We start from the raw sequence: 230,686 nt of genomic DNA, 5'->3' as shown, positions 1-230,686 counted from the left end.
CCACGGGCGCCATCAGGGCACGAACCTGGTCCTCAAGATCCGCGATCCGCAGCTTCATGCCGGCTTGCGCGCTGATATCGCTGACGACGCCATACCAGCGATCGATCGCGCCATTCGCACCGATATGCGGCTGGGCACGGCTCAGCATGTGGCGCCAGCTGCCGTCCGGCCACTGGATGCGGAACCGGGTCGCGAATGGCTGGCCGCTCGGGATCCAGGCAAGCCACTCTGCCCGGATGCGCAACTGGTCATCAGGATGGACCGTGGCACGCCAGGCGTCGATGCGGTCCTGCATGGCGCACCCTGCGCTGTCGCGGAAGTTCGGGCTGATATAGCACAGCGTGCCATCAGGGTCCGCCGCCCACGCAATATGGGGGCTCAGCTCGACCGAGCAGCGGAAATGCTCCTCGCTTTCCCGCAAGGCCAGCTCGGCCCGTTTGCGCGCCGAGATGCCAATGGCAACGAGGGAGACGCCAATCACGTCCCCGATGTCATCGTTGACGCGCTGGCCGACCACCAGGTAGACCTCGCCGTTCGCGGCAATCTCGCGCTCCATCGGAGAGTGCGTCTCCATGGCAAGCACGGCATGCGCCAGCGAGCAGACCGATCTGCCGGCTTCGGACATGCAGGCCGCGCAGAGCTGGGCGCCGACAAGGGCGTCCGCCTGGGTGCCGAACATTTCCGCATAGCGCCCGTTGACATGCACATGCCGCAAGCGCGTGTCCAGGAAGCACAGGCCGACTGGCGCGCCGACATAAAGCGCCTCCAGCTGATGCAGGCGCTGATACGGCGAACGGTCCAACGGCCGCGGCTCCGGCGCGCGCAAGCCAAGCCGCTGGATCAGCGCGGGAATCCACTCCGGTTGCAGCGCCCGTGCCCACAGCCATCCCTGGCCGATGTCGCATCCCAGCTTGCGCAGTATCGTGGCATGCTCTTCGCGCTCCACGCCTTCCGCGACGACACGCATGCCGATGCTGTGGCCCAGCCCCACGATCGCCGTCACGATCCGGCGACACTCCTGGTCGTCGAGCATGCCGCGCACAAAGCTGGCATCGATCTTGATCTCGTCGAATGGCAGGGCATGCAGGCGTGTCAGGCTGGCATAGCCGGTGCCAAAGTCGTCCAGCGCGATACCGATGCCGAGCGCCTTCAGATCGTCGATGATGGCACGCGCGAGCTCCACATCCGTCTCCATGGCGCCCTCGGTGATTTCGATCTGTATGCGCTCCAGCGGGAATCCCGTCTGCGTGACGGCGTCCGCGATCAGCGCGACGACCGCCTTGTCGCGCAATTGCACCGGAGACACGTTAAACGCCAGCACAAAGCCCTGGCCCCAGCCCACGGCCTGCGCGCACGCCGTGCGCACGATATGGGAAGTCAGGCGATCGATAAGCCCGCACGACTCCGCGATCGATATAAAGGTAACGGGGGAAACCGGGCCCGTTGCAGGGTCCGTCCAGCGGGCGAGCACCTCGAAGCCGACGATGGCGCCGGTTTCGAAGCAGATCAATGGCTGGAATGCCGGCCGGAGCAAGCCGCCATCGAGCGCGGCTGCCAGTCTTGCGCAGGTGTCGTCCGTGTCTCCCACTTTCATCCTCTCAGATACCGCCGGAAATCCGGATCTTGTCCTATCGAACGGCGCGCCCATGGATCATGGCCCGGCCAACACCTGTGCCGGGCAGTGTTCCGTCAGGTTTGTTCCCTGAGCGGGCGCTTGTCAGGCGTAGCGACCTTTTCGCCACTCCCCCCATTGGATATCGACCAGCCTGACGGCAAGTTGAGGTTTTGGCTGCTGCGGCAAGCCTGAAGCGTGTCTCCGCGTGGTCCCGTCAATTCCCGCGATCGCCCCAACCATTGCAATGGGGTTAGGGCTACACTGAAAACGAGACAACCCTCCGGAGCGCCATGATGGACGCCAATGGCCCTCAAAGCACCTTTCGTGGTCTTCCCCTGACCCCGGAACAGGATGCGGAAGTCAGGCACTACATCAAGCGGAAAAAGCAGCGCAGTGCGCCATGGGATACACCTGAGCTAGCCGCCATGCTCGAGGATATGCTGAGGCCGCCAAGCATCGAGGACGAAGACTTCGAATCCCCTGCCGAAGAAGCCAACGCGGACGCCGAGCGCGCGGCGGCTTCGGTGGACGAGGCCATGGATCCGATCGAGGCCGGCGAGGAGCGGATGGCGGCCAGGGAAGCCGAGGCGATGAAGGGCCCCAAGCATTGACAGGCAGGTGCAGCGTGCGCGTTGCGGCTCCATGATCCGGGGCGCGCACAAAAGAAAAGAAGAAGAGAAAAAAGACGAGAAGACAGCCCCCAGTGCAACGACTGGAACACAAGAATAAAGGGCATAGCATGGCGACCGTCGCGACATTCGACATCGAGTACACGCAGTTTCTCGATCCACAAGGTGAGCCGACCCAAGCGCTGCCTGCATTTGCGCTCGATCCAGAGGCCCTTTTCCCGCTCTACCGGGCCATGGTGCTCACCCGCCAGTTCGACCTCAAGGCCATTGCGCTGCAGCGCACCGGACAGATCGGCACGTTCGCCTCGGCGCTTGGCCAGGAGGCTGTCGGCGTTGGCGTTGCCAGCGCCATGCGCGCGCAGGACGTGCTCGTGCCGTCCTACCGCGATCACGCCGCGCAGTTCCAGCGCGGCGTCTCCATGACCGAGAGCCTGCTGTATTGGGGTGGCGACGAGCGCGGCAATGCGTTCGCGGCGGCGCCGCATGATTTTGCGAACTGCGTGCCTATCGGCAACCAGGTCTGCCACGCTGCCGGCATCGCCTACGCGATGAAGCTGCGCCGCGAGCCGCGCGCCGCGGTTTGCCTGCTCGGGGACGGCGGCACGTCAAAGGGCGATTTCTACGAAGGCATGAATATGGCGGGCGCCTGGCATGCGCCGCTCGTGCTGGTCGTCAACAACAACCAGTGGGCGATCTCCATGCCGCGCAGCCAGCAGACCGCCGCGCAGACGCTCGCGCAAAAGGCCATCGCGGCCGGTATCCCTGGGCTGCAGGTGGATGGCAACGATGTCGTGGCGGTGCGCCAGCTCACGCTCGACGCGCTGGAGCGGGCGCGCAGCGGTGGCGGCGCCACGCTGATCGAGGCGATCACCTACCGGCTTGGCGACCACACCACGGCGGACGATGCCTCGCGCTACCGCGACAGCGAACAGGTCAGGCAGCACTGGCTGCTGGAGCCGGTGGCCAGGCTGCGCAACTATCTGCTGCGGCTTGGCGCATGGGATGCGGCACGCGAAGACGCGCTTGCCAAGGATTGCGCGGCGCAAGTGGCGGCCGCGGTGCAGGCCTACCTGGCAACGCCCCTGCCGGAAACGGCAGCGATGTTCGATTACCTGTATGCCAGCCTGCCCAAGGCGCTGGCGGGGCAAGTGGCGACCGCGCATCGCTTTGCTCCGGGTGCCCGGGGCAAGGACAACGAAGACAAGAGCGAGCAGGATCATGGCTGAAATCAATCTGGTCGAAGCCGTCAACCAGGCGCTGGCTCATGCGCTGGAACACGACCCGCGCGTGGTGCTGCTCGGTGAGGACATTGGCGTGAATGGCGGTGTGTTTCGCGCCACGGCGGGGCTGCAAGCCCGTTTTGGCGCGGAGCGCGTGATCGATACGCCGCTGGCCGAGTCCGGTATCGCCGGGGCCGCGATCGGCATGGCGGCCATGGGGCTGGCGCCAGTTGCGGAAATCCAGTTCACCGGTTTTATCTACCCGGCCATCGACCACATCATCAATCATGCCGGCCGCCTGCGCCACCGCACGCGCGGCAGGCTGAGCTGCCCGATGGTGTTGCGCTCGCCTTATGGCGCCGGCATCCATGCGCCGGAGCATCACTCCGAAAGCCCCGAGGCGATGTTTGCCCATATCCCCGGCATCCGGGTGGTGATACCGTCCACCCCGGCGCGTGCCTATGGCCTGCTGCTGGCGGCCGTGCGCGACCCCGACCCGGTGGTGTTCCTCGAACCCACCCGGCTCTACCGCCTGTTCCGCGAGGAAGTACCGGACAGTGGCGAGGCGCTGCCGCTCGATACCTGCTTCACACTGCGCGACGGCGACGACATCACGCTGGTGAGCTGGGGGGCGATGCTGCAAGAAACGCTCGCCGCGGCTGACCTGCTGCTGGACGAAGGCATCGCCGCCGCCGTCATCGACGTCGCCACGCTCAAGCCGCTCGACATGGACACCATACTGGAATCGGTCACCAGGACGGGCCGCTGCGTCATCGTCCACGAGGCGCCCCGCTGCGCCGGCTTCGGTGCCGAGATCGCGGCGAACCTCGCCGATGCGGGGCTGTACTCGCTGGCGGCGCCGGTGCAGCGCGTCACCGGCTACGACACCGTGGTGCCGATGGCCAGGCTCGAGTACACGTACCTGCCCAGCGTGGCGCGGATTGCCGACGCGGCCCGCAAGGCCATGGCCGCCTGACGTTTTTCCCCGGGAGCATTGATGAAGATCTTCAAGTTGCCCGACCTGGGCGAAGGCCTGCAGGAAGCCGAGATCACCGAATGGCACGTCAAACCCGGTGACACGGTGGCGGCCGACCAGCCGCTGGTTTCGGTCGAGACCGCCAAGGCGATCGTCGAGATACCGTCGCCCTACGCCGGGCAGGTTGCCAAGCTGTTTGCCCAGCCGGGCGAGATCGTGCACCTTGGCGCGCCGCTGGCGGGCTTCGAAGGCGCAGGCGGGCAAGAGGACGCGGGCGCGGTGGTGGGCGATGTCAAAGTCGGCACGCAGGTGGTCGCGGAAGCGCCCGCCGCCCTGTCCCGTGGCGGCGGCGCGGTGCGGGCCGTGCCGGCCGTGCGCGCCCTGGCGCGCCAGCTCGACGTGGACCTGGCGATGGTCACCCCAACGAGCGCGGACGGCATCATCAGCGCCGCCGATGTGCGCCGCGTTGCCGCGACGCTGGCGGACCTGGGGCCGCCGGAAGTCCTGCGCGGCGTGCGGCGCGCCATGGCGCAGAACATGGCGCGCGCCCAAAGCGAGGTCGCCGCGGCAACCGTGATCGACGACGCCGATATCCATGCCTGGGCGCCCGGCACCGACACCACCATCCGGCTGGTGCGCGCACTGGTTGCCGGCTGCCGCGCCGAGCCCGGCCTCAACGCCTGGTATGAAAGCCAGACCGGGCGCCGCCATGTGCCGGCGCGGATCGACGTGGGGATTGCGGTCGACCTGCCCGAAGGCCTGTTCGTGCCGGTGCTGCGCGATACCGGCAAGCGCGACGCGGCAGACCTGCGGCGCGGCCTGGACCGCATGCGCGCGGATGTGCGTGCGCGCACGATCGCCCCCGAGGAGATGCGCGGCAACACCATCACGTTGTCCAACTTCGGCATGATCGCCGGCAAGTACGCGGCGCCGATCGTGGTGCCGCCAACCGTCGCCATCCTCGGCGCCGGCCGTATCCACGATGCGGTGGTTGCGGCCGGCGGCATGCCCGTCGTGCACCGGATCCTGCCGCTCAGCCTGACCTTCGATCATCGGGTGGTCACAGGCGGCGAGGCCGCGCGCTTCCTGGCGGCCGTGATCGCGGACCTGGCGCTGGCGGCCTAGGCCCGGGCAGCGCGGCAGCGCGACAGCGCCAGGCAAGCGCGTGGGGCTTTACTCCGCGCGGATCCTGGCTTCGGCCACGATCTTGGCGGAGCGCTCCATGTCCTCCTTCTCGAAGCGGGCGAAGTCCTCCGGCGTGCCTGGCGAGAGCAGGTAGCCCTGCTCGGCCAGTCTGCCGCGCAGGTCCGACCCCAGCGCCTTGTTGACCTCGGCGTTGAGCCGCCTGGTCACATCGGCCGGCAGCTTGGCCGGGCCCCACAGGCCATACCACGAGTAGAACTCATAGCCCGGCACCGTCTCGCCAACGGTCGGTACGTCGGGCATGGAAGGCAGCCGGTCCCTGGAGGTCACCGCGACCACGCGAACCATGCCGCTCTTGTGATAGGACAAGGCGCCGAGCACGGGATCGATAAAGCCATCGATGGCGCCGCCGATCAGGTCCTGGTAAGCGGGCGCGGAGCCCTTGTACGGCACCACCAGGTAATCGATCTTGCCGGCCCGCTTGAGCAACTCCGTGGACAAATGCCCCGCGGACGCCTGCGAGCCAATCGCGAACGACATCTTGCCGGGATGCGCCTGCGCGTAGGCGATCAGCTCCTTGATGTTCTTCACCGGCAGGTTCTTGTTGACGGAGACCGCCAGCGGCCCCTTGCCGACCAGCGCGATCGGCACGAAATCCTTGGCCACGTCGTAAGGCGACGATCTCAGGGTCATGGGCGTGGTGGTGAAGGTGGAGGCGCTGAACAACAGCGTGTAGCCGTCCGCCGCGCCCTTGGCCACCGCGTCGGCGCCGATGATGCCCTGGCCGCCGGGCCGGTTGTCGACGATAAAGCTCTGGCCGGTCTGCTCGGAGAGCTTTTGCGCCAGCATGCGGCCGACGGTGTCGGTGGGGCCGCCGGGCGGGAACGGAATGATGACGCGCACGGCTTTGTTGGGGTAACCCTGCGCGAAGGCGCTGGCGGCGGCGCAGGCCAGCAACGCGCCGGCGGCGCTGCGGAAAATCCGGTGGAACAGCATGGTTTGTCTCCTGTCTCGACTGCAGGTGCGCCCCTATGGGGTGCTCTTATCTCGGTGCTCTGATTTCGGCGCGCTTATGTCGGCGCTCTTATGTCGGCGCTCTTATTTCGGCGCTCTGATTTCTTGTCCGCTCTCAAGGCTGCGCCAGCGCCGCCATCTCCGCATACAGATCGGCCTTGCCTTCGAAACCGATGCCCGGCAGCGCCGGCATGGTGATATGCCCATCGATCACCTTCACGCCATCGGGGAAACCGCCATAGGGCTGGAACAAATCGGGGTAGCTCTCGTTGCCGCCCAGGCCCAGGCCGGCGGCGATATTGAGCGACATCTGATGGCCGCCGTGCGGGATGCAGCGGCTTGGTGACCAGCCAAAGGTCTTCAGCACTTCCAGCGTGCGCTCGTACTCCACCAGCCCGTAGGACAGCGCGCAGTCGAACTGCAGGTAGTCGCGGTCCGGGCGCATGGCGCCGTAGCGGATCAGGTTGCGCGCGTCCTGGTGGCTGAACAGGTTTTCGCCGGTGGCCATGGCGCCGGGGTAGTACTCGGCGAGTGTGGCCTGCAGGTGGTAGTCCAGCGGATCGCCGGCTTCCTCGTACCAGAACAGCGGATAGTCACGCAGCATCTTGGCGTAGGCGATGGCGGTGTCCAGGTCGAAGCGGCCGTTGGCATCCACCGCGAGCTGCGCGTCCGGGCCGATTTCCTGCAGCACGGCCTCGATGCGCGCGCTGTCTTCTTCCAGGCTGGCGCCGCCGATCTTCATCTTGACCACGTTGTAGCCACGCTTCAGGTAGGAGCGCATCTCGGCGCGCAGCGCGCCGAGGTCCTTGCCCGGATAGTAATAACCGCCGGCGGCGTAGACGAACACGCGCGGGTTGGCGTTGACGCCGTGGCGCTCGGCCAGCAACTGGAACAGCGGCACGCCGGCGATCTTGGCCACGGCGTCCCACACGGCCATGTCGATGGTGCCGACCGCGACCGAGCGCTCGCCATGGCCGCCCGGCTTCTCATTGGACATGGTGGCGGCCCACACGCGATTGGGATCGAGGTTGGTGCCGGCGTCGTCCAGCAGCGATGCTGGATCGGCCGCCAGGATACGCGGTGCAAAACGCTCGCGGATCAAGCCACCCTGGCCGTAGCGGCCATTGGAGTTGAAGCCGTAGCCGATCACGCGCTTGCCGTCGCGAAACGCGTCGGTCACCACGGCGACGAGGCTGCTCGTCATCTTCGAGAAATCGATATAGGCATTGCGAATGGGCGACGAAATCGGCTTCGTCACTTCGCGGACGTCAATGATGCGCACGGACATGGCTTGTCTCCAGTGTTCTAGTGTCTTTCGGTAATCAGCTAATCGGGTTGTTCGGTACGCCGGCTAGGTGCGCTACAGCGACCCGCCGCCGCCTTGGTCGCGGCGTACTGGCTGCGCCCCGGGGCGCCCGCCGCCGTGCGGCTGCCGATCAGCACGATGCGCGCGCCATCCGGCAGCGTCGGCATCAGCGCGTTGGCCAGCACCGCGGCGGCTTCCACATGGATGCGCCACATGCCCTCGCCGTCTTCAGGTTTCAGCTCACCAAGCACCGCAGTTCGCATGTAGCCTGCGCGGCGGGATGCCGGACCGGTGCGGGTTCAGGCCGCGGCTTTCTGGGTAATGCCGGCCAGTTCCAGCGCGGCCTGGATGGCGGCTAGTTCCTCGGCCGACGGCGCGTGGGTCGGCGGGCGCACGGTGCCATCGCGCAGGATGCCGGCCAGCGCCATGGCGGCCTTCATGCGGCCGTGCGCTTCGCCGGTGGGCTCGCCCGCGCCGTACACCGCATCCTTGAGCGGGTTGATCAGGGCCTGCACGCGCATGGCTTCATGCAGGTCGCCTGCCTTGACCGCCTTGAGCAGGTCGTTGATCAGGCCGGGAATCAGCGAGGCAAAGCCGACCAGCGCGCCGTCGATGCCCTGCACCATCGACGCGAGCAGGTATTCGTCATGGCAGGTCATCAGCACCTTGGTGGGATCGGCCGCGCGGATCTCCTTGATGTCGCGCGCGTATTTGTTCATCTCGCGCTCGCCCATCTTGAAGGCCTTCACATACGGCAGCTTGGCCAGTTCCGCGAGCAGCTCCGACGAGTAGGAGCCACGGGTCCAGGCCGGGTAGATATGCACCACCAGCGGCAGCCCGCTGGCCTTGCCGATGGCGTTGAAGTAGTCGAGACAATGCTCCGGCTTGAAGCCAAAGCGCAGCCAGTGATGCGGCGGCATGATATCGAGCCCGGCGGCGCCCGCTTCCTTGGCCCAGCCAGCTTGTTCCACGGCGTCGTTGATGCCTTCGCAGACCACTGACGAGATCACCGGGCAGATGCCCCGGGTGGCGTCGGCGGTGATGCGGGTCACTTCGGCGCGCTCGCACGGCGTCAGCGAGAAGACTTCACCGGTATGGCCATTGGTCATCAACGCGGTCACGCCTGCCTGGCCGCCCAGCCACCTGGCAAAGCGGCGCAGCTCCGGCTCGTTGATGCTGTAGTCCGCGTTGAAGGGAACCGCGATGGCGGGAATGATGCCGTGGAAATTGATATCAGGCACGTTCGTCTCCTGGTATGGCTTGCGCTATTTGCGCGTTCGGGTGGGTGTCAAGGTGGGCGGAATGAATCCGCCGGAGGGTTGCAGCGCACGGGCCAGCTCGGTAGCGGCATGCACTACCGCCGGGGCCGTGGTGGATTCGAAATCGTCAAGCGAGGTATTCATGGCCGGCGCCGCCACGCTCAGGCCGGCAACCGGCACGCCGTCCACATCCAGCACCGGCGCGGCCACCACATAGAGGCCGGACACCGTTTCCTGGTCCGACAACGCATAGCCCTTGGCGCGCACGGTCTTGAGCCGCTCGAGGATGGTGTCGAGCTCGGTGAGCGTGTGGTCGGTCAGCTTCTGCCGGGGCTGGGCGTCCAGCACGCGGGCCTGCATGTCCTGCGGCAGCCACGCCAGGATGGCGTAGCCGACGGCGGTGGAATACGCCGGCACCCGGCTGCCGATGCGGATATCCACGCCAAGCCGCGTCAGCCCGGCCTGGATCCGTTCCGCGTAAAGCACGTCCGGGCCATCCAGCACGCCGATGGAGGCGGCTTCATTGATCTCCCCCACCAGCGCGCGCAGGATCGGCCTGGCCCGCGTGCGTAGATCGGAATGAGCGATGGCATCGAAGCCCAGATCCAGTACTTTCAGCGACAGGCGGAACAAGCGCGTGTCCGGCACACGCTGCACGTAGCCGATATCCACCAGCGTATTGAGGAAACGAAAGGCCGTGGCATTGTCCAGCCCGGAGCGGCGCGCGACTTCCGCCATGGTGAGCTCGGGTTCCTGCGCCGTGAACGCTTCGAGAATGCGGAAGCCCTTCGCCAGCGACTGCACCGTATTCTTGGATGCGTCGCCCGCGCTGCTCGCCTTCGATGCGGTCGGGACGGAGTTCTCGGTAGCCATGTCAATCTCCACTGTCAGTTCTTTGTTCTGGATGCAAACCCGGAATCGAGTTCGGATTCCGAATTTTAATTCGATAAACTGACAGAGGAAAGCCCTCGCTCAAGTTGGGTGGATACACACCGGCATGGCTGCCGGGTCGCTAAAAATTCGGATAGCGAATTTTTATTCGAATCATGGGGCTAAGAAAAAGTGCCAACCAACGGCACCTCTTTGATCCTGCCCTGCGCCCTGAGATGCCGTACTTTTATTCGGATTGCGAACTTGTATTCGCAATATGAAATATTCTAGACCTCGTTTACAGGACAGGGCAAGGGCGAATTTCCTAGGGTTTTCACTGGATGGGCCGCGCCGCCTTGCGCGGCATTCAGCACAATTCCTCTTAAACATGCATTTACAAGTAGAGACGGAATCGCTACACTGCCGCTCAATTGCGAATCACTCGCATTCTCGTTCTCAACCCAAGCATTGGTTTTTATTCCTGGCCTCGCCTTTCGTTCCTTGCACGCCAGGTATCTTCCGCGCCCCGTGCGCGCATCGACTCCCCTAGCAACACTGAAATCATGACTGCTCCCCTGAAGACGCGCGCGCGTTTGCTCGCGTCCGCTGGTGCTCTTTACTGCACAGGTTTCCTCGCCGCCACGCCGGCCTTCGCGCAATCCGCCGCCGACGCCGGCAACGCGAAGGAAGCCACCTTGCCCACCGCCGTTGTCACCGCCGATTCGCCGCTCCAGGCCAAGCGCCTGCCCTCGTACAAGTTCGTCGCGCCGTTGCTGGATACGCCGCGCTCGGTCACGGTGATCCCGGAGGAACTGCTCAAGCAGACCAATGCGACGACCTTCGCCGATGCGTTGAAGACCGTGCCGGGCATTACCTTCCTGGGCGGCGACGCCGCGGCGAACCCCTCCGCCGATCGTCCGGTGATTCGCGGCTTCGAGTCGCGCAACTCGATCTTTGTCGACGGCATGCGCGACTCCGGCGTGCAGAACCGCGAGACCTTCGCGGTGGAGCAGATCAGCGTCATCAAGGGCCCGGATTCGGTTTATGCGGGACGTGGCGCGGTGGGCGGCAGCATCGACATCGTCACCAAGATGCCCAAGGCGGATGACTTCACCAATGCCAGCCTGGGGCTGGGCACCGAGGCCTACAAGCGCGCCACGCTCGACGTCAACCGCCGCATCAACGACGAGACCGCGGTGCGCCTGAACGTGATGGGCCACGACGCCAACCAGGCCGGGCGCAACGATGTCTACAGCAAGCGCTGGGGCGTGGCGCCATCGGTCGCGTTCGGGCTGAACACGCCGACCACGGTGTCGCTGAGCTACTACCACGTCAACACCTACGACATGCCGGACTTCAGCGTGCCGTTCCGCGCGAGCGGCGGCACGCCCGGGGCGGGAACCAGCATCCAGCGCTCGCAGTTCTACGGCCTGAACAACCGCGACTACCGGCGCGGGCAGACGGACACCGGCGAGATCCGCATCGAGCACCGCGTGGACGACAACTGGAAGGTGCGCAACACCACCATGTTTGGCCGCTCCACGCTGGACTACATCGCCACCAACCCGCAGTTCCTGAACGCCAGCGCGAACCTCCTCCAGTTGCAAGCCAAGAGCGGGAAATACGCCACCAACAGCGTCTCCAACCAGACCGAGCTGTCCGGCAAGGCCACGTTGCTTGGCATGCAGCACACGCTCACGGCCGGTGTGGAATTGAGCTGGGAGCGCAGCCTGTACGAGGGCTACCTGGTGAGCGACAGCGCGGGCAACAATATCCGCACGGGCGGTCCCTGCACGATCGCCTACAACTGCACCGCGATCGGCGCGTGGAATGCCAACGCCCCGTGGACCGGCAGCACCGTGCTCAACGGCGACAAGAGCTTCCCCGGCGCGCCCACCAGCACCCGCACCAATGTCTCGTCCGCCTACCTGTTCGACAGCGTGAAGCTGAGCGATCGCTGGCTGTTCAACGCCGGCACGCGCTTCGACCGCTTCGACGTCACCGCTGTGCAGGCCGGCACGCCGGACCTGAAGAACACCGCCAACCTGTTCAGCTACCAGCTTGGCCTGGTGTTCAAGCCGGTCGACACGGTCAGTCTGTATGCCTCCTACGGTACGTCGGCCAATCCGCCGGGCGCCAACAGCGGCCTGGGTGGCGGCACAGACCAGATCACCAAAACCAACCAGGACCTGTCGCCCGAGCGCAGCCGCAACATCGAAGTGGGCGCCAAGTGGGACACGCTGGACCGCCGCCTGTCACTGACCTCGGCGCTGTTCCAGACCGACAAGACCAATGCGCGCGTCAGCGATGGCCTGGGCGGCATCGTCAACGCGGGCAAGCAACGCGTGCGCGGCGCGGAACTGGGCGTGGCCGGCAATATCACCAGCAAGTGGCGCGTGTTCGGCGGCTACTCCTACCTGGATGCCATCACGATCGATGCCGGCGCCGCCAATGCCTCGGCATCCGGCCTGCCGATGGTGATGGTGCCCAAGCACAACGTCACGCTGTGGACCTACTACGACGTGCTGCCCAAGCTATCGATCGGCGGCGGCGCCACGATCTCCAGCCTGACCTACGCCTCGGTCTCGGCAACGTCGCGCAAATGGACGCCGGGCTACGCGCGTTTCGATGCGGTGGCAACGTATCGCGTCTCCAAGACCGTCGATGTGCAACTGAACGTGCAGAACCTCTTCGACAAGAAGTACTACTCCGCCGCATACCCGATCTACGCAACGTGGGCGCCGGGCCGTTCAGCGGTGATGACGCTGAACTTCCATCTGTAAGTTCTACCGGCCGACCTGCCGTTTGCCTGCTGCGATTGGCGATCCAGCGCCGGCGCGGCACGCGCCGGCGCTTGGCGCCTCAATGGTGGCCGCTCAATCCTTGTTCGGATGCGTCATCTCGATGGGCACGATCCAGCGTGCGTATTCGTCCTCGGTGAGATAGCCCAGCGCCAGCGCGGCGGCCTTCAGCGTCAGCCCTTCCTTGTGCGCCTTCTTGGCAATGGCGGCCGCCTTGTCGTAGCCGATATGGCGGTTCAGCGCCGTCACCAGCATCAGGTTCTTGTCGAGGTTCTCGGCAATCTTCGGCAGGTTCGGCTCGATGCCGAGCGCGCAATGGTCGTTGAAGGCCAGGCAGGCATCGGCGATCAGCTCGATGCTTTCCAGCACGTTGTGGACCATCACCGGCTTGTACACGTTGAGCTGGAAATTGCCCTGGCTGCCGGCGAAGGCCACCGTGGCATCGTTGCCGAACACCTGCGCGCACACCATGGTCATGGCCTCGCACTGGGTCGGGTTGACCTTGCCGGGCATGATCGACGAGCCCGGCTCGTTCTCGGGGATGTTGAGCTCGCCAATGCCGCAGCGCGGGCCCGAGGCCAGCCAGCGCACGTCGTTGGCCATCTTCATCAGGCCGCCGGACAGCGTGCGCAGCGCGGCGGAGGTTTGCACCAGTGCGTCGTGCGCGGAGAGCGCGAAGAACTTGTTGGGCGCATCGACAAACGGATGGCCGGTCAGCGCGGCGATATAGGCCGCCGCGCGCGCGCCAAACTGCGGATGCGCGTTCAGCCCGGTGCCCACCGCCGTGCCGCCGATGGCCAGTTCCAGCAAGCCCGGCTCCGCCAGCTTGACGCCATGCAGCCCGAAATCGATCTGCGCCACCCAGGCGCTGATTTCCTGGCCAAGGGTGATGGGCGTGGCGTCCTGCAGGTGGGTGCGGCCCGTCTTGACGATGTCCTGGTATGCCTGCGCCTTGGCCGCCAGGGTATCGCGCAAGGCGCCTACCGCCGGCAGCAGCTTGGTGTGGATCTGCTCGACCACGGCGATATGCATGGCGGTGGGGAACGTGTCGTTGGAGCTTTGGCCGCGGTTCACGTGATCGTTCGAATGCACCGGCTTCTTGCTGCCGAGCTCCCCGCCGGCAATCTCGATGGCCCGGTTGGAGATCACCTCGTTGGCGTTCATGTTCGATTGCGTGCCGGACCCGGTCTGGAACACCACCAGCGGGAAGTGCTCATCGAGCTTGCCGGAGATGACCTCGTCGGCCGCCTGCACGATCAGCCGGCCGATGTCGGGTGGCAATTCGCCAAGCTCCGCATTGGCCTCGGCCGCCGCGCGCTTGAGGATGCCCAGCGCGCGGATCACCGGCCGCTGCCAGCGGAAGCGGCTCACCCCGATCGGGAAATTGATGGTGGAACGCTGCGTCTGCGCGCCCCAGTAGCGATCTGCGGGCACATCGATGGCGCCCATCGAATCGGTTTCGGAACGGAATGCGGGCATGGAAGACACTCTCCAAACAAACTACGTCAAGGATCGCCCTGTGCGGGGCAACCTGGACCTGGAGGCACCCATCACCGAGCCGGAATAAACGCCAGCGCCAGTGGCTGCCAGGGCGTGACATGCGTTGATCTTTTCAGTTGTGCGCTGTACTGCGCTGTTGTTTGCAGTAGCTCGCAGTACAGCGGGAGGACGATATGGTCTCTCCGTTTTCCTTTTGCGGGGGGGTAGCCCAGCCGCATGCGTTCCCGCAGCCGCTTCGAGCCAAGACGAACGATAGCCCAGGCGCTGGCCATGGGCAATGAATCCCGACGAAATGAAAGGGGTTCGCGGGCAAGGCGAGCCGGCTGGCAAAGCAGCGACAACGGCCCCGACCCGAGCGCGGCCCAAGCGCGGCGCGAGCGCTAGCCGGCACTTTCCAGCTGGGCATCGGGCAGGCTCGCCTTGCCCGCATGCCGCAGCAACGCGCCCGCGATCCCCATGACGATGGCCGCCATGGTGGCGCCCGGCCCGAAGATCGCGCTCACGCCCTGGGCGCGCAGGCGCCGGGCGTGGCTGGCGGGAATCACGCCGCCCGCGAACACCAGCACGCCTGGCCGGCCATCGCGCAGGCCATCGCGCAGTCCATCGATCAGGCAAGGCAGCAACGCCAGGTGCGCGCCCGCCAGGGACGATGCGCCCACCGCGTCGACCTGCCCGTGCAGGGCCATCGCCACGGCGTCCTGCGGCGACTGGAACAGCGGCCCCAGCGTGACCGCGAACCCGGCATCGGAGAACGCCGCGGCCACGGCCTTGGCCCCGCGGTCATGCCCGTCCTGCCCCAGCTTGGCAATGAGGATGCGCGGCGCTCTGCCCAGGCGCGCGGCCAGCGCACGGACCTGCGCGCGGGCCGCGTCCCAGGCGGGGCTGTCGTGCACGGCCTCGCCGTAGGCTTGGCGCGCGTAGCGAGGCGCCATCGCATGGCGCGGCCACACCAGCTCCAGCGCCTGCGTGCACTCGCCAAGGGTCGCGCGGCAGCGGATGGCGTTCATGGTCAGCGGCAGCAGGTTTTGCTCGCCGCCGCGCGCGGCGGCCGTTAGCGCGCGCAGCGCCTGTGCCACGGCCGCGCCATCGCGGCTTGCCTTCAGGCGGGACAGCCGCTCGGCCTGCTGCGCCCGGACCTGCCGCCCATCGATCTCCAGGCAGGCGGGCGCCTCATCGGCCCCCGCCTGGTAGCGGTTGACGCCGACAATCACGCGCCGCCCTTCGTCGATATCGGCCTGCGTGGCCACGGCCGCGCGATGAATCCGCTCATGGACCCAGCCTGAGTCGATCGCGGCCAGCACGCCACCGGCAGCGGCAATCTCCGCCATCAGCGCGCGCACCTTGTCCGCCATTTGCGCCGTGAGCGCTTCCATCATGTAGGAGCCCGCCCATGGATCGGCCACGTCGCACAGGCCCATCTCGTGCTGCAAGATCAGTTGGGTGTCCCGCGCGAGCCGGGCGGATGCGGCGCTGGGCAATGCCAGCGCTTCATCATAAGCATTGGTGTGCAGCGACTGCGTGCCGCCGAACACCGCAGCCATGGCTTCCACCGTGGTCCGCACGATGTTGTTGTCCGGCTGCGAGGCCGCCAGCGACCATCCCGAGGTCTGGCAGTGCGTGCGCAGCATGGTGGCCCGATCCGTGGTGGCACCCAGCTCGCGGACGATCTCACACCACAGCAGGCGCGCGGCGCGCAGCTTAGCGATCTCGGTGAAGAAATCCTTGCCCACGCCAAAGAAGAAGCTCAGGCGGGCGCAAAAATCATCCACATCCAGCCCGCGCGCGGCCATCTGCCTGACGTATTCCTGCCCGTTGGCCAGCGTCAGCGCCAGTTCCAGCACCGGGTCCGCCCCGGCTTCCTGGAAGTGGTAGCCGGAGATCGACATGCCGTTGAACCGCGGCACATGCCGCGACAGGTAAGCCACCACATCCGCGCAGATCCGCATCGACGGCCCGGGTGCGAAGATCCACGTGTTGCGGACCATGTACTCCTTGAGGATGTCGTTCTGGATCGTGCCGCTGAGCCGATCGAGCGGGATGCCAGCTTCTTCGGCGCTCACCAGGAACGCGGCCAGTACCGGCAATACGGCGCCGCTCATGGTCATGGAGACGGAGACGCGGTCCAGCGCGATGCCATCGAACAGGCGCTTCATGTCCTCGACGGAATCGATCGCCACGCCAGCCATGCCAACATCCGCCTGCGCCAGCGGGTGATCGGAGTCATAGCCACGATGGGTCGGCAGATCGAACGCGACCGACAAACCCTGCGCCCCCTGCGCCAGCGCCTGCCGGAATGCCAGGTTGGAGGCGGTGGCGTCGGCAAAGCCCGCGTACTGCCGGATGGTCCACGGCTTGCCCGCGTACATGGAGCGATGCGGCCCGCGCACGAACGGCGCCTCGCCAGGCAGGCTGCCCAGATGCCGCAGCCCGTCCAGGTCGGCGGCCGTGTAGACGGGCTTGCGCGCCAGTCCGCCATGCGTATCTGCGCTCATCGCACTCTCCAACGCTTGCGCGTCACCACATCGGCAATCTTCTCGCCGTCGCTGCCGCGCCGCACCTCGCACCAATGGGCCAGCCCGTCCTGGCCGAACTCCACCGCGGAGAACGACAGCTCCAGCGCTTCGCCAAGGTTGACGTTGCCGTGGAAAAACAGGTCGCGCCCGGCAATTACCGGCGGCTCGTCAAAACGCTGCCATTGCCATTCGGCACGATCGACGATGGCCTGGAAGTTGGCGAAGTAGAGCAGGTCCGCGCCGTTGAAGTCGGCATAGGGGCAAGGCAGGTACTCGGCCATGTGGCTGCCGACGTGCCGCGCCCGCTCCAGGCCAAGATGGCAGGACCAGTCGCCCGCCCGGAAGCGCTTGGCCAGCGCGCCCATCTCCGCCGCCGCCGCGGGTGGCGGCCCGTCCGCCGGCAGGTTGAAAGCGGCCCTGACCACCGAACGATTGTCGCGCTCGCGCTCACGGCGGATAAAGGTGGACACCATCGATACCTCGGCCCGTCTGGCGCCTGGCCCGTCACTATCACCTTCGCCATCACCATCGCCATCGCGCCTCAGTGCATGCGTGCTGAAGTGGCGCGCGCCGGCCACCCGCATCAGCTGCGTGTTTACCGAGAAGCCATCGTTTTCGCCAAGCCCTTCCAGCGATGCCTCCCGCAGCCGGATCGCGGTGAACGCGGCATAGGCCTTGTTGCCCTGCGCGTCCCGGAACTCCGGCAACGCCTGCCCGGACAGCGCTGCCAGCCCTTGCCAGTGCAGGTCGCCGCAAGCCTTGAGCAGCCAGTTCTCCGACAGGCCGGTATAGGACAGGTTCGGCATGCCGGCGACATAGCTTGTGCTCGCGCGGAACATGTCAGGCTGCCAGGGCTTGCGCGCCAATCTTTTCGCTGACGATGGCCGCCAGATATTCGGCATCGCGCGCAATGCCGGAGAAACGCCCGGAGCCCCAGGTGTGCAGCCACGGCAGGCCCAGGAAATACAGGCCGTCCTGCGCCGTCACGCCGCGCACGTGGCCGGGATAGCCGCGCCCGTTGAAGACCGGCGCCTCCAGCCAACTGAAATCCGGGCGAAAGCCGATGCACCAGACGATGGCGCCAATGCCCGCCTGCGCCAGGTCCAGTGCCCAACGCTCCTCGCCCGGCGACCATACCGGCATATAGGTGCTGGCGGGCGGCGCGGCGATGCCGTGCTTGTCGATGAATTTGTCGATGCTGGCGTTGATGCGGTTGTAGGTATCGTCCGCATCGTCAAGGTTGGCCTTCAGGTTCGGCGTGAAGCGCAGCTTGCCGTCATGGAAATCCTCCAGCGCGCCGAACAGCTCCATGCCTTCGGTGGCGAACTTGCGCAGGTCGATGTCGCGCCCGCCATCGCGGCCGGTCACATAGTGATTGGTGTTGTCGCGCACGCCCTCGCGCAGCGGATGCTCCTGCACCGGCATGTCGTAGTACTGCATGTCGGCCAGCCAGTCCACCACGTCGCGGCCACGGTAGAAACGCGCGCAGCGCGGCGCCTGTCCCACGGCCAGGAACACCTTGCGGCCCGCCAGGTGCAGGTCTTCGGCAATCTGCGCGCCGGACTGGCCGGAACCCACCACCAGCACGCCGCCCTCCGGCAAAGCTTGCGGGCTGCGGTACTCGGAGGACTGGATCTGCCGGATGCCCGCCGGCAGGCGCTCGGCCATGCGCGGCACGATCGGCGTGTGATAGCCGCCGGAGGCCACCACCACCTGACCGGCGGTGAAGTCGCCCTGCGAGGTGCAGACCAGATAGCCGCCCTGCTCCAGCGGCTTCACGCGCACCACCTCGGTGTGCTCCAGCACCGGCGCATTCACCATGCCGATAAAGCCATCGAGGTAGGCGGTGATCTCGTCCTTCTTCATGAAACCGTGCGGGTCGTTGCCCTGGTAGGGATAGCCGGGCAAGGCACACTGCCAGTTTGGCGTGACCAGGCAGAAGGCATCCCAGCGCTGGCTGCGCCAGGTATGGGTGACGGTGTGCTTCTCGATGACGAGATGATCGATGCCGGCCTGCTTGAGGTAGTAGCTCATGGACAGGCCGGCCTGGCCGCCACCGACGATGATGACGCTGTAGTGCTTGGGGGAGGTGGTGGCCTGGGTTTCGTTGAGAGGGGTAGACATGTTGGGTCCTTCCTTGAATGCTGATAAATACGCTAAGGCCTGCGGGAACCGGGCTACCGGCCAAAGCCGATCACGCGCACCGTGGCGCCAGGCTGCGCGCAAAAACGCGCGGCGGTGGTCTCGATCTGTTCAAGCTGGTCCATGGCAGAGGAGCAGGCATAGCCATACTTCGCCCTGACGCGCTCCGAGGCGCTGCCAAGCGCCTGCCTGGCGATCGCCAGGAACTCGGCCAGCGCGTAGTCCTGTCCCGGGACAAAGAACTCGGTGACCACCGAGGACGGGGAGTAACAGGTGACCTCGGTCTGATCGGGCCAACGTACCCGGAAATGTGTCACTGGCATGGCCTCTCCTCAGGCATCGATGGGGGTGGCATCCCGCGCCGGGCAACCAGCCTGCGGGACGATGAATGCATCGCGCGCGAAATCCCACAGCAGCGCGGTTTCGCCGGCGCCGCTGACCAAGACCTGCCGCGAATCGTCGATGACGCCGATGTCCGCGCAGGCAATGTCCCGCGCCCTGAAACGCTCGCTCACACGCTCCGCGTCCTGCTCGCGCACGGCCAGCAGAAAGCCGTAGCTCGGGAATGCCGTAAGCCAGCGCGCCATCGGCACCCCCACGGGGGCCGGGATGCGGCCCAGGTCGATCCGCGCGCCCACGCCGGAGCACTCCAGCAGCATCAGCGCCGTGCCCAGCGTGCCGGCCATGCTGATGTCCTTGGCCGCGGCGCACAAGCCGTCCTCGGCCAGCGCGGGCAGCAGTTCGAGATCGGCCCGCAGCCGCGCGGGCGGCGCTTCGGTGGAGGCGTTCCAGTACGGGTACGGCTCGGCAAAGGCGCCACGCAAATCGACGGCCATCAGCAACCGGTCGCCCGGGCGCGCCGCGAAGCTCGATAGCAGGCGCCGCGCCCGCCCGACAATGGCCACCGCAAGCTGGGCCTGATCGCTGCGGGCATTGCTATGCCCGCCGACGATGGGCACGCCATAGGCCGCGGAGGCCGCCGCCATGCCCTTGAGCACTTCGGCGGCCTGCGCCACGCCGTCGCTCCAGATAGCGTCCACCACCGCCAGCGGACGGCCGCCCATGGCATAGATATCGCTGACGTTGACCATCACCGCGCTATAGCCCGCGAACCACGGCCTGGCAGCGATGAAATCCCGGACCATGCCTTCGATCGCAAACAGCAGGTAGCCGTCATGGTCGGCAATCGCGGCGCAATCGTCGCCCACCGCCACCGCCTGGCCGAGATCGCGCATGCCGCCCGGCAGCGCATTGCCCAGCGACGACAGCACGCCGGCGATATCGGTCTTGTGGCCAAAGCCGCGGCTGGCGCGCAGGCTTTCCACGATGTGCGCGACATTCATGTCCCGCTCCTGCCCAGCGTCGACAGGCCAATGCGCGGCGTCAGGCACGCTGGGTAGTAGTCCAGGTCCGCCTGCATCAGGTGGTGCGGGCGGCCAAGCAGCGTTTCCTCGGCCAGCACATCCCAATGCAAGCGGCGGAACAGCGGCACATTCTGGCTCTGCACATGCGCGAGGAATCGGGTGCAGCCCAGCCCGTTCGCGCTGCTCACCGCCAGCTTGATCAGCGTCGCGCCGATCTTGCCGTGGCTGCGGTACGCGGCGTGCACCGCCAGCCGGGAGCCAAACCAAACACCGGGCTCGGTTTCGTGGATGCGCACGGTGCCGACCACCTTCTGCGGCGCATCCGCCTCGCACTTCACCGCCACCAGCAACTGCGCGGTGTCGTCGATCGCGTCGCGGTCGTCGCCAACAAAGATGCCCTGCTCATGGCAGAACACCGCCCGGCGCAGCGCCATGGCCTCGTCCGCCTCCCACTGCGCCCCGGCCCAGCGGATGCGAAACGTCGTGGCCGCGGGCACTTCCACACAGAGATCGTCATTCATGCCGCCACCTCTTCATACGAAGACAGCGAGGAGCAGGCGCCGCACTTGCCGCAGCCCGCCTTGATATCCGCCGAGCGCATGCCCGCCGCGCTGATCATCGCGCCCAGCGGCTTGAGGATGGCCTTCATGAATTCAGGCGGCGGCGCGGGATGGTCTTCCAGCGGCGTGCCGGTGATAGGCACAAAGGGCACCACGAAGGGATAGACGCCAAGCGCGACCAGTTCCTTCGAGATCGACAGGATGGTCTCAACGCTATCGCCGAGCCCGGCGAGGATATAGGTGCTCACCTGCCCCCGGCCGAACACGGCAACCGCAGCCTTGAAGGCTTCCATATAGCGGCTGATCGGCACCGCCGCCTTGCCCGGCATGATCCGCTCGCGCAGGGCGGGCGTGACCACTTCCAGGTGCATGCCCAGCGTATCGATGCCGGAGGCTTTCATGCGCTCGAACCAGCGGTCGTCGTCCGGCGGCTCGCATTGCGCCTGGATGGGCAGATCCACCGCAGCCTTGATGGCAAAGGCGCTTTCGCAAAGAATGGCGGCGCCGCGGTCCGGCGTGGGCGGCGTGCCGGTGGTCAGCACCATATGCTTGACGCCGTCCAGCAGCACGGCGGCGCGCGCCACTTCGGCCAGTTGCTCCGGCGTCTTGCGCGCGATGGTGCGACCGGCCGCGAGCGATTGCCCGATCGCGCAGAACTTGCAGGTCTTGCGCCGGCTCTCGTAGCGGATGCAGGTTTGCAGCACCGTGGTGGCCAGCACGTCCGCGCTGTGCAGCGTGGCGATGTGCGAGTACGGCACGCCCTCCATCGTCTGCAGCGCATAGAAGCGCGGCGCCTTCGGAAAGCTGATGTTCGCAATCGGGATGGTGCCGCGCAGCAGCGCACTGGTGCCCTTGCCATCCGGCGCCGACGCCACGTACGGCGAATGCCAGGCGGTATTGGTATGCACCGGCACCATGATGGTCACGCCATCCACGGTCACCGCCTTGTGGTCGGACGGGCCCGCGCCGCCGCGCCGGCTGGCGGCGCCCGCTGCCGGGTCCAGCAGGCGCAGCCCGACCGATTGCAGCTCGGTCCGAAGCTCAGTTACCGACAACCGGCTCGAGGCCGGCGTCATCTCGCTGGAGTTCATGGTGGGTGCTCCCGTGGTAGTTGGAGAATGCGCTGGCCATGGGCGATGCGGTCGCCGCCGGCCGGTCGTTGATGGCAAGGCTGAGCAATTCAGGCCGGGCGTAATGCCCCACCGAATCCATCATGCGCTTGCGCTTGGTGATGAGCGACATATCCAGGTCCGCGATCACCATGCCCTCGCCCTCGCGCAGCGGCGGCGCCAGGTGCTGGCCCTCCGGCGACACGATGGCGGTGTTGCAGCCGCCGCGCAGCGCCTTTTGCAAGGCGGGGTCGGTGGTCACCGAGGCGATCTGCTCGTCGGTCAGCCAGCCCGTGGCGTTCACCACGAAGCAGCCGGACTCCAGCGCGTGATGGCGGATGGTGACTTCGATCTGATCGGCAAAGATGGGGCCCACCAGCGAGCCGGGAAACTGGCTGCAGTGGATTTCCTCGTGCTGGGTCATCAGCGCGTAGCGGGCCAGCGGGTTGTAGTGCTCCCAGCAAGCCAGCGCGCCCACGCGGCCGATGGCGGTTTCGGCCACCTTCAGGCCGGCCGCGTCGCCCTGGCCCCAGATCATCCGCTCATGGAACGTCGGCGTGATCTTGCGGCGCTTGAGCACCAGGCGGCCGTCGGTATCGAAGATGAGCTGCGTGTTGTAAAGACTGCCGTGGTCGCGCTCGTTGACACCGAGCACCACCACCATGGCGTGCCGGCGCGCGCGCTCGGACACGGCATGGGTGACGGGGCCGGGCACCACCACCGCCTGCTCGTACAGCCGCATATGGTCGCTGCCGGATTGCACGGGTGGCCGTACAAAGGAGAAGTACGGGTAGTACGGCAGGAAGGTTTCCGGAAAGACGATCAGTTGCACGCCTTCCCGTGCGGCGCGGTCGATGGCCTCGCAGACTTTGCCAAGCGTGCCTTCGCCGTGCTCCAGGTCCGGTGAGATCTGGACCGCAGCCGCGCGCACAATGCGTTTCTGTGACATGGTGATGCCCGCCCTTTCTGTTCAGCGTGAATGCATGAATGCGTGAATGCGTGAATGCGTTGGAGCCTTAAACCGTCCAGGTATCCAGGATCAGCGCGTTCTCCTTGCGGTGGATCAGCTTCAGGTCCAGCACATCGAGCGGGCTGATCGGGCGGATGCCTTCGATCAGCGACGCTTCGCCATGGCCATACAGCGCTTGCAGCGCAAAGCGGCAGGCGTAGACCTTGCCGCCCTCTTCCATGAACTTGGTGATCTGCTTGTTGAAGTTGAGATGGCCGGCGAAGGCCTCGTCGCCCAGCGTGGGAAAACCGCGCTGCAGGCCAAGCGTCACGCCCGGGCCGTACAGCAGGATGGAGGTCTCGAAGCCCTTGCGTTGCAGGCGCGTGGCCTGCAACAGGTTGACGAAGCCGATCGAGCCTTCGAAGGCCACGGTGTGAAAGGTGACCAGCGCCTTCTCGCCCGGTTCTGCCTTGACGTCCTCGAATACCTTCTCTTCATAGTCGACCAGGAAGTCGCCTTTCTTGTGGGCCGGTTTGTTCACTGCGGGCATGTTGCACTCCATAGGGTTGGTGGATCTGTCGATCGATCGGCGCTGGGCCGACACCAAACCTTGAGCATGGGACATGCCATCTGCCACGCCCAATCATGCGATCAATGGCCGATCAAGCAGCGAATCTCTCATTGATCGCACCGCCGATTTCCCGGATGGCGAAATGTGCGGAAAACGCTTGTGCGTTAGCCGCTACCGGCCCGCTACTGGCCTTTTGCCGCCATGCACCGTGGTGGACCGCGCCAGCTCGGAAACACGCCCGGAAGCGGTGCAATCTCGCCATATCGCACCATCATTGCGCAAACAAAAATGCGATCAATTTAAGCGCAAAAAACGATCATTGTGGTAGCCTGAGGCCTCAGCTGACCCAGCTAAAGCCGCATCCGACAACCGCGAACACGCGAACACCAGGAGCCCACCTTGCCCGGACTTGCCAGCCACTGGCTCAAACGCCTCGGCGAGAGCACCAAACCCGCTTACCTGATGATCCCCGACCTGATCGAGGAAGACCTGGCAAGCGGGCGCCTGCAAGCGCGCGACCGCCTGCCGGCGCTGCGCGACCTGGCCGACGCGCTGCAGCTCAACTACACCACCGTGGCCCGTGCCTACGCCGAAGCCCGCAAGCGCGGCCTGATCGACGCCAAGGCCGGCAGCGGCACCTTTGTGCGCGGGCGCGCTCCGGCCCTGCCGCTGCGCGCGGGCACGGGCGCCGAAATGACCATGAACAACCCGCCCGAGCCGGCGGCGCTGACGGTCAGGCTGCGCGAGTCGGCGGCGCGCCTGATGAGCACGACCGATCCCTACGACCTGCTGCGCTACCAGGATTTCGGCGGCACGCCGGCGGATCGCGCGGTAGCGGTGGACTGGCTCAAACGCTATGTGCCCGCCTGCCGCGCGGATACCGTGCTGATCTGCCCGGGGATTCACAGCGCCCTGGTGGCGCTGGTGTCGCTGCTGGCCCGGCCCGGGCAAACGATCTGCCTGGATACGCTGGCCTATCCCGGTATCAAAGCCATTGCCACGCAGCTCGGCGTGCAGCTGCAGGCCCTGCCCAGCGATGAGGAAGGCCCCCTCGGCCCGGCCTTCGAAACACTCTGCAAGACGCAAAAGCCAAGCGCGCTGTACTGCAATCCCACGCTGCAGAACCCCAGCACCAGGACCATGCCCCAGGGACGGCGCGAAATCCTGGCGGATATCGCCCTGCGCTACAGCGTGCCGATCATCGAGGACGATGCCTACGGCATGCTGCCGCAGCGCACGCCGGATGCCATGGCCACGCTCGCGCCGGAACTCACCTACTACGTCACCGGCCTGTCGAAATGCTTTGGCGCCGGATTGCGCATCGCCTTTATCCACGGCCCCACCGCGCGCCAGACCCAGCGGCTGGCCGGCACCCTGCGCGCCACCACCGTCATGGCAAGCCCGTTCAATACGCTGCTGGCCACGTCGTGGATCAAGGACGGCACGGCCGACGACATGCTCAAGGCCATCCGCGCCGAGTGCGTGGCCCGCCAGCTCCTGGCCCGCGACGTGCTGGCGGGGCGGCCATATGACGCCGACCCGGAAGGCTTCCATCTCTGGCTGCCGATTCCCCCGGACAGCGGCTGGCGCCCCTCCGAGCTGGCGCTGCACCTGCGCTCGCGCGGCATCGGCGTGGTGTCGAGCGCGGCGTTCGCCACCGATGGCAACCCCCCGGATGCCATCCGCATCTGCCTGGGCGGGCCGGGCGAGCGCGACGAGATGGAAGAATCGCTGCAGATCGTGGCGGATACGCTGGACGATCCGCACCATCTGCATTCGGCCATGCTGTAGACATGCTGTAGCGGGCCATTGCGCCTCGGCCCTGCCGATGCCTGGCCGGCTTCGTTGGGTTTTGGCAACGACATCAAAATCTGCCGGCGAAACCGCAAATGACTTTGCCGTCTCGCGGACAACCGTCGATAAAATACGCCCCGCTGCGCCCGGCGGGCGCTGCCACTCCATTTCATTTCAATACGTATAAAAAGTGCACCTCGGCATCGATCGAGACGTGTGCAAGCGGATCACTGTTTTTTGGGAAATCACGGGAAATCATGATGCAAACAAAATTGCGGGCTCTCTATCTGTCCATGGCCGCGGCCTCGCTGCTGAACGCATGCGGTGGCGGCGGCAGCGATACCGCGCAATCATCTGGCAGCGCGCCGGTCACGGTGGCGCCGGCAGCCTCGATCTCCGGCGTTGCCGCCACCGGCGCGCCCATTGCCAATGCCACCGTGGAACTGAAATGCGTGTCCGGCACGGCCTCCGTCACCACCTCGGCTACCGGCGCCTGGTCGGTCACCACCGCCGGCCTGGTGCTGCCGTGCGCGGCGCGCGTGACCGGCCCGAGCGGCGTGCTGCACACGCTGATCCTCGGCCCCGGCGTGACCAACATCACGCCGATCACCGAGCTGGTGGTGGCCAGCGCCACCGGAAACCCGGACACCGAAGCCTTCTTCAACACGTTCTCCGCCACCTCGGCCGGCGCGGCAAGCAACCGCCTGCCCACTGCCCTGACCTTGACCAAGCAGCGCCTGGCCAATCTGGGCGTGACGGTGGACACGCTGAACCTGCTCAACCAGGTGTTCCAGCCGCAAGCCGGCGACGCGTATGACGACAAGCTCGAAGCGCTGATCGTGCGCCTGAAGGCCAACAACGCCACGCTGGTCACTGTGTCGCAGGAGCTGGCCCGGGGCGATGTGGGCCCGGCAGGGGCAACGGGCGCGACCGGCGCCACGGGTGCGGCCGGTCCCACCGGGGCTACCGGCGCAATAGGGGCCACCGGGGCGACAGGGGCCACGGGGGCAACCGGCGCGCAGGGCCCGCAAGGTGCCGACGGGAGCAATGGCGCCACGGGCGCTACCGGCGCGACTGGCGCTACTGGCGCCACCGGTGCGCAAGGCGTGACGGGGCCGACGGGCGCGACCGGGGCCACGGGCGCCACCGGCATGCAAGGCCCGACGGGAGTCACCGGCGCCCAAGGCACCACGGGTGCCACTGGCCCGACGGGTGCGACCGGCGCCACCGGTGCGCAAGGCGTAACGGGTGCCACAGGGGCCACGGGGGCGACGGGCGCGACCGGCGCCACAGGCCCCATCAACCCAGGTCTGGGGCAAAACACCGGAAACGCGGCAGGCGGCGGCAGCGGCGGCGCCGAATGCACGATGGGCAGCGTGTGGCTAACCGCCACGACGTTCGGGGCAGGCCTGCCGGCCGATGGCCGGCTGCTCCCCATCGCACAATACGCGGCGCTGTTCTCGCTGCTGGGGACTAACTTCGGCGGCAACGGCACAAGCAACTTTGCGCTGCCGAATCTTGCGTCCGTCACGCCCAACGGCCTGACGTACATGATCTGCACTGAGGGCCTCTACCCCACGCGAAGCTAAGCAGCCGGAGGCCGGGGACACAAGAAGCCGGCTTCCTTCCTGCTCAAACCTCGGACGCGTTCATTGCCCGGGCGGCGCCGAGCGCGGCTGCGCGGGCACCGGCGCAAGGCTGCGCGCGATCACCAGTTGCTGGCTATCCCCGCTCGCCAGTGCCAGGTCCCGCAGCTTTCTGCGGATACGCGCCTGGAAATCCGGATCGAGCCCCGCCTTGCCGGCTTCATAAAGGCCGAGCATCTGCCGGAACACCAGCGCCGGCGCAGCGTCGGCCGGCAGCGCGCCGATCACCTCCGCCTCCCGCTTGCACCAGGCAAAATCCGCTGCGCCCAGGTCCGTGCCGCCCACCGTCACACTTAGCGTGCGCACCTGGCGGCTCTGCGCAAAGTGCGTGCTTCCGCGGCTATTCGTCATGCCGCAGAACAGATAGCTGCCCTCAACGTCCAGCACATACGTCATCTTCGGCACCGGCGCGCCATCGGCGCCACCCGTTGTGGAGAATGACCGGCCAAAATCGCCCTCCCCCACGATGGCGTCAAGAATCCATTGCGACTGCGCATGGCGCCCGGGCAGGCGCACCGACACGGTACGGCCTTGCCGGTCGGTCATACCGAAGACCACGCTGGCCGTGTCCCCCGGCCCAACCGGTATGCCGGCGATCTGGTGCTCAGGCAGGGCCAGCCGATAGCGCGCTTGCGCCATTGGTGCGCCGGTCACGGCATCGCGCAGCACGAACTGATGCCGGTATGGGCCTTGGCCGACCGTTCCAGGGCCGCGGTATTCGCGGGCCTGCGAGATGCCGGGCAGCGCCAATGCTGCCAGCAGGATGACGCTATTCAGGAAAGGGGAGGTTCTGGCCATTGCCACCATTGCCACCATTGCCACCATTGCCACCATTGCTACGATGCCCCTCATGTCGGATTGAATCCGCCCACACGCAGCGATTTTGCTGTTTATGGCGATTTTCAAGCGACGGATTCTACGTCAGCCAGGCCGCTGGCGTGGCAGCCTAGCGCCAGCCGATCACCGACTCGGTGCCGTGGCAGCTAGCGTAGTTGTCGCATCCGGCGCAGGCCGGTTCGGGACACGGGTGCAGGTCCAGCCGCTGGCATAGCGCGTGGTAGAAGAACTTCTTCCACTTCATGTCCGTAGTGTTGGCCGCGTAGAGCGAGGGGAAATACGCCTGCAGCAAGCGCGAAACGTCGTGCCGGCCCGACAGGCCCATGTCGTGCCAGAGATGAGAGCCGCCAAAGCAGCCGCTGGCCAGCGCGTGGGCGGCCCAGCGCGTTTCGGGGCGAGCGGGGCGAGCGGGATCGCCCGATGCGATCAGCATCTGCACCAGGTCGGCAAACTCGCAAGGCAATGCGGCGGCATCGACCGGCGCTGACTCCGGCGCCCACCCCGCCGCCCTGGCACCCGGAAAACAGTGATCCAGCATCTGCCAGAACTCGGGCTCGGCAAGCCCGAGCCATTGCGCGAACCGGGGCAGCCTGGCAGCGTTGGCGCTTTCCAGCACGCCCGCCAGGGCGCGGCAAGCCGGCTCGCCGGGAGAGAGCGAGAACGCATCGAGGATCAGCAACGACTGGTTCACGGGCAATGCCTTGTGGAGCCGGGCCGGCAACAAAGAAGGGGAATGCCCTAAGACCGAAATATAGCGATGTATATAACGGTAGTCAAACGCAGGCCGGAGCGGGCCGCGGCAGGCATGGCCTAAAGCTGGAGCAGCTCAAAGGGCATCGGGGGGCAAATGGCGTACCCCTGCAGCAAATCCGCGCCGAGCGACCTTGCCAGCACCACGTCGTCCGGGCTCTCCACGCCTTCGGCCACCGTCTGCATTTCCAGCGAGCGCGCCAGCGCCATCGAGGAAAAGAACAGCCGCCGGGCGCGCTCGGCGTGGCGTGCGCGGTGCAGCAAGATCTTGTCCACCTTGACCTGCTTGAACGGCAGTAGCCCAAGGGCCTGCAGCGAGGCATAGCCCGAGCCGAAATCGTCCTGGGAGATCACCATGCCACGGGCGGAAAGCGCGTTGAGGTTTTCCAGCAGACGCGCCTCGCTGTCGCGGGCAATGCGGGTCTGCTCGGTCAGCTCCAGCACCACGCGGGCGATATCCAGCCCATGGGAAATGCTTGCGCGCACGAAGCCCTGGACGAAGCCGGCCGCCGCCGCCGTCCTCGGGCTGACGTTCAGGGAGAACCGGCCCGTATATTGCGGAAACCGCGTCTGCACCCGCCCGCATGCGCCAAGGAAATGGTCCAGCAACAGCGTCTCCACGCCATGGCTGGTGATGCTGCCGACAAACTTGTCCGGGGCATGGTGCCGCCCCTTGTCGGACCAGCGCGCCAGCACCTCCAGCCCGACGATGCCACCGTGCTGCGCGCTGATCTGCGGTTGGAACACCGGGTAGATATGCCCGAACTCGATCGCACCAATGAGGTCCCCCCGCGTGAGCGAGAGCAGTTCCTCGTGATCCAGGCCGCGCTCCGTGGCATCCACGCCCTCCGATCCGCCTGAAGGCCACCCCATCCTCTGGCGCAGCCGGGCCAAGCGCGCGGCCACCGGATCGGGTGCGCCACTCTCGATGCCGGCGCCGCCCCCGTCCGGATGCGGCCCCCTTGTGCAGGGAGACACCGTGCCACTGAAAAACGCGTAACGCAATCTAAGCTCCTGGAAGGCATTTGGACGGTCCGGTGCAACATGCACACGCATCACATCAAGCTCGCGCGCTAGCACTCCATACCGCCATTCCGCCCGGCAATGCTACAAGGCTGGCCCGCACATAAGCAGACACATGCGCAGACACATGCGCAGACACACATATGCAGGCACAACCCTATTCTTTCAGTGCCCGCATGGCCACGCATCACGCAGGTTCCCCTCTGAAGGAGGACCACCTACCAAGGCAGGGTACTGACGTAATACAAGCCGTAAGACAATCCACACTAGCAAGACTGACCCCTTGCTGAACTGTTCAAGGGGTGTAGGAGCACCCTGCGCCTACACCTCCTTTTTTTTGCCAGGGTGTCCCGCCCAAGCCCGCATTGTCCCGATCCCCGCCTTGAAATCCCCGCCCTAAATACCCGCTTTAAAATCCCGAGAAGCGAATGCCGATCGAGCCATAGCCGTAATAGCGATCGAGCTTGCCCGCGGTAGCCGCGTTATAGAGAAACGGGATCGTGCCAACGAAGTTGTACAGCGATGCCTGCCCACGCAGGAACACCTCGACATTCTTCACCACCGCGTACGACAGCTCCATCCCCAGCGTATGGTTTGACTTGATCGGCGAATAGCCGTACGCACTGGCGCGGCTATCGACGTTGCTGCGCAACAGGTACTGGAACTGATAGCCCAGCCGCGCGCTGAAGTTCTCGTACTTCCAGCGCCAGGAGCCACCCAGGTTCAGGAAGCCGGCCGTGTAATTGAAATCGTCATTGATGTTCAGGCCGTACTGGCTGGCGTCCGTTGAAAACGACGCCGACTGCAAGTTGGTGTTGCCCACGCGGCAAGGCGCGGCCAGGTTGCCGCTGGCAATATTGTCCGAGCCAATGCTCACATTGAAATTGCACGCGCCCTGCTGCAGCCGCGTATTGATGCTGCCAATGGTCACGCGGCTGACGCCAAGGCCAATAAACCCGGTGAGCTTGTTGCGCTCGGTAAGGTCGCCAGAAAAAATCACATCGGCCTGGCCCTGGATATCGTTGGCGTCGTTGACCGTGACGCTGTTGAACGTGGCATTCCTGACCTTGAGCGCGGACGAGCGGGTCAGGCTGCCGGCACGGTCGCCCCAAAGGGAGAAGCGCAGCATGATGCGGTCCCGCGCGCCAGGCTCGGCCAGCGGGTCATAGTGCAAGGCCAGCATCCAGCTATCGATCTGGTTGTTGTCCTGCCCGTAGTCGATGCCGCGGCGCCAGTACGTGGCCGATCCCGACCACTTCGGCGAAAACTTGTAGCCCAGCATCAGCTTGCCGCCACGATAGTCGCCGGCATTGTCCGGCACGGCACCCTGGCCCTCTCGCAGGTTAAAGACATCCACGGTCTTGTTGACCATGTCATAGCTGGCCTCCACGCGAAATGACGTGAACTCGCCCGTAGCGGGCTCGGCCTGCAAAAACACATCATCGGGGGCCGCATGGGCAACGCCGACGCACGACAAACCCAGCATCAAGGCACCGGCATGGCGGAGCCGGCGCGTGCGATACAACAGCATAGGGAGACTCCGAGGCCGGGGGCGGACCTCATCCATGGCGTCAGCCAGTTCCTGGTCCGGCCGACTGCACACAAAAAGAAGCCGGCCACCCGTCACAAGCGCCAGATGGCGCGCATGACGAATGACCGGGCAGACCCTCCCCTGACCACGGGGAGGGCTTCACTGCGCACCGATCAGGGGTTCAGCGTGACCGAGGTCGTGATGCCGTTGCCGCTAACCGTAGACGTGGCGGTCTGCACCGTCTGCGCCAGCGTGTTCTGCGGGCTGCTGCTCACCAGGGTGGCAACGCTAACGGCCTTGCCGCCCTGGCCCGCCACCGCAAACGTCACGGGGAAGGTGCTGGTCGCCTTGGGCGTGAGCGAGGCGATCTGCGTGGCGTTCAGCGCGCCGGCGCTCTGCAGCTTGGACAAGAAGACCGTGAACGGCAGGTTCAGCGAGCCGCCGTTGGCGCTGTCGAACAGGTTGTCGGCCGTTGCGTTGGTCAGGCCCACGCTAGCCGTGATGCTGCCGCCACCGATGCGGAACGAGTAGGCCGTGTTGGCCGGCACCTGCGCGCCGGTCAATGCACCGTTGCTGAAGGTGAGCGCAACATTCTCGATGATCACGTCGACCTTGTTGCCGTTGTACGTGTAGCTCAGGCCGGCACGCACTTGCGCTGCGCCGCCGGCAAAGGCATCGCCGCTTTGCGAAGTCGCCACCTTGATGGAGCTCAGCGTACCGCCGGTCACCGTCACGGCGCTGCTCACCGGGAACTGCTGGCCGTTGATGGTCATGCTGGCCAGCTGGATGAAGTTGGTCGGCTTGACGCTGTTGGCCACATCGTTGATGGCGCCGCTGTTGACGCTGCCGCCCAGGTTGCCAGCCGCGGTCTGGATTGCCGTGGCGTTGCCGGTAGACACTGCAGCGCCGAGCGCAGCCAGGTTGGTCGTCAGCGTCGGGTCAGCCAGCGCGGCCGGCGTGACCGCCGCCACCAGCGCAGTGCTCGTCGTGGACTTGGCGCTGTTGGTCACCGCATTGACCGAGCCGCTTTGCTGCAAGGCGGCCAGCGTGGCGGCCGGGCTTGCGCCCAGCACGATCGTGCCCAGCGCGGTGTTCACGTTCGACACCTGGGTGGCCACAACCGGGCCAGCCAGCGCGGCGACGTTGGCCGCCACTGCGGCAATATTGGCCTGGACACTGGCCGGGAAACCTGCCTTGGCGTTCTGCACGGCCGAGTTGATCACCGACGTGACCAGCGTGCTGTTGGCCAGGTTAGCGGTACCCGAGGCGTTGTTCACAGCGTTAGCCACGGCACTGGCCGCCGCCGCCGCGGCAGCTTCCGCCGTCAACGTGCCGCCCGTGGCCTTCGACAAGCCTGCCAGCGTCTTCGCAACCTGGTCCACCAGCTGCTGCACCAGCACGGCTGCCTTGAGCACCGCAGCGTCCTGCATCGGGTCCAGCGTGGTGAGGTCCTTGCCTTGCAGGCCAAGCTTGGTCGCCAGCGCCGCGGCCTGGGTTGCGCCCAGTTGCGCAACCAGCGTCGTCAGCGGCGTGATCACCGGGGTCACGCCGGCCTTGTAGGTCACCGCCGGTGCCTGCAGCACGCCGGTGAAGGGCTGGTTGGTACCAATGTCGGTACCGCCGGTCACCTTGAGCGCGCTGGTGGCGCAGCCAGCCGGGAACGTGAAGTCCCCGGTCGCGTTAGTCGTGGTGGTCTGGTTGCTGCAATCGAGGAACGTCACCGTAGCCTGTGACAGGTAGAAGTCGACGGCCTTGCCTTGCACGGTGACCGATGGCGTCGTCGGGGTCGGCGTCGAGTCCGAGCCACCCCCGCAAGCCACAAGTGCCGCCGCCGCGGAAGCCATGATGCCGAGGGTAAAGATATTCCTGATATTGGTTTGCACTCTTCTCACTCCTGAATCGATACGTCGATATGTCGATATGTCAATGCGTCAATGCGTCGATACGTCGATAGGTCAATGGGTCACTAGGTTGTCTATGGATCCTGACCACGCCTTGGCAGCGCACCACATGTGGCGCCCTTCACCGCCCTGGCTCGTCGCATCTCATGGATACCTTGGCTGGCTCTTGCAATCGGAATCGGCAGCACTACAGCGAAACTGCGCTACTGCGTTACTGCGCTGCTGCCTTTACCAGCCTCACTAGATAAACAATCTCCACAACCGTGTCACCCCTACTAGGCGGGGGAAAGCGCAGACTTGCATATCGGCCCGTAACCCCCACCCCCGCGAGAGCTGCAACGGCATCGCTGCCGCGTGCCATTCCTACGGTTGTCAGGATGCGTAAAACGATGCCGGCTAACGCGCATTAACGCGTATCCAAGCCTTGCCTCGCCTCGCATCCCATGACTTCACGCTTAGTGCATAACCGGAAAATCCTCCCGCACCAGCCAGCGCGCCACATATCGGCCCATGGCTTCAAGCAATACATCGGAAGTCAGCCCCGAGGCGCCCGCCAGCGCAGGGCACATGATCCAGGTCGTGCCATCGTGCTCCAGCACGCGCAGCGTCTTGGCCAGATCGGCCGGCTGCAAAATGAAATCCCCCATGCGGGCTTGCTCAAGCCCGAATGCCAATACGAAATCCGAGAAATGCCGCTCGCCCAGGCACACCACCACCTTGGGCTTCCATTCCCGGCGAATGCCCTCGATAAAGCGAAAGCGGTTGCCGGCGCGGCACAGATCCAGGTAGCGCTGCTTGGGCACCAGCGCCGGCTGCCCGCGAAATGCCCTGGACCAGGGCGTCTGGCCAATCAGGTGCGCCGGCAACGGAAACAGGCTGAGCTTGAACTCCGCGCCCCCCGGCGCATAGAGATGCTGATCGAAGTAATGCTTCCAGTCGCAATCGCTCTGCGGGGACGCAAAGGTCTGCGCACGCGCCGCCGCCATGATCCTTGCGATCTTCTGATGCGACTGCCAGCGCTCCATGCTCTCGCGATGGCGCTCGCGGTATGCGCGGTCCCAGGCCCCCGGTTGCATGCGCGGCTCCAGCGGCGCTACCAGTGACTCGACCCAAGGATGCGGCGTGCTGTCGCAAAACCAGACTGCCGCCGCCGGATTTCCCCCTTCCATACCAACGTAAGACGCGAAGTACGCGTCCAGCTGCTCACGTGAAAATACTGTCTTCTGTTCTATTTCCATGCCCCTACCGCTTGGTGGAATTAAAGATGCCCACGCGCTGAGGCAATACTTACCTATACGACGTGACGGGCCGTGAGACGCCTCGAATGCATCGGCAAATCTCTAATAGAACGATGGAGACAACCCGCTGGCGGGGAATGCAGAACTTCCCGCGCTTTCGCGCTTCCCACCCGCTTCGTCTCGGATGCCGGCCGGCATAAAACCAAAGCCTGGCTCCGACGGATTTGACCTGCCTACAACCAATCTGGATCGGTGCTTTTCCCTTTGGGAAAACGATTGCCGGAACGTTTATCGTCAATCCCGCGACGCTCCGGCTACCGCCCCAAAAAAGCCCGATCTCGTTTGCGCGAAACAATCACTTGGCGGTGCAAGATTCTTCGTGAGATTTGATCATGACGCGCCCCCCTTTGGAGGGATTCGCGGCAGTCTTCTTTCCCTTCTTACGCGGGGTAACGACACTTTGCGCGGCATCGCACAATCGGGCGGCGGTAAATGGCACGTGCACGCCAAGTACGTGACACAGACATGGCCGGTACATGGCAAATACATGGCAAGTACAGGCATGCAAGTGGGACAGGCACAACGCGTTGCCTGCAAGAGCCCCGGTTTTTCGATAGAGTGGTGCCGATGCGCCGGCGTGTTGCCGGTCCTATGCAGCACCGGGTGCGCCCAACGCCCATGACCGAGCCTCCCATCGCACTTGCACCGCCCCGATCGGAACCACAGCCCACGGCCCCAGACGCGCGCGTGCCGCATACCCATTTCCAGGCAGGCGGCGACGGGCCCCGTGACGCCAGCGTGGGACAAATCCTCGCCTGGCGCCAACGAGTCGGGCATGTGATGGACGTCAGCCTCACCCGGGACGCCCTGGCCGCGCCGTTCCAGGCCTCCATCGACCGCTACCTGGTCGAGGACATGCTCTTCACGGACTGCCGCTGCGATGGCCTCTCCCTTGCGCGCAACGTCGCGCGCATCTCCACGGACACCATGCGGCACTATGCGCTCCAGGTCTTCGTCGAGGGCAACGCCGGCGTGGTCGAGGGCATGCGGCACAACCCGATGCCGCAACGGGGCGGCATCCTGCTCACGGACCATGGGCAGCCCATCCACATGCACCGGGGTGCCGTGCGCGCGCTCTCGGTCTTCGTGCCACGCGCGATGATGGATGCCATCTTTCTCGGCGCCGAGGCCGCACACGGGCGCATCGTGCAAACCAACACCCCGCTGACCCGGCTGGCCGTGGCGCACCTGACGGCGCTAAGCCGCGAGATCCCCTGCATGGCGCCGCAAGCGGCTGCCCGGGCCATGCACGCCAGCGTGCAACTGCTCACTGCCGCCTTTCGCAAAGGCGCGCGCCTTGAGGAAGGCGCCCGCGCCGCCGCGCGCAGCGCCATGCTGGCCCGGGCGCGCCGGCTGATCGACGCCGACCCCGGCGCGGCAGAGTTGTCCCCTGACAAGCTCCTCGCCAGGATGGAAATCTCCCGCCCGACCTTATATCGATTGTTCGAGCAAGAAGGCGGCGTGCAGGCCTATATCCGCAAGAGCCGCCTGCGGGCCGCCGCCGCCGACCTGGTGAAGTTCCCCAGCTTGCCGATCAGCAACATCGCCTACGGACTGGGCTTCAATAGTGCATCGGACTTCACCCGGGCGTTCCGCCGATCCCTGGGCATGTCGCCCAGCGACCTGCGCGCCTATGCCACCAGCCCCCTGAACACCGAATTCCGGCAAGCCGCGTTCGCCGTGCAAGGTGATGACTTCCGGCAGTGGCTACATCGGCAACAGTGCTGAGAACCCTGCTGAGAACCGGGCGGAGCCGCGCGCCAACGGCCACCGCATCGCCATCTCAGGCCGGGTAGTACTCCGCCTCGTAAAGCGCCGTCTCGTGCGGTCTTACCTGAAAATCGGCCAAGGTCAACCATTGGCTGATAAAACGCCCCATGGCGTTCAGCAGCACATCAGAGGCTAATCCGGCAGCCCCGGCCACCGCGGGACAAATAATCAGGTTTGTGCCCTCGCTTTCATAAACGCGCAACTCCCTCGCCTGATCGGCCGGCTGCAATGTGTGTGTGGTAAATGGCACGCCCCGCATGCCAAATGCCTGCAGATAATCCGCCTCGAAGCGCTCGCCAAGGCAAACCACCACCTTGGGCCGCTCGCGCCGGCGCAACTGGGCGATAAAGCGGAACCGGGCGCCATTGCGACACAGCGCGAGGTATTTGGATTTAGGGTTCAGCTCCGGCTGGCTGCCGTGCAGTTGCGTCCACGGCAACCCGTTCTCAGAACGGATGGCCAAGGGGAACAAGCTCAGCTTGAAATCCCATCCGCGCGGCCGGTAAAGATATTGCGCAAGATAGCGCTGCCAATCGCCGCTATCGTCCCGGCCGAACAGCACCATCTCCCGGGCCGCCGCCATGATGCGCGCAATGCGCTGGTGCGTTTGCCATTTGCCCATCTCGTGCAGATGGCGCAGCCTGAACTGCGCATCCCACGCCGGCACCTCGCGCGCCGGCTCAAGCTGCGCGGGCAGCCGCGTGCTGTCCGAAGTTGGCATGGCGTCGCAAAACCAGACCGCGCCGGCCGGACTTCCCCCCTCCATGCCCACGTAGGAAGCAAAGTAAGCATCGAGCTGCTCACGGCTCAGGGCGCCCCCACCCTGCTCCGTCATTCCAGACATATCAGACAAACTAGACAAACCAGCAAAACCAGATACATCAGCCATCACCAACACCCCCATCATGCCCGTCGTACGCCTAATGACCCATCAAGACACCGGATCGCTGCCGGCGTTGCCCCGGTTGCGTCGGTTCCCCCGCTCTCTTCGAGTTCTGGGGCAGGGGTCGCCAAGCCACCCCCTTTCGCGCACGCCTTATAGACAACGGTCTCTAGCCGCCAAGATTAAAGCCACGCCCGCCCGCCTCTTGACCGTGCGTCTCACTTTTTGGCAATTGGTGCGGAGATTGGCATTCCAGTTGGCAGGTAAGCAACGCCAGCCGCCCGGCATGGTGATGCGTGCGCCTCGCCGGCAAGCCATCCGGCACCGCGCCAGCCCGGTCCACGTCAACTGCAAACGCACCTGACAGAGCACTTTCCGTTTCCGCCACGGAGCCATTTCGCCAAGTGCCGAAAGCGCCATCCGATCCGCCAGTGCCGCGCGCCTCGATTTCAATCGAGCCGAGGACCCTGAAAAAAACGGGCGGATACAGGCAGATCCCCAACCGATGAGAGCGTGCGGGCCATGTCATCGACGCGCTGTCGATCCCCGAACGGGCCGATATCCCGTTCACAGGAAAAATCGCCGTCTACCCTGCGGACAACCTGGTCTTCAGCAAGTGCCGCACCGATGCCCACACTGGAACGCAGACTCGCCCGGAGCTGGTTTCGCAATTAGCAGGTCGACGAAGCGGCGATAGAGATCGAAAGCCCCTAATTCAATATCCGAGTCCATACCGAAATCCCCACTTACGTAGGGATAGAAAAATCGAAAAAGAAAGCGAAAACCTATTAGACAAATTAAATAGCGCTAGCCATGCACTAGCGATGCGCTAGTGGATTAGCGACACGCGCCGCCTCCACTCTCGCCCCTTCGACTTCCCTCCCCAGCACGAGCTCACAGCGCATTGCAGGGCCTCCCCCAGCAATGCCGCACCATGGCGCTAACAATCCCCTCGCGTTCCCTTCTCACGCAGGGTACCGGTAGCTATCACCGCGCCGCACTATTCGCACCATTCGCAAGACGAAGGACGCCTCCCGCGACGCCAGCCGCAACCGGCTCGCCCTTATCCGGCATTCCCTCGCCTCATCCTGCAGTACGCAATGCAGTCATGATTTACCGCACCAATCTCTCTGGTGTCGGATTCGCAATGTGGTCTATGCATATGACATCCGCGCTTACTCAATGGCTACTCGCACTTCCGCGTCGTGGCAAAGTCGCCTTGATGGTGGCAGCCGACTTGATGATGCTGCCCCTATGCTTCTCGCTCGCCCTGCTGTTAAGAAAAGGCGATGGCGATCTGCTTAATCAGTACGGCGCATTGCCGCCATTGGCGATTGCACTCCTCACCATCCCGGTGTTCTACCTGAGCGGGCTCTACCGCACGGTGCTACGGTATATCGATCTCAAGGTGCTGTGGATGTCTGGCGTCAGCCTGGCCGCACTGATCGGCCTCACCTATCTTGCATCGGTGCTGCTGCAAGATGGCTACCTGCCGCGCACGGGCGTGCTGATCTATTGGTTTATCGCCTTTGCGTACGTCGTTATCTCGCGCTTCCTGGCACGCGCGCTGCTGCGCACCTCGCAATACCGCAAGAATCGCGGCAAGGTGGCCCGGCTTGCCATCTTTGGCGCTGGCGAGGCCGGCTACCAACTGGCCCTTGCGATGCGTGCCAGCCCCGATCACCAGCCGCTTTGCTTCTTCGATCACGACATTACGCTGAACAACAAGATCGTGGCCGGCCTGCCTGTCTATGACGTGAGCCGCCTGGCCGACCAACTGAGTAAGCTGAGCATCGACGAAGTTGTGCTGGCCATTCCGTCAGCCTCACCGCAGCGGCGCCGCGAGGTGGTCGATAGCTTGCGCGCCCATGCGGTGGAAGTGCGCACCCTGCCCACTCTGCTGGAAATGGTGGACGGCAAGATCACCACGCAATCCATCCGCGAAATCCGTATCGAGGATCTGCTTGGCCGAGAACCGGTACCGCCCAACAAAAACCTGTTTGCAAAAAATACGCGCAACAAGGTCGTAATGGTGACCGGTGCCGGTGGCTCGATCGGCAGCGAGCTCTGCCGGCAGATCGCCACACAAGAGCCACGCAAACTGGTCCTGCTGGAACACTCCGAATACGCGCTCTATACGATCGAGCAGGAACTGCGGCAGCTCTTTCCCGACCTGGACGTGTCGCCGCGCATCGGCTCCGTGTGCGACCCCGAGGTCGTTACGGCCGCGGTGCGCCAGAACCGGGTCGACACGATTTACCATGCCGCGGCGTACAAGCACGTGCCCCTGGTCGAGTCGAACATGCCCGAAGGCATTCGAAACAACGTGCTGGGCTCGCTCACCGTAGCCGATGTCGCCCACATGTATGGCGTCGAGACCTGCGTGCTAGTCTCAACTGACAAGGCCGTGCGCCCGACCAACATCATGGGTGCGAGCAAGCGCATGGCGGAACTGGTCTTCCAGGCTGCAGCCGCGCGACCTAGAACCCGAACCAACTTCTCGATGGTGCGCTTCGGCAATGTCCTCGGCTCCTCCGGCTCGGTGGTGCCGCTGTTCCGCCGGCAAATTGAAGGTGGCGGGCCCATCACGATCACCCACGCCGACGTCGTACGCTACTTCATGCTAATCCCCGAAGCCGCCCAGCTTGTGATCCAGGCAGGCGCGATGGCCAAGGGCGGCGAGGTCTTCGTGCTAGACATGGGCGACCCGGTACGCATCGTGGATCTGGCTCGTACCATGATTGACATGTCCGGCCTTGAGGAAAAAACCAGAGACAACCCCGCCGGCGATATCGAGATCAAAGTGGTAGGCCTGCGCCCTGGCGAGAAACTCTATGAAGAACTGCTGATTGGCGACGGCGTCATCCCTAGCTCACACACCCGCATCATGTGTGCAAAAGAGCACTCTATGGAGGAGGCCACGCTGCACGACTTCCTGGCCGCACTGTTTGCCGCATGCGACACGCGCGACACGCTCAAGATCCAGAGCCTGGTACAAGCCATCGTGCCGGAGTACGCGCCTTACAGCTCACTGGACGGCAGCAAGCCCCGCAAACCCGCGCGTTCGCGCGTGCTGGTGCCCTTCCCCTTGGGCGCGCGTGCGCGCGGAGCGGAAGAAGTCCTGGCCGATTTTGCCGAACTCAACGCCAAGCAAGCCCACGCCAGCTGAGCCCAGGTTCGTGAGCTAGCCGCACTATCTGTTCAAGCAACCCATTGCATTCGGCAGGACATTGACACTCAGGCCGGCGGTACCGGCTACGGCGGCGATAGCGCCAGGGTTGTGTCCAGCCGGGTGCAGATCAAGGGGGGCCATGCGTCTGCCAGCGCTACATATCCTCCCCATGCCGCTGGCCGTGAACCTCCCCGGCATTCAGGCATAGTCCAGGCAAGCCCCCGCCAGTTCTCCAAAATCGCTCGGATCGAGCATGGCGCCGAGCAACTGCCCGAACGCATTGAGCTGCACGTCCGAAGTCAGCCCCGCACAGCCAGCCAGCACAGGGCAGATGATCCAGGTGGTGCCATCCCGCCTGAAGACACGCAATACCCTCGTCAGGTCAGCCGGCTGCAACAGCCGCTCCTCTCCCGCCGACTCATCGAGCCCGAACGCCTGCATATAGTCATTGGCATGCCGATAACCCAGGCAGACCACCACCTTGGGCCGCCAGCGCGCGCACAGCTTGTTCAGCATGCGAAAACGCGCGCCACGCCGGCACAGTTCCAGGTAACGATCCTTGGGCACCAGTTCCGGCTGGCCCCGGAACACCTTGGACCACGGCGTCAACCCATCGAGTTGCGCAGGCAACGGAAACAGGTTCAGCTTGAACTCGGCGCCATCTGGCGCGTACAGCCGCTCCCAGAAATAAGGCTTCCAGGCCTCGTCGCCCACCCGCTCGCCCAGCGCCTCGGCACGGGCCGCCGCCATGATGCGGGCAATACGCTGATGCTGGAGCCACCGCCCCATATCCCCCCGGTGCTTCGCCCGGAACGCCGCATCCCATGCGAGCGGCTCCATGCGCGGCGCCAACGGCCGCGATATCGGCTCCAGCCACGGATGCGGGCTGCGGTCGCAGAACCAGACGGAAGCCTGAGGGTTACCCCCTTCCATCCCGACAAACGATGCGAAGTAACTATCCAATTCTTCGCTTGTAAATACCCCTAGCTGCTGCATGCTACCCCCTAACGCTTGGTGGGACCCCGCCTTACCCATGCCACAGCGTGCCGCCCGGGCGCCTTCTACGAGGGCTGGCGTGCCGCTGTGATCGTTCGCCGAACATCTGCACACCGGCGGCGCAAGGTGACGGGCTGAAGCCCGCTCGATGGACAACGTCCTCAAGCGCAGCGTGCTGTTGGCTTGATATGTCTCGGCTCGACGCCATCGCATGGATGAGTGTCGGGGGGCGCCGGGAGCTTTTGCGTGTTACGTCATGGCCTGAGTGGCATCCCTTGCTTGGGCGCCATCCCCGCTCTGCGGCGGATATAGCCGGAAGGCCAGCTGCGGCGTTGCCGTGGCTGGCCTTTTTTATCTACTCACTTATGGTTTTTTGATGCACTCTCTCGAGATACCCACGATATTCCCCCGGCAAGCGCATATCGATATTTCACTGGAGAATGGGGCAGGAAGAGACAAGTGACAAAACCGTTCTGACCGGTGATATCCAAGCTCATCGCTCATCGGTTCCGCGATGAAAGCATGTATATAGAAAAGTGCCAGAATCGACGAAGCGAACGCTAACGCATAACCGCCACATTACAAATTTTATTATTTTGAATTCAGAGATAAGAGTTTTCAATCAACTACATTTTCGTGAATATTGATTTATCAGATCCATCCTGATGGGGGATTCAAATTTTGTTGCAGCAACGGATATGCGGCAAAAAAAGGAGGGCACAAATGCGGCCACGGGCAATGGCACGCAGCAGCCAGCGGAAACTGGACCCAACTGCACATAGCACCGCATTCCCGGGAGGCGCAGGACAACGGCAGTGGACTACACATAGCCGAGCGCCGGAGCTACCGCCTGGGGCGCCTCTCTCAGCCGTTCTATGTGCAGCATTGCCTGCATGCGGGTACGCACATTGAGCCGCCGCAGGATTTCGGAGACGTGTTCCTTTACGGTGTTCTCCGTCAACCCCAGGCGACGCGCGATGAGCTTGTTGGGCAGGCCCTCCCCAATCAGCATCCAAACCGTGAACTGACGTGGCGTGAGGCCCGGGAGCATTGCCGCATGCAACCCACCCGCCCCAGCCCGCCGCCACCCGCCGGGTTGCCGGGCGCCGAGCCGCCGGCGCCATGCGCCCAGGCATCCGCAGCGCGCGCCGCACTCCCGCTCAAGCGCAGCGCCGCCTGCATGCGGGTGCTCACCCCAAGCCGCTGCAGGATGGCAGAGACATGCTCTTTCACCGTGTTCTCCGTCAGCCCCAGACGGCGAGCAATCAGCTTGTTGGACAGGCCTTCGCCAATCAGCGTGAGGACCGCATCCTGCCGCGCCGTCAGGCCCAGTTGAGCGACAGCTTCTGGTGGCATCGCATGCTTCGCGTCAGCCCGGTTCGTCGAAGGCGGCCTCTCGGCATTCTCTTCCGGGGTCATCCAGGATTCGAGCTGAAGCGCCGGCGCGGGCCTGAGCCGATGCGAATCGGATTTCCCCCGCAGCGCATGAAACCAATCAAAACGCGGAGACATGAACACCCCATCCCTCTCCGCAACGTTCTTAATACAGCCCTCGAGCGGGGAACGGATAGCGGTTCCGGACTGTTCCATGTAACCCAGGCGAGAGAGCTTCTTGCCCCTGATACCGCAAAACGGATTCTCGATTTCCCGATAAAGGGTCCAGCTTAGCTGACCAGGAACGCGCGAACGCGCCCGCTGCATATTACTGCCGGGAGGCTGATTGACCGCTTGCACGGCATACGCATTGCCACGCGTGGCCCGCTCGATCTCGACGGCCGCGCGCAAGGCCTCCAGCCGGGCTGCGGGAAGCCGGGCCACCGCTGTCAGCAGTTGTTCGAACTCTATCGCCGCATCGGGAGCACATGACTGCAAAAGAAACGACGTCAACATAAACGGAAGAACTCGCCAATAGGATTTCGGGGATCTCGCCTACCCGAAGATAGCGAGGGCCACCGTTTGATCGAAGCAGCCGAACTTCTCTTTTTAGGCTGGCGGGATATACGGAGACAAATGAGATTAGTCCGACCACCATTGCGGACCGGGGTAATCTTAGATTAATCCTGCGCTAATTGCCAGACTCCCGGCCGAGTCCTTTTCACCACGCAGCACTTAGGGGAACGGGCCTGCCATGAGGAAAATAGGCAACGGTAACAACAGGACTTACGCGAAGGAGAATGCGGAAAATGCACGAACGTGCATCACAGGCGAGATACGCCATGCCTGCACAAAGGGAGCCACACGGGCAGCAACGACGCGCCTAATGGCTCAAGAAAGACTACGCACCCGCACAGATACCCGCCGCGTGCCGCTGACTGGATCCGTAGATATCTGCCGCGTATATTGCTCGGTAGCGCCGAACCAAATCGCCGCGCGTTGCCAAAGCGCCGCCTTGGTCGGATTGACCGTGCTGTGCATATCGACCAGCAGCACCACGGCAACTGGCAACGCGACGAGCAGAGACAGATGCGCCGGCCGCAAGTTCAGCTGCCAGCGCAGATACGTGCAGACCACCGCAGCACCCACCACCATGCCAGCGAGCGTTTCAGACAGCGTGTGATAGTTGCCGGCCAACAACGTTACCGCCATGAACATCGACGCCGCCAGCCCTAGCAGGAACCCGCATCGCGCGGCTCGCGGCCCCAGCGCGGAAAAGAGCAGCATGAACAGAAGCGGATAGATTGCCATGGTCTGCATGGCATGGCCGCTGATGCTGTAAAAGCCCAGCGCCGGCAGGCACCACCCACCCAAGTCAAATGCCAGCTTTCCCGCAACAATCACAGCAAGGCCGGCGCCGAAGCAAGCTATCCAACGCACAGCGCGTGCCCGATGCCCGCCCAGCAGCAGGGCGATGGCGATGGAAGCAGAAAGAGGCAACGTCCAGGAGCTATCACCAAAAGGGATGACGAGAGGCCACAGCGTCATGGTCCACCGCCCACGCGATCAATCCCCCGAGCCTTCCTGCAAGCAACAAGCACCATCCCCACCTTCACACGCTCTCCCTCATCAAGCTCGCATAGCCCGCTCCAACACCGCGCGAGCCGCGTGCGCGGTCCGCCCGACCTCCGCCTCAGTCAAGGTCGGATGCACAAGGAACAACAAGCTGGTTTCGCCAAGTTCCTTGGCCACCGGCAATCGCTCGGCCGGTCGCCATCCCGTATCGTCAAACGCCTTCTCCAGATACACCTCAGAGCAGGACCCCGAATAGCATGGCACCCCAGCGGCATTGATCTCTGCCATGATTCTGTCCCGATCCCAGCCCGCAGCCAACGCGTCGGGCCGCACGAACGCATAGAACTTGTACCAGGCATGCTCCACGCCAACCGGCGGCAAAGGCACCCGCAGCGCCTTGCACGGCTTAAGCGCCTCAACCAGCGTCATGGCATTCATCGTGCGCCGTGCGGTCCAGTCCGCCATGCGCTTCAGTTGAATACGACCAATAGCCGCCTGGATCTCCAGCATGCGCCAGTTGGTGCCAAACGACTCATGCAACCAGCGGAAACCGGGCGGATGCTCCCGCTCGTAGACAGCTTCATAACTCTTGCCATGGTCTTTGTAGGCCCACATCCGCGCCCACAGATCACGGTCGTTGGTGGTAACCATTCCCCCTTCGCCGCCCGTGGTCATGATCTTGTCCTGGCAGAAAGACCAGGCCCCGATGTCACCGATGGAACCGACGGCCCGCCCTTTATAGACAGCCCCGTGCGCTTGGGCACAATCCTCGATCACCGCAAGGCCACGCTCTTTGGCCAGTGCCATGATGGGATCCATGTCGCAGGGCCAGCCCGAGAGGTGCACGCAGATGATGGCTTTTGTCCGCGGCGTCAACACTGCACGCACCGTCTCGGCAGTGATGTTCTGATCATCGCGATCGACATCGGCAAAGACCGGTGTGGCGCCGGCCAGGACAATACTGGATACGGATGCCAGGAAGGTACGGGAGGTGACGATCACCTCGTCCCCGGCGCCGATGTCCAGAGCCTTCAGGGCAACGTCGAGGGCAAGCGTGCCGTTGGCTAGTGCCACAGCGTGGTTGGTGCCCACCCAGGCTGCGAATTCGCGTTCGAACTCGCGGCCTTCAGTGCCGGTCCAGTAGTTGACTTTGTTGGAGGCCAGCACGCTCTGCACGCTTGCCATCTCTTCGGGCGTAAAGCTCGGCCAGGGAGAAAATCCAGTGTTTAGCATCTTGACTCCTCTTACTTGACAAACGGGCGCGCTGGATTGCCCACCACCGTCACGCCAGCAGGCACATCCCGCGTCACTACCGCCCCCATCCCAACAACGGCGCCACGGCCAATGACGAGCGGCGCGCCGGGTTTACCCTGCTTGAGTACCGCGCCCGTGCCGATATAGGCATGGTCCTCAATATGCACATTGCCATTGCACTTGACGCCGGGAGCAAACGTCACGTAATCCCCGACCACACAATCGTGCGCAACGTACGAATAGATATTGGCGTGGAACTGTCTGCCGATCCGGATATTGCTTGTCAACGTGACGAACGGACAAAGGACCGCCCCGGGCCCGATGGTGACGTCATCCAAGACCACCGCGTTGAATGCACGGACGTCTACGCAATCAACACCATCCCGTTCCGCACGCAGCGCTAGTCTCTCGCGCACTTGGCTGGCCGCGATAGCGAAGCTCATTTGCTTATCGCCAGCTGGCTCCTCCAGGAACTGCGAATACGACAGGACCCGATGGCCATTGCTTATCGGTGCGTTGTCTCCATCGTCCACAAACACCAACTCAAACGGACCGCCTCCAGCGGCCGTCAGCTGGGCCCGCGCCAGCGGCATAACTTCACGCCCAAATCCACTGGCGCCATAGATTCCAACTAGCTTCATCGCTTACTCCTTCTGTTCGTTGGCCGGGACACCAGTGAATCGTGTCATCGTGGCCTCACCTGCTGCGTTGATTCCATCGCGCACCAGCACCTTCTTGACGGTCAAAGCCAGGATCTTCAGATCCAGCCAAAACGTACGATGCTCTACATACCAAACATCCAATGCAAACTTCTCATCCCAAGACAGTGCATTGCGACCGTTGATTTGCGCCCAACCCGTGATACCCGGGCGAACTTCATGGCGGCGGGCCTGCTCCGTGGTGTACAGGGGCAAGTAGTCCATCAATAGAGGGCGCGGGCCCACCAGACTCATATCGCCCTTGAGTACGTTCCATAGCTCGGGGAGCTCGTCCAGGCTGGTGGAACGAAGGAAGCGGCCGAAGGGGGTCAGCCGCTCCGCGTCCGAGAGCAACTCGCCATCCGGGCCACGTGCGTCGGTCATAGTGCGGAATTTGATCATCTGGAATGGCTTACCGTGCAGGCCTGGCCGCACCTGTTGAAAAAAAACAGGGCTGCCGAGCTTCTTCCGCACCTGCCTTATCAGGAGCAGAAGCGGAATGCCCAGAACAAGCAAGGCTATGCCAGCGAATAGGATGTCGATAACACGTTTCATCTTGATTGCTTATTTGACGCCAACCGCCGGAAAATAGCTCCGAAGCTGGCGACACCTACGGCCAGTGCGAGGTCATTCTGGTAAAAACGCCTCGCCCCCTCCCCCATCCGTTGCAAGTCCTCAGGCGAAAGGGAGGCCAGCAATTCAGCAGCTGTCGAAAGGGCTTCAGGGTTCTCGGATTCCGTAGCCATCCCTCCCCCCGATCGCATGACCAGATCGCCAGCATCCCCATCCACCGCCATTAAAAGCGGCTTCCCCACTGTCATGTATGCCTGCGTCTTCGACGGGATCGTTATCCGGAATAGTGGGTCCTTCCGAAGGTGTACGAGCAAGGCGTCCGCAGCGTTGAGCACAGTTCCCACCTCGGCCATTGGCACCGGCGGTAGGAACATGACATTCCGCAATTGCCGCTCAGTAGCCAGAGCCTTCAGCCTGTCTACCTCGACTCCACCACCCAGCAGGACAAAATACACGCGCGATTCCCGTGCCTGCAGCAAAGCGGCGGCATCCAGCACTGAATCCAGCGCTTGCGCTTTACCCATGTTGCCAGCGAAGAGGATGCGGAACCGTTCTTGGCCCGGGAATCCGTTCGGCAACCTGCCAGCTGGCGCGGCCAACGCAGCCTCATCGGCCCAGTTATAGATCACATCAACCTTCGCGGCAGGCACGCCACGCTGCACGAGAAGTTGCTTGAAGCCGGGCGACAACACAACAATATGATCCACTCGCCGATACACCCACCCGCAAACGCGAGCCACGATGTTCAATGCCCTCTCGTTCCTGACCATGCCGGTAGCTCGCAGCGTATCCGGCCACATATCCTGAATGTCATATACAACCGGAATGCGGCGAAACAGCCGAATCAGGCTTGCGGCGATCCCTACAGTCAAAGGCGGGTGATAGGCATAGATGACGTCAGCTCTTTTGGCCATAAATAGCCCATAGAGGAGAGACGACGCCGCAAAACTGACATAGTTCAACACGCGCTTGACAGCAGATTGATCGTGATTGGGATACAGAGGGACCCGCGTCACCTGAACGCCGTCGATCATCTCACGCTGCAGCGGCTTAATTCGATAGCCGGGGTACACCTTTCCGCTTGGATAGTTTGGAAATCCCGTGAGCACTTCCACATCAAAACCCTGACGGACCAATTCCCGGGCGAATACCATGCCTTTGAAAGTCGGCTCAGGGTCAAACCACTGCGTCAGCAATAAGATCCGAGTGGCCATGCGTCAGTACTTCTTCCACACCACGCGGTTTACGTAGTCGGTGTAGCTGTGAATGATGCGAAGCACCTTGTCGGAAACGTTTGGCATACTGTAGTCCGCGACCTGGCGCAGAAGCCGACTCTCACCGCGAGGCTGGTCCGCCAGAATCTCAATGCCCTGCAGAACCCGCTCTGCCTCTAGACCGACCATCATCACGGCAGCTTCCTCCATACCCTCCGGGCGCTCATGTGCCTCGCGCAGGTTCAATGCCGGGAAATTCAAGATGGAGGACTCTTCGTTGATGGTGCCGCTATCAGATAGCACCACCTTCGCGGCAACCTGCAGCTTGTTGTAGTCCGTGAAACCAAGCGGCTTTAGCAGTTGAACGTTCGAATGAAACTTCGCACCGATGACATCCACTCGCTTTTGCGTCCGAGGATGCGTCGAAACAATCACCGGAAGGTCGTAGCGCTCCGCTACAGCGTTGAGCACATTCACCAATTTGCCGAAGTTCGCATCGGAATCGATGTTCTCCTCTCGATGCGCGCTCACCACAAAGAACCGCCCCTCCATCACCTCCAGGCGGGCCAGTACGTCTGACGAATCAATCCGCGACCGATAGTGCTCCAGCACTTCCGCCATGGGGCTACCGGTCTTAATCACCATCTCGGGCGGCAAGCCCTCGCGAAGCAAATACTCACGTGCGATTGAACTGTAGGTCAGGTTGATGTCAGCGGTATGGTCAACAATGCGCCGATTGATCTCCTCTGGCACCCGTTGATCAAAGCAGCGATTTCCTGCTTCCATATGGAACACTGGGATCTTGCGTCGCTTTGCCGGTAGCACGGCCATACAGCTATTCGTATCGCCAAGAACCAACATGGCATCCGGCTTTTCGGCTGCCAGCACACTATCCACAGCTATGATGATCTTGCCGATCGTCTCTGCTGCGCTGCCGCCCGCTGCATTCAGAAAATGGTCAGGCTTTCGAATACCCAAATCATCAAAAAATATCTGATTGAGTTCGTAGTCGTAGTTTTGCCCGGTATGCACCAGCACATGATCGCAATACTCATCGAGTCGAGCAAGAACGCGCGAGAGGCGGATGATCTCCGGCCGTGTACCGACCACAGTCATGACTTTGAGTCTATTCATAGCGTTCCTGCTTATAGCGGACAAGAAAAAGTGTCTGGACGGGCACGATCAAACACCTCGTTAGCCCATAACATGACGATCATCTCGTCGGTGCCGATGTTCGTGATGTCATGCGTCCAACCCGGCACGGTCTCCACAATCTCCGGCTTTTCGCCCGAGGTGAGCAGTTCATGAGATTGACCGGTCTGCATATGGCGGAACTTGAACCGCGCCTGGCCTTTGATCACGAGGAACTTCTCCGTCTTCGTGTGATGATAGTGGCCACCCCGCGTGATACCGGGATGGGCTGTAAAAAAAGAGAATTGGCCGGAGTCCGATGTCTTGAGCATTTCGACGAACACACCGCGGGGGTCACCGTGCTGCGGCACCGAGTATGCAAACGATTCCACCGGCAGGTAGCTTACGTAAGTAGCATATAGCGCCCGCAGCAGCCCCGTACCCACGCGCTCGGTCATCAGCGTTGTTCGGCTATCCTTGAAAGCCTGAATCTGATCTGCAAGCTCGCCCACCGTCGTGGTGTACTGCGGCGAAATGATAGCGAAACCGTCGCTCCCAGCGGCAGCATCCGCGCCGTCCATTAGCTGTACAAAACGCTCTATCACATCGTCTACATAGGCCAGCCTTACGACCGCAGCAGGATCATTAATATGGATGGGCAAATCGCGCGCGATATTGTGACAGAAGGTTGCCACCGCGGAGTTGTAGTTTGGCTTGCACCACTTACCGAACACGTTCGGCAACCGAAAGATATGCACCGGCACTTGGTGACTGTGCGCAGCCGCACGCAGCGCCTGCTCCGCCTCGTGCTTGCTTTGGCCGTATACATTTCCACGCGCCGCCTGGATAGACGACGTATACACGATGGGCACCCTCTTGCCGGAGGTCTCAGCCACCGCGCATACAGCTCGACACAGCGCCTGCGTCAGCTCCACGTTACCGGCGGCGAAATCCCGAGGATCCTGCGAGCGATTCACTCCGGCCAGATGAAAAACAAAGTCAAGTCCTTGTAGCAGATCCGGTAGTTTTGCCACGTCATCAGCGCGGGTGAAAGACACTACCTGTACGTCCTTGCGCTCGGCCAGGTGAAGCTGCAAGTTCTTGCCGACAAAGCCGTTTGCTCCAGTGATAAGCACCTTCATAGCATCACTCCTCCGCTAAGGCGTGTTCTCCACGGGCAATGCGTTGCATAAAGTCCAGCTTTAGCAGCAGCTGCTTCATCCCTTCCACGTCCAGCCGGGTGGTGTTGTGCGAGTTATAGTCTTCACCGTGCGTGGTTTGCGTCAGTCGCTGCTCGCCTTGCTCCACAAACTTGGCATAGTTCAGGTCCCTCCCGTCAGGCGGCACACGGAAATAGTTACCCATGTCCTCGGCGCACGCCATCTCCTCCCGGCTGAGAAGCGCTTCATAGAGCTTTTCGCCGTGGCGAGTGCCCATCACGTGCACCCGATGGTCTGGCTTGCGAATCAACTCCAGAATGGCATGAGTCAACACCTCCACCGTAGCTGCCGGCGCCTTTTGCACAAAAATGTCGCCATTGTTTCCGTGCTCAAAAGCGTACAACACAAGATCCACCGCGTCAGCGAGCGTCATCATGAAACGCGTCATCGTCGGGTCCGTTATGGTGATCGGCTTGCCGGAGAGCACCTGCTCCACAAACAGCGGAATCACCGAGCCTCGGGAGGCCATCACATTGCCATAACGGGTGCCGCAAATTACAGTTCCCGTCCCTTCTAGATTCCGACTTGCGGCCACCATCACCTTTTCCATTAAGGCCTTACTGATACCCATGGCGTTTATGGGGTACACGGCCTTGTCAGTGCTCAGACACACCACTCGCCGTACGCCTGCCGCAATGGAGGATTCCAAGATGTTCTCCGTACCAAGCACATTGGTCCGCACGGCCTCCATGGGGTGAAACTCGCAGGATGGAACTTGTTTAAGCGCCGCAGCGTGAAAAACGTAGTCCACACCCCGCATCGCGGGCCCCAGGGTACGCAAGTCGCGGACATCGCCGATATAGAACTTAAGCTTTGAATTATTGTAACGCTTACGCATATCGTCTTGCTTCTTCTCGTCCCGGCTGAAGATGCGAATCTCCCCAATCCCGCTGGAAAGAAACCGTCGAAGGATCGCATTTCCAAATGAACCGGTTCCACCGGTTATGAGCAAAGTCTTTTCTTCAAACATAGATATCCTCTAATAAATTTGAAATTACGAATTCATTTTTGCATTAATAATATCAATATAAGAACATGCCCGATCTCTACTCCCTGGCCGAGACATCACATGTCGATATGCACGCTCCAAATGACTCTCTCGCACATCATCGTCTGCCTTACAAAACCAATCAGCAATCTTCTTTGCGGCCGCCGACGGATCCAACGGGTCAAAATAGAGCGCGTTCACCCCGCAACAATCTCGCACAAAATCTCTATCCGAGGCAAAGAGAGGTCGACGCATCAGCATTGCCTCCAAGGGAGTCGCAGAAAAAGATTCGAGAAGGCTCGGAAAAAAAACGGCATCCATTGATTTATAAAACGAAGGGCATTGGGCAACATTTAACGGACCCACATTAAATATATTTCTACGAAACTCATCGCTTCGCGCCTCCCACTCATCCGAGTTCAATGTCACAAAAAACTGATATTCGACACCGCCAACCAACCTCAATTCACGAGCCACATCCACCAAGAAATCTATATTCTTGTGGATATATGCACGCGAAACGTAACCAATCTTTACGACACCTGGTGGCCCACCATTCAAACCAAGTACCGGCTCCCATCGCGCAGGTTCATAATAGATAGCTGAAACACAATTACTAACCACATCGATTCGATCACCTGGAAAGTACTTTTCTTTAATTAGTCCGTCCCTTACATGCTTGGCTTCCACAATCAATTGCGAAGATGTTCGAAAGAACCACCACTGCACGATAAACTTCAATCGCAAGCGCAATCTCTCTTTCAGCGGCAATCTCAGACTAACATCGTTCTTTGGATAAATAATCCAAGACTGCGCGAACCCAACAACATGATTTCTAATTGACCGCGGCAAATACATCGGCCCGAAAATCGTAAACACTAAATCGAATCCGTAAAAATTATCGCTCACCCCTCGTCTCAACGCCTCAAGACCACGGACATCTATAACTCGGTAATTTCTGATCAATGTCAGATCGAATCCCGAGGAAATCAGGTTGGCATCTACGGCAGATGACACATAAACAACCAACTCACACGCACACAGGCGATCGAGCATCCTCGATAGCTCTAAAATAAACGAAGTCGCGACCTGAACCCCTCCGCCGACGTGAAGATTGGAAGCGTTAATTAGTATCTTCTTCATCGCTTCAAAGTTATTTCCATGGAAAATGTTCTTTTATCTAAAATCACTCCCACAGACCCAAGAGTTAATTTTTATCCCTCATAAAATCTAACACCCGCCCCACTTGTTTTCTCGCATTTTTTCTATTTTTAATAAAATCCGATCCTGACAAAGCCCTCTCCTTCGACTCAGTCTCTGGAATATCTAGAACCCTTAAAATCGCGCCCGCCAACGTTTCGCCTTTCAATTCCTCAACAGTGTAAAGAAACTCGTAATACTCCTTAGGTATTCCATCCAACTTATAGATCAACGTTGGCGTACCAGACGCCAAATACTCCATCAACTTGGATGGAAACGAAAATCTATTGTATTCCCCTTCATTATTACGAGGATTTATCAACAAGTCGGCGTGGCGCTGTAGAAGTGCTATCTCATCGCGATCCTTTTTACCAAGAAACTTGATTCTTGGAAAATCCTTGGCCGCCTGTCTGACCAGATCCTCCGAATTCCCTGCACCACAGATCCACAGCTCTACGGCTCGATCGCTTATTGATTTAAATGCATCGACAAGCCGTGGAATTCCATATCGGTGATCCAGAGTACCCGTATATAGAACAACCTTTTCGCCATATCGCACCTTCGGATCCGCAATACCCCCCATCAAGCGTGACTCGTCATACAACCCCTCCATAATCACGCACCTCCGCTTGTCGACTTTGAGCTCAGTGGACATCTGCTCTGTTAACAAGACAAAGAAGTCAATATCATTCAAAAATCTTGATAGCAGCCGCTTCTCAATATGTTTTAGGTAAAGTCTATACATAAGGCCACAATCACCTGGGTGCTGCGGGAGATCCGTAACAATTACCCCAGTCTTTACCGGCACCCCAATTTTCTTCATCGAGGCAACAGCCGCCAGATATGCCAGATTTAAAGAATAGACAATAACCTCGCAGCCTCCACCGACATCCATCAGCCGCAACGATAATGCCTTTCTTATATTTATATACTTATGTATATTCTTTATAATTGGAAAATTTACATAACCGACCCCAGTAATTTTAATACCCCTCTCATCCACTGATTTCGCATTTCTTATATACGGAGATCTGTGGAATGATGGCCAACTACTAAAGAACGGCGCGGTTATTACCTCTATATCTTCCTCGTTATTTTCGACTAAACCAGAAATGAAACCATTTTGGAAATTTTCTGCAGCATTCTGTAGGGCGGACTTCGAAGCCTCCCTTTCCTTCGAGTACATCTCAAGAGGAGCAATGCCTCCAACAAAGATGCAAGCCATTTTTAGTGGACCTCCAAAATCTGAATACAAACCTTCATCAAGTCGAGAGAACTCGTCTATTAAACTGAGTTTTCGTATGATGGCTCGCTGGCAGATGGAATCTTCGATTAATTCTGCACCATAGGAAGGCGTCAACCTCTTCCAACACGTCGCACAAAACTAAATACTGTAATTCCCAGTCCCATATTGCCTCGCATCTTTATCTATTTTCAACGGCTTGTACGTTCCGTAGAACCTCGGCTTCCTTGCCACGCTAGTTATAATTCCAAGCAATGCGCAATAGGCTGAAAAAGGATACAAGAAGCCATCAAGAATAGGCTCCACAAAGAAAAGTAGATAAAATCCGCTTGTTGTACAGATTACCGATGTAACAAAGTATCTATCTCTTCTGTGGAGTCTCAATGCCCTCCAGGTAACCCGTAGCGAGAGCCAGGTAAAGATAAGCAACAGGATTAGAGCCAACCATCCGCCATTTCTTGCCGAATCTAGCCAAAAATTATGGGAGTATCCAATTTCATCAACACCCCACCCAAATGGGTTTTGATAGAGCAAGGAGATTGATCTATCCCACCGATCCGTCCGCCCTCCCGCGCTTGCGGCAGACGATTCCGCATCGTCAACTCTATCTTTAAAATAATAAGATAGAAAATTATCACCACCATTATCACTAAATACTGCAACCACGCTCACCATCAAAACTACGAACGTAACCGATAAGAGTCCTGCCCGCCTTCTGTTCAACATATAGCCCAGGCATAATGAGGAAAAAATGACCACCAGTTGCGTTCGTGAACCAAGACGAAAGACCACCACCACCGCTGCCGCAAAGATAGCCAACAGGAATATAAACACGGCATTCTTTCCACCTCTCCCCCGAAGCATGAAAAAAGCACCCGAAAGAGAGTTTATTAGAATTAAATATCCACTCATCACCGTGGCACTAGTATCTATTCCTTGCGCGGTAATTAGCTCAATATTTCTACCAATTCCGAAGAAGCCAAAATTATATACATCTAGATATACCGAAACGATGGCAACAACACCAAGGGAAAATGCGATAAAAATCACAGACTTAAAAAATTCCAGACCATCTTCGCAGTTTTTCCCCAGCCATCGCCCAATCAGATAAAGTCCACACGGGAATGACAACAATGAGATATCAACGGACCCGCCTTGATGCCCGGCAAGCGTAAAATTCACCGCATAAACGAACAAAAAAATCAATAAAATAAAAAATTTTATATCCAAGAATTCAAAAGATCTATTCCCGTTAAATATGAAAAGGAGTGGCATCATCAAAGCCAGCTTCAAAAGCGTCCCCACATTTCCAACCAACGAAATGGAAAGCAGAAAAATCGGAAGAAGTGCGCTTGATTTATTAATGCCGTTTTTCATCATCTTTTACCCTGCCTTAACAGCAGCACACTCTCGATAAATCGAAAGCATTTTGTTCAGATTTTTCTGCCTATCATGGCGCTGGGATGCATACGCCATCCCCTCTCCCGCCATCTGGGCGGTCGCACCGGTATGTTTGAATATTTCTCTAATTTTTACAGCTAGAACTTCATACTCGCCAAATCGATATAGAGAGTTCTTTGCAAATTCCTGAAGCATCGTTGGTACGCCTCCTACGAAAGAAGCAAGCACGGGGACACCTAGAATCTGTGCCTCACCAATCGAATTTGGACTATTCTCAATACTCGAAGGTGATATGAAAACATGCGACTTCATATACTCAGCCCTCATCGCCGCGGCTGACTTCGACCCTAAAAACTCGACATGAGGCGTAAGACCTAGCTGTACGATCAGATTTCGCACATATTTTCCATAGCCAGATCGTTTTAGCCGATCTGCTAACGATGAGGATTTTGTGATATCGTTCCCAGCGATTTTCACCTTAATATCTGGAAAATCCCTTTTCAGAAGCGCCACAGCTTTTAGGACCTCGTGCAATCCCTTAATCGGATAGCTTGCTTGGCTCAAGAAAATTGAGTGAGGAACGCATCTATCCACGCTCCATTTTTCAGCCGAATAGAATTCGTCCCGCAGCGATTCATTGCAGAAGTGATATGTAGCATCTGGGCGAATCGCCTTTATATGGGAATAGTCCCACTCCGTACGTCCGATAACTGCGATCGCTCGATTTATGTATTCTCTCTCAACAATTCCACGTCGTTGGAAGGAACGCCGCGCATGAAAAAGCGTGTCCCAGCGCAGGATGTCCCGCAGTGTAATGTTCCGAAAAACTTCCCAGTTACTCATTCCAGCCATGTAGTAACGGTGATAAACCGAGACAAGACCCTGTATGGAGACTAGATATTTCAGCGTCGGGCACGCCTCCATCATTTCCATGCCATGGCTGCACTCGGTTCCGTGAACGTGTGCGAGGTCCGGCTGGAAATCAAGCGCAACCTGACGCCAGTTTAGTACGGAGGAACTTGCACGCCGGAACCTCTTGCATCTCGGAATTAAATAGTAGCGGATGCCATTAATATCAAAATATTGGCTCCGCTCTCCCTCATATACCGTGGCCACCGCCAGTTCAATGCCAGAGATGGCGGCCAAATCGCCCGCCAGAGCATACATCCATCCGCCATACACAGGCGCGGGCAGACCTAGGCGGCTCGAAGCGTCGGGAAATATCGTATTGACCACCCAAAGAATCCTCATAGCGCTCCCATCCTCTTAAAAAACGCGTGCGCTTTGCTTGCGATTCTCCTGGCAAGTTTTGGTCTAATGGATTGGTAATACTCAAATATTCTTTCTATTCCCAATTCGCTTTCGGCAATATCAACGGGGAGATTTGGGGCAGGATTGGTGCTCAGTGATGTCGAATATGTGCGCCCCGCCCTACTTCCGTGAGTACCGCTCCCATCGTGCCCAATATTATCTAGATAGCTCACCGATGGATTCAAGCACAATCCACCGTTTTTAAATATGGTTGCGTACCAATATATTGCCCACGTGTCAATCTTATTTTCTAAATTTAGAATAACTTGACTCCAAAATACACCGGATCCGTTTAAATCAAAATCGCGGATCATTTTCTCATCAAACTCAGAAATCAATTTCTCTGTATTCTTTTCAAAATGCTGCCATCTATCTTTCCATGTACCCCAACCCCAGCAGTTCATCACGCGAAGAAAAAAAGCGTCGCCCAACGCACCGGGATCAATTGGATAGTTCCATCCGCTGACATGCCACACGCGCTCGTCGGCTTGATAGCGATCAAGCGCAAGATTCATAAATGTCAAGAAGCGGCTACTTGTTACGTGGTCATCTTCCAAGACGATCACTCGTTCGTAGCGGGCGCACGCTTCAGTTACGCCCTCGATAATATTCTTCGCGAGGCCATAGTTGCTTTGCCGCTCAATCAAAGTAACGCTTCGGAAACCAGTAGTCGCTTTGGCTAGAAGACGGACTTCGTTGACAGCATCAAATTGCAGCTGGTTGCGAGCAGCATCTGAATAGATAATAAGATCGCTATCTTCTGCAAGGTCATTAGCTGCCAGTGCCTCCAGCGTTCTTTTTGTGTGATCCGGTCTCGCGAAAACGAACAGAACAATTGGTGCCAGGGACTTTTGAGATTTATTCATGATTTATGAAAAAAACTAATCCCGATAATCGCCTTGATCTGCATGCTAAAAATTATTCTCGTTTCTTTATTTGCCGCATTGAAAAATACACTAGCTACCGCCTGCGAAATTACTGTCGCCCATGCAGATCCGGTAACTCCGTATTTTGGAATTAGTATAAAGTTAAGGATGACATTCGCAATTCCACCGGCTAGCGTACGATAGAACGAGTATCTTTGAAGATTCTCTGCGATGAACCAGCGACTGCTGGCTACGCCGAGAAAAACAAATATGCCTGTCCAAATGTGGATGACTAGAACAGGTGCCGCTGCCTGATAACCTGGTCCGTACAACAAATTAACTACCCAGTCTGAAATGAAACTCATAATTATGGCAACGGCCACGGCCATCAACACCATCAACTCGAAGAGCTTTTTTAGCCTCAAATAGTACAGCTCTACACTATTGCGCCTAGCCTCAATAATGGCTGGAAATACCGACGCGCAGATCGCTACTGGAATGAAATACCAAATTTCACTTAAGCGTACTGCCGCCGAAAAGATACCTACCGCCTCGTCGCCTAGCATTTGGCCAAGCATAATCTGGTCAACACGCATATAGACCATTACGGCCAGCCCTGAGAGAATTAGAGGCCAGCTATCGCTCAACAGTCCTTTAGCTCGTTTATATCTATATCGCCAAATACTCAGTTTTTGGCCGTTCAATACATAAACAGCGAGAAGCCCAGCTGCAACCAGGACTCCCTCGGCAAACGCTGCCCATACAAATGCCATAAGCTGGGCACCTCTGACGAGAAGGGAAACTTTGACCAGGGCAAATACGAGAAATGCACCGTTTTCTACCCAAACACCATACTTGGCCTGCACTTTTGCCTCAAACCAATACTTCACAACCTCAGTTGCTTTGAACATCATGCCCGCACCCAGCACCACTATCATGATCTTTGCCAAATGCTCATGAGGACGCAGGAAACCGACGCAGGCCACAGCGAGGCCAAATGCTAAGAGGCCTCCGATAATTTGCAGTGCAAACGCAGTGCCTAGAGTGGAAGGGGCCTTTCCCGGCTCCACAATGAGGTCCCGTACCACAATGCCGTTTAAGCCTAAGGTAGCAATTGCTGTGAAGAGGGCGATGAAAGCTGTTGCATAGTTAAGCAAACCAAACTGGGCCGGCCCAAGATAGCGAGCAATCCAAACGCCGACGAATACACCTACACCCATGCGAAAAATTTTGTCGAAAAATAGCCAACCTATATTGCTTATTATTTCAAGAAGGTTTGTCCGTTTTTCTATTTTTCTACGAATGAATGACGGTAAAATTCGAACCCAGTAAGCTGATGTGGTCATTTTCAATTTTTGCCGTCATTGGGTTTCTGACTTTCTGTGGCCTGATATGACAGAATTCAATCGCTTCCGAACAAATCGCGGCTAAACACCTTATTTTCTACATCACTTATTTCTTCAGTCATGCGGTTAGCTACGATTACGTCAGCTACCTGCTTGAAGGCATCCAGGTCACTGATGACTTTGGAGTGGAAGAACTCACACTCAAGCAGCGCAGGCTCGTAGACTATTATTTCTACGCCCTTTGCTTTAATTCGTTTCATTATTCCCTGAACAGACGAATCTCTGAAATTGTCTGATCCGCTTTTCATTATTAATCGGTAAATTCCCACGACTTTCGGCTTCTTTCTAAGGATACAATCCGCGATAAAATCCTTGCGCGTCGCATTGGCTTTCACGATTGCTCCAATAAGTGTTTGTGGTACGTCTTGATAGTTAGCGAGGAGTTGCTTTGTGTCTTTCGGCAAGCAATAACCTCCATACCCAAACGATGGATTATTGTAATAATTGCCTATGCGCGGATCTAAGCAAGCCCCTTCGATTATTTGACGAGTATCAAGCCCGTGCATGCCGGCATAAGTGTCCAGTTCGTTAAAATATGCCACTCTCATAGCCAGGAAAGTGTTCGCGAAGAGTTTGATCGCCTCGGCTTCGGTAGCGTCAGTAAACAGAACCGGGACGTCTTTCCTGATCGCACCTTGCTGGAGCAATGATGCGAATAATTTTGCCCGTTCTGATTTTTCTCCAACCACGATTCGAGAGGGATACAGATTATCGCGAAGAGCTTTGCCTTCCCGTAGAAATTCAGGGGAAAAAATGAGATTCTCGCAAGAATATTTTTTCCTCGTCTTTTCGGTGAAGCCGACGGGAACTGTTGACTTTATAACAATAACCGCATTGCAATTAATCCTCATCACATCCTTGATCACCGATTCAACTGACTGAGTGTTGAATGTGTTGGTGTCTGGATCATAATCGGTGGGCGTAGCAACTATAACGAAGTCAGCTCCATCGTAAGCTTCCTCTGGCCTGACTGTCGCCCGAAGATTTAAATCGCCTTTTTCTAGGTACGATTCAATATCACTATCTTCGATCGTCGATTTCCAGCTATTAATGGCGTCCACTTTTTCGGCAATAACATCCAACGCAACTACCTCGTGATGCTGGGCTAGTAGGACTGCGTTAGATAATCCGACATAGCCGGTTCCCGCGATGGCGATCTTCATGATTAATTCGTCTTGACGGATATTCTGAAGGGTTAGTTCCTGCATCAACTTAATCCCTTAAATAGAGATTCCGAGATGCGCACTCTTCAACCTAGATTGCTTTCTAGGCGTTTATTTATTTACAACGACTTGGATAACCTCGCGGAGCCATTCGACTCCGACTCGCGAGCGTCGACGCGCCGGAATAGCACACCGCGAACATGTATAGTCGCGTTCAAGAGGAGCAAGAAGGGCTTTGAGATTGCACTCGCCGCATCCTTCACCCCTCACTAATCAGAATTCTTTCTCAATGAGAACTACTTTGATCCGTTTGGCTGGCATACCCGTAGTATGCGTACCGATATCGCCCGTACTTTGAACCGTAGCCGTAGCGATAAGCGTTTGGATCCAGCCCGTTAAACACCACGCCATTTACATCTGCATTCGCCTGTCGCAGTTGTTTCGCCGATTCCACTACTTCCCCGATGGTGGTTTTCTCAAAGCGGGTCACTAAAAAGACCGTACCGCAGCGTGCTGCTAGGATCGCTGTATCGGATACCGCAAGTACCGGCGGGGTATCGATTAGCACGAGGTCGTATTGTTCGCTTACCTCTCGGAGGAGATTCACCATGCGCTCGTTGAGCAGCAGCTCCGCCGGATTAGGTGGCAATCTACCGGTGCTGATGAAATCTAGGTTTTCGAAGACGTTGCGATGCACAACGTCACCGAAGGCAGCCTGCCCTGCCAGGACCTCTGACAAGCCATGCTGTCGATCCTTACCGAAATACTGATTCAAATGGCCCTTTCGCATATCGGCATCGATCAACAGTATCCGCTTTCCACCGCTGGCCAACACTACCGATAAGTTCGCAGAAATAAAGGACTTGCCTACACCGGGTGTGGGCCCAGTCAGCAGGACTCGATTGTTGTCTGCGTCAAGCATGGCGAACTGCAATGCGGTCCGCAAGCTACGGAGGCTTTCGATTGACGGCTCGTTGGGATAACGGTCTGCCAGCAGGAACTTGCCGCGCCTGCGTTGGCGGATATCTTCGGTTAGCGCAACCTGTGCGGATGATAGGGGCACCGTTGCATACACGTTCAATCCAGTATGCTGCTCGATGTCTTGCGAATCAGTTATCCCGCCATAGAGTGCGTTCCGTATGAACGCTGCCACCACGCCTAGCAGTAGACCAAGGATAGCGGAGAGGGCGATGATCAATTGCTTCTTGGGCTTGATGGCCGCCTCCGGAACAGGCGCGTTATCCAGCAAGCGGACATTGCCGACTTTGCCAGCCTTGACCAGTTTGAGTTGCTGCATATTGTTGAGCAGTCCCACGTAGAGGTCGTTGTTGACCTGCACGTCACGCATGAGGCGTAGGGTGTCCTGCTCCAAGTTGGGGAATGCTTTCATGCGACTAGCCATGCCCGCCACCTTCGCACTTAGCGTGGCAATCTGCTGATCGATTGCTTGAATGCTCGGATGCGTCGCGGCAAAACGTGTCAGCAATTCGGTGCGCTTTTGCTTCAGTTCCAGCAGGCTTGTTTCAGCTGTTACGCTCTCTTGCAGAAATGCCTTGCCTTCCTCGCTCAAATTGAAGGTATTGCGCTTGTTGCGCATCTCGTTGTATCTGACTTCGGCGCGCTCGAGCTCGGTCTTTAGCTGCGGCAGAAGGTCACCGAGGAAAACGAGAGACTTTTCTGCTTCAGCGGCTTTACGCTTAATGTTCTGCGCGACATATTCGTCACCGATATCGTTCAGGATACTAGCGGTGAGCTTCGGGTCGGTACCGTCCAGGGAGGCGCCAATAATTCCGCTCTGCTTACCTTTTTCCGCAATCTTGAGTTGGTCTTGTAACGTCTCCAGTGTCTGCAGCCGCGAAAGACGTACTAGATTGAAAGCGATGCCGGGCTTGGCCTTGAGATCCGTCACAAGGAGTGTGAGACTTCCCACGTTCTGATCGGCCTTTAGCAATTCACCTACGCGCCCCTCCAACGGCTTGTCAAGGCTAGCTTGTTCGAGCCGATAGCGCCCCTCGCCAAGCGCCAACAACTTGAATTTCTCTCCCTCTAGGGATTCCGGCACATCGAACTGCTCGACGTTGATCGATTCCCTCGCCCAGGCATAGCCGCCGAAGCCCATCAGACCAGGGTCGGAGAGGCCCTTCGAGCGTCTAGCGATCCATGAGCCGACAAAGGGAAAATAGTTTGGCCTTGCGCTGATATAGAGGTGGAGGTTATCTACCGCCTTACCCACCACCATTCGCGAGCGAAGAATTTCAATCTCTGCGGTCGCCTCCGCCTTCACGTCAAACAGGCTAGACACATCCCCCAACAGGCTCTTCGCACTATTAGGGCTATCCTCCACCTGCACCAGAATATCCGCCTGGTACACGGGCCTTGCCAAGAATGCATAAGCAACACCAAGCGCTAACACCACGGCGGCAATCGTCAAGATCAGCCAGCGGCTGGCAATCAACACGTCCAGATAGCGAACGAGATCGATTTCATCGTCCGGGGGGCCGGTTACTGCAACTGGAGGAGGATTCTGGTTCATTGGCTTTACTGCTAATACTGTTAACGGAGGGCCTGGATACGCGGCACCCAAGCTTCCACGCCGCGCTGGATCAACTCCAGCGCGTTATCAAAGGCAGGACGTCCCTCGCGATAAGGGTCCGGTACGTCGAACTTGGCGAGTTCGCCAAGCCGGAAGACCCGGCCAGTCGTCGCCGGGTGCAGTCGCTGTATCTCCTGCCTTTGCGAGTTGTCCATAACGAGGATCAGGTCGGCCTGCGTGGCGATCGCGCGGTTGAGTTGGCGGGCGCGGTGGCCGGTGATGTCCAGATCCAGGTCTTTCATCAGATCGACTGCATGGGCATCCGCCGGCTGGCCGACCAGTGCGCCGAGCCCTGCCGAGACGACGTTGGCCTCAGGCAGGGCTTGCTTTAGCAACGCTTCCGCCATCGGGCTGCGGCAGATATTGCCGATGCACACCACGAGTACGGTCTTGATCATTTCAGGGTGTTGGCCGTGGAGTTGAGAAGAGTGCCGCTCGGGAGCAACTGATTGATCACGCGGCTCCAGCGAACTACACCGGCTGCGTCGACATACACGACGTCTTTCGGCTTCAACTCGAACGATTCCGCCAGCGCCAAAGACACCGGCGACTTTCCGTCCAGGTGGAATATCTGGGCGTCGCCGTCATCGCTTTTGCGAATGACGTAAAGCTCCTTGGCGTCGGCTGAGGTCGGATTTACACCGCCGGCTTCGCCGATGGCTTCATTTAGTGTCAGGCGACCATTGCGCGGGAGAACGACGGCGGGGCGCACAACTTCGCCAGTGACAAACACCTTGCTGTCTTCACGTTGTTCTACGCGCACGATGTCGCCATTTCGCAGCATCACGCGGGTTGGATCAATGCCTTGTTGCAACAACGCTGGCAGATTGACCGAGTAGTTCTTCCCGGCACGTGAAATGCGAATGCGACTGTTGTCGCCGGTCAGCACATTGACCCCGCCGGCACGGTTAAGCGCCTCAACCAGCGTCATCGGCACATCATCAATGTTCTGCGGGCCGGGAGTCTTCACCTCGCCATCCAGGTAGACGCGCTTGCTGCGGAAGGCGAGCACACGCACGGTGACCTGGGGCATGTTGACTACGCTCTTGAGCTTGGTGCTCAGTTCGCCGCGGATCTGGTCCGGTGTTTTGCCGAGAACGTTGAGCACGCCTGCATACGGAAACTGGATGGTGCCGGCGGGACTGACTACATAGCCAGGTACATTAGCCGCGCCGCTGTAATTGGGGATTTCGTATGCGGAGCCAATCGAGTATGTCTGCGTAGGAAACACCAGCTCAGGGTGATCCCACACCACGATAGAGAGGATGTCGCCGACGCCAACCGTGTAGGCCTCAGGCTCACCAAACAATTCGCTCACCGATGCATTAGTCGGCGTAGCAGCGGCCTTCATCGCCCGCACCAACGCCGGCGTAATCTTCGTCACCTTGGGCACAGACTCCGGATCATCCGGATCAAGCGGGCGCTGCGGATCAAAGCGCATCCCCGGCGCTAGCGCGCAGGATGCGAGTAGTGGAATCGTCCCCAGCAACAGCAACGCTCTACGGAAAGACAGAAGGCTTGAAAGCTTGAACACGTCTTGATAATTCCCTTGATACCCGAAAGTCCGCGCTCCTGGCCGTCTCCTGGCTTGGGATTGCTGCGACGAATCCGCTTGTCCAACATGGCACACGTCGGTGCCTTTCCGCTGCGATGCGCTGCAGGGCGGAGATGAACGTTGCGGCGGTGGCTTCTTGATGCCTGCACGCTTAGCTCTTGCAGTGCATCACTGCGCGAAGACCGGCGAAGTGTATGGCTCTTGGGGGTAGATCTTCAAGGCGATGCGGCCGTTTTTGCCGTGTTTTCTATCCCTACTGAAGAGTGGACCCGACAAAAGGAGGGATGCCCCTAAAAGGGGTAATGCAGAAGAATTTGGTTTGTGTTCATGATGGAGTTTGCTGGCTCTGTTTGTCTGTTTTCACCCGATTGGGCTACGCGGTTTTGCGCGGTTTTTCCGGGGTTTTTTGCGGTTTTCCTTGTTCGCGCACCGAGGTGGCTTGCGGATGGAACGCGCGCTTTCATCGCCCGATTTCGCCGGTCATGCGTTGGCCATGCGCGGATCGTTCTGGTTTTTATTTCCCCACCAAGGTGGGGATCGAATAACTTCGGGGGGACTTCCACGGCAATGCGAATTTGTGCTTGCGTGGAGATGGATAGAGGGCTTTTCAGCGAGATCTAAAACATCATGTTGTGATGCATTCTTGCTGCGCCATGTTGCACATGGCCGATTGCCATGCCCTTAAAAAATGGACCTCTGACTTTTGTGTGGGTGCTGCATGCGGCTGCGCGTTGCTGGAAGCAAGGCGCTGGTTTTCTCCCCTCTCACATGAAGGGGCCGGGGGAGAAGGCGGGCGCTCGCTCAACGTGATGCGCCTCGCTCTTGCGTAGGCCCGCCCTCTCCCCCAACCCCTTGTATGTCGGAAAATATGTCCTGGAAGCCTCAGATCGATGGCCCCATGCCCTGGGCGAAAGCCCAAGTTCGAGGGAGAGCGAGGATCGAGGCTTCCATTTTTGATAGCGTTTAGCCTAAGCCCGAACGGTTGGATGGCAGCACGCCGAATGGTCACAAGGATGGGATAAGCCAAATGGATATCAAGGTTGTAGGAATCGACGTTAGCAAGAACACGCTGGATCTGGACTCTTTGCCTGACAGCGCGAGCTTGCAGTTCATCAATGACGAAGCGGGTATCGCTTCGCTGTTGGCATACCTGGCCGAGCACAACGACGAAGGTCAAATCGATCGCATCGTGCTTGAGGCGACAGGCGGTTATGAAACCAGCGTCAGTATCGCGCTGGCTGGTGCCGGATTGCCGGTCGCAGTTGTCAACCCCAAGCAGGTGCGCGACTTCGCCAAAGCTTGCGGGATTCTGGCCAAGACCGACCGGCTCGACGCGCGCGTGCTGGCGCGTTTTGCCCAGCAGATCCGGCCGCCAGTGCGTCCGTTGCCCGACGAGGCGCAGCGCGAATTTGCTGACCTGTTGGACCGGCGCAGCCAGCTCGTGGTCATGCGGGCGCAAGAGAAGGCTCGAGTCGCCACTGCGCCGCCGCTTGCCATCAAGAGCCTGAAAGAGCATATCGAATGGTTGGACGCCCGTATCAAGTCGCTCGATATCGATATGACCCACAAGCTGCGCACCAGTGACGTATGGAAGCACAAAGTGGAATTGCTTAGCAGTGTGCCGGGCATTGGCAAAGTCAGCGTGTTCACCCTGCTGGGGCGACTGCCCGAGTTGGGTAAGCTCAACCGCCAGCAGATCGCAGCGCTGGTCGGCGTGGCGCCGTTTAACGACGACAGTGGCAAGCGCCGGGGACAACGCTACATCCGCGGCGGTCGAGCCGAGGTGCGCAATGTGCTGTACATGGCGACGGTAACTGCGATTCGTCATAACCCTGCCATCCGTAGTTTCTATGAGCGCTTGAGTCTTACCGGTAAGCCATTCAAGCTCGCCGTGACTGCCTGCATGCGCAAGCTGCTGACAGTCCTCAATACCATGGCGAAGACCGGTCAGCCGTGGGAAAACAAACTGCCCGCTTGACACGGTTGCTCTCCCGCCGTGCGGGAGAGGGGAGCTACGGCAGCGCCGGAATTGGCCCAGCGTTGGCTGGAAATAGCCCTGCGATGCATCGACCCACACAAAAATCGGATGAACCTGAGAATCAGATGAACCCAAAAAAAAGGGTGTAGGCGCGGGGAGTGCCTACACCCTATCGGGAATTAGCAAGGGGTCACGCTTGCTGGTGCTGATTATTGGTGCACGCGGCGATCGCGGTTACCCCGCTAAGGTAGGTGCCACGCTTAGGTGGGGATAAGAATGTGCTGCCGCCGTCGATATGGCATTGGCGGCCGGACGGGGCATGCCTTTGTCCAGACATTCTTACCCTGCGCCGGGGTGGGTCCTACCAAGGCGGGGTACCGACACTGCATTTGCCTAACGAGAATGATTTGCTGTTGCAGTGGTTGTCACCTTGAAGGGCAGAAGCAGATGCTGGATTCAATCGAAAAAGACCTGGCGGCCGATGCGGCGATGTTTGCATCGGGCGAGGCGTGGATCGAGGCGCATCTGACGCCGGCGGGCTGGGTATATGGCAGCTACAAGGAGGAGGATGCGGCCCCCGTCTTGATGCCGTCGCCTGACGAGTCGGTGCTGACGGTGCGGCGGCACTATATAGTGAGTGGCGCGGCGGCGCCCCGGCGGCTTAGTGAGATCCGCACGACGCGCGCGGATTCGGCCCGGGAGATCATTCGCTTGCTGGAGGCCTACGGCGAGCCGCATTTCAATATCAGGACGCGCCAGGTACCGAGAGTGCCGGGCGTAACGTTCTGACTGGCTTTGTCTTGTTGCCTTGCCTTCCCGCCTGATCACGGGGCCGGGCATGCCGGCCCGATTTCTTATTCCCGATCTTATGCGCCAGAACCTAGCCCGAAAGGATGACGGGTTAGGGCAAACGGTGCATTGACGGCCTATGCTCGGGCGCTACCATCGAGTTAATCTGGCTCGATCTCCTTGGCTACGGCCTGTCCAGCCGGACACAGCAGGAAAAGCGCCTCTGGCTGCATGCGTATACACTGCCGGTTCTCCGCGGGTGACAAGGTTCCGTGAGTGCCGCGCCGGGAGCGCGATTTTGCGGCGTGGTCTGGCCTGCGCGGCCGTAACAACGAGACAAGACAATAAAACCATGAAAGTGTCGACCACCAACGTCCTCAACGTCCTGGAGCAGGGCGAAATCACTGCAGTCCGGGATCTGGCGCGCAAAATCTCCCATCCTCGCGCATTTGTGCTGCTTCGCACCGCCTTTATCGCGATGGCCGTGGTGGCGGTGCTGTGTTTCGCGGTGGGCAGCTTCCAATTGGACGGTTTTGAGAACGTGGGGATTGGCGCAGCGGTGGTGGCAGCGTTGCTGTTCCTTGCGGAACGCCGCTGGTTTGGTAACCGCGACGAGGTGGTGGTGCCGGCCGAGCAGGTTGCGGTGCTGCGCAGGCAGCTTCGCCAGGAGATGTTTGGCAAGCTGGAGGAGGTGGCGAGCCGCCTGACCCATGATGGCCCGGGGGATGGGGTGATCCGGGTTCGCACCTTGTGGCAGTTCCTGTCGGAATCCGTGGCCAGCGATACGCTCAAGCGCCGGAATGCGCGCGGGCCGGCCAAGGAATCTCAAGCGGGCTGAGCCACGCGGTACCGATCCGGGCGGTGAGACCGCCCTACCCCGACGTCGTCGCCCTTGTCTCGCAACACTCCTAACACCCATTCTGCATGGCCGCAGTTAGCCCTTCAGCAGCAGCACTTGACTTCTCGCCTTTTTTCTGTGGTTGCAATTTAGACGGTAATTGCAGAGAAGATAGGTAACACCATGGAGATCTTGGTGACCGGGGCGAGCAGGCTGGTGGGATCGGCTCTGGTGGCCTGTTTGCTTGCTGAGGGGCATCAGCGGTGGCTCTTGGGTCCGTCACTACGGCGGATGCACTGGCGCTGTATGCCACCGCCAGCATGGCAGCGACGGTCGCGGCGAGCTGGAGCGCGGGCGATTTCACACCGTCGCCCCGGTGGCGTCTTTCCAGACAGCCCCGTTCCATTAGATTGACTTGCCGAGCGTGGTATCGAAATGCACTGACAGCCCGGCCTCCAGTCCGGTGGTAGGACGGTTCACCGTGATATCGACCGTCCACTTTCCAATCACGGATGCGGCGGTAGTCGTACCCTTCACCTTGGCCTGGTCGCAGCTCTGCACAATCACATCGGCGGACCGGTCGTTATAGACCGCGACGTTGGTGGCGCCGATGGTCTGCGCAGGATGCCGTACGCATTCAGCCGGCCATTGGACACGACCTGCACATTTTTCAGTACCAGATTGCGCGCCGTGATGGTCGTGCCGTGGAAATAGGTTTCCAGATCAATCGGGATTCCGGTGGCAGTCGATTGGTAATCGATATAGAGTCCGTCGATTTCCAATCCATCATAGCCGGTGATAGTGGAGACAGCGCCGATTCCATAGTTCTGATTATCCCTCATCGTCATCCGCATATTCTTGATACGGGTATTCATTATAATCTGTGTTGCGCTACCGAAAGCAAAGGCCCGCGAGGCGTTGCTTTCGTAGTTTTCGATAACCGCGTTGTTGCCAGCAATAAGGATGCCGAAGGCAGCGTTGCTCATGCCCGCCAGCAAGCCCGGCTGGTTAGCCGCGATGACGTTTTTAAACTTGGTGCCTTGCGCGGATGTGGTGAAGGCGTATTCCATGTTGCCGTACGCCCACACGTCCGTGGCTGCATTGCCGAACTTGTCTCCCAACACAGCATCCGACATAAAGGCGATCACGGACGACGAATCACCGGCCGGCGCATATCCAATGACGTTGCGCGCCGTCACGTTGGAGGCCTGCACCTTGATGAGTCTCTTACCGAAGTTGTAGCCGTAGACATCTGAAATACCGACCGAGTTATCTTGGTCGCTCGCCGGGGTGGCAATGTAAATGCCGGTTGTGTCTTCGTACAGCAGATTTCCGGACCTATCGATATTGTGGATCTCGACAAACGAAACCCGTTTTATCGTTCCCACCGCCGCGATGCCGACCATGGAATTACCGCCCACATAAATGCAATTCAAACTGCCGTTGCTATCGGTGATGACACCATTGCCGGTTTTTAGCAGATTACTGAACGCCAGCCCATCCAGATCAAACCGATTTCCTTGCGGGTCGATATAGACGACGAACGACCCGTAGGTATTTTTGGTGTCCCGTATATTCTGAAAATTCACCTTTTTCAGCGAAATCGAACCGCAATTCGCCCGATAATACAGCGCGATCTTGACGAACCCATTACCAAAATCGAATGTAACATTTTCGAAAGAAATGGCCGCGTAGGAACTGATCAGGTTGGTATTCGCTGCCAGGCCGACCTTGAACGTGACGGTGCCATTTCCGCGCACCGTGCGCGGGTTGCCTGCCGCGATGTTGATCGCAGCATCCAGCAGGTACGTGCCGGTACCGATTTCCACCTCGCGGCCATCGGAGAAGGCTGCCTGGAACGCCGCCACATCGCTGGTAATGCCATCTCCCTTGGCGCCAAACCATTTCACATTGATTGGCCCATCAAACACGCGTTTCCGCCGCATTCCGTTGCCGTCCACGATGATGGTGGCCCCGTTGTCTGCGCTGGTTATGTCGCCGGTGTCCGCCACGAAGGTGCCGGAGATGCCGGCGGCAGAAAGGGTCACCGCTGCCTCTTTGCCGGTATAGGCGCGCAGCGCGGCGTAATCGGTCAGCGCCTTGGCACGGTCCAGCAACGTTTTGCTCAATGCACTCACTTGAGCACCTCCAATGCGGCAGTAGCCTTCGAGTCCGAAACCACATAGCGCCGCAATTGCGATACGTCGCCTTCTGTCCATACATCCCCCTGTGATGGCGCGATGACGGCATTATTCACCGTCTCTGTGCTGTCGCCAATGGCGAGTTGGCCCGGCCCCGCATTTCGCACACGCCAGACCATGCGCGTAGCATCGGCCGCGACATTGGTCACAGCTGCCGGCGCCTGAATGGTGCCGGCAGCTGGCCTTGTCCAAGGAAACGAACCGCCAACTGATAGCGAGCGCCGGGCTTTGGATGCCGCGCAAGCAGCACCCGCCCAAGACCTACCAGCCGCGCAATCGCCGCGCGTGCCTGGTCGACCTGATCCAGATCGACGGCAGTGATCACCGCTAGTTCGAGGGGCGGGCACCGGCCTGCACACTGCTGGTCTATGTCGACGACGCCGCCAGCGGGATTCAAGTGGGCTGAGCTACAGCGCACACACGGGGGCGGCCATGCCGCCCTACCCTGACATTCTCGGCATATCCGCAGTGACCACGCTGCATGGTCGCGGCCAGCCTTTGCGCGGCGGTTTGCTTCCCGCCCCTCGTTCTGTAATTTCTGAGCAGGTTCCCGCCATGCTGCCAGGGGGAAGTGGGGGTGCGGGACGGCAGCGGGCGGGAACTTATTCAGCTCAGCGCACTGGATTCCCGCCCTCGTGGAAATGCCCTGCCTTAATGAACGGCACCTGCTCCCTCATCGATGGAAGCAGCGGACGACCGACCCGCCGCTATGCGTCGCCGCGCCCGTCCTCCCCATGCTCCGCCGCGAGTTCGCTCAGCACCAGTATTTCTTGCGCCAGTCCGGTCGCCAGTGAGAGCAGAGGGCCCTGGATGTCTGCGACCAGATCGCCGAATGTTCCGGCGGCGGCGCTGTCGCGGGTCATGAAGAGTAGCGCGTAGAGTTGTGCCGCTTTTTCGCCAGCGAGGCTCTGCGGGCTTTCGCATGGGGTATGGGCGGTCACGAACATGTCCGCGCCGGAGTGTTCGGCAGTGACGCCGTAGCGGCTGTGCCTAAACATGGGCAGCCTCCGTCGCGGTGGCGTTCCTGTGTGGCTGGACGAGTGGACTGGGGCGGGTCAAGCGTTGCCCGGAACGGGCGAGTGAAGACAGGGGCATGGGAGCGCCTCCTACGTTAGCGAATCGAAAAATCCCGCCTTGCGGCGGTCGTTCGTCTACGTTTTTCGGGCTGCTATTCCCGGCCGCTGTTTTGCAGCGACGAACAGAGTATATCTCGACCAGAACCCGGAGAGAAACGTCACGCTAAGCCACCCCACCCCCTGCGCGACAGCGCTTGACTTCCCGTCTCTCGTTCTGTAATTTCTGTCTACACAGAAATTACAGAACAGACAGGTGGCGTGATGAAGATCTTGGTGACCGGGGCGAGCGGGCTGGTGGGATCGGCGCTGGTGGCCCGTTTGCTGGCCGAGGGGCATCACGTGGTGGCGCTGGCCCGCCGGCTCGATCAACTGCCCCGTCACCCACGGCTTCACCGCGTTGCGGCGGATTTGTCCACCTGGACCACGCCGGCGCATTGGCTGGCGGCCTTGCGCGGTGCCGATGCTGTCGTCAGCACGGTGGGCATCTTTCGGGAAACCGGGCGGCAGCGTTTCCAGGCATTGCATGTGGATATGCCGCTGGCCCTGATGCTGGCCTGCGAGCGGGCTGGCGTGCGGCGCGTGGTCCAGCTATCCGCACTGGGCGCGGCGGCGGATGGGGCTACCGCCTACTGGCGCAGCAAGGGCATGGCGGACGATGCCTTGCGCGCTAGCGCGCTGGATTGGGTGATCGTGCAGCCGTCGCTGGTGTATGCGCCGTGCGGCCGCAGTGCCACCTTGTTCCGGCGCTGGGCGGCGTTGCCCTTGCTGCCGGTGCCGGCGGATGCGGGGCATGTGCAGCCGATCCATATCGACGACCTGATTGCGCTGCTGCTGCGGGTAGTGCGCACTGACTGCGCGGGCCGGCGCACGGTGGCGGCGGTTGGGCCGGTCCGGCTGCGGTTTGGCGACTGGCTTGGCGCCCTGAGGGGCGGCATGGGGCTGCGCACAGCGCGGGTGCTGCGCGTGCCGGGCTGGATGGCTGGCCTTGGGGCGCAATGCCTGGCTAGGCTGCCGGGCAGCCTGGCCGATGGCGACAGCCTGGCCATGCTGCGCACCGACAACAGCGCCAGCCCGCACGCCGCGGCCACCTTGGCCGCGCGGCGCTTGCGCGCGCCGGCCGCCTTTGCCACCGCTGCCGAGCGGCTGCCTGCCTTGCTGTTCTGGACCCTGCTGGCTGGCCGGCTGGCCATTGCCGCGGTCTGGCTGGCCACCGCCTTGGTGTGTTTCGCGGACCTGGCCGCGGGCACGGCCTTGCTGCGCGAGGCGGGGCTGCCGCCGGCCTGGCGCGCGCCGCTGGTGTGGCTGGGCGCGGGGCTGGATCTGGCGCTTGGGGGGCTGGTGCTGTGGCGCCCTACCCGCGCGGTGTGGGCCATGCAGCTGGCGCTGGTGCTTGGCTATACCGCGCTGATCACCTGGCTGGCGCCGGCGTGGTGGGCGCATCCCTTCGGGCCGGTGCTGAAGAACCTGCCGATGCTGGCGTGGTTCGCCCTCTTCCTGCAGCTCGATGCCGATACCAATCCCGGGATCGACGCCAACGTCGGCCGGCAAGCCACCGCATATGGATCAACCGAGGAGCAAGCATGACCTACCTGACCGTCAAGTGGCTGCATATCCTGTCCGCCACCTTTATGTTTGGCACGGGCTTTGGCACGGCCTTCTACATGTTCTTCGTGAACCGCAGCAAGAACGTGCAGGCCATGGCGGTGGTGACCCGCTGGGTGGTGCGCGCCGACACCTGGATCACCGCGCCGGCCGTGGTCTTCCAGCCGCTGAGCGGGCTCTACATGATGCATGCGGCGGGGTATCCGCCTTCGGCGTCCTGGCTGTGGATCTCGCTGTCGCTCTATGCGCTGGCGGGGGCTTGCTGGCTGCCGGTGCTGTGGCTGCAATGGCGGATGCGCGATATGGCCGGGCAGGCTGCGCAGGCATTGCCGGCATCGGGCGGCGCGACCGATGCCACCGACGCCACCGGCATTGCGCCGCGCTACTGGCTGTATGAGCGCATCTGGGTGGCGCTGGGGTTTCCGGCGTTCGGCGGCTTGCTGGTGGTGTACTGGCTGATGGTGAGCAAGCCGGCCTGACTGCGCCACGCAGGCTGGCGGGCAACCGTAGGCGATCAGTCTTTGGTAGGATGGCCAATCGCCACGGATTGGGATGCGCACTGACAATGCCCCAGATCGACCTGAGAACGACAGTCTTGCTGTCAGCGGTGATGTCGGCACTGATGTCGGTCGTGCTGTTGTCGGCGTATTACAGTTTCCCGCGGTCGATCAAGGGGATTGGGCGCTGGGTCGGCGGCTCGCTGCTGCTGATCGTTGCGCCGGTGCTGTTCTGGTTGCGCGATATCGCCCCGGACTGGCTCTCCATCGTGGTGGCCAACTGCCTGGTGATGGCTGCCATGGCCCTGTGGATGCTCGCCGTGCAGGCGTTCTACGGGCGGGCGCAAACCTGGCGGTCTGCCGCCGCACTGACCGTGCTGGGCACGCTGCTGCTGGCCTGGTATGCGCTCTGGCAGCCGAACTATGTGGCCCGGGTGACCATCGTGACCTTTGTCATCGGGATCTTCTACATCGCGCAATGCGTGCTGATCCTGCGCTACGGCGAACGCCATTTCAGCACCTACTTCTTTGGCGCCCTGATGAGCGTCCAGGCGCTGGTGGTGGTGGTGCGTTTCGGCACCAGCCTGTCCGCCGGGATGACCAGGCACTCCTTTTTTGCGGCCGACGACGTCTTCCAGATCATCTACCTGAGTTCCAACACCCTGATGGTCCTGGCCTTGTCGGTCGCCTTCATGCTGGTGATCACGCGGCGCCTGCACGTGGAGCTCGACGTGCTCTCCAGGACGGACCCGCTGACGCTGCTGCTCAATCGGCGCGCCTTGTATGCGGCCGGCCAGGAGGCGCTGGAACGCATGCGCGAGGACGGCGGCGAGATGGCGTTGCTGTTGATCGACCTTGACCACTTCAAGCGCGTGAACGACAGCATGGGGCACGCCGAGGGCGACCGGGTGCTGATGGAGTTCTCGGCCATGCTCAAGCGCGAGCTGCCGCCGGGCGCCTACCCGGGGCGCTTCGGGGGCGAGGAGTTCCTGGTGTTGCTGCCGCGTACCGGCATGGCCGGCGCGCTGGCGCTGGCGGAGCGCCTGCGGGCTACGTCTTCCCGGTTTTTTGGTGAGCGCATCGCGGATCTGACCATCAGCATCGGCGTGGCCTGCGTGGAAAGATCGGAAACGCGCCTGGACGACGCCGTTGGCCGCGCCGATCTTGCCCTGTACCGCGCCAAGAGCGCGGGCAGGAACCGGGTCGAGGCGGTGATGCAAGCGGCCTGAGGGGACTAAGGGGTCTCAGGGAACGAAGGGGCAGTCATCAGGCGAGCAGCCGGCCCAGCGTGGCTACCGCGATGGTGAGCGCGCCAAGCGCCAGGTTCAGGCCGACGGCCTGCCGGATGCGGCCCAGCGCGGCGCCGGCGGCCTTCCAGTCCTGCGCATCGACGCTGCGGCGCAGCGCACCATAGGGGCCGAAGAACACATAGGCAAAGATGCCGATCATGATCAGGCCAAGGCCGAACATGATGTGCCAGTGCACAGGCGCGGCGGCAAACCCGAGCGCGCCGAGCATGGACGCGCCGCTGATGGCGATCAGCGCGACGGCGCCCCAGACCCAGGCCAGGAACCGCGCGAATACGGCGCGCCACAAGCGCAGCCGCTGCGGCGGCTCCAGCAAGGTGGCCGCGGCCGGGCGCAGGCAGACATAGGCGAAAAACATGCCGCCCACCCAAAGCGTGACGCCGGCGATGTGCAGGAAGCGGAGAACGGGATCGAGGGTCATGGGTTTTTTGATTTTCGGGTGACGGGGATGGGGCAGGCTCCAGCCGGCGAATCGTGGCGGGGACCGGGGGCTGTTGGGGGAATGCCGCATTCTAGTCCCCGAAAGCCACCAGTGCCGGCCAAAGCCACGAATAAGACACACATGCCAGAGCAATGCCGTCGGCATAAGCGGAGCGCTCCTGCGCTTCTGCTAACCTAACAGCCGGGTCAGTCGCCCGCGATGGGGGATGGGCGGCCGGGACGGAAGGGCCGGTGGTCAGGCTGGTCGGCAAAACCAAGAATAAGATACTCATGCAGCACTCTTTAAAGTATCGGGTCGCCTTAGCCACGGCGCTCGTGGTGACATTCATCATCCTGGCGCGCGCACTGTTTACCCAGTACTACGCGTTCCAGACCCTGGCTGCGCTGCGCCAGGCCCAGCAGGAAACGCTGGTCAAGCTGGTTGCCGAACAACTCGACGAGAAATTCGAGACGCGGGCGATCGCCTTGCGCCGCCTGGGGCAGCAGCTGGCGCCCATGCTTGGGCAGCCGCCCGCCGATTTGCGGCGCTTTGCCACCCAGGCGATGGCCATGCCGCAGATCTTCAATGCCGTGTTCCTGGCCTGGCCTGACGGCGACATGGTGTTCAGTACCGCCGTGCCCATCGGGCAACGCATCCACCTGTCGGACCGCGATTACTTCCGCGCGATCCTCGACGGTTCTGAGTTTGCCGTGTCGGACCTGCTGCGGGGCCGCATGAGCGATTCGCCCGGCGTGGTGCTTGCCGTGCCCCTGCGCGGCCCGGACGGCAAGCTGCTGGCGGTGGTTGGCGGCGCATTGAATTTCACGGAGAGCAACTTCCTTGGCCAGCTGGCGCACAGCCGGGTTGGCCTGACCGGCGGCTATTGCCTGGTCTCCTCCGGCACGAACCCGCGCTACGCCATGCACCCCGATCCTTCGAAGGTGATGACGCCGGCCAAGGCGCATGACGAGACCTGCGGCCTTGGCGCGCCGCCCTCCGGGTGGGAGATGATCTACCCAACGCAGCCCGTGGTGGCGCGCTACCTGCTCGAGTCCAATGGCTGGGAGGTGGTTTCGGTCCTGCCCGCCGACGAGGCGTACGCCCCGCTGCTCGCGGCCCGCCACAAGACGCTCATGGTCGCCGGCGTGTCGCTGTTGCTGGCCGCGTTGCTGATGTGGCTGGTGATACGCCGCCTGCTGGCGCCGCTGGAGCTGCTGCATCGGGTGGTCAGCGAGGTGCCCAAGAATCTTGCCGCCCTGGCTGCGCTGCCAACCGGGCGCAATGACGAGATTGGTGAGCTGGCCACCACCTTTGGCGCGGTCATGCACCAGCTCTCCGAGCGGGAAGCCGCGCTGAGCGCCGCCAAGGATCGCGCCGCCGAGAGCGAGAAGCGCATCGAGGCCATTGCCAACCATGTGCCGGACTTTGTCTCGTTCATCGATATGAACGAGCGCTATGTCTTTGTCAACGAGGCCTACGCGCGGCGGTTCAACCTGCCGGTGGAGCAGATTGTCGGGCTGACGATGCGCGAGCTTTGGGGCACCTGCATCTACGTGGCATCGAAGCCTTACCTGGAACAGGCCTACCTGGGCGCGTCGGTCACCTTCAGCCTGGAAGGCAATGATGATGCCGAGTGCATGGAGGTTACCTACCGGCCCGCCTGGAATGACGGCAAGGACACGGTCCAGGGCCTGTACATGTTCGCGCGCAACGTGACCAACGAGCGCCAGAAGATGCGCAGCCTGGAAGCGCAGACGCTCACGGACCACCTCACGGGCCTGCTTAACCGCAAGGGGTTCGACCGGCGCATGGCCGATGCCATGGCCCGGGCTGGCGCGAACCACGCCAGCGTCGCCCTGTTGCTCGTGGACGTGGACGATTTCAAGACCATCAACGACACGTTTGGGCACGCTGTTGGCGACCAGTTGCTGGCGTCCTTCGCCGAGCGCCTCTCCGCCTGCGTGCGCACCGGCGACGCCGTGGCCCGGATCGGCGGCGACGAGTTCGCCGTCGTGCTGGACGACGCACTCAACATCGCAACGCTGGAGCGCATCGCCCAGGCCATCGTGCACGCAGCCCGGCGAGCGCATTTCATCGAAGGCCATACCATCGTGGCGACAGCCAGCGTGGGCATGGCCATCCATTACCCGGACGACGGCCAGACCGTGAACGAACTCTTCATGCGTGCGGACATGGCGCTGTACGAAGCCAAGCGCAGCGGCAAGGCGCGCTACACGCCGCCGCCTGCCTCGAGCAACCGCGCCTAGCATCGACGCGCGACAATACAACAACACAACAAGACACTCACCCTGAGGATGACTCCGTGACCGACCCGATCCTGATCCGCCCCGCCGAGCCAGGCGATTTTGAAGCGTGGAAAGTGCTATGGGATGGCTACAACGCCTTCTATGGACGCAAGGCGGAGACTGCGCTGCCGATCGAAATCACCCGCATGACGTGGTCGCGCTTCGTCGACGCTTACGAGCCCATGCACGCGCTGGTGGCGGAGCGCTCCGGCGAATTGCTGGGCCTGGTGCATTACCTGTTTCATCGCAGCACCATCCAGATCGGCCCGAGCTGCTACTTGCAGGATCTCTTTACGTCGGAGGCGGCACGCGGCACGGGTGTTGGCCGCGCATTGATCGAGGCGGTCTACCAACGCGCCGAAACCGCAGGTGCCAAGCGGGTCTACTGGCAAACGCACGAGACCAACACGACAGCGATGAAGCTCTACGACAAGGTCGCGGAGAACTCGGGGTTCGTGGTGTATCGCAAGCCGGTTTAGTTCTTGGGCGGGCCTGCGCAAGAGCGAGGTGCATCACCTTGCGCAAGCGCCCGCCCTTCACTCCGGCTCGATCCCCGCTGCCTTGATCACCTTCGCCCACTTCTGCGTTTCGCTGCGCACGAAGGCGGCGAGCTCGTCCGGGGTGGACGGCGCGGGCTCGCCGCCGGTGCGGCTGAAGTACTCGGCGGCCCTGGCGTCGGTCAGGCCCTTGCGCACCATCTGGTTCATGCGCTCCACCACGGGCCTGGGGGTCGCGGCGGGGAAGAATGCCGCGGACCAGGCCACCATCTCGTAGCCGGGCAATCCGCTTTCCGCCATGGTTGGCACATCCTTCAGCACGGGATGGCGCTGCGCCGTGGTGACGGCGATGGCGCGCAGCTTGCCGCCCTGGATCAGGGTCATGGCGGGTGATATATCCGAGATCATGAAGTCGACCTGATGGCCCATCAGGTCGGTGAGCGCGACTGGCACGCCTTTATAGGGCACGTGGAGCGCTTGCACGCCGGCCATCATCTTGTAGAGCTCGCTGGCAATGCGGGTGGAGGAGCTGCCGCTGGCGAAGGTGAGCTTGCCGGACGTGGTCTTGGCCAGCGCGGTCAGCTCGGCCACGGTGTGCACGGGGCTGTCGGGCGGCACCACCAGTACCAGCCCGCTCTTGGCGATCAGCGAGACCGGCGCGAAATCCTTGACCGGGTCATAGGGCAGCTTCTTGAACAGCGATGCATTGGCGGCGTGCGTGGTGTTGGTGGTCACCAGCATGGTGTAGCCATCGGCGGGCGCGGTGGCAACCGCCTGCGCTGCGATAAAGCCATTGGCGCCGGGCCGGTTGTCCACCACGACGGACTTGCTGGTCTGGCCGGTGACGGCTTCGGCGATGAAGCGCGCGCTGCTGTCTGTGCCGCTGCCGGCCGGGAACGGCACAACCACGCGCACCGGCTTGGCGGGGTAGTCGCCCGTATCGGCGGCGCGCGCCAGGCTGGCAGGAATGGCTGCCAGCGCCAGGACGGGCAGCAGCAAGCCGGCGATCGCGCGCCGGGTGAAGGGGTGCGTCATGTTGTCTCCTCGTTTGCCACTTTTATGTTTTTTTATTACGTTCTTTTACCGCTTGTGCCTTTGCGGCATCTGCTGGGTTTTTTCGGGGTAACGCTCAACTGCGGCTATCGGGTACCGCAAGCGCCGGGTAGCGATCAGCCAGGTGGGCTGGCAATTCCACGTCGAGGATGAAGCGGTCCCCGCGATACCAGAAACACCCTGCCGTGAGCACCTTGCCGTCGATATCCAGCGTGGTGCGCACGATCTTGGCGATGGGCGCGGCAAAGCCATAGGCCAGCGCGCGCGCCATCGCATAGTCGGTGGGTTCCACCGTCATGGTCTGGTGCATGATGCCAAGGCGCTCGCCCACGGCCTCGCGCAGCAGGCGGGCGATCTTGCGGTGCTTTTCACTGCCGCGCGGGAACTGGCTGAAGACGGACTCGGCCACATACAGCTCGATCAGGCAGAACGGCTCGCCATCATGCATGTGCAGCTTGCGCAGCAGCACGTAGCGGCCCAGCGGCTCGCCGCGCGTGGGCAAGCCCGGCGGCAGGCTGACATCCCTGCGTTTGTCCAGGATGCGGATTTCCAGCTCGCTGCCGCCGACCAGCTCGTTGTTGATCGCGGATCGCATGCCCTCGCTCGGCCCGGGCGGCTGGCCGGTGACGTGCGTGCCGCGCCCGCGCTGGCTGCTGACCAGGCCCTCCTCGGCCAGCACGGCAAAAGCCTGCCTGACGGTGACGCGGGCGATGCCGTAGGTCTGCGCAAGGCGCTCCACCGTGGGCAGCTGGTGCCCCAGCGGCCATTCGCCGGAAACGATCCGGTGGCGCAGCACGCTGGCCAGTTGCCGGTAGCGCGCCACGCCGCCCGTGCCATCGTCTGGCAGCGCATGCGCCTCGCCGTCGGGGGCTGCCGCCGTGTCGGCCGCGCGGGTTGCGTTGCGCATCACGACAGGCTCCTTGGCGCCTGCATGGGCATGGGCATGGCCTGCAGTTTTTGCGTCATGCTTTGGCCGATTCGCGCGTGGTGCCCGCGGCCATCATGCGGTCGATGGCGGTGTCGTCGTAGCCCGCCTCGCGCAGCACCTCGCGGCTGTGCTCCCCCAGCGCGGGGGCGTGGCGCTGGCTGGTGGGCGGCGTGCCCGACCATTCGCTGGGGACCGCCATCTCGCGGATGCGGCCCACGCCCGGGTGATCGGTCTCGCGGAAGAAGCCGATGTCACGCAGATGCGGATCATCGAGCAGCGTCTCGAACGTGTGCATGGGGAACACCGGGATATCGGCCTCCTTGAGCAGCGCGCGCCATTCGTCCGTGGTGCGCTTGGCCATTTCGTCGCTGACCATCGCGTAAAGCTCCGTGATGTGGGCGGTGCGCGTGGTGATGCTGGCGAAGCGGGGATCGGTGTCGAACAAGCCGGCCTTGCCGATGGCCTTGAGGAAGGTGCGCCAGTGATGGTCGTGGTAGATCAGGCAGCACACATGGCCGTCGCGCGTCTGGTAGGGCCGGCGCTCCGGCGACAGCAGGCGCGGATAGCCAAAGCCGCCGCGCGGCGGCACGAAGGTCTCGCCGTAGAGGTGGTCGCCCAGCACATAGGGCACCATGGTCTCGAACATCGGCACGTCCACGCGCTGGCCCTTGCCGGTGCGCGCTTGCGCGTACAGCGCGGCGCAGATCACGCCAAAGGCGTAGAGCCCCACAGAGCGGTCGGCAATGGTGATGGGGAGATAGCGCGGGATATCGCCGCTGCCCCTGGCCACCGCCTGGGGCAGGCCGCAGGCCGCCTGGATCAGGTCGTCGAACGCGGCCTGCGGCGCGTAGCGCCCGCGCTGCGAGAAGCCGAACATGCCGACATAGACCAGGCGCGGGTTCAGCGCGGACAGCGTTTCGTAGTCCAGCCCCAGGCGCTGCATGGCTTGCGGCCTGACGTTGTAGGCCAGCACGTCGGCGTCTTGCACCAGCCGCAGCAGCGCCTCGCGCCCGTCTTCCGATTTGAGGTCCAGCACAACGCTGCGCTTGTTGCGGTTCAGGCCCAGGTAGAGCGGCCCCATCTTCTCGTCGCCGCACGGCCCGATGCCGCGCGTGACATCGCCCTCGGGCGACTCCACCTTGATCACGTCGGCGCCAAGGTCGCCCAGCATCTGCGTGGCCGAGGGGCCCATGAATACCGCCGTGATGTCCACCACCTTGACCCCGGACAGGGCGCCAGCCGTCATCTCCATCGTCTCCCCCAACGTTCGTTCGAATAGTTCTATGAATAGGACTATAGGAAAATAAGACCGATGGGACAAGGAAGGATCCGAACGCCGCCGGGCGCGGGGAACCTGGCCGAACAGCCCCTGCCGCCAGCCATTCGAGCAAACCTTCTAACCGCTTGACAATTTGCTGCCGACCGCAACCAAAGCCCGTTTTTATGGGTCGTGTTATCCACAAATACTGTGGATAACAGGCACCTCGCTTCCCGCCAACCGGCTTGCAGCCGCCAATCCGGTCGGACTGCCTATTGTTTCAGCAACTTGAAGGTTTTGTGGCACATTCATGGCAGGGATGCCGCGATCGAAGCCACGGGCGTCGATCGCCGCCCTTTGCCGGGTATCGCGCAAGGCCGCGACAATGTGCCGATTGCGGCGCACCGACTGCTGCTTGCTGCTACTGCAGGAAGTCTCCGTAGCGAGCGCGGATCTCTTCGAGATTGGCGAGCGTGCCGGAAAGATGCCGGCGCAGGCTGGCCTGGGCGGCGTCGGGGTCGCCGCTGGCGATCGCATCGACGATGGCAGTGTGATCCGCCACGACCGCGTTGGCCTTGCCGGCGATCGGCAGGTGCAGGCGGCGCAGGCGGTCCAGGTGGCCGCTCTGGCGGCGCACCAGCATCCACAGGTCCGGCACGCGGGCGGCTTCGTACATCTGGCGGTGGAAGGCCTGGTCGAACAGGGAGAACTCCGCGAAGTCCTGGGCGGCCAGCATGGCCTGCTGCCGCGCCACGCTAAGGCGCAGCCGCTCCACCAGCGCGGGGTCGGGTGCCTCGGCCAGCGTGCGCACGATTTCCACTTCCACGGAGCGCCGCAGGAAATGCGCCTGCTGGGCCAGCGCGATGCTGATGGGGCTGACCACCGTGGCGTGCTGCGGGAAGATATCGACCAGCCCTTCCTCGGCGAGCCGCATCAGGGCGTCGCGCACCGGCGTCTGGCTGATGCCGTATTGCGCGGCGAGATCCGTGCGCGACAGCACCGTGCCGGGGGGCAGCGTCATGGAGATGATCATGTCCCGCATATGCTCGAACACCTGCGGCGCGGCATGCCGGGTGCGGTCGAACTGGAATTGAATCTGCGGAATCTGCGGGGCGGACAAGGTGGCTTCAGTGGCTTCCATCGGGCGGTCTGATTTCACTGCACGGGCGTGGATCATCACGCACAAAGACGCTGCATTGCGTCTCATGGCAGCAGTTTAATGGAAAGTTTTGCGGTTTGACACACTAATATATTAGTGCTTTAATCCTCCCGACGATATCAGATGTCGTATCTCTACCGCCTGGTTCTGGCACCAGAGGTCCGGCCCAATGACAACATCCGTGGAAGAGACAGCATGACGTCACGAAAGAAGACGCCCGAGACCTTGCGCAGCGCGCGCTGGTTTGCCCCCGACGACCTGCGCTCCTCCGGGCACCGCTCGCGCATCATGCAGATGGGCTACTCGCCCGAAGAATGGCTGGACCGCCCGATCATCGCGATCATCAACACGTGGTCTGACATCAATCCCTGCCATTCCCACTTCAAGCAGCGTGTCGACGACGTCAAGCGCGGCATCTTGCAGGCCGGCGGCTTCCCGATCGAGCTGCCCGCCATCTCGCTGTCGGAAAGCGCGGTCAAGCCCACCACCATGCTGTACCGGAACATGCTGGCGATGGAGGCGGAGGAACTGATCCGCTCCCACCCCATCGACGGCGCGGTGCTGATGGGCGGCTGCGACAAGACCACGCCGGGCTTGCTGATGGGCGCGTCGAGCGCGGGCGTGCCGGCCATCTACGTGCCGGCCGGCCCGATGCTGCGCGGCAACTGGAAGGGCAATGTGCTGGGTTCCGGCTCCGACGCCTGGAAGTTCTGGGACGAGCGCCGCGCCGGCAATATCAGCAAGACCGAGTGGATCGGCATCGAGGGCGGCATCGCCCGCAGCCATGGCACCTGCATGACGATGGGCACGGCCAGCACCATGACGGCAATTGCCGAGGCCATCGGCATGACGCTGCCGGGCGCCTCATCCATCCCGGCTGCCGATGCCAACCATATCCGCATGTGCTCCGAGGCCGGACGGCGCATCGTGGACATGGTGTGGGAAGACCTGACCCCGCAACGGATCCAGACGCGCGCCTCGTTCGAGAACGCCATCGCCGTGGCCATGGCGATGGGCTGCTCCACCAACGCCATCATCCACGTGATCGCCATGGCGCGCCGCGCCGGGCATGACATCGGGCTGGAGGATTTCGACAAGACCAGCCGCCACGTGCCGGTGATCGCCAATATCCGGCCCAGCGGCGACAAATACCTGATGGAGGACTTCTTCTACGCCGGCGGCCTGCCCGCGCTGATGAACCGCATCAGCGACAAGCTGCACCTGGATGCGCTGACCGTCACCGGCCGCACGCTGGGCGAGAACATCGCGGGTGCCGAGGTCTATAACGACGACGTGATCCGCACCAAGGACAACGCGCTGTACCAGGAGGGTGCGCTGGCCGTGCTCAAGGGCAATATCGCGCCGGACGGCTGCGTGATCAAGCCCAGCGCCTGCGAGAAACGGTTCTTCAAGCACACCGGCCCGGCGCTGGTGTTCGACGACTACCCGTCGATGAAGGAAGCGGTGGAGCGAGACGATCTGGACGTCACCGCCGACCACGTCCTGATCCTGCGCAACGCCGGCCCGCAAGGCGGCCCGGGCATGCCGGAATGGGGCATGCTGCCCATTCCCAAGAAGCTGGTCCAGCAAGGCGTGCGGGACATGCTGCGCATGTCGGACGCGCGCATGAGCGGCACCAGCTATGGCGCCTGCATCCTGCACGTGTCGCCGGAATCGTATATCGGCGGCCCGTTCGCGCTGGTGCGCACCGGCGACATGATCTCGGTCGACATCGACCGCCGCAGCATCCACCTGGAGGTGTCCGACGAAGAGCTGGCGCGCCGCAAGGCCGCGTGGACGCCGCCGCCGCCGCGCTTCGGGCGCGGCTATGGCTGGATGTTCTCCAGGCATATCCGGCAAGCCAACGACGGCTGCGACTTCGACTTCCTGCAAACCGATTTTGGCGCGCCCACGGGCGAACCCAGCATCTACTGATAGCGGACCCATCATGACCGATACCATCACCGATTCCACGACCCAGGCCAGCAAGCTCAGCCAGCAGACCATCGACCAGTTCAAGACCGTCAGCACCGCTACGTTGTGCACGGCGCTGTTCAAGCGCGGCTTGCGCAACCAGTTCATCCAGGACGTGCATCCGCTCAATCCCGAGCGCGGCAACATGGTGGGCGAGGCCTTCACGCTGCGTTACATCCCGGCGCGCGAAGACCTGAACCCGATCTCGGTGTTCCTGGATCCGAACCATCCGCAGCGCCAGGCGGTTGAGCAGTGCCCGTGCGGCGCGGTGCTGGTGATCGACAGCCGCAAGGACGCGCGCGCGGCCTCCGCCGGCTCGATCCTGATCACGCGCCTGATGCAGCGCGGCGCGGCCGGCGTCGTCACCGATGGCGGCTTTCGCGATTCACCGGAGATTGCGCGGCTGGCCATGCCGGCCTATCACCATCGCCCCTCCGCGCCGACCAACCTGACGCTGCACCAGGCCATCGAGATCAACGGCCCCATCGGCTGCGGCGACGTGGCGGTGTTCCCGGGCGACGTGGTGGTGGGCGATGCCGAAGGCGTGGTCATCGTGCCGCGCCACCTGGCCGAGGAAATCGCGGCGGAAGCGGTGGAGATGACCGCGTTCGAGGACTTCGTCACGGAGGAAGTGATGAAGGGCCGCTCGATCATCGGCCTGTATCCGCCGACCCAGGAGCAAAGCCGGCTGGACTTTGCCGCCTGGCGTGAAGCCAAGGGCCGCTGAGCATCGCCGCCTGCCGGACCGTACAAGCCTCGGCAAGCCACAAACAAACGCATGAGCCAGCCGGCTCCCGACGCGAGGGGCAAGGCGGCCACGGATGGAGACAAGATGCATCACAACAAGCGAGGCGCGCTGCGCCGCGTTGCCGCCCTCGGCATGCTGGCCGCGGCCGGCGCCCTGTTCCTGTTCAGTACCGGCGCGCAGGCCGAGGACAAATGGCCGTCGCGCCCGATCACCTGGGTGGTGCCGTTCGCGGCGGGCGGCTCCACCGATATCGTCGCCCGCACCATCGGGCAGGAGATTTCGAAGGCGCTGGGCCAGCCGGTGGTGGTCGAGAACCGGCCCGGTGCGGCCGGCGCGGTGGGCGCTGGCTACGTGGCGCGCGCCAAGCCGGATGGCTACACGCTGTTTGGCGGCACCATCAGCACGCATGCCATCAACGCGAGCCTGTACAAGAATCTCTCATACGACCCGGTCAAGGATTTCGAGCCGGTCTGCCTGATCGCCTACGTGCCCAATGTGCTGATGGTCGACGCCAAGCTGCCGATCCACAACGTGAAGGAGTTGATCGCCTACGCGAAGAGCCATCCGGGCCTGAGCTTCGCGTCGTCGGGCGCGGGCACTTCGACGCATCTGGCGGGTGAGCTGTTCGCCGACATGATCAAGGTGCCGATGACCCACGTGCCTTACAAGGGCAGCCCGCAGGCGATCCAGGACGTGGCCGCCGGCCTCGTTCCCTTTCTCTTTGACCAGCTGACCGCGGGCGACGCCATGATCAAGGCCGGCAAGCTGCGCGCGCTGGCCGTGACCTCGCCCAAGCGCTCCGCGCTGGCGCCCAATGTGCCGACCATGGCCGAGGCTGGCGTGCCGGGCTTCGAGATGGTGTCGTGGCAGGCGCTGTACGCGCCGCACGGCACGCCGAAGGACGTGGTGCAGCGGCTGAACACCGAAGTAGTGCGCGCGTTGAAGCAGCCCGCCGTGCAGCAACGCATGACGCAGCAGCTTGGCATGGAAGTGGTGGGCAGCAGCCCCGCCGAACTCGCGGCGTTCATGGGCAAGGAGATCCCGCGCTGGGCCGAACTGGTGAAGACATCGGGGGCGACGGCCAATTGATGGCTGGTTTGATGCGTCAAAGCCGTCCGGAATGACGAAGGCTTTGCTGCCTCTCCCCCAAGCGAGAAAGGCAGCAAAGTCCATCACGACAACAAATCCGTCTGCGTGCAGGAGACAACATGCACATCCATACCAAACCCATCGCACGAGCGCTAGCGGGCATCGCGGCCGCACTCGCCTTGGCCGCCCCCGCCACCCATGCCGCCGAAGCCAGCTACCCCACCAAGACCATTACCATCATCGTCCCCGCCTCCCCCGGCGGCGCCATCGACCTGGTGGCGCGGCTGGTGGGCCAGAAGATGACCGAAGCCTGGGGCCAGTCCGTGGTGGTGGACAACCGCCCCGGCGCCACCGGCATCATCGGCACCGACCTCGTCGCCAAGAGCGCGCCGGACGGCTACATGCTGGCGCTGGTGGCCAGCAGCCACGCCATCAATCCCAGCATGGTGAAGAAGCTGCCCTTCGACACCATCAAGAGCTTCGAGCCGGTGGCGCTGACCCACGTGGTGCCGCTGATGCTGGTGGTGTCCCCTTCCCTGCCGGTTACGTCCGTCAAGGAACTGATCGCCTACGGCAAGGCCAACCCGGGCAAGCTGTCGTTCGCGTCCAGCGGTTCGGGCGGCGCGCCGCATTTCTCGGGTGAGCTGTTCAAGAGCATGACGGGCATCGACATGGTCCACATCCCGTACAAGGGCAGCACGCTGGCGCATCCGGACCTGACCAGCGGCCGCGTGTCGCTGATGTTCGACACCGTTGCCGCCATCGGGCCGCAGGTCAAGGGCGGCAAGGTGCGCCCGCTGGCGGTGACGACCGCCAAGCGCTCATCGGCCGCGCCGCAGGTGCCGACCATGGCGCAGGCCGGGCTGCCCGGCTATGAGACCAGCACCTGGGGTGGCGTGCTGGCCCCGGCCGGCACCCCCAAGGCGGTGGTGGACAAGCTCAACGCCGAGATCAACAAGGCGCTTTCTTCGCCCGATGTGCGCGAGCGCCTGCAGAACGCCGGCATCGAACCCGCAGGCGGCACACCCGCGCAATTCGCCAGTTTCCTGCAGGTGGAAATGGGCAAGTGGGCCAAGGTGGCCAAGGATGCGGGCATCCAGCCCGAGTGAGTTGCCACCGGGCAGCCACCAACCCATGCGTGCCGGCGCCATGGCGCCCGGCCATCAAGCCGTACTTTCGGAGACAAGACATGCGCTCGCTCTACACCCCCACAGTTAGCCGCCGCGCGGCCCTGGTCGCCCTGGCCATCGGGGCCTGGCTGCCCGCCGCGCAGGCCCAGCCCGGCGTTGCCTGGCCGACCAAGCCGGTGACCATCATCCTGCCGTTCGCCCCTGGTGGCGGCACCGACGTGGGCACCCGCCTGGTGGCGCTGCGGCTCTCGCAACTCTGGGGCCAGCCGGTACTGGTGGACAACCGCCCCGGCGCGGCCGGCAATGTCGGGCTGGATATCGTGTCCCGCGCCAAGCCGGATGGCTACACGCTGGTGGCCGGCAATGTCGGCACGCAATCGATCAATCCCTCGCTTTACAAGAAGCTCAACTATGACCCGGCTGCCTTCGTGCCGGTCAGCCTGATGGCGGAGTTGCCCTTTGCCCTGGTGGTAACGCCCAAACTGCCGGCCAGGAATCCGAAGGAACTGGTGGCGCTGGCCAAGGCGCAGCCCGGCAAGCTGACCTATGCCAGCTCGGGCAGCGGCGGCTCGCCGCATCTGTCGGCCGAGATCTTCAAGGCAGCTACCGGCACCGACCTGCTGCATGTGCCCTACAAGGGCGGCGGCGCGGCCATGAGCGACCTGATGGCGGGCAATGTGGACATGCTGTTCGCCTCGATCCTGGAAACCGCCGGCCATGTGAAATCCGGCAAGCTGCGCGCGCTGGCCGTGACCAGCAAGGTCCGCTCGCCCGCGCTGCCGGATGTGCCAACGCTGGCAGAGGCGGGCATCACCGGCGCCGAGTCGGGATCGTGGGTCGGCCTGCTGGCGCCGGCCGGCACCCCCAAGGACATCGTCGACAAGATCGCCGCCGGCGTGAAGGAAGTGGTGGCGATGCCGGCGGTGAAGGAGCAACTGATTGCGCAAGGCGCCATTCCCGTAGGAAGCACGCCCACGCAGTTCGCCGACCTGATTGCCACGGATCGCAAGCGCTACGCCAAGATCATCCAGGACAACAAGCTCAGCGCAGACTGAAGCAAGCACCGCCGGACCACCATCACCATGTTCACCATCTGGACCTCTTCTCATGAAACCACGCCTTGCCCAGCACGGACGCCTGCCCGCCGCGCTTGAAGCCAGCCTCGCCGAGCACTACGACGTTCACCCGCTGTGGGCCGAGACCGACCCCGCTGCCTTCCTGGCCAGCCACGGCGGCGAGTTCGCCGCACTGACCACGCGCGCCGCGATCGGCGTCGACGCAGCGATGATCGCGGCCATGCCAAACCTGAAGGTTATCTCCAGCTTTGGCGTGGGCCTCGACAAGATCGATCTGGACGCCGCGCGCGCGCGCGGCATCGCCGTTGGCTATACGCCCGACGTGCTCAACGATTGCGTGGCCGATACGGCCTTCGGACTGCTGATGGACGTGGCGCGCGGCTTCAGCGCGGCCGACCGCTTCGTGCGGCGCGGCGAGTGGCCAAAGGCGCAGTTCCCGCTCGCCACCCGCGTCAGCGGCAAGCGCATGGGCATTGTCGGCATGGGCCGCATCGGACGCGTCATTGCACAGCGCGGCGCGGGCTTCGACATGAAAGTGCGCTACCACAGCCGCCGCCCCGCGCAGGATGCGCCCTACCGCCATGAGCCTTCCCTGACCGAGCTGGCCAAGTGGGCGGACTTCCTGGTCATCGCCACCGCGGGCGGCCCCGAGACGCTGCACCTGGTATCGGCCGAGGTACTCGACGCGCTGGGCCCGAGCGGCTTCCTGATCAATATCGCGCGCGGCACCGTGGTCGACGAAACCGCGCTGGTGGATGCGCTGGTGCAGGGGCGCATTGCAGGCGCCGGGCTGGATGTGTTCGAGAACGAGCCGCAGGTACCGCAGGCGCTGTTTGCGCTGGACAACGTCGTGCTGCTGCCGCATATCGCCAGCGCCACGCACGAGACGCGCAATGCGATGGCGGATCTGGTGTTTGAAAACCTGCAGGCTTTCTTTGCCAATGGGGCGGTGAAAGCCTCGGCTGTGTAGAGCGGTTAGATCGACGCTAAGGGGGTAAGGGGGAGGGGGAGGACGACGCAGGCCAACGCCGCGCGCCGCCCCCCGCGCTCAGAATGGCTTTGACAACGCCACGTAGAAGCTGCGCCGCGGTGCATACTGCGGCGCGCCCACGCCAATGCCGGTGCCATCGCGTAGCTGGTAGGAGCGATCGAACAGGTTGATCACCGTGAATCGCACCTTGAATTTACCGATGACAGGCGTATCGAATGTGTGTGCCACGCCAGCATTGACCTGGAAGTAGGCCGGCAGGTGAGTGGTATTGGCAAAGCCGTTGCGCAAGCCACTTCCGAACAGGGCATCAGCGGTGAGCAACGTACCGCGCCACAGGTAGGAGGTGCCGAAGGAGCCGGCTACCGTCTGGTCATGATCAAGGTGGACCCAGTTGCTGGCGATATAGGCCAGTTCATCTGGACCGAAGTTGAACTGGCCGGTCTCAATGCCCTTGGCTATGGCACGCGAGACACTCAGGTTGGCATAGGCGGCAAAACTCCCCTGCCGGTAGTTGGCCGTGCCTTCCAGCCCGTAGACCTTGCCGTCGTCGTAATTGAACGAAGAGAAGATCAGCGCATTGCCGAACTGCCCTTCGTCTTGCAGATGGCGCACCTTGCGGTAGTAGGCATCCAGGCCCAGCGTCAGGTTGCGGGTGGCCTGGTGGGAGACGCCGATGTCGAAATAGTCCGACCGTTCCGAGCGCACCGCCGTGTTGGCATCGGACGGCAAGGCATTGGTGGTTCCCTGGAACAGGGCTACCGACGTGGTATTGATCTTTTCCGTGGGCGGAGGCGTGAAATAGCGCGCGTAGCCGGCGTGCAGGCGGGTGACGTTGGTGAGATCGTAGGTGAGCCCCAAGCGCGGGCTCAACTGCTGCTCGCTGACCACGGTATTCACATGGTCATAGCGCGCGCCGTAGTTGACCGTCAACTTGTCGGTGGCCTTCCATTCGTCCTGCAGGTAGACGCCCATTGTGGTTCCCGTGTTACTGGAGTTATCCACGATGGTGAATGGCACCCCGCTGGTCTGGTTGCCGTCGGCGTCGGCGGGAAGCACGCTGGAGTTATTGCCCACACTGTAATGCTCCCGCTGCACGAACAGGCCGGAGCGCAGTGTATGGCTCGCGTTGAGCACATAACTGCCATCGGCCTGTACGCCATAGGCTTCGTTCTTGCGGGTGATATTGGCGGCGACGCCGTTATAGGCCAGGTCGCCAATCGGGTCAGGCATGTAGTCGACGCGGCTGGTGCGGTGGAAGAGCGACACCTGGTAATCGAGCGCAGCCGACACCTTGTTCTGGTAAGACAGGATCTGGAAGTCTGTCTTCTCGCGCTGGTTGGCGTTGAGCTGGTCGGAGGGCGGCGTGGCCACGCCGTCGATGGTAAACGATGGCGACAGGCCCGGCCGGTTCGGAATCTGGAAGCGGTTGTCGGCGCTGCCAAACATGAAGCTCACCCGGCTGTCCGGATTGATCAGGTAGGACAGCATGCCAAAGGCCTTGCCTTGGTCCGTGTGATCATGGATGGCGTTGCGGCTGGAGGTGGGGTTCTCGATCCCGAGGTTGCTCTCGTTGAAGGAGCCGCTCAGGAAGTAGCTGAACGGGCCCTTGGCGCCTTGCAGATAGCCATTGGCCTCGTGATCGGCATGGCTGCCGATCACCGTGCCGATCTCGCCGCCGATGGCCTTGGGCGTGCCTTCTTCATCGGTGGCCGCGCCCTTAGTCCGGATGTCAACGATGCCCGCCGTGCGATAGCCATACTGCGCCGGCAGCGCGCCGGTCAGCAGCTTGATTTCGTCCGCGAAACGCGTGTCCAGCATCTGACCGAAGCCGCTGATCGGCTCGGGAATGATGACGCCGTTGATGCGGTACTGCAGGTTGGCGTGATCGCCGCGCACGTGCAACTGGCCAAAGGAATCCTGCACCACGCCCGGGGCCTGGAGCAGGACCTGGTTCAACGGGGTGTTCTCTCCCAGTGGCAGCGCGTTGATGTCTTCGCTGTCGAAACGATAGACCGAGCTGCCGGTATCGGGCGACAAGGCGTTGCGCGCCTCGTCGAGCCGCTTGGCGGTGACCACGACGGCATTCAGGGCCTTGGCGCTGGCTGCCGGCGCGGGTGCCGGGGCGAGTGCCGATGGCGAGGATTGCACGGAAGAAGACGGGTCGGCCGGCGATGACTGCGCGTGGGCGGACAGGGCGAGCGCCGACGCGGCGCCGGCCGCGATGGCTCGAAGCGGAAAACGGGACATGGGGTGCCTCTGCTGGAATGGGAATGTCGCGCACGGCCTTCAGGCGCGCGCGCATGCATCAAGCGAACAATCCGCCAGTCAGAGGGGGGCCACGGCTGCGGGGCCGTGGCGAGGCGATGGGCGCGATGTGCCGCTCGGCGAGCAGCGGATAATGCCAGCGGCGGAAACTGACGAGCAGCAGCCAGCAAGCCATCGACGGCATGCCCACGGCGGCGGCGGCGAAGGCCAGGCATTGCAGGCAGGCGTCGTGGCCGGGCCCGCACTGCTCAATGTCAGCCGGTGCAGCGCATGGATTGCTCTGCTGGGACGCGTGGAGATGGGAAAGCGCGTGGACGACCGCACCCGCCTGCCCGAAGAGCAGGAACACGCAGAGCAGGAGCACTAACGGGCGTCGCCACATGGGATGGCTGGGAGGGCGAGAGCGAGGGGCCATGAGCGGCCCAGGTTTCTATTTTTGCAACAATGTTGCAAGTGTGCCATCAGGACCCATCAGGACACAAGCGAAGTCAACACCCCGAAGTCAACACCCATGTACCTGGCTGGCTATGCAGCCAACCACGTTGTGATTCGGGCCACACCCCCCTCCGTCGAGTGGTAGCGGGCCAGGTGTGCTATTGCGCATACTCGCGGCTAGCAAAAAAATAGCGCGAACGCGCATCGAGGGGTCAGAGATGGAAGCAACCATTACGTTTGCGGCGTACTTGCTGGCGTTTCTGCTGGCGCTGGTCCTCGGGGCGAGAAGCGTGAACCGCCACCATCCGGCGCTGCGCCAGGAATTGCCGGTTGCCGCGCAGCCGCAGCAGCCATAAACGTGGTCCTTGCGGCCCCCGCCAGCACTAGGATTCAGCAGCCACCGCGACGTCGTCGCTTTCCCCCTGGGCCAACGCCCTGAGCCGCGCCATCGAATTGCGGATATGCAGGCGGGCCAGATGTTCTGCCTCATCGGCATCCGCGCCTTCGATCGCCGCCACGATCTGCTCGTGCTCCTCGATGGCCGCCAGTGCCCGGTCGCGGGCAAACAGGACCCTTGGCGCAAACACCTGCGATGTCATATGCACAATGGGCACCTGCCGCGCCAGGTATTCGTTCGCTGCCAGCCCGATGATGGCCGTGTGAAACTCGACATTGGCCGCCGTATAGACGTCGGGCCGCCAGGGATCGAGGCTTCCCCGCTGCACTTCGATAATGGCGCGCAAGGGCGCTGCGGCCGGCTCGCTGGCGCGTGACGCTGCCAGCCGCGCCGCCAGGCCGTCGATCACTTCCCGAAACGCGTAGGCGTCCATCAGTTGCCGGAAATCCGCGCTGACCACGGTGACGCCGCGCGCCGTCTCGGCGCTGACCAGACCCTCGCGCTCCAGGATGCGCAGGGCTTCGCGCAGCGGCGTGCGGCTGATCTTCAGGTCCTCGGAAATCTCCACCTGCCGCAGCGGCTTGCCCGGCGGGTAGACACCGCGATAGATGCGCTGGCGCAGAACCTGGGCGACTTCCTCGACCAGCCGCACCCGGCCTTGCCATTCGAATGTTTCTGCCATTTGCCCCCAATTTTATGAAACTTCACGCAATTTTGCGCATCCCGGCGCGGTTTGGGCACGGGGTGATTCAGCTTGGGTGGCGCAGTTTACAAGGGCTGCCCACGGGTCTACTATAGCCGCAAACAGTGGATTCTGGATCCAAAAACCAAAGTCTCGCAAAGCGTGGCATCCAGGCCCCCGAGACACTTTCTGGAGACGCCCGCCGATGAGCGATGCGCTTTGCTTTCTGTCCGCCGCCGAGCTTCAAGGCCGCATCGCCCGCAAGGAAATCTCACCCGTCGAGCTCACGCAGGCCGTGCTCGACCGCGCCGCCCGGCTGCAGCCTGAGCTGAATTGCTTCATCACGCTGTGCGCCGACCAAGCCATCGCCGCCGCCCGCGAGGCGGAGCAAGCCGTGATGGCGGGCAAGCCACTTGGGCTGCTGCACGGCATCCCCTTCACCGCGAAAGACCTCGTCAATACAAAGGGCGTGCGCACCACATTTGGCGTGGCCCCTTACCGGGACAACGTGCCCGACCACGATGCGGTGGCCATCGCTCGCTTGCGCGAGCAAGGCGCCATCCTGATCGGCAAGACCACCACGCCCGAGTTCGGCTCCAAATGCCTGACCGATTCACCACTGTTTGGCCGCACGCGCAATGCCTGGAGCCGCGAGCACACCAGCGGCGGATCGAGCGGCGGCGCGGCGGTTGCCGTGGCTAGCGGCATCGCGCCGCTGGCGGTCGCCACCGATGGCGGTGGCTCCACGCGGATTCCGGCCGCTTGCAACGGCGTGGTCGGCATCAAGCAGAGCAACGGCGTGATTCCGCACAGCCAGGCGCAAGACCTGTTCGGCAACCAGACCTATGTCACGCCAACCACGCGCACGGTCGCGGATACCGGCCTGATGCTGCAGGCGATGGCCGGCGAGCATGCCTGCGACCCGTGGTCCATTGGCGTGCCCAAGCCGGACTATGTCAGCGCGGCGCGAGCGCAAGGCGACCTGCGCGGGCGCCGCATCCTTTACTGCCTGACGCCGCCGGGGCGCCCGGCATCGGCGGAGGTGGCGCGGGCCTTCGAGGCGAGCCTGTCCAGGCTGGCCGACCTTGGCGCGAAGCTGGAACCTTTTTCCGGCGAAGGCTTTGACGTGGAGCCAATCTGGCGCGCCATCAACCATACGGTCTGGCGCGCGCGTTTTGCCGCCATTGCCGAAGAGCACGGCGACCAGCTCAGCGCCACGTTCCTGCGGCAGGTGGCCTCCGCCGCGCAGGTCAGCGGCGTGGAGTACCAGCAAGCCATGTTCGACCGCACGAAGCTGTTCCAGCGCGTGCAGGCGCTGCTGCAGCGCGCAGACCTCCTCGCCATGCCTACGCTGACGCGCACGGCACTGCCCATCGGGCAGGACCTGTTCGGCACCATCGACATCGACGGCGAGGCTTTCGAAAACGTGCGCGCGCACTGGTTCCCGTGGACCATGCCGTTCAACATGACCGGCCACCCCGCCATCAGCCTGCCCTGCGGCTTCGGCAGCGACGGGCTGCCGATCGGCTTGCAGCTGGTGGGCCAGTTCCGCGGCGACGCTGAGTTGCTCCGCGTGTCGGCGCTGTTCGAGGCATCACACGGGCTGCTTGGCCAGTGGCCGCAACCGTAATCCGCTGCAACCGCCCCCCCTTTATCACTTATCACCGATAGACCTCGCCACCGCATCCGCCATGACCCAAGCTTTACGCCGCAACTTCGTGATCCACACCCTGGCGCTGTCGGCCTGCGCCGTTGCTGTCCTCGCCCTGCCCCGGCCGGCCAGCGCGGCGGACAACCCGGATGCCGCGATGCACATCATCGTCGGCTACGCCCCCGGTGGCGCGGCCGACAGCCTTGCCCGGATCTATGCCGAGCAACTGCGCCAGGATGGGCATGGCACCGTCATCGTGGAGAACAAACCCGGCGCATCGGCCCGCCTGGCGCTCGACTACGTGAAGCGCGCCAAGCCGGATGGCAAGACCATCTTCATCGGGCCGTCGCCGCTGTTCACCATCTTCCCGCTGACCTACAAAAAGCTGGGTTACGACGCGGACAAGGACCTGGTGCCCGCAGCCGTGCTGACCGACGTGCCAACCGTGATCGCGGCGGGTGTGCAGCAGCCGTACAAGAACATGAAGGAGTACGTGGAGTGGGCCAAGCGCAATCCCAATAGCGCCAGCCTGGGCCTGGCGACCATCGGCAGCGCCGGCCACCTCGGCACGGTAGCCCTGGGCAAGGCTGCCGGCATTGCCATTACGCCGGCCGCTTACCGCGGCGCATCCCCGATGCTGGTCGACGTGATCAGCGGCACGGTATCGATCGGCTGGGATGCCGTGGCCAGCATGATGCCGCTGTACAAGGGCGGCAAGCTGCAGTTCCTGGGCGTGAGCGGCACGCGGCGCGCCAAGGCGCTGCCGGATGTGCCGACCTTGAAGGAGCAAGGCTTCAGCCAGTATGACTACGCCACCAGCTGGTACGGCGCGTTCCTGCCGGCCGGCACCCAGCCGGATGTCGTTGCCAAGGTCGAGAAGATGTTCATCGTCGCCTCCCGCAATGCCGCGACCGCCGGCAAGCTGGAGGCCCTTGGGCTGGAAGTGGCAGCCAAGCCTGGCCAGGACGCGCGGCACCGCATCCAGCTGGAGCGCGCCGCCTGGAAGCCGATTGTGGAGGCTACCGGCTTCGTCGCGGAGGACTGATCAGGATCAGGATCAGAGGAAGGGGCGGATGACTCCACCCCTTCCTCCGCTCTAATGCGCCGCGCCTTCCCTGAGCGCCTCGCGCGCAGCCATCAGCGCAAATCCGAGCAGGTTGGGCCCGCGCCACTGATCGGGATTGGCCGCGCGCGGATCGTCAGCGGCCAGGCCGATGCCCCATACGCGGTCCACCGGGCTGGCCTCCACCAGCACGCGCCGCCCGGTGCCGAGCAGGTAGCCTGCGAGGTCCGGATTCTGGCGGAATTTCTCGATATTGCCCTGCGTCACCAGCGCCTGGCACGCGGCATTCCAGCGCCCTTCGTCAAAGCCGCGCACCTCGCGGCCAAGCCGCTTGGCGGCGGCGGGCGAAGGCGCCGCCAGGATCCGCGCCAGGGCAGGCTCGTCGCCGAACAGGCGCGCCTTGCCCGCCATCATGAAGTGCTCTGCGCTGGCGAACACCTGGCCATCCACGCTGAACCGGGCGGGCCACCACTGCGACAGACACTCTTTGCCCACCGGGGCTCCCGGACTGGCGCTGTGGCCCCAGAAAAACAGGTAGGCGGGACGGTGGCCGCGCCGGAAGGCACTGATCAGGGAGGCGTGGTCATGGATATCGGGCTGGGTCATCGTCAGTCGGTATGGTCTGGCATGGATGGAGCCTGGGCGCCCCCAAAGCTCGTTAGTATTGTTTGCGGCAAAGGTGTGCGTCAAATGGCGCAAGGCGCGTGCTCATGAGCAAGGCGTTTTGAGCGCCGGGGCGCCGGATCCTCGCCAGCGCAAGCCTGTGGTATTATCTGCGCCGTCTTAGGGGAGTAGCTAGCCTCCAGTCCCTGCTGGAGGGGCCTGCGTCAACATACTTGGTACAAAAAACCATGGCGCCGGCGGCCTGATTGGCTCAGCGAGACCTTTGACTTTTCTGTCCACCAGCTGGGGCTGGCACTGGGCAGCGAAGTCATTGGTTCGTTTGTTGCCGGCCCCCTTTGGATGTCACATGGAAGCACTCATTGCTTCGTTCGGTATGGTCGCCCTGGCTGAAATGGGCGACAAGACTCAGCTCCTCTCCTTTCTCCTGGCCTCCCGGTTTCCCGGCAAGCAATGGAGCATCATTGCGGGCATTTTCGTCGCAACGATCTTCAACCACCTCTTTGCCGCCGCCCTGGGCGACTGGGCGGCATCGCACGTCAGCCCGGATGTGACACGCTGGGTGCTGGGCATCGCCTTCCTGGGCTTTGCCGCCTGGGCGCTGATCCCCGACAAGCTGGACGACGAAGGGAACAACGGCAAGCGCGCCGGCGCCTTCGCCACCACCGTCGTCGCCTTCTTCCTCGCCGAGATGGGCGACAAGACGCAGTTCGCCACCATTGCGCTAGGCGCGCAGTATGCCAACCTGAGCATGGTCGTGGTCGGCACCACGCTCGGCATGATGGCGGCCAATGTGCCTGCGGTCCTGCTGGGTGAACGCCTGACCCGCATCATCCCGCTGTCCAAGATGCGCTTCGTCGCCGCGGCGCTGTTCGCCATCTTCGGCATCCTGATCCTGTTCAAGGTGAACTTTGGCCTGAACCTGGGGACCTGAGCCAGCTGCATGGCATGGTCAACTCGCATGCCGGCGCGCCAGCTTGTGCTCGCGCGCCGGCATGCGCCTATGGCGCCACAGCCCCGGGGGCAGTATCCTCCCTGAAGCCGTCCCGCCCCCGAGTCCCAAGCCCAACTTGGCAGCCCAATGAAAACAAGAGCCGAAGTCGTCGTGCTGGCAGCCGATCTTGCCGGCACCACCGTGTTTGCCGTGGAGGGCGCCATCGTCGGCATGCGCCATGGCCTGGACCTGCTCGGGGTGCTGGTGGTCGCGCTGGTCACCGCGGTGGGCGGCGGCATCATCCGCGACCTCCTGATCGGCGCGGCCCCGCCCAATGCTATCCGGGACTGGCGTTATCCCGCGCTTGCCTTTCTTGCCGGCAGCGCGGCGTTCGTGTTTCACTCGGCGGCGCAGGGGTTTGCCGGCCCGTTGATCATCGTGCTGGATGCGGCGGGCCTGGCGCTGTTTGCCGTAGCGGGCGTGCAAAAGGCGACAAACTACGGCGTACGCCCGTTTGTGGCGACGCTGATGGGCACACTCACCGGCGTGGGCGGCGGCGTGGTGCGCGACATGCTGCTGGCGCAGGTGCCGACCGTGCTGAGCGCCGACATCTACGCCACGGCGGCCTGGCTGGGATCCGCGGTACTCGTCAGCGCCCGGGCCCTGCGCCTGCCGCCGACCGTCGCGGCGCTGGCCGGCGGCGCCAGCTGCTTTGCGCTGCGGCTGCTTGCCGTGCAACATGACTGGCACCTGCCGAAGGTGCCGGTCTGGTGAGAACTCGGACCTGAGATCTGGGAGCAGGCAACGGATTGCAAGGACGAAGCCCGCCCTTTTCAGAGATAACAAGACAAACGCGATTTCCCTGCCTGCTCCGGCGCAACACCAGTACGTGCCCGGACCGCCGTGCCGGGTGCAACATCGAGTTCGCATGCGCTATGATCGCAATCGCTTGGCATAGCCGAAGTACTGGGGGCAAAGCGTGAATGCCCAGGAACTGAACACAACAAGATTCGGGAAAAGCAACATGCAGACACATGGCGGGAAAACAATAAGAATCCGCAAGGCATTGATGACCCTGGGGGGCACGCTGCTATTGGCAGCCTGCGCCGCGCTCACGGCAACCCAGGCGTCGGCCCAGAGCGTCGAGCAACCGGCGTTCAAGGAAGGCGATAGCTGGACCATGCACCTGAAGAACCAGTTCCAGAATGGCGAAACGCGCGAACGCAGCTTCGTCAGCGCTCTTGTCCGTTCCGGCGGGGATAGCATTCTGGTATCGACCAAGCCAGTCGATTCCAGTCTCCCCCCCAAGGAAATCCTGCTGGGTCTTGACTGGAGCCAGGCGAGAAGCATCAACGGCCATATGCAGGTCGTCAACAAGCCGCTCTCGTTCCCCATGAAGATCGGCAAGACATGGACCGTCGCCTACGACGAGGAGCATCCAAATGCCACGGTCAAGCAGCGCCATACCCAACTGCAATACAAGGTGATTGGCTGGGAGGATATCAGTGTGCCTGCCGGCAAATTCCACGCCCTGAAGATCGAAACCGACGGGACCTGGTACCTGGAGTTCCAGCCGACGCCGTCGGCCGCCGCCGCGGTTGCCAAGGTGGATCAGAATGGTTCCAGTGTCACGATGCAGAGCCAAAAGCCCACTACTCCAGACCCGGCCACAGGCCGCATTTACCGGGCGTACTGGTATGTTCCGTCGGTCAAGCGGGCCGTGAAGATCATCGAGGAGCAGTACAACTCCGGAGGCGGCCTCTCAAATCGGGACACGCTGGAGCTTGAGGCGTACAAGGTCGACATGCAGGTCGCCGCCGGCAACTAAGCGGTCGCCAGGGCTACTGCGGCGCTCGTACTGATCGGGCAGCTCGTCCCGCCCTGACATCGGCGAGAAACCGCAGCCAGGGATGGAGCATCATGCCGTTGAAAGACACCCCAAAGGACTGGGTTCTGCGCGCGCCGCAGGCAGGCCGCATGGAACGCATCGAGGCGTTCTTTTCCGGGCATGGCTACGATCCGCATCGCCACGATACCTATGCCATCGGGCGAACGCTCTCGGGCGTGCAGCGCTTTCAATATCGTGGCGCAGAGTGCAACAGCGTGCCTGGCGGGACCATCGTGCTGCATCCCGATGAAGTCCATGACGGCGAGGCGGGCACCGAAGCTGGCTTCCAGTACCGGATGTTGTATATCGAGCCGGCGTTGATCCAGCAGGTGCTGGGCGGCAAGCCGCTGCCCTTTATCAAGAACGGCCTGTCCTCGGATACGCGGCTGCGCGAAGCGACCGGCGTCCTGCTGCAAAGCCTGGAGAGCCCGCTAGATCCGCTGGAGGAGGACGATGCGCTGTTCGATCTCGCGCATGCCCTGAGCGCCGCGGCCGGCGCGCGCGCCAGGCACCAGGGCTATGACTACCGGGCCGCAGAGTTGGCGCGGGAGTTCATTCACGGCGCGCTGCACCGCACGGTCACCTTGCGTGAGCTGGAAGCGTGCAGCGGGCGCGATCGCTGGAGCCTGTCGCGGGACTTCCGCTTGCTGTTTGGCACCAGCCCCTACCGCTACCTGACCATGCGCCGGCTTGACCTGGTCCGCTCGCTGCTGATGCGGGGCCAGTCGCTGGCCGATGCCGCGCTGGCCGCCGGCTTCACCGATCAGAGCCACATGACGCGTCACTTCGGCAAGGCCTATGGCATGTCGCCGGCACGCTGGGTAAAGATGCAGCAAGGACTGCGCTGAGGGCGCCGGCCGACAGCTTGCACGATCGTACAAGATTTCACCCGCCGGCCTTGCTAACGTGTGCGTTCATGACAAGGCAAGGAGATACACGCGATGCAACACGATCTGGCAAGCGCCTCACACAAAGCGCCCGGAGAATACAAGAGCCTGAACTTCGCGCAGAAGCTCGGCTTGATCCATGAGCGCTGGACACCGAAGGTCATCGCCGAGATGAACGACTACCAGTTCAAGCTGGTCAAGATCGAAGGCGATTTTCTCTGGCACCACCATGCCGAAACCGATGAGGCGTTCATCGTGCTGGAGGGCACGCTGCGCATCGATTTTCGCGACGGGCACGTGCAGCTATCGGCGGGCGAGATGTTCGTGGTGCCCAGGGGCGTGGAGCACAAGCCTTTTGCCGAGACGGAGGTGAAGCTGCTGTTGATCGAACCCCGGGGCGTACTGAATACCGGCGGTGAGGGTGGCGAGCGGACGGCGGTCAACGACGTCTGGATCTGACCGCACCGCCCTGCCCGCCCTATCCTCCCGGCGTTCAGGCCATGCGATAACGTGCGATGCCGTCCGGGCCCACCTCCATCACGGCCTCTTCCCGCTGCACGAGATAGTTCAGGTGGGCAACGCTCTCGCCGGTTGCCATGCCGAGCAGCCCGGGCTCCGCGCCGATGGGGCGGGAAAATAGCTCACCGAAGACATCCACCGCCCGCCTGGGCTCGGCCAGCGCAGCGCGCAGCCTATCCAGCGCGTGGTGCTGGCTGCGCGCCAGATAGTCAATGCGCGCGTGCAAGCCACGGAAGGGCTCGTTGTGTGCCGGCAGCACCAGTACGTCGTCCGGGACTTCCCGGCGCAGCTTGGCGAGCGAGGCCAGCCAGTCGCCCATCGGATCGGCATCGGGCTCGGTCGGGAAGACCGACACATTGGACGAGATGCGCGGCAGGATCTGGTCGCCGCTGATCAGGATCTTCAACGCCTCGTTATAAAGGCAGGCGTGTTCGGGCGAGTGGCCATTGCCAACCACGACCCGCCACTGGTGCTCGCCGATCGTCAGGTTCTCGCCGTCGCGCAAGCGCCGGTAGCTGTCGGGCAAGGCATGGACGTACTTGCCGAAGCCGCCAAAGCGCACGCGGTAGGCCTCGATGGCGTTGTCGTCCCAGCCTGCGCGGCGATAAAAGCGCACGCCGTCTTCCGGCGCCTCGCGCCCGGTGTCCGCCGCGAGCACGCGGCAGTTCAGGTACTCCAGCCGGGTCATCCACAGACGGCAGCCGAACTTGCGGGTCAGCCAGCCGGCCATGCCGATATGGTCGGGATGCATGTGCGTGACGAAGAGCCGGGTGAGCCCGTCCGCCAGCACCCCGCCCTGCGCGAAAAGATCGCGCCAGGCGGCGGCGGTTTCGCTGGTTTGCAAACCGGCGTCAACCCCTGCCCACCCCTTGCCGTCACGCACCGCCCACAGGTTGATATGGCTCAGCGCAAACGGCATTGGCATGCGGATCCACAGCACACCCGGCGCGACCTCAACCGCGCTGCCTGGCGCCGGCGCTTCTCCGCAAGGGTAGTCGAGAACAGGCTTGCTCTCGGCCTCGGGTGGGGGGGTCAGACTCTCGTCGCTCATGTTGTTGTTTTCCTTGGGTCCGTGCGGACATGCCAGCTGCGCCGCGTGGCGCTCGGGAGACTGCACCGGCATGGGGCAAGGCTGCGCACCCTTGCGTGCGACGCCGTGAGCGATTCTACCGAGGTCCGGGTGTTCGCGCAGCAGCACGTACCCGGCTCGGTTGGCGCGCGGGCGGCACGGCGCTGGCTAATACGGCGGGGTATATCCAGATTCTATATCCGGCATCAAAAAACTATCTTGGACATTTGGCTGCGGCAGGGCAATAGTGGGGCCACTGCCGCGAAAGTCGGCGGATCCCGACAAAAATATCGCGCGGAGACACAATGAGACTGAGCCGCTGTACTTTCCTGTTTGGCGCACCGGCCGGCATCCGGCCGTGGCTCCCCACCACGTGTTCGAGGCTCCTGACGGGCCGGCGCTGATCGGCATAGACAGCGGCATAGACAACCATACGCAGCAGAGACGCTTCGGTCTGGCGGCCGACCTGCAAGACGTGGTCGATGCGCCGGATTTCTCCACGATCGCCGCCTGCGTGGCGCAGTGTTTCCGAAACGGTCGATCTCGTCCCGGCGCGCGTCCGGACCCGGCCGGTGGCCGAATGGCTCGATACCTTGCACGCTGCCAACGTCGCCTGCTCCCCCATCCACAGGCTGGACCGAGCGCTGGATCAGCCTGTGCGGCACACCAGTCAAATAACGTTCTCATGGAAGGAATGGTCATGCCAGATTCCCCGGACACCGGCACGCCCGGCTCCCGCCTGGAGGCATTTCGCAAGCAGATCCGCGACTTCTTGCGAGAGGCGGTTCCACCCGACATCCGCGCCGCCACGCGCGCGCACTGCCTCGTCACGCGCGAGCAGGCCGCCAGATGGCACCGCATCCTGCATGCGCGCGGCTGGGCTGCGCCCGGTTGGCCACGCGAGCACGGCGGCCCGGGCTGGTCGCTGGTGGAGCAGGCCATCTTCCGGGAAGAACTCGCTGCCAGCGACGCGCCCCATGTGGAGAACCTGGGTATCGACACGATCGGCCCTACGCTGATCCGCCATGGCACGCCTGAACAATGCCGGCGCTTCTTGCCCGGCATGCTCACCTTCGACGACTTCTGGGCGCAGGGGTACTCCGAGCCCGACGCCGGCTCGGACCTGGCATCGTTGCGCACAGTGGCTCGCCGCGATGGTGATACATGGGTCGTCAATGGCACCAAGATCTGGCAAAGCCTCGGGCATTGGGCCAACTGGGCTCTGGTGCTGGCACGCACGGACGCGGCCGCGCAACGCAAGCAGGACGGGATTTCGGTGCTGCTGATCGATCTGCGCTCGCCCGGCGTGACGGTACGTCCCATCCGCTATATCAATGGCTCGCACTTTCACGTCCAGATGTTCTTTGACGATGTGCGCGTCCCGGCCGCAAACCTGGTCGGCACGGAGAATTCAGGCTGGGCCATCGCCAAGGGCCTGCTGGTCATCGAGCGTCTGTTCGTGGCGCGGGTGGCCGAGTGCAAGGCGGAACTTTCCCGAGCCGCAGGGCTGGTCGAGCAGCAGCATGGCGGCAACGATCCGGCGCGGAGCATCGAGCATGCCCTGCTCAGGCGCCGCCACGCCGCCCTGGACATTCGCATGCGCGCACTAGAGGCGGCGTGGTGGCCTGCCGTGCAGCAGGCCGCGCAAGGCGGTAGTCCTCAACTGGAGGCTTCGTTGCTGAAACTCGAAGGCATCCAGCTGCTGCAGGACCTGCACCTGTTCAGCATGGATGCCCATGGCACCGCATCCCTGGCGTTCGATCCGCAAGCTGTCGAGGGCAGGCCAGGCGAGGGGCCGACCGGGCATGCCGGGAACCTGGCCCTGCACATGTGGCGTTACCGCGGCAGTTCGCTGGCTGGCGGCTCCTCCGAGATACAACTCCAGATCATCGCCAAGGCGATCTTTTCCGGACAGACCGAGATCGACTGCCCGCGCGCCGATCACCTGGGCGAACAGCAGGCCATGATGGTCGATACCGTGCGCCGCTGGCTGGACAAGCACTACACCTTCGCGCGCAGGCAGACGATCATCGGCACGCATGGCGGCTTCGATGAAGCAGCATGGACCGGCCTGGCCGAACTTGGCCTGACCAGCCTGGCCATTCCGGAGGCAGCCGCAGGCCTGGGCAACACCATGGCAGACCTGCTGCCGATCATTGAAGCGCTTGGCGAAGCGCTGGTTCTCGAACCGCTGCCGTGGAGCGCGGTGCTCGCCACGCAGGCGCTGCTCGCGGCGCCGCACGGCCCGGCGCGCGCCGCGCTGTTGGCGGCTCTGGCCAGCGGACAGACCCGCTGCGCGCTGGCTTGCGGTGACGGCGCCAGCGATGGCCGGACACCGCGCCCGAAGATAACGGCGCAGCGCACCGGCGAAGGCTGGCGTCTCGATGGTGTCAATCCGATGGTGATGGGTGGCGCCCAGGCCCATCGCTTTGTCGTGGCGGCGTGCCTGAGTGACGGCGGCATCGGCCTGTTCGACGTGCCGGCCAGCATCGGCGGCATTGGCAAACGCGCTTATCAGCTCCACGACGGGCGCAGCGCGGCTGACCTGCACCTGGACGGCGTGGTACTGCCGCGCGCCGCATTACTCGCGGGCCCCGAGCATGCCTGCGTATCGATTCAACAGGCCCTGGCACTGGCCACAGTAGCGCTCTGCGCGGAGAGCGTCGGTGCCATGCGGCGCGCGCTAGGCATCACCGTCGAATACCTGCGCACACGCAGGCAATTCGGTCGCACCTTGTCGGAACAACAGGTCCTCCAGCACCGCGTGGCTGAACACTACCGCGCATGGAACAACGCGCGCCACCTGGTGCGCCAGGCTCTGGCAGACTGGGATACCGTGCAACCGGCGGAACGCGAGCGCCGCGTCAGCGCGGCCAAGTACATGACCGGTACCGCCGGCCGCGGTATCGCACTGGATGTCTTGCAGTTGCATGGCGCCATCGGCCTGCAGGACGAGACAGCCATCAGCCATTACAGCAAGCGGCTGATCGGCAATGAACTGCTTCTGGGCAACGCCGCCACGCATCTCGGGCGCTTTGCTGCCATCATGGACGCTCCCCGCATGTAGTACGGCAAGGACATCGACGGAACCAAGAGAGAGGAAAACCTATGCATGCATGGCCCCCGGAACAGCGCCTTGCCCGTTCGCTCGTATTCGCCCTGGCCGCGACGACACTGCCAGCGGCTGCCGGCACGCAGGCGGATACGACATGGCCAAAGCGACCGGTCACAATCGTTGTGCCGGGCGCGGCCGGTGGGACGATCGATATTCCAATCCGGCTGCTGGCCAGGAAGCTCAGCGCACGCCTGGGGCAGTCCGTCGTCGTCGACAACCGCCCCGGCAGCGGCGGCATCATCGGAACACAGGCGGCGCTGCGCGCCCCGGCCGACGGCTACACGTTGCTGGCGGGCAATGTCGGCCCGCAAGCGATCAACTACAGCGCCTACAAGCACCTCACCTACGAGCCGTCGGATCTGACACCGGTCACCGACATCATTGCCTTTCCCAATGTCCTGGTGGTCAATGCCCAATCGCCCGTCAGGAGCGTGGCCGACCTGGTCGCGCAACTCAGGCAACAACCCGGCAGGTTTTCCTTCGGCTCGGCCGGTATTGGCCAGACCAGCCATCTTGTGGGCGAGCTCTTCAAGATGCGCACCGGCACCGATGCCATTCACGTGCCATACAAGGGTTCCACGCCTGCCACCACGGCCTTGCTGGCAGGAGAGACGACATTCCAGTTCGACAACCTGACACAGGCACTGCCGCATATCCGCTCCGGAAAGCTGCGCGCGCTAGCCGTGACTTCGGCGCAGCGCATGCCGAGCCTGCCAGAGGTGCCCACGATGGTGCAGGCCGGCTTTGACAGTTTCCTCTCGACTGCGTGGATCGGCATCTTCGTTGCTGCCAAGACACCGCCGGCGGTCGTCTCCCAGTTGGAGCAGCAGCTTGCCGTGATCATGCGCGATCCGGAGCTGTTGGCCCAGATCCGCGAAATGGGTGGCGTAGCGGGAGGCCAGCCACCGGAGAAGTTCGCTGCATTCGTGGCAAGCGAGCGGAAACGGTGGGGAGAAGTCATCCAGACAGCGCATCTGACGCTGGACTGATTGGCTTCGAAAGTGCTGAGCATGAAGGGGCGGTCGATCAGACCAAGATGTCGCACGCAGCGTGATCGTCTTTCCGGGCATTGGTAGCCTGCAATAGGAACCTGGCCTGTCGATTCATCTACGAGTTGGGGTAAAAAATGACAGAGAGCGTGTTTCCCGAAAGGGCCGGGTCGCAGACGCCCGAGCATTTCGATGTCTTGATCGTCGGGGCCGGCATCTCGGGGATAGCATCCGCCTATCATCTCGCCGACCAGTGCCCGGAGATGCGCTTCGTCGTCCTGGAGTCGCAGGAAAGCTATGGCGGCACCTGGCACACGCATCGCTATCCCGGCATCCGCTCCGACAGCGACCTCTACACCTTCGGTTATCGCTTCAAGCCCTGGACTGGCGCACCGATCGCCACGGCGGCGGAAATCCGTTCGTACATGGGCGAGGTCATCGACGAGAACGGGCTCGATCGGCATATCCGCTATCGGCACGCCATCCACTCGGCATCGTGGTCGAGCCAGGACAATCTCTGGACCCTCGAGGCAAAGCGGACGGACACCGGCGAGACGGTCCGGTTCACCACCCATTTTCTCTGGATGTGCCAGGGCTACTTCCGGCACTCGCAGGGCTACACGCCGGAATGGCGGAGCATGGAGTCCTTCAAGGGCCAGATCGTCCATCCGCAAACATGGCCCGAGGATCTGGCCTACGAAGGCAAGAAGGTCCTCATCATCGGCTCGGGCGCCACGGCAGCCACGCTAGTGCCGGCGCTCGCCGGAAAATGCGCGCATGTCACCATGCTCCAGCGCTCACCGACCTATTTCTTCACAGGGCGCAACGCCAACGTGCTTGCCAATGAACTGCGGCAACTGGAAATCGACGAGACGTGGATCCACGAGATTGTGCGCCGTAAAATCCTGCACGATCAGGCCGAGTTCACGCGTCGCGCCCGGGAAGAGCCGGAGGTGGTCAAGCAAGAGTTGCTTGCTGGCGTGCGCGCCCATCTCGGCCCGGAATTCGATATCGACACGCACTTTACGCCGCGCTATCGGCCATGGCGGCAGCGCATCGCCTTCATCCCGGACGCAGACCTGTTCCAGGGTGTGCGCGATGGCAAGGCCTCGATCGTCACCGACGAGATCGAGCAGTTCGTGGAAACCGGCGTCGAGCTGAAATCCGGCCGGACGTTGGAGGCCGATATTGTCGTCACGGCCACGGGCTTTGATCTGAGCGTACTCGGCGACATCGCCTTCACCATCGACGACAAGCCTCTGAACTTCTCCGACACCGTCACCTACCGCGGCATGATGTTCACGGGCGTGCCCAATCTGGTCTGGGTCTTTGGTTACTTCCGTGCGAGTTGGACCTTGCGCGCCGACCTGATCGGCGACTTCGTCTGCCGCCTGCTTCGCCACATGAAAAGCAAGGGCGCGAGCAGGGTCATGCCGACGCTGCGGCCCGAAGACGAGAACATGACGCTTGGGTCATGGGTGGACCCGGAGAACTTCAATCCCGGCTACCTGATGCGCGGCATGCATCTGCTCCCCAAGCGGGGCAGTAAACGCGAGTGGCAGCATACTCAGGATTATTGGGCAGAGAAGGACGAATTCCCCACCATCGATCTCGATGATGCGGTCTTTGACTACACATGCGAATTGCCCGAATTGCCAGGAGGCGCCAAGCCACCGCTTGCTTGACGGCGCTGGACAGCAGGGTCGCAACGCCCCCCTCATCTTCGCTCGGCTGCGGCCCTGCCGCCGACCCTCCCGACACGCAGGACGCTATGGGTCACAGCGTCCCGGCAATGTGTTGCATGACCAGGCTGCTCATCGCCACGCTGACCCATACGATCAGGCCAAGCAGCAGCGGTCGTGCCCCAGCGCGCTTCAGCCTGTCGATGTCGGTACTCAGGCCGACCCCGGTGAGGGCGCCGACGACCAGGAACGGGGTCATCAGCTGGATCGCATGCGTCAGGCCAGATGGCAGCCATTCGTTGACCGCCGATGCCAGGACGAAGAAGACAATGAACCACGGAATGGCACGACGCATTGACCCGCCAGGCTGATTGCGCTGGCAGATCAGCGCGATCACCAGCGTGACCGGCACGATCATCATGGCGCGCGTCAGCTTGACGATCGTCGCGAATTCGCCCGCGGCCGAACTCCAGGCATAGCCGGCTGCGACGACGGAGGACGTGTCATTGATCGCGGTTCCGGCCCAGAGGCCGAACCCGGCATCGGACATGCCAAGCATCTTGCCAAGGATAGGGAAAATGACGACGGCTACCACGTTGAACATGAAGATCGTGGACAGCGCATACGTCATGTCGTGATCGTCGGGCTGGAGCACAGGCGCGATTGCCGCGATAGCCGACCCGCCGCAAATCGCGGTGCCGGCGCCGATCAGGATCTTGAGCTTCTCAGGGATGCGCAGGATGCGGCCGGCGATGATGGCGACGGCGAAGGCGACCGCAAGCGTGACCAGCGAGACCGGCAGCGACCTCAGCCCGGTCTGGACGACCTCGTGCAACGGCAGGCTGAAGCCCAGTCCGATGATCGAGTATTGCAGCATCTGCCTAGAGGCGAACTGGATACCTGGCTTGTATTGGTCGCCCGGCTTGAGAAAGGCTCGGCAGAGCACACCAATCAACATGCCGAAGACAGCACCGCCAAGTATTGGAACCAGCTTGCCAAGTAACGCAGCGGGCACCGCGACGGCGACGACCAGGAGGAGTCCGGGGAAGAAGGACTTGGTCGAGAGCATTCTGAACGCCATGTGCAGCACCTTCTTAGATGAATTTGGCATAACGATATGCTCTCAACGCATATCGGAGCCAACGCCATTTTTGGGTTACTGCTATTGAAAAAATCGATAAGGACGCTCCCGGGCTGGCACGAAGTGCGCTCGCAACGTGTCTGCGTTTGGCGTCGGCAGGCCAACCCGAGGCATTTCAGTCGTCACGACAAAGACAGTGGCAAGACCGACAGCGGCCACTGCCACTCCGGGGGTGTCGGGCAGAGGTCTCTACGGCCACAGATGAAGATGTGCTCATGGCCCGAATCCTTGAAATGGCGAATTCGCGTGTGCCGTCATCACGCGGCGTTGGGTATGGGTGAGGCATGCGCACGCAGACGTTGATGTCCCCACAACGCCACCAGCAGCACCAAGGCACCGGCGCACAGCGCCACAGCGAATCCGGTCCGTGCGCCGCCCTCATCCACCACCTGGCCGGACGCCGCAGCGCCCAGCGCCACACCGACGTTCAGCCCCGCCACCAGCACGGCGGCAGCCAGAGCGGGAATGCTGCCAACCAGCAGCAGAGGCAGCGTGGTTGCGGCCGTCGCCGCACCGCCCAGCAGCAACAGACGATGCAATGGCGTTTGCAGCTTGAGTGCGCCGAACAGCAGTCCGGCTAGGCAGGAACCCACGGCATAGGCCGACAAGACCAGGCTGGCCGCTGTGGTGGAGCAGATCGACACCGAGATGGATCAGCGCGTGCAAGCTATCTCCGACACCGCCGAGGACGCCTGGGAAGGTTTTCGCAGCCGCTGCCGCGCCTATCTGGAGATGGCGCTGGAGCCGGAAATACAGCGCATCGTGCTGCGTGATGCCATGGCGGTGCTGGGCGGCGCCTCACCGGACTCGCAACGCCATTGCGTCGAGTCAATGCAACGACTGCTCGACAACCTCATGCGGCAAGGCGTCGTGGATGAAGCCGACCCGCAGGCACTGGCATCGCTGATCTACGGCAGCTTGGCCGAAGCGGCGTTCTGGATCGCAGACGGCGAGGACGGCAATGCGCGACTGGCGCGAGGTATGGTTGCCCTGGACTTGCTCCTGCGCGGGTTGTTGGTCAAGCGATAAGGTGTGGGGGACGCAAACTTCAGTATTGAAATGCGCCATGACATCCGTCTACATCCTCTGGCTCAGCAACCCCGCCCTCATGCAAAGGATCTGCGGCGCAAAGACTGCCGAGAAATAATGGCTGCTTCCTACTAGGGAATCGCTGATCAACGAGGACTTCATACGACGCTGCCAACGGCTTTAGCCTTGGCTTTTCGGCTCGGCTTACGCCGCAAAGGGCCGGCCCGGGCGATCCACGTTGCCACGCGCGATCTCACCTTCCGCAACCGCTCGGGCGATGGCACGCTGGTTTTGCCCAGCGAATATCTCGAAGTGGTGATCGAACGCAACCGCTAACGCGCAGCGCGAAGCGTGCCCCGGAAAAACCGACGAACCCGGAGCAAAAGGCGCTTCAGCCGTACGGTCGCAGCCGGCACCGGCTCCCTGCCCTGCTGCCTGGTATCCACCCTCTTTCAGAAGGGTACTGATATTGCTGTACTGCAGCACACTTACCAACGGCAACTCGATCGACCCTGTTGTTGCCATCCCTTGAGGGTGTAGGCGATCTCCCCGGCCTACACCCCCTTTTTCCCTTCTTCTCCCCATTTGAAGGGCCAGGACGTGTCAATCCAGGGTCGTTTTCAAAAAAGAGTGAATCCCCCCATCAGAGGGGATGAAAATAATAAAAACACCGTAATATCCGGCATTTCATCGTTTTTATGTCAGACATAAAAATATTGCAATGTTTGCCGCAAATGATCTCGGATATAGTGCAGCGCAACAATTGAATATTTAGCATTTTATTTATTTCATATCGATTTACCGTGGGAAGTAACTCGGAATATGAACAGCTCAGGCCGACAGGCATGAACTGGCTACTTTCAATTTCCAGCACCGTGCAAGACAAACACAACGAGCGAGGCCGCAACCGGCGCGGGAGAGAGAACCACCGCACCGTGTAGCCGACCTGCCGGACACACCAAATAACCACGCGGCACGCGCGGCGCCGCAAGCGCCGCGCGGCACGTTGTGGAATCAGTGAAAACGGGGTCCCACCAGAAGGTAGGGGGCAAAAAAGTGCAGCACACAGGGGTATTCACGCGTCAGGAACTGGACAATTACTTTGCCTCGTACGTAGGGATGGAAGGCGGAAACCCGAGGGCCAGTATCTGGATCTGCGACAGAAGCCCGCATCCCTGGTACGAGCGCCTGGCGGGGCCGTTACGGCCGCGCACGGAGCCACCGGCATGGGATGCAGCGTTTCGCGCGAAACATCGGGAAGACATGGGCAAATGGCTGAACCACCAGCGCATTGCCCGCATCATGGCCGCGGCGCGCGCGCAAGCGCTCGGTATCCGCCTGGATGACAATGACTGGAAGGCGTACTACCGGGACGAGCTCTACGCACCCGACGGCGCGCAATTCAAGCTGAACCTGTTTCCCCTGCCTGTCATGCTCGATGGCCTGACACCCTGGTCCAAGGTGTTCCGCGGCCAGTCCGAGCTCGTGCCCAAGGATCGCTACCTGGACCTGTGCCGGCATGGCGGGCGATTCCGCTTCCTGCGTACGCTCTGCGCGCACTGGCGGCCCAAGGTGGTCGTCTGCATCGGCTATCGCCAGGCTGACGACTTCGTACGCGCATTTGGACTCGAGCAGGTCGCATGTGAAGAGCGGCAACTGCAGCCCGCAGACCAGGTAAGGACCCTGCAGATCTACAAGCGAGATGGCACCACGTGGATCCTCTGCCCCGCCCTCGCCGGCAGCGCGGGGCTGACCTCCGACGTGCAGCTCAACGCGTTCGGCGAGCTGCTCGGCGCTAGCCTGGCGCCGAGCGACTTCGATCACCATCGCGCGGCGGCATGCGGTCAGGGCAGATTGCCGGAGAGCCTGAATGCGCTGTTGGCCGGGAGTGCCTCCGGCGGACTGCCAGGCGGCGGATATCCTGCCCAACGCCATCACCACCCTGACCTGAGGGACGCGCGGCAACACCGATCCGATTTCGTACCCCAGGCCATGTAGCCACCAGGGCCATGCGCCGGGCCTACGGATTACGCCTATATTCAAAGACCGAACCAAGCGCACGGACAGGGAGCAGCCATGGATCCTGAAGCCTTTGCCGGTCTCCTCGCCCGCGAGGGGTTCCGGGAAGTCGTCACCGTCACCCGTGAGGCTAACGGATCTCTTGGCGTCCATGCGCATCCCTTCGAAGCCAGGGCGCTGATTCTCGAAGGCATGCTTTACCTGGCGACCGAAGGCGAGGAACAAGCCTTCCGGGCCGGGGATGAATTCCACTTGCGCGCCAACGAAGCGCATTCTGAGCGCTACGGGCCACAAGGCGTGAAGTACATGGTCGGCAGGAAATAGCGCGCCGCGGCTGCCAGGCGCCTGGCGGGATTTGCACCAGTTGGCCAACTCATGCGAACATCCTCCGTTTTTTGGGAGCCCTGCCCATGAAACGCTCGACCTTGCTCGCATCGCTTGCCCTGCTCACGCTGGCCGTGGGGCAGCCCGCCGTCGCGGACACGCTGAAGAAACCCGGCCTTGACGCACTAGCCGCCGCCGCGCAGGCCAGCCCGCCAGCCGATTTCGACGCATTCCTGAGTGCCGCAGCCAAGGCCGATCCCTCGCTGGCAGGCAGTGTCACCGCCTATCGAAAGCACGCCCCGCTGCACGGCGACGACCTGACCAACATCGGACGCTTGCTCGGCCTCTATAACCGGATTCACAACCACCAGGCGGTGATCAGCGCCATCGAGCGCATGGTGGCCTTGCGCACCGTGCGCGACGACAAGATCCCGCAGCACGAGAACCCCGCCATCATCGCCTTCGGCAACCTGGTGGAAGGCATGGCCAAGGACTTCGGCCTCACCTTCCGCAACGTGGACAACCGCGTGTTCGAAGTCACGCTGCCGGGCACCGGCAAGGAAGAATTCGGCTTGCTCACCCACGCCGACGTCGTCCCTGTCGTGGCGGACGAATGGGTGCTGGACGACGGCACCAAGCTCGATCCGTTCAAGGTCACGCGCGTGGGTGATTATCTGTATGGCCGTGGCACCATCGACGACAAGGGCTCGATTGCCACCGTGCTGTATGCGATGAAGACCGTGAAGGAAAGCGGGCTGAAGCTCAACCGCACCATCCGGCTGATGATCGAGACCACCGAGGAAACGGGTGGCGATGGCATGAAGTACTACCGGCAGCACACCAAGCTGCCCGAGTACAACATCGTGCTCGACAGCAAATACCCCGCCGTGGTGGCCGAGAAAGGCTCGGGCAGCCTGAAGGTGTTTTTCCCCGTGCAGGCCACCGACGGCAACGCCACCGCCATCGTCGGCATGAGCGGCGCGGCGGCCGCCAACGCCGTGCCGCAGACCGCGAGCGCGCAACTCAAGGGCGGCGACCTGAACGCGGCCCGCGCCCGGCTCGAAGCAGCACGCACCGCCTTTATCGAGAAATACGCGCCGCAGGGCAAGTTCGCCATCGATATTACCCCACGCGCCGACAGCCTGGAGGTCAAGGTCACCGGCAGTTCCGCCCACGGCTCGCGGCCTGAGGAAGGCGTGAATCCCCTGCCGCGCCTGACGCTGTTCCTGCGGGAATCCGGCATCGCGCTGGCCGACAACCACTACGCGCGTGCAGCGAAGTACCTCGACGACCTGTATGGCACGGGCTACCTCGGCGAGAAGATGGGCGTGGCCTACAAGGACGACTTCATGGGCCCGCTCACCCTGTCGCCCAATCTCGTCCAGGAGAAAAACGGCCAGCTGGAAGTGACTACCAACGTGCGCATGCCGCGCGGCAACACGCCGCAAGCCCTGTCCAAGGCCGTAGCCGACAAGATCAACGCCTGGGCCGCCGCCAACCACGCAACGGTGACCATCAGCCACGACCAGGGCGACTGGATGGCGCGCGATCCTAAAGGCGCGTGGCTGTCCACGCTGCTCAACATCTTCGGCGACACCACGGGGCTGGAAGCCAAGCCCGTGCCCACCGCAGGCAGCACCACCGCCAAGCTGATGCCGAATGCCATCAACTTCGGCCCCGCCATGCCCGGCAAGAAGTACACCGCGCACAACGCCAAGGAGTACAAGGAAGTCGCCGACCTGGACCTGGACATGCAGATGTTCACCGAGATGCTGATCCGCATCGGGGACCTGAAGTCGATGCAGTGAGGCAGTGAGGCTGTGGCGGCTGCGTTGCGTTAGTTGCGGCCGCGAAACCTGTCCAATAGCCATTCCCGAGCGATCGCCGTGGTCGCCTCGGGTCGCTCCATGGACGGAATGGGACCAGTGGGAGCATCGTGATTGGCTCAGACGTCATCGATCAGGATATCGATTCTACTGTGCTCGCTCGGCCAATGCGCGAGCCAGGACAGGAACGTCCGTTGGCGCAATCGGTGACCGCGAGTTCGTAGCGGGCGAAGGAGCTTCCCTTCAAATCGCCACATGCCGCGGCGTGTGCGCGTCCTGATCGATTTCCTGCTACGCCAGCTGGGCCTATCCGCTTAGCAATCACACTCGGCACAACGATGGAAACGATCGCCATCCTGAATCATGGCCGCCACGGGCAACCTCCCCGTTGAACACCGCCCCGCCCCCTCATGTGAGACAGAACGTCGGTTTTTGTGAGACACAGCGTCAAGTGACGAAACGATAACTCTGCAAAAATTGGCGCCGGTTCGTGGTACGCGCCACCCTTCCAGCAAGAGCGCGGCCCGGGCCTGCGTGGCACGCGACCAGGCCATCCCAAGGGTTCTCGATAGCAGCCCGGCAGCGCAGCTTGTGCGCGGCGCAGCGCGCCGCGGCTGGCTGAGCCCATGCAGTTCCTGCGGGATGCGCCCGGCACGAGCCATAGCGTACTGAAAACACAATATTGAAGGCGGGAAATCTCATGTTGAAAAGTAGGACGACATTAATATCGCTGACACTCCTGGCCGCCGCCGCGCTCGCGGCATGCGGGGGCGACAATCCAGAGAACGCGGCCGCGAACGCTCAGACGCCCGCCGCGCCCACGCCAACGCCAGTGCCCCCGGCATCCGCCTGCGCCGAAACCGGCGTGGATGCAAAGTTCGCCTGCCAGACCGGGGCCACGGAGCCGCTCTACATCTACCAATGGGCGCTCAGGCAGGCCACCAGCTACTTCAAGTCTTTCTCCGGGATCGCGGATGGCGTCACCGATCTCAACGTGGAAGACGTGCATGCCGCGGGCATCAAGGGCCAGGGCGTCAATGTCCTGGTGCTCGACGACGGCGTCGATATCGGCAATGAGGACCTGGCCGCCAATGTGAACAGGTTGATGACCTACAACTTTGACGACGGCACCAACAACCCCACGCCCGCCAATATCCCCGAGAACATTAAGGAGGCACATGGCACCCATGTCGCCGGCATTATCAGCGCAGCGCAGAACGGGAAAGGCGTGATTGGCATCGCGCCCCGCGCGACCCTGGGCGGCGCGCGTTTCATCGGCACCGCGAATGCCAATATCTTGCAGGCCTACGGCGGTGCCGACTGGTCCAGGAACGCCCACATCATCAATGCGTCGTACGGAGGCAATCCCGTGGTGCCGGACGAGTACGACACCGAATCCGGAAGCAGCTCCGTCATCAGGGCCTTTCCAAACCTGAGAAGCGGCAAGGGCCTGGTCATGGTGAAGGCTTCAGGCAATGAGTACAACAACACCGGGGGCGACAATCCCAGGTTCTGCCCCGATATCGATGGGATAAGCGGCGTCATCAGTTGCGAGAATCCCGCGAACGACACAGAGGCGCTGGAGCCAGGCGTCATCCTGGTCGGCGCGGCCAACGCCAAGGGCATCAAGTCAAGCTACTCCAACGCCGGGGCGGTCAACTGGATCACCGGGCTTGGCGGTGAATTCGGCGAAGCGGGGCAATACGGAGAGCTCGGCTCCGGCCCGATGATCTTCTCGACCGACCTGAGCTCTTGCGCGAGAGGCTATAGCCGCAACTTCCTGGAACTCACCAACGCATTCAGCATTGGCGGCAGCGCAACCAACAAGAAAGATAACGCGAACTGCGACTATTCCAGCATGAATGGCACCTCGGCCGCCACCCCGACCATTTCAGGGGTGGTTTCCCTGATGCTGGCGGCAAATCCAAACCTGACGTGGCGCGACGTGCGCGAGATTCTTCGCGTCACCGCCAGGAGAATCGATCCGGACTATGGCTCGCGCAACAACCGGAATCTCCGGCTTGACCTGAAGCAGGGAACATTCACCGCCAGCGAAGACCCCAGCCTCGTCGATGGCAGCCAAACGGCACGGCTGGACCTGGGCTGGCAAAAGAATGCCGCGGGCAACTACTACTCGAACTGGTACGGCTTCGGCCTGGCGGATGCCGCGGCGGCCGTCAGGCTGGCGAAGGCATACAGTGCCTACAAGCCCGCAACACTGGCCATTGGCGACTTCACCAAGGCGTTCGCCGATAGCACCCAGCTCAAGTACGGCTCGGTCCAGAAGCTGGGGCAGTTCACGGTCGGCGGCAATGACAAGGTGGATGCCCTGCAGCTGAGACTTAGCGGCTCCATCTGCGTCGGCAGCGTTGGCGTCTTTGTCAAGTCGCCCTCCGGGACCATTTCCGCACTCGCTGTTCCATACAACAGCTACTACAGCACGGGCGTGCCGGAAGTGAAAAGCTACGGGCTAGGCAGCTATGCATTCCATGGCGAGAACGCCGCCGGGAATTGGGAGGTGTATGCGGTCAGCGTGATGCCAGCCACCGCTGCGCCCGGTACTTGCAGCAGCTTCCAGCCGGAAGCCGATGGCGTCAGCGTCAAGCTCGGCAAGCCCTTGGCTGTTGAATACCGTGTGATTGCCGCGAAATAAACGGGGCGAGGAGAATGATGATGAAAATGAATTTGTCCTTCAGGGTCTTGCTGTGCGGCGTCGCGGCACTGGCCACCACGCTGTGCTATGCAGGCGCGTCGACTTATGTGGCTGGGCAGCAGTTGTCGCCCGCGCAATTGAAGAGCCTTGCGGGTGCAACGGTCGTTCGCCTTGGCAGCCAGTCGCTCCAGACGCTGCCGGCCTCGGCTTCGGCCACGGCGAAGAACGCAGGAGCCGTGGGCAGTGCGGTGACACTGGTCGTCAACGATCGCGGCGTTGTGGGAGAAAGCCGCAACGAGGTGGTTGTTTCGCAAGTGTCGACCCAGGAAGTCCAGCAAGCGATTGGCAAGCTAAGCCACGCCGCAATCGGGGTCGAGTACTTCGACCACATGCGCATCAGCCAGTTGACGTTTGCTTCGTTCCAGGACGCGGTCAGCGCCAGGGAGCAGCTCAAGACAATCCTTGCGCCGGGGGCGGCGGTCGATGTCCCGATCCGGTATGGCAAGCCCAAGGTGCGCTGATCCGGCTTTCGCGGCCGGAGCCATGCCCTCTTGCCGCGTTTGAAGACCCCGGCTGCCTGGGCCCTGTCGTTGTCACGGCGCTTGCCTGGCGTGCTACATGCAGTGCGCCGGGCAGGTAATCGACATCGAGGGCTGAATCCTTGCAGTCAGGCGCCGGCACCGATGGCGGTGAATTCGCCGCGGAGGCTCTCCAGCCATGCGTTGATGGTGGCGGCCTCGCTGCCGTTGGCCGACGCTGTCGGCCAGTTGTTGCGGGGACGCTCCGCGAGCGCGCGCACCTCCCGCGGACTCAGTCTGAAGCGGCGGCGAAAGGCGCGGCTGAACGTGCTCTCGTTGGAATAGCCGTAACGATATGCCAGCTCGGCGATACTGAGCCCGCTGCCCTTGGATCGGGCCAGTTCATCGAAGCAGCGATCCAGCCGCCTGCCCTGGATGTAGGCGTTCACGCCGCCGTCGCTCTCGAACAGCCGGTAGAGGCTCGCTCGCGACAAGCGAAAGACGCTGGCAACCTGCTCAGCCGAGAGCGCTTCCGTGGCCAGATGTTGTTCGATATGGCGCCGTACCAGCTTGCGCATGCTGCGGCGCGCCGCCGTTTGCACATCAGGCTCGCTATCGCGCAGCCTGGCGCCGCTGCCCTCCAGCATGATCAGCGCCGCGGTGACCGATGCAGCCATCTCCTGCGCTGTCAGGCTGGCGCCGGCCAGCATGAGTTGCGACAGGTGAGACGCCAGCAAGCGTGTGGAACCCTGGCCGGCATCCAGCACGGTGCCGTGCAGGTTGCAGTTCCTCAGCGAGGCGGGAAGGCGGTCGCGCGGCACGGTCAGGGTGATGTTTGAAAACGCCGGCGTGCGGCTATCCAGCGTCCGCCCCAGGTCGAGCAGGCTGATCGATCCCTCGCTCGCATGGAATGGCCGGTTGCCATACTCGCCCTGAACGCCGCCCGAGACGTAAAGCTGGATCAGGATGTGGTCGATATTGCTGCGCCGGATCTCGACGCTGCCCCGCTTGAAGCGATGCGCCACGGAGCCCGCAACGCTGGCGATCAGGCTGTCGCCCAAATGGACGCCCTTGAGCTCGGCCGAGAAAGCGCCGGACGCGGCGCCAATCTCGACGTCAAAGAGCGGCGATAGCGCTGCGCGCCAGAGTTCGCAGGCGTCGGGAAGTGCCCGCCCATCAAGCCGGACATGCACTTGCGGCGGCGGCGTCGCGCCGTCTGCCTGCGCACCGGTTTCGGGTTCTGCCGCCATCTGTGCTGATGCTGGGCCTGCCACGCGATTCCTTTTTTTGGGGGGGGGGGCGGTAAAGGGCTTCGGCGCGCTGCGCATCGCCGCCCCGTCACCACGGTGCGGCCGCCATGCCGTAGCGTGCGCGCCGGCCCGCTGCAGGGCACATGATATCGAATGGATACGGTCATGCGTTAGCGCTGCGGCCTGCCCCAAAGAAAAACGCCCCACCGGGACCGCGTGGGGCGTTGCCTGACTGGACGATGTCTGCGCGTTACACCGGCACGTCCTTCATCGGGTCCGGCTTGCGGTTATCGAACCAGCGATACAACGTCGGCACCATCACCAGCGTCAGCAGGGTCGAGGTGATCAGCCCGCCGATCACCACCACCGCCAGCGGGCGCTGCACTTCGGAGCCCGGGCCGGTGGAGAACAGGAAAGGCACCAGCCCCAGCATGGCGATGGTGGCTGTCATCATCACCGGGCGGAATCGCTGGGTCGCGCCCTGGATCACGGCCTGGTCCAGCGACAAGCCGGAGTCCCGCAACGTGCGGATGTACGACACCAGCACCACGCCGTTGAGCACCGCCATGCCCCACAGGGCGATAAAGCCCACGGAGGCCGGCACCGACAGGTACTCGCCGGTGACGAACAGGCCGATGATGCCGCCGATGGAGGCAAACGGCAGCACGGTGATGATCAGCGTGGCAAAGCGCACGGAGTTGAACAGCAGGAACAGCAGGAAGAAGATCGCGGCGATGGTCACCGGCACGATGATCTTCAGGTGGCCCATGGCGCGTTCCATGTTCTGGAACTGGCCGCCCCACTCCAGGTAGTAGCCTTCCGGCAGCTTGACCTTGGCGTCCGCGGCCTGCTGCAGTTCGGCGACAAAGCCGCCAAGGTCGCGGTCCTTCACGTTGATCATCACCACCACGCGGCGCTTGGCCATTTCGCGGCTGATCTGCGCGGGGCCGTCGGTGACCTCGATCCTGGCCACGCTTTGCAGCGGCACCTGGGCGCCGTTGGGCGTGGCCACCAGCAGCTGGCGGATGGCCTGCACGTTATCGCGGAACTCCTCGGGCAGGCGTACCGCCGCGGCAAAGCGGCGCTCGCCCTCGAAGATGTCCGTGGCGCGCTTGCCGCCGATGGCGATCTCGATGATGTCGTGGATGTCGGAGGCATTGAGCCCATAGCGTGCGATGGCCTGGCGATCGATCTCGATCGACAGGTATTGCTGCCCGGAGATCCGCTCGATGCGGATGTCCTGCGAGCCCTGGATGCCGCCGGCAACCCGCGCGATCTCGCCGGCCAGCTCGCGCAGCTTGTCGAGGTCGTCGCCGAACACCTTCACCGCCACGTCCGAGCGCACGCCGCTGACCATCTCGTCGACGCGGTCGGAAATCGGCTGCGCCATCACGATCTGCACGCCGGGAATGGCCTTGAGCTTCTCGCGGATGGCGTTGGCGATATCGTCCTGGGTCCAGCCGTCGGGCCACTCGTCGCGGTCCTTCAGGCTGGCAATCGGCGTCGATTCGTTCTGGCCCTGCGGGTCGGCCGGGCTCTCCCCGCGGCCCACGCCGGACACTACCGATTTCACGCCGGGCACCGACAACACCAGCTTGTTGGCTTCCATCTCCAGCTTGACCGATTCCTCCAGCGAGATGTTGGGCACGCGGTCCAGCGCCGGCACGATCGAGCCCTCCTTCATCTCTGGGATAAAGGAGGTGCCCAGCAGCGGCACGATGGCCACGGTGGCCATGAACGCCACCACCGCGCCAATCACGGTCTTGCGGCTATTGTTCAGCGCCCAGTGCAGCATGCGCAGGTAATGGCGCTTCATGAAGGCGATCAGCCAGGTATCGTGCTCCGCGCCGCCCTTGAGCAGGTAGGACGACAATACCGGCGAGAGCGTCAGCGACAGGAACAGCGAGATCGCCAGCGCAATCGAGATGGTGAACGCCAGCGGCGCGAACATCTTGCCTTCCATGCCGGTCAGCGTCATCAGCGGCAGGAACACCAGGATGATGATGCCCACGCCGACGATCACAGGCGTGGCCACTTCCTGCACCGCCTTGACCAGGATCTCGGTCTTGCTCATGCCGCTCTTGTCGCGGTGGCCGAGCCGCTCGAACGCGTTCTCCACCACCACCACCGAGCCATCGACCATCAGGCCGATGGCGATGGCCAGCCCCCCCAGCGACATCAGGTTGGCCGACAAGCCCACCTGGTTCATCACCATGAAGGTCATCAGCGGTGTCAGCACCAGCGTGGCCAGCACGATGACGGACGAGCGCACATCCCCCAGGAACAGGAACAGCACGATCACCACCAGCACCACGCCTTCGAGCAGCACCTTGGTGACCGTCCACAGCGCGGAGTCCACCAGCTCGCTGCGGTCGTAGTACGGCACGATCTGCAGCTTGCCCGGCAGCATGCCGCGCTCGTTGATCTCGGCCACGCGGGCCTTGACGCGGCTCACCACTTCCTTGGCGTTGCCGCCGCGCATCATCATCACGATGCCGCCGACCGACTCGGTCTCGCCGTTCTTGACCAGCGCGCCCTGCCGTACCTCGTGGCCAATGGTCACGTTGGCCACATCCCGCACATAGACCGGCGTGCCCGCGACCTCCTTGAGCACAATGCTGCCGATATCCTCCACGCCCCGGGCCAGGCCCACGCCGCGGATCAGGTACTGCTCGGCGTAGTGCGGCAGCACGCCGCCGCCGGAGTTGGCGTTATTGCGCGCGAGCGACTGGTAGACCTGCTGCAGCGTGACCTGGTAATGCCGCATGCGGTCCGGGTTGACCAGCACCTGGTATTGCCGGACAAAGCCGCCCTGCGAGTTGATTTCCGCTACGCCCGGGATCGAGCGCAACAGCGGGCGCACCACCCAGTCCTGCGCGATGCGGCGCTCGGAGAGTTCCTCGGTCGTGAGCGCGCGGTTGCCGTCGTCGGCGCGGTCCAGCGTGTACTGGTAGACCTCGCCCAGCCCGGTGGAGACCGGGCCGAGCACCGGCGTCACGCCCTCGGGCATGCGCCCGGCCACCTCGATCAGGCGCTCCATCACCAGTTGCCGCGCGAAGTAGACGTCCGTCGCATCGGTAAACACCAGCGTGATCAGCGACAGGCCCGCCTTGTTGAGCGAACGCATTTCTTCCAGGCCTGGCAGCCCGGTCATGGCCATTTCCACCGGCACCGTGACAAAGCGCTCCACTTCCTCCGGCGAGCGGCCGGTGGCTTCGGTGGCGATCTGCACCTGCACGTTGGTGACGTCGGGGAACGCATCCACCGACAGTTTGGTTGCCGCGCGCAGGCCAAAGAAGAACAGCACCACCGCCAGCACGCAAACCACCAGCCGCTGTTTGATAGCGGCTTCCACAAGGGATTTCAGCATGATCGATTACCCCTGTTCCAGGCGCTTGCGCTCGTTGTCGAGGTGGAAGGCACCATCCACCACGATGCGCTCTCCCGCCTTCAACCCGCTTTGCACCACGCGCATGCCGTCGCTTTCGGCGCCCAGCTTGACCTTGACCTGGCGGTACAGGCCACCGGCCTGCTCCACGTAGACCAGCTCGTCATTGCCGTCGCGCACGATGGCGGATTGCGGGATCACCAGTTGCTCGGACGCCGCGCTGGCAATCAGCATGCTGGCCAGCATGGCCGGCTTCAGGCGCCCTTCGCGGTTATCCAGCTCGGTGCGGACCAGCACGGTGCGCGTTTGCGGATTCACGGTGCGGCCCACGTAGATGAGCTTGCCGGTGATCTGCTTCTGGCCCGCGCCGTTGCCAAGGGACGGCACCTCGATGTCCACGCTCTGCCCCTCGGCCACCAGCGCGGCCTGCTGCTCGGGCACTTCCGCCACCACCCACACGCGCGACAGGTCGGCCACGGTGTAGAGCGCATCGGCCGGCTGCACCACCTGGCCTTGCGCGACGTTGCGCTCCACCACGGTGCCGCTGATGCTGGAGAACACCGGCGAGTAGGAATCGATGCTGCCGCTCTTGGCCAGTTGCGCCACCGCGGCGGCCGACATGCCAAGCACGCGCAGCTGGTCGCGATAGGCGCGCATCTCGGCCGAGGAAATGGCCAGCTCGCTCTCGCGGCGTTGCAGCTCGCCGCGGCCGATCACGTCGGCGGCGAACAGCTGGCGTGCGCGCTCGGCGTTGCGGGCCTGCAGCTCGGTTTGCGCCTCGGCCTTGAGGAAGGCCATCTGGGCCGCGCCCAGCTCGCTGCTATGCAGGCGGGCGAGCACCTGGCCCGCCTTCACCTCCTGGCCGAGGATGCCGTAGAGATCCGTCACGCGGCCGGTCACGCTGGCGCCAATGCGCGCCACGCGCTGCTCGTCGAAATCGATGCGTCCGGACACGCGCAGCACTTCGCTGAACGGGCTGGTCGCCACCGCGGCCACCTTCAGGGTCTTCTGCAGCGTCTCTTCCGGCTTGACCACGCCGGGCGGCTGCTTGGGCGGCTCGGCGGCGGGAGCGGGTTCGTCGGAGCAGCCAGCCAGGGAAAACAACAGGGCGGCGGTTGCCGTCAGGGAAAGAAGAAAATGGGGACGCATGCTTATTTGGTTTCCGTAGATGCGGGGGGAGCCGTGGGTACGGACGGGGCCGTGGGTGCCGCGGTCTGCCCGGGCACGCTCGACAGCAGCTTCTCGATCTGGATGGTGGCGGCCTGCAGCTCGAATTGCGCAGCAATCAGGTCGCTGCGCGCGCCGCGCAGCACGCGCTGCGCATCGAGGTAGTCCAGGATGCCGCGCTCGCCGAAGCGATACGCCGACTCGGCCACCGCCAGCGCGGACTCGGCCTGGCGCACGATGCCGCCCTCCAGCGCGCTGACCTGCGACTGCGTGATCTCGTACTGGCGGTAAGCCGATTCCAGCTCCTGGGTGAGCTCGAACTCGCGGGCCTCCAGCGCGGTGCGGGCCTGGATCGCCTGCGCGCTCGCCTCGCCCACCGGGCCGCTGCGGCGGTCCCACAGCGGGATGGTGAGGACCAGGCCAACCTGCGAGACCGTGTTGTCCGGCTGGCGCTCGGCGCTGGCGCGCACCGCCAGCTCGGGCAGGCGCAGCGAGCGCTGGTAGTCCACGGCCAGGCTGGCGCGGTCCGCTTCCAGGCGGCGCTGGGTCAGCTCGGCGTTGGCGCCGGTCAGCGTGTCGCGCAGCATCGGCAGGGCCGGCAGCGCGGGGGGCTGGCTCAGGCTGCCCGACAGCGAATAGGCCGCCGGCATGGCGCCGCCCACTTGCTGGCGCAGCGCCGCCTTGGCCTGGTTGACGCGCAACTGGGCACTCTGCAGCGTCTTCTGCGCGCTCAGCAGCTCGGTCTCGGCCTTGATCAGCTCATAGCGTGGCGCTTCGCCCACCTCCACCCGCAGGCGGGCGCGGTCCTGGATCTGCCGCATCATGGCCAGGTCTTCCTTGGCCGCGGCCAGCTCCATCTCGCGCCGCAGCACATCGAAGTACGACGTCTTGACCCGCGCAGCCAGGTCCGCGCGGAACGCCTGGCGGCCGGCTTCGGTGGCCTCCAGGCTGCGCCCGGCGATCTCGGCGCGCAGCTTGCGCTGCTGCGGATAGTCCAGCTTCTGGGTGATGGCCATGGTCGGCGCGGCGCCACCGGTCACACCGGCAGTGCGCGGCGACAGGCGGCCGTACATCACCTCGACCTGCGGATTGGGATAGGCACGCGCGCTGGTCACGGCGGCGCTGGCGGCATCCACGCCCGCCTGCGCGGCCTCCACGCCTTTGTTGGTGGACTGCGAAAGGGACAGCAGTTGCGGCAAGGTGAACGTTTCCGCCGCGAGAGCCGGCAAGGCTCCAAGCGACAGCAACGCCACCATGGAAAACATAGTGATCTGTTTGATCTGCATGACAAATGGGGGCAGGCGAAACGGCTGCGCGCCCGCCGCCGGCGCGCGCAAAAAGCGCGCGCCAACGGTCAGCCAGCGATCGCGGATGCGATCGGGCCAAGGCGCCCAGGCAATAGGAACGCAGCCCGGGCGCGCAAGGAGCGCGCCGGGGTTGCCAGGGCTGTCAGATCAGCGAGATGGGGGGCTTGAAGAACGCCGCGGGCAAAGGATCCGGGCGTGCGGGCAGCTGTTGCGCGATCTCGTTGGGGGGCAACGAGACACGCACGGTGGGCAGCGCGAAGAGCGCGCTGGATTCTTCGATCTCGTCGAGCATGTCGAGGGGGTCGAGCAGGTCGGCAGACCAGATCTCGCAGTAGCCGGGAGGATCGTCCTCCTGCGCCGCTGCCGCCATCGCTTCGCCCGCCAGGCCGTCGTCGCCCGGCGCGAACACGCGCTCCAGTTCGGCGCTGCCATCCAGCTCGACGAGCGTGCGGGAGAATCCCGGTTCCGGTGCCAGGCGTTCGGCGCGCACGGAATCCGCGGCAATCCCCGGCATACCGGCGTGCGCGTTCGCCGCAGCCCCGAAGGACAGCAGTGACAGGGACAGCACGGTCAGCAAAAGCAGCAGGAATCGCATAAAAAAAGGGCACGGCCAGGGTGCGGCAAACGGCTCGGCTAGCGGAAAACCGCCTGCCTGTCGCCGATGCTGCGCCACAGCATTGTAACGCGAACGTAGATCATAGACCGCCAACGGCGCGGTGCGTTCCTGCGGAGAACGACAAAACCGGATGCGCCGGGGCGTTGCCGGCCGCGGTGGGCTCGGTATGGAGACGCTGGCTGCGCCAGTCTCAAGGGGAATACGAATCCGGAGTCTGCTTTGCGCCACCTGACCGGTAACGCGGTGCCCGGTTTCATGGAAGCCGGCCTGCCCTGTCCGCAGGGCTAGGTCGCGATCATCGGCGATCGCGCGCAGACGAATGCATGGAGCGGCCGTGAGCCGGTCCATGCATCGAGACGACATGCCTCACTCCCCTCCTGGCACGACCGGTACGGGCGACCGGTCATGCCAGGAATGAGGCATTGGCTACAAGATCTGCTACGGGGATTAACGCAGCAGCGACAGCACGCCCTGGTTCGACTGGTTGGCCTGGGCCAGCACAGAGGTACCAGCTTGTTGCAGGATCTGGGCGCGCGACATGTTCGACACTTCGGTCGCGTAGTCAGCGTCCTGGATCCGCGAGCGCGAAGCCGACAGGTTCGTCACAGCCGAGCCCAGGTTCGTGATGGCCGAGTTGAAACGGTTCTGAACCGCACCCAGCGAGCTGCGCAGCTTGTCGACCGTGGACAGTGCCTTGTCGATCAGGGCCAGCGGGTTGGTGCTGCCGGAGCCGGTGAACTGGGCGGTGGCGGTGGTGGTGCCGCTGGTGCTCAGCTGGATCGCGGTTGCATCGGTGACCGACGTGGTCGTGGAGCCGCCGTTGGCACGGGCGCCGGTTTGCGTACCGGCAGACAGCGCGTAGTTGTTGCCACCTTGGGTGATGTAGGCGACAGCAGCGCCGCTGCTGTCAGCGCCGACCTTGACCAGCTGGCCGGCCACGGTGTTACCGGTGTTGCCGTTAACAGCATCGCCGACCGTCAGCTGGACCTTGTTCAGGGTGACGTCGCCGGTGGCAGCGTCGACCGAGGCAGCGTAGTTGTCGTTGCCGTACTTGACCACGTAGTTGCTGGTGGCGTTGCCGGCGGTGTCCAGCACGTTGTTCAGCGTCAGGGAGCTGGCGCTAACGGTCGAACCGACGACGGCGGACAGCGCGGTGGCAGCCGAGGCCAGGTTGACGGAAATCGGTGCGGAGCCGGTGGCGGCAGCAACGGTGGTGATGGCGGCGCTGGTGCTCAGCGAGTTCTTGGCCACGGTGAAGCCGGTCATGCCCAGGGTCTTCGAGCTGATTTCTTGCAGGGCGATCGAGATGGTCTGGCCGTCTTGCGCGCCGACTTGCACGCTCAGCGGGGAAGCGCTGGACGACAGGACCTTGACGCCGTTGAAGTCGGTTTGTTGCGAAGTGCGGTCGATTTCAGCCAGACGCTGCGTGATTTCGTCCTGGATCGATTGCAGGTCGGTCGACGAGTTGCTGCCCGTTGCGGCTTGCACGGCCAGGGTACGGATAGCCTGCAGGTTGTTGTTGACTTCGTTCAGCGCACCTTCCGTGGTCTGCGCCAGCGAGATGCCGTCGTTGGCGTTGCGCTGTGCCTGGGTCAGGCCGTTGATGTTCGAGGTGAAGCGGTTGGCAATGGCCTGGCCGGCGGCGTCGTCCTTGGCGCTGTTGATACGCAGACCCGACGACAGGCGCTGGATCGCGGTGTTCAGCGACGATTGCGACGAGCTCAGGTTGTTCTGAGTCATCAGGGACAGCGTATTGGTATTGATGGTCATTGACATGGTGAAACTCCTATTTCCTGACTAGGTTTTTGAACACGGAAGTATCCGAAACGTTAGCGACTCGCCTTGCCGCACGAACAATGCCAACGCTTCCAAGGTTATCGGAGCGATAAAACTTAAATTTATAGCCAGATTTCAAAAAATCTTGAATTCAATGAGCCAGGCTAGTTAAATTTCCATACTCCGTGACCACCTATATCGATAGTCATATCCACTTTCTTTAACGTTACGCAGTAACGAATTACATCCTTGACTGCCACGGCTTCTTGCCGACAAACTGGAAAGAGTGAAGCTGCATTTCAATTGGTATTGGCGTCACTAAACATCGACTTCACCCCCCTCTCTCGCGAGAGGGGGGCTTTTTATTTCCGCAATGATGCCGCAGGAAACGCTCGACAGAACGGGGCGCCGGCGTTGGAATCAGCGTGGTGAAGCCGACAGGAATCCGGAAACCGCAAAGGTCTTCAGGCTGCTTCAAGCAGCAGCCCGGGGACGATACGCATCAGCGCGCGCCCCTTCGCGATGCCAGAGATCTCAGGGGGAAGTTGGCGGCGGGACATCATCCTCGCCCACCCTGGCGCGGGAAAACCGGCGCGTCTCCGATGGCAGCTCACCGAATGCATCGCGATAGGCCTTGGCGAACAGGCCGAGGTGAGTAAAGCGCCAGCGCGCCGCCACTTCGGCAATCGACGCATTGCCGATACGGACGAGTTCATCGCGCGCGCCTTCCAATCGGATCTGCCTTAGATACGCCATCGGCGTCACGCCCTTGAACGCTGCAAACCCCGTTTGCAGCGTTCGCACGCTGGCATGCGCTGCGCCGGCGATCTCTTCGACGGAGATGCCCGCCTGCGCATGGGCATGAATGAACTCGATCGCCGTCCGGATATGGCGTGGCAATGGCCCTGGCGCCTTGCATTGCACCCGCTCGGTGTAGTTGTGCCGGAACATTTCCAGGAATACGCCCACCGCAACGTCACGCACACTTCCGGCCGTGGCCATCGCCATCGACGGCAGGACACCCGCACCAGGGAGCGACCGCATGAAGCGCATCACCGAAAGCGCCATCATGGCCCCCTCGGAGGTCAGAGAAGTATCGACCCCGAACACGATCGGATAAGCCACCGGCGCATCCAGCAAGGACGAAAGCCGCCGCCTGGCATCGTACCCGCCGATCGTCAGCAATTCGTAGCTGCCCGCATGCCATTGTCCGTTGCCGATATCCTCCGGGTTCAGGATTGCGCAGGAGGGCGCCCGCCAGATTCGTTCCGATTGCCCATTCCCGGCCCTGATCTCGCCTTTGTGGAGCACGACGAAGGCGTATCCGTCGATCCTGTCCTCGAAACGAAATGCGGCTCCCGTGGCAGTGCGTACCCGATGTGTCGCCGCGCCGCCAACCACGATCGAATCTATGCTGACGTCGAGCAGCCCGCCGGCTCCGGGACTGACGGCAACGTTGCCGCAGGCCGGGCGCAGCAGCGCGGCGAGCATCGCGGGATTGGTTACCGTAGTCCTTCGAGTATGCATTGCGGAATCTCGCTCATCACGCATGGGCTAGAACAGGGCGACAGATAAGGATCACACCAGCGGCGCTGGATTGCCTGCACCGCTGACGCCGTCCAGACTCGCCCGATCCATCATCTATTTCACGAAAAAAATATCGCTGTGGCGCAGTTACTTTTCAGAAGAATCCAATTCCCCCCACGATCCAGACGATACTCACGGCGCGGCAGCATTGATGGCTGTCAACGGTAGTTTCAACACTGGACACCATCATGTCACTCTCAAATTCCGAAAGGCAAAGGAAGTACCGCATCTCCCGGATGGGCCCGGGAGGCGAATACGAAAGGCTGAGCTGCCTGCTTCCGATCCCGGCCAAGAGAGACCTGGAAAGAATCTCCGGGTACATGGGGCTTTCTTTCTCCGAAACGGTCCGCCACCTGGTTTCGCAAAAGAAAGATGAATTGCTTGAAAAGATGGATGAGATAGAAAAGGAAAAATTCTATCAATGCATCGGGCCCGGAACCGGCCAGCCATAGCGCCTGCCATTGCCTTGCCGGCGCGGCTTCAATGCCATCGACCGGGTCGATCCGCGCGCGCGTCCCATGCGATGCCGCGGCACCGCGAGGCAGGATGGAATGCCGTCCGGCGGAACAGCGGTTCCGCATACGCCTTGGTCCGCCTCCCATGGCCGGCCAGCAATAGGCCAAGAGTACGCATGGCATCCCCGCAAGCGAGCGAAGACGAACGGCTGGAACCCCGTAGGAAGCCCGGTAGGAAACCCCTGCCATAGAGGCCAGACGGCCATGGCAGGCCGGTAGCTGATGCTGGTGCTTTCACGATTTGCAACTTCCCTGTCGCATAAGGCAGCGCAACCGGCTTCCGGCCTCGCCACCATGTTGCTTCATATTTGTGGCTTGCGGTCTCGCCCACCCCTGACCCGGGTACGACATGGCGGCTGCAAGCACGGGTAAAGCCGGCCTGACACCGACTCACCCGTAATATTTTGTAATCTTTGGAAACGGATTGTAATTCGTTTATGACGAAACATCTACATAGCGGGAAGTCGTCTCAGTTTTGTCACAAAAGCGATTGATTGTTCACTTACAAGGCGGCCTGCTGGCACCTGGCGTTGAGCAATGCGATAGCGCTTCAATGCATCGGGCAGTGTGGCCGGGCGCAACGCAGCTTGCCGCGCGGCGTCGTCGAAATCCGCCGGAGACCATGGGCCGCCGGCTAGCCCTTCGGGCGTGGTGACGGGCGTTTGGCCACTGCCCTCTTCCACGCTGGCCACATCCCGGCAGGTCAGCACCAGCACCAGCAGGATACGGTGACAGCAGAGGCGCGAGGCCATGCAGCTACAGACCGCATCGCGCAGCGCGCGGCCTGCGGCAAGGCTGGTGCGGGTGCCGTCGGCGTACGCGGCATGCAAGGGGCTATCGGCATCTTGCGCAAGCTCGGGCGCCTTGCCCCCGGCCATTTCCTTCTGCGCACGCTTGGCGAAACCGGCGTTGGTCAGCTCCAGGTCGCATGAGGGCAGACCGCGCCAATCAAGCGGCAGCCAGCACGGCTGCCACCGCCCTTTCCGCCGCCGGCGACAGCGTGCGCTGCGCCAGGTGCACGACGACAAAGTCCATGGCCATGGAGACCGGGCTTGCCAGTGCCAGCGCCACCAGCGCGCCGCTCTCCAGCTCCGCCCTGAGGGCCCGCGCGGGCGCCAGCAGCACCACATCGGATTGGCACGCCAGATGCCTGAGCGCATGAAGATCATTGCTCTGCACCTGAAACGGCAGGCTCTCGCCCGGCCGGCAGCCGAGCAGCCTGCGTAACTGGTCATGGCCATGATCCGGCAACGGCACGGACACCAGGGTAGCCTCGCGCAATTGCGCCGGGGTGACTCTCCCGCCCGCAAGGGGATGGCCAGGGCGCACGAACCAGCCCGAGGGCTCGGGCCGCAGGCGCCGGACTTCCAGCTCTGCCGCCGCCGGCATGGTGCGGCGCTCGGCAACCAGAAAATCCAGCGTCTCCGCGTGCAAGGCGGCGAGCAGCGCCGGGGCGCTGTTGACCTCGGCCTTCACCCGCAGCTTCGGCCAGTCCCGGTTGAGGGCGCACAGCACCTCGGGCAGCAGGATGGCGGCAGGAAACGGCCCCATCCCCATCTGCACGCTGCCGATCTCATGCTGCTGCACCAGCGTGAGATCGCGCGCCAGGCAACGCGTCTCGAACAGGATCCGCCGTGCCCGCTCCGCCACCATGCGCCCGGCCGCGGTCAGCGCCACGCCGCGCGGGCCGCGATCGAGCAGCGGCATGCCAGCCTCGGCCTCCAGCGCCTGGATGCTGCGGGTCAGCGCGGGCTGGCTCAGGTGCACGCGGCGGGCGGCCCCCGCCAGCGAGCCCTCTTGCGCCACCGCGATCAGGTGCTCCAGCCGTTTCAGGTTCAAGACATGCGCTCCTTGCATCGCTGAGATAAATAACTTGCAATTGAATTATAGGTGGCGGTGGACTCCAATAGACGTCCTCTTCGTTTCGCCGAGCCTTGCCATGCCCCTTCGCCGCACCCTCCCCGCCATCCTGGCGCTCGTTGCCTTCCAGTCCGCCACCGCCCAGACGGCCAGCGCGCCTGCCTCGCCCGTCACCGCGCAAGCCAATGCGGCATGGCTGCAGGCACTGCCCTTTGGCGACCGGCAGGATTTCGAGGATGCGCACCGCGGCCTGGTGGCCCGCTTCCCCGAAGGCACCATCCGCGGCGCGGACGGCCGCGTCGCATGGGACTTCAACGCCTACGCCTTCGAGCGCGCCGATGCCGCGCCGGCCACGGTGAACCCGAGCCTGTGGCGGCTCGCGCAGTTGAACAATGAAGCCGGCCTGTTCAAGGTCACCGACCGCCTCTATCAGGTGCGCGGGGCCGACCTGTCGAACATGAACATCATCGAAGGCGACACCGGCATCATCGTGATGGACCCGCTGATCACTGCCGAGACCGCGCGCGCGGCGCTGGCGCTGTACTATGCGCACCGGCCGCGCAAGCCGGTGGTCGCCGTGATCTACACGCACAGCCACGTCGACCATTTCGGCGGCGCCAAGGGCATCGTCGACGAAGCCGACGTGAAGGCCGGCAAGGTGGCGGTGATCGCGCCGGCGGGCTTCATGGAAGAGGCCATCAGCGAGAACGTGCTGGCGGGCAACGCCATGAGCCGGCGCGCGCAATACATGTACGGCACCACCCTGCCCCGCAGCGCGACGGGCCAGGTCGACGCGGGCCTGGGCAAGGCCACCTCGCGCGGCACGGTCACGCTGCTGGCGCCCACCGATCTCATCGCCAAGACCATCGACACCCGCCGCATCGATGGCATCGACATCGAGTTCCAGCTCACGCCCGGCACCGAGGCGCCGGCCGAGATGAACCTCTACTTCCCGCAGCTGCGCACGCTGTGCATCGCGGAGAACGCTGCCCGCACCCAGCACAACATCCTGACCATCCGCGGCGCGCAGGTGCGCGATGCCAAGGCCTGGTCGTTCTATATCGGCCAGGCGCTGGCCCGCTACGGCGAGCGCAGCGACATCCTGATCGCCCAGCACCACTGGCCTACCTGGGGCAAGGCGCGCATCAACGAGTTCCTGTCGGACCAGCGCGACATGTACGCCTACCTGAACGACCAGACGCTGCGCCTGATGAACCATGGCCTCACGCCCACGGACATTGCCGACACGCTGCGCAAGCTGCCTGAGCCGCTGGCCAGCAAATGGTATGCGCGCGACTACTACGGCTCGATCAGCCACAACGTGCGCGCCGTGTACCAGCGCTACCTCGGGTTCTACGATGGCAACCCGGCCCACCTGAACCCGTTGCCGCCGGTGCAGGGCGCGAAGAAGACGATCGAATGGATGGGCGGCGCGGACGCGGTCCTGGCCAAGGCGCGCGAAGCCTACGCGCGCGGCGAATACCGCTGGGTGGCGCAGATCGGCAACGAGCTGGTCTTTGCCGATCCGGCCAACGCCGCGGCCCGCGCGCTACAGGCCGACGCGCTGGAGCAGCTTGGCTACCAGACCGAAAACGCGACCTGGCGCAATGCCTACCTGAGCGGCGCGCAGGAACTGCGCAACGGCATCAAGCGGGGCGCGCCCAGCGGCACGACATCGCCCGACCTGGTGCGCGCGCTGACCGTGCCGCACTTCTTCGACTACCTGGCGGTGCGCCTGAATGCGGACAAGGCCGCCGGCAAGGCCATGACGCTGAACTGGAACTTCACCGACCTGCAAGAGCGCTACGCCATGACGCTGCGCAACAGCGCCCTGACCTACCTGGCCAATGCGCAATCCGCGCAGGCCACGGCAACCATCACGCTGGACAAGGCCACGCTCGACCGCATCAGCCTGAAGCAACTGACGCTGCCCGACGCGATCCGCGATGGCAGCATCCGCATTGACGGCAACCCGCAGGCGGTGGCATCGCTGTTCGGCATGCTGGATACGTTTGACGGGTACTTCAGCATCGTGACGCCACAAGCGGTGCCCTGAGGGGGGACGGGCAGGCTGCAGCCCCACGCAAAGGCCCGTCTTAAGCGCCTTGCATGCGCGCGTTGAAAGTTTTCGAGGACGGCGCCCCGCGCGCCGCAAGCACGTTACCTTGGCAGGCGTCGGGAAATTCGAACCGATCGGCATGCTTGCCTTCGACGTGTGGGACCGCCCTCAATGCCAACCAGATCCATTCGCGATGCCCTGCGGCCTATCCTGCTGAGCCTTGTACTGGCCTCTGGCCTGCCGCTTTCCGCGCAGGCCTGGGTGGCGGGCGCCGGTGGCGAGGCCAGCGCCAGCACGACACCCACGGCCACGCCTGAAGCCGTATCCGGTGGCCCGTATCGTGGCATCGTCGGGCCCGCGGCGCAGCCGGAGCAGGAGGGCGTGGCACCCAAGCGGGAGTGGGACCGTGCCCTGCCCTTCTTCGCGCAGCGTGTCATCGACAAGGGCTACGACCTGCCCAACCCCTACGACGTGGGCTACTCGTACTTCAACGGCTACCAGCGCTTCCAGCTCAGCAACCTGTCGGTCTCGGCTGGCAACAACCCCTTGCGCACCGCCGACTTCGTGCAGTTCAGCCAGTCGCGCATCCATAACGTCTCCAACCAGGCGCAGATCGGCGGCTGGCTGTTTCCATTCATGAACGTCTACGGGATTCTCGGCAATGTCACGGGCAGCGGCGCGATCGACATCAACTTCTCCTCGCTGACGGACCTGGAGAAGTTCTTCGGCGTCAACATCGGTTGCGGCGGCCAGCGGCCCAAGCCCGACTGCGCCAAGCCAATCAAGCTGCCGACCCAGCAGGCCAGCTACCACGGGCATACCTACGGCGGCGGCTTCACGCTGGTGGGGGTCTACAAGAACCTGTTCTTCTCGCTGCCGGTGACATTCACGGTCTCGGATATCTCGATGTCGGACACGCCGGTGAAGTCAATCAACATCGGCCCGCGCGTGGGCTGGAATTTTCACGCCGGCAACCTCGGCCTGATCACACCGTACGTCGGCGCCACCTACTTCCGCACGCGCGCCACCATTACCGGCCATTTCGACGTGCCGCTGCCTGACAGCGGTGGACAGACGGGACGCATCAACTACCGCATCGAGGAGCGCGTGGTGGGCTTCTGGAGCGGCTCCGTGGGGGTGAACTGGACCATCAACAAGCGCATCGGGCTGCTGGCTGAGTTCGGTTACGGCTACAACCGCAACAACGTCATCCTGACCGGGTTCCTCCGCTTCTGATGCGCGCGCCCTGCTGCCTGCCTCCCTGCCCGGCATGGCCGCAAGCGCTGGCCGGCCTGCTGCTGGGTACGGTGCTGGCGTTATGCGCACCGGCCGCACGCGCCGAAGAGGACGCCTCCTGGATCGACCGGCTGCTGAACCGGCTCGGCGCCTCCAAGGAGGTGGACCTCAGCCACGGCATCGACTGGGGCGTGCTGCCAGGCCCGTTCTTCAACCCGGAGATGGGCCTGGGCATCGGCATGGCGGCGGTCGGGTTGTACAAGCCATCGAATGCGCTGACGGGCACGCAGATCTCCACGCTCAACGTGCGCGGCTTTGCCACCACCACCGGCGCGGTCGGCATCGGCTTTGACAACACCACGTTCTTCACGGATGACAGCTATCGCTTCGCGGTGACTGGCGGCCTGGTCAATATGCCGACCTCATACTGGGGCGTCGGCTATGACCGCGCCATCAACGACGCCAACAAGGAGCGCTACACCAAGCGCGAGATCTTCCTGCAGCCCAAGATGCTCTGGCGCGTGCACCCCAACACCTATGTCGGCGCAGGCGTCAACCTGCAGTACGACGATGCCGCCAAGCTGGCGCGCGGCAGCGCCAGCGCGCTGGCCACCGACCCCAGCGGCACCCACGTATTCAGCTCGGGCGTGAGCGCGCATTTCTCGTACGACACGCGGGATTTCCTGCCCAACCCGTACTCGGGCCAGGCGCTGATGGCCAACGCCACGCTATTTCGCCGCGCGCTGGGCAGCGACAACGATTTCGAGACGCTGGAGTGGTCCTATGACAGCTACCACCGGATGCGCGAGCGCGACGTACTGGCGTTCGACATCTATGGCCGCTTCGGCTGGGGCAACGTGCCGTGGAACATGCTGTCCCAGCTCGGCGACAACCGCCGCATGCGCGGCTACTTCCTTGGCCAGTACCGCGACAAGGACAGCTTGTCCGCGCAGGTCGAGTACCGCCTGCATATTGCGGGGCGCCAGGGCATGGTGTTCTGGGCCGGCACCGGCGCCATTGCCCCCAGCGTGGGCAAGCTCACCTCGGCGCACTGGCTGCCGAACGCGGGCATCGGCTACCGCTTCGAGTTCAAGCCGCGCGTGAATGTGCGGCTTGACGCCGGCTTTGGCCGGCAAACCCGGGGCGTCTATTTCCAGATCAACGAGGCGTTTTAGCGCGGCGGGAGCGGCCCTGGCTTTCCCAGGGCCTCCTCGAAAAACTGCATCAATGCCTGTACCCGCGCCGTGCGGCCCCGCCGCGTGGGCACCAGCAGGGTCACCGGCGCGCTGTCGAACTCCCAGCCGGCCAACACCCGGACCAGCGTGCCGCGCGCCACCGCATCCGCCGTATCCCACTCTGAGCGCAGCACCAGGCCAAGCCCCTGTTCCGCCCACTGGCGCGCCACGCTGCCATCGTTGGTCGTAAAGGCCGGGACAACGCGCAGCGTTTCGCGGGCCGATGGCCGCCGCGCAGTGCCGGAACCCGCCCGGCGGAAACGCCACAGCGTCACGTCCTCGTCGTTCTCGCGAATGCAGATGCAAGCGTGCCCCAGCAAGTCGCGCGGCTCTTGCGGCGTGCCGTGGGCGCGCAGGTAAGCCGGGCTTGCGCACAGCCAGCGTTCATTGGGGGCGAGCGTGCGGGCAATCCAGGATGAGTCCCGCACGGCGCCGATATGCACTACCGCGTCCGAGTCATGCTTGTCCGGCCAGGGCACCTCGCGCAGATCCAGCTGCAGGCGCAAGCCGGGATGGCACTGCGCAAAGCGCGCAAGCACCGGCGCCACGTGGTGCCGGCCATAGCCGAAGGGCGCGGCGACGCGCAGCGTGCCCGTCAGGCGGCTGTCTTCCCGGCGGAACGACTCGGGCAGTGCCTCCAGTTGCGCCAGCAGCGCCGCGCCTTCCTGCGCAAAGCGCTCGCCCTCGGGCGTGAGGCTCAAGCGGCGGGCGGTGCGGGTGGCGAGCGCCAGGCCCAGCGTGGCCTCCAGCTTGCGCAGGCGCATGGACAGCGCTGGCGGCGTCACATTGAGCGCGCGGGCGGCTGCGCTCAGGGACGGGGCCTGCGCCAGCGCCTCGACCAGCCGCAGGTCTTCGATCTGGATCATTCACTTCAGCTTAACGATTGATGTTCCGGCATTTAACCACGGACCACGTACTCCTTCCTACACTGAGGGCCTGTTGTCATGCGGCTGCGCAGCTCGGCTGTTCTGCTGTCACGCTATTGCGCCCACACAAAAAGGAACGTATGGAAATCCTCGACCAATCGCCCGCCCCTGCCTGGCCACGCGCCGTCCTGTTCGACCTGCTCACCGCGCTGCTGGATTCCTGGACCGTATGGAACGCCGCCGCCGGCTCGCAGGCGCAAGGCCGGGCCTGGCGCGCGGAGTACCTGAAGCGCACCTACGGCTGCGGCGCCTACGTTCCCTATGAACAACTGGTGCGCGAGGCGGCCGAGCATGTCGGCCTGCCCGCCAGCGCGCCGGAGGCGCTCGACGCAGGCTGGGACAAGCTCCCCGCGTGGGATGGTGCCCGCGAACTGCTCCGTGCCCTGCGGCCGCATTGCCGCCTGGCGGTGGTCACGAACTGCTCCGAGCGGCTGGGGCGGCGCGCCGCGGACTTGCTGGAGATCGATTGGGATGTCGTGGTCACCTCCGAGCAAGCGGGCTTCTACAAGCCGGATCCGCGCCCCTACCAGCTTGCGCTGACGCAACTGGGCGTGCAGGCAACGGATGCCGCGTTTGTCGCCGGCTCGGGCTACGACATGTTCGGCACCTCGGCCGTGGGGCTGCGCACCTACTGGCACAACCGGGTCGGCCTGGCGCTGCCCGCCGGCGCGCCAGTGCCCGAAGCGGAATTCGCCACGCTGGAGCCCGCGCTGCCGTGGCTGCGGTCCTTTCATGCAGCAACCCGTGCGGCAACCCGTGCGGCAACCCGTGCGGCAACCCATTAAGGAGCGTCCGAGATGCTCTGCAATCCCTCCCGTTTTCGTCGCCACCTGATCCTGGCTGCGGCCTTTGCCCTTGCCTTTGGCTCGCAAGCAATGGCACAGAGCACGAGCTTTCCCTCGCGGCCCATCACACTGGTGGTACCGTTCCCCGCGGGCGGGCCCAGCGATGCGCTCGCACGCGGCTTTGCCAAGCAAATGGGTGACCAGCTCGGCCAGCCGGTGGTCATCGAGAATCTGGCCGGCGCAGGCGGCACCGTGGGCCTGGCCAAGCTGGCGAAGGCCGCGCCCAACGGCTACACGCTGGGCTTTGGCACCATCGGCACCCACGTCGCCAATGTGGCGCTATACAAGAAGCTGCCCTATGACCCGGTTGCAGACTTCACGCCCATCGGCCTGGCCGGATCGGCGCCGATGCTGCTGGTCGCGCGAGCGGACCTGCCGGCCAGCAACCTGCAAGAGTTCGACGCATGGTTGCGCAGCCATGCGGCCACGGCATCGTACGGCAGCGCCGGCGTGGGCTCGATCTCGCATTACGGCTGCGTGCTGCTGCTCGCAGCGCTGAAGAGGAACGTCACTCACGTCCCCTACAAAGGCGTGGCGCCGGCGATCAGCGACCTGATGGGTGGACAGACCGATTTCATGTGCGACCAGACAACCACCGCCCTGCCGCAGCTTGCCGGCGGCAAGATCAAGGTGTTGGCGGTGCTCTCCAGCGAGCGCCTCAAGCAGTTGCCCAGCACCGGCACGGCGAAGGAGGCGGGCTACCCGCTCGACGTGCGCTCGTGGAACGCGATCTTCGCACCCAAGGGAACCCCCGAGAACATCCTCGCGCCACTGAGCAAGGCAATGGCTAGCGCCGCAGCCGACCCGCAGTTGCGCCGCCAGATGCTGGCGGTGGGCGTCGACCTCCCCGCCCAGGGCGGCACCACGCCGGCCGTGGTGTCGAGCCTGATCTCGCGCGGCCTGCGCGACGACGTGCCCGCACTGAAGGCCAAAGGCCAATTCCTGGACTGACTGATCACTCTCAAGAACGCTATGAACACTGCCAACCACACACTGGCGAGACTGGAAACACCGGCAGCGGTGATCGACCTCGCCCGCATGCAACACAACATCCAGCGCATGCAGGCGCGCATGGACGCGCTTGGGGTGCGGTTCCGCCCGCATGCCAAGACCAGCAAATGCTCGGCGGTCGTGCAAGCCCAGATCGATGCCGGTGCGCGCGGCATCACCGTTTCCACCCTGAAGGAAGCCGCGCATTTCTTTGCCGATGGCATCACGGACATTCTCTATGGCGTCGGCATGGTCTCGACCAAACTGCCCCAGGCCCTGGCGCTGCGCCGCCAGGGCTGCGACCTGAAGATCGTCACCGATAGCGTGACCTCTGCCGAGGCCATCGTCGCGTTCGGCGCCGCGCATGGCGAATCGTTCGAGGTCTGGATCGAGATCGACACCGATGGCCACCGCTCGGGCATCCGCCCGGACGAAGCCGCGCTGATCGACGTGGCCCGCGTGCTGCACGAAGGCGGCGCCCGCCTGGGCGGCGTGATGACGCACGCCGGCTCCAGCTACGACCTGGATACGCCCGAAGCCCTGGCAGCGATGGCGGAGCAGGAGCGGGCCGGCTGCGTCATGGCGGCCGAGCGGCTGCGCGCGGCCGGGCTGCCATGCGCGGTGGTCAGCGTCGGGTCGACCCCCACGGCGCTATCCGCAACGAGCCTGGAAGGCGTCACCGAGGTGCGCGCGGGCGTCTACGTGTTCTTCGACCTGGTGATGCACAACGTCGGCGTGTGCGCAACGCAAGACGTGGCGCTGAGCGTGCTGACCACCGTGATCGGGCACCAGGTGGACAAGGGCTGGGCCATCGTCGATGCCGGCTGGATGGCCATGAGCCGCGACCGTGGCACGCAAAAGCAGAAGTGCGATTTCGGCTACGGGCAGGTCTGCGGCATCGACGGCACGGTGCTCCCGGGCTATGTGCTCAGCGGGGCCAATCAGGAACATGGCATCGTGTCGCGCGAAGGCGCGCCCGAGCCGGACATCGCGGCGCGCTTGCCCATTGGCACGGTGCTGCGCATCTTGCCCAACCACGCCTGTGCGACTGGCGCGCAGTTCCCCGAATATCACGCGCTTGCGCAAGACGGCACGCTCGCCACCTGGAGCCGGTTCCATGGATGGTGATCAGGCGAGCGCCGCGGTAAGGACGATCAACCCTGCCGGGCTATCCGCGCCCGGCGGGCACTACAGCCATGCAACCGTGGCCAATGGCTTCGTGTTCGTATCCGGGCAGTTGCCCATCACGCCCGCCGGCGAAAAGCTCGTCGGCGCGCCCTTTGAAGATCAGGCGCGCCAGGTGCTGGCCAATGTGGAAGCGGCGTTGATCGCCGCCGGCAGTGGCATCGCCGGCCTGGCGCAGGTGCGGGTCTATGTGGACGCCATGGAAAACTGGCCGGCGTTCAACGCCATCTATGCTTCGTGGGCAGGCAGCGCGCGCCCGGCACGCGCCGTGGTGCCGACCGGCGCGCTGCACTTTGGCCTGAAAGTGGAGGTGGAAGCGGTGGCGGTGCTCCTGCCCGCTGCGTAGCGGCTAAGCGGCTACGCAGCTAAGCGGTAGCATCAGCCCATCTGCGGCTGCGTCGCGGCAAAGCTTGGCCGCTCGCGCATCACTGCCTGCGCGCGCCGCACGTTGGGATACGTCTCCAGCAAGGCGGCGCCCTCGGGAAACATGCCGACGTACGCAAGGATTGGCGCGAGAAACAGGTCCGCCATCGACATCGCCGTACCGACCAGGTAATCGCGATTGCCGTAGGCTTGGTCGAACGCGCCTAGCTGCGTGGCCATCTCCGGCAGCGCAGCATCGATCACCGCGCGGTCGGGCTGGCCGTTTTCGCCCTTGGGGAAGATGTACTGCAATACGTAACGGCGCACCATGGCGTCGTAGGCATGGCAACTGATCAGGCTGATCCATTGCTCGCAGCGTGCGTGGCCAATGGCGCCGGCTTGTCGCGCAAGCAGGCTCGGGCCCTCGAACGCTTCCTCGATATAGGCCAGGATGGCGCGGGTCTCGTAGAAGGAAAGCGGGCCATCGCTCAACACCGGAATGCGGCCGAACGGGCTATGCGCAAGCACCTCTGGCGAGTGCGGCGGCACGGGCTGCAGCTTGTAGGCCACGCCCTTCTCGGCCAGCGCCATGCGCACCGTGCGGCAATAGCTGCTGCGCGGGTCACCGATCACGGTGACGGAGCCGGCGCTGCCCTCCGGGTCCAGGAAATCGCTGAGGCGATTGAACACCGATTGCCAGCCGCCCGTGTGCGAATCGCGCTCGCCCGCCTCGGGAAAGCCGCTGTGGCGCATGTGCAGGTGGGTGCCGCCATCCTTGGCCGTCAGCGTGACCTCGATCAGCGTCTTGATCTCCGGCGGCATCGGGCCGGCTTCCCAGGCCCAGGTATAGGCGAGGAAGTCCGCCCGGTCGATCGCCTGATACTCACCGCCCACGGTGTACCTGGCACCATCGCGCCCGCCCATCACGATGCGGTACTTGCCGCCCACCCGCGCGTCGGCGCTAGCCTCCAGCACGTGCATGCCGCGCGGGCAATGCCACTCGGACAGTGCGGCCTGGCTGGTGAATGCGTCGAACACCTTCTCGCGCGGGGCGCGGATGAAGCGGTCCATTTCCAGATGGAAGGTAGCAGCTTGGGTCATGATTTTTTCCCTCGGGCTTTGCCTGTGTTGCTGGTGCCTTCGGTCGAGCCCGCCGCATGGGTGCGTTCGACGAACTCGACAAGGCGATCGAGATTGCCCTCCCAATGGCGCCGGTAGGCGCCCAGCCAGTCATGCGCGTCGCGCAGCGCATCCGCGCGCAGATGGCAGATGCGCCAGCGGGCGCTGACTTCCCGCTCGATCAGCCCGGCGTCCGCCAGCACGCGCAGGTGCTTGGAGATGGCCGGAGCCGACATGTCGAACGGCCGCGCCAGCTCGCTCACCGGCGCCTCCCCTTCGGCCAGGCGCGCAAGGATGGCGCGGCGAGTGGGATCAGCCAGTGCGGCAAAGATGGGGGTCAGCGGGTCGTTGGAGGATGGCATGGCTTCATTTAACCAATGGGTTAAATGAAAGTCAAGAAAGTAGATGGCGTGCCGGCGGCGTGTTGCCGCACCCGGCTAGCTGACGCCAGCGCCGCGTACGGCAACGGATTGTGGGGTTGTCCTGAGCCCGACGCGTCGCAATAGCGTCTGAATGGCGGCGGCGGCAACGTCATCCGTTTCGTGCACGTCCTTGAGCACCGCCCGAATCCGCAAGGCCAGCGCTTCGGCAAGCCTGGCAGCAGTCACGTGCAATGGACAAGAATCGCATCGCGCGTAAAGCGCAACATCCCTGACCAGCGTGTCGCCTCGATAGATCGCCACCAGGACCTTTGGCTGGTAGCTACCGTCGACGAGCGCCTTCGCGCGCGGCGTGACGCGATAAGTCACCGCCTCACGCATGGACATGGTCACTCGCCGTCCTTCTTGGCCAGAACCGTGGCGCCAACCTGGGACCGGGTTGCATAGGCCACGCCATGCTGCTCCAGATAGTCGCGAATCAACTGACGCACGACCTGCGATGGCGTTTGATCCTGCGCCGCGCACAGTGCCTCGAAGGCTTTCTTCTTCACGGGGTCCATCAACACGGTGAAACGGGCAGTCTTGGATTCCATACGCTTCAGAGTAGTATTGTATGATAATAGCATTATCATTATATACAACTGATCAGCCAAGTGCGGCTTGGCAACTGCCTCCACCAGAAGGCTTTGAAGGCATGCCAGAGCCACGAAATGAGATCTTTAACTATCTTTTATGCCGCTCAGGGCCAATCCGACGACGCTTTTTCGGCCTGATGCGGAGATAACAAGCCTGATCGAGCCCGCAGATGGATCCCAGCCGTACATCCTTTGAAGCCTATTTGAAGTTCCTGTCCGAAGCCCCTGACGACGGCACCCCGACCGTGCTGGAAACCCCGCTGGCACTTTCACTGCATTTCGATGCGCTGGCGACCCAGAGCATCATGTCGCGGCATGACCCCGACAAGCTTGTCCTCGGCTACACACGGACGATGATGGCTTTTCTGCTGCTGCAGCCGGCACCCACCAGGATCTCGATGATCGGCCTGGGCGGGGGATCATTGCTCAAGTATTGCTATCGGCATCTTCCGCAGGCAAAGATTGTTGCCATTGAAATCGATCCGGCAGTGATCGCCCTTCGCGATACGTTTCACATTCCGCCCGACGACGAGCGGCTCGAAGTGGTTTGCGCGGATGGCGCCGAGTATGTCAAGAGTCAGGACGCGCGCCCGGAGGTCATCCTGGTGGACGGCTTTCTCGCCCATGGCATGCCGACGCAACTGGGGAATGCCGCCTTCTACGCAGCGTGCCATGCGCGGCTCGCCGACGATGGGGTATTGGTCGCCAACTACCTCGACAGCGATGCTGATATCCCGTTCTACCTGGAAGAGATCCGTTCGGTGTTCGGCGAATCCTTTTCCATCGCCCTGTCCGAGGACAGTTGCAACTACACGCTGTTCGCCTGGAAGGGGGCGCGAGCGCTTCCCTCGCAGGATGCGCTGCTGGCGCGGGCCCGCGCCCTGGAAACCACGCACCCGCTGAATCTGCGATCGGCCGCGCGTCGCCTGAAACAGGGCAAACGGCTAGCATCGGATCACGTATTCTGGCAAAAGCTCGCGGGCTGACGAAGAGGGACGCCAAATGATCAGTCAAAAAATCAGGTTCTTCCGCTCACGGATTCCCGCATTCGAATGCACTCCGGGCTGCCACGATTGCTGTGGGCCGGTGATGACCTCGACGCACGAGATGTCGCGGCTTCCCGTCAAAAGCGATGCCGAGCACGAAGCCGCGCTGACAAACCTCAGTTGCCCGCATCTTGGCAGCCAGGGTTGCCAGGTCTATGCCGAGCGCCCGTTGATCTGCCGCTTGTTCGGCACGACGCCCCGGCTGGCCTGCCCGAATGGCAACCGGCCCGAGGAAATGGTCGATCCGGCCATAGATCGCCAGATTCAACGCTTCTTCGTTGAAACACGTCACGTGCTGGTTTGAACCGATTTGAACCAGTTTGAACCAGTTTGAACCAGTTTGAACCAGTTTGAACCAGTTTGAACCAGTTTGAACCAGTTTGAACCAGTTTGAACCAGTTTGAACCAGGTTGAAGCAAACCGCAGGTTCACCGCCCCGCGCGGGCGGAAAGACCAACTGCCGCGCGGGACGTAGTTCAGCCGCGCGTCAGGCCGCGGGCACCAGCACGCTGGCAATGGCCTGTGCCACCTGGGTCACGTTGCGCTCGTTCAGCCCGGCCACGCACATGCGCCCCGAACGCAGCAGGTACACGCCGTGCTCCGTGCGCAGGCGGTCCACCTGGTCGGCTGTCAGCCCGGTGTAGGTGAACATGCCGCGCTGCGTGAGATAACGCGACAGCGCCTCGCCGCTCACGTGCGCGGCCAGCCCCTTGTGGATGGCCGCGCGCATCTTGGCGATGCGCTCGCATTTGCCCGCCAGCTCGCGCTCCCAGATCGTACGCAGCGCCGGCGTGGTCAACACCCGGGCCACCACCCGGGCGCCGTGCGTGGGCGGGTTGCTGTAGTTGGCGCGCACCGCGCCCGTCAACTGGCCGAGCACCCGGCCGGCTTCTTCGGCGCTGTCGCAAACCACGCTCAGGCCGCCGCAACGCTCGCCGTACAGCGAGAAGTTCTTCGAGAACGAGTTCGCCACCAGGCACGGCACGCCCTGGGCCACCAGCTCGCGTACCGCGAAGGCGTCGTCGTCCAGGCCGGCGCCGAAGCCCTGGTAAGCCATATCGACGAAAGGCAGCAGCTCATGCTGCTTGAGCAGCGTGATGAGCTGGCGCCATTGGTCGTGGTTCAGGTCCACGCCGGTGGGGTTGTGGCAGCAAGCGTGCAGCAGCACGATGCTGCGCTTGGGGATCAGGCGCAGCGCGTCCAGCATGGCGTCGAACTTCAGGCCGCCGGTGGCGTCGTCGTAGTACGGGTACGTGTTGACGGTGAAGCCCGTGCGCTCGAAGATCACGCGATGGTTCTCCCAGCTCGGGTCGCTGATCCAGACCTGGGCGTCAGGGAAATAACGCTTGAGGAAATCCGCGCCCACGCGCAGCGCGCCGGAGCCGCCCAGCGTCTGCACCGTCGCGATGCGCCCCTCGGCGCGCGCCTGGCACGGCTCGCCAAACACCAGCGCCTGCACCGCGTCGCGATACGCCGCAAACCCGGCCATCGGCAGGTAAGGGCGCGGGCCCATGTCGGCCATCAGCGCGGCTTCGGCTTCGCGCACGGCCTGCATCACCGGCAACCGGCCTTCGTCATCGAAGTAGATGCCGATGCTCAGGTTGACCTTGTCGGTCCTGGGATCGAGTTGAAAGCTCTCGTTGAGGGAGAGGATCGGGTCGCCCGGATAGGCATCGATGTGTTCGAACATTGGATACTCTGGCTGGAGTGCTGGGATGGGTCGGAGCCGGCGGCCAGTGGCCGCCAGGGTCATCATTATGCCGATACGCGTTCGGGCAGCGCCGGTTCGGCGCGCTTGTGCTTTTGCCTGAGGCGGTAGCTCAGGCCCAGTACGGCCAGCCATGCCGGAATCAGGTACACCGAGATGCGCAGGCCCGGCGTGAGGTACATCACGTAGAGGATACCGGCCAGGAAGGCCAGGCACACATAGTTTGTCAGCGGGTAGCCCAGGCTCTTGAAGCGCGTTTCCTGGCCGGCTGCGCGCTTGTCGCGGCGGAACTTGAGGTGAATGATGCTGATCATCGCCCAGTTGATGATCAGTGCCGAGACCACCAGCCCCATCAGCAGCTCAAAGGCCTCGCCCGGCATGAAGTAGTTGATCACCACGCAAGCCGCGGTGGCCAGCGCGGACACACCCAGCGCGGCCAGCGGGATCCCGCGCTTGTTGACCTTCAGCAGTGCCTTGGGCGCATTGCCTTGCCTGGCCAGACCGTACAGCATGCGGCTGTTGCAATACACACCGCTGTTGTAGACCGACAGCGCGGCGGTCAGCACCACGGCGTTCAGCACCGTGGCAACGATCTCGCTGTTCATCGCGTGGAAGATCAGCACGAACGGGCTGCCGCCGGTGACGACCTTCTCCCACGGGTACAGCGAGAGCAACACGCCGAGAGCGCCAACGTAGAAGATCAGGATGCGATAGATAACCTGGTTGGTGGCTTTGGGAATGGTCTTTTCCGGCTCATCCGCTTCTGCCGCGGTAATGCCCACCAGCTCCAGCCCGCCGAACGAGAACATGATCACCGCCATGGCCATGACCAGGCCGGAGATCCCGTTCGGGAAAAAGCCGCCGTGCTGCCACAGGTTGGACACGCTGGCCTGCGGGCCGGCCGTGCCGGACGCCAGCAGGTAGCCGCCGAACACGATCATGCCGACGATGGCCAGCACCTTGACGATGGAGAACCAGAACTCCATTTCGCCGAAGGACTTGACGCTGGTCAAGTTGATGGCGTTGATCAGGAGGAAGAACGACAGCGCGGAAACCCAGGTGGGGATGTGCGGCCACCAGTACTGGACATAGATGCCCACCGCCGAGAGCTCCGCCATGCTGACCAGGATATACAGCACCCAGTAGTTCCAGCCCGACATGAAGCCCGCGAAGCTGCCGCAGTATTTGTTGGCGAAATGGCTGAAGGAGCCTGCCACGGGTTCGTCGACCACCATTTCGCCGAGCTGGCGCATGATGAAGAACGCGATGATGCCGGCCACCGCGTAGCCGAGCAGGACCGAGGGCCCCGCCATCTTGATGGTCTGGGCAATGCCCAGGAATAGCCCGGTGCCAATCGCGCCACCTAGCGCAATCAGCTGGATGTGCCGGTTTTTCAAGCCACGCTTGAGCGTCGCGTCTGTATTGTCGGAAGCGTTGGGAACCATCTTTGTCTCTCTACCCACTCTTTTGGAATGTCAGCCTGCGCCTCTCGCGTGTCGCGGGCGCTTGGGTTTCGGCCAGGCACCACCGGCGCGCAGTCATGCTGCTGCGCCGGCGGTGTTGATGCGGTCAGTGCCGGGCGTGCCGGCTTGCCTTGTGGGCCTCAGACCTTGAGCGTGCCGCGCTCGATCTGGTCGCGTTCCAGCGATTCGAACAGCGCCTTGAAGTTGCCTTCGCCAAAGCCTTCGTCGCCCTTGCGCTGGATGAACTCGAAGAACACCGGGCCGAGCGAGGCCTTGGAGAAGATCTGCAGCAGCAGGCGGGGCTTGCCGCCTTCCGTGGTGCCGTCGACCAGAATGCCGCGCGCCTTGAGCTGATCCACGGGCTGGCCGTGGCCGGGCAGGCGTGCTTCCAGGCCGTCGTAGTAGTAGTCGTTGGGCGCCGTCATCAGGGGCACGCCGGCCATCTGCAGGCGGTCGATGACTTCGATCAGGTTGTCCGTCAGGAAGGCGATGTGCTGGATGCCTTCGCCATTGAAGGCCATCAGGAATTCCTCGATCTGGCCGCTGCCCTTGGACGATTCTTCGTTCAGCGGGATGCGGATCTTGCCATCCGGCGCGGTCATGGCCTTCGAGGTCAGGCCGGTGTATTCGCCCTGGATATCGAAGTAGCGGATTTCGCGGAAATTGAAGAGCTTTTCGTAGAAATTAGCCCAGTAAGCCATGCGGCCACGGTAGACGTTGTGCGTCAGGTGGTCGATCAGGCGCAGGCCGTGGCCCACCGGGTGGCGGTCCACGCCTTCGATGAATTCGAAGTCGATGTCGTAGATGGACTTGCCTTCTTCAAAGCGGTCGATCAGGTACAGCGGCGCGCCGCCGATGCCCTTGATCGCCGGCAGGCGCAGCTCCATCGGGCCGGTGGCGATTTCCACCGGCTGCGCGCCGAGTTCCAGCGCGCGGGCATAGGCCTTGTGCGAATCCTTCACGCGGAACGCCATGCCGCAGGCGCTGGGGCCGTGCTCGGCGGCAAAGTAGGCAGCCGGGCTGTGCGGCTCGCGGTTGACGATGAAATTGATGTCGCCCTGACGGTACAGCACCACGTCCTTGGAGCGATGGCGCGCCACCAGCGTGAAGCCCATCTGCTCGAAGATCGGTTCCAGTAGGTTGGGAGTGGGCGAAGCGAATTCCACGAATTCGAAGCCCATCAACTGCATCGGGTTTTCAAACAGATCGGCCATGGTGTGCTCAACGAAAAGTTGGGGGACGAGAGAAATAATATTGCGGCTCCTGTGCGCCAGCGCATCAATGCGCAGTGCCAGGCACGTGCGGAACAGGCTCTCATTTACCCGTCCGCACTGCTAATCTGGCGTTCAGTGTATATTCCGGGCCGCAAAATAGGATTTCGTAATCCACGCAGGCAAACCCTAGATCATGATATAAAATTTCATGATTCATGGATGACAGGAAACGAAAGTGCAAAAAGATGAGCTAGACCGCATCGACCGGCGCCTGCTGGGGGCGTTGCAGGAAAATGGGCGCGCGTCCAACCTGGAACTGGCCGAGTCCATCCGCCTGTCGCCAGCCCAGACGCTGCGCCGCCACCGGCGCCTGGAAGAGCTCGGCATCATCAAGCGCTATGAGGCCCGGCTGGACTCCGCCAGCCTGGGCTTCGGCGTGGTGGCCTTTATCCATGTCACGATGGAGCGCGGCCATATCCGGGACCTGTCGAACTTCAAGGGGTTGGTCGCCGAGCTGGCGCAAATCCAGGAGTGCTTCTCCGTGACCGGCGATATCGACTATGTGCTCAAGGTGGTGGCGCGCGATCTGAAGTCGCTGTCGGATTTCCTGCTCGACACCCTGATGCGCATCCCGGGCGTGAGCGGCGTGAAATCCAGCGTCTGCCTGGACGAGATCAAGTGCACCAGCGCCATGCCGCTGGAGCCTTGAACCCGGACCCTCTGCCTGCTGGCTTGCCGAGGCCGCAGGGCTTAGCGCTGGCTTAGCGCTTGATCACGGACGGGCTGGATGGGCTGAAGAAATACGGTGCCACGGCAAGCGCCACTACCACGGCAGCCGTGAGAAAGATCGTCGAATAGGTCTTGGCCACCGGCCAGTGCCGGGCGTCGCCCATGCTGGCGATCATGCCGAATCCCCACGACGTCAGCGCCGAGCCCAGGAATACAAAGGTGTTGAGCACGCCGAGACCGCGCCCGCGCGAGGACGGCGGCACCAGGCCGCGCCCCTGCGCCATGATCAGCGGATGCAGCATGCCGATGGTCGACAGCAAGGCCATCAGCCCCACACCGGAGACGATGCCATGCGTGGGCCAGAGGCTCAGCAGGATGGCGCCCGACATCGCAAAGCAGGACCATCCCGCGATGGTGGTCTTGAGCGAGCTGCGCCGGACCAGCACGGGCAGGAAGAACGCCGTCAGGAACCCGCACACGCTCAGCAGCGTCAGCGCGATGCCCCGCGAGCCGGAATTCAAGCCGTACACGCTGGCCAGGTAAGGCCCGCTCCATGCGTTGCGAAACGCGGTGCCTGCCGCCATGGCAACGCACATCGGGATCAAGGTCCACAAGGGAACGATGGCCAGCAGCTTCGCGCTTTGCGAGAGCATGGCGCTCAGCGGCACATCGCGCGCCTCGGCGTGGCCATCATCCCGCACGAAGCGCCAGACGCCGTAGCAGGCCACCACCATGCACAGCGCCGCGACGGACATGGCCACGCGCCAGCCGAGCAGATGCATGGCCCATCCGAGCGGCGCCGTGGCGCACAGCGCGCCGATCATGCCGGTGGCATTGGACTGGCTGGCGACCCGCGTGTAGTTTTTCTCGGAAAGCTGCTCGGAAGCAAAATGCAGCAGCCCCATGAAGACCGGCGCGCAAGCCAGTCCCAGCCCGGCCTGCGCCAGCATGGCAACAGTACCGTTCGGCGCCAGCGAGAACACCACGGCGGACACCGCGCCAATGGCCAGCAGCAAGGACGTCGGCTTGCCCACGCCATACCGGTCGAACGCAATCCCCACGGGAATCTGCGCAACCGCGAATGCCAGGAAGAAGGAGGAAGACAAGGTGCCGAAGCCCGCCGCCGACAGGCCGAAGTCGTGCTGGAGCTCCGGCGCCATCACCGCCAGGCAGCTGCGATAGAACTGGCTCAGCGCGAACGCGAAGGTCAGCAGGACGATGCCCCGGCGCGCGCGCCGCGCCAGGGTCTCGGCGTCAGCCGCCGAGGTGAGCTCGCGATGATGCGCAGCGCTGGCCGGATTGTTCAACTTGATGTCTCTACTCGTAGTAAGGCTGCCTTTTACCAGGCTTGTCCCGCAACTTGCCCTGGCGCGCCGGAGCATTCGGGGTGCAGGACCGGTATTCTACGCCCGCTCCCGCCGGCCTGCTCCGGCCGCCCGCCCGCGCTATGCCCCGGCGGTAAACAACGCAAACGAGGCAATGATCGCGATCAGAAGGATGGGGAACGCCCAATACTGCATGGGAATCCAGAACAGCGTATGGCGCTTGCGCAATTCCACGGATTCCTGCGTGCTGGGATCGACCAGGATGCGGCCCGGACGCGAATTGAGGCGTTTGCCAAGATAGAAGACCGCCGCGGCCGACAGGATCAGCGACAGCACGATGGTCGCCATGTTGGAGAGATTCACCAGCGAGCCTAGCAGGCTCATGGCAAGCAGGACGGCAAGGGGCAAGATGACAACGAGAAAGCCTAAGCCTTGCCAGATCAGAAACATGGAACACTCCCGGGTATGGATATCGAGCGGATGTAAAAACGAATGCCCCGGATCCGGGGCATTGGCGACGAATTATATCCATGCGCCGGATTAATCACAAACCAGAATCCCGGGCCGCTCGATGCGCGGATCGCGCAGTGCCACGCGGCGCAATGGCTCAAGCCCTACCCGCCCGAACACGCCAGCGTGACGATGACCGCCACGCTCACGGCGGTTCAGTCGGCCACGCATCTGATCCGGCGCCTGTACGGTGTCGGCCCCATGACGGCCGAACAAGCGGAGCAGCACGCGGAACAGGTCATCGACGTGCTGCTCAACGGCATGCTTGCGCGCCCCTTCAGCCGCCGGCGGACGGCCGGCGCCAGGTAGCTTTCAGCGCGCGGCGACGCCTTTTTCGATGTAGCGCGCCAGCTCTTCGGCGCTCACGCCGATATACGGCCTGGCGCGCGCCTTCATGCTCATGTCGCAGTTGCCGGCCTTGGCGGCACCTTGCATGACATGGCTGATCGCGCCCGCCATTTCCGGGCTGATGGCCTTGCCGGCATTGCCCAGCTGCCATGACAGCACATCCGCCACGGCCATGCCGCAGCGTTGCGGGTCGCGATATAGCGCGGCGTCGTGCTCCAGCAGCATCTTCACCTTGGCTTGCTGGCCCAGCTGCATCATGATCACTAGCGGCAGCGCGTCGTTCTGATCCACGCCGTTGATGCGTGTGCCGCCGTCGCTGCGGTCGGTGTGGTCGGCCCCTGCCTTGAGCCACGCCAGGTACAGGTCATCCGGCAGCCAGGGCACGCTCAGCGGCGCGATCGCGTTGTCCTTCATGCCCTGCGCGCCGTTCTGGTATTTGAGGCTGACGCCGGCCGCAACCATCCGCTCGGCCGTGGCACGCGCGCTGGCGCGCAAGCCGTCCCATGCAGGGCTGTCCTTGCTGGCTTGCGCCCGCGCCTCCTGGTAGCTCCACACGCGCAGCAGGGCCGACAGGGGCTCGCTGGTCAGCGGCGCGGCCGGCTTGCGCGCGGCCTGCACCAGCCGGTCTACCAGCGCGGGCTGTAAGTAGGAGGCCGAGAGGCTCAGCGCCTCGTCCAGGCCGTTGCGCGCCACGGCGTCCTTGCCGCCATAGCCGCCCACCGAAGCGTCCGCGCCACGATCGAGCACAAAGGCCACGCGCTCCGGGATGGCGAGAGCCACGCCCGGCTTGAGCTCACTGCTCGACTCGCGCAACGCCTCCAGCAAGGGCGTTTCCCACATGGGGCTATTGCCGTAGTACATGCGGATGTAGGCCGCGTTGATGTCGGCGCCCTTGGCCAGCAACTGATCCGCAAACCAGCGCGTGCGGAAGTTGCTGATGGCGGCGTGCAGCACGGTGCGGCCCTTTTTTTCATGCGTGTTCGGATCGGCGCCGTGGGACAGCAGGTATTCCAGCGTGGCGCGATCATCCCCATAGTAGGACGTGCGCGTGATCAGCAAAGGCGTGCCGTTGATGTCGGGCGCCGCCAGCGAGGCGCCCGCCGCCAGCAGGATGTCCGCGATGGCGTAGCGCTGCGCCAGGGGGCGCTGGTCGCGTCCGTCCGGCATGGCCGAAGCCATCAAGGCCGAGCCGCGGTTGGGCCCGTCCACCTTGGCGCCGCCGGCCAGCAAGGCGCGCACGATCTCCTCCTGCTGGTAGTACACCGCCACGCTCAGCGCGGAGACGCCATGCTCGTTGACCCCGTTTGGATCCTGGCCGCGCGCCAGTTGCAGGCGCACCGCCTGCAGGTCGCCGGCCTTGATCGCCGGGAAGATCTCCAGGCGCGGCCGGCAGGTGGCCGCGGTCAGCTGCTTCTCGTCCAGCGCGGTGCTGATGCGGGCCGCCACGTTGGACGGGATGGCATTGTTGGACACCAGCCGCAGGCTGCAGTACTGGCGGTAGTCCTCGCGCGCCAGCGCCAGGTAATAGTCGCGCTTTTCCGGGCTGCGCTCGCGTTCGCGTTGCTGCCAGCGCGCGTCCGCGCGGTTCAGGTAGGCCGCGATGCGCGACGGGTCCCGGCGCAGCACCTCGCCCAGGATCAGGTCGGCCTGGGCCGCATCGCCGGCCTCGGCCAGCCAGAATCCATAGTCGTTCAGGGCGACCAGTGTGTCGGGGTATTCGCCCTTGGGGTCGATCTCGCGATAATCCTGCTCCATGACGAAGGTGCGCAACTGCGCCAGCGCGCGGGCGAATTCCGCGGACCTCGAACGGGGGATGGCGCGCGCCGCCTGGTGCAGCGCGCGGAAGGCAGCCAGCGTGTCGACCGGCGGGCGCTGCACGAAGCGCAAGTCGGCCGGCATGGCCGTCAGGCGGCTGGGGTAGCTCACCAGGGCTTTGCGCAGCGTGGCCATGGCCTGCGCCTGGCGCGCCGCGTCCCAGGGCCGCGTGCTGGTCACCGTTGCGGTGCCGGCGTCCGCGCGCACCGTGATGGCTTCGCCGGCTGCGTCCACCAGGTAGCCGTTCACCTGCTTGCCGTCGACATCGTTGTAGGTATAGGCCACCCAGTAAAAGGCCTCGTCGCCCCTGGGCGTGGTGACGGACACGTTTTCCTCGTGCGTTGGCCGCCAGGTACCCGGGTCGATCACCAGCGGCGGCGAACGGAACACCAGCCTGGACGTGCTGCCTTCGCGCACATAGCGGTAGAAGAACAAGCGGTTTTCGACCTGGCCGACCAGCAGCGCATCGCGCGCGTTTTCGGTGCCCCACACGCGCCGTTCAGGCGCGTTCAGGGCATAGCGGCTAAGGCGCATGGCATCGATCACCGCGCCGATATCGTATGCCAGCGCGGGGCGCGGCGTGCCGGCGAGGCAGGCCAGTGCCAGCGCCGCGGCGCCGAACAAGCGGGAGATGCGGGGAACGAAGGAAACGTGGAGAGCTTGAGATTGAGCCGTGGCAGGAATGCGGAACATCCGGAACCGGGAAGAGTGACAGGCGGCCCGATGATACTCCGCTCACCCGTCAATGCCACGATTCATCCACTTTTCATTCGCTTTTCATTCACTTTCGACGCGGCGTGCCGTCTCGGCAGGCGAAGCCGCATCCTTCTGCATGAATATGCTCAGCGGATCGTCCACATAGTCGCCGAACGGGCCGCACCGCAGGTAGCCGGCCCGGGCGTACAGTGCCAGCGCCTCGGGCTGGCTGACGCCCGTCTCAAGCACAAAGCGCGGACAGGCCCTGGCCACGGCCTCTTTCTCCAGCGTGGCCAACAGCCGCATCGCAATGCCGCCGCCCCGGTTCGCCGGGCGCACGAACATGCGCTTGATCTCGCCGAACTCCGGCTGCAAGACCATCGCCCCGCAACCAACGGCAGTGCCCTGCGGGTCTCGCACAACGGCAAAGAGAACGTTGGGTTGCGACAGCGCGTCGATGTCGATGCCGTGATGGCTCTGCGGCGGATACAGCGGCTTCTGGTAGGCGTCCAGTTCGTCGATCAGGCGGATGACTTCCGCTTGCCTGGGGCTTTCGAGCGCGATGTTCATGTTGCGTAGCGTTGGCGTGAAGGGATGCCTGCTCATCCCGGCTTGTCATCCCGGCTTGAATGGCCGGTGCGGCTGAGCGTGCACGCAGGTTCCCGCCGAGGCATGCCATGCCGGAAAATCGGCAGGCAGGCCGCCAGCGGCCAGCGCCCCGCCCGTCCGGTTGGCGGCAGCAGCGCCGGCAACGAAGCTGCTCAGAAACGGCGCACAGGCGTATCCGCCTTCTGGTGCGCGTCCGCGTCGAGCGATTTTTCCGCGTCGTCCCCCGAGAGCCCCTTGTAGTAAAGGTGCACCCCGATCGCCAGCGAGTCGTGGCGGATTTCCTGGAACGCTTTCCATGCCTTGGCGGGGTCCTTGAAGACCAGGTAGTGCGCTTCCTGCGAGACCAGCGTGGCCACCTCGTGCAGGCCGTGGCCGTGCAGCGTGCTGACCAGCGCGTCGAGGCTTCGGTGCGTGCGCGCGTCGGTGCGCGGGTACAGCATGTGCAGCACGGCCACGCGCCGGTCGGCGACCAGCGCCGAGAGAGCGACGAGGATCTCCTGGTGATTGAGAGCGGAGACGACGCTGTCGGCGGCGCCTTGTTGATTCGGGAACAGTGCTTCGATCGTGGAGCTCATGGGTTCACTTCCTTTCCGGCTGACTTGGGTGGAGGCGCACCGGGATGCGCCCGGGCACGAGGCTGCGCCAACAGCATGACATCCTGCTTGCCGCTGGCAGAGCGCGACATGATCACTGGACACCCTCGGGTTAACGCTGCGCCCGGGGATTTCGCCGACATCCAGTACGGCATGGCGATGCATGAATTTACTCCTGTCCGGGGATCAGGGGAAACCCTGAGACAGACCGATACACTTTCCTGCACGCCAGACAATGCCGCGCGGACCGCGCCAGCACTGGATGTAGCGCCTCCGTTTCCCCTGTCGCAATGCATCAATCCGGATTCCGCAACGCCAGGCCATCACGCCGTGGCGTCGGTTGCCTCGAGATAGCGCATGGTGCCGGCGGGCCCCTGAATCGCTGGCATCGCTGCCAAGCTCAACTGCCGGCGCTGCGAGTTGCTCTCGCCAACCGATTTCCCCAGCGATCGTTCACGCTAAGGAAACAGGCCGCGGTCGCCGCCCGTTCGAAGCACCGCAGCCTGACTTATGGTTTTGCGAGTGCGGACTGGAAGGCAGGATCCACCAGCAACACGCCCACCAGCTTGCGGTAGAGCGCCTCATACTGCCCGGCTGCCTGCGGGATGGCAGCCGCGCCGATGAAGGGCGAGTCCCAAGTGGCATTGACATCGAGCTGCTTGTCGTAGCACACGTTGCCGGCACGGGTCACGACAAAACGGGCCCCGAGCGAAGCCGTTCCCTGGCCAATCGGCGCATCTACCTGGCTGTCCGATAAAACGCCGGTCACTACGGCATCCGCGCCAGGATCCAGCAATCCGGCAGAAGCCAGTTCCGCCCGCAAAGTTTGCCGCAAATACTGCGCAAAGGAATCCTCGACGGGCGAACGCAGCTTGTTGCTACGGATGCTGACGCCCTGGTCCATCCCCTCACCCTTTGCCGGGTCCGGTGTGAAACGACCGACCTCCACTGGCGCCAGGCCAGCCCCACGGAGCTTTGCCGCGTTCTCGATCGTCGCCTTCGGCTGACCCATGCGCATCTCCGCGCAACCCGCCAACTGCAGCCCTGCCATGCAAATCAGCAGGGCTGCCAAGCGGCAGGCACGCCCGCGAACGCAAGCATCAATGGAAGGATGCGTCATCGGACAGATCTTTCAATGCGTTGCTCAGTACATCGCGCGTCATCTTCTGAGCCGCTACTGCCATGCTCTCGGACTTCACGGCACCGGCAGGTGGGCTGGCATTGCCCAACGTCGTATGAATGGCATGGCGCGCCGTCTTCACGATGGGGGTGGATTGCCCGGCGGGAAGATAGCTGACGGTACAGATATAGCCATCCGTAACGGCACTGCCCGCCAAGCCAAAGGTGAGTCCCGTCACGAAGCCCTTGCTCGCCGCATCCGTGGTCAAGGGAACATTGTTGAGTGTCACGCTGAGAAGGGAAGCCCCTGGCACCGGCTCTGTTGCGACAGTCGAAAACAGGCCGCTCTCCTTAACCTGCTTGGCCACGTCCTCCTTCAGGAAACTCGTGACCCGTGCATTGGGCGCGCCCTGTGTCTGGAACTCGAACACGAGTTGCACCTGCTTTGGCTGCTCCGGCTTTTTCATGCTGGCTACGGGGACTTCCTTGGTCGCGGTATCCACATAGGTGCTGGCACATCCGGTCAGCAGCGCGGCGCCGCTGACCAACAAGGCTAGCGAAAGCTGACGAATGAAAGAACGACCCGAATTACCTGAATTACCCGAATGATTTCTGTTCTTGTATTGCATGACGCTTCTTCTGTTTATTGGGTTTTATCCGTCAGCCTACGGGTGGCCGAGATGCACACCAGCCAAGGGATAGCTACCACAAGGTGGCGGCATTCATAGTAACGGTCAGGCAAAGCGGAGATAGACCCTACCGAGGGAGGGGGCGCGTAGCAGATAGGGTGTTGCGCGCAGACGAACGTGCCAACGCCTCGCAGATCAGATCCGCCGCCTGCTCCGGCCTGACGACTTCGGTATCGATCTCCAGGTCTGGCGCAAAAGGGGCTTCGTACGGAGCGCTCAGGCCGGTGAACTGGCTGATCTGCCCGGCCGACGCCTTGGCATAGAGCCCCTTGGCATCGCGCCGCGCGCAAACCGCGAAGCTGGCGCTGAGAAACACTTCAAGGAACGCATCCCCGCCGATGATCTCGCGCGCCTGCTGGCGCTGGCTGCGCAGCGGCGAGATGAATGCCGCCACCACCCACAGGCCGCTGCAATTGGCAAGCTTGGCCACCTCAGCGGCGCGGCGGATGTTCTCCGTGCGGTCCGCGTCCGAAAAGCCCAGATCGCGGTTGAGGCCAGCGCGCATTTCGTCGCCATCGAGCAGCAGCACCGGATGGCCGGCAGCCAGCATCCGCTTGTGCAGGGCGTGGCTGAGCGTGGTCTTGCCCGCCCCTGATAGTCCGGTGATCCAGACCGTTCCCGGCCGGCGCCCGGTGTCATGCGATGTATTTGGCGTGAGGTGCATGCTGTGGGTGATCCGGTATTTGGCGTCGGGCTGCGCGATCAAAGGCCGCGTTCGCGCTGCATCAGACCCAGCAGCGCGGTCCAGGCATCGCCCGCCAGGCTATGGCGCTGGCGTGCCAGCAGCACGGTACCGGGCAATTCCCGAGACAGCGGGAGCGAGTCGCAATGCGACAAGCGCACGCGGAAGATGGCCGTGGTAGGCGCCAGCCCGTTGTGCTGGCTGCGCGTGACCGCGATGGGGCCGCCATAGAGGCTAGCCAGCGTGCGCTGCTCCAGGCCGGCCACATTGACCTGGTCCGTCTGCGCGGCGGCGCAGCGCACCGAGCCGAATTCCGCGAGATTGGCAACAAAGACGCCGCTGCTGCCGGCGGTAAGCGCGGCATGGTCCTGCTCGCCGATGAAGGCCTCCGCCTTGAGCTCGCTACCCTGGCCGACGATATGGTAAAGCGGTTCGCCGCGCGCCAGCCACGCGCCATCAGCGAGGAACAGGTTGGCATCCACCACGCGCCCGGCGAACGGCGCGCGCACTTCCATGCGCTTGCGTTCTTCGGCAAGGCCCGTCACCTCCGCCTGGGCGGCGGCCCAGCGGCGGCGCAGCACATCGCCCTCCTCGCGCAGCTTGGTGGCAAACGGCTGCTGCTCCATTTGCCAGCGCAGCTGCTGCGCCTGCGCCTGTGCGGCGGCCAGGCGGAAGTCCAGTTCCGGCGAAACCAGCTGCGCCAGCAACTGGCCGGCGGCGACCATCTGCCCGGCTTGCACCGCGCCGCCGCTCACATAGCCGGGCTGGGCCGCATAGAGCGACTGGCTCTGGCTGGCGCTGAGCACAGCCGGTGCGCGAATGGTGCCGCCCCAGGGGATCACGACCACGGCCAGCAGCACGCCGAGCAAGACCACGGCGCGCCGGGTCTGCGCGTTCCAGTGGATATCCCCACGGCGGTGGCGCCACACCAGCACTTCGCGAACGACCGGCATGACGATGAACACGCCTAGCTCGATGGCCAGCAGGGCCAGCCCCAGCGTCTTGAAGAACAGGTGATAGACGGTCAGCGCGATGCCGAAGAACAAGCCGAGCCGGTAAAGCCAGGTCAGGATGGCGAAGACAATGAGGAAGCGCCGCCGCGAGGCGGAAAACGATTCGGGCGCCGGATCCGCGAAGCCGAACAGCCGCTCCCGCAGCCACCAGCGCGCCATCGCGAATGCCCGGTCGTGCAGGTTGGGCATGTTGAGCCAGTCCGCCAGCAGGAAGTAGCCGTCGAAGCGCATGAACGGGCTGGCATTGATGGCGAGGGTCAGCAGCCACGTGCTGGTTGCCAGCATGAACGCGCCCGCACGCAGCGGCCCGTCCGGCAGGAAGCTCCACGCCACCGTGGCAAAAGCGGCCAGCGCCAGCTCCGAGAGCATGCCGGCGGCGCCGATCTTGAGCCGGTCCTCGCGCCGCATCAGCTTCCAGGCTTCGTTGGTGTCCGTATAGAGTACCGGCCACATCACCAGGAAGGCGACCCCCATGGTGGGTACGCGGCAGCCGTAGCGGTAGGCGGTAAACGCGTGGCCCAGCTCATGCAGCACCTTGGCCAGCGACAGCGTCAGCCCGATGCCCAGCAATCCCTGCAGGCCCGCATAGGAGGCAAAGGTATGGGTAAATTCATCCCAGCGGCGCGAGACCAGGTAAAGGCCAAGCAGGGCCACCAGCCCCACGCCCCACCAGAAACGCGGCTTGAACGCCCATTCGACCCACGGCGCGCAGCGCTGCAGCATGGGCATGGGCCGCACCAGCGGCACGCGGAAGAACAAGTAATGCTTGAGCAGCCACATGGCCTTGCCCACGCGGTGCGCGCCCGCGATGCGGCCCAGCCGCGCGCTGTCTTCTGCCCGCCACGCCAGCAGCAGGTTGTGCCGGTGGAGCAACTGCACCACCGCTTCGAGTTCGTCCTCACCGACGCTCAGCGTGGTCTCGCGGTTCACCGCATCCAGCAGCGCGTGCGCATCGCCAAGCGGCCAGCGCGAGAGGATCTCGAATGCCGGCCAGGATAGTTGATAGAACTTGTTGGCGGCCGGGTCGTGCAAGGTCCACGTGGGTGCACCGCTGGTGTCGGCCGGACCGGGGTGCAGCGTCAGGTCCTGACGTAATGGGGGCAACACGTTAAATGCCTATCCACTGACGCGCCACCGTCAACGGACGGCGCAGCGCATGATAGAGAAAAGGAACCCAGCCGGCCGACAGCCGCGCGGTGCCGCGCAGGCCAAGCCGCGGCAGGTCCTTGGCGGCAAAGCTCGCGCGCACGCGGTAGGCCAGCACGCCACCATCGGTTTCGGCCGCGGCGTAGGACACGCTGATGATGCGGGCATCGAACGCCTGGGTCGGGTTGGCGTCCGGGTAAAAAGTGATCGTGTCGCCGGCCTGGATGCTGACCTGCTCCGCCACCGGCATCTGCGCGGTGAGTTCCACCTTGGCCGGATCGGCCAGCAGCAACACCTTCTCGCCAATGGTGACGGCCTTGCCCTGCCAGTCGTTCACATCGCCAAAAACGGCCACGCCCTCGCGCTCGGCCTTGACCTGCACGCGCGCCAGCTGCCTGGCGGTGTAGTCGAGTTCCAGTGCCTTCTGGTCCAGTTCCCCGCGGGTCTGGGCCATCTTGAGCCGGCTCTCGTCGTCGGTCACCGCCATCTGCGCCGACTGGCGGTACGTCTCCTGCGCCGTATCGTAAGCGCGCTCGGCCACGGCGCGGCGCGTCTGCAGCGCCACCGTGTCCAGGCTGAACAGCGGCGCGCCTTGCGGCACCGGCTGGTTCGGCTGGACGTACACGCGTTCGATCACGCCATCGAGCGGCGCGCGGACCAGGAACGGATCCCGCGCGGACACCTCGGCCGGCGCCAGCACGGTGAGCCGCATGGGAATCAGGCAGACCACCAGCAGGCCGAGCAGGACCCGGCGGCGCGTTCGCCCCGGCCGCAGCATGGCCTTGAGCCGCTGGCCCAGCGGCTGCGCGGGCCGGAACGCCGCCAGCGCGTGGCCATAGGCATGCGTGACTTCGGCCAGCACCGCCAGCTCGTGCTCGGTAAACGGCGCTTCGCGCGCGAGCAGCAGCGCGCCGTCGCGCCGGCCGAGCTGGTCTTTGAGCGGCAGCCACAGGGCGTGCGCCGGCAGCCAGTCCGCCCAGTCCGCGCTGGCTTTGGCTGGCGCGGCACCGGCATCGATGGGCGTGGTATCGGCGTGGGCATGGGCCAGGCCGCGGCAGAGCTGGGTCAGCCATTGCAGATAAGGCGCGTTGGGGTCGACCTGCGGCAGGCCGGATACGGCCGAGACCTGGCCCAGGCCGCTCTCCAGCCAGACCGCCGCCTGCCGGTAGGGCACGAGGCTGAGCGTCTCGTTGGCCATCACAAACCCGAGCGCCTCCACGCTTTGCGCTTCCCGCGCGCGGCGCTCCAGCTGCAGCAGTGCAAGCAGCGGGGCAACCGCCGTTGGTGCATCGGCGCCTTGCGTCATTTGTCCGGGAAACTCGCCCAGCCGCTCATGCCCGGCAGCAGGGTGGCCTGGCTGCCGTCAATCTTGCCGGTGATGGAAATCGCCTGGCTCACCGGGTCGATCCTGGCGCCGATGCGGCTGACCTTGGCCGGGAACGACTGGTTGAGCTCATCGACCAGGACCGTGAACGGCGTGCCGGGCTTGATACGCGCCAGCCACCTGGACGGTACGATCATCTGCAGCTCGAGATCGCTGGAATCGACAATCTCAAGCAGCGGCTTGCCCGGCGTGACGAACTCGTGCGCCATCGCCAGGCGCTTTGTCACGCGGCCCGAGAATGGCGCCGCGATGCTGCACTTGCTGACGGTGGAGCGCATATAGGCGGCCTCCGCGGCCGATTCCTTGGCCTTGGCTTGCGCCTGCTCGATCTCCAGCTTGCCGACCGAGTTCAGTTCCGCCAGGCGCTTGTTGACGGCAAGCACCTGCTGCGCGGCCTCGGCGGAGGCTTCGGCCTTGCGCAGCTGCGCGCTGAACAGCGCGCAGTCGAACGAGACCAGCGTCTGGCCGGCGCGGAAGCTGTCGCCGTCCCGCAACGGCAGGCGGTCGATCTTGGCGTTGATCTCGCTGGAGATGGTGGCGAATTCGCGCGCGGCCAGCTGGGTCCGGATACGGCCATCCTTGTCGGCGCCGGCAAACGTGGTGGGCGCGGCCACGGGTGCGGCACCGGCCGCTGCTGCCGCCAGCAGCAGCGGCAGCAAGGCAGCGGCGTTCAATGCAAAGCGTTTCATTACGGAGTGACGGTAAGACTGGATTACGGGATGACTGGCGTGCTTGATTGCTTGATTACTGAGCCTGCTTGGGCGGCTCAACCAAGGTCTTCTCGTGCTCGGCAATGGCCGCGCGCAAGGTCGGCAAGTCGTAGCCGCCAACCGCGGTCGGCAACGGGTCCAGGCCCAGGGTGGCCATCATCTGGCCGGAGGCATTCTGCAGCGCGCCGTAGGCTTGATACAGCCGCAGCTCGGACATCACCGCGCTGGCGCCTGCACGAATCTCGGCCAGCTTGCCGGCTGCATCGGAACGGGTGGCATTCTGCGTATGCGTCAGGATGCGCTGATCGACGTCGTTCATCTTGCCGGACAACTCGAAGGCACGCTTGTAGCCGATGTAACCACGATATGCCACGTGCACCTGGGTCAGCACCGCCATGTTCAGCGCCAGCCGCTGCTGCTTGGCGACTTCATACTGCGCATCGGCGGCGGCACGGATGTTGCCGGCGTTGAGCAGGTTGAGCAGGTTCCAGCTCATGCGCAGGCCGATGTTGTTCCAGGCATTGTTCACCAGGAAGTTGTCGGTGTCGAAGTTCGCGCCCAGCTGGAAGGTCACGCCCGGCAGCAGCTTGGCGAGGGCCTTCTTGGTTTCATCCAGGCCAATACGCTCGTTGTAGCCGGCCTCGACCAGTTCCGGCCGGTTGACGAGGGCGGTTTCTTCCATCTTGTCGGCGGCCACCGGCAGCTTGGGCAGGCTGAAGCCCGTTGGCGCGGCCAGCGTGTAGTCATCGCCCGGCGGCACGTTCATGATCGAGGCCAGGCGCGGCTTGGCTTGCGCCAGCTCGTCGCGCACGGCTTCGAGCTGGCGCAGGATGTCGAGCAACTGGCGCTGGTAGTTCAGCGTTTCCAGCGGCGACTGCAACCTCTCCTTTTCGATGCGCTGGGAGTCGTCCAGCGCCGCTTGCGTCAGCTTGAGGATGGGTTCCACCTTGGCTTCTAGCTGCTGCGCGCCCACGGCTTGCCAGTAGGCTTGCCTGACCTGCTGCATCATCAGGTGAACCACCTTGCGGCGGCGCTCGCTCATCACCAGCACGCGGTCGGCCTGCTGGCGAGCGGTGTAGTAGCTGACACCGAAGTCCAGCACGTTCCACGACAGGTTCAGGTCGCCGTTATAGTGCGAGCGCTCGGACGAGGTCGAGGGCACCAGGGACTGCTGCCCGGTGACCACGTCCCTGGAGGACGAGGCGAGTTCGTTGCTGCGCCAGGCGTAACCGGCGTCGGCCGTCAGGCGGGGCAGCATGTCCCAGCGCGACAGGTCGAGCTGGCGCTGCGCCATGGCTTCTTCCATCAGCTTGAGCCTGCCGTCGAGGTTGTACTTGAGCGCGCGCGCCATGGCCTCCTCGAGCGTAACCGGGCCGGCCAGCGCCTCCTGGTTCTGGAACATCGCCTGGCGCTGGTCGGGCAGCTCGGCCTGGCGCTCGGCCAGGGTGGTGGCGACGGGCTGAATGGCACAGCCGCCCAGCATCGCGGTGGCGACCAACACGCAGACCAGCCGTTTGGGTCCGGGTTGGACAAGGCGAGAGATAGCGTTCGACAACGGATTTTCCTCTTTCCGGGGTTGCTGCGTTTTATAGTGAGTCATGACGTGATTCGCTACCGGCCTAGGCCTGCTCCGGTTGTGCTTGTGCTGGCGCTTGTGGCTGCCGGCTCATTTGCAGGTGGCGCAGCAAAGCCGCATTGGCGGCCTGTTGCGCGGGCCGGCCAAACTGATCGAACTGCACAGCCAGCGCCGGCTTGCCGGCCGGCTGCGCCGCCGCGCCTTGCAGGAGGCCGGCCAACGGATCGGCGTGGCTGCCGTCGCCCTGTGCGAGCGTGTCGGCGTGCTCCAGGCCAGCACGCGAGTCGGCCGACGCTTTCACGTTCAGGTCCAGGTGGCTGCTGGCGCGATTGCCCTTGCTGTCCCGTGCGGTGACTTCGATCTGGAGTTGCAGGTTCATGCCTTGCGGCGGCTTGCCGGCCAGCGTGCCGGTCACCGGATCGAACTTGAGCCACGGCGGCAGCGGGCGCCCGTTGGCCAGGCGCACCTCCACCGTCACCGTGGCTTCGCGGTCGCTCGCGCGGAACAGCGAAGCCGGCAGCGCGATGCTGACCGCCTCGCCCGCCCGCGCCGAGAAACTGCCGATCTCCGGCATGGCCTGCAGGCCAACGCTGCCGGCGCCGCCAACGTCGACCAGATTCATGCGCCCTTCCGGCGCCTGCAGCGCATAGCTCAGGCTGCCGGCCGAAAGCGGATCCGCATTGAACGGGTTCCGGCCAACGGCGTCGGCGCTGAAACCGGTGCTGTTGCCGGCCGGGTTGAGCGTCGGCGCGTCAACGCCAGGCGCCGAGTCAAGCGCGGTCAGCGTGATCAGCGGCACCGACGGGACTGGCGCCAGCGGTGCCAGCCCCGGCACGGGCACCGGGGCTGGCGCGGGTTGCGTCGTCAGATGGACAGTCGAGCGCACCTCGTACGGATCGCCGCTCGCGCCCGCCACGAGCGTGTTGCCCGCGCCATCGGCAATGCCCGTGCCGCTTGCATTGAGCGTCAGGCCAATCTGCCCGGAGCCGCCCAGACCGGTGACAAGCACGGTATAGGTCCGCGCATCGACCTGGGTGACGGCGCTGATGGCGCCCGTTGCAGAGCCGGTCCGGGTCAGCACGAAGTCGGCCGCATCCACGCCGGTGACACCTTCGGCAAACGTCACGGTATAGCTCACCGCGCGGCCCGAGGTGGGCGATGCGTCCACGCGCACAATGCCCACGGCCGTGGGCGGCGTGGTGTCCACCGTCACGGCCCGCGTATCCGCCACGCCGTGCAGGGATACATCGATCACGTTGCCGGCGCTGTCGCGCATCGTGCCACCGTTGGCCTGCAAGGCGGTCACGGTGATGCCGTTGGCATCGTTCTGGCCCGCCGCAACGATATAGCGGAAGGTCAGCGCGGAGGTCCCGCTCCCGGACACGTAATCGGCGTAGACGGTCTGGCCACCGACATCGAGCGCCAGGCGCGGCGTGCCCCGGGTGGTATCGATCACCGTGTTCTCGGACAGGCTCACCGTGAAATCGAGCACCTTGCCGGCGTTGTAGTCGCCGCCCGCCGGCGCGCTCACGCCAAGCACCACCGGGGCGGTGTGGTCGACCACGTAGCGCTGGCCGGCCAGGCCGCCGGCAATGGCATTGCCTGCCACATCGGCAATGCCGGTGCCGCTGGCCTTCAGGTCCAGGCCCAGCTGACCGTCGCCGGTCACGTTGTTCACCACCACGCTATAGGTATGCCCATCGACCTGCGTCACCGAGGCAATCTGGCCAGTGGCCGTGCCGGTGCCCGACAAGACGAAATCGCTCACATCCACGCCGGTGACGTTCTCGCTGAAAGTCACCGTGAAGTGGACGGCGTTGCCCGCGGTCGGCGTGGGGTCCGCGGCGATGACCGCTACCGCGGACGGCGCCACCGCATCGACCAGTACCCCGGCGGTGGATGCCACACTGTTCAGCGCGGTCACCGCATCGTTGCCCGCGACATCGCGCACCGTGCCGCCGTGGAGATCCAGCGCGGAGGCAACGGCCACGCCATTGCTGTCGAGCTGGCCGCTCGCCACGCTCAGGCGGAACGTCAGGGCGCTGGTGCCGGAGCCGGACACGTAGCTGGCATAGACCGTGCCGCCGGTGTCCAGCGTCACGGCGATGCGCGGTGTGCCGCCGGTGGTGTCGACCACCACGGCCTCGCTGTAGTTGACGATGAAATCGAGGTTCTGGCCGGCGATGTAAGTGCCGTTGGCCGGCACGCTGACAGTGGCCACGGTCGGCGCGATGCCATCGACCACGATGTCATGCTGGCCGCCCATCGAATGGGCGCCGCCCACGGCAGGCAGGGTCAGTACCGCGGCATCGCTGCTGGCGTTGGTGATCATGCCGCCGTTCAATGCCAGCGCGGCTGACGATGCCACATCGAGATCGGCGCTGCTGTCGCCGGTCTGCACGGTATAGCGGAACGTGAGCGTATTGGTGCCGGAGCCAGAGAAGTAGGTGGCATTGCGATCCACCGCGCCGGTTTCCAGCAGCAGGGTCGGCGTGCCGCCCGTGGTGTCGACGGTCACCGCCTGGTCGAACGTCACCACCACGCTGACCGTATCGCCAACCTTGTAAGTGCCATTGGCGGTGAGGGCATCGACATTGGTGACGACGGGATTGATGCTGTTGACGGTGATCGCGATCGTATCGGTAGCCGTCTTGGCGCCGCCGGAACCCGTCAGACCCTGGTCATTCGTGGTGATCTGGATACTGCCTGCGCCGTGATATCCAGGCGTAGGCGTAAAGACAAGGCCATTCAGCGCGGTGTTGATGTCAACCAGCCTCCCCGTGAATGTCATGGTGGCATCACCCGCACCGGAGCCGATCAGAAAGCTCAGGCTCGACGTCCCGGAGAGCGTGATCACGCCGTTGGTTGCCGTCAGCGTCACTTTTTCGACGCCGCCGCCGGCATCGACATCGCTGACCGAGATCTGGTTGGCGTTGCCGGCGCTGAATGTCAGCGTGCTGTTCTGATCGACGCTCTGGGCTGCCGGAACGGCGTTGAGCGGACTGTCATTGACGGAATCCACGCTGACAAGCTTGGTGGCGGCGGCACTGTCGGTCGTGCCATCGTTGACCGTGAAGCTGATGGTGCGGTTGCTGGTATTCGGCAGGTCCGACGTATCGGTGTACGTGACGGATCGCAGCGCCGCTTGCCACTGTGCCGTCGTGGCGCTCGCGCCGGACGACGTCAGGGTCATCACCCCGGTCGCGAGGTTATAGCTCGCCGCGATATTGCCCATGGTGGCGCCGTCGTTGGTGAACGCCAGCACATCCTCGGCGGCATGGAAATTGCCGGTAATCGACACGGTGGCGCTGGCGAGTGTGGTGTTGTCCAGGTCGCTGAGCGTCAATCCGCTGTCGATGGCGACCGGCGTGCTGACGACGTTGTTGCCCTCGGTGAACGCGGTGGTGCCACCGCTGGTCGTTGCAATGGGCGTATCGTCGACCGCGGCAACGCTGACCGTTTTAGTGACCGTATTGCTATCGGCCGTGCCGTCATTGACGGTAAAGCTGATGGTGCGGTTGCTGGTGTTCGGCGTGTCCGAGCTATCGGTGTACGTGACCGAGCGCAGCGCCGCTTGCCACTGCGCCGTCGTCGCGCTCGCGCCGGCCGAGGTCAAGGTCATCACCCCGGTCGCGCTGTTGTAGCTCGCCGAGATATTGCCCATGGTGGCGGGGTTGCTGGTGAAGGCCAGCACGTCTTCACCGCTGTGGAAATTGCCGGTAATGGCAACCGTAGCGCTGGCCAGCGTGGTGTTGTCCGCGTCGCTGACCGTGAAGCCGCCATCGATGGCAACCGGCGTGCTGGCAACGTTGTTGCCTTCGGTGAACGCGGTGGTGCCGCCGCTGGCCGTTGCAATGGGCGTGTCGTCAACCGCGGTGATGCTGACCGTCTTGGTGACCGTATTGCTATCAGCCGTGCCGTCATTGACAGTGAAGCTGATGGTGCGGCTGCTGGTGTTCGGCGTGTCCGAGGCATCGGTGTAGGTCACCGAGCGCAGCGCCGATTGCCATTGAGCAAGCGTGGCGGTCGCACCGGACGAGGTCAGAGTCAGCACCCCGGTCCCGCTGTTGTAGCTCGCCGTGATATTGCCGTAGGTGCTCACGCTGGTATTGATAAACGACAGTGCATCTTCGCCGCTGTGGAAGTTGCCGGTAATCGCCACCCTGGCGCTGGCGAGCGTGGTGTTGTCCAGGTCGCTCAGCGTGATGCCGCTATCGATGACAACCGGCGTGCTGGCAACGTTGTTGCCTTCGGTAAACGCGGTGGTGCCGCCGGAACCGGTGGCAATGGGCGAGTCGTCGACGGCCGCGACGGTAACGACCTTGGTCGCCGTATTGCCATTGGCCGTGCCGTCATTGACGGTAAAGCTGATGGTGCGGTTGCTGGTGTTCGGCGCATCCGAGCTATCGGTGTAGGTGACCGAGCGCAGCGCCGCCTGCCACTGCGCCGTCGTGGCGGTCGCACCGGCCGAGGTCAGGGTCAGTATGCCGGTCGCGCTGTTGTAGCTCGCCGCGATATTGCCCATGGTGGTGCCGTCGTTGGTGAACGCCAGCACATCCTCGGCGGCATGGAAATTGCCGGTAATCGACACCGTGGCGCTGGCCAGCGTAGTGTTGTCCACGTCGCTGACCGTGAAGCCGCCATCGATGACAACCGGCGTGCTCGCGACGTTGTTGCCCTCGGTGAACGCGGTGGTGCCGCCGCTGGTGGTCGCCACCGGCGTGTCATCGACCGCGGCAACGCTGACCGTCTTGGTGACCGTGTTGCTATCGGCCGTGCCGTCATTGACGGTAAAGCTGATGGTGCGGTTGCTGGTGTTCGGCGTGTCCGAGCTATCGGTGTACGTGACCGAGCGCAGCGCCGCTTGCCACTGCGCCGTCGTGGCGGTCGCGCCGGCCGAGGTCAAGGTCATCATCCCGGTCGCGCCGTCGTAGCTCGCCGCGATATTGCCCATGGTGGCGGGGTTGCTGGTGAAGGCCAGCACGTCTTCGCCGCTGTGGAAATTGCCGGTAATGGCAACCGTAGCGCTGGCCAGCGTGGTGTTGTCCGCGTCGCTGACCGTGAAACCGCCATCGATGACAACCGGCGTGCTGGTGACGTTGTTGCCCTCGGTGAATGCGGTGGTGCCGCCGCTGGCCGTTGCAATGGGCGTGTCGTCGACCGCGGCAACGCTGACTGTCTTGGCCGCGGCATTGCTATCGGACGTGCCGTCATTGACGGTAAAGGTGATGGTGCGGTTGCTGGTGTTCGGCGTGTCCGAGCTATCGGTGTACGTGACCGAGCGCAGCGCCGCTTGCCACTGCGCCGTCGTGGCGGTCGCACCGGACGAGGTCAGGGTCAGTATGCCGGTCGCGCTGTTGTAGCTCGCCGAGATATTGCCCATGGTGGTGCCGTCGTTGGTGAAGGCCAGCACGTCTTCGCCGCTGTGGAAATTGCCGGTAATCGCCACCTTGCCGCTGGCGAACGTGGTGTTGTCCGCATCGCTGAACGTGACGCTGCTATCGACCACCACCGGCGTGCTGGCAACGTTGTTGCCCTCGGTGAATGCAGTCGTGCCGCCGCTCGTGGTGGCAACGGGGGCGGCGTTCGGAGTGTAGGTCTTGTCGAGGATACCGCCGGTGTCGTTGTAGATCTTGTTAGAGGATGCGGGACTGATACCGGTAGACCCTCCGCTGTCTTCAAGGCCACCCGCCCCGCTTGCGCCTGCGTTGCCGCTCATCGCCGCATAGGCCGAAGCCGTGATGTGCACGGTGCCCTGGTTCCATATGGCGCCCACACCCAGGCCACCAGCACCGCCGTTCGCGTTGCTCCCGCTTCCCGCGCCAGCCCCGCCGCCACCGCCACCACCCGCGCCCAGGTTGTTGCTGATGATCGAATTGCCAACCACATTGAGGGTTGCGCCAGTCGCGTTGAAGATGCCACCCGCCGCGCTGCCGCCCGCGCCCCCGGTGGCATCCCAGCCGCTGCCGCCACCGCCGCCGCCGATCGAGATGGAGCCGTTGGTGGCAGTCCCCCCGTTGCCGCCAGACGTATAGCCGGCGTTACTGGTGCCCCCTGCGCCGCCCACGGTAGAACCGCCGCCACCGCCCATATGGATCCCGTCATAACCGCCCCGAGACCGCCAACGCCGCCATGGCCTGCCGCGCCGCTATAGGTACCGCTAATAGCCCCCGCCGGCGTTTCCGCCGGTTCCACCGCCCACGCCACCAATGCCGCCGCCGCCGCCGCCGCCGCCGCCAACATTGAGGCCTTGCACACCACCACCACCACCACCACCGGCAGCCGCATTGGCCGTGACGGTAACGTCCGACAAAGTCAGCGTGCCGGCGTTGTAGATGCCGCCACCTTGCGCGGCGGCGGTTGCACCCACCCCGCCGGCCCCGCCCGTCCCCGAAACCAGGCCATGCTCGATCACCAGCCCCTCCAGCCCGACGGTCGAACCAGAGGTGATTTCCAGCACACGGCCGTTGTAGTGCCCATCGAGCGTGACGTCGGCGACACCGTCGTGATTGATGTCGCCGTCGATGGTGAGGTTCTTGCTGATCACCAGCAGCGAATTGCCCGACGTGAGGGTCGACAGGTTGATCGTCATGCTGGTGCTGAAGGTGATGGTGTCACCCGCCTGCGCCGAGGCGATCGCGCTGCGCAAAGTACCGGCACCGGCATCGGCGGTGCTCGTCACGGTGATCAGCGCCAGGTCGTGCGCATAGGCGGATTCCGCGCTGGCCGACAGCACCGAAGTGGCTTCGATCTGGCCGGTGGTGATTTCCAGGTTCCAGTCGCTGCCCGCGCCGGTGCGGTTGTCCGAGGCGGCAATATCGCGGCCCGTCAGCGCCGCCAGCGAGTCGACGAACGACAGGCCGGCCGCGCCTTGCGCGGTACTGCAGGCATAGATCAGGATGTCGCCACCGCTCTGGATGCCGCTGCCGATCCTGGCCAGGCTGCTGGCGTAGTTGCCAACGTTGTCGCTGGACAGGTAGGTATTGCCAAGCCACAGGTCGCCAGCCTCGCCGTGGGCGATGATCTGGACGGACTTGGCGCCAGGGTGGGCCGACAGGTAATCGGCCATCTGGGCAAGGCCGTCCGCGTTGCGGTTCAGGTAGACGATTTCCGTGCCGGGCGCGACACCGGCCAGCAGGCTCGCGCTGTCCTCCACCCGGCTATCCACGAACAGCACGTTGTGCCCGGACGGCGCCGGAGCCGGTGAGGACGGAGCACCGGCGCCGTCCGGCGCGGGAGCATGGCCGGCGGCGTCCGCAGGCTGGGCTGTAGCAGGCGCTGCGGCCGGTGCCACATGGCTATCCGTGGGGTGGCTATCCGCTGCGTGGCTGTCCGCCGGCGCGGCATGGCTATCCGCGGCCGGGTGGGCCGCCGCGGCCGCCGTGGCGACCGCGGCGCCGTCGAACATGATGCGGGGCTCCAGCGCCATGATCAGCGACGAGGAGAGCGGGCTGGACCGCTTTGCGGGCCGGGCGGGGATTGCAACCGCGCCCTCTACCTTCTGCTTCCGGGTCCACCACATCTCGCTCTCCTCGCGCATCCGCGCCGGGCACGGCTCAGGAGGCGCGCGGCGGGCTGCAATTTTCTGGTCGGTTTTCTGAAATCGGCCAGCGAGTGCCAGCCCTTGTTCGTCGAACTAAACGCGCCAATCGAGCGCTAGTTGCGCTAATCGCGCTTTGCGCGGATGACATTGGCCGCGCTTTTGCTGCCGTCCTCCCAGAACGACAGCGCGGCGTACTTCTCGAACAGGTCCGGCGGCAGGATGCTGCGCCGAGCTTGCTTTGCCACCTTGGATTTCACCTGGTGCAGGCCGGACACGCCCAAGGACTGATCGAACTCTGGCGCGTCGTATTGCACGTTATTGAAATCGTGCGCAAACCACGGCTCGCCGATAAAGTCATAAACCAGGCGCATTACCTTGTCGGGCGCCTGGCTGAGCAAATCGTAGTCGACCAGCAGCAGGGAACCAGCGTTCTCGCCGTAGTAGGCTTCCTTGAGCGCGGCCCACGCAAAGCCAACCAGGCGATTGCGCTGCGCCAGGGTATCGACCCGGCTATAGACGGTGCTGCGTTCGGCGTCATCGGAAAACAGCTTGGTGTTTTCATACGGATTGGCACGATACAAGCGCTCAAGACTGTCCATGACCCAGGCGACATTGCGCACGCAGGCAATCACCTTGGCATTGGGAAACAGATCCTGCAGCGCGGGCATGCGTGCGCACCAGTTGCGATTGGTGTCGAACACCACGCCTTTGCCGGCCTTGTCCGCGTAATAGCTATCGAACAGGCCACGCAGCAGCCGGCGGCGCTGGTCCTGGGCGAGCACGGGCCCGAATTCGCTGCCGGCGCTGCATTGCGCCAGCACGGCATTGAACAGCGTCCCCACCGGACTCGTCATCCCGGCGTGGAACCGGGGATTCTGCAGCAGTAGCGCGGACAGTAAGGTTGACCCTGACCGGGGTAAGCCCGAGATGAAGTGGAACTGGTTGGAAGGCACCCGATTCACCGCTGTTTTTATGTTTTGAGCCGGTAGTCTATGCGATGGACATGGCGCTCGTACATATGACAGACGGGCAAGATTGGCAGGCGCCGCGGGGATTTTCAGCAGACTTGTATTACAGAATATTGGCGCGCGGCAAGCCGCTTTCCCGCAAATCGGGCACCCGCGCGGGTCGGCGGATTTATACCCCTCTAAAGAGGGGATCCGACGTAATATCCATATCTGCTATCCGGTATTCCCACGCAATCGCCGGAGTGTCGGTGGCAAACAACGCCCGACAGCGCCGTGGCCGACAGATGCCTAAAAAAATAGCGGGATGGCGTCACCGCCCTCCCGCTATGCTGCTACGCCGCCGGCGGCCTGCTCGGAAAACCAAGGTGCCGGCCCACGTGCCTGGGCCCGCTATGCGCCCGCTATCAAACCACGCCCTGCGCCAGCATCGCGTCCGCAACCTTCACAAACCCGGCCACGTTCGCACCCTCCACGTAGTTGATGAACCCGTCGGCTTTCTGGCCGTAGTGGATGCAGTTGCCGTGGATGTCCTTCATGATCGCGTGCAGCTTCTCGTCGACCTCGGCGTGGTGCCAGGACATGCGCATGGCGTTCTGCGACATTTCCAGCCCCGAGGTGGCGACGCCGCCGGCATTGCTGGCCTTGCCCGGCGCATAGAGGATGCGCGCGGCCAGGAAGCGGTCCACGGCGTCCAGCGTGGAGGGCATGTTGGCGCCTTCGGCCACGCAGAACACGCCGTTGGCCAGCAAGCGTTCGGCGTCATTGCCGTCCAGCTCGTTTTGCGTGGCGCAGGGCAGCGCCACGTCCGCCGGCACGTGCCAGGGCGTGCGGCCGGCTTCGAAGTGCAGGTCCTGCTCGGCGGCGAAGTCGGCCAGGCGGCCGCGCGCCTCGTTCTTGAAAGCCATCAAGGCCGTCAATTGTTCGCTGTTCATGCCCTTGGGGTAGTGCAGCACGCCGCCGGAGTCGGAGACCGTAAGCACCTTGGCGCCCAGCTCGATCGCTTTCTCGGCGGCATACTGGGCCACGTTGCCCGAGCCGGACAGCAGCACGCGCAGGCCGCTGAAATCGCGCCCGCGGCGGTGCAGCATCTCCTGCGCGAAATACACCGTGCCGTAGCCGGTGGCTTCGGGCCGCATCAGGCTGCCCCCGAAGGCCATGCCCTTGCCGGTGAAGACGCTGGCGGAACTGTTGGACAGTTTTTTCATCATGCCGGCCATGAAACCGACTTCCCGCGCGCCCACGCCGATATCACCGGCGGGCACGTCGGTGTCCGGGCCAAGGTGGCGGTAGAGCTCGGTCATCAGCGCCTGGCAAAAGCGCATCACCTCGCCGTCGGACTTGCCCTTGGGATCGAAGTCCGAGCCGCCCTTGCCGCCGCCCATGGGCAGCGTGGTCAGCGCATTCTTCAGCGTCTGCTCGAAGCCCAGGAACTTCAATACCGAGAGATTGACCGTGGGATGCAGGCGCATGCCGCCCTTGTAGGGACCGATGGCGGAGCTGTGCTGCACGCGGAAGCCCCGGTTGACCTGCACCTGGCCGCGGTCGTCGGTCCATGCCACGCGGAACTGGATCACGCGCTCGGGTTCCACCAGCCGCTCCAGCAAGGCCTGTTCGCCGTAGCGCGGATGCTGCTCGACGAAGGGCCAGAGCGTCATCATGACTTCCTTCACGGCCTGGAGGAATTCGGGCTGGTCAGGGTCGCGCCGGGCAACGCCGGCCAGGAATGTTTCAAGGGAGGCAGATGTCACAAGTGTCTCTTTGTTTCGATGTGCTGGTGCTTGGCAGAAGACGGCCGCCGCGGATACCTGTCCGGCAGGCGTGCCGAGGGATGCCACGGCGCTGCCCGGATGGTCCGGGGCGGCGCAACTGCGGCGAGCCCGGCGACGATGTGGCAACGGCCACCGGGTCATGTCAATACATTCAAGATTGGGATTGAATGTATCGCCAAGGGCGAAGCTTAGCATTTGACGTGGGCGGCAAGGCAGGCACAACACCTTTGACCAGCAGACATATAAAGGCTGCCTGCCTGTATTTTTGTGCGATCAGCGACCACCGGGCAGAAGCGGCGGTCTCGAAAGCGGGCCTGAGCACGCCGTACAATCCTCGGATCGTGCACAGACAAGGGGGCAAAGAACGTGGAAGTCCCGATCGATCAAGTTGTCAGCCTGCTCCACGAAGCGGCCTACGGCACCCTGGCCACGCACGCTTGCGCCCTGCCCGGCTACCCCTACGCCACCGTGGTGCCGTTCGTGACCGACGCGGCCAGTGCGCCCGTGATCTGCGTCAGCGCATTGGCCGAGCACACGCGCAACCTGCTTGCCGATGCGAGAGTGAGCCTGTCGGTGCTAGAGCCTGGCGCCGCGGACGTGCAGAACGCCCCGCGCCTGACGCTGGTGGGCGATGCGGCCCGCATCGAGCCAAATGCCGACGAGCTGGCGCGTTACCTGCGCTATGCGCCGGCTGCCGAGCCATTGCTGGCGCTGGATTTCCAGTTCTTCCGCATCCACCCGAGCGCCATACGGTTTATCGCCGGCGTCGGCCGGATGGGCTGGATCGGGCAATCGGCATGGGACGCCTTGCCGCAGGTGCCGCCAGGCGTCGAGGCCGGGATCGTGCAAGCGGCGTCGCTCGCCGCGCCTGGCGGCGTGCGCGTGCTTGGCGTGGATGGCTATGGCATTGACTATGACATCGCGGGGCAACGCCGCCGCCGGTGCTTTCCCCATGCGCCCATCGCGCCGGACGCGTTGGAGGCGACGGCCGTGGCCCTTGCGGCCAGCCTCGCCTGAACCCGCACTTGCCGCACTTGCCGCCCTCAGGCGATGCGCAACACCGGCCCGCGCGCCTTGAGCGCAGCGGCCAGCTCGGGCTCAGGCGCCATATCGGAAATCAAGTAAGCCGCCTTCTCGAAATGCTTCACCAGCACGCCGGCATTACGGCCAAACTTGGTGTGGTCCGCCACCACGCACGCCACGCTCGCCGCTTGCAGCATGCGGCTGCGCAGCTCGGCGGCGGCACGCGAGAAATCGCTCATCTGGCCGTCGGCGGTAATGCCGCCGGTGCCGATAAAGGCAAAGTCCGCGTGGTAGCGCGACAGTTGCTCGATGGTGTCCCAGCCGTGGGTGGCGTCCTCGTTGTCCTGCAGCTCGCCACCGAGCATCACCACCCGATTGCCGTTGCGCCGCCCCAGCAGCAGGGCGATGGCGAAGTCATTGGTATAGACCAGCAGGTTGTGATGGCCATGCAGCGCCTGCGCCACGGTGTGGGTGGTGGTGCCGTAGTCGATGATCAGCGAGGCGCCATCGGGCACCAGCTCCGCCGCGCGCATGCCGATGGCGCGCTTGCCCTCCGCATTGACCGCGGCGCGGGTCTGGGCATCCGGCTCGGCCCGCTCGGGCGTGAGCGCGCCGCCGTGGGTGAGGATCAGCAGGCCGCGCGCCGCCAGCGCATTGAGGTCGCGGCGGATGGTCTCGCGCGAGACATCCAGCTCGGTGACCAGCTCGCTGATGGCCAGCGCGCCGCTGGCGGCGAGCTGGTCGAGGATGAATTTTTGCCGCTGTTCAGCCAGCACGTGGACTCCGCTGCGTAGGAAAAACAAAGTGGGATTCTAACCCCGTCATACGGGGGCCGGCGCGATCGGCCGGCGCCATGCTACATCGCCTATGCTGGGGTGATCGCTGTTTTTTGTGCGGCGATGGTTGTTGCACCCAAAGGCCATACGACATCCCCCTGCGGGGGCTGCCGGTCACTCTTCTTTGCGTCGGCAAAGAAGACTAACGAGAAGAAAGCCGACCCTGCCGGGGGCAGAGCAATCGCGGGTGCGCAGGGCGCTGGTTTCGTCGTATGGCCAGCGGTTCTGCGGGTATCTGCTGTTACCGGCTCACAGATCATTGCAATGGCATGACCCATGGGTTTCGTCGTGAGGCCCCTGACCTCAGGCGCGGCGCCCGTTCCCGCATCTGCCGTTCGCGGCGCAGAGTGCTGCGCCGTTTCGGGTGTGGCTGGTTTCGTGGTTTTGTCTCGGAGGGCAAGCGCCGTGGGTCTGAGCACGGCCCTCGCGCACGGGCCACGGTGCCCACCACGAAACCAGAGGGGGATGAAGCAAGGTACCGCTCGCGCCGGTACGGCAGGGCATCAAATACCCGGGCGCCCGCCGCCAGAGACAAAACCACGAAACCACCGAGGCAGGCAGGATCGTGGTGCTGCGCACCGCGAACGGCAGATGCCCGAACGCTCACCGCGCAACGCGATCAGGGGCTCCACCACGTAACCCATGGGTCATGCCGTAGAGATGACCTCCAAGCCGGTATGGCAAAGGCCAGCCAACACTCCGGGCCGTACGACGAAACCACGGAGGCCGGCCAGCCTTATTGCTCTGCTCCCGGCAGGGTCGGCTTTCTTCTCGTTAGTCTTCTTTGCCGACGCAAAGAAGAGTGACCGGCAGCCCCCGCAGGGCGATGTCGTATGGCCTTTGGGTCCAAAAACCAACATCGCCCCCTTACCCCCTACCCCCTACCCCCTACCCCCTACCCCCATGGCATCGTAATCGACTTCAGATTAGTAAAACTCTTGATCGCCTCCTGCACCCCTTCCTTATACCCAAGCCCCGAATCCTTGATCCCGCCAAACGGCGTCAGCTCGATACGATAGCCCGGCACTTCCCACAGGTTGACCGTTCCCACCTGCAACTCATCGGCAAAGCGCGCAAAGTCGTCCATCCGATTAGTGCATACACCCGAGGACAATCCAAACGCGGTGCCGTTGGAAATCCGGATGGCGTCATCGATATCGCGGAAGGTGATGATGGGCGAAACCGGGCCGAAGGTTTCCTCCCGCACCACCGTCATCGCGGGATCCACGCGGTCGATCACGGTGGGCGAGTAGCGCGCGCCGTCGCGGTGGTTGCCCAGCACCAGGCGGGCGCCCTGCGCAACGGCTTCTTTCACGCGGGACTCGAACAGCGCGGCGGCTTCGGCGTCGATCACGGTGCCCATGTCCACGGTGCGGTCCATGGGGTCGCCGTATTTCCATGCCCGGGTCTTTTCCACCACCAGCTCGGTAAACCGCTCCGCCACGGCCTGGTGCACCAGCATGCGCTTGACCGCCGTGCAGCGTTGCCCGGAGTTCTTGTACGAGCCCTGCACCGCCAGGTCGGTGGCGCGTTCCAGGTCGGCATCGTCCATCACGATCAGCGGATCGTTGCCGCCCAACTCCAGCACCACGCGCTTGTAGCCGGCCTTGTTGGCAATGTACTTGCCGATGCCGACGCCGCCGGTGAAGGTGACCAGATCCACCGAGGGGTGGGTGATCAGTTCGTCGGCGATCTCGCGCGGGTCGCCCGTGACCACCTGCAGCATCTGCGGCGGCAAGCCGGCTTCATAGAGGATATCGGCCAGGTAGTAGGCGGACAGCGGCACCTTTTCCGAAGGCTTGAGCACCATGCGGTTGTTGGTGGCGATGGACGGCGCCACCTTGTGCGCGACCTGGTTCATCGGATGGTTGAACGGCGTGATCGCGCAAATCACGCCGAGGAACGGCGAGCGCTGGGTCATCACGCGGCGCTTCTTGCCGTGCGGGGTCAGGTCGCACGAGAACAGCTGGCCGTCATCGCGCAGGGTTTCGTTGGCGGCAAAGCCAAGCACATCGGCCACGCGGCCGATCTCGTACAGCGAGTCCTTCTTGCATAGCCCGGACTCCAGCGTGATCAGGTCGGACGCCTCCTCCACGCGCTCGCGCAGCAGCGCGGCGGCGCGGTTGAGGATGGCGGCACGCTCGAAGCGGGTCAGCGTGGAGCGGTAGGCGCGCGCCACGGCAAACGCTTGGCGCACGTCTTCCACGCTGGCCATCGGCACGGTCCCGACCAGCGAGCCGTCGTACGGGTTGCACACTTCGATCACGCGCTCGCGCATGACCTTCTTGCCATCGATGCGCAGCGCTTCGGCGCGGAAGTGCGGGCTGACCTGGCCGGTGGAAAACTTGGGGGCGTTCATGTCGGTTCTCGCGTCAAGAGTTCGGGACGGATACGAATCGGGGGGCGCTCAGTGCAGGTGATTGAGCGCGACGTCGAAGATGTCGAAGTTGCGCAGCTGCGCCTTGCCGGGAATACCCGCCGTGGCGCGGTTGAACACCAGCGGCACGGTCTGCTCCGACACGCCGCCGTGGGAGCGCAGCGGTGCGTCCAGCCCGGACAGGTCGTGGCGGCTCTGGCTGGTGCCCAGCACCACGTGCTTGTCGCTGACGATCACCAGGTCGCCCACGCGGTCCGGCGGCAGCTCGAAGCGCGCGCAGGCTTCGGCGTTGTCGAGCACGCTTTCGATGCCCGGCAGGGCCGCCAGCTTGCCCTTGAGCGCTGCGCGGTCGACATCCTCCGGCAGGTAGACGGTGGCATAGGAGCCAAGCGCGCCGTGGTGCACCACATACGGATCGGTGATCGGCAGGATCACGCGCGCGCCGCCGGCTTCCACGCCACGGCCGAGCCAGCTGTCGAACTGGTCCTGCAGGTAGATCACGTTGGGGGCCTTGGTGGTGTCGTCGTGCTTGGCGTTCATGCCGTGGTCGGCGGTCAGCGCCACCACGCAGCCGAGCGCGTCGAGCTGCGCCAGGTACTTGTCCATCATGGCGTAGAACGCATTGGCGCCGTCCGAGCCGGGGGCGAACTTGTGCTGGATGTAGTCCGTGGTGGACAGGTACATCAGGTCCGGCCGGCGGGTTTCCATCAGCCGCACGCCGGCGGCAAAGACAAACTCGGACAGCTCGGCGCTGTACACGCTCGGCACCGGCATGCCGACAAGGTCCAGCACGTTGTCGATGCCGTTGTCCTCCAGCGTGGCCTGGTCGGCCTTTTCCGAGGAGAAGCAGATGCCGCGCATGCCATGGCCGAGCAGCCGGCGCAGCTTGTCCTTGGCGGTCACCACCGCCACGCTTGCGCCGGCATCGGCAAAGGCGGCCAGGATGGTGCCGGCGCGCAGGTACTTGGGGTCGTTCATCATCACTTCCTCGCCGCGGCCACCGTTGGCGCTGCGATCGAAGAAGTAGTTGCCGCAGATGCCGTGCACCGCCGGCGGCGCGCCGCACACGATGGACAGGTTGTTCGGGTTGGTGAAGGTGGGCACCACGCACGCCCCGCGAAAGCTCGCGCCCTCGGCCAGCAGGCGTTTCAGGTACGGCGCGCGGCCGCTGGCGGCGGCGGCTTCCAGGTAATCGAATTCACATCCGTCCACGCAGACCACCACCACGGGCTGTTTCATCCATTGGTAGGTGCGCTGATTGACCGTGATACTCGGGGCGGCGACGCTGGAAAGATTCGGGTTCGACATGTCGGGGTTCCTGTGCGGGAAAGAAAAGGCTTCAGGGCTGATCGGCCGCGGCGCCGCCATCCACTGGCGCCACGGCGGCATGCATGCGGGCGCGGCCGCGCTCCACGTGCTCGCGCATCAGCCTGCCCGCCAGCTCGACATCGCGCGCGGCGATGGCCGACACGATTTCGCGGTGCTCGCGGGTAGAGGTGGGGATGGCGTTGCTGTCGGCGGAAAGCGCCTCGCGCCGGAACAAGGTGAGTTCCTTGACCAGGCGCCGGTAGGTTTCCACCAGCTTGCGGTTGCCGGCGAGTTCCACCATGTGGTCATGCAGGGTGAGGTTAAGACGGGCGTATTCGTCGAGGTCGCGCGCGGTGCTGGCCGCGCCCATGGCCTCGATCAGCGCGCGCAGCTCGCGCACGCCCTGCGCCGTGATGTTGGCGGCGAGCAGCCGGCCTACGTACTCATCCAGCACCGCGCGCAGCGCATAGATCTCGTCGGCTTCTTCCAGGGAGATGGCGCGCACGAACACGCCGCGGTTCTTCTCGGTGCGCAGCAGGCCGGCCTGCTCCAGCGCCCGGAAGGCTTCGCGCAGCGGGCCGCGCGACACATTGAACTCGCCCGCGAGTTCGATTTCATTGAGCCTGGCGCCTGGCAGCAGGCCGCCGGACACGATGCGCATTTCAAGCTCGCGCTGCACCAGGGTGGTCAGCGACTGGCTCTGCAGGATCGCGATATCGCTCGACTGAGCGGCTGGCCGTGACATGAAGACTCCTGATTCGGGTACGTCGAAAATCCTGGTTGTCATTAAAGCAAGCTGTTTGTATATTGTCAACAAACAAGGCGGCGGTGATGAGCGAGGAATGACGCGAACATCTCGAAAAAAACCAGCATCACGCCTTATAAACGTTATAAAACAAGTACTTATACTAAATATGAGGCGGTGCGGCGGTGGTGTGGCACGCCACAGATCACCGCAACAAATTCACCAAATTGACACACAATACCACTTAGAATGCCACAACGAGTCCACCCCAAGCTGGCATCCGTGGAAATCGTCAACCACACTCCTGATCCCAATCCAAGAGCACTCCATGATCCGCGGCAACGACCCCATCCTGCTGACCCCCGGCCCCCTCACCACCTCGCTCGCCACCAAGCAAGCCATGCTGCGCGACTGGGGATCGTGGGACACCAGCTTCAACGCCATCACGCGCAGCCTGTGCGACGACCTGATCGCCATCGTGCGCGGGCAGGATACGCATGTCTGCGTGCCCATGCAGGGCAGCGGCACCTTCTCGGTGGAAGCCGCCATCGCCAACGTGGTGCCGCGCGACGGCAAGGTGCTGGTGCCGCAGAACGGTGCCTATTGCCAGCGCATCCTCAAGATCTGCAAGGTGCTGGGACGAGCCAGCGTGGAACTGCCGATCGCCGAAGACCAGCCCGCCACCGCGGCGCTGATCGAAGCCGCGCTGCTGCGCGATCCGTCCATCACCCACGTGGCGCAGGTGCACTGCGAAACCGGCGCCGGCGTGCTCAACCCCCTGCCCGAGATCGCCGCACTGTGCGCGCGCCTTGGCAAGGGCCTGATCGTCGATGCCATGAGCTCCTTCGGTGCGCTGGAGATCGATGCGCGCACCATGCCGTTCGACGCGCTGGTGGCCGCTACCGGCAAGTGCATCGAAGGCGTGCCGGGCATGGGCTTCGTGCTGGTAAAGAAGAGCGTGCTGGAAGCCAGCCAGGGCAACAGCCATTCACTGGCACTGGACCTGTACGACCAGTACACCTACATGCAGAAGACCACCCAGTGGCGCTTCACCCCGCCCACGCACGTGGTAGCCGCCTTCCGCGCCGCGCTCGACCAGTTCCTGGAAGAAGGCGGACAGCCGGTGCGCGGCGCACGCTATCGCGCCAACTACCGGACGCTGGTGGGCGGCATGGCCGAACTGGGTTTCCGCCCTTTCCTCCCGCCAGAAGTGCAGGCCCCCATCATCGTCACCTTCCACGCACCGGACGACGCCCGCTACGACTTCAAGACCTTCTACGCCAAGGTGCGCGAGCGTGGCTACATCCTCTATCCCGGCAAGCTGACGCAGGTGGAAACCTTCCGCGTGGGCTGCATTGGCGCAATCGACGCCAATGAGATGCGCAATGTGGTGAGCGCAATCGGCGAGACGCTAGCGGAAATGGGCATCGAGATGAAAGCGCCGCTAGCCAGGGCGGCCTGAGGCATTTGCGGCCCCATCGCCCCGGCGAACGCCCACCCTCTCCCACAAGTGGGAGAGGGGAGCCAACCAGCGGCAACAGAAACGACATCATCAGCGCACCGATTCGGTGTAGCCGTGATTCCCGCCCGAGAGGCGGGAATCACCCAAGCGCGATGCGAAGCGAGCCGTCAAGGTTCACCTATGCCGTATGGGGCGCCTTCTTTGCCTACTTTCTTGGCAAGACAAGAAAGTAGGTCGCCGCCCCGCAGGGGTGGTGAAACTGCAGTTGCCTTTGACTTTAAGCAGTTGCAGTTAAGTGCAGGCCACCGGGGCAAAACCAGATTAGGCCCTGATACGCCGCTAGTGACGAATACCGCTCCGGAAGTACAATCAAATTGTCTCGTTTTCCGGAACGGAGTCCGAATTGAAATCGGCAACAGTAGCGGCACCCAAGAAAGCGCCTTCCGAGGCCCCCAAGAACAAGCCCGCAAAACCCGCGCGCGCGAAGGCGTCCCTGCGCCTGGAAGAACCGGCCGCCGCGGCGCCGGCCCCGAGCATGGCTGCCGACGCGGCAGCGGCGGACCGCGACACCCCCACGCTGCGCGCCTTCGCCCTGCTGGAATTCCTGGTTGCGGCCGACCGCCCCTTGTCGCTGGCGGAAATCATGCAGGGTTTCGACGCGCCCAAGGCTTCGCTGCACCGCATGCTTGGCGCGCTGGAGGCCGGCGGGCTGGTGATCCGCGAGCCGGGCGCGCGCAACGCCTATGCCGTGGGGCCGCGCCTGTCGCGCCTTGGCGTGGCCATCGTCACGCATTCGGGTACGCGGCAGTTGCGCCATGCCATCCTGGCGCGGCTGGTGGCGGACATCGGCGAGACAGTCAACCTGACCATGCTGCACGAAACCTCGGTGCTGTACCTGGACCGCATGGAAGCACCGTGGCCGCTGCGGCTGGACCTGAAGCCGGGCTCGCGCGTGCCGCTGCACTGCTCGGCCAGTGGCAAGCTGCTGCTATCGCTGCTGCCGCGCGAGCAGCGCGCCGCGCTGGTGCGGCAGCTGCCGCTGGAGCGCTTTACGCCCAACACGGTCACCAATGTGGAATTGCTCGAAGCCGAGCTGGACCGCAGCGCGCACAAGCAGCTTGGCGTGGACAACGAGGAGTTCGTGGCGGGGATCTCCTGCGTGGCCGTGCCGGTGCGCGACGAGCGCGGGCAGGTGGTAGCGGCGCTGGCGGTGCATGCGCCTACGGCACGCTCGCCGTTGTCGCGCTCGCTGGAGTTCGTGCCGCGCCTGCAGGAAACAGCGAGGGAGCTGGCCGCTACGTTCTGAGCGCCCGTTTTGCATCCAGCCCCTGCGCGTCGCCGCTATTCGGGCTGGATGCCTGCCGTCTTGATGATCGCGCCCCAGCGAGCGAGCTCGGCAAGCTGGAATTTAGCCAGCTCCTCCGGCGACGACACCTTCACCTCCATGCCGTTCTCCGTCACGAAATGCCGGATGGATTCGGTCGCCATGGCATTGCGCATCAGCGCGTTTAGCCGGTTGATGATCGGTACCGGCGTGCCTGCCGGGGCGTACAGCCCGTTCCAGTAACCAGACTCATAGCCCTTCACACCTTGCTCCGCGATGGTCGGCACGTTGGGCAGCAGCGGCGAGCGCTGCGGGCTGCTGACGCCAAGCGCGCGCAGCTTGCCGGCCTTGACCTGCGGCAGGCTGGTGGTCAGGTCGACGATCATCACGTCGGTCTGTCCGGCCACCAGGTCGATCACGGCGGCCGGATTGGCCTTGTAGGGAACGTATGTGAGTTTCGTCCCGGTCATGTGCTGAAATTGCTCGGTGGCGACCCGCGCCGACGATGAGCCGGAGCCGAAGGTCAGCTTGCCCGGCTCCTTCTTGGCCAGTGCGATGAACTCGGGCACGTTCGTGGCCTTCACGTTGGGGTTCACCACCATCACCATGTAGCCCTGGACCACCTGGCCAATCGGCGCAAAGTCCTTGATGGGGTTGTACGGCAGGTTCTTCACCAGGTGCGGATTAGCCGCCTGCGTGGTGTTGGTGGTCATGAACAGGGTGTAGCCGTCGGGCGCCGAGCGTGCGACAAGCTGCGCCGCGATGCCGCCGAATGCGCCGGGGCGGCTGTCGACGATGACCGGCTGGCCCGTCTCCCTGGTGATCTGGGCACCCATTGCGCGGGCCAGGCCATCCGTGGTGCTGCCGGGGCTGGAACCGATCACGATGGTGACCGGCTTGGCCGGATAGGGCTGCGCAACGGCCATGCCGGACGCCAGCGCGCTCACGCACACGGTCAAGGCCATTGCCGCCAGATATTGGATCCGCATCTTGTCTCCTCTCATTCTGATTCTCAACTTCCGGGCGAAGTAACGGGGCCGCCAGCGCTCAGGTCGTGAGGCTGAACTCGGGCCGTTGCCCGGCCAGCGCTTGGGCAATGCTTGCCAGGACCATCTCCCCCATGGCGGCCCGCGTCTGGTGCGTGGCGCTGGCGCGGTGGGCCTGCAGCGTGACGTTATCCAGCGCGAACAGGGCTTGCGGCACGTTCGGCTCATCGACGAAGACATCCAGCCCGGCGCCGGCGATGCGCCCGGATGTCAACGCCGCGACCAGGTCGTCTTCCTTGACCAGCCGGCCGCGCGCGATGTTGATCAGGTAGCCATCCTTGCCCAGCGCGTCGAGCACCTCGGCGTTGACGATGCCCTCCGCCTTGTCGGCGGCGGCGGCAAGAATCAGCGCATCGCTCTGGCGGGCCAGTGCCACGAGGTCGGGCACGAAGGTGTGGGGGACGTCATCCATCGCCTTGAGGTCGGTGTAGGCGACGGGGCAACCGAATGCCGTCATGCGCGCTGCGATGGCCCGGCCCACGCGGCCCATGCCGACGATGCCCACGCGCATGCCGCTGACGCGGCGGGCCAGCGGGATAGCGCTTGGCTGCGGATGGCGGACCCAGTCGCCGGCACGGATAAACCGGTCGCCCGGGCACATGCCACGACATGTGGCGATCAACAGGCCCACGGCGAGATCCGCGACGTCCTCGGTCAGCGCCCCGAACGTCCCGGTCACCGGCAGGCCGCGCGCGCGGGCATATTCGAGGTCGACCGCATCGGTGCCGACACCGTTGACCGCCACCACCGCAAGCGCGGGCAGTTGCGCCATCATCGCCCTGGAAATGCCGGTGTGGCCGCCGGTGATGACCGCGCGGATCGTGGGCCCGTGCTCGCGCAGATAGGCATCCTTGTCGGTTTGCTCGAACAAGCGGTGCATGGTGTAGAGCGAATCCAGCTTGTCGTTGATGGCAGGGATGAGAATCGGGTTCAGCTGCAGGATGTTGGCTTTCATACGGTGAGTCCTATCTGGAAGGGGCGGATTCGCGTGATTTGTTTCGGCGCTAAACTCATACGTCATCCTATGACTTAGGCAAATTAGAAACAAGCAGGAAATCAGACGCCCAGGGTTAACACTCTGTAAAAGTCAATGAAAACGAAAATCCCTCACACCGACTCTCGGATCTCCTTATAATTAGTTGTACGACAACGCAAGACAAAGAGCAGCCTGAGGCGCATACTAAAATCAAGAAGCCGCTCCGGCCATGATGTCCAAGCCGATAGACCATGATCACTGACTCACCCATCGACCTGATTGCCGATGTCCGCAATGCGGTCGGCGAAAGCCCGTTCTGGGATACGCAGACGCAATGCCTGTACTGGTCGGACATCCCCGCCCGGACGCTGTTCGAATGGCGCGCCGCCAACGCGGCAATCCGTACCTGGCAGTTGCCCGAAATGGCAGGGTGCATCGCCCCCGCAAGCGCCGGTGGCTTTGTCGCCGGCATGCAGAGCGGCCTGTTCCACCTGCAACCACAGCCCGATGGCAGCCTGGCCAGCCGCAGGCTCGCCAGCGTCGCTCACCCTGCCCCATCCATGCGATTCAACGACGGCCGGTGTGATCGCCAAGGCCGGTTCTGGGCGGGCACCATGCACCTCGACATGCATCCGGCGCAATCGATTGGCTCGGTGTATCGCTTCGACGCGCGTGGCCTGCAGCGGCAGATCGAGGGACTGATCGTTCCCAACGGGATGGCATGGTCGCCCGACGGACGGACGATGTACCTGTCGGACTCGCATCCTGATGCGCAGGCGATCTGGGCGTTCGACTACGATGTCGCGGACGGCGTGGCCAACCGGCGGCGCCTGTGGATCGACATGCGGCAATATCCGGGGCGCCCGGACGGCGCTGCGGTGGACGTCGATGGCTGCTACTGGATCTGCGGGAATGACGCCGGCGTCGTGCACCGTTTTACGCCAGAGGGGCGCCTGGACCGCAGCATCGCGCTTCCCGTGAAAAAGCCGGCGATGTGCGCCTTTGGCGGCGCCGACATGAAGACCTTGTTCGTCACGTCGATTCGCCCGGCCGATGCGTCGGTGCAAGCCGGGCAGCCGCTGGCCGGCGGGGTATTCGCTGTTCGCCCCGGTGTCGCTGGTATTGCGGAGCGCCCTTTCCAGCTAGCGGCGTGACCTGGCAATCGGGCAGCGCATGCCGCCGCCCGGCCGGCCACAGGCTTTAGCTTTACATCCTCCCCTTCCAGGGCACCAGCCACTTCTCCGTCTTGCGCATCAGCAGGTCAAAGGTATAAGCAATCAGGCCAATCAGCCCGATGCCCATGATCACCACATCCGTGCGCAGGAAGTTCGACGCGTTGAGCACCATCTGCCCCAGGCCCGAGGTGGCAGCCACCATCTCCGCCGCGACCAGCGTGGTCCAGCCAAAGCCGATGGCAATCCGCATGCCGGTCAGGATGTCCGGCAGCGCGGCGGGGATCACCACATGGCGGATCACCTGCCAGCGGTTGGCGCCCATCGAATACGCCGCGTTGATCTGCTCGATGGTGACCGAGCGCACGCCGGCCTGCGCGGACATCGCCAGCGGCGCGAAGCAAGCCAGGAAGATCAGCAGGATCTTGGACGTTTCGTCGATGCCGAACCAGATCACGATCAGCGGCAGGTAGGCCAGCGGCGGCAGCGGGCGATAGAACTCGATCGGCGGATCAAACACGCCGCGCGCGATGCGCGACACCCCCATCATCACGCCGATCGGCACCGCCGTAACGGTGGCCAGCGCAAAGGCGCCAAACACGCGCACCATGCTGGCGCGAAAGTGCTCGGTCAGCGGCAGGCCGCCTTGCACATTGCCGTTCCAGGCATCGATAAACGCGTTGATGATGGCTTCCGGCGTGGGCAGGAACAGCGGCGGCAGCCAACGCAGGTGGCTGGCGATCCACCATAGCGCCAGCAGCGACACCACGGTGATGGTGGAGATGCGCGAGCTGGAGCCTTCGCCCGGCAAGCGGTAGCCGGAGACGGCCTTCATGCGGCGCGCGGGCGGCTTGGCGGCCACGGCGGCGGTGCCCGGCGCGGGCTCGAGTCTTTGAGCAGAAGCAGACATGTCGGACTCCTCAGGGCGTGGCATGGATCAGGTTGACGATTTCTTCGCGGTACCGGATGAACTCCGGATCGGCCTTGACCTCGCGGGCGTTGCCGCAGGCAATGAAGCGTCGGGCGAAGGGCAGCTCATAGGTATGCGCGATGCGGCCCGGCGAGGGCGTCATCACGATCAGCCGCGTGGCCAGGAACAGCGCTTCCTCCACGCTGTGGGTGATGAAGAACACGATCTTCTGCTCCGCCGCCCACAGCTTGAGGATCAGCGCCTGGATCGTCTCGCGCGTGAGCGCGTCGAGCGCGCCGAGCGGCTCATCCATCAGCATCACCGCCGGATCGTTGGCAAGCGTGCGGGCAATGCCCACGCGCTGCTGCATGCCGCCCGAGAGCTGGTAGACCGGCTTGGCCGCCACTTTCTCCAGGCCGACCAGCGCCAGCTTTTCCTGCGCGATGCGCAGGCGCTCGGCGCGCGGCACGCCGCGCAGCCGCAAGCCCAGCGCCACGTTGTCCAGCACATTGAGCCAGGGCATCAATGCATGCTTTTGGAACACGACGCCGCGCTCGGCACCCGGGCCGTGCACGGATTTGCCATCGAGGCGGATCTCGCCTTCCGAGGGTTGCATGAAACCGGCGATGCACGATAGCAAGGTGGTCTTGCCGCACCCGGAAGCACCGAGCGCGACCACGAAATCACCGCGCTCCATGGTGAGATTGACTTGCGACAGGGCCAGCGTATCGGCGCCACCGCGGCCGCCGTAGTTCACGCTCAGGTTGTCGATTTCGAGTTTGGCCATAGCTGCAAACTTCCTGAAAAGAGGATTCAAGGCCGCGCGGCCGGCGTCGCCCGCCGCGCGGCGCTGGCAAATCAGGCCGGCGTCCTGGTGGCGAGGGCGCGCTTCACCCACTCCGCATTCACACCCGAGCCGTAGTCCGGCAACACGGTCTGGATCGTGCCCTGCTCCTTCAGGAATTGCGCCGCCGATTGCAGCGCCTTGGCCGCGCCGCCGCCCAGCCAGCGGGGCGAGGCCTGCTCCTCCAGCGTGGGGAAACCGTACAGCGCCATGCTGGCCGGCACCGCCTCGGGCTTGGCGCCAGAGACCTTGGCCACCGCCTTCACCATCGGCGACTCCGGAGTCCACGCCGCCTTGTCCTGGCGATACTTGTCATCCGCCGCGGCCAGGATCTTGACGAACTTGACCATGAACTCGGGGTTCTCCCGCGCGAACTTCTTGTTGGCGATCATGCCGTCGAAGGTGGCCTTGCCGGTCTCGGCGGCGATCTTGCCGGAGGTCACCAGCACCTTGCCCGTTTGCTTGAGCTTGGCCAGCACCGGGTCCCAGATAAAGGTGGCATCGATGTCGCCACGCTCCCAGGCCGCGGCCACTTCGGGCGGCCGCATGTTCATGATCTTGACGTCCTTGGGATTGATCTTGGCCTGCTCCAGCGCCACCAGCGTGTGGTAGTGCGTGGTAGAGACAAAAGGCACGCCCACCCGCTTGCCTTTGAGATCTGCCACGCTGTTGATATTGCTGCCGTTGCGCGCCACCATGGCCTCGGCCGCGTTGATGTCGTCAAGGATCCAGAACAGCTCCACATCCAGCCCCTGCGACAACGCCGAGGCAATCGGCGAGGTACCGGCTTCGCCGATGGCGATCTGGCCCGATGCCATGGCGCGGATCACGTCGCCGCCGCCGCCGAACTGGCGGAACGAGACCTTGTAGCCGGTCTGCTTCTCGACTTCCTTCATGTCCTGCGCATAGCGCCACGGCACCACCATATCCTGGTAGGCGATGACAACTTCCTTGGTCTGCGCGTAGGCGCCCGGGGCGACGACGGCCGCCAGTACCACGCTTGCTGCAAGTTGCTTGAACCAACGCATGATGAACCTCCTCAAGATGAACGGTGTGATGTGCTGTGGCGGAGTCCGCCGGCAGGGAAAGCCCGGCACCAGGGCGGTGCCTGCTCGAGGAGGAAGAGGTGATAAGCATGAGGCATGCCAGTGTCTCCGTCTGGTTGGGACGTCTTTGCGTCCTCTCCTTTCTTAGCGGCGCTCTGCGCTTTGGCGAGTCGTCGCGGCGTGCACCAGGCGCTTTGGCAAGCAGCGCTGGGCAAGGTGTAACCGTATGGTAGAAAGCGGCCCGCCGCCGGGTTAGAGCCAGCGGGGACCAACTGTGGGTCCACGTGGGCGCGCAGGTTGAATTTGCGTCACTTTAAAGGGTATTTACTACCGTTTTTAGGTACACGGCATTCCGTTTATCGGATTTTCTTATTGACCATCGCTTAGTCTCATCCTACATTTCGATCCACGAACACTTTTCGGAACATTTGGTTCCGTTTTGATCGAAGACCGGAGACACCACACCATGAGCGAACATCTTCCCGAAACCCTCGCCGCAGGCACCCAAGCTGGCGCCGTCACCACCGGCCCGCAAGAGATGACCCCGTCGGAAGCCTTTGTCGAGACCCTGGCCGCCAATGGCGTCACCGACATGTTCGGCATCATGGGCTCGGCCTTCATGGACGCCATGGACATCTTCGCCCCCGCCGGCATCCGCCTGATCCCCGTCGTGCACGAGCAAGGCGCCGGCCACATGGCCGACGGCTATGCCCGCGTCTCGGGCCGCCACGGCGTCGTCATCGGACAGAACGGCCCCGGCATCAGCAACTGCGTGACCGCCATCGCCGCCGCTTACTGGGCACATAGCCCGGTGGTGATCGTCACCCCGGAGGCCGGCACCATGGGCATTGGCCTGGGCGGATTCCAGGAAGCCAGGCAGCTGCCCATGTTCCAGGAGTTCACCAAGTACCAGGGCCACGTCACCCACCCCGCACGCATGGCCGAGTACACCGGCCGCTGCTTCGACCGCGCCATGGCCGAGATGGGACCAACCCAGCTCAACATCCCCCGCGACTACTTCTACGGCCAGATCAAGGCCGAGATCCCGCAGCCCCAGCGCCTGGACCGCGGCCCCGGCGGCGACCAGCGCCTGAACGAAGCCGCCGAGCTGATCGCCAAGGCCAGGTTCCCCGTCATCATCTCCGGCGGCGGCGTGGTCATGGCCGATGCCATCGACGAATGCCAGGCCCTGGCCGAGCGGCTGGGCGCCCCGGTGGTCAACAGCTACCTGCACAACGACTCCTTCCCCGCCAGCCATCCCCTGTGGTGCGGCCCGCTGGGCTACCAGGGCTCCAAGGCCGCCATGAAGCTGCTCGCCCGCGCCGATGTCGTCATCGCCCTCGGCTCGCGCCTCGGACCCTTCGGCACCCTGCCCCAGCACGGCATGGACTACTGGCCCAAGCACGCCAAGATCATCCAGATCGATGCCGACCACAAGATGCTCGGCCTGGTCAAGAAGATCTCGGTGGGCATCTGCGGCGATGCCAAGGCCGCTGCCGTGGCACTGACCGAGCGCCTGGCCGGCCGCACCCTGGCCTGCGACGCCTCCCGCGAAGAGCGCGCCGCACAGATCGCCGCCGAGAAGGCCGCCTGGGAGAAGGAACTCGACGAATGGACCCACGAGCGCGACCCCTACAGCCTGGACATGATCGAGGAGCAGAAGCACGAGCGCACGCCCACCGGCGGACACTACCTGCATCCGCGCCAGGTCCTGCGCGAGCTGGAGAAGGCCATGCCCGAAGACGTGATGGTCTCCACCGACATCGGCAACATCAACTCGGTGGCCAACAGCTATCTGCGCTTCAACAAGCCGCGCAGCTTCTTTGCCGCCATGAGCTGGGGCAACTGCGGCTATGCCTTCCCCACCATCATGGGCGCCAAGGTCGCCGCCCCCCACCGCCCGGCCGTGTCCTACGCCGGCGACGGCGCCTGGGGCATGAGCCTGATGGAGACCATGACCGCCGTGCGCCACAACATCCCGGTCACCGCCGTGGTGTTCCACAACCGCCAGTGGGGCGCGGAGAAGAAGAACCAGGTGGACTTCTACAACCGCCGCTTCGTCGCCGGCGAGCTGGACAACCAGAGCTTCGCCGAGATCGCCCGCGCCATGGGCGCCGAGGGCATCGTGGTGGACAAGCTGGAGGATGTGGGCCCCGCGCTCAAGCGCGCCATCGACCTGCAGATGCACCACGGCAAGACCACCATCATCGAGATCATGTGCACCCGTGAGCTCGGCGACCCCTTCCGCCGCGATGCGCTGGCCAAGCCCGTGCGCATGCTCGACAAGTACAAGGACTACGTCTGAGCCAGTGAGTTAGCGGGCGCTTGGCCGGTGGCCGGAGGCAGCGCCCGCTGCTTCCGGCCATTTTCCATTCTGAGCGACCCCATCATGAAAGCGATCAACCGCATCATCGAGCGCGCCCGCGCCGAACCCAGGCGCATCGTGCTGTGCGAGGCCGAAGACCCGCGCATCCTGCACGCCGCGCAACGCGCGGTCCATGAGGGCATCGCGCGCATCGTGCTGGTGGGCGACGCGGCGCGCATCCGCCAGGCGGCCGCCAGCGAGGACATCGACCTGGCCGGCATGGACGTGATCGACCCCGCCACCTCCGCGCTCACGCCGTCCCTCGCGCAGAAGCTGTTCGCCCTGCGCGCGAAAAAAGGCATGACGCTGGACGACGCCAGGCGCGAAGCGCTCAAGCCCCTGTGCTTCGCCAACCTGATGGTGCGCATGGGCCATGCGGATGGCTCGGTGGCCGGCGCGGTGCACACCACCGCCGACGTGGTGCGCACCGCCATCCAGGTCATCGGCATTCACCCGGCGTTCAAGCTGGTATCGAGCTTCTTCCTGATGATGTTGTGCGAGCCGTTCCATGCATTGAAGGGCGGCCTGATTTTTTCCGATTGCGGACTGGTGGTGGATCCCGACGCCTTTGCGCTGGCCGAGATCGCCATGGCCGCGGCCGACAGCGCGCAAAACCTGCTGATGGATGCCCCGCGCGTCGCCATGCTGTCGTTCTCCACCAGCGGCAGCGCCCGGCATGCCGCGGTCGATAAGGTGGTGCAAGCCACGCGCCTGGTGCAGGCGCAGCGCCCGGCGCTGGCCATCGATGGCGACGTGCAGCTCGATGCCGCCATCGTTGCCGAGATCGCCAGGAAGAAGATCGAGCACTCCAGGGTGGAAGGCCGCGCCAATGTGCTGGTCTTTCCCAGCCTGGAGGCCGGCAATATCGGCTACAAGCTGGCCGAGCGCGTGGGCGGCGCCAAGGCGATCGGGCCCTTGCTGCAAGGGCTGCAAAAGCCAGCCAACGATCTGTCGCGCGGCTGCAGCGCCGACGACGTGTTTTACGTGATCGCCGTCACCGCGGTGCAGGCGCAAGCCGCCGCGCAAGCCAGGCCGGAAGCCCCGATGGCCGCATGCCAGCCATGAGCGCGGAACACTTGTTGCCGCTGCTCGCGCTGATGGGCGCGGCAAGCTACTTCCAGACGGTGACCGGCTTTGGCCTGGGCATGATCGTGATGGGCGCGACCAGCGGGCTGGACCTCGCACCGGTGGCGACCGTTGCCACGCTGGTGAGCCTGGTGACGCTGGCCAACAGCGCCGTGGCGCTGCCCGGCAAGCTGCATCACATCGACTGGCGCGCGGTGGGCGCGGCCACGCTCGGCATCCTGCCCTCCGTGGTGGTCGGCGTACTGATCCTCGACTACCTGAGCAGCGCCGCCGCCGGCATCCTGCAATGGCTGCTGGGCGCGGTGGTGCTGTACGGCGGCGTTAGCGCCGCGCTGCGCCCTGCGCCGCTGCCACGGCGCTCGGGCAACCGCAGCTTCTTTGTCAGCGGCATCCTTGGCGGCTTGCTCAGCGGCATGTTTGGCGTGTCCGGGCCGCCGCTGATCTTCCAGTTCTATCGCCAGCCGCTGTCGCTGGTGGAGATCCGCTGCGCACTGATTCTTGTGTTCACCGCGACCTCCGTGACACGCACCTTGTTCAGTGCGTGGCAGGGACAACTCAGCGCCGAGATCTGGATGCAGGCAGCGCTTGCCGTGCCGGTTGTGGCATTGACCACGATGGCGGCCCGGCGTTTTCCGCCACCGCTCTCGGCGGTGGCAACGCGGCGGATTGCGTTTGGGGTGCTGGTGGTGATGGGGGGATATTTGATGTTGCCGGGGCTGGTTGATCTGGTGACTTAGCCCGCCAATCAGGGACCGCCCCCCACTTTTATCTGCGTACCCCCTTGTATTTTTCGCCAGGTGCGATATAGTCCTGCCCTCGCGTGCGGCTGTAGCTCAGTTGGATAGAGTACTTGGCTACGAACCAAGGGGTCGTGGGTTCGAATCCTGCCAGCCGCACCACCTGACACGCGTAGCAAACCAACGGCTTAGAGAACTTTGATCTCTAAGCCGTTTTTGCGTTTTGCCTGGCGCATCGCCCTCGCATCGCCCTCGCATCGCCCTCGCATGGCCACCGGCTCTGAACCGCCCCTCCGGGTGCCGGCTGCCAAATTGACGCTGGAATTGGGCCCCGCTTACACTACGTCATCGATACCAGCATCGGCACCCGCTTGCCGGTCGGGACAGCGCAGATGACACCACACCCGCTTCGGTACTTCACCGCCTGCCACGCCCGCCCATTCGTATTGCTGCCATTGCCCGAGAGCCGAACATGCGCATTCCGCCGCTGAAGTCGATCATCGCGTTCGAGAGCGTCGCGAGAACGAAGAGCGTTAGCCGGGCATCCGAGGAACTGGGCCTGACCGCGTCGGCGGTGAGCCATCAGATTGCCAACCTCGAGACCATCATCGGCCAGCCGCTATTCTTCCGGCAGGGGCGAGGGCTGACGCTGACGCCGGTCGGAGAGCAATACCTGCGCGACGTCACGGGATCGCTTGCGGAACTGAACCGCGCCACCGAGCGCGCATCGAGCCAGGCGCAAGTCGACATACTCAGGGTGCATTCGAGCCCAAGCTTCGGCTTGATGTGGCTGCTGCCGCGATTGAAGTCCTTCCAGGCCGACAACGGCGACATCCAGTTGAATATCGCCTGCTCCCACGAGGATGTCTCCTTCACAAGCGGCTACTACGACGTCGATATCCGCTACGGCTATGCGCACTGGCGCGACTTGCAGGTCAAGACATTGCGCAACGAGTTCATCGCGCCCCTGGCCTCCCCCGAGTATCTTGCCAAACACCCCATACGCACGCCGGCTGACCTGCTGGGCCAGCGCCTGGTCTTCTCAGAGACACCGCTTGTCCAATGGCAGCAATGGTTTGCCAGGTTTGGCGTGTCCGGCGGCGAGCACCAGGCGTTCGACTTTTCCTTTGACCGCTCTTACATGTCGCTGGAGACCGCGGCACTGGGCATCGGCGTGGCGCTGGAAAGCATGCTGCTCGCGTCGGTCCATATCGGCAAGGGAACGCTGGTGCCGGTCTTTGACCAGACGTATGCCGTTGAGGTGGGGGGCCATCACATCGTCTGCCCATCGCAGAATGCGGATCTGCCCCGGGTACAGCGCTTTCTCGACTGGATCGACCGGGAATTGAAGTAGCCCAGCCGCATCACCGGCAGTCGGCAGGCTCCGTGATTGTGCAACGCACAATACCCTCGTCTCCCGGAATCCAATCCCTCAACTGAAAATTTCTCAGCAATAGCTGAGATGGACTGCATTGATCGGCACTGCCCGAGGCACGACACTCGAATCATCATTTCAACAACCAGGAGACGAAAATGATGCTCGAGAACAAAGTTGTGATCGTAACCGGCGCCGCCTCCCCCCGCGGCATCGGCAGGGCAACGGCAAGCGCCCTTGCCGCACAGGGCGCCAAGGTGGTGGTGCTGGACCTGCAGCAGGCCGACGCACAGCGCGCAGCGCTGGAACTGGGCGCAGGGCATCTCGGCCTCGCCTGCGATGTGACCGACCGCGAGGCCTGCCAACTGGCGGCGCGCGCCACCCTGGAAAAATACGGCCGGATCGATGGACTGGTCAATAACGCGGGGATTACGCAGCCGGTACGGACGCTGGATATCCAGCCCGCCAATTTCGACGCCGTGGTCGATGTGAACCTGCGCGGCACGCTCTACATGTCGCAGGCCGTCCTCCCGCAGATGAAAGAGCAAAAGCGCGGCAGCATCGTTTGCATGTCGTCGGTCTCCGCGCAACGTGGCGGCGGCATTTTCGGGGGGCCGCACTACAGCGCGGCCAAGGCGGGCGTGCTTGGCCTTGCACGTGCCATGGCCCGCGAATTCGGTGGCGACAACATCCGCGTCAACTCGATCACGCCCGGCCTGATCCAGACAGACATCACCGGCGACAAGCTCACCGTGGAAATGCGGGCCGACATCATCAAGGGAATTCCGCTGGGCCGCCTGGGTGACGCCGCCGACGTGGCCAATGCTTGCCTGTTCCTGATCAGCGACCTGTCCGCTTACCTGACGGGCATCACGCTCGACGTCAATGGCGGGATGCTGATTCACTGATCGTCCCCGACGACCGCCTTCTCTTCAGCTGGCGGAACAATCCGCGCACCCGGGCGAACCCGGGGCGCATGGCAGGAGACAACATGAAAACCAAATACGCTTCGCCCGTTGCGGGCGATGTGATGGCGCACGCGGATGCGGCCAGCTTTGAGTCCAGGACCTACGCAAAAGTGGTGCGGCGCCTGATCCCGTTCCTGATGCTGTGCTATCTCGGCGCCTACCTGGACCGGGTCAACGTGGGATTCGCCAAGCTGCAGATGCTCAATGACCTGCGCTTCAGCGAAACGATCTATGGCCTTGGCGCCGGCATCTTCTTTCTTGGCTATTTCCTCTTCGAAGTGCCCAGCAACATGATCCTGCACAAGGTGGGGGCGCGCAACTGGCTCGCGCGCATCATGCTGACGTGGGCCATCATCTCGGCGAGCTTCGCGTTTGTGAGCAGCCCCACCTCCTTTTACGTGCTGCGTTTCCTGCTCGGCGTGGCGGAGGCCGGATTTGCGCCGGGTGTCATCCTCTACATGACCTACTGGTTCCCATCGGAACGACGGGCCAAGGCGCTATCGATGTTCTTCATGGCGATTCCGTTGGCGGGCATCGTGGGCGGGCCGCTTTCCGGCTACATCATGCACGCGTTCCACGGCGCGCTGGACCTGGCCGGGTGGAAGTGGCTGTTCATGCTGGAGGCGCTGCCCTCGCTCATTCTCGGCATCGCCATCCTGCTCTACCTGGACAACGGCATCCAGAGCGCGAAGTGGCTCACCGACGCGGAGAAAGCGCTGCTTGCGCGCAACGTCGCCGGCGACAACGCCCGGAAGGTCTCGCACGTGTCGATTCGCGCGTTCATCGCCGATCGCCGGCTCTGGCTGATGGCGGCCATCTACTTCTGCGTCGTGCTCGGACAGTATGGCCTGACGTTCTGGTTGCCGACCATCGTCAGGAAGGCTGGTGTCGCCGATCCTTTGTGGGTGGGCATCCTCACCGCCCTGCCGTATCTTTGCGCAATCGTTGCGTTGCCGCTGGTCGGCATGAGCGCGGACCACCACCGCGAGCGGCGCCTGCACCTGGCGATCCCGATGCTGGTAGCGGCGGCGGGCTTTGCCACGCTCCCTCTGCTTGGTGGCGTCGGCGCCTCGATCATCTGCCTGAGCATCGCGGCGGCGGGCATCCTGACGTCGTCGTCGCAGTTCTGGGCTTTGCCCACCGCTTTGCTGGGTGGCATGTCGGCAGCGGCCGGAATCGCCGCCGTCAACTGCGTTGCCAACCTCGCAGGGTTTTTTTCCCCGGCCATCGTCGGCTGGCTCAACGATCTGACCGGGAAATCGACGGCCGGCCTGATCTTCATCTCGGTTGCCATCGTGCTCGGCGCATTACTTGTCTTCCTTGTCCCGGCGAAGGCAGTCAACCGCTGAGATTTCCCATTCCCTTGACCATCAGATACACGCAGGAGACGAACATGCATTCATCCGCATCCGCAGCGCCCGTGCCATTGGCAGAGCGCGCCTATCGCATCCGCAGGAATGCCCTGTTGATGGGCGAAGTGCAGGGCCAGGGCTATATCGGGCAAGCACTCGACATTGCCGACGTCCTGGCCGTCGCGTACTTCGGCGCCATGAAGTACCGTCCGGAAGATCCCGAGTGGGAGGGACGAGATCGCTTCCTCCTGTCCAACGGGCACTACGCCATTGCCTTGTATGCCGCGTTGTTCGAAGCAGGCATCCTGCCTGCGGACGAGCTGGAGACGTATGGCAGCGACGATAGCCGCCTGCCGATGTCAGGCATGGCAAGTTACACACCTGGCATGGAGATGTCCGGCGGCTCGCTGGGACAAGGCCTGACGATTGCCGTTGGCCGCTGCCTGGGCCTCAAGCGCAAGGGCTCCGATGCCTTTGTCTATACGCTGTTTTCCGATGGCGAACTGGATGAAGGTGCGATCTGGGAAGGGATCATGTCGGCCAGCCACTGGAAGCTGGACAACCTGATCGCGATTGTCGACGTCAACAACCAGCAGGCCGACGGGCCATCGACGCAGATCATGGCGTTCGAGCCGCTGGTGGAAAAGCTGGAGGCGTTCGGCTGGTTCACGCAGCGCGTGGATGGCAACGATATCGCGGCGGTGGCGGCGGCGTTCGATGCGGCGCGGTCGCATCCGGGCGCGCAGCCCCGCATCATTGTTTGCGATACGCGCATGGGTTGCGGCGTTCCCTTCCTGGAACAACGCGAGAAGAACCACTTTATCCGCGTCGACGCCCACGAGTGGCAGCTCGCGCTGGAAGCACTGGAAGCCGGGAGACAAGCATGAGCCACGCAACCTTGACCAAGCCGAGACTGAAGACGTCGGCGATGATCGCCTCGATTGCCGGAGAAGGCCAGGCGACGCGCCCTGCCCCGTTCGGACAGGCGCTGGTGGAACTGGCCCGCAACAAGCCCGACGTGATCGGCATGACGGCGGACCTGGGCAAGTACACCGACCTGCATCTGTTTGCCAAGGCGTTCCCCGAGCGCTACTACCAGATGGGCATGGCCGAGCAGTTGCTGATGGGCGCAGCCGCCGGCCTGGCGCACGAGGGGGCGCAACCCTTTGTCACCACGTACGCGGTCTTTGCCACGCGCCGCGCCTATGACTTCATGCACCAGGCCATCGCCGAAGACAACCTGGATGTGAAGATCGTGTGCGCGCTGCCCGGCCTGACGACAGGCTACGGCCCGAGCCATCAGGCCGCCGAGGACCTGGCGTTGATGCGCGCGATGCCGAACATGACCGTCATCGATCCATGCGACGCGCTGGACATCGAGCAGATGGTGCCGGCCATCGCGGCCCATCGCGGCCCGGTCTATGCACGGCTGCTGCGCGGCAACGTGCCCGTGGTGCTGGATGAGTATGACTATCGCTTTGAGCTTGGCAAGGCAAAGCTGCTGCGCGACGGCGCAGAGGTAATCGTGATCTCGTCCGGCATCATGACCATGCGCGCGCTCGAAGTGGCCAAGGCGCTGGAGGCCGATCGCATCGGCACCGCCGTGCTGCACGTGCCGACGATCAAGCCCCTGGACACCGAGACCATCGTGCGCGAGGCAAGGCGCTCCGGACGGCTCGTCGTCGTCGCCGAGAACCACACGGTGATCGGCGGTCTTGGCGAAGGCGTGGCGGCAGCGTTGATGCGCGCGGGCGTCAGCGCGCCGTTCCGGCAGGTTGGCCTGCCGGATGCTTTCCTCGATGCTGGCGCGCTGCCTACGCTGCACGATCGCTACGGCATTTCGGCCAACGTCATGGCGGCAACCATCAAGGGCTGGCTCGGCTAAGGGGAAGCGCGGGGCGGCGCGGCGGTCGGCAGGCCCCTCACCGCCGAGCCCCGATCCACCGCACCATCTCCCCAAACACCGGTATATCCATCGGCACCGACAAGTCCAGCGCCAGGCTGCGGCGGTAGTACGGGCTGAGGTCCAGCCCCACGCCCAGCCCCAGCACCTCAACGTCGCGCAGCGTTTCGTGGCGCGCCACCACTTCCTTCAGGTGGTTGTCCAGGTAGAACGCATCGTTGGCTTGCCCCGTGGCGCTGTCCATCGGGCTGCCGTCGGATACCACGACCAGGATGCGGCGGGTCTCGGCGCGCGCAAGCAGCCGCGCGCACGCCCAGTCGACTGCCTCGCCGTCCACGCCTTCGCGGAACAGGTCGGCCTTGAATAGCGCGGCGATGCTGGCGCGCGCACGCCGCCAGCTTGTGGCGGCGTCCTTGAACACCATGTGGCAGGCTTCATTCAGCCGCCCGGGATGCGCGGGCCGGCCGCGGGCCAGCCAGTCGAGCCGGGCGCGGCCGCCATTCCACGCGCCGGTGGTAAATCCCAGCACCTCGCTGGCCACGCCGGCCTGGTCAAGCGCACGCGTGAGAATGTCGACCATCATGGCGACCGGCTCGATATGCGCCTTCATCGAGCCCGAGCAATCGATCAGAAAGCTCACCGCGCAGTCCGCCTGCAGCCGGTGCCGCTCCCGCCGGAACAGACGGCGCTCCGCCGGCGAGGTGACCAGCTGCGCGAGGCGCCGGCCGTCGATGCGGCCGTCTTCCTCGCCAAAGGACCAGCCATCGCGCTGCGGCACGGCAAGCGATGCCGTCAGCGCGCGCGCCAGCCTTGCCACGTTGATGCCTTGTTCGGCGATGCGCCGGTCGAGGCGTTCGCGGTACTCCGCCAGCAGATCCTTGCGCACCAGCGTGCCGGGGGCGATCTCCCGGTCATAGCGCGTGGTGTAGGCGCGGTAGCCTTGGCCGCACGCGTGCAGCACGCGGCTGTTGCCGGTGGCGGCCATGGCCATGGCTTCGAGTTCGTCGTCCTCGCCCCCGAGCGCCAGTGAGAACGCCACGCGCACGGCTTCGTTGTCTTCGGCCTCTTGCTCATCGGCTTGCATCCCGTGCGCGCGGGTGGCGCGCAGCATCTCGCCCACCAGCCGCGCCAGTTCGAGGGCATGGATCGCAAACGCGCCCTGCTCGGCGCGGTGCCGGCGCAAGCCCGCCAGCGGCGCGCCTAGCACCGGGACGATGGCCGCGCGTGTGGCTTCGATCAGGTCTTCGGTGTCTTCCAGCACCGGCCAGCCCGACAGGCGCGACCACGCGATCTGCGCCACGGTGTACAGCAGGATGCCAAGGTGGCTCTCGGCCAGGCCGCTGCGATGGAACGCGCGGGACCAGGCCGCAAAGCGGTGGCGCAGGTTCTGCGCGACACCCGGCATGCCGGCTGGCAGCTGCGACTCGCAGCGCAGTTGTTCCAGCAGTTCGAACACCAGCCGTTCCACCGGATCCGCCGGGCACAACTGCTTGTGCAGATCCGCGTCCGACTGCGCGAGCCGTAGTGCCGCCCCATCCGCCGCGCCGCGCAGGCAGGCAAAGTCGTCCACCTGCGGGTCGGCGCGCAGGTGCGGCGCATGCAGCGGCAGCGGCCGCAGGTCGCGGCACAAGCGGCCGTCACGATAATGCAGCGCGCGGTCGCCCGTGAGCGCGCGCACCACCGCCGCGCACAGGGCCTCGCGCTGCTGGCCGCGGCGGTTTGCCGTCCGGGGCGACATCAGCACGGCTGCGGCGCGTCGCCGAGCGCGGCTTCCACCTCCCGGCCAAAGCAGCGCTGGAAATATTCGCCCACGATCGGGCGCTCGGCGTCGTCGCATTTGTTGAGAAAGCTCAGCCGGAACGCCAGCGCCGGGTCGCGGAAGATCTGGCAGTTTTCCGCCCAGCTGATCACCGTGCGCGGCGACATCAGCGTGGACAGGTCCCCCGTGGCAAAACCCTTGCGCGTGAGCTCGGCCACGCTCACCATCGATGCGATCAGCGCGCGGCCGGCGTCGTCCGCCAGTTCCGGCACACGTGCCAGCACAATGCTGGCCTCTTCCGCGCGCGGCAGGTAGTTGAGCGTGGCGACCACGTTCCAGCGGTCCATCTGCGCGTGGTTCAGCATCTGGGTGCCGTGGTACAGGCCGTTCAGGTTGCCAAGCCCCACGGTGTTGGTGGTGGCGAACATGCGGAACGCCGGATGCGGATGGATCACGCGATTCTGGTCCAGCAGCGTGAACTTGCCGTCGCGCTCCAGCATGCGCTGGATCACGAACATCACATCGGGGCGGCCCGCATCGTACTCGTCGAAGATCAGCGCCACCGGGCGCTGCAGCGCCCACGGCACGATGCCTTCCTGGAACTCCGTGACCTGGCGGCCATCGCGCACCACGATGGCGTCCTTGCCGACCAGGTCTAGCCGGCTGATATGGCCGTCCAGGTTCACACGCACGCAAGGCCAGTTGAGGCGCGCCGCCACCTGCTCGATATGGGTGGACTTGCCGGTGCCATGCAGGCCCTGCACCATCACGCGGCGATCCCGCGTGAAGCCGGCCAGGATCGCCAGCGTCACTTCGGGGTTGAAGCGGTAGGCCTCATCGATCTCCGGCACGTGGTCATCGCGCTCGCTGAATGCCGGCACCATCAGGCCGGAGTCGATACCAAACAAGGTGCGTGCCGCAACCATCTTGTCCGGTTTGCCAGTCACGATATCCATCACGTCGGTCTCCTTTGGGCGCCGCCCTTTCAGCCATGATAGAGCAGTTTCGTTTTTAGATACAAATCATCTCGTTTATTGATTTCACCTATTGACCTTCGGTTCCATGTGCCATACATTTTTGGCAACAACACTTTTCGGGACGATTAGTTCCGTTTTGATAAACAGACCGGAGACACACCATGAGCGAACACCTGCCTGAAGCCATCAAGACCACCGCGCTGCCCGCCACCACCGGCCCGCAAGAGATGACCCCGTCGGAAGCCTTTGTCGAGACCCTGGCCGCCAATGGCGTCACCGACATGTTCGGCATCATGGGCTCGGCCTTCATGGACGCCATGGACATCTTCGCCCCCGCCGGCATCCGCCTGATCCCCGTCGTGCACGAGCAAGGCGCCGGCCACATGGCCGACGGCTATGCCCGCGTCTCGGGCCGCCACGGCGTCGTCATCGGACAGAACGGCCCCGGCATCAGCAACTGCGTGACCGCCATCGCCGCCGCTTACTGGGCACATAGCCCGGTGGTGATCGTCACCCCGGAGGCCGGCACCATGGGCATTGGCCTGGGCGGATTCCAGGAAGCCAGGCAGCTGCCCATGTTCCAGGAGTTCACCAAGTACCAGGGCCACGTCACCCACCCCGCACGCATGGCCGAGTACACCGGCCGCTGCTTCGACCGCGCCATGGCCGAGATGGGACCAACCCAGCTCAACATCCCCCGCGACTACTTCTACGGCCAGATCAAGGCCGAGATCCCGCAGCCCCAGCGCCTGGACCGCGGCCCCGGCGGCGACCAGCGCCTGAACGAAGCCGCCGAGCTGATCGCCAAGGCCAGGTTCCCCGTCATCATCTCCGGCGGCGGCGTGGTCATGGCCGATGCCATCGACGAATGCCAGGCCCTGGCCGAGCGGCTGGGCGCCCCGGTGGTCAACAGCTACCTGCACAACGACTCCTTCCCCGCCAGCCATCCCCTGTGGTGCGGCCCGCTGGGCTACCAGGGCTCCAAGGCCGCCATGAAGCTGCTCGCCCGCGCCGATGTCGTCATCGCCCTCGGCTCGCGCCTCGGACCCTTCGGCACCCTGCCCCAGCACGGCATGGACTACTGGCCCAAGCACGCCAAGATCATCCAGATCGATGCCGACCACAAGATGCTCGGCCTGGTCAAGAAGATCTCGGTGGGCATCTGCGGCGATGCCAAGGCCGCTGCCGTGGCACTGACCGAGCGCCTGGCCGGCCGCACCCTGGCCTGCGACGCCTCCCGCGAAGAGCGCGCCGCACAGATCGCCGCCGAGAAGGCCGCCTGGGAGAAGGAACTCGACGAATGGACCCACGAGCGCGACCCCTACAGCCTGGACATGATCGAGGAGCAGAAGCACGAGCGCACGCCCACCGGCGGACACTACCTGCATCCGCGCCAGGTCCTGCGCGAGCTGGAGAAGGCCATGCCCGAAGACGTGATGGTCTCCACCGACATCGGCAACATCAACTCGGTGGCCAACAGCTATCTGCGCTTCAACAAGCCGCGCAGCTTCTTTGCCGCCATGAGCTGGGGCAACTGCGGCTATGCCTTCCCCACCATCATGGGCGCCAAGGTCGCCGCCCCCCACCGCCCGGCCGTGTCCTACGCCGGCGACGGCGCCTGGGGCATGAGCCTGATGGAGACCATGACCGCCGTGCGCCACAACATCCCGGTCACCGCCGTGGTGTTCCACAACCGCCAGTGGGGCGCGGAGAAGAAGAACCAGGTGGACTTCTACAACCGCCGCTTCGTCGCCGGCGAGCTGGACAACCAGAGCTTCGCCGAGATCGCCCGCGCCATGGGCGCCGAGGGCATCGTGGTGGACAAGCTGGAGGATGTGGGCCCCGCGCTCAAGCGCGCCATCGACCTGCAGATGCACCACGGCAAGACCACCATCATCGAGATCATGTGCACCCGTGAGCTCGGCGACCCCTTCCGCCGCGATGCGCTGGCCAAGCCTGTGCGCATGCTCGACAAGTACAAGGACTACGTCTGAGCGCTGAGCAGACAGCGGACAGCACGCAACTGAGCAGACAAGCACGTGACCATCCCTTGCCCGGACATGCCGGGCAGGGGATGATCCGGACCCGGCGGCAGGCGGCGCATGCGATACGCGCCGCCTGCCGCAACCCGCTCCGGTGTCATCGAGCGCGGCCACGGCCCCCGGCGGCGAACCATTCGCCGACCTACGAACTACTATATAAGCCGTGGCGCGTGACCCCTGGGCAGAGCAGGAGACAAGCAAAGTGATTCACCATCAGCAGCAGCAATCCAGCGGCCTGAAGCACGGGCTGAAACAGCGCCACATGACCATGATCGCGCTGGGCGGCGTCATTGGCGCGGGCCTATTCGTCGGCAGTGGCGTCGTCATCAAGTCTGCCGGCCCGGCGGCTGTCATTTCCTTTCTCATCACCGGCTTGCTGGTGGTGCTCGTCATGCGCATGCTGGGCGAAATGGCTTGCGCGCTGCCCACCGTGGGCTCCTTCTATGAATACGCCCGCGAAGCCTGGAGCGACCGCCCGGCGATTGGCGAGCTGGCCGGGTTCCTGACTGGCTGGATGTACTGGTATTTCTGGGTGATCGTGGTCGCGCTGGAGGCCGTGGCCGGGGCCAGCCTGGTGCAGTTCTGGCTCCCGGACGTTCCCGCGTGGAGCATCAGCCTGGCGCTGCTGGTGATGCTCACGCTCACCAACCTGATCTCGGTGAAGTCCTTTGGCGAATTCGAGTTCTGGTTCGCCTCGATCAAGGTGGCGGCCATCGTGGTGTTCCTGTTCCTGGCCGGGCTGTTCGTGCTCGGCATGTGGCCGGGCGCTACCGCCAGCGTGGCACACCTGACCGCGCATGGCGGCTTTGCGCCTAACGGGATCATGCCGGTGTTGACAGGCGCGGTAGCGGCGACGGGGTTCTACTTCGGCGCCGAGATCGTGACCATCGCCGCGGCGGAAACCGCCGAGCCGCAAAAGGCGGTGGCCAGGGCCACCAGCTCGGTCATCACCCGCGTGCTGGTGTTCTATGTGGGCTCGGTGCTGCTGGTGGTGTGCCTAGTGCCGTGGAACTCCGCCGGCATCGCCACGCCGTATGTCAGCGCGCTCAATGCCATGCGCATCCCGGCGGCGGCGCAGATCATGAACGCCGTCGTGCTCACCGCGGTGCTGTCGGCGCTGAACTCCGGGCTGTACGCCTCGTCGCGCATGCTGTTCGCGCTGACCAAGCGTGGCGATGCGCCCAAGGGGCTGGCCAGGCTGAGCCGCAGCGGCGTGCCGGTCAGGGCCATCCTGTTCGCCACGCTGTTCGGCTATGGCGCGGTGGTGATGTCCTATGTATCGCCGGACAAGGTCTTTGCCTTCCTGGTCAACTCCTATGGCACCGTCGCCATCTTTGTCTACATCCTGATCGCCATCTCGCAGCTGCGCCTGCGCGCCCGCCTGGAGCGCGAGGCGCCGCACCGGCTCAAGGTGCGGATGTGGGCCTTCCCCTACCTGACCTGGATCGCCATCGCTGGCATGGTCGGGATCGTGGTCGCCATGGCCTTTATCCCCGACCAGCGCACCCCGCTGCTGCTCGGCGTGGCCAGCCTTGGCATCCTGGTGCTGGCGTACGCCGTGCGCCAGCAGCTCCGGAAGCACGCCGCCGCCGCGCCGCTGGGCAAGGTGCGGCGGGCTGACTGACACGCCCGGCGCCTGAACCGGCTTGCCGCGATGCGTGCCATCGCGGCCTTCCCTCCCTCCCAACGCCTTGCAGGCCGCCGCGGCCATCTTCCGCGCCGGCCCGCCCGCGCCTGCCCGGCCGTGTACCTGATGCGCGGCATGCCGGGGGCGCACTGGCCCAAACGATTCATCGGATCTGGCCCTACAGCATTGCGCGTCACCTCTCTATGCTGCAGTCATAAGCCGCACAGGTCCGGCGCCCGGATCACCAGCACCATCAAAGACATCAAGGAGACTCAAATGGCAAACCCCCAGGTAACCGCAGCCACCCTGCAAGCCTTCAGCGACGCGTGGAACCGCCACGACATCGAAGCGCTGATGGGCTTCATGGCCGAGGACTGCGTGTTCCACGCCGTGGCCGGCAGCGAGTTGTTCGGCCGCAGCTTCGAAGGCCGCGCCGCGGTGCGCGAGGGCTTCCAGCTGGCCTGGCAGGCGTTCCCCGACGCAGCGTGGCTTGACGGCGAGCATTTCGTCGCTGGCGAGCGCGGCGTCAGCGAATCCACCTTCCGCGGCACCAAGGCGGACGGCACGCGCATCGAGGCGCGCATGGTGGATGTGTTCACCTTCCGCGACGGCAAGATCGCGGTGAAGAACGCGTACCGCAAGGATCGCCCGCCCGTTGCCACCGCCGGCACCGGCGCCGCCGACTGATTCCAGCCCCGCCAGAGGGCATTTGAGGATGACAAAGATGGACGCCACCGCCGCAAGACTGATCCTGCCCGAAGGCCGCGCCACCGCGCCTTCGAAGCCGTACGACCCGGCCTACGATCCCCTGGTCGCGCCCACGCCCGGCCAGGGCCGCGAATACGCTCCCACCTACTGGATCGGCACGGCCGGCGAGCCGCCGCCCGACGATGGCCCGATCACGCACGATATCGACGTGGACGTGGCCATCATCGGCTCCGGCTTCACCGGGCTGACCTGCGCGATCTTCCTCGCGCAGGAGCACGGCATCAAGGCGACCGTGCTGGAGGCCAACCGCGTGAGCTGGGGCTGCAGCACGCGCAATGGCGGCCAGGCGCAATGCGCCTCGGGCCGGCTCAAGCGCTCGCAATGGATCCAGCGCTACGGCCTGGACACCGCGCTGCGGCTGCATGAAGAAGTGTGCGACGGCATGGAGACCTTCAAGGGGCTGATCAAGGACATCGACTGCGAACCGCAGCCCGGTGGCCACCTCTACATCGCCCACCGTGCCAAGGTCATGCCCGCGCTGGAAAAGGAAGCCAAGGTGCTGCGCGACGTGTTCAAGTACGACGCGCGCATCCTGGATGCCGACACCGTCAAGCGCGAATACGTCGACGACAAGGAAGCCGCCGGCGCCATGCATGAGCCCGAAGGCATCGGCATCCATGCCGGCAAGCTGGCCTTCGGCTACCTGCGCCGCGCGCGCGCGCTGGGCGCCAAGGTGCATCCCTCCAGCCCGGTGCTGAGCTGGGAGACGCGCGGCGGCGTGCATTACCTCAGGACGCCTGGCGGCATCGTGCGTGCCCGCGCGGTGGGCGTGGCCACCGGCGGCTATACCTCGCCGAGCCTGCACGCGCAGCTCAAGAACCGGCTGTTCCCGATCCTGTCGAACTCCATCGTCACGCGTGTGCTGACGCCCACGGAGCGCGAGGCGTGCAATTTCCGCACGACGCAGGTCATCACCGATACCCGCATCCTGCGGCACTACTACCGCCTGATGCCGGACGGCCGCCTGCAGATCGGCAGCCGCAGCGCCATCACCGGCAACGATGCGCCGCAGCATAAGTACAAGGACAAGCTCATTGCCGACCTGCACCGCAAGTTCCCTGCGCTCGAAGGCATCCAGATCGACTATTCTTGGTGGGGCTGGGTCGATGTGAGCCATGACATGATGCCGCGCATCTTCCAGCCGGACCCGGCCCAGACCATCTACTACGCGATGGGTTACGGCGGCAACGGCGTGATGTATTCCGCGCAGGCGGGCAAGCGCATGGCGGCGCTGATCGCGGGCAAGAGCGCGGGGCCGGAATTGCCGATCTTCCGCTCGGCGCTGCCGTTCCCGAACGTGCGCGAGATGGTGGAAGCGCAGGCGTTCGCGCCGTTCCGCCGCTTCGGGCAGTGGTTCCTGTATCGCTGGTATCACATGAAGGATGAAGTGATCTGAACTTGCAAGGTTGAAGGTTGAAGCCGAATAAAGGCGGGGTCCCCTGAGAACCGCCATCCCCACTCAAGACGAGGAGCCAGGCATGGGCCGAGGCCATCAATCCGTACCCCCGCAGCCAGGCCGGCGCGGCGTGCTGCGCTCGCTCGGCGCGCTGGGCGCCGGCGCCGCGCTGACCCACCCGGCGCTGCAAGCGCTGGCGGCCACCGCCGCCGATGCGCGCATCGAGATGCCGTTCGAGAACGGCGAGCGCGAACTGGTGGCCTTCCCCCAGAAGCGCCCGCTGATCCTGCTGACCAGCCGGCCGCCGCAGCTGGAGACGCCGTTTGGCGTGTTCAACGAGGGCCCGATCACGCCCAACGATGCCTTCTTCGTGCGTTACCACTGGAGCGGCATCCCCACCAGCATCGATCCGCAAACCTACCGGCTGCGCGTGGGCGGCAAGGTCAACGCCCCGCTGGAACTCTCTCTCGACGAGATCAAGCGCCTGGCCACCCCGTTGGACCTGGTGGCGGTCAACCAGTGCTCGGGCAACAGCCGGGGCTTTTTCTCGCCGCGCGCCAACGGCGGGCAACTCGGCAACGGCGCCATGGGCAATGCGCGCTGGACCGGCGTGCCCCTGAAAGCCCTGCTGGACAAGGCCGGCGTGCAAGCCGGCGCCATGCAGGTGAGCTTTGACGGCATGGACCGCCCGCCGCTGGAAGGCGGCCCGGACTTCGTCAAAGCCCTGGCCATCGACCACGCGCTCGACGGCGAGGTCATGCTCGCCTGGGCCATGAACGGCGCGGACCTGCCCATGCTCAACGGCTATCCGCTGCGCCTGATCGTGCCGGGCTACTACGGCACCTACTGGGTCAAGCACCTGGCCGATATCCAGGTGCTGGACAAGCCGTTCGACGGGTTCTGGATGAACGCGGCCTATCGCATTCCCGACAATCCCTGCGCCTGCGTGGCGCCCGGCACGGCGCCCGCGCGCACGGTGCCGATCAACCGCTTCAACGTGCGCTCATTCATCACCAGCCTGGCCGATGGCGCCAAGGTGCGGGCCGGGCGCCAGACCGTGCTGCGCGGCATCGCCTTCGACGGCGGCTATGGCATTGACGAGGTCGCCCTGTCAACGGACGGAGGCCGCACCTGGCGCGCGGCGCAACTGGGCAAGGACCTGGGCCGCTATTCCTTTCGCGAATGGACGGCGGCGTTCACACCGCCAAAAAAGGGCGAGTACGAACTGAAGGTGCGCGCCAGCAACCGTATCGGCCAGAGCCAGCCGCTCACCGCGCTGTGGAACCCCGCCGGCTACATGCGCAACGTGGTGGAAACCACGCGCGTGGTGGCAGCATGAAGGAGGCCACCATGCCATTCGCCAAGCCCTTGCGCCGCCACAGCGGAATACTCGCCCTTGCCCTGTGCGCTGCCAGCATGGCCAGCGCCGCGCAGGCACTGGAAATCACGCTGCCGCCGGAAACCGCGCGCTACACGCCGAGCGACCTGCCCGGCTATCGCCTGGTGCAGCAGAACTGCATGACCTGCCACTCCGCGCAGTATGTGCTGACGCAACCGCCATCGTCGCCGCGCGGCTACTGGGAGGCGACGGTCAAGAAGATGAAGAAGCCTTTCGGCGCGCCGTTCGCGGATGAAGACATCCCCGCCATGGTCGACTACCTGACCAAGACCTATGGCGCGGAGCGCACGGCCTACGCTGCGGCGCCCGCGGCGCAAGGCAGCGCGCCGGCGCCGGCCGCCCCTGCCACAACTGTGGCCAGCCATGATCCCCAGGCCCTGCTTGCGGCCAATGGCTGCACCGCCTGCCACGCCGTCGACAAGAAAGTGGTGGGGCCCGCGTTCAAGGAGGTGGCGGCCAAGTACGCGAACCAGCCGGGCGCCGCGGCGCTGGTGGCGCAGAACATCCGCGCGGGCGGCGCGGGCAAGTGGGGGCAAGTGCCAATGCCGGCCTATGCCGCGCTCTCCAAGGAAGACCTGCAAAGCCTGGCGGGGTGGATCCTCGGCCGCTGAGGGGCCGTGGCGCCGGACTGCGGGCAACCCGCATTTCCCCGGCGCGCGGCTTCGCCCATAATCTGCCGCACACGACAACGGCCCGGCGCACCCCCACAACGGCGTCCACGGCACCGGCCACAGCAACGGGAGCGGCATGGCAAGCGTAGGCAAGGCAAACACATTCTGGAACCGGCTGCTGCAGCTTTCCTCCGATTCCGGCGTCAGCCTGCAGGCGCAGTTGCGCCAGCAGCTGGTGTCGGCCATTCTCGCCCGGCAGTTGCCGGAAGGCAGCGCCCTGCCCTCCAGCCGCGAACTGGCGGCCACGCTGGGCATCGCCCGCAACACGGTGATCCTGGCTTTCCAGCAACTGGTCGAGGAGCGCTTCCTGGAGACCAGGCCGCGGCGCGGCTACTTCGTGGTGGAACAGTTGCCCAGCGCCGCCAGGCCTGGCTCAGCGCAGGCCCGGGCCATTAGTGCGGCCATGCCCGAGGACGCAGGCGAAGGCGGCCCGGACTGGGACGCGCGGCTGCCGGACATGACCGGCAAACGTGCGATCGTCAAGCCCAGCGAGTGGCAAAACTATCCCTACCCCTTCATCTACGGCCAGTTCGACCCCGCGCTGTTTCCCACTGCCGACTGGCGCGAATGCTCGCGCATGGCGCTGGCCGTGCTGGAGATCCGGGGCTGGGCGTCGGACCTGATCGACCGTGACGATCCACTGCTGATCGAGCAGTTGCAAAAGCACATCCTGCCGCGCCGGGGCGTGTGGGCCAACCCCGACGAGATCATGGTCACCATGGGCGCGCAAAACGCGCTCTATCTGCTGGCCGACCTGCTGATGCAAGGCGCGCGGGTCGGGCTGGAAGAACCGGGCTATAACGATGCGCGCCACATCTTCGGCATGCGCGCGCGCGAGGTGGTGCCGCTGGCGGTGGACGAGTCCGGCCTGTGCCCCGACGACGCGCTGGCCCAGTGCGACTACGCCTTCATCACACCCAGCTACCAATGCCCCACCACGGCCACCATGCCACTGGAGAGGCGCGAGACGCTGCTGCTCGAAGCCCGCCGCCACGACGTGGTGCTGATCGAGGACGACTACGACACCGAGAACCCGGCGCTGACGCAGCCCATCCCCGCGCTGAAAAGCCTGGACCGCGATGGCCGCGTGATCTACGTGGGCAGCCTGTCCAAATCCTTCGTGCCCGGCATCCGGCTCGGCTACATCGTCGCCCCCGCCGCCGTGATCCGCCAGGCGCGCGCGCTGCGCCGCTTCATGCTGCGCCATCCGCCCGCCAACAACCAGCGCGCCACGGCGCTGTTCATCTCGCTGGGCCACCATGATGCGCTGCTGCGGCGCGTGGCGCCCATCTTCCAGCGCCGCGCCGAGATCCTGCGCGACATGCTGGCGCGCCACCTGCCGCAGGCGCGCGCGCGCAACTCGCCCGGCGCGTCATCGTTCTGGGTGGAGGGCCCGCCCGGGCTCGACGCCCGCAAGCTGGCCGCGATCGCGCTCACGCACGGCGTCATCATCGAGCCGGGGGATGTGTTCTTTTCTACCGATGCGCCGTCGCCACACTTGCGCATGGGCTATACGGCCATTGCGGAAGAGCGGATCGAGGAAGGGGTGAAGCTGCTGGGGCAGTTGATCGGGCAGGCGATGGTGCGCTGACGGCCCGGTGAAGGCCCGGTGAAGGCTCGGTGAAGGCTCGGTGAAGGCACACAGCGCGGCCGCGCGCGCGATGTGTTGGTTTGCTCCGCCTTACTCGCCTTACTCGCCTTACTCGAACACCGGCCGGAAGAAACTACGCTCGTAGCTGACGATGCATTGCGTTTCCTGCGCGTAGCGGAACGCCGCCTGGCACGCCGGATCGTCGAAGGACTGGTTGCGATACACCTCGTACAGCGCAAGGCTGGGGAAGGAGAACAAGGCCAGCGCCACGTTGTTGGCGCCTTCCGACGGCAGGAAGTAGCCATGATGCTGGCCGCCGAATTTCTCGACCAGCGGAATCCACAGCTTGCCGTAGTGCTCGAACTCCTTGAGCTTGTTGGCGTCGACGATATAGCGCAGGTAGCAGGTGATCATGGTGGGGTGGTTGTCCTGGGTTGATTTTGCTTTGACGATGCTGCCTACTCTTTTTCTGTCTCTTGCCTCAGCCGACCGCCGCGCCGCCGCCAAACCCGATGACTTCCGAAGCCAGCGCCCGGATCGGCCGGCCGAAGCTGGTGATGGCCGGCAGCGTGGCGTTGTGGTGGCGCCGGATCAGCTCGGCGCTGGCGTGCGGCTTGTCGTGCGTGGTGTGCGCGTCGGCGGCGAGCGTGATCGCATAGCCAAGCCCGGCGGCGCGGCGCACGGTGGTGTCCACGCAGAACTCGGTGGCATAGCCGCAGATGACCAGGTGCTTTGCCCGCAGGCGGTCCAGCAGCGCAGCGAGTTCCGTATGCAGGAAGGAGTCGGGCGTGGTCTTGCGCACGTGGTGGTCGCCGGCCGTGACGACCAGCGTGCGCTCCAACTCCCAGCCTGGTGAGCCGAACGATAGCGCGCCGCCAGCCTGCTCGTGCTGCACGAACACCACCGGCACGCCGGCTGCGCGCGCCCGTGCCGCGAGGCCGTTGATACGGCCGAGCACGGCATCGGCATCGCCCGGGCGTGGCGCGTCGTCGAACAGGCCACGTTGTACGTCAATCACGATCAGAGCGGTTTGCATCGAATGAAGGGCCGGCGGCCCGTGGCTGGATAGCCGCCAGCATATGCGAGCGCCCGCGCGACCGCAACGCAATGCGCCGAAATCAATGCAAAGGCGGCGAGGCCAGCTTGACCCCACCCTCCGCCGGCGTGCCACGATCGAGCCGAATGGCCAGCAACGCCACGGCCACTGCCGCTACCGGCACCAGTGCCGCCACCCAGGTCACGGCGCCAAGCCCCGGACCGCGGGTGATGACCACCCCGCCCAGCCACGCCCCGATGGCGTTGCCCAGGTTGAAGGCGGCGATATTGAAGCTCGACGCCAGGCTCTGCCCTGCGCCGCTGGCACGCTCCAGCACCCACATCTGCAGCGGCGCCACGGTTGCGAAGGCGGCCACGCCCAGCAGGCCGATGAAGATCACGGACAGCACCTTGCTGTGCAGGACAAAACTCATCAGCCCGAGCACCACGGCCAGCGCCAGCATGCTGCCAAGCACGGTGGCCTGCAGATGGCGGTCCGCCAGCTTGCCGCCAAGCAGGTTGCCGGCCACCAGGCCCACGCCGAAGACGAGCAGGATGGGCGAGACGGCGCTGTCGGCAAAGCCGGTGATCTGCGTCAGGATCGGCGCGATATACGTGAACACCGCAAACACGCCGGCATAGCCCAGCACCGTGGTCAGCAGCCCCAGCAGTACCGGCCGGCGCATCAGCGCGCGCAGGTCGCGGCGCAGGTCGGGCGCTTGCGGGGCTTCGCGCTCGGCCGGCACCGCCAAGGCAATCACCAGCACCGCCAGCAAGCCAACGGCGGCCACCGCCCAGAAGCTGGCGCGCCAGCCGTAGGCCTGGCCGAGCCAGGTGCCGAACGGGACCCCGAGCACGCTCGCCACCGTCAGCCCGGTGAACATCACGGCAATGGCCGACGCGCGCTTGTGCGGCGCCACCATCCCGGTGGCGACCACCGAGCCCACGCCAAAGAACGTGCCATGCGCCAGCGCGGTGAGCACCCGCGCGGCCATCAACAACGCATAGTTCGGCGCCAGCGCGCAGGCCGCGTTGCCGATGGTGAAGATCACCATCAGGCTCAGCAGCGCCGTCTTGCGCGGCCAGCGGGCGGTCAGCGCGGTCATGACCGGCGCGCCGGCCACCACGCCAAGCGCATAGCCCGAAATCAGCAGGCCCGCCGCCGCGATGGAGACGCCGAGGTCGGTCCCGACCTCCAGCAGCAGGCCCATGATGATGAATTCTGTGACGCCGATGCCGAAGGCGCCGGCGGTCAAGGCATAGAGAGCGAGTGGCATAGGAAATATTTGAAGCGGTATGCGATACGGGTTACATGCAATCCGGGAAGTCCAGGACGTCCATGAAGTCCAGGACGCCGGAGCAGCATGCAGCGAAGTATGGGGACGGGGAGATTGGTGCGGTAGACTGCCCGCACGAACAACATTTATGAATTGAATTCACAATGTCGAGGCTCGAAGTCAATCGCTCCGGCGAGATGGAAGTGTTCGTGCGGGTGGTGGAACTGGGCGGTTTTTCCGCCGCCGCGCGCGCCTTGCGCATGACGCCGTCGGCCGTGAGCAAGCTGGTGGCGCGGCTGGAGGCCCGGCTCGGCGCTCGCCTGGTCAACCGCTCGACGCGCCGCATCGAGCTCACGGCGGAAGGCAGTGCCTTCTACGAACGCGCCGTGCGCGTGCTGGCCGACCTGGACGATGCCGAACGCGGTGCCGCCGCCAGCGCCGCGCCCCACGGCCGCGTGCGCATCAATGCCAACGTGCCTTTTGGCGATCACTTCCTGCTGCCGCTGGTGCCGGAGTTCCTGGCGCTGTATCCGGACATCCAGCTCGATATCGTGCTGACCGACCAGGTCATCGACCTGATGGAAGAGCGCACTGACGTGGCGATCCGCGCCGGCGAGCTGAAGAGCTCGCAGCTGATGGCCCGCAAGCTGGGCGAGACCCGCATGGTGGTGGTGGGCGCGCCCGCCTACCTGGCGCGTTGCGGCACGCCCCGCGTGCCCGCCGACCTGGCCGGGCACAACTGCCTGAAGCTAGGCTACGCGCGCGCGATCGAAGGCTGGCCGATGCTCGAAGGCGGGCAAGCCACCATGGTGGCGCCGCTGGGCAATGCCATGACCAGCAATGGCGACGCGCTGCGGCGGATCGTGGTCGGCGGGCTGGGGCTGGCCAGGATGGCCGTGTTCCAGGTCCGCGAGGACATCGCCGCCGGGCGGCTGGTGCCGCTGCTCGAAGCGTTCAACCCCGGCGACCTGGAGGCGGTGCATGCGGTGTACCTGGGCCAGGGCCGCCACTTGCCGGCGCGGGTGCGGGCGCTGCTGGATTTCCTGGCGCAGCGGGTGGAGATGGGGACTTAGGCACGCGGATCCATCGAGACGCCTGGCTTGCTACAAGAGCCGATCGCGCGTCTAATCATCCAGGGTGGGCAAAGGCGGTCAGGAGGCGATATGCGCTGCGCGAATTGCGGCTACGCGAACCTCGCAGGCGCCAACTTCTGCGAGGCGTGCGGGGCGCGGCTTGCGCGCATGTGCCCGCAGTGCGGCGAGGAGGCCACCTCCATTGCCAGGTTCTGCCGCGCCTGTGGCGTTGCGCTCCTGGATTCCCCATCAGGACCGCCCCTGCCTTCCAGGCCATCAGTTGCGGCCCCTGTCCACTACACGCCACCCCATCTGGCCGGGCGCATCCTGGCTGAGCAGGCGGCAATGGAGGCCCGGGGCGGGACGGCAGGTGAACGCAAGACCATCACGGCTCTCTTTGCCGATATGGCGGGCTCGACGGCCTTGACCCAGGACCTGGACCCGGAGGAAACGCGCCGCCTCATCGACCCCGTCGTGACGCTGATGATGGAGGCCGTGCACCACTACGAAGGCTACGTGGCCAAGTTCCTCGGCGACGGCATCCTGGCGCTGTTCGGCGCGCCCATTGCCCACGAGGACCATGCCCTGCGGGCCCTGTACGCAGCCCTGCGCATGCAGGAAGCGATGCGCCGGCACAGTGACCGGGTCCGTCTGGAGCAAGGCATACCGCTTCAGATCCGGATCGGCATCCACACGGGCGAGGTCGTGGTGCGCTCGATTCGCAAGGATGACTTGCATACGGACTACGATCCGGTCGGGCACACGATCCACATCGCCTCGCGCATGGAAGGTATCGCTACGCCGGCGTCCATCCTCGTCAGCGAATCCACCCATAAGCTGACGGAGGGGTATTTCGAGTTCAAGGCCCTGGGCACCACACATGTCAAAGGCGTCCGGGATGCGCTGGCGGTCTATGAGGTGATGGGCCTCGGGGCCATGCGCACGCGCCTGCAAGTCGCGGCGCACCGCGGCCTGGCCAGGTTTGTGGGCCGGCAGGCCGAATTGGAACAGTTGCACAACGCGCTGGCGCTGGCCGAGGCGGGCCGAGGGCAGGTCGTTGCGGTGGTTGGCGAGGCCGGGGTCGGCAAATCCCGGCTGTTCCACGAGTTCAAGGCGCGATCGCAGGCAGACTGCCTGGCGCTGGAGACGTTCTCGGTTTCGCACGGCAAGGCCTTCGCCTATTTACCGTTGATCGAGCTTTTGAAAAACTACTTTCAGATCACCGCGCAGGACAGCGACCGAAGCTGCCGCGAGAAGGTGACCGGCAGGCTGCTCACGCTGGAGCGTTCCCTGGAACGTCATCTGCCCTACTTGCTCTATCTGCTCGGGAGCATCGAACCCGGCTCGGCACTGCCGACCATGGACGCGTCGATCCGACGTCAGCGCACCTTCGAAGCGATTGCCTGCCTGCTGGTGCGCGAGAGCCTGAATCAGCCCCTCGAGGTCATTTTCGAGGATCTGCAATGGCTGGACAGCGAAACCGAGGCCTTCCTCAATTTGCTTGTCGACCATGTGCCGGGGGCAAGGATCATCCTGCTGGTCAATTACCGCCCGGAGTATTCCCATGACTGGGGCGCCGAAGGCAACTACACCCAGCTGAGCCTGCAGCCATTGGGCCCGGCCGAAGCCCAGGGACTGCTCTGCGCGCTGCTCGGTGATGACCGCAGCCTGGTGCCGCTGAAGCGACTCATCCTGGACAAGACCGAAGGCAATCCGTTTTTCATGGAGGAAGTGGTCCAGACACTGGTCGAGGAGACCGCCTTGCTCGGCCAGCCCGGCTGCTACCGCATCGAGAAGGCGCCCGCCTTGCTGCACATCCCCACCACCGTCCAAGGCGTGCTCGCGGCCCGTATCGACCGGCTCCCGCTCGCCCAGAAGGAACTGCTGCAGACCCTGGCCGTGATCGGCAAGGAGTTTCCATTGAGTCTCATCCTGCACGTCACCGGCCTGGCCGAAGACAAGCTGCGCCCGCTTCTGGCCGACCTGCAGGCGGCGGATTTCATTTACGAGCGGCCCGCATTCCCGGAAATCGAGTACGCCTTCAAGCACGCCCTGACGCAGGAGGTCGCCGGCAATTCGCTGCTTAGCGAGCGGCGCAGCGCGCTGCATGAGAGCACGGCCCAGGCCATCGAGGCCCTTTTCCATGGCCGGCTGAAGGACTACTGCAGCGAGCTCGCGCACCATTACAGCCATAGCGGCAATATCCCGAAGGCGGTCGCCTACCTTCACTGTGCCGGCCAGCAGGCCCTGCAGCGTTCGGCCCAGGCTGAAGCGATCCGGCACCTGAGCACCGCCATCGAACTGCTCAAGCGGATGCCGGATAACCCCGAACGCACGCGCCAGGAACTCACGCTGCTGCTCACCCTCGGCCCGGCCCTGATGGCTGCTCGCGGTCAGGCCTCCCCGGAGGTGGAGGCAAACTACCAGCGCGCGCTGGCCTTGTGCGAGCAGGAGAAGCAAACACCGTACGCGTTCTCGGCTCAGCTCGGACTGTGGGCGTTTTATCAGCTGCGTGCGCAATACGAGATCGCACACCCAATTGGGGAACGGCTGCTTGGCCTCGCCCTGCAAACGCACAAGCCCAAGCAGCTTGCGGAGGCGCATCGCGCGATCGGCGCCACGGTGTTCCGCCTTGGCAAGCTGGACATGGCCCGCGACCATATCGAACAGGTGCTGGCCTTGCAGCGCCCGGACCCGCCGGTGTATGACTTTCTCATGGGATACGGGCGCGATCCGGCCGTCCATGCCATGAGCACATTGGGCTGGGTCCTGTGGTACCTCGGCATGCCGGATCAGGCCCGCACGCGCAGCCAGGAGGCCCTGGCGATGGCCAGGGCGCGCCCGGACGCCTTTAACCTCGCACTTTGCCTTGTCTTCGCGGCTGAAGTGCACCTGTGCCGCAGGGAGGTGCAACTGACCCGGGAGTACGCCGAGGCCGCCATCGCGGTCTCGTACGAGCAGGGATTCCCGATCTATCTGGCGTGGGGAACCGTCCTGCTAGGCTGGGTGCTGGCCGAACAGGGGGATCATGCGCAGGGGATAGCCCAGATACAGCGGGGCCTGGCCGCCTATCAGGAAACCGGCGCGGCGCTGGGACAACCCAATCTCCTGGCCCTGCTCGCGCATGCCTACGGAGGGGCAGGGCAAATCCAGGCCGGACTGGATGCGCTGGCCGAGGCCCAAGCCTTGGCAGAAGAAACGGGAGAGCGGCTTGACGAAGCGACGCTGCATCGCCTCAAGGGAGAACTGATACTCCGGCAGTCAAGCCTGGCGCCCTTCCAGACCACCGGCAGCGATGCAGCCGAAGCATGCTTTCAGAAAGCGATCGCGGTCGCCCGCGCCCAGGGTGCCAGGTCACTGGAACTGCAGGCCGCGCTAAGCCTGGCCGGCCTGTGGCGCCAACAAGGAAAGCTGAACGCGGCGCGCGATGCGCTGGCGGCGATCCATGGCAGCCTCGGCGAGGGCGCCGATACCGCCGACTGGCAAGAGGCCAAAACCCTGCTGGATGATCTGACGCGGCAAATTGGCACGACCCCGGTGCCTTCTCCCGAATGACCCAGATGCAAACCCGCTTCCTGGCACTGTGGTCGCGTTCAGGCGGCACGCAGGCTGTCCAGGCCTATGCGGATCTTGCCCGCTGCTATGCCGAGCCGGCACGGCACTATCACACGCTCCGCCATGTTCGCCGCTGCCTGCGCGATCTGGACTGGGCGCGCAGCGCGATTCCCGATACTGACGCCGTCGAGCTGGCGCTCTGGTGCCACGACGTCATCTATGTTCCCGGGGCGCACGACAACGAGCAACGCAGCGCTGAGTGGCTCCGCTACTGGGCCCGAGGCCGGATAGCCGCAACGGAACGCATCGCCGGGATGATCCTGTGCACCTCGCATGCCGGCATGGCCACGGATCTGGCAAGCCAATTTACCGCCGACATCGACCTTGCCGTGCTGGGTTGTGCCCGCGCGCGCTTTCGCCAGAACGGCGCGCACTTACGGGCCGAGCGTCCTGACCTGGATGAGGTTGCTTATGATTGCGCCGAGCGGGCGTTCCTGGGCGCCCTGCTTGATCTGCCTCGCATCTATCAGACCGATCTGTTCCATGCCCGCTATGAAGCGCGCGCACGCCGCAACCTGGCGTGGCGGCTTGCGCAGCCGGCGGCATCCGGGGCCTCGTCTTCCTTCAAAGAAATTCCCCTCTGATATCAACGGTCGAGCGCTGGCCAATGTGGTCGTAGTGCGCCTCCAGCCACGTCCCGGCCTCAGTCCTTCCCTTGTCACGCAGCGAACAAAGGAAGGCCCAGTCGGCGTTGTACTTGCTCGACACGCCCAGCGCGGCCATCGTCTCATCGGACCGGATCGAGTGGATCATCATCTCCTTCATTTCACTGCGGTCGATCTTGCCTTGCTGGATCAGCGAAGTCACGAATGCGATGGCGCGCATCTCCCGGATGAGGGATGAGTTGAAGCTGACTTCGCTGACGCGATTGAGGATGTCCGCGGCCGTGGTCGGCACCCCCCGGCGCACGATCGGGTTGATGTGCACAATCACGACATCGTGGGTATTGCAGTGATAAATCAGCGGGAAAATTGCCGGGTTGCCCACATAGCCGCCGTCCCAATAGTGCTGGCCATCGATGGCCACTGCCTGGAACAGCGTTGGCACGCAGGCTGACGCCAGTACCGCGTCGATGCACAGGTCCTCGCCTGAAAAGATGCGTATCCTTCCGGTCTCGATATTGGTCGCGCACAGGTAAAGATGAATGGGGCAGCGCTGGCGTAACGCCTCGAAATCTACCTGCTTGGCCAACACATCCCGCAGCGGATTCATGTTGTTGGGATTGAACTGGTATGGCGACAGAAGACGCAGAACGATGTCGGCCATCGCGTACAGCGGGGAATGGTCCAGGCCCAGGGTATGGTTTCCCTTGATCCACGGCACCCAGCGCAATGGACTGTATCGTTCAGCCGATCGGGCGATAGCGCGCCAGAAGTCATGCAGCGCCTGGCGCGCGCCGTCGCGCCCGCCCTGCAACAGCCCATAAGCCAGCACGGCGGCATTCATGGCGCCCGCACTTGTCGCGCTGACGCCCTCGATGCCGAGCCGCCCGTCCTCGAGCAGCCGGTCGAGGACCCCCCATGTAAACGCGCCATGCATGCCACCGCCCTGCAATGCAAGGGCCACAGCTTTCTGTTCCCCGTTCTGTTCCCCTTTCCGCTCCCCATTGTCAGGATTCATGCAATGCTCCCCTGCCGTCCCTGGCAAGCCGGCGATAGCGGTGGCTGGATGCGCGCCCACGGTCCGTCGTCAGGTATTGCTTTGGCCACGTCCTTTGCGCGCGCGAAGCAACGCAAAGGCTAACAAAAGATATTTGAAGTTAACACCTTGATACGCATTTTGTTAGGGCTTCTTGGCGCTTGGCAACGGAAAAGCAGCGCCAATGCGCGAGGCAATCCGGGCGGGCGTTAGCGGTTACCGGTTACCGGTCACCGCGCATCGGCCGCCTGCAGCCCGTTCTCCACCATATCCAGCAACCGCTGCCCGATCTGGTGTGCCTGCCCTGGCGACATCGCCACCATGCGCAGCGGCCCGTCGATGACCAGCATCGACAAGCCATGCACGGCGGACCACGCGAGGTATTCGGCGCCGGGGCGGCGCGCAGCGGACAGCACGCCGGCCTCCATCATCCGGTCCAGCGCCGCGCCGAGCAGTTGGTAGGGATTGAGGCCGCTGTCGCCCGCCTTGTCGGGGACCGGCACGCCTTCCAGTTCGTCCTGCACCGAGAACGCCGTGCGGAACAGGCCAGGCTCGGCGAGCGCGAACTGCATGTAGCCGGTGCCGACCGCGCGCAGGCTGGCGCGGGCGAAGTCCGCGGGCGGCGCGCTCTCGTCCAGCGCGGCAAGCTCCACCTCGATGGCTTGCGCCAGCGCCGCCAGCGCTGCGGAACGCACCGCTTGCAACAGGTCCTGGCGACTGGCGAAGTGCCGGTAGGCGGCGTTGGGCACGACCCCGGCGCGCCGGGTGGCCTCGCGCAGCACGACGGCATCCGGGCCCCCATCACGCGCCAGTTCGATGCCGGCGTCGAGCAACGCGCGGCGCAGGTCGCCATGCCGGTAGGTGCTGCGGGGCGTTGGGATGGCAGGGGGGGTGGCTACCGCCGCATCCTCGGGAATGGCGGGAACGGCAGTGCCGCCGGCGTCGGCAAATTCCGTTGAACTCGCGATGCGCGCGGTGCGCCGGATGCTTGAAGCGCGCTTTGCGCCGGTCATTTTCTCACCATGTGGACAGCGTCCATTTTCTTTACTATTGTAGTGGACAGTGTACACAATGATTGAGCGGATCGTCTTCCCTGCGCCCTCGCCGCGCACCTTGCCTGCGAAGCCGAAGTGCGTGCCCTGGTCGACACCCGGGTCAGCGCCGTGCGCGCGAAAGACGGCGTTGTCATGATGCGCAACTATGCTGAAGACGTGGTCATCTTCGATGTGGCGCGGCCCGTGCACTTGCGGAGCCCGGGTGCGCGCCCCCGTTTGTTTTCGCAAGATCGCCGGCCGATGGCGGGTGGCGCATGAGCACGCATCGATGCCGGTGAGTTTCAACCCCTGACGCGTTTCAACCCTGGAAGTGGAAAGGAGACAAGATGCTAGTCCAACCCTATCTGTTCTTTGAAGGCCGTTGCGAGGAAGCGGCTGAGTTCTACAAGCGCGCCGTAGGCGCCGAGGTGGTCATGATGATGCGCTTCAAGGAGGCGCCTGAGCCGGAGTCTCCCCCGCCCGAAGGCACTTGCGCGCCCGCGGCCGGCACCGAAGAAAAGATCATGCACATGTCCATGCGCATCGGCGAGACTGTGGTGATGATGTCCGATGGCCGGTGCACGGGCAAGCCCGATTTCCAGGGCTTCTCGCTGTCCGTGACCGTGCCCGATGTGGCCAGCGCCGACCGCGTGTTCAACGCCCTGGCCGAGGGCGGCCAGGTGCTGATGCCGCTTGGCAAGACGTTCTACTCTCCACGCTTTGGCATGACGGCCGACCGCTTCGGCTTGATGTGGATGGTCATCGTCCCGGAGTCCTGAGCCGCGCTGCATCAGACTGCGCTGAGCCAAGCCACGCCAGTCACGCCGGCGTGGCTTTTTCATTGCGCGAAATGTTGCATAATGTGTTTTTTATTGGCAAACTGTGGCAAAACAATCCCAGCGCCCTCCGGCGCGCTTTTTACACAGGTGCCTCCATGTCTGCCTCTGCCCGCCGCCCCGTTCCCGAGCACGCCCGCGTCGTCATCATCGGCGGCGGCATCATTGGCTGCAGCGTGGCCTATCACCTCACCAAGCTGGGCTGGAACGACGTCGTCCTGCTCGAGCAGGGCCAGCTCTCGTGCGGCACCACCTGGCACGCGGCCGGGCTGGTGGGGCAGTTGCGCGCGCAGGAGAGCATGACCAGGCTGATCCGCTACTCCACGCGCCTGTACAGCGAGCTGGAAGCCGAAACCGGGCTGGGCACCGGCTGGAAGCAGTGTGGCTCGCTGTCGGTGGCGCGCACCGCCGAGCGCATGACGCAGCTCAAGCGCACCGCGGCCGTGGCGCGCGCCTACGGCGTGGACTGCCAGGTCATCTCCGCGCGCGAGGCGGGCGAGCTATGGCCGGTGATGCGCACCGACGACCTGCAAGGCGCGGTGTGGCTTCCCGGCGATGGCAAGGCCAACCCGACCGACCTTACCCAGGCGCTGGCGCGCGGCGCGCGCACCCGAGGGGCGCTGATCGTGCAGGACACCAAGGTCACCGCCATTCATACCCGGGATGGCCGCGCCAGCGGCGTGAGCTGGCAAGACAAGGACGGCGCCAGCGGCACCATCGGCGCCGAGATCGTGGTCAATTGCGCGGGCCAGTGGGCCAGGCAGGTGGGCCAGCTGTGTGGCGTGACGGTGCCGCTGCATTCGGCCGAGCACTACTACATCGTCACCGAGCGCATCGCCGGCGTGCATCCCGACCTGCCGGTGATGCGCGACCCGGACGGCTTTATCTACTTCAAAGAGGAAGTGGGCGGGCTGGTCATGGGCGGCTTCGAGCCCAACGCCAAGCCCTGGGGCATGCAAGGCATTCCGGAGCCGTTCGAGTTCCAGCTGCTGCCCGACGACTGGGACCAGTTCGAGATCCTGATGCACAACGCGCTGCAACGCGTGCCGGCGCTGGAAACGGCGCAGGTCAAGCAGTTCTACAACGGCCCGGAATCCTTCACGCCCGACAACAACTTCATCCTGGGCGAGGCGCCCGAGCTGCGCAACTTCTACGTGGGCGCGGGCTTCAACTCCATGGGCATCGCCTCCGCCGGCGGTGCGGGCATGGCGCTGGCTGAATGGATCGTGGCGGGCGAGCCCACCATGGATCTGTGGCCGGTCGATATCCGCCGCTTTGCCGGCTTCAACGGCAACCAAAGCTGGCTGCACGACCGCGTCAAGGAAACCCTGGGCCTGCACTACGCCATGCCCTGGCCCAACCGCGAGCTGGATACCGCGCGGCCATTCCGCCGCTCGCCGCTGTATGCGCACCTGCGCGACGCCCGCGCCAACTTCGGCAGCAAGATGGGCTGGGAGCGGCCGAACTTCTTTGCGCCCGCCGGCGAGACGCCGGAGATCGCGTACGCCTTCGGGCAGCAGAACTGGCTGCCGTGGAGCGGCGCCGAGCATCGCGCCTGCCGCGAGGGCGTGGCGCTGTTCGACATGAGCGCTTTCTCCAAGTACATCGTCAAGGGCGCCGACGCCGAGGCTGTGCTGCAGCAACTGATGAGCAACGACGTGGCCGTGCCCGCCGGCCAGACCGTGTACACCGCGATGCTCAACGCGCGCGGCACCTATGAGTCGGACCTGACCGTGACCCGGCTGGCGCACGACCAGTACCTGCTGGTGACCGGCTCGGCGCAGACCACGCGCGACTTCAACTATATCGAGCGGTTGATCCCCACCGACCAGCGCTGCGCCATCGTCGATGTCACCGGCCAGTACAGCGTGCTGGCGGTGATGGGCCCGCGCTCGCGCGCGCTGCTGCAGAGCGTGTCGCGCGCGGATTTCTCCAACGAAGCCTTCCCGTTCGGCAGCTCGCGCGAGATCGACCTGGGCTACGCCACGGTACGGGCCACGCGCCTGACCTATGTGGGCGAACTCGGCTGGGAACTCTACGTGCCGGTGGAGTTTGCGGTGGGCGTCTACGAGACGCTGCAGGCAGCGGGCAAACCCCTTGGCCTGGCCAACGCCGGCTACTACGCCATTGAATCCCTACGCATCGAAAAAGGCTACCGCGCCTGGAGCCGCGAGCTGACCACCGATATCAACCCCTTCGAGGCGGGGCTGTCCTTTGCCTGCAAGCTCGACAAGCCAATCCCGTTCCGTGGCCGCGAGGCACTGCTGAAGCTGCGCGCGGCCGGCGGCGCGGCGCAGGTGAAGCGCCGCGTGGCCGTGGTGACGCTCGACGGCGCCAGCCAGGCCATGCTGTGGGGCGGCGAAGCCGTGCTGCGCACCGGCCCGGATGGCGGGGTGCGCCCGGCGGGCTTTGTCACCTCGGCGGCCTTCGGGCATACGCTGGGATGCCCGGTGGGCATGGCGCTGCTGCAGCGCGACGATGGCGCGGCCGATGCCGCGTGGATTGCCGAAGGCACGTATCACGTCGACCTGGCCGGCGAGCTGCTGCCCGCCACCGTGCACCTGCGCGCGCCCTACGACCCGACCAGCGCGAGGGCCAAGGCGTGATGCGGATCGGCGCCACCGCGCACTACGTCACGGCGGAACTGGACGAGGGGCCCATCATCGATCAGGAAGTGTCGCGCGTGGACCATGCCATGGATGCGGACCAACTGGGCGCCGTCGGGCGCGACGTGGAATGCGTGGCGCCGGCCCGCGGGCGAGCAACCACGTCAGGCTCAGCTTTGCTTGCCGTCGGCGCCGGAGGTGGCCGTCGCCTGGTTGGACTTCAGTGCGCAGGGCGTCTGCGCTTGCTGCTTCGCCTGCGCCTGCTTCTGGGCGCGCGCGCGTTCGATAACGGTCCAGTCGGGACCGGCAAGAGCGGGCAGCGAGGCGGCGAGGGTCGTGACGCTCAGCAGCGCCAGCACAATGGTTTTCATGATTCGTCTTGAGACAGAATTGGCAATGGCAATGACATTGCGTGGAGGATCTTGATACTTGCCGGTCCAGCCGTGGGTGGAGGGGTCCCAGGGCCGGACCGGCAGCGCTGTATCAGGCGCTGGCCTGGCGGTTGTCCGCCGCACCATGCGCCGGCGAGGCCGACACACCGGTCAGGTCGCGCCCGGCGAGGTCCAGTGCCGCGGCTGCGCTGCCGTGCGCGCCGTCCGTGAACGAATCGCGACGGTCGCCAACGCGAGCGCCATCGGTGAAGGGGTCGCGGCGGTCGCCAACACGGGCACCGTCGGTGAAGGGGTCGCGCTTGCCGTTGTGGAGTGCGTAGCCGTACTTGTCGCCGGCGTTGGTGCTATCTTTCGGACCCGTTGCACCGGCTTGCGTTGCGGCCAGGAGGCAGACGCCGAAGGCGGCTGCGGAAACAAGGGTCGTGAAGTGCTTCTTGTTCATGATTGCTGCTTAATTCCATATTGGGCGGCACTTTCCACTGAGTGTGGAGCGGGATAGGCGGATTCTTGCGTCCCGCATGTCGTCTGTTTCGCCTTTTGATCTGCACCGCGTGTTCGACGCGTTCGATGCGTTGAGCAGCGCGGTACAAGCACATAGTGTAGTCACGACGAATCATTCCTGGGATGAATTAAACGTCTTACTTCCAGTCGAATTTTTCACAACGGAAAACCGCGCGGGCCGCGCATGAACGGTTGATGGGTCGCGGCACCACCACCATCGGCGCATGCAAAACCCGACTGGCCCGCGCGACTTTAAATCATGCTTTCCGCGCGTAGGGCATGGGTACACTCTGCACGCCCTTGCCCGGGCCCCAGACTGCCATGACAAAAAACAGAACGTTCCCGGCCGCCCCCTGAATGACAGACTCTCCTCGCCCAGCACCGCTCCAGCCTCCCTCCCCCGAAGACGTCCGCAAGCGCATCTACGCCATCGTTGCCGCATCCTCCGGCAACCTGGTCGAGTGGTTCGACTTCTACGTCTACGCGTTCTGCGCCATCTACTTCGCACCCTCGTTCTTCCCCAAGGCCGACCCCACGGCGCAACTGCTGAACACCGCCGGCGTCTTCGCCGCGGGCTTCCTGATGCGGCCGATCGGCGGCTGGCTGTTCGGGTGGATAGCGGACCGCCACGGGCGCAAGACCTCGATGCTGATCTCGGTGCTGATGATGTGCTTCGGCTCGCTGCTGATCGCCTGCCTGCCTACCTATGGCGCCATCGGCAACTGGGCGCCCGCACTGCTGTTGCTGGCGCGACTGCTGCAAGGCTTGTCGGTCGGCGGGGAATATGGCACCACGGCCACGTACATGAGCGAGATTGCGCTCAAGGGGCGGCGCGGGTTCTTCTCGTCGTTCCAGTACGTCACGCTGATCGGTGGCCAGTTGCTGGCGGTGCTGGTAGTGGTGGTGCTTCAGCAACTGCTGGATGAGGCGCAGTTGCGGAGCTGGGGCTGGCGCGTTCCGTTTGTGATCGGCGCGCTCACCGCCGTGGTGGCACTGGCATTGCGCCGCACGCTGCGCGAAACGTCATCCGCGGCCACGCGCGGCAACAAGGAGGCAGGCAGCCTCACCGCGCTGCTCCGGCATCACAAGGCCGCATTCCTTACCGTACTGGGCTATACCGCCGGCGGCTCGCTGATCTTCTACACGTTCACCACGTATATGCAGAAGTACCTGGTGAACTCCGCCGGCATGTCGATCAAGACGGCAAGCACGGTGATGACCGGCTGCCTCTTTGTCTATATGTGCATGCAGCCGCTGTTTGGCGCATTGTCTGACCGCATTGGCAGGCGCAGCAATATGCTTGCCTTTGGCGCGCTGGGGACAGCCGCCACGGTGCCGCTCCTGAACGCCCTGCAGATCGTCTCCAGCCCGCTCGCCGCCTTCGTGCTGATCTCTATCGCACTGGCAATCGTGAGTCTCTATACCTCGATCAGCGGCATCGTGAAGGCGGAGATGTTTCCCCCGGAAGTACGCGCATTGGGCGTGGGGCTTGCGTACGCGATCTCCAATGCGATCTTTGGCGGCTCGGCCGAGTACGTGGCGCTGGCGCTTAAGTCCGCCGGCCATCAGTCGGCGTTCTACTGGTATGTGACGGCGATGATGGCGCTGGCGTTCGGGGTCAGCCTGCGCCTGCCGCGCCAGGCCAGGCACCTGCGCCACGAGTATTGAGGCGCCTGGGCCGGACCACGGGCTTCAGTCAGGCGGCGCAATCCCAGGCCTGCAGCTGTTCGGCCGTGGCACCGGCGCCGCCGCACACGATGACCAGCACGTCGCTCGCCGCAGCCGCCGCGGCGGGCTTGCGCTCCAGTGCGGCCAGCGCCGCGCCGCATGCCGGCTCCACCACGATCCGGTGCTCGGCCAAAAAGCGCAGGCACGCGCCCACCGCTTCCTTGTCCGTGACCACCTCGCTGGCGATCGGATGCAGCTTTGCCCACTCGAGCGCTTTGGCGCAAGGGCTCTTCGCACCCAGCGAGGTCGCGATGCTGGTGATGGCGGGCAGCTCGACCGGCGCGCCGGCCGCCAGCGAGGCGGCGTAGGCATCCGCACCAACGGTCTCGGCCGCGATGACGGGCACATCGTGCCAGCCATTGCGCGCCAGCCCGGCCAGCACGCCGCACAGCAAGCCGCCACCGCCAACCGATAGCACCACCGCGCCCGGCTTGACGCCTGCGGCGGCCACCTCGTCGATCATCGTCGCGTGGCCTTCCCACAGCAGGGGATCGTCAAAGGGGTGGATAAACGCATACTCCGGGCGCATCAGCGAGAGCGCATGATCGTTGGCCTCGCTCCATGCGCGTCCGTGCACCACCAGTTCGGCGCCTTCGGCCGCGATACGCTCGCGCGCCGCGGCCGAGGTGGTCTCGGGCACGACGACGGTCACCGGCACGCCAAGCAGCCGCCCGCTGTAGGCGACGGCAATGCCGGCATTACCGCCCGAGGAACACACGAAGCGTTTTGCGCCCCACGCCTTGTAGGTCTGGCACGCATGGCCGATGCCGCGCGCCTTGAACGAGCCGGGGGGCTGCAGCGCCTCCATCTTGAACCACACCGATCGCCCCAGCCGTGCCGAGTAGGACGTGGATCGCAGCAGCGGGGTGACGATGTGCAGGCTCACGGGCAGGGCGTTGTCAGCATGGGGCATGGCGGCGCTTCTTGGTTCTGGCATGAAGAACCTTGAATGGTAGAAGCCCGCCACCTATGCAGTCAAATGCCTATCGAGCCTCAAAGCTATACTTGCAAGGCATAGCAACATTCAGAGGCAACCGCAGAGCATGCGAAACATCGAAACGCGGCACTTGCGCTACTTCATCTCCGTCGCGGAAGAAGGCAGCATCATTGCGGCATCCCGGGCGCTGAACATCACGCAGCCGGCCTTGTCGCGGCAGATCCAGGACCTGGAGGCGACGATCGGCGCACCATTGTTCGAGCGGCATGCCAAGGGCGTGCAACTCACCGATGCCGGCACCAGCCTGCTGCACGACGCGAAGCAGTCGCTGCTGCAGCTGGAACAGGCACGCGACCGGGCCTATCGTATTGCACAGGGCCAGACCGGCTCGTTTTCGCTCGGCATCATGCCCAGCTACCTGGCCTCGCCGGTGACGCTGGCGATCCTTGCGCACTTCCGGGAGCACAACCCGGAGATCCTGCTCTGCATCGAGCCGCTGTTGTCATTGCAACAGGCACAGGCTATCCGCGGCGCAGAGCTGGACGGCGGCATCATGGCCTGGCGCACGCCAGACGATGCCAGCCTGAGCGGCATTGCCCTGTACCGGGAGCGCTTTGTGCTGGCCGTGCCGGCGCAGCATGTCGCGCCGGCAAAGCGCGCGCGGCGGCTGGCCGACATCGCCGGCGAACGCTTTGTGTGGTTCAACCGCGAGAAGTCGAGCGCGCAGCACAGCCTGCTGATTGCGGCGTGCGCCAAGGCCGGGTTCACGCCGCATATCGTCCAGATCGGCACCGACACGCCAACCATCCTGGGGCTGGTCGCCGCCGGCATGGGCTGCGCGCTGGTGCCCGCCAGCTCACAGCTGCACGCGCCGCCCACCATCGCCTTCATCGCGCTGGCCGACCTGACCGATGGGGTCGATATCGAGTTCGTGTATTCGGCGGCGCACCGCTCGCCACGCGTGCAGCGCTTTATCGAATCGGTCCGGCATGTCACCGGCACCAAGGCTAAGCGCGCACGTGGCAAGGCATAGGGATAGGGCCGCTTCATCAGGAGACTTTGATGAACCATCGAGACGAGAGCGGACACACCCTCGCCATATAGGCTCCCTCGGCGACCATACGCCGGCCTTCTGCCACGCGTGCAGCCGTCGACAGCAACGCATTCCGGAGCCGCAAAGGCTAACAAGAGTCACTTGAAGTGAACCACCTCACCACCTCTTAGACGCATTCTTGTCAGGGCTTCCTGGCGCAAATGGATTGGTTCACCGCACAATCTGTTTCAGTCCTGCAACAGCAGGGTGCAGTCACTGACGAAATAGGCACGCCGCAAACGCTGCCGCCCCCTGCAAGTGGCAGCGGTCTGCTGGTCTGCTGGTCTGCTGGTCTGCTGGTCTGCTGGTCTGCTGGGAAGGCAGTAAAAGAGAATCCCCCGAGGCTGTTATTCGGGGGAGATGCTTGATTTGTGCCGGTAAACGCTGAGCGCTGAGCGCTGAGCGCTGACGACATGTTCTTTTGCAGACGCTTCTGCCGTTCCCTACATGCTGCCCTCAACCAGCCCATCGCGGCTGGTGTTTCTCGCGCCATCGGTGAATACGTCTCGTCTATCCGTGACTCTCGCCCCATCTGAATAGACATCAAACTTTGTGCTCATCCCCCCATCTGAATATGGGTCTCGCGGCCCCAACACGCTGGCGCCGTCGGTGTAGACATCCCGCGCGCCGATGCCGGCATACGCTACGCCGGCGCCAAGCGCCGCACCCGCCGCAGCGAGCAGTAATACTGTTTTTACCATTTCTTTCACCTCCTTTTCAGGTGGTTGCAAAAACACCGCAACGTATTCCTCTCGTTCCGGTGCCGCCGCTTTGTACGACTCCAATGTATGCGCTGAAGTCAAGCGCATGAATAAGGTCTTCTTCCGAAAAGGGGCTAGGGGATTGCCCTATTGGGCACGGCAGCCAAGGTCAACGATGTCACGCAGCCGCGTGTATTGCCGCATGGCGAGCAGAGCGATCCGTTTGCTCATGCGCAACTGCATGTGCCATCTGTCCTGAGCAACCTGACACGACAATGCTCGCGCGCATACGGCGCCTGGCGTCCAACCCGGGCTGTATCTCATCGAATCCATCGGCTACGCTTACCGCACAGGGGAGTTCTGACGTAGATTCATAGGGTGAATTCAACGGATCGTCGCGGCACTTCGTCTAGCACCCATTCGGGGCAAACTCGTGATTTTCCACAGGTGCTGCGGACCCTGATTTCGCGAGCGTATTGTCCTTGCGGCTAGCGAGAAAACGGCTGGACGTCGCGGGGGCTGTCCCCAGAATGTGAAGCGAACCATGGTCATCATTCCGCGCAACTCGAGGCTTAGCCTTTTCGTTCGCACCGGATTTGTCGCGTTGGCGTACTACGCAGGTGCAAAGCTGGGACTTGCTTATGCGGTAGTGGGCGGTGCGGTGTCTCTGGTATGGCCGGCCAGCGGCATCGCCCTTGTTGCGCTGCTCGTTTTGGGCTTCGCCGCTGCCCCCGGCATTGCCATTGGCTCCATGTTGGCCAACATGTCGGTGGGCGTGCCCCTGCCAGTGGCCGCGGTGATCGGCCTCGGCGCGACGGCGGCAACCTTGACGGCGGCATTGTTATTAAAGCGGGCTGCCCAATTCCAGATCACCCTGGACCGCATCAAGGACGTGTTAGCTTTCGTCATCCTGGCCGCGACAGTCAGCACGGCAGTGAGTGCGCTGATCGGTGCGACCGCCCTCTTTGCAGGGGGCCTGGTGTCAGTCACCGAGTACGGCACAGCCGTTCTGAAATGGTGGCTGGGTGACATGATGGGGGTGCTCGTGGTGGCCCCGCCGCTGCTCAGCTTGCTCTCGTATCCCAGCCCTGTCCGCTGCGCAAGGCAGGCCGTGGAAGCGTGCGGACTGACCATTGCGGTCTTCTGGGTGAGTTACGTCATATTCGGCGCCACCGAGCTTGCTGGGCACAGCTACTATCCGGCGGCGTTGGCGATCTTTCCTTTCACTATCTGGGCGGCTCTGCGCTTCGATCACTTGGGCACCAGCCTCTCGACCTTGCTGGTCTCGATCGTGGCCATCTGGGGCACCGCGAACGGCACCGGTCCCTTTGCCGCGCAATCCCCGGTGGATAGCCTCGTGAGATGGTGCGCCTTCGCGAATGTCGTGGCAGTAACCGGACTGCTGCTGGTGGCGGCGCATACTCAGGCCAAGCGCATTCATAGCCTCCTGCTGGCATCCCATGTCGAGCTGGAGCGGCGCGTGCAAGAGCGAACCCAGGACTTAGAGCTGGCCAACAATGAGTTGAAGCAGGAGATGGCGCGACGTCGTCTGCTGGAAACGGAACTGATCCGAGTCGGCGATCAGCAGCAGAGACTCATCGGCCGAGAGCTGCATGACGGCCTCGGGCAGCACCTCACCAGTTTGGGTTTGTACTGCGCCACCTTGAATCAAGAGCTACAGATGCAAAGCCATCCAGCCGCCGCGAAGGCGGCTACCATCGTCGAACTGGTGAAGCAGGCATCCTTGATGACTCGCAAGATTGCCCATGGCCTGGACCCGGTCGCCATGGAATCTGATGGCCTTACGGTCGCCTTGGAAGGGTTGGCAAAAACGACTCGCTCGCTGAACGGTATAGATTGCACGCTCCGCATCAAGTCAAATGTGGACTTACTGGATCCGCCGATGCAGATCAACCTTTACCGAGCGGCACAGGAAGCCGTCAATAACGCGCTGAAATATAGCCAGGGCCGCCACATCTGGATCGACCTGGAGCACGAAGGCGGCATGCAGAGGCTCTCCATCAGTGACGACGGGATGGGCGTCGATCAGGAACGAATGGAGCGTGCCTCGGGACTGGGACTTCACAACCTGCGCCACCGGGCGAGCCTCCTGGGCGGCTCTTGCATGGTCACCCGCAATGCTTTGGGCGGCACCACGGTTGCCATCAGCTATCCGATACCGGAGTGTCCAGGACATGGAAGGGAATCCGTCTAGCCTGGGCCGCGCGACTCAGATCCTGATCGTGGATGACCACCCCATCATCCGCGATGGGTTAACCCACCTGCTGAATCTGCATGAGGATCTGCACGTCTGCTATGCGGCCGGCAGTGCCGAAGACGCTCTGGCGGCGATGGCCTGTGAGCCTGACATGGCCATTGTGGACCTCAGCCTGCACTCGAACTCCGGCCTGGATCTTGTCAAAACGCTCCGGCAACACTATCCAAAGCTGGCAATCCTCATCCTCAGCATGCATGACGAAACCCTGTTTGCCGAACGCGCGCTGCGGGCGGGCGCAAACGGGTACCTGATGAAACTCGAGGCCACAGAGCATGTGATGAACGCCGTGCGCGAGGTGCTGGCGGGCAATATTTACCTGAGCGCCGCAATGCATGAAAGGTTGGCGCGGACGTTGACGGCTCCCCAGAAAATTCCCGCGGGCTCAATCGCGAGCCTTTCGGAACGGGAGTTCGAGGTCCTGCACCTGATCGGGCTCGGCTTCAGCACCCGCGAGATCGCCGAGAAACTGAGTCGGAGCGTCAAGACCATCGAGGCACATCAGGCCAACATTAGGGAAAAGCTGGATATTCCTAGCGGCAAGGAGCTGATGCGCTTCGCCATTCAGTGGATCGAGAGCCAATAGGGCCGCAGCCACTCAGTGTGCCTCGCTCATCCTGTGCTCTGCCACCTTCGGGCTGTTCTGCCAGCCACCGCCCAGCGCCAGGAACAGGTTGATCTGGTTGAGGGCCACCTGGCTGTCCGACGCCGCCAGTGCCGCCTCGGCCCCGGCCAGCGTGCGGTCGGCGTCCAGGCTGGACAAATACGGTACGCGGCCGGACTGGTACAGCAGCCGGTGCTGGTGGGCGACTTCTTTGGCGTCGTCGCGCGCCACGTGCAAGGACTGGTTGCGCTCCAGCTCGCGCGTGTAGGCGCTGAGCGCACTCTGGGTCTCCTCCAGCGCCTTGAGCACCACGCCGTCGAAGCGGGCGAGTGCAGCGTCCGCCCCGGCTTCCATGCCGTGGATGCGCGGGCGCACGCCATTGGTGGGCAGGTTCCAGGTGATCAGCGGGCCCATGCCCCAATGCGCGGTCGGGCCGGTGCCGAGATCGCTCAGGATGCCGCTCAGGCCGGCCGATGCCCCGATGCGGACCGAGGGATAGAGATCCGCGGTGGCCACGCCGATCTTCGCCGTGGCCGCAGCCAGCTCGCGCTCCGCCTGACGGATATCGGGGCGGCGCTTGAGCAGTGCGGCACCGTCGCCGACAGGCATTGCCTGGCGCAGCGTCGGCTC

The 230,686-nt window shown here is 64.0% G+C and carries 194 protein-coding genes, 1 tRNA gene, 4 pseudogenes and 1 riboswitch (2 of these 200 only partly in view); of the genes and pseudogenes, 87 read left to right on the top strand and 112 right to left on the bottom strand.

Annotated elements, in window-relative coordinates:
* Window positions 1-1,594: the 5' portion of a sensor domain-containing phosphodiesterase gene (locus F7R26_RS25225; RefSeq protein ID WP_170301943.1), read on the bottom strand. 5 nt of this gene lie to the left of the window's left edge; 1,594 of the gene's 1,599 nt are visible here — the first part of the coding sequence; its start codon is at window positions 1,592-1,594; the stop codon falls past the left edge of the window.
* Window positions 1,595-1,905: 311 nt separating this feature from the next.
* Here F7R26_RS25225 and F7R26_RS25220 point away from each other — a divergent pair, with 311 nt between their 5' ends.
* From F7R26_RS25220 to F7R26_RS25205, 4 genes are all read left to right on the top strand, one after another.
* Window positions 1,906-2,226 (top strand): hypothetical protein, encoded by a 321-nt coding sequence (locus tag F7R26_RS25220; protein WP_150988965.1) that lies wholly within the window; start codon window positions 1,906-1,908, stop codon window positions 2,224-2,226.
* A gap of 128 nt (window positions 2,227-2,354) precedes the next feature.
* Entirely contained in the window at window positions 2,355-3,470 is a 1,116-nt protein-coding gene (gene pdhA, locus F7R26_RS25215; protein ID WP_150988962.1) for a pyruvate dehydrogenase (acetyl-transferring) E1 component subunit alpha, read from the top strand.
* Window positions 3,463-4,440, top strand: a complete 978-nt coding sequence (locus F7R26_RS25210; protein ID WP_150988960.1) for an alpha-ketoacid dehydrogenase subunit beta — start codon at window positions 3,463-3,465, stop codon at window positions 4,438-4,440. The genes pdhA and F7R26_RS25210 overlap by 8 nt, the downstream gene beginning before the upstream one ends.
* Window positions 4,441-4,461: 21 nt before the next feature.
* Window positions 4,462-5,565: a dihydrolipoamide acetyltransferase family protein gene (locus tag F7R26_RS25205; RefSeq protein ID WP_150988957.1), complete on the top strand. Its 1,104-nt coding sequence runs from the start codon at window positions 4,462-4,464 to the stop codon at window positions 5,563-5,565.
* A gap of 48 nt (window positions 5,566-5,613) precedes the next feature.
* On the opposite strand, the gene F7R26_RS25200 is transcribed toward F7R26_RS25205, so the two are convergent.
* The 5 genes and pseudogenes from F7R26_RS25200 to F7R26_RS25180 all read right to left on the bottom strand — a co-directional run bounded on the left by F7R26_RS25200 (window position 5,614) and on the right by F7R26_RS25180 (window position 10,035).
* The gene (locus F7R26_RS25200; protein ID WP_150988954.1) at window positions 5,614-6,579 is read right to left on the bottom strand and encodes a Bug family tripartite tricarboxylate transporter substrate binding protein; all 966 of its coding nucleotides are present in this window, start codon (window positions 6,577-6,579) and stop codon (window positions 5,614-5,616) included.
* A gap of 133 nt (window positions 6,580-6,712) precedes the next feature.
* Window positions 6,713-7,885, bottom strand: coding sequence for a mandelate racemase/muconate lactonizing enzyme family protein (locus F7R26_RS25195; RefSeq protein ID WP_150988951.1), 1,173 nt, complete (start codon window positions 7,883-7,885; stop codon window positions 6,713-6,715).
* Between the two features lie 86 nt (window positions 7,886-7,971).
* A pseudogene (locus F7R26_RS25190) lies at window positions 7,972-8,175 on the bottom strand (oxidoreductase); the annotation flags it as partial.
* A gap of 27 nt (window positions 8,176-8,202) precedes the next feature.
* On the bottom strand, window positions 8,203-9,144 hold the full coding sequence (locus tag F7R26_RS25185; protein WP_150988948.1) for a dihydrodipicolinate synthase family protein: 942 nt from the start codon (window positions 9,142-9,144) through the stop codon (window positions 8,203-8,205).
* 24 nt (window positions 9,145-9,168) lie between these two features.
* Window positions 9,169-10,035: an IclR family transcriptional regulator gene (locus F7R26_RS25180; RefSeq protein WP_150988946.1), complete on the bottom strand. Its 867-nt coding sequence runs from the start codon at window positions 10,033-10,035 to the stop codon at window positions 9,169-9,171.
* A gap of 560 nt (window positions 10,036-10,595) precedes the next feature.
* On the opposite strand from F7R26_RS25180, the gene F7R26_RS25175 reads away from it, so the two are divergent.
* The gene (locus F7R26_RS25175) at window positions 10,596-12,815 is read left to right on the top strand and encodes a TonB-dependent receptor (protein ID WP_150988943.1); all 2,220 of its coding nucleotides are present in this window, start codon (window positions 10,596-10,598) and stop codon (window positions 12,813-12,815) included.
* A 93-nt stretch (window positions 12,816-12,908) separates the two neighbouring features.
* Here the strand turns inward: F7R26_RS25175 and fumC are convergent, their stop codons facing one another.
* The 10 genes from fumC to F7R26_RS25125 all read right to left on the bottom strand — a co-directional run bounded on the left by fumC (window position 12,909) and on the right by F7R26_RS25125 (window position 23,520).
* Window positions 12,909-14,312, bottom strand: coding sequence for a class II fumarate hydratase (fumC, locus tag F7R26_RS25170; RefSeq protein WP_150988940.1), 1,404 nt, complete (start codon window positions 14,310-14,312; stop codon window positions 12,909-12,911).
* 401 nt (window positions 14,313-14,713) lie between these two features.
* Window positions 14,714-16,825, bottom strand: coding sequence for a methylmalonyl-CoA mutase (gene scpA, locus F7R26_RS25165; RefSeq protein ID WP_150988937.1), 2,112 nt, complete (start codon window positions 16,823-16,825; stop codon window positions 14,714-14,716).
* A complete protein-coding gene (locus F7R26_RS25160; protein ID WP_150988934.1) occupies window positions 16,822-17,685 on the bottom strand; it encodes a Pnap_2097 family protein in 864 nt (287 codons plus the stop codon). The genes scpA and F7R26_RS25160 overlap by 4 nt, the downstream gene beginning before the upstream one ends.
* 1 nt (window position 17,686) lies before the next feature.
* Window positions 17,687-18,970 carry an MSMEG_0569 family flavin-dependent oxidoreductase gene (locus tag F7R26_RS25155; RefSeq protein ID WP_150988931.1) on the bottom strand — a complete coding sequence of 428 codons (1,284 nt, stop codon included), beginning with the start codon at window positions 18,968-18,970 and terminating at the stop codon, window positions 17,687-17,689.
* Between the two features lie 53 nt (window positions 18,971-19,023).
* Complete coding sequence (locus F7R26_RS25150; protein ID WP_150988928.1) at window positions 19,024-19,311, bottom strand: MSMEG_0570 family nitrogen starvation response protein; 288 nt, start codon at window positions 19,309-19,311, stop codon at window positions 19,024-19,026.
* A gap of 9 nt (window positions 19,312-19,320) precedes the next feature.
* Window positions 19,321-20,331 carry a sll0787 family AIR synthase-like protein gene (locus tag F7R26_RS25145; protein WP_150988925.1) on the bottom strand — a complete coding sequence of 337 codons (1,011 nt, stop codon included), beginning with the start codon at window positions 20,329-20,331 and terminating at the stop codon, window positions 19,321-19,323.
* A complete protein-coding gene (locus tag F7R26_RS25140; RefSeq protein WP_150988922.1) occupies window positions 20,328-20,873 on the bottom strand; it encodes an MSMEG_0567/Sll0786 family nitrogen starvation N-acetyltransferase in 546 nt (181 codons plus the stop codon). Before F7R26_RS25140 ends, F7R26_RS25145 begins: the two co-directional genes overlap by 4 nt.
* Window positions 20,870-22,003, bottom strand: coding sequence for an MSMEG_0568 family radical SAM protein (locus F7R26_RS25135; protein WP_150988920.1), 1,134 nt, complete (start codon window positions 22,001-22,003; stop codon window positions 20,870-20,872). The genes F7R26_RS25140 and F7R26_RS25135 overlap by 4 nt, the downstream gene beginning before the upstream one ends.
* Window positions 21,954-22,970, bottom strand: a complete 1,017-nt coding sequence (locus F7R26_RS25130) for a Nit6803 family nitrilase (RefSeq protein WP_150988917.1) — start codon at window positions 22,968-22,970, stop codon at window positions 21,954-21,956. The genes F7R26_RS25135 and F7R26_RS25130 overlap by 50 nt, the downstream gene beginning before the upstream one ends.
* A gap of 67 nt (window positions 22,971-23,037) precedes the next feature.
* The gene (locus F7R26_RS25125) at window positions 23,038-23,520 is read right to left on the bottom strand and encodes an MSMEG_0572/Sll0783 family nitrogen starvation response protein (RefSeq protein ID WP_035811662.1); all 483 of its coding nucleotides are present in this window, start codon (window positions 23,518-23,520) and stop codon (window positions 23,038-23,040) included.
* 73 nt (window positions 23,521-23,593) lie between these two features.
* Here F7R26_RS25125 and F7R26_RS25120 point away from each other — a divergent pair, with 73 nt between their 5' ends.
* The 3 genes from F7R26_RS25120 to F7R26_RS25110 all read left to right on the top strand — a co-directional run bounded on the left by F7R26_RS25120 (window position 23,594) and on the right by F7R26_RS25110 (window position 26,924).
* Window positions 23,594-23,869 carry a hypothetical protein gene (locus F7R26_RS25120; protein ID WP_150988914.1) on the top strand — a complete coding sequence of 92 codons (276 nt, stop codon included), beginning with the start codon at window positions 23,594-23,596 and terminating at the stop codon, window positions 23,867-23,869.
* Between the two features lie 71 nt (window positions 23,870-23,940).
* Entirely contained in the window at window positions 23,941-25,332 is a 1,392-nt protein-coding gene (locus tag F7R26_RS25115; RefSeq protein WP_150988911.1) for an aminotransferase-like domain-containing protein, read from the top strand.
* A gap of 260 nt (window positions 25,333-25,592) precedes the next feature.
* Entirely contained in the window at window positions 25,593-26,924 is a 1,332-nt protein-coding gene (locus F7R26_RS25110; protein WP_241754718.1) for a tail fiber protein, read from the top strand.
* A gap of 60 nt (window positions 26,925-26,984) precedes the next feature.
* Here F7R26_RS25110 and F7R26_RS25105 read toward each other — a convergent pair whose 3' ends face one another.
* The 6 genes from F7R26_RS25105 to F7R26_RS25080 form a co-directional block, all read right to left on the bottom strand.
* Entirely contained in the window at window positions 26,985-27,833 is an 849-nt protein-coding gene (locus F7R26_RS25105) for a hypothetical protein (protein WP_150988908.1), read from the bottom strand.
* Window positions 27,834-27,927: 94 nt separating this feature from the next.
* Complete coding sequence (locus F7R26_RS25100) at window positions 27,928-28,509, bottom strand: nitrogen fixation protein NifQ (protein WP_170301942.1); 582 nt, start codon at window positions 28,507-28,509, stop codon at window positions 27,928-27,930.
* Between the two features lie 119 nt (window positions 28,510-28,628).
* Window positions 28,629-29,411 (bottom strand): EAL domain-containing protein, encoded by a 783-nt coding sequence (locus F7R26_RS25095; RefSeq protein WP_241754717.1) that lies wholly within the window; start codon window positions 29,409-29,411, stop codon window positions 28,629-28,631.
* Window positions 29,412-30,000: 589 nt separating this feature from the next.
* Window positions 30,001-31,122 (bottom strand): hypothetical protein, encoded by a 1,122-nt coding sequence (locus F7R26_RS25090; protein WP_150988904.1) that lies wholly within the window; start codon window positions 31,120-31,122, stop codon window positions 30,001-30,003.
* Between the two features lie 173 nt (window positions 31,123-31,295).
* The gene (locus F7R26_RS25085) at window positions 31,296-33,005 is read right to left on the bottom strand and encodes a hypothetical protein (RefSeq protein ID WP_150988901.1); all 1,710 of its coding nucleotides are present in this window, start codon (window positions 33,003-33,005) and stop codon (window positions 31,296-31,298) included.
* Window positions 33,006-33,478: 473 nt separating this feature from the next.
* On the bottom strand, window positions 33,479-34,255 hold the full coding sequence (locus tag F7R26_RS25080) for an XpsR family transcriptional regulator (RefSeq protein WP_241754772.1): 777 nt from the start codon (window positions 34,253-34,255) through the stop codon (window positions 33,479-33,481).
* Window positions 34,256-35,101: 846 nt separating this feature from the next.
* Here F7R26_RS25080 and F7R26_RS25075 point away from each other — a divergent pair.
* Window positions 35,102-36,049, top strand: coding sequence for a helix-turn-helix domain-containing protein (locus F7R26_RS25075; RefSeq protein ID WP_150988895.1), 948 nt, complete (start codon window positions 35,102-35,104; stop codon window positions 36,047-36,049).
* A gap of 55 nt (window positions 36,050-36,104) precedes the next feature.
* On the opposite strand, the gene F7R26_RS25070 is transcribed toward F7R26_RS25075, so the two are convergent.
* Window positions 36,105-36,926 (bottom strand): transcriptional regulator, encoded by an 822-nt coding sequence (locus F7R26_RS25070; protein WP_150989045.1) that lies wholly within the window; start codon window positions 36,924-36,926, stop codon window positions 36,105-36,107.
* A 1,210-nt stretch (window positions 36,927-38,136) separates the two neighbouring features.
* On the opposite strand from F7R26_RS25070, the gene F7R26_RS25065 reads away from it, so the two are divergent.
* On the top strand, window positions 38,137-40,143 hold the full coding sequence (locus F7R26_RS25065) for a polysaccharide biosynthesis protein (protein ID WP_150989042.1): 2,007 nt from the start codon (window positions 38,137-38,139) through the stop codon (window positions 40,141-40,143).
* A gap of 201 nt (window positions 40,144-40,344) precedes the next feature.
* Here the strand turns inward: F7R26_RS25065 and F7R26_RS25060 are convergent, their stop codons facing one another.
* From F7R26_RS25060 to F7R26_RS24960, 21 genes and pseudogenes are all read right to left on the bottom strand, one after another.
* The gene (locus F7R26_RS25060; protein ID WP_193692241.1) at window positions 40,345-40,986 is read right to left on the bottom strand and encodes an XpsR family transcriptional regulator; all 642 of its coding nucleotides are present in this window, start codon (window positions 40,984-40,986) and stop codon (window positions 40,345-40,347) included.
* 976 nt (window positions 40,987-41,962) lie between these two features.
* A pseudogene (locus tag F7R26_RS25055) lies at window positions 41,963-42,184 on the bottom strand (response regulator transcription factor); the annotation flags it as partial.
* Window positions 42,148-43,032: a response regulator transcription factor gene (locus F7R26_RS41625; protein ID WP_416351363.1), complete on the bottom strand. Its 885-nt coding sequence runs from the start codon at window positions 43,030-43,032 to the stop codon at window positions 42,148-42,150. The pseudogene F7R26_RS25055 and the gene F7R26_RS41625, both read right to left, overlap by 37 nt.
* 375 nt (window positions 43,033-43,407) lie before the next feature.
* Window positions 43,408-44,064 (bottom strand): phosphatase PAP2 family protein, encoded by a 657-nt coding sequence (locus F7R26_RS25045; RefSeq protein ID WP_150988892.1) that lies wholly within the window; start codon window positions 44,062-44,064, stop codon window positions 43,408-43,410.
* Between the two features lie 81 nt (window positions 44,065-44,145).
* Window positions 44,146-45,324, bottom strand: coding sequence for a DegT/DnrJ/EryC1/StrS family aminotransferase (locus tag F7R26_RS25040; RefSeq protein WP_150988889.1), 1,179 nt, complete (start codon window positions 45,322-45,324; stop codon window positions 44,146-44,148).
* Window positions 45,325-45,335: 11 nt separating this feature from the next.
* Entirely contained in the window at window positions 45,336-45,986 is a 651-nt protein-coding gene (locus tag F7R26_RS25035) for an acetyltransferase (protein ID WP_150988886.1), read from the bottom strand.
* A gap of 3 nt (window positions 45,987-45,989) precedes the next feature.
* Window positions 45,990-46,598, bottom strand: a complete 609-nt coding sequence (locus F7R26_RS25030; protein ID WP_150988883.1) for a sugar transferase — start codon at window positions 46,596-46,598, stop codon at window positions 45,990-45,992.
* Entirely contained in the window at window positions 46,595-47,830 is a 1,236-nt protein-coding gene (locus tag F7R26_RS25025; protein WP_150988880.1) for a glycosyltransferase family 4 protein, read from the bottom strand. The genes F7R26_RS25030 and F7R26_RS25025 overlap by 4 nt, the downstream gene beginning before the upstream one ends.
* A 3-nt stretch (window positions 47,831-47,833) precedes the next feature.
* Window positions 47,834-48,964, bottom strand: a complete 1,131-nt coding sequence (gene wecB, locus F7R26_RS25020; RefSeq protein WP_150988877.1) for a non-hydrolyzing UDP-N-acetylglucosamine 2-epimerase — start codon at window positions 48,962-48,964, stop codon at window positions 47,834-47,836.
* A gap of 11 nt (window positions 48,965-48,975) precedes the next feature.
* The gene (gene wbjC / locus F7R26_RS25015) at window positions 48,976-50,103 is read right to left on the bottom strand and encodes a UDP-2-acetamido-2,6-beta-L-arabino-hexul-4-ose reductase (RefSeq protein ID WP_150988875.1); all 1,128 of its coding nucleotides are present in this window, start codon (window positions 50,101-50,103) and stop codon (window positions 48,976-48,978) included.
* A gap of 4 nt (window positions 50,104-50,107) precedes the next feature.
* Complete coding sequence (locus tag F7R26_RS25010; protein ID WP_150988872.1) at window positions 50,108-51,151, bottom strand: polysaccharide biosynthesis protein; 1,044 nt, start codon at window positions 51,149-51,151, stop codon at window positions 50,108-50,110.
* A gap of 24 nt (window positions 51,152-51,175) precedes the next feature.
* Window positions 51,176-52,312: a glycosyltransferase family 4 protein gene (locus tag F7R26_RS25005; protein WP_150988867.1), complete on the bottom strand. Its 1,137-nt coding sequence runs from the start codon at window positions 52,310-52,312 to the stop codon at window positions 51,176-51,178.
* 64 nt (window positions 52,313-52,376) lie between these two features.
* Window positions 52,377-53,729 (bottom strand): glycosyltransferase, encoded by a 1,353-nt coding sequence (locus F7R26_RS25000; protein ID WP_150988864.1) that lies wholly within the window; start codon window positions 53,727-53,729, stop codon window positions 52,377-52,379.
* A 24-nt stretch (window positions 53,730-53,753) separates the two neighbouring features.
* Window positions 53,754-54,992: an O-antigen ligase family protein gene (locus F7R26_RS24995; RefSeq protein ID WP_150988861.1), complete on the bottom strand. Its 1,239-nt coding sequence runs from the start codon at window positions 54,990-54,992 to the stop codon at window positions 53,754-53,756.
* Between the two features lie 3 nt (window positions 54,993-54,995).
* Window positions 54,996-56,249, bottom strand: coding sequence for a glycosyltransferase family 4 protein (locus F7R26_RS24990; protein WP_170301940.1), 1,254 nt, complete (start codon window positions 56,247-56,249; stop codon window positions 54,996-54,998).
* Window positions 56,250-56,260: 11 nt separating this feature from the next.
* The gene (locus F7R26_RS24985; protein ID WP_150988855.1) at window positions 56,261-57,190 is read right to left on the bottom strand and encodes a glycosyltransferase family protein; all 930 of its coding nucleotides are present in this window, start codon (window positions 57,188-57,190) and stop codon (window positions 56,261-56,263) included.
* Window positions 57,187-58,536, bottom strand: a complete 1,350-nt coding sequence (locus F7R26_RS24980; protein ID WP_150988852.1) for a flippase — start codon at window positions 58,534-58,536, stop codon at window positions 57,187-57,189. The genes F7R26_RS24985 and F7R26_RS24980 overlap by 4 nt, the downstream gene beginning before the upstream one ends.
* 56 nt (window positions 58,537-58,592) lie before the next feature.
* Complete coding sequence (locus F7R26_RS24975; RefSeq protein WP_150988849.1) at window positions 58,593-59,759, bottom strand: nucleotide sugar dehydrogenase; 1,167 nt, start codon at window positions 59,757-59,759, stop codon at window positions 58,593-58,595.
* A 286-nt stretch (window positions 59,760-60,045) separates the two neighbouring features.
* Entirely contained in the window at window positions 60,046-62,292 is a 2,247-nt protein-coding gene (locus F7R26_RS24970; RefSeq protein WP_150988846.1) for a polysaccharide biosynthesis tyrosine autokinase, read from the bottom strand.
* Between the two features lie 20 nt (window positions 62,293-62,312).
* Window positions 62,313-62,750 carry a low molecular weight protein-tyrosine-phosphatase gene (locus tag F7R26_RS24965; RefSeq protein WP_150988843.1) on the bottom strand — a complete coding sequence of 146 codons (438 nt, stop codon included), beginning with the start codon at window positions 62,748-62,750 and terminating at the stop codon, window positions 62,313-62,315.
* The gene (locus tag F7R26_RS24960; RefSeq protein WP_150988840.1) at window positions 62,747-63,886 is read right to left on the bottom strand and encodes a polysaccharide biosynthesis/export family protein; all 1,140 of its coding nucleotides are present in this window, start codon (window positions 63,884-63,886) and stop codon (window positions 62,747-62,749) included. Before F7R26_RS24960 ends, F7R26_RS24965 begins: the two co-directional genes overlap by 4 nt.
* Before the next feature lie 1,048 nt (window positions 63,887-64,934).
* Between F7R26_RS24960 and F7R26_RS24955 the strand changes: the two genes are divergently transcribed.
* The 3 genes from F7R26_RS24955 (at window position 64,935) to F7R26_RS24945 (ending at window position 67,512) form a co-directional block, all read left to right on the top strand.
* Window positions 64,935-65,885, top strand: coding sequence for an IS110 family transposase (locus F7R26_RS24955; RefSeq protein ID WP_193692084.1), 951 nt, complete (start codon window positions 64,935-64,937; stop codon window positions 65,883-65,885).
* A 447-nt stretch (window positions 65,886-66,332) separates the two neighbouring features.
* A complete protein-coding gene (locus F7R26_RS24950) occupies window positions 66,333-66,674 on the top strand; it encodes a hypothetical protein (protein ID WP_150987073.1) in 342 nt (113 codons plus the stop codon).
* Window positions 66,675-67,026: 352 nt separating this feature from the next.
* A complete protein-coding gene (locus tag F7R26_RS24945; protein WP_150987091.1) occupies window positions 67,027-67,512 on the top strand; it encodes a hypothetical protein in 486 nt (161 codons plus the stop codon).
* Between the two features lie 563 nt (window positions 67,513-68,075).
* Here the strand turns inward: F7R26_RS24945 and F7R26_RS24940 are convergent.
* Both F7R26_RS24940 and F7R26_RS24935 read right to left on the bottom strand, forming a co-directional pair.
* Window positions 68,076-69,650: a hypothetical protein gene (locus F7R26_RS24940; RefSeq protein WP_150987071.1), complete on the bottom strand. Its 1,575-nt coding sequence runs from the start codon at window positions 69,648-69,650 to the stop codon at window positions 68,076-68,078.
* The gene (locus tag F7R26_RS24935) at window positions 69,647-69,862 is read right to left on the bottom strand and encodes a hypothetical protein (RefSeq protein WP_150987070.1); all 216 of its coding nucleotides are present in this window, start codon (window positions 69,860-69,862) and stop codon (window positions 69,647-69,649) included. The genes F7R26_RS24940 and F7R26_RS24935 overlap by 4 nt, the downstream gene beginning before the upstream one ends.
* A 29-nt stretch (window positions 69,863-69,891) precedes the next feature.
* On the opposite strand from F7R26_RS24935, the pseudogene F7R26_RS24930 reads away from it, so the two are divergent.
* Window positions 69,892-70,041: pseudogene (locus F7R26_RS24930) on the top strand (ISNCY family transposase); the annotation flags it as partial.
* A gap of 379 nt (window positions 70,042-70,420) precedes the next feature.
* Here F7R26_RS24930 and F7R26_RS24925 read toward each other — a convergent pair.
* Complete coding sequence (locus tag F7R26_RS24925) at window positions 70,421-70,711, bottom strand: hypothetical protein (RefSeq protein WP_150987068.1); 291 nt, start codon at window positions 70,709-70,711, stop codon at window positions 70,421-70,423.
* Between the two features lie 339 nt (window positions 70,712-71,050).
* Here F7R26_RS24925 and F7R26_RS24920 point away from each other — a divergent pair, with 339 nt between their 5' ends.
* The 3 genes from F7R26_RS24920 to F7R26_RS24910 all read left to right on the top strand — a co-directional run bounded on the left by F7R26_RS24920 (window position 71,051) and on the right by F7R26_RS24910 (window position 74,117).
* The gene (locus F7R26_RS24920) at window positions 71,051-72,373 is read left to right on the top strand and encodes an SDR family oxidoreductase (RefSeq protein ID WP_150987066.1); all 1,323 of its coding nucleotides are present in this window, start codon (window positions 71,051-71,053) and stop codon (window positions 72,371-72,373) included.
* The gene (locus F7R26_RS24915) at window positions 72,370-72,870 is read left to right on the top strand and encodes a DUF2269 family protein (RefSeq protein ID WP_150987064.1); all 501 of its coding nucleotides are present in this window, start codon (window positions 72,370-72,372) and stop codon (window positions 72,868-72,870) included. Before F7R26_RS24920 ends, F7R26_RS24915 begins: the two co-directional genes overlap by 4 nt.
* Before the next feature lie 86 nt (window positions 72,871-72,956).
* The gene (locus tag F7R26_RS24910) at window positions 72,957-74,117 is read left to right on the top strand and encodes a GGDEF domain-containing protein (RefSeq protein WP_241754715.1); all 1,161 of its coding nucleotides are present in this window, start codon (window positions 72,957-72,959) and stop codon (window positions 74,115-74,117) included.
* Between the two features lie 37 nt (window positions 74,118-74,154).
* Here F7R26_RS24910 and F7R26_RS24905 read toward each other — a convergent pair whose 3' ends face one another.
* A complete protein-coding gene (locus tag F7R26_RS24905) occupies window positions 74,155-74,616 on the bottom strand; it encodes a CopD family protein (RefSeq protein ID WP_150987062.1) in 462 nt (153 codons plus the stop codon).
* A 290-nt stretch (window positions 74,617-74,906) separates the two neighbouring features.
* Between F7R26_RS24905 and F7R26_RS24900 the strand changes: the two genes are divergently transcribed.
* Both F7R26_RS24900 and F7R26_RS24895 read left to right on the top strand, forming a co-directional pair.
* Window positions 74,907-76,883, top strand: coding sequence for a sensor domain-containing diguanylate cyclase (locus tag F7R26_RS24900; protein WP_150987060.1), 1,977 nt, complete (start codon window positions 74,907-74,909; stop codon window positions 76,881-76,883).
* Between the two features lie 56 nt (window positions 76,884-76,939).
* Entirely contained in the window at window positions 76,940-77,401 is a 462-nt protein-coding gene (locus F7R26_RS24895) for a GNAT family N-acetyltransferase (protein WP_150987059.1), read from the top strand.
* A 57-nt stretch (window positions 77,402-77,458) separates the two neighbouring features.
* Here F7R26_RS24895 and F7R26_RS24890 read toward each other — a convergent pair whose 3' ends face one another.
* From F7R26_RS24890 to F7R26_RS24875, 4 genes are all read right to left on the bottom strand, one after another.
* Window positions 77,459-78,454: a Bug family tripartite tricarboxylate transporter substrate binding protein gene (locus tag F7R26_RS24890; protein WP_150987057.1), complete on the bottom strand. Its 996-nt coding sequence runs from the start codon at window positions 78,452-78,454 to the stop codon at window positions 77,459-77,461.
* Window positions 78,455-78,548: 94 nt separating this feature from the next.
* Complete coding sequence (locus F7R26_RS24885; RefSeq protein WP_150987055.1) at window positions 78,549-79,379, bottom strand: GntR family transcriptional regulator; 831 nt, start codon at window positions 79,377-79,379, stop codon at window positions 78,549-78,551.
* Window positions 79,380-79,434: 55 nt separating this feature from the next.
* Window positions 79,435-80,652 carry a CaiB/BaiF CoA transferase family protein gene (locus tag F7R26_RS24880; protein ID WP_150987053.1) on the bottom strand — a complete coding sequence of 406 codons (1,218 nt, stop codon included), beginning with the start codon at window positions 80,650-80,652 and terminating at the stop codon, window positions 79,435-79,437.
* Between the two features lie 427 nt (window positions 80,653-81,079).
* On the bottom strand, window positions 81,080-81,799 hold the full coding sequence (locus F7R26_RS24875) for a GntR family transcriptional regulator (protein WP_150987051.1): 720 nt from the start codon (window positions 81,797-81,799) through the stop codon (window positions 81,080-81,082).
* Between the two features lie 213 nt (window positions 81,800-82,012).
* Between F7R26_RS24875 and araD the strand changes: the two genes are divergently transcribed.
* The 6 genes from araD (at window position 82,013) to F7R26_RS24845 (ending at window position 88,804) form a co-directional block, all read left to right on the top strand.
* Complete coding sequence (gene araD / locus F7R26_RS24870; protein ID WP_150987050.1) at window positions 82,013-83,752, top strand: L-arabinonate dehydratase; 1,740 nt, start codon at window positions 82,013-82,015, stop codon at window positions 83,750-83,752.
* 13 nt (window positions 83,753-83,765) lie between these two features.
* A complete protein-coding gene (locus F7R26_RS24865) occupies window positions 83,766-84,518 on the top strand; it encodes a ribonuclease activity regulator RraA (RefSeq protein WP_150987049.1) in 753 nt (250 codons plus the stop codon).
* Between the two features lie 105 nt (window positions 84,519-84,623).
* Complete coding sequence (locus tag F7R26_RS24860; RefSeq protein ID WP_150987048.1) at window positions 84,624-85,628, top strand: Bug family tripartite tricarboxylate transporter substrate binding protein; 1,005 nt, start codon at window positions 84,624-84,626, stop codon at window positions 85,626-85,628.
* A 119-nt stretch (window positions 85,629-85,747) separates the two neighbouring features.
* Window positions 85,748-86,737, top strand: coding sequence for a tripartite tricarboxylate transporter substrate binding protein (locus F7R26_RS24855; RefSeq protein WP_150987047.1), 990 nt, complete (start codon window positions 85,748-85,750; stop codon window positions 86,735-86,737).
* Window positions 86,738-86,817: 80 nt separating this feature from the next.
* Entirely contained in the window at window positions 86,818-87,813 is a 996-nt protein-coding gene (locus tag F7R26_RS24850; RefSeq protein ID WP_150987045.1) for a Bug family tripartite tricarboxylate transporter substrate binding protein, read from the top strand.
* Between the two features lie 52 nt (window positions 87,814-87,865).
* Window positions 87,866-88,804 (top strand): 2-hydroxyacid dehydrogenase, encoded by a 939-nt coding sequence (locus F7R26_RS24845; protein ID WP_150987043.1) that lies wholly within the window; start codon window positions 87,866-87,868, stop codon window positions 88,802-88,804.
* Window positions 88,805-88,882: 78 nt separating this feature from the next.
* On the opposite strand, the gene F7R26_RS24840 is transcribed toward F7R26_RS24845, so the two are convergent.
* Complete coding sequence (locus tag F7R26_RS24840) at window positions 88,883-91,072, bottom strand: TonB-dependent receptor (protein ID WP_150987042.1); 2,190 nt, start codon at window positions 91,070-91,072, stop codon at window positions 88,883-88,885.
* Between the two features lie 151 nt (window positions 91,073-91,223).
* Here F7R26_RS24840 and F7R26_RS24835 point away from each other — a divergent pair, with 151 nt between their 5' ends.
* Both F7R26_RS24835 and F7R26_RS24830 read left to right on the top strand, forming a co-directional pair.
* Entirely contained in the window at window positions 91,224-91,457 is a 234-nt protein-coding gene (locus F7R26_RS24835) for a hypothetical protein (protein WP_170301910.1), read from the top strand.
* A 286-nt stretch (window positions 91,458-91,743) separates the two neighbouring features.
* A complete protein-coding gene (locus F7R26_RS24830; RefSeq protein ID WP_170301909.1) occupies window positions 91,744-91,881 on the top strand; it encodes a hypothetical protein in 138 nt (45 codons plus the stop codon).
* Between the two features lie 27 nt (window positions 91,882-91,908).
* Here F7R26_RS24830 and F7R26_RS24825 read toward each other — a convergent pair whose 3' ends face one another.
* Window positions 91,909-92,604, bottom strand: a complete 696-nt coding sequence (locus F7R26_RS24825) for a GntR family transcriptional regulator (RefSeq protein WP_150987040.1) — start codon at window positions 92,602-92,604, stop codon at window positions 91,909-91,911.
* A gap of 205 nt (window positions 92,605-92,809) precedes the next feature.
* Between F7R26_RS24825 and F7R26_RS24820 the strand changes: the two genes are divergently transcribed.
* Together F7R26_RS24820 and F7R26_RS24815 are read left to right on the top strand one after the other, a co-directional pair.
* Window positions 92,810-94,234, top strand: a complete 1,425-nt coding sequence (locus tag F7R26_RS24820; RefSeq protein WP_150987039.1) for an amidase — start codon at window positions 92,810-92,812, stop codon at window positions 94,232-94,234.
* A gap of 61 nt (window positions 94,235-94,295) precedes the next feature.
* Window positions 94,296-95,300, top strand: coding sequence for a Bug family tripartite tricarboxylate transporter substrate binding protein (locus F7R26_RS24815; RefSeq protein ID WP_150987038.1), 1,005 nt, complete (start codon window positions 94,296-94,298; stop codon window positions 95,298-95,300).
* A 51-nt stretch (window positions 95,301-95,351) separates the two neighbouring features.
* On the opposite strand, the gene F7R26_RS24810 is transcribed toward F7R26_RS24815, so the two are convergent.
* Window positions 95,352-95,924: an NADAR family protein gene (locus F7R26_RS24810; protein WP_150987037.1), complete on the bottom strand. Its 573-nt coding sequence runs from the start codon at window positions 95,922-95,924 to the stop codon at window positions 95,352-95,354.
* 166 nt (window positions 95,925-96,090) lie between these two features.
* Window positions 96,091-96,279, top strand: a riboswitch (yybP-ykoY riboswitch).
* 9 nt (window positions 96,280-96,288) lie between these two features.
* Between F7R26_RS24810 and F7R26_RS24805 the strand changes: the two genes are divergently transcribed.
* The 5 genes from F7R26_RS24805 (at window position 96,289) to F7R26_RS24785 (ending at window position 100,107) form a co-directional block, all read left to right on the top strand.
* Entirely contained in the window at window positions 96,289-96,873 is a 585-nt protein-coding gene (locus F7R26_RS24805) for a TMEM165/GDT1 family protein (protein ID WP_150987036.1), read from the top strand.
* Window positions 96,874-97,020: 147 nt separating this feature from the next.
* Window positions 97,021-97,647 (top strand): trimeric intracellular cation channel family protein, encoded by a 627-nt coding sequence (locus F7R26_RS24800; protein WP_150987035.1) that lies wholly within the window; start codon window positions 97,021-97,023, stop codon window positions 97,645-97,647.
* 250 nt (window positions 97,648-97,897) lie between these two features.
* Window positions 97,898-98,701 (top strand): hypothetical protein, encoded by an 804-nt coding sequence (locus tag F7R26_RS24795; RefSeq protein WP_150987034.1) that lies wholly within the window; start codon window positions 97,898-97,900, stop codon window positions 98,699-98,701.
* Window positions 98,702-98,793: 92 nt separating this feature from the next.
* Window positions 98,794-99,609 carry an AraC family transcriptional regulator gene (locus F7R26_RS24790; protein ID WP_150987033.1) on the top strand — a complete coding sequence of 272 codons (816 nt, stop codon included), beginning with the start codon at window positions 98,794-98,796 and terminating at the stop codon, window positions 99,607-99,609.
* A 93-nt stretch (window positions 99,610-99,702) separates the two neighbouring features.
* Window positions 99,703-100,107 (top strand): cupin domain-containing protein, encoded by a 405-nt coding sequence (locus F7R26_RS24785; RefSeq protein ID WP_150987032.1) that lies wholly within the window; start codon window positions 99,703-99,705, stop codon window positions 100,105-100,107.
* A 34-nt stretch (window positions 100,108-100,141) separates the two neighbouring features.
* Here the strand turns inward: F7R26_RS24785 and F7R26_RS24780 are convergent, their stop codons facing one another.
* On the bottom strand, window positions 100,142-101,218 hold the full coding sequence (locus F7R26_RS24780) for an MBL fold metallo-hydrolase (protein WP_150987031.1): 1,077 nt from the start codon (window positions 101,216-101,218) through the stop codon (window positions 100,142-100,144).
* Window positions 101,219-101,936: 718 nt separating this feature from the next.
* Between F7R26_RS24780 and F7R26_RS24775 the strand changes: the two genes are divergently transcribed.
* From F7R26_RS24775 to F7R26_RS24765, 3 genes are all read left to right on the top strand, one after another.
* On the top strand, window positions 101,937-104,303 hold the full coding sequence (locus F7R26_RS24775) for an acyl-CoA dehydrogenase family protein (protein WP_241754714.1): 2,367 nt from the start codon (window positions 101,937-101,939) through the stop codon (window positions 104,301-104,303).
* A 41-nt stretch (window positions 104,304-104,344) separates the two neighbouring features.
* Window positions 104,345-105,340 carry a tripartite tricarboxylate transporter substrate binding protein gene (locus F7R26_RS24770; protein ID WP_150987029.1) on the top strand — a complete coding sequence of 332 codons (996 nt, stop codon included), beginning with the start codon at window positions 104,345-104,347 and terminating at the stop codon, window positions 105,338-105,340.
* 137 nt (window positions 105,341-105,477) lie between these two features.
* Window positions 105,478-107,025 carry a flavin-containing monooxygenase gene (locus F7R26_RS24765; protein ID WP_150987028.1) on the top strand — a complete coding sequence of 516 codons (1,548 nt, stop codon included), beginning with the start codon at window positions 105,478-105,480 and terminating at the stop codon, window positions 107,023-107,025.
* 91 nt (window positions 107,026-107,116) lie between these two features.
* Here F7R26_RS24765 and F7R26_RS24760 read toward each other — a convergent pair whose 3' ends face one another.
* Both F7R26_RS24760 and F7R26_RS24755 read right to left on the bottom strand, forming a co-directional pair.
* Window positions 107,117-108,091 carry a YeiH family protein gene (locus tag F7R26_RS24760; RefSeq protein WP_241754713.1) on the bottom strand — a complete coding sequence of 325 codons (975 nt, stop codon included), beginning with the start codon at window positions 108,089-108,091 and terminating at the stop codon, window positions 107,117-107,119.
* Window positions 108,092-108,420: 329 nt separating this feature from the next.
* Complete coding sequence (locus F7R26_RS24755) at window positions 108,421-108,807, bottom strand: hypothetical protein (protein ID WP_206702555.1); 387 nt, start codon at window positions 108,805-108,807, stop codon at window positions 108,421-108,423.
* Between F7R26_RS24755 and F7R26_RS24750 the strand changes: the two genes are divergently transcribed.
* From F7R26_RS24750 to F7R26_RS24720, 7 genes are all read left to right on the top strand, one after another.
* Entirely contained in the window at window positions 108,791-109,192 is a 402-nt protein-coding gene (locus tag F7R26_RS24750; RefSeq protein ID WP_241754712.1) for a hypothetical protein, read from the top strand. The genes F7R26_RS24755 and F7R26_RS24750 overlap by 17 nt on opposite strands.
* Window positions 109,193-109,378: 186 nt before the next feature.
* Window positions 109,379-109,528 carry a hypothetical protein gene (locus tag F7R26_RS24745; protein ID WP_170301905.1) on the top strand — a complete coding sequence of 50 codons (150 nt, stop codon included), beginning with the start codon at window positions 109,379-109,381 and terminating at the stop codon, window positions 109,526-109,528.
* Window positions 109,529-110,455: 927 nt separating this feature from the next.
* Complete coding sequence (locus F7R26_RS24740; protein WP_150987026.1) at window positions 110,456-111,190, top strand: XpsR family transcriptional regulator; 735 nt, start codon at window positions 110,456-110,458, stop codon at window positions 111,188-111,190.
* 78 nt (window positions 111,191-111,268) lie between these two features.
* Entirely contained in the window at window positions 111,269-111,535 is a 267-nt protein-coding gene (locus F7R26_RS24735) for a cupin domain-containing protein (RefSeq protein ID WP_150987025.1), read from the top strand.
* Between the two features lie 86 nt (window positions 111,536-111,621).
* Window positions 111,622-113,343, top strand: coding sequence for a dipeptidase (locus F7R26_RS24730; protein ID WP_150987024.1), 1,722 nt, complete (start codon window positions 111,622-111,624; stop codon window positions 113,341-113,343).
* A gap of 718 nt (window positions 113,344-114,061) precedes the next feature.
* Complete coding sequence (locus F7R26_RS24725) at window positions 114,062-116,014, top strand: S8 family peptidase (RefSeq protein ID WP_150987023.1); 1,953 nt, start codon at window positions 114,062-114,064, stop codon at window positions 116,012-116,014.
* Window positions 116,015-116,040: 26 nt separating this feature from the next.
* Window positions 116,041-116,535 (top strand): hypothetical protein, encoded by a 495-nt coding sequence (locus tag F7R26_RS24720; protein WP_150987022.1) that lies wholly within the window; start codon window positions 116,041-116,043, stop codon window positions 116,533-116,535.
* A gap of 146 nt (window positions 116,536-116,681) precedes the next feature.
* Here the strand turns inward: F7R26_RS24720 and F7R26_RS24715 are convergent, their stop codons facing one another.
* The 7 genes from F7R26_RS24715 to F7R26_RS24685 form a co-directional block, all read right to left on the bottom strand.
* Window positions 116,682-117,782 (bottom strand): helix-turn-helix domain-containing protein, encoded by a 1,101-nt coding sequence (locus F7R26_RS24715; RefSeq protein WP_170301908.1) that lies wholly within the window; start codon window positions 117,780-117,782, stop codon window positions 116,682-116,684.
* Between the two features lie 250 nt (window positions 117,783-118,032).
* On the bottom strand, window positions 118,033-121,152 hold the full coding sequence (locus F7R26_RS24710) for an efflux RND transporter permease subunit (RefSeq protein WP_150987020.1): 3,120 nt from the start codon (window positions 121,150-121,152) through the stop codon (window positions 118,033-118,035).
* A gap of 6 nt (window positions 121,153-121,158) precedes the next feature.
* Entirely contained in the window at window positions 121,159-122,319 is a 1,161-nt protein-coding gene (locus F7R26_RS24705; protein ID WP_150987019.1) for an efflux RND transporter periplasmic adaptor subunit, read from the bottom strand.
* A 2-nt stretch (window positions 122,320-122,321) separates the two neighbouring features.
* Window positions 122,322-123,593 (bottom strand): TolC family protein, encoded by a 1,272-nt coding sequence (locus tag F7R26_RS24700; RefSeq protein ID WP_416351370.1) that lies wholly within the window; start codon window positions 123,591-123,593, stop codon window positions 122,322-122,324.
* A gap of 193 nt (window positions 123,594-123,786) precedes the next feature.
* Window positions 123,787-124,239: a cobalt-zinc-cadmium resistance protein gene (locus tag F7R26_RS24695; protein ID WP_150987017.1), complete on the bottom strand. Its 453-nt coding sequence runs from the start codon at window positions 124,237-124,239 to the stop codon at window positions 123,787-123,789.
* Window positions 124,240-124,707: 468 nt separating this feature from the next.
* On the bottom strand, window positions 124,708-126,036 hold the full coding sequence (locus tag F7R26_RS24690; protein ID WP_150987016.1) for a FliC/FljB family flagellin: 1,329 nt from the start codon (window positions 126,034-126,036) through the stop codon (window positions 124,708-124,710).
* 534 nt (window positions 126,037-126,570) lie between these two features.
* The gene (locus F7R26_RS24685) at window positions 126,571-127,527 is read right to left on the bottom strand and encodes a helix-turn-helix transcriptional regulator (protein ID WP_170301907.1); all 957 of its coding nucleotides are present in this window, start codon (window positions 127,525-127,527) and stop codon (window positions 126,571-126,573) included.
* Between the two features lie 284 nt (window positions 127,528-127,811).
* Between F7R26_RS24685 and F7R26_RS24680 the strand changes: the two genes are divergently transcribed.
* Window positions 127,812-128,075, top strand: a complete 264-nt coding sequence (locus tag F7R26_RS24680) for a hypothetical protein (protein WP_150987014.1) — start codon at window positions 127,812-127,814, stop codon at window positions 128,073-128,075.
* Between the two features lie 512 nt (window positions 128,076-128,587).
* Here the strand turns inward: F7R26_RS24680 and F7R26_RS24675 are convergent.
* Complete coding sequence (locus F7R26_RS24675) at window positions 128,588-129,016, bottom strand: hypothetical protein (RefSeq protein ID WP_150987013.1); 429 nt, start codon at window positions 129,014-129,016, stop codon at window positions 128,588-128,590.
* Between the two features lie 70 nt (window positions 129,017-129,086).
* A complete protein-coding gene (locus tag F7R26_RS24670; RefSeq protein WP_150987012.1) occupies window positions 129,087-129,977 on the bottom strand; it encodes a LysR family transcriptional regulator in 891 nt (296 codons plus the stop codon).
* Window positions 129,978-130,077: 100 nt separating this feature from the next.
* Between F7R26_RS24670 and F7R26_RS24665 the strand changes: the two genes are divergently transcribed.
* The 3 genes from F7R26_RS24665 (at window position 130,078) to F7R26_RS24655 (ending at window position 134,468) form a co-directional block, all read left to right on the top strand.
* Window positions 130,078-132,054, top strand: coding sequence for an alkyl/aryl-sulfatase (locus F7R26_RS24665; RefSeq protein WP_150987011.1), 1,977 nt, complete (start codon window positions 130,078-130,080; stop codon window positions 132,052-132,054).
* A gap of 174 nt (window positions 132,055-132,228) precedes the next feature.
* Complete coding sequence (locus tag F7R26_RS24660) at window positions 132,229-133,293, top strand: hypothetical protein (RefSeq protein WP_241754711.1); 1,065 nt, start codon at window positions 132,229-132,231, stop codon at window positions 133,291-133,293.
* Window positions 133,293-134,468, top strand: coding sequence for a BamA/TamA family outer membrane protein (locus F7R26_RS24655; protein ID WP_150987010.1), 1,176 nt, complete (start codon window positions 133,293-133,295; stop codon window positions 134,466-134,468). Before F7R26_RS24660 ends, F7R26_RS24655 begins: the two co-directional genes overlap by 1 nt.
* Here the strand turns inward: F7R26_RS24655 and F7R26_RS24650 are convergent.
* Window positions 134,465-135,394, bottom strand: a complete 930-nt coding sequence (locus F7R26_RS24650; RefSeq protein WP_150987009.1) for a LysR family transcriptional regulator — start codon at window positions 135,392-135,394, stop codon at window positions 134,465-134,467. The genes F7R26_RS24655 and F7R26_RS24650 overlap by 4 nt on opposite strands.
* Window positions 135,395-135,534: 140 nt before the next feature.
* Between F7R26_RS24650 and F7R26_RS24645 the strand changes: the two genes are divergently transcribed.
* From F7R26_RS24645 to F7R26_RS24630, 4 genes are read left to right on the top strand one after another with little or no spacing between them, the layout of a single operon-like run.
* Window positions 135,535-136,239 carry an HAD family hydrolase gene (locus F7R26_RS24645; RefSeq protein WP_150987008.1) on the top strand — a complete coding sequence of 235 codons (705 nt, stop codon included), beginning with the start codon at window positions 135,535-135,537 and terminating at the stop codon, window positions 136,237-136,239.
* A gap of 12 nt (window positions 136,240-136,251) precedes the next feature.
* Entirely contained in the window at window positions 136,252-137,250 is a 999-nt protein-coding gene (locus F7R26_RS24640; protein ID WP_150987007.1) for a tripartite tricarboxylate transporter substrate-binding protein, read from the top strand.
* A gap of 21 nt (window positions 137,251-137,271) precedes the next feature.
* Entirely contained in the window at window positions 137,272-138,417 is a 1,146-nt protein-coding gene (locus F7R26_RS24635; protein ID WP_150987006.1) for a DSD1 family PLP-dependent enzyme, read from the top strand.
* Entirely contained in the window at window positions 138,407-138,820 is a 414-nt protein-coding gene (locus F7R26_RS24630; RefSeq protein WP_150987005.1) for a RidA family protein, read from the top strand. The genes F7R26_RS24635 and F7R26_RS24630 overlap by 11 nt, the downstream gene beginning before the upstream one ends.
* A 32-nt stretch (window positions 138,821-138,852) precedes the next feature.
* Here F7R26_RS24630 and F7R26_RS24625 read toward each other — a convergent pair whose 3' ends face one another.
* The 4 genes from F7R26_RS24625 to F7R26_RS24610 all read right to left on the bottom strand — a co-directional run bounded on the left by F7R26_RS24625 (window position 138,853) and on the right by F7R26_RS24610 (window position 140,929).
* Complete coding sequence (locus tag F7R26_RS24625) at window positions 138,853-139,938, bottom strand: SRPBCC domain-containing protein (protein WP_150987004.1); 1,086 nt, start codon at window positions 139,936-139,938, stop codon at window positions 138,853-138,855.
* On the bottom strand, window positions 139,935-140,318 hold the full coding sequence (locus F7R26_RS24620; RefSeq protein WP_150987003.1) for an ArsR/SmtB family transcription factor: 384 nt from the start codon (window positions 140,316-140,318) through the stop codon (window positions 139,935-139,937). Before F7R26_RS24620 ends, F7R26_RS24625 begins: the two co-directional genes overlap by 4 nt.
* 75 nt (window positions 140,319-140,393) lie before the next feature.
* Window positions 140,394-140,723: a hypothetical protein gene (locus F7R26_RS24615; RefSeq protein ID WP_150987002.1), complete on the bottom strand. Its 330-nt coding sequence runs from the start codon at window positions 140,721-140,723 to the stop codon at window positions 140,394-140,396.
* 2 nt (window positions 140,724-140,725) lie between these two features.
* Window positions 140,726-140,929 (bottom strand): ribbon-helix-helix protein, CopG family, encoded by a 204-nt coding sequence (locus F7R26_RS24610; protein WP_150987001.1) that lies wholly within the window; start codon window positions 140,927-140,929, stop codon window positions 140,726-140,728.
* Between the two features lie 212 nt (window positions 140,930-141,141).
* On the opposite strand from F7R26_RS24610, the gene F7R26_RS24605 reads away from it, so the two are divergent.
* Both F7R26_RS24605 and F7R26_RS24600 read left to right on the top strand, forming a co-directional pair.
* The gene (locus tag F7R26_RS24605) at window positions 141,142-141,957 is read left to right on the top strand and encodes a fused MFS/spermidine synthase (RefSeq protein ID WP_150987000.1); all 816 of its coding nucleotides are present in this window, start codon (window positions 141,142-141,144) and stop codon (window positions 141,955-141,957) included.
* A 16-nt stretch (window positions 141,958-141,973) separates the two neighbouring features.
* Window positions 141,974-142,321, top strand: a complete 348-nt coding sequence (locus F7R26_RS24600) for a YkgJ family cysteine cluster protein (RefSeq protein WP_150986999.1) — start codon at window positions 141,974-141,976, stop codon at window positions 142,319-142,321.
* A gap of 183 nt (window positions 142,322-142,504) precedes the next feature.
* On the opposite strand, the gene F7R26_RS24595 is transcribed toward F7R26_RS24600, so the two are convergent.
* From F7R26_RS24595 to hppD, 3 genes are all read right to left on the bottom strand, one after another.
* Window positions 142,505-143,707, bottom strand: a complete 1,203-nt coding sequence (locus F7R26_RS24595) for an amino acid aminotransferase (RefSeq protein WP_150986998.1) — start codon at window positions 143,705-143,707, stop codon at window positions 142,505-142,507.
* Window positions 143,708-143,772: 65 nt separating this feature from the next.
* Window positions 143,773-145,170, bottom strand: a complete 1,398-nt coding sequence (locus tag F7R26_RS24590) for an amino acid permease (RefSeq protein ID WP_150986997.1) — start codon at window positions 145,168-145,170, stop codon at window positions 143,773-143,775.
* Window positions 145,171-145,328: 158 nt separating this feature from the next.
* Window positions 145,329-146,402, bottom strand: a complete 1,074-nt coding sequence (gene hppD, locus F7R26_RS24585; protein WP_150986996.1) for a 4-hydroxyphenylpyruvate dioxygenase — start codon at window positions 146,400-146,402, stop codon at window positions 145,329-145,331.
* A gap of 235 nt (window positions 146,403-146,637) precedes the next feature.
* Between hppD and F7R26_RS24580 the strand changes: the two genes are divergently transcribed.
* Entirely contained in the window at window positions 146,638-147,111 is a 474-nt protein-coding gene (locus tag F7R26_RS24580; RefSeq protein WP_150986995.1) for an Lrp/AsnC family transcriptional regulator, read from the top strand.
* 52 nt (window positions 147,112-147,163) lie between these two features.
* Here the strand turns inward: F7R26_RS24580 and F7R26_RS24575 are convergent, their stop codons facing one another.
* Complete coding sequence (locus F7R26_RS24575) at window positions 147,164-148,438, bottom strand: MFS transporter (RefSeq protein ID WP_150986994.1); 1,275 nt, start codon at window positions 148,436-148,438, stop codon at window positions 147,164-147,166.
* Between the two features lie 138 nt (window positions 148,439-148,576).
* Window positions 148,577-148,906 (bottom strand): hypothetical protein, encoded by a 330-nt coding sequence (locus F7R26_RS24570; protein WP_150986993.1) that lies wholly within the window; start codon window positions 148,904-148,906, stop codon window positions 148,577-148,579.
* A 42-nt stretch (window positions 148,907-148,948) separates the two neighbouring features.
* On the opposite strand from F7R26_RS24570, the gene F7R26_RS24565 reads away from it, so the two are divergent.
* A complete protein-coding gene (locus F7R26_RS24565) occupies window positions 148,949-149,275 on the top strand; it encodes a hypothetical protein (protein ID WP_150986992.1) in 327 nt (108 codons plus the stop codon).
* 3 nt (window positions 149,276-149,278) lie between these two features.
* Here F7R26_RS24565 and F7R26_RS24560 read toward each other — a convergent pair whose 3' ends face one another.
* The 14 genes from F7R26_RS24560 to gdhA form a co-directional block, all read right to left on the bottom strand.
* Window positions 149,279-151,822, bottom strand: coding sequence for an ankyrin repeat domain-containing protein (locus F7R26_RS24560; RefSeq protein WP_241754710.1), 2,544 nt, complete (start codon window positions 151,820-151,822; stop codon window positions 149,279-149,281).
* An 84-nt stretch (window positions 151,823-151,906) separates the two neighbouring features.
* Entirely contained in the window at window positions 151,907-152,395 is a 489-nt protein-coding gene (locus F7R26_RS24555) for a GNAT family N-acetyltransferase (RefSeq protein WP_150987083.1), read from the bottom strand.
* A gap of 191 nt (window positions 152,396-152,586) precedes the next feature.
* Window positions 152,587-153,009 (bottom strand): hypothetical protein, encoded by a 423-nt coding sequence (locus tag F7R26_RS24550; RefSeq protein WP_150986991.1) that lies wholly within the window; start codon window positions 153,007-153,009, stop codon window positions 152,587-152,589.
* A gap of 526 nt (window positions 153,010-153,535) precedes the next feature.
* Window positions 153,536-154,039 carry a hypothetical protein gene (locus tag F7R26_RS24545; RefSeq protein WP_241754709.1) on the bottom strand — a complete coding sequence of 168 codons (504 nt, stop codon included), beginning with the start codon at window positions 154,037-154,039 and terminating at the stop codon, window positions 153,536-153,538.
* 88 nt (window positions 154,040-154,127) lie between these two features.
* Window positions 154,128-154,775 carry a hypothetical protein gene (locus F7R26_RS24540; protein ID WP_170301906.1) on the bottom strand — a complete coding sequence of 216 codons (648 nt, stop codon included), beginning with the start codon at window positions 154,773-154,775 and terminating at the stop codon, window positions 154,128-154,130.
* A 127-nt stretch (window positions 154,776-154,902) separates the two neighbouring features.
* Window positions 154,903-155,499, bottom strand: coding sequence for an adenylyl-sulfate kinase (cysC, locus tag F7R26_RS24535; protein WP_150986989.1), 597 nt, complete (start codon window positions 155,497-155,499; stop codon window positions 154,903-154,905).
* Window positions 155,500-155,537: 38 nt separating this feature from the next.
* On the bottom strand, window positions 155,538-157,637 hold the full coding sequence (locus F7R26_RS24530; RefSeq protein WP_150986988.1) for an HlyD family efflux transporter periplasmic adaptor subunit: 2,100 nt from the start codon (window positions 157,635-157,637) through the stop codon (window positions 155,538-155,540).
* A 1-nt stretch (window position 157,638) separates the two neighbouring features.
* Window positions 157,639-158,982, bottom strand: a complete 1,344-nt coding sequence (locus F7R26_RS24525) for an efflux RND transporter periplasmic adaptor subunit (protein ID WP_150986987.1) — start codon at window positions 158,980-158,982, stop codon at window positions 157,639-157,641.
* On the bottom strand, window positions 158,979-159,734 hold the full coding sequence (locus tag F7R26_RS24520; RefSeq protein ID WP_338404732.1) for an efflux RND transporter periplasmic adaptor subunit: 756 nt from the start codon (window positions 159,732-159,734) through the stop codon (window positions 158,979-158,981). The genes F7R26_RS24525 and F7R26_RS24520 overlap by 4 nt, the downstream gene beginning before the upstream one ends.
* A gap of 70 nt (window positions 159,735-159,804) precedes the next feature.
* Window positions 159,805-161,325: a TolC family protein gene (locus F7R26_RS24515; protein ID WP_241754708.1), complete on the bottom strand. Its 1,521-nt coding sequence runs from the start codon at window positions 161,323-161,325 to the stop codon at window positions 159,805-159,807.
* Between the two features lie 64 nt (window positions 161,326-161,389).
* Window positions 161,390-167,437 (bottom strand): hypothetical protein, encoded by a 6,048-nt coding sequence (locus F7R26_RS24510; RefSeq protein WP_206702554.1) that lies wholly within the window; start codon window positions 167,435-167,437, stop codon window positions 161,390-161,392.
* A gap of 69 nt (window positions 167,438-167,506) precedes the next feature.
* On the bottom strand, window positions 167,507-168,868 hold the full coding sequence (locus F7R26_RS41505) for a DUF4347 domain-containing protein (protein ID WP_193692238.1): 1,362 nt from the start codon (window positions 168,866-168,868) through the stop codon (window positions 167,507-167,509).
* A 143-nt stretch (window positions 168,869-169,011) separates the two neighbouring features.
* Window positions 169,012-169,842 (bottom strand): sulfotransferase family protein, encoded by an 831-nt coding sequence (locus tag F7R26_RS24500; protein ID WP_206702553.1) that lies wholly within the window; start codon window positions 169,840-169,842, stop codon window positions 169,012-169,014.
* A 419-nt stretch (window positions 169,843-170,261) separates the two neighbouring features.
* Window positions 170,262-171,605, bottom strand: a complete 1,344-nt coding sequence (gene gdhA / locus F7R26_RS24495) for an NADP-specific glutamate dehydrogenase (protein WP_150986983.1) — start codon at window positions 171,603-171,605, stop codon at window positions 170,262-170,264.
* 387 nt (window positions 171,606-171,992) lie between these two features.
* On the opposite strand from gdhA, the gene F7R26_RS24490 reads away from it, so the two are divergent.
* Window positions 171,993-172,643 (top strand): HugZ family pyridoxamine 5'-phosphate oxidase, encoded by a 651-nt coding sequence (locus F7R26_RS24490; RefSeq protein ID WP_150986982.1) that lies wholly within the window; start codon window positions 171,993-171,995, stop codon window positions 172,641-172,643.
* 26 nt (window positions 172,644-172,669) lie between these two features.
* Here F7R26_RS24490 and F7R26_RS24485 read toward each other — a convergent pair whose 3' ends face one another.
* From F7R26_RS24485 to F7R26_RS24470, 4 genes are all read right to left on the bottom strand, one after another.
* Window positions 172,670-173,425 (bottom strand): DeoR/GlpR family DNA-binding transcription regulator, encoded by a 756-nt coding sequence (locus F7R26_RS24485; RefSeq protein WP_150986981.1) that lies wholly within the window; start codon window positions 173,423-173,425, stop codon window positions 172,670-172,672.
* A 955-nt stretch (window positions 173,426-174,380) separates the two neighbouring features.
* Complete coding sequence (phnY, locus tag F7R26_RS24480; RefSeq protein WP_150986980.1) at window positions 174,381-175,844, bottom strand: phosphonoacetaldehyde dehydrogenase; 1,464 nt, start codon at window positions 175,842-175,844, stop codon at window positions 174,381-174,383.
* Between the two features lie 48 nt (window positions 175,845-175,892).
* Window positions 175,893-177,170, bottom strand: a complete 1,278-nt coding sequence (gene phnA / locus F7R26_RS24475) for a phosphonoacetate hydrolase (protein ID WP_150986979.1) — start codon at window positions 177,168-177,170, stop codon at window positions 175,893-175,895.
* Between the two features lie 31 nt (window positions 177,171-177,201).
* A complete protein-coding gene (locus F7R26_RS24470; RefSeq protein ID WP_150986978.1) occupies window positions 177,202-177,915 on the bottom strand; it encodes a phosphonate utilization associated transcriptional regulator in 714 nt (237 codons plus the stop codon).
* A gap of 328 nt (window positions 177,916-178,243) precedes the next feature.
* Between F7R26_RS24470 and F7R26_RS24465 the strand changes: the two genes are divergently transcribed.
* Both F7R26_RS24465 and F7R26_RS24460 read left to right on the top strand, forming a co-directional pair.
* A complete protein-coding gene (locus F7R26_RS24465) occupies window positions 178,244-179,377 on the top strand; it encodes a 2-aminoethylphosphonate--pyruvate transaminase (protein WP_150986977.1) in 1,134 nt (377 codons plus the stop codon).
* A gap of 535 nt (window positions 179,378-179,912) precedes the next feature.
* Entirely contained in the window at window positions 179,913-180,683 is a 771-nt protein-coding gene (locus F7R26_RS24460) for an IclR family transcriptional regulator (protein WP_150987077.1), read from the top strand.
* Window positions 180,684-180,718: 35 nt separating this feature from the next.
* Here F7R26_RS24460 and F7R26_RS24455 read toward each other — a convergent pair whose 3' ends face one another.
* Window positions 180,719-181,690 (bottom strand): Bug family tripartite tricarboxylate transporter substrate binding protein, encoded by a 972-nt coding sequence (locus F7R26_RS24455; protein ID WP_150986976.1) that lies wholly within the window; start codon window positions 181,688-181,690, stop codon window positions 180,719-180,721.
* 58 nt (window positions 181,691-181,748) lie between these two features.
* Window positions 181,749-182,702: a 2-hydroxyacid dehydrogenase gene (locus tag F7R26_RS24450; protein ID WP_150986975.1), complete on the bottom strand. Its 954-nt coding sequence runs from the start codon at window positions 182,700-182,702 to the stop codon at window positions 181,749-181,751.
* A 272-nt stretch (window positions 182,703-182,974) separates the two neighbouring features.
* Between F7R26_RS24450 and F7R26_RS24445 the strand changes: the two genes are divergently transcribed.
* Complete coding sequence (locus F7R26_RS24445; RefSeq protein ID WP_150986974.1) at window positions 182,975-183,877, top strand: SMP-30/gluconolactonase/LRE family protein; 903 nt, start codon at window positions 182,975-182,977, stop codon at window positions 183,875-183,877.
* Between the two features lie 52 nt (window positions 183,878-183,929).
* Here F7R26_RS24445 and F7R26_RS24440 read toward each other — a convergent pair whose 3' ends face one another.
* The 3 genes from F7R26_RS24440 to tauA form a co-directional block, all read right to left on the bottom strand.
* The gene (locus F7R26_RS24440) at window positions 183,930-184,805 is read right to left on the bottom strand and encodes an ABC transporter permease subunit (protein WP_150986973.1); all 876 of its coding nucleotides are present in this window, start codon (window positions 184,803-184,805) and stop codon (window positions 183,930-183,932) included.
* Between the two features lie 10 nt (window positions 184,806-184,815).
* A complete protein-coding gene (locus tag F7R26_RS24435) occupies window positions 184,816-185,592 on the bottom strand; it encodes a taurine ABC transporter ATP-binding protein (RefSeq protein ID WP_150986972.1) in 777 nt (258 codons plus the stop codon).
* Between the two features lie 71 nt (window positions 185,593-185,663).
* Window positions 185,664-186,677: a taurine ABC transporter substrate-binding protein gene (gene tauA, locus F7R26_RS24430; protein WP_150986971.1), complete on the bottom strand. Its 1,014-nt coding sequence runs from the start codon at window positions 186,675-186,677 to the stop codon at window positions 185,664-185,666.
* Window positions 186,678-187,161: 484 nt separating this feature from the next.
* Here tauA and xsc (F7R26_RS24425) point away from each other — a divergent pair, with 484 nt between their 5' ends.
* The 9 genes from xsc (F7R26_RS24425) (at window position 187,162) to F7R26_RS24385 (ending at window position 196,463) form a co-directional block, all read left to right on the top strand.
* Entirely contained in the window at window positions 187,162-189,000 is a 1,839-nt protein-coding gene (xsc, locus tag F7R26_RS24425) for a sulfoacetaldehyde acetyltransferase (protein WP_193692237.1), read from the top strand.
* Window positions 189,001-189,084: 84 nt separating this feature from the next.
* Window positions 189,085-190,125 (top strand): phosphate acetyltransferase, encoded by a 1,041-nt coding sequence (gene pta / locus F7R26_RS24420; RefSeq protein WP_150985082.1) that lies wholly within the window; start codon window positions 189,085-189,087, stop codon window positions 190,123-190,125.
* Entirely contained in the window at window positions 190,122-190,883 is a 762-nt protein-coding gene (locus tag F7R26_RS24415) for a sulfite exporter TauE/SafE family protein (RefSeq protein WP_150985081.1), read from the top strand. Before pta ends, F7R26_RS24415 begins: the two co-directional genes overlap by 4 nt.
* A gap of 85 nt (window positions 190,884-190,968) precedes the next feature.
* Window positions 190,969-191,045: transfer RNA gene (locus tag F7R26_RS24410), tRNA-Arg, on the top strand.
* A 310-nt stretch (window positions 191,046-191,355) separates the two neighbouring features.
* A complete protein-coding gene (locus F7R26_RS24405) occupies window positions 191,356-192,237 on the top strand; it encodes a LysR substrate-binding domain-containing protein (protein WP_150985080.1) in 882 nt (293 codons plus the stop codon).
* A gap of 179 nt (window positions 192,238-192,416) precedes the next feature.
* Window positions 192,417-193,166 carry an SDR family NAD(P)-dependent oxidoreductase gene (locus tag F7R26_RS24400; RefSeq protein ID WP_150985079.1) on the top strand — a complete coding sequence of 250 codons (750 nt, stop codon included), beginning with the start codon at window positions 192,417-192,419 and terminating at the stop codon, window positions 193,164-193,166.
* 83 nt (window positions 193,167-193,249) lie between these two features.
* Window positions 193,250-194,575 (top strand): MFS transporter, encoded by a 1,326-nt coding sequence (locus tag F7R26_RS24395; protein ID WP_150985078.1) that lies wholly within the window; start codon window positions 193,250-193,252, stop codon window positions 194,573-194,575.
* 44 nt (window positions 194,576-194,619) lie between these two features.
* Complete coding sequence (locus tag F7R26_RS24390) at window positions 194,620-195,465, top strand: transketolase (RefSeq protein WP_150985077.1); 846 nt, start codon at window positions 194,620-194,622, stop codon at window positions 195,463-195,465.
* The gene (locus F7R26_RS24385; RefSeq protein WP_150985076.1) at window positions 195,462-196,463 is read left to right on the top strand and encodes a transketolase family protein; all 1,002 of its coding nucleotides are present in this window, start codon (window positions 195,462-195,464) and stop codon (window positions 196,461-196,463) included. Before F7R26_RS24390 ends, F7R26_RS24385 begins: the two co-directional genes overlap by 4 nt.
* A gap of 37 nt (window positions 196,464-196,500) precedes the next feature.
* Here the strand turns inward: F7R26_RS24385 and F7R26_RS24380 are convergent, their stop codons facing one another.
* Complete coding sequence (locus F7R26_RS24380; protein WP_150985075.1) at window positions 196,501-198,219, bottom strand: cobaltochelatase CobT-related protein; 1,719 nt, start codon at window positions 198,217-198,219, stop codon at window positions 196,501-196,503.
* Entirely contained in the window at window positions 198,219-199,196 is a 978-nt protein-coding gene (locus F7R26_RS24375) for an AAA family ATPase (RefSeq protein WP_150985074.1), read from the bottom strand. The genes F7R26_RS24380 and F7R26_RS24375 overlap by 1 nt, the downstream gene beginning before the upstream one ends.
* A gap of 182 nt (window positions 199,197-199,378) precedes the next feature.
* Between F7R26_RS24375 and xsc (F7R26_RS24370) the strand changes: the two genes are divergently transcribed.
* The 7 genes from xsc (F7R26_RS24370) to pdxR all read left to right on the top strand — a co-directional run bounded on the left by xsc (F7R26_RS24370) (window position 199,379) and on the right by pdxR (window position 208,711).
* Complete coding sequence (xsc, locus tag F7R26_RS24370) at window positions 199,379-201,211, top strand: sulfoacetaldehyde acetyltransferase (RefSeq protein ID WP_193692236.1); 1,833 nt, start codon at window positions 199,379-199,381, stop codon at window positions 201,209-201,211.
* Between the two features lie 310 nt (window positions 201,212-201,521).
* Complete coding sequence (locus tag F7R26_RS24365) at window positions 201,522-202,883, top strand: amino acid permease (protein WP_193692263.1); 1,362 nt, start codon at window positions 201,522-201,524, stop codon at window positions 202,881-202,883.
* Between the two features lie 279 nt (window positions 202,884-203,162).
* Window positions 203,163-203,573 carry a nuclear transport factor 2 family protein gene (locus tag F7R26_RS24360; protein ID WP_150985072.1) on the top strand — a complete coding sequence of 137 codons (411 nt, stop codon included), beginning with the start codon at window positions 203,163-203,165 and terminating at the stop codon, window positions 203,571-203,573.
* Between the two features lie 37 nt (window positions 203,574-203,610).
* On the top strand, window positions 203,611-205,050 hold the full coding sequence (locus F7R26_RS24355; protein ID WP_150985071.1) for an NAD(P)/FAD-dependent oxidoreductase: 1,440 nt from the start codon (window positions 203,611-203,613) through the stop codon (window positions 205,048-205,050).
* An 82-nt stretch (window positions 205,051-205,132) separates the two neighbouring features.
* Window positions 205,133-206,389, top strand: a complete 1,257-nt coding sequence (gene sorA, locus F7R26_RS24350) for a SorA family sulfite dehydrogenase catalytic subunit (RefSeq protein ID WP_150985070.1) — start codon at window positions 205,133-205,135, stop codon at window positions 206,387-206,389.
* A gap of 11 nt (window positions 206,390-206,400) precedes the next feature.
* Complete coding sequence (sorB, locus tag F7R26_RS24345; protein ID WP_241754707.1) at window positions 206,401-207,060, top strand: SorB family sulfite dehydrogenase c-type cytochrome subunit; 660 nt, start codon at window positions 206,401-206,403, stop codon at window positions 207,058-207,060.
* Between the two features lie 136 nt (window positions 207,061-207,196).
* Window positions 207,197-208,711, top strand: coding sequence for a MocR-like pyridoxine biosynthesis transcription factor PdxR (pdxR, locus tag F7R26_RS24340; RefSeq protein WP_150985068.1), 1,515 nt, complete (start codon window positions 207,197-207,199; stop codon window positions 208,709-208,711).
* A gap of 108 nt (window positions 208,712-208,819) precedes the next feature.
* Here pdxR and F7R26_RS24335 read toward each other — a convergent pair whose 3' ends face one another.
* The 3 genes from F7R26_RS24335 to F7R26_RS24325 all read right to left on the bottom strand — a co-directional run bounded on the left by F7R26_RS24335 (window position 208,820) and on the right by F7R26_RS24325 (window position 211,023).
* Window positions 208,820-209,125 carry an NIPSNAP family protein gene (locus F7R26_RS24335; protein ID WP_150985067.1) on the bottom strand — a complete coding sequence of 102 codons (306 nt, stop codon included), beginning with the start codon at window positions 209,123-209,125 and terminating at the stop codon, window positions 208,820-208,822.
* A 67-nt stretch (window positions 209,126-209,192) separates the two neighbouring features.
* Window positions 209,193-209,747: a cysteine hydrolase family protein gene (locus tag F7R26_RS24330; RefSeq protein ID WP_150985066.1), complete on the bottom strand. Its 555-nt coding sequence runs from the start codon at window positions 209,745-209,747 to the stop codon at window positions 209,193-209,195.
* An 82-nt stretch (window positions 209,748-209,829) separates the two neighbouring features.
* On the bottom strand, window positions 209,830-211,023 hold the full coding sequence (locus F7R26_RS24325) for an MFS transporter (protein ID WP_150985065.1): 1,194 nt from the start codon (window positions 211,021-211,023) through the stop codon (window positions 209,830-209,832).
* Window positions 211,024-211,187: 164 nt separating this feature from the next.
* Here F7R26_RS24325 and F7R26_RS24320 point away from each other — a divergent pair, with 164 nt between their 5' ends.
* The 3 genes from F7R26_RS24320 to F7R26_RS24310 all read left to right on the top strand — a co-directional run bounded on the left by F7R26_RS24320 (window position 211,188) and on the right by F7R26_RS24310 (window position 216,295).
* Window positions 211,188-212,096 carry a LysR family transcriptional regulator gene (locus F7R26_RS24320; protein WP_150985064.1) on the top strand — a complete coding sequence of 303 codons (909 nt, stop codon included), beginning with the start codon at window positions 211,188-211,190 and terminating at the stop codon, window positions 212,094-212,096.
* Window positions 212,097-212,186: 90 nt separating this feature from the next.
* Window positions 212,187-215,651, top strand: coding sequence for an adenylate/guanylate cyclase domain-containing protein (locus F7R26_RS24315; protein ID WP_150985063.1), 3,465 nt, complete (start codon window positions 212,187-212,189; stop codon window positions 215,649-215,651).
* Complete coding sequence (locus F7R26_RS24310; RefSeq protein WP_150985062.1) at window positions 215,648-216,295, top strand: HD domain-containing protein; 648 nt, start codon at window positions 215,648-215,650, stop codon at window positions 216,293-216,295. The genes F7R26_RS24315 and F7R26_RS24310 overlap by 4 nt, the downstream gene beginning before the upstream one ends.
* Here F7R26_RS24310 and F7R26_RS24305 read toward each other — a convergent pair.
* The gene (locus F7R26_RS24305; protein ID WP_150985061.1) at window positions 216,276-217,331 is read right to left on the bottom strand and encodes a patatin-like phospholipase family protein; all 1,056 of its coding nucleotides are present in this window, start codon (window positions 217,329-217,331) and stop codon (window positions 216,276-216,278) included. The genes F7R26_RS24310 and F7R26_RS24305 overlap by 20 nt on opposite strands.
* 248 nt (window positions 217,332-217,579) lie before the next feature.
* Window positions 217,580-218,362: a TetR/AcrR family transcriptional regulator gene (locus F7R26_RS24300; RefSeq protein ID WP_150985060.1), complete on the bottom strand. Its 783-nt coding sequence runs from the start codon at window positions 218,360-218,362 to the stop codon at window positions 217,580-217,582.
* Between the two features lie 187 nt (window positions 218,363-218,549).
* Here F7R26_RS24300 and F7R26_RS41825 point away from each other — a divergent pair, with 187 nt between their 5' ends.
* The 4 genes and pseudogenes from F7R26_RS41825 to F7R26_RS24280 all read left to right on the top strand — a co-directional run.
* Window positions 218,550-218,696, top strand: a complete 147-nt coding sequence (locus F7R26_RS41825; protein ID WP_416351362.1) for a nuclear transport factor 2 family protein — start codon at window positions 218,550-218,552, stop codon at window positions 218,694-218,696.
* 34 nt (window positions 218,697-218,730) lie between these two features.
* Window positions 218,731-219,162: a VOC family protein gene (locus F7R26_RS24290; RefSeq protein WP_150985059.1), complete on the top strand. Its 432-nt coding sequence runs from the start codon at window positions 218,731-218,733 to the stop codon at window positions 219,160-219,162.
* Between the two features lie 155 nt (window positions 219,163-219,317).
* Window positions 219,318-221,825 carry a GcvT family protein gene (locus F7R26_RS24285; protein WP_150985058.1) on the top strand — a complete coding sequence of 836 codons (2,508 nt, stop codon included), beginning with the start codon at window positions 219,318-219,320 and terminating at the stop codon, window positions 221,823-221,825.
* Window positions 221,819-221,974: pseudogene (locus tag F7R26_RS24280) on the top strand (formyltransferase family protein); the annotation flags it as partial. The gene F7R26_RS24285 and the pseudogene F7R26_RS24280, both read left to right, overlap by 7 nt.
* 21 nt (window positions 221,975-221,995) lie before the next feature.
* Here the strand turns inward: F7R26_RS24280 and F7R26_RS24275 are convergent.
* Window positions 221,996-222,196, bottom strand: a complete 201-nt coding sequence (locus tag F7R26_RS24275; protein ID WP_150985057.1) for a hypothetical protein — start codon at window positions 222,194-222,196, stop codon at window positions 221,996-221,998.
* A gap of 112 nt (window positions 222,197-222,308) precedes the next feature.
* Window positions 222,309-222,659: a hypothetical protein gene (locus F7R26_RS24270; protein WP_150985056.1), complete on the bottom strand. Its 351-nt coding sequence runs from the start codon at window positions 222,657-222,659 to the stop codon at window positions 222,309-222,311.
* A gap of 416 nt (window positions 222,660-223,075) precedes the next feature.
* Between F7R26_RS24270 and F7R26_RS24265 the strand changes: the two genes are divergently transcribed.
* Window positions 223,076-224,386, top strand: coding sequence for an MFS family transporter (locus tag F7R26_RS24265; RefSeq protein ID WP_150985055.1), 1,311 nt, complete (start codon window positions 223,076-223,078; stop codon window positions 224,384-224,386).
* Between the two features lie 28 nt (window positions 224,387-224,414).
* On the opposite strand, the gene F7R26_RS24260 is transcribed toward F7R26_RS24265, so the two are convergent.
* The gene (locus F7R26_RS24260; RefSeq protein ID WP_150985094.1) at window positions 224,415-225,332 is read right to left on the bottom strand and encodes a pyridoxal-phosphate dependent enzyme; all 918 of its coding nucleotides are present in this window, start codon (window positions 225,330-225,332) and stop codon (window positions 224,415-224,417) included.
* Window positions 225,333-225,489: 157 nt separating this feature from the next.
* Here F7R26_RS24260 and F7R26_RS24255 point away from each other — a divergent pair, with 157 nt between their 5' ends.
* Window positions 225,490-226,416 carry a LysR family transcriptional regulator gene (locus F7R26_RS24255; RefSeq protein WP_150985054.1) on the top strand — a complete coding sequence of 309 codons (927 nt, stop codon included), beginning with the start codon at window positions 225,490-225,492 and terminating at the stop codon, window positions 226,414-226,416.
* Between the two features lie 503 nt (window positions 226,417-226,919).
* On the opposite strand, the gene F7R26_RS24250 is transcribed toward F7R26_RS24255, so the two are convergent.
* A complete protein-coding gene (locus F7R26_RS24250; RefSeq protein ID WP_338404731.1) occupies window positions 226,920-227,285 on the bottom strand; it encodes a hypothetical protein in 366 nt (121 codons plus the stop codon).
* 436 nt (window positions 227,286-227,721) lie between these two features.
* Here F7R26_RS24250 and F7R26_RS24245 point away from each other — a divergent pair, with 436 nt between their 5' ends.
* Together F7R26_RS24245 and F7R26_RS24240 are read left to right on the top strand one after the other, a co-directional pair.
* A complete protein-coding gene (locus F7R26_RS24245) occupies window positions 227,722-229,392 on the top strand; it encodes an MASE1 domain-containing protein (protein ID WP_150985053.1) in 1,671 nt (556 codons plus the stop codon).
* Entirely contained in the window at window positions 229,373-230,038 is a 666-nt protein-coding gene (locus F7R26_RS24240) for a response regulator (RefSeq protein WP_150985052.1), read from the top strand. The genes F7R26_RS24245 and F7R26_RS24240 overlap by 20 nt, the downstream gene beginning before the upstream one ends.
* Window positions 230,039-230,050: 12 nt before the next feature.
* On the opposite strand, the gene F7R26_RS24235 is transcribed toward F7R26_RS24240, so the two are convergent.
* A protein-coding gene (locus tag F7R26_RS24235; protein ID WP_150985051.1) for an efflux transporter outer membrane subunit crosses the window boundary here: on the bottom strand, window positions 230,051-230,686 show its end. 822 nt of this gene lie beyond the right edge of the window; 636 of the gene's 1,458 nt are visible here — the last part of the coding sequence; the start codon falls outside the window, past its right edge; it ends in the stop codon at window positions 230,051-230,053.

The organism is Cupriavidus basilensis, assembly GCF_008801925.2.
GTDB classification, from domain to species: domain Bacteria; phylum Pseudomonadota; class Gammaproteobacteria; order Burkholderiales; family Burkholderiaceae; genus Cupriavidus; species Cupriavidus basilensis.
The sequence above is the reverse complement of the archived record's forward strand: the minus strand, read 5'-3'. Positions and strand labels throughout refer to the sequence as shown.

What these genes read in the sequence shown, in the direction of transcription:
- F7R26_RS24555 (WP_150987083.1), bottom strand. Translation starts at nt 152,395, where the DNA reads ATGAACATCGCGCTCGAAAGCCCCAGGCAAGCGGAAGTCATCCGCCTG.
- sorA (WP_150985070.1), top strand. Translation starts at nt 205,133, where the DNA reads ATGGGCCGAGGCCATCAATCCGTACCCCCGCAGCCAGGCCGGCGCGGC.
- F7R26_RS24805 (WP_150987036.1), top strand. Translation starts at nt 96,289, where the DNA reads ATGGAAGCACTCATTGCTTCGTTCGGTATGGTCGCCCTGGCTGAAATG.
- F7R26_RS24625 (WP_150987004.1), bottom strand. Translation starts at nt 139,938, where the DNA reads ATGACCCAAGCTGCTACCTTCCATCTGGAAATGGACCGCTTCATCCGC.
- F7R26_RS24820 (WP_150987039.1), top strand. Translation starts at nt 92,810, where the DNA reads ATGAGCGATGCGCTTTGCTTTCTGTCCGCCGCCGAGCTTCAAGGCCGC.
- F7R26_RS25005 (WP_150988867.1), bottom strand. Translation starts at nt 52,312, where the DNA reads ATGAAGAAGATACTAATTAACGCTTCCAATCTTCACGTCGGCGGAGGG.
- F7R26_RS24320 (WP_150985064.1), top strand. Translation starts at nt 211,188, where the DNA reads ATGTCGAGGCTCGAAGTCAATCGCTCCGGCGAGATGGAAGTGTTCGTG.
- F7R26_RS25150 (WP_150988928.1), bottom strand. Translation starts at nt 19,311, where the DNA reads ATGCCAGTGACACATTTCCGGGTACGTTGGCCCGATCAGACCGAGGTC.
- F7R26_RS24545 (WP_241754709.1), bottom strand. Translation starts at nt 154,039, where the DNA reads ATGGGTCAGCCGAAGGCGACGATCGAGAACGCGGCAAAGCTCCGTGGG.
- F7R26_RS24470 (WP_150986978.1), bottom strand. Translation starts at nt 177,915, where the DNA reads ATGTCACGGCCAGCCGCTCAGTCGAGCGATATCGCGATCCTGCAGAGC.
- F7R26_RS24265 (WP_150985055.1), top strand. Translation starts at nt 223,076, where the DNA reads ATGACAGACTCTCCTCGCCCAGCACCGCTCCAGCCTCCCTCCCCCGAA.
- F7R26_RS25065 (WP_150989042.1), top strand. Translation starts at nt 38,137, where the DNA reads ATGACATCCGCGCTTACTCAATGGCTACTCGCACTTCCGCGTCGTGGC.
- F7R26_RS25145 (WP_150988925.1), bottom strand. Translation starts at nt 20,331, where the DNA reads ATGAATGTCGCGCACATCGTGGAAAGCCTGCGCGCCAGCCGCGGCTTT.
- F7R26_RS24700 (WP_416351370.1), bottom strand. Translation starts at nt 123,593, where the DNA reads ATGGTGGCGTTGCTGTCGCTTGGAGCCTTGCCGGCTCTCGCGGCGGAA.
- F7R26_RS24650 (WP_150987009.1), bottom strand. Translation starts at nt 135,394, where the DNA reads ATGATCCAGATCGAAGACCTGCGGCTGGTCGAGGCGCTGGCGCAGGCC.
- F7R26_RS25025 (WP_150988880.1), bottom strand. Translation starts at nt 47,830, where the DNA reads ATGGCCACTCGGATCTTATTGCTGACGCAGTGGTTTGACCCTGAGCCG.
- F7R26_RS24865 (WP_150987049.1), top strand. Translation starts at nt 83,766, where the DNA reads ATGACCGATACCATCACCGATTCCACGACCCAGGCCAGCAAGCTCAGC.
- phnY (WP_150986980.1), bottom strand. Translation starts at nt 175,844, where the DNA reads ATGAACGCCCCCAAGTTTTCCACCGGCCAGGTCAGCCCGCACTTCCGC.
- wbjC (WP_150988875.1), bottom strand. Translation starts at nt 50,103, where the DNA reads ATGAAGGTGCTTATCACTGGAGCAAACGGCTTTGTCGGCAAGAACTTG.
- F7R26_RS24795 (WP_150987034.1), top strand. Translation starts at nt 97,898, where the DNA reads ATGCAGACACATGGCGGGAAAACAATAAGAATCCGCAAGGCATTGATG.
- pta (WP_150985082.1), top strand. Translation starts at nt 189,085, where the DNA reads ATGAAAGCGATCAACCGCATCATCGAGCGCGCCCGCGCCGAACCCAGG.
- F7R26_RS24660 (WP_241754711.1), top strand. Translation starts at nt 132,229, where the DNA reads ATGCCAACCAGATCCATTCGCGATGCCCTGCGGCCTATCCTGCTGAGC.
- F7R26_RS24955 (WP_193692084.1), top strand. Translation starts at nt 64,935, where the DNA reads ATGGATATCAAGGTTGTAGGAATCGACGTTAGCAAGAACACGCTGGAT.
- F7R26_RS24250 (WP_338404731.1), bottom strand. Translation starts at nt 227,285, where the DNA reads ATGCGCTTGACTTCAGCGCATACATTGGAGTCGTACAAAGCGGCGGCA.
- F7R26_RS24850 (WP_150987045.1), top strand. Translation starts at nt 86,818, where the DNA reads ATGCGCTCGCTCTACACCCCCACAGTTAGCCGCCGCGCGGCCCTGGTC.
- F7R26_RS24780 (WP_150987031.1), bottom strand. Translation starts at nt 101,218, where the DNA reads ATGAGCGACGAGAGTCTGACCCCCCCACCCGAGGCCGAGAGCAAGCCT.
- F7R26_RS24450 (WP_150986975.1), bottom strand. Translation starts at nt 182,702, where the DNA reads ATGAAAGCCAACATCCTGCAGCTGAACCCGATTCTCATCCCTGCCATC.
- F7R26_RS25110 (WP_241754718.1), top strand. Translation starts at nt 25,593, where the DNA reads ATGATGCAAACAAAATTGCGGGCTCTCTATCTGTCCATGGCCGCGGCC.
- F7R26_RS24645 (WP_150987008.1), top strand. Translation starts at nt 135,535, where the DNA reads ATGGAAATCCTCGACCAATCGCCCGCCCCTGCCTGGCCACGCGCCGTC.
- F7R26_RS24880 (WP_150987053.1), bottom strand. Translation starts at nt 80,652, where the DNA reads ATGGAGATGACGGCTGGCGCCCTGTCCGGGGTCAAGGTGGTGGACATC.
- F7R26_RS24705 (WP_150987019.1), bottom strand. Translation starts at nt 122,319, where the DNA reads ATGCGTCCCCATTTTCTTCTTTCCCTGACGGCAACCGCCGCCCTGTTG.
- F7R26_RS41825 (WP_416351362.1), top strand. Translation starts at nt 218,550, where the DNA reads ATGCTGAAGACGTGGTCATCTTCGATGTGGCGCGGCCCGTGCACTTGC.
- F7R26_RS24360 (WP_150985072.1), top strand. Translation starts at nt 203,163, where the DNA reads ATGGCAAACCCCCAGGTAACCGCAGCCACCCTGCAAGCCTTCAGCGAC.
- F7R26_RS24835 (WP_170301910.1), top strand. Translation starts at nt 91,224, where the DNA reads ATGCCAGCGGCGGAAACTGACGAGCAGCAGCCAGCAAGCCATCGACGG.
- F7R26_RS24395 (WP_150985078.1), top strand. Translation starts at nt 193,250, where the DNA reads ATGAAAACCAAATACGCTTCGCCCGTTGCGGGCGATGTGATGGCGCAC.
- F7R26_RS24740 (WP_150987026.1), top strand. Translation starts at nt 110,456, where the DNA reads ATGGGCAAATGGCTGAACCACCAGCGCATTGCCCGCATCATGGCCGCG.
- F7R26_RS25125 (WP_035811662.1), bottom strand. Translation starts at nt 23,520, where the DNA reads ATGCCCGCAGTGAACAAACCGGCCCACAAGAAAGGCGACTTCCTGGTC.
- tauA (WP_150986971.1), bottom strand. Translation starts at nt 186,677, where the DNA reads ATGCGTTGGTTCAAGCAACTTGCAGCAAGCGTGGTACTGGCGGCCGTC.
- F7R26_RS24685 (WP_170301907.1), bottom strand. Translation starts at nt 127,527, where the DNA reads ATGCTCGCCGCGCTGCTGCGCCCGGCCTGCGGCAACGTTGCCGTCAGT.
- F7R26_RS25035 (WP_150988886.1), bottom strand. Translation starts at nt 45,986, where the DNA reads ATGAAGCTAGTTGGAATCTATGGCGCCAGTGGATTTGGGCGTGAAGTT.
- F7R26_RS24330 (WP_150985066.1), bottom strand. Translation starts at nt 209,747, where the DNA reads ATGCAAACCGCTCTGATCGTGATTGACGTACAACGTGGCCTGTTCGAC.
- F7R26_RS24665 (WP_150987011.1), top strand. Translation starts at nt 130,078, where the DNA reads ATGCCCCTTCGCCGCACCCTCCCCGCCATCCTGGCGCTCGTTGCCTTC.
- F7R26_RS24390 (WP_150985077.1), top strand. Translation starts at nt 194,620, where the DNA reads ATGCATTCATCCGCATCCGCAGCGCCCGTGCCATTGGCAGAGCGCGCC.
- F7R26_RS25075 (WP_150988895.1), top strand. Translation starts at nt 35,102, where the DNA reads ATGGACGTCAGCCTCACCCGGGACGCCCTGGCCGCGCCGTTCCAGGCC.
- F7R26_RS24890 (WP_150987057.1), bottom strand. Translation starts at nt 78,454, where the DNA reads ATGACGCACCCCTTCACCCGGCGCGCGATCGCCGGCTTGCTGCTGCCC.
- F7R26_RS24590 (WP_150986997.1), bottom strand. Translation starts at nt 145,170, where the DNA reads ATGGTTCCCAACGCTTCCGACAATACAGACGCGACGCTCAAGCGTGGC.
- F7R26_RS24825 (WP_150987040.1), bottom strand. Translation starts at nt 92,604, where the DNA reads ATGGCAGAAACATTCGAATGGCAAGGCCGGGTGCGGCTGGTCGAGGAA.
- F7R26_RS25010 (WP_150988872.1), bottom strand. Translation starts at nt 51,151, where the DNA reads ATGTTTGAAGAAAAGACTTTGCTCATAACCGGTGGAACCGGTTCATTT.
- F7R26_RS24275 (WP_150985057.1), bottom strand. Translation starts at nt 222,196, where the DNA reads ATGAAAACCATTGTGCTGGCGCTGCTGAGCGTCACGACCCTCGCCGCC.
- F7R26_RS25060 (WP_193692241.1), bottom strand. Translation starts at nt 40,986, where the DNA reads ATGGAGCCGCTCGCATGGGATGCGGCGTTCCGGGCGAAGCACCGGGGG.
- F7R26_RS24830 (WP_170301909.1), top strand. Translation starts at nt 91,744, where the DNA reads ATGGAAGCAACCATTACGTTTGCGGCGTACTTGCTGGCGTTTCTGCTG.
- F7R26_RS24290 (WP_150985059.1), top strand. Translation starts at nt 218,731, where the DNA reads ATGCTAGTCCAACCCTATCTGTTCTTTGAAGGCCGTTGCGAGGAAGCG.
- fumC (WP_150988940.1), bottom strand. Translation starts at nt 14,312, where the DNA reads ATGCCCGCATTCCGTTCCGAAACCGATTCGATGGGCGCCATCGATGTG.
- F7R26_RS24790 (WP_150987033.1), top strand. Translation starts at nt 98,794, where the DNA reads ATGCCGTTGAAAGACACCCCAAAGGACTGGGTTCTGCGCGCGCCGCAG.
- F7R26_RS25105 (WP_150988908.1), bottom strand. Translation starts at nt 27,833, where the DNA reads ATGAGGGGCATCGTAGCAATGGTGGCAATGGTGGCAATGGTGGCAATG.
- F7R26_RS24735 (WP_150987025.1), top strand. Translation starts at nt 111,269, where the DNA reads ATGGATCCTGAAGCCTTTGCCGGTCTCCTCGCCCGCGAGGGGTTCCGG.
- F7R26_RS24715 (WP_170301908.1), bottom strand. Translation starts at nt 117,782, where the DNA reads ATGGCGGCAGAACCCGAAACCGGTGCGCAGGCAGACGGCGCGACGCCG.
- F7R26_RS24710 (WP_150987020.1), bottom strand. Translation starts at nt 121,152, where the DNA reads ATGCTGAAATCCCTTGTGGAAGCCGCTATCAAACAGCGGCTGGTGGTT.
- F7R26_RS24725 (WP_150987023.1), top strand. Translation starts at nt 114,062, where the DNA reads ATGTTGAAAAGTAGGACGACATTAATATCGCTGACACTCCTGGCCGCC.
- F7R26_RS24875 (WP_150987051.1), bottom strand. Translation starts at nt 81,799, where the DNA reads ATGGAAGCCACTGAAGCCACCTTGTCCGCCCCGCAGATTCCGCAGATT.
- F7R26_RS24315 (WP_150985063.1), top strand. Translation starts at nt 212,187, where the DNA reads ATGCGCTGCGCGAATTGCGGCTACGCGAACCTCGCAGGCGCCAACTTC.
- F7R26_RS25135 (WP_150988920.1), bottom strand. Translation starts at nt 22,003, where the DNA reads ATGAACTCCAGCGAGATGACGCCGGCCTCGAGCCGGTTGTCGGTAACT.
- F7R26_RS24695 (WP_150987017.1), bottom strand. Translation starts at nt 124,239, where the DNA reads ATGCGATTCCTGCTGCTTTTGCTGACCGTGCTGTCCCTGTCACTGCTG.
- F7R26_RS25120 (WP_150988914.1), top strand. Translation starts at nt 23,594, where the DNA reads ATGCCATCTGCCACGCCCAATCATGCGATCAATGGCCGATCAAGCAGC.
- F7R26_RS25140 (WP_150988922.1), bottom strand. Translation starts at nt 20,873, where the DNA reads ATGAATGACGATCTCTGTGTGGAAGTGCCCGCGGCCACGACGTTTCGC.
- F7R26_RS24380 (WP_150985075.1), bottom strand. Translation starts at nt 198,219, where the DNA reads ATGTCGCCCCGGACGGCAAACCGCCGCGGCCAGCAGCGCGAGGCCCTG.
- F7R26_RS24730 (WP_150987024.1), top strand. Translation starts at nt 111,622, where the DNA reads ATGAAACGCTCGACCTTGCTCGCATCGCTTGCCCTGCTCACGCTGGCC.
- F7R26_RS24925 (WP_150987068.1), bottom strand. Translation starts at nt 70,711, where the DNA reads ATGTTTAGGCACAGCCGCTACGGCGTCACTGCCGAACACTCCGGCGCG.
- F7R26_RS25155 (WP_150988931.1), bottom strand. Translation starts at nt 18,970, where the DNA reads ATGTCTACCCCTCTCAACGAAACCCAGGCCACCACCTCCCCCAAGCAC.
- F7R26_RS24565 (WP_150986992.1), top strand. Translation starts at nt 148,949, where the DNA reads ATGCCCCGGATCCGGGGCATTGGCGACGAATTATATCCATGCGCCGGA.
- F7R26_RS24970 (WP_150988846.1), bottom strand. Translation starts at nt 62,292, where the DNA reads ATGAACCAGAATCCTCCTCCAGTTGCAGTAACCGGCCCCCCGGACGAT.
- F7R26_RS24620 (WP_150987003.1), bottom strand. Translation starts at nt 140,318, where the DNA reads ATGCCATCCTCCAACGACCCGCTGACCCCCATCTTTGCCGCACTGGCT.
- F7R26_RS25090 (WP_150988904.1), bottom strand. Translation starts at nt 31,122, where the DNA reads ATGCTGTTGTATCGCACGCGCCGGCTCCGCCATGCCGGTGCCTTGATG.
- F7R26_RS24800 (WP_150987035.1), top strand. Translation starts at nt 97,021, where the DNA reads ATGAAAACAAGAGCCGAAGTCGTCGTGCTGGCAGCCGATCTTGCCGGC.
- F7R26_RS24440 (WP_150986973.1), bottom strand. Translation starts at nt 184,805, where the DNA reads ATGTCTGCTTCTGCTCAAAGACTCGAGCCCGCGCCGGGCACCGCCGCC.
- F7R26_RS24615 (WP_150987002.1), bottom strand. Translation starts at nt 140,723, where the DNA reads ATGTCCATGCGTGAGGCGGTGACTTATCGCGTCACGCCGCGCGCGAAG.
- F7R26_RS24770 (WP_150987029.1), top strand. Translation starts at nt 104,345, where the DNA reads ATGCATGCATGGCCCCCGGAACAGCGCCTTGCCCGTTCGCTCGTATTC.
- F7R26_RS25045 (WP_150988892.1), bottom strand. Translation starts at nt 44,064, where the DNA reads ATGACGCTGTGGCCTCTCGTCATCCCTTTTGGTGATAGCTCCTGGACG.
- F7R26_RS24885 (WP_150987055.1), bottom strand. Translation starts at nt 79,379, where the DNA reads ATGCGCAACGCAACCCGCGCGGCCGACACGGCGGCAGCCCCCGACGGC.
- F7R26_RS25205 (WP_150988957.1), top strand. Translation starts at nt 4,462, where the DNA reads ATGAAGATCTTCAAGTTGCCCGACCTGGGCGAAGGCCTGCAGGAAGCC.
- F7R26_RS25195 (WP_150988951.1), bottom strand. Translation starts at nt 7,885, where the DNA reads ATGTCCGTGCGCATCATTGACGTCCGCGAAGTGACGAAGCCGATTTCG.
- F7R26_RS24550 (WP_150986991.1), bottom strand. Translation starts at nt 153,009, where the DNA reads ATGAGCTCCACGATCGAAGCACTGTTCCCGAATCAACAAGGCGCCGCC.
- F7R26_RS24245 (WP_150985053.1), top strand. Translation starts at nt 227,722, where the DNA reads ATGGTCATCATTCCGCGCAACTCGAGGCTTAGCCTTTTCGTTCGCACC.
- F7R26_RS24635 (WP_150987006.1), top strand. Translation starts at nt 137,272, where the DNA reads ATGAACACTGCCAACCACACACTGGCGAGACTGGAAACACCGGCAGCG.
- F7R26_RS24630 (WP_150987005.1), top strand. Translation starts at nt 138,407, where the DNA reads ATGGATGGTGATCAGGCGAGCGCCGCGGTAAGGACGATCAACCCTGCC.
- F7R26_RS24460 (WP_150987077.1), top strand. Translation starts at nt 179,913, where the DNA reads ATGGCTGCCGACGCGGCAGCGGCGGACCGCGACACCCCCACGCTGCGC.
- F7R26_RS24980 (WP_150988852.1), bottom strand. Translation starts at nt 58,536, where the DNA reads ATGACCACATCAGCTTACTGGGTTCGAATTTTACCGTCATTCATTCGT.
- F7R26_RS24325 (WP_150985065.1), bottom strand. Translation starts at nt 211,023, where the DNA reads ATGCCACTCGCTCTCTATGCCTTGACCGCCGGCGCCTTCGGCATCGGC.
- F7R26_RS24405 (WP_150985080.1), top strand. Translation starts at nt 191,356, where the DNA reads ATGCGCATTCCGCCGCTGAAGTCGATCATCGCGTTCGAGAGCGTCGCG.
- F7R26_RS24950 (WP_150987073.1), top strand. Translation starts at nt 66,333, where the DNA reads ATGCTGGATTCAATCGAAAAAGACCTGGCGGCCGATGCGGCGATGTTT.
- F7R26_RS25180 (WP_150988946.1), bottom strand. Translation starts at nt 10,035, where the DNA reads ATGGCTACCGAGAACTCCGTCCCGACCGCATCGAAGGCGAGCAGCGCG.
- F7R26_RS24775 (WP_241754714.1), top strand. Translation starts at nt 101,937, where the DNA reads ATGCCAGATTCCCCGGACACCGGCACGCCCGGCTCCCGCCTGGAGGCA.
- F7R26_RS24680 (WP_150987014.1), top strand. Translation starts at nt 127,812, where the DNA reads ATGTCACTCTCAAATTCCGAAAGGCAAAGGAAGTACCGCATCTCCCGG.
- F7R26_RS24300 (WP_150985060.1), bottom strand. Translation starts at nt 218,362, where the DNA reads ATGACCGGCGCAAAGCGCGCTTCAAGCATCCGGCGCACCGCGCGCATC.
- F7R26_RS24785 (WP_150987032.1), top strand. Translation starts at nt 99,703, where the DNA reads ATGCAACACGATCTGGCAAGCGCCTCACACAAAGCGCCCGGAGAATAC.
- F7R26_RS24855 (WP_150987047.1), top strand. Translation starts at nt 85,748, where the DNA reads ATGCACATCCATACCAAACCCATCGCACGAGCGCTAGCGGGCATCGCG.
- F7R26_RS24510 (WP_206702554.1), bottom strand. Translation starts at nt 167,437, where the DNA reads ATGGGCGGTGGCGGCGGTTCTACCGTGGGCGGCGCAGGGGGCACCAGT.
- F7R26_RS24525 (WP_150986987.1), bottom strand. Translation starts at nt 158,982, where the DNA reads ATGACGCAAGGCGCCGATGCACCAACGGCGGTTGCCCCGCTGCTTGCA.
- F7R26_RS24675 (WP_150987013.1), bottom strand. Translation starts at nt 129,016, where the DNA reads ATGGCCGGGGGCAAGGCGCCCGAGCTTGCGCAAGATGCCGATAGCCCC.
- F7R26_RS24610 (WP_150987001.1), bottom strand. Translation starts at nt 140,929, where the DNA reads ATGGAATCCAAGACTGCCCGTTTCACCGTGTTGATGGACCCCGTGAAG.
- F7R26_RS24845 (WP_150987043.1), top strand. Translation starts at nt 87,866, where the DNA reads ATGAAACCACGCCTTGCCCAGCACGGACGCCTGCCCGCCGCGCTTGAA.
- pdxR (WP_150985068.1), top strand. Translation starts at nt 207,197, where the DNA reads ATGGCAAGCGTAGGCAAGGCAAACACATTCTGGAACCGGCTGCTGCAG.
- F7R26_RS24815 (WP_150987038.1), top strand. Translation starts at nt 94,296, where the DNA reads ATGACCCAAGCTTTACGCCGCAACTTCGTGATCCACACCCTGGCGCTG.
- xsc (WP_193692236.1), top strand. Translation starts at nt 199,379, where the DNA reads ATGAGCGAACACCTGCCTGAAGCCATCAAGACCACCGCGCTGCCCGCC.
- F7R26_RS24540 (WP_170301906.1), bottom strand. Translation starts at nt 154,775, where the DNA reads ATGCAATACAAGAACAGAAATCATTCGGGTAATTCAGGTAATTCGGGT.
- F7R26_RS24455 (WP_150986976.1), bottom strand. Translation starts at nt 181,690, where the DNA reads ATGCGGATCCAATATCTGGCGGCAATGGCCTTGACCGTGTGCGTGAGC.
- F7R26_RS25030 (WP_150988883.1), bottom strand. Translation starts at nt 46,598, where the DNA reads ATGAAACGTGTTATCGACATCCTATTCGCTGGCATAGCCTTGCTTGTT.
- F7R26_RS24355 (WP_150985071.1), top strand. Translation starts at nt 203,611, where the DNA reads ATGGACGCCACCGCCGCAAGACTGATCCTGCCCGAAGGCCGCGCCACC.
- F7R26_RS24810 (WP_150987037.1), bottom strand. Translation starts at nt 95,924, where the DNA reads ATGACCCAGCCCGATATCCATGACCACGCCTCCCTGATCAGTGCCTTC.
- hppD (WP_150986996.1), bottom strand. Translation starts at nt 146,402, where the DNA reads ATGGCCGATCTGTTTGAAAACCCGATGCAGTTGATGGGCTTCGAATTC.
- pdhA (WP_150988962.1), top strand. Translation starts at nt 2,355, where the DNA reads ATGGCGACCGTCGCGACATTCGACATCGAGTACACGCAGTTTCTCGAT.
- F7R26_RS24975 (WP_150988849.1), bottom strand. Translation starts at nt 59,759, where the DNA reads ATGAAGATCGCCATCGCGGGAACCGGCTATGTCGGATTATCTAACGCA.
- F7R26_RS24255 (WP_150985054.1), top strand. Translation starts at nt 225,490, where the DNA reads ATGCGAAACATCGAAACGCGGCACTTGCGCTACTTCATCTCCGTCGCG.
- F7R26_RS24270 (WP_150985056.1), bottom strand. Translation starts at nt 222,659, where the DNA reads ATGAACAAGAAGCACTTCACGACCCTTGTTTCCGCAGCCGCCTTCGGC.
- F7R26_RS25200 (WP_150988954.1), bottom strand. Translation starts at nt 6,579, where the DNA reads ATGCTGTTCCACCGGATTTTCCGCAGCGCCGCCGGCGCGTTGCTGGCC.
- phnA (WP_150986979.1), bottom strand. Translation starts at nt 177,170, where the DNA reads ATGTCGAACCCGAATCTTTCCAGCGTCGCCGCCCCGAGTATCACGGTC.
- F7R26_RS24465 (WP_150986977.1), top strand. Translation starts at nt 178,244, where the DNA reads ATGATCCGCGGCAACGACCCCATCCTGCTGACCCCCGGCCCCCTCACC.
- wecB (WP_150988877.1), bottom strand. Translation starts at nt 48,964, where the DNA reads ATGAATAGACTCAAAGTCATGACTGTGGTCGGTACACGGCCGGAGATC.
- F7R26_RS25040 (WP_150988889.1), bottom strand. Translation starts at nt 45,324, where the DNA reads ATGCTAAACACTGGATTTTCTCCCTGGCCGAGCTTTACGCCCGAAGAG.
- F7R26_RS24900 (WP_150987060.1), top strand. Translation starts at nt 74,907, where the DNA reads ATGCAGCACTCTTTAAAGTATCGGGTCGCCTTAGCCACGGCGCTCGTG.
- F7R26_RS24945 (WP_150987091.1), top strand. Translation starts at nt 67,027, where the DNA reads ATGAAAGTGTCGACCACCAACGTCCTCAACGTCCTGGAGCAGGGCGAA.
- F7R26_RS24840 (WP_150987042.1), bottom strand. Translation starts at nt 91,072, where the DNA reads ATGTCCCGTTTTCCGCTTCGAGCCATCGCGGCCGGCGCCGCGTCGGCG.
- F7R26_RS24240 (WP_150985052.1), top strand. Translation starts at nt 229,373, where the DNA reads ATGGAAGGGAATCCGTCTAGCCTGGGCCGCGCGACTCAGATCCTGATC.
- F7R26_RS25160 (WP_150988934.1), bottom strand. Translation starts at nt 17,685, where the DNA reads ATGTTCCGCGCGAGCACAAGCTATGTCGCCGGCATGCCGAACCTGTCC.
- F7R26_RS24640 (WP_150987007.1), top strand. Translation starts at nt 136,252, where the DNA reads ATGCTCTGCAATCCCTCCCGTTTTCGTCGCCACCTGATCCTGGCTGCG.
- F7R26_RS24995 (WP_150988861.1), bottom strand. Translation starts at nt 54,992, where the DNA reads ATGATGAAAAACGGCATTAATAAATCAAGCGCACTTCTTCCGATTTTT.
- F7R26_RS24965 (WP_150988843.1), bottom strand. Translation starts at nt 62,750, where the DNA reads ATGATCAAGACCGTACTCGTGGTGTGCATCGGCAATATCTGCCGCAGC.
- F7R26_RS25070 (WP_150989045.1), bottom strand. Translation starts at nt 36,926, where the DNA reads ATGACGGAGCAGGGTGGGGGCGCCCTGAGCCGTGAGCAGCTCGATGCT.
- F7R26_RS24305 (WP_150985061.1), bottom strand. Translation starts at nt 217,331, where the DNA reads ATGAATCCTGACAATGGGGAGCGGAAAGGGGAACAGAACGGGGAACAG.
- araD (WP_150987050.1), top strand. Translation starts at nt 82,013, where the DNA reads ATGACGTCACGAAAGAAGACGCCCGAGACCTTGCGCAGCGCGCGCTGG.
- F7R26_RS24560 (WP_241754710.1), bottom strand. Translation starts at nt 151,822, where the DNA reads ATGTTCCGCATTCCTGCCACGGCTCAATCTCAAGCTCTCCACGTTTCC.
- F7R26_RS24600 (WP_150986999.1), top strand. Translation starts at nt 141,974, where the DNA reads ATGATCAGTCAAAAAATCAGGTTCTTCCGCTCACGGATTCCCGCATTC.
- F7R26_RS24655 (WP_150987010.1), top strand. Translation starts at nt 133,293, where the DNA reads ATGCGCGCGCCCTGCTGCCTGCCTCCCTGCCCGGCATGGCCGCAAGCG.
- F7R26_RS24760 (WP_241754713.1), bottom strand. Translation starts at nt 108,091, where the DNA reads ATGCTCTCGACCAAGTCCTTCTTCCCCGGACTCCTCCTGGTCGTCGCC.
- F7R26_RS24400 (WP_150985079.1), top strand. Translation starts at nt 192,417, where the DNA reads ATGATGCTCGAGAACAAAGTTGTGATCGTAACCGGCGCCGCCTCCCCC.
- F7R26_RS24375 (WP_150985074.1), bottom strand. Translation starts at nt 199,196, where the DNA reads ATGGATATCGTGACTGGCAAACCGGACAAGATGGTTGCGGCACGCACC.
- F7R26_RS25220 (WP_150988965.1), top strand. Translation starts at nt 1,906, where the DNA reads ATGATGGACGCCAATGGCCCTCAAAGCACCTTTCGTGGTCTTCCCCTG.
- F7R26_RS24435 (WP_150986972.1), bottom strand. Translation starts at nt 185,592, where the DNA reads ATGGCCAAACTCGAAATCGACAACCTGAGCGTGAACTACGGCGGCCGC.
- F7R26_RS24570 (WP_150986993.1), bottom strand. Translation starts at nt 148,906, where the DNA reads ATGTTTCTGATCTGGCAAGGCTTAGGCTTTCTCGTTGTCATCTTGCCC.
- F7R26_RS24285 (WP_150985058.1), top strand. Translation starts at nt 219,318, where the DNA reads ATGTCTGCCTCTGCCCGCCGCCCCGTTCCCGAGCACGCCCGCGTCGTC.
- F7R26_RS24310 (WP_150985062.1), top strand. Translation starts at nt 215,648, where the DNA reads ATGACCCAGATGCAAACCCGCTTCCTGGCACTGTGGTCGCGTTCAGGC.
- F7R26_RS24690 (WP_150987016.1), bottom strand. Translation starts at nt 126,036, where the DNA reads ATGTCAATGACCATCAATACCAATACGCTGTCCCTGATGACTCAGAAC.
- cysC (WP_150986989.1), bottom strand. Translation starts at nt 155,499, where the DNA reads ATGCACCTCACGCCAAATACATCGCATGACACCGGGCGCCGGCCGGGA.
- F7R26_RS24335 (WP_150985067.1), bottom strand. Translation starts at nt 209,125, where the DNA reads ATGATCACCTGCTACCTGCGCTATATCGTCGACGCCAACAAGCTCAAG.
- F7R26_RS24415 (WP_150985081.1), top strand. Translation starts at nt 190,122, where the DNA reads ATGAGCGCGGAACACTTGTTGCCGCTGCTCGCGCTGATGGGCGCGGCA.
- F7R26_RS41625 (WP_416351363.1), bottom strand. Translation starts at nt 43,032, where the DNA reads ATGTTGACGTCGTTTCTTTTGCAGTCATGTGCTCCCGATGCGGCGATA.
- F7R26_RS24910 (WP_241754715.1), top strand. Translation starts at nt 72,957, where the DNA reads ATGCCCCAGATCGACCTGAGAACGACAGTCTTGCTGTCAGCGGTGATG.
- F7R26_RS24985 (WP_150988855.1), bottom strand. Translation starts at nt 57,190, where the DNA reads ATGAATAAATCTCAAAAGTCCCTGGCACCAATTGTTCTGTTCGTTTTC.
- xsc (WP_193692237.1), top strand. Translation starts at nt 187,162, where the DNA reads ATGAGCGAACATCTTCCCGAAACCCTCGCCGCAGGCACCCAAGCTGGC.
- F7R26_RS24765 (WP_150987028.1), top strand. Translation starts at nt 105,478, where the DNA reads ATGACAGAGAGCGTGTTTCCCGAAAGGGCCGGGTCGCAGACGCCCGAG.
- F7R26_RS25175 (WP_150988943.1), top strand. Translation starts at nt 10,596, where the DNA reads ATGACTGCTCCCCTGAAGACGCGCGCGCGTTTGCTCGCGTCCGCTGGT.
- F7R26_RS24905 (WP_150987062.1), bottom strand. Translation starts at nt 74,616, where the DNA reads ATGACCCTCGATCCCGTTCTCCGCTTCCTGCACATCGCCGGCGTCACG.
- F7R26_RS24920 (WP_150987066.1), top strand. Translation starts at nt 71,051, where the DNA reads ATGAAGATCTTGGTGACCGGGGCGAGCGGGCTGGTGGGATCGGCGCTG.
- sorB (WP_241754707.1), top strand. Translation starts at nt 206,401, where the DNA reads ATGCCATTCGCCAAGCCCTTGCGCCGCCACAGCGGAATACTCGCCCTT.
- F7R26_RS24365 (WP_193692263.1), top strand. Translation starts at nt 201,522, where the DNA reads ATGACCATGATCGCGCTGGGCGGCGTCATTGGCGCGGGCCTATTCGTC.
- F7R26_RS24445 (WP_150986974.1), top strand. Translation starts at nt 182,975, where the DNA reads ATGATCACTGACTCACCCATCGACCTGATTGCCGATGTCCGCAATGCG.
- F7R26_RS24860 (WP_150987048.1), top strand. Translation starts at nt 84,624, where the DNA reads ATGCATCACAACAAGCGAGGCGCGCTGCGCCGCGTTGCCGCCCTCGGC.
- F7R26_RS25130 (WP_150988917.1), bottom strand. Translation starts at nt 22,970, where the DNA reads ATGTCACAGAAACGCATTGTGCGCGCGGCTGCGGTCCAGATCTCACCG.
- F7R26_RS41505 (WP_193692238.1), bottom strand. Translation starts at nt 168,868, where the DNA reads ATGTGGTGGACCCGGAAGCAGAAGGTAGAGGGCGCGGTTGCAATCCCC.
- scpA (WP_150988937.1), bottom strand. Translation starts at nt 16,825, where the DNA reads ATGAGCGCAGATACGCATGGCGGACTGGCGCGCAAGCCCGTCTACACG.
- F7R26_RS25210 (WP_150988960.1), top strand. Translation starts at nt 3,463, where the DNA reads ATGGCTGAAATCAATCTGGTCGAAGCCGTCAACCAGGCGCTGGCTCAT.
- F7R26_RS24915 (WP_150987064.1), top strand. Translation starts at nt 72,370, where the DNA reads ATGACCTACCTGACCGTCAAGTGGCTGCATATCCTGTCCGCCACCTTT.
- F7R26_RS24595 (WP_150986998.1), bottom strand. Translation starts at nt 143,707, where the DNA reads ATGTTCGAACACATCGATGCCTATCCGGGCGACCCGATCCTCTCCCTC.
- F7R26_RS24385 (WP_150985076.1), top strand. Translation starts at nt 195,462, where the DNA reads ATGAGCCACGCAACCTTGACCAAGCCGAGACTGAAGACGTCGGCGATG.
- F7R26_RS24720 (WP_150987022.1), top strand. Translation starts at nt 116,041, where the DNA reads ATGAATTTGTCCTTCAGGGTCTTGCTGTGCGGCGTCGCGGCACTGGCC.
- F7R26_RS24605 (WP_150987000.1), top strand. Translation starts at nt 141,142, where the DNA reads ATGGATCCCAGCCGTACATCCTTTGAAGCCTATTTGAAGTTCCTGTCC.